Source organism: Enterobacter sp. Ap-867 (assembly GCF_011752855.1).
Taxonomy (GTDB): Bacteria; Pseudomonadota; Gammaproteobacteria; order Enterobacterales; family Enterobacteriaceae; genus Cedecea.
Genome location: NZ_VWWS01000001.1, coordinates 631,584 through 856,917, shown reverse-complemented (window position 1 = coordinate 856,917; position 225,334 = coordinate 631,584). Strand labels below are relative to the sequence as shown.

The window sequence follows — 225,334 nt, the reverse complement described above, 5'->3', positions numbered from 1 at the left end:
TATCGTCAAGCTTCGCAGTTGGATGGTTATGCTCAGACTGCCAGTGAGAAAACACCGCTCTAACAGGATCGGTTTGCTCAGCGGTTTGTTTGGACTGCTCATCAGATTGGGAATGCTCAATTACACCGCTCACGTCCCCTTTGGGGACTATAGGGGTAATATTGTCTTTCTTGTCTTTTGTAATAGTGTCTTTTGTGTGTCCCTGTTTTGGTGACAGGGCTGTCACTGTTTTGGTGACACTTTTTGTCACTGATTTGGTGACAGTGACACTATCTTGGTGACACTCCGGTACTTCCCACTCAGACAAGTTTTTGTTTGGCCCAATTGCCAGCCCATCTTTTATTAGAACTTTCATGGCGATAAGTTCGTTTTTAGCCTTGTTAACCTTCTGCCTTGGCAGCCTCGTTAACTGGCCTATCTGGCTATCAGCAATCCGATCCGTTTTCTTGTTGAAGCCGTAAGTTTTCCGGCAAACTGCAAAGGCTACCTTGGCCTGATTTCGAGTCAGGTTAGCCCCTATAAGCTCTTCCAGTAGCTCGTTTGCCAGACGGGTGTAGCCATCGTCTGTGTCTGCCACTCTTCGCTCCTGTTGCCCCGGTTCAGGGCCCGGGAATCTGATTAACTCTGCTGTATTCATGAATCCTCCCACCCTGCTTTCTTCATAAACTCGCGATATTCAGCCAGGATAGCTTCAGCCGGTTGCGGGATTGAAACCTCAGTATCTGCATCAGCTATCGCCTGAATGAACGCCATGGCCTTGGCAGAGCTGAATTTCGGCATTGCCGCATTACGGGTCAGCTTCTTCTTGCCGGCCGCTTTCGCCTCGGTCATCTTCTCGGCGGCTACCGTTGATGCCTGAGAACCATGCTCACGCGACAAAGCCACAGCAGTGGTTGCCGATACCTCGCCAGTGCGAACCATCTCAATCAGGGTATCGCCACAGGTGAGTAGCTGCAGGTGATGCTCTACATCTGCAACAGAGCGCTTCACCTTCCTGGCTATCTCAGAAGCTTCCCATCCCTGATTGCTCAGGCGCTGATATGCCGCTGCGCGTTCCAGTGGGGTTAATGGCTTCCCCTGGCTGCTGGTCACCATGAAGGCAATGCGATCAGCATCGGAGCCGATAAAGTCCTTACACTCAAGGCGTGGGATTTCGTGGCCTGCTGCAGTTGCCAGTAGAGCGCCGTGATAACGGTGGTGGCCGTCAATGATTTTTACGCCCTGTTCTGTCACCTGGACGGCAAGAGGCGGCACGTATTCACCTTCAATAAACGCGTCGCGGAATTCCTCAGCGTGAACTTTGTCGATTTCGCGGACGTTAAAACCGGGCTCAACGTAGATTTCATTCAGCGGAACGAGGAAGGTCTTCTTAACCGTGGTACCGGTGCCGTTTTTGTCTTTCGACTTGTAATGCAGTGAGAGAGAACTCATAATTACTCCTGTATGTTGATCCAGTGAAACTTCATACATCAGGCGTCGATGCTGTTGCTGCAGCTCGGCGCTTTTTCTTTTGTCAGATAACTCGCCAGACGGCGCGTTAACTCCGCCATCTCATCGTCTTCAATGCCCCACTCCAGAACAGCCAGAAGCATGCTCATCTTTGGGATGAGGGTTTCTTTCCAGCGGCTGATTTGAGACTCGTTAATCCCCAATGCATCAGCCACGTTTCTCTGTCCGCGTAGTGCTATGCGGTTCAGTATCGAGCTGTTGATTGAGGTTGCCTTCTTGCGGGTGTTTGCAGCTTCCATTTGTAATACTTCCCTTAGTTAATTAGTTACGTGACGAAGCCGTAGCGGTCGCCACATATATTTGTAGTCTTTTGGATTACTGCCCTTCTTCAGGGCTGGATGTGTAAAGAGCGAGGGGTAAATCAGGCTGCTGCTTGTGCAGCCATGTAGCGTTGCGGGTAGAGGATTTGCATCTCACTGATGGTGCCATCAAAGAAACGTGAGATTTTTTCTGCTGTCTCGATGGAAGTCAGTTGCTTACCCCTTTCGATGCGGCTCAGATTTCCAACATCGATATTGGTGGCTACTGAAAGATCGGCCAGCGTCAAACCGCGCTCTACTCGCATTTTTCGTAATGGCGTATCCATAAAAACCTCCATTTAATGCGTAATACGCATATTACAACACAATTTAAATATGCGCAATGCGCTTTGCGTGTGACGCAAAATAACAATTTAATGAGAGCATGGAAACAGGAAAAAGAATCAGGCAGCTTCGCAAAGCGAAGAACATGACAATCCTTGAATTAGCGACATCTGTCGGTAGCGATGTTGGCAATATCTCTCGTCTTGAGCGTGGGGTTCAGGGGTTTACCGAGCAGTTACTAGTTAAGATTTCTGCAGCCCTGGGCGTTAAGGTTGCCGACCTCTTCACTGAAGAAGAATTGGATATTGAGCCGGTCGATAAAACGGTTAATACCGCAGTTAAAAGCTATGTCGTGGTAGTTTTGGATGCTAAGGCGAGCGCTGGAAATGGTGTGACGGTGTTCAATGAAGTGGATGAGACCATCTCCAGCATCATCTATGAAAACGACAAAGCCATGGAGATATTTGGCCACCGCCCAGCTGAGAGCATGCGGGTGATCACCGTCATCGGTGACAGCATGTCAGGAACAATCGAGACCGGTGACAATATCTTTGTTGATATATCTAAAGACTACTTCGACGGTGACGGCATCTACGTCTTTAAGTTCAAAGGCTCACTGATGGTCAAGCGCTTGCAGTTCACTGCTGATGGCCTGTTAGTTCGCTCCGACAACCCGAAATATGCAGACTGGCTGATCAGGGAAGAGAACGAGCAGTATCTCAAGGTATTGGGTCGAGTGATCTACACGCACTCAGTGACACGCTACGTCTAGCCCACAGCCTGGCGAGACGGCGGGCTAAATGCGCCTCAAAAACCAAAGTTGAATGAGTATCACGGCAAGATTTGTAAAGGACAAGCCTAGAGCAAGCCAGGTTAAATCACTTACGCTCTCCATACGGAAACCTCATGACGATTGACAGGGTTCTTTCAATTATAGCAACAACGGTATCATTTATTGCAGTTCCTGCAAGTGGATTTATAAGCTACAGGTACGCAATTTTAGGCGAGCGTCGCAAGGAATTTAACGCTATTGCTGACGATATCAGGCATAAGTTGCGGGAGCACCAAAGGCATTTGGAGCAAAATATCTATCCTTCTGGTTCTTACATTGAAATTTCAGATAAGGACTTTGACTCACTGGTAGACGTATCTTATGCGAAGGACAGAAAAGCGATCCGCGCCTTGTGCGATAAGTATCAAGAGTCTCTTTCGTCCAGCATTAGGTTTAAAGAGAATGGGGATTATGAAGTCTTTGGCTTCGATGGGGCGCTGAGTGCCTTGGTTAAGCTTTTGCCACTGGTTCAAAGGAAATAGCCCAAGCCACGAGACGTTTGAGTAGAGGCCGCAGAGATGCGGTCTTTTTTATTGGATGGAATTACAGGTGTAAAAAAAAATCAGCATAAGCTGATCATTTTATTGAACTTTATGTGCTGCCTGGGTAGTATCCCGCTGTTGAGCGATCATTTTGTGTTCGCCAATAAAGGGAAGCCCCGTGAAAGGTCGAAGTTTCACGGGGCTGAAAAAACATCGGCTAGAATGTTTTCTTGAGATCTCGATTTGGGAGATTAACTCAAGCGGTATCCCCTGTAAAGCATTCGATGCCATCTTTTTAGAAGGTATTCGCATGAAGTACATTTGTTTGTAAGAAGAATCACCGCTATAACCCTATGTTCAGTATTCTTCCTGAAAACCAAGGTCAAACGGGGCGTCATAAATGCCCGGGATGCGCCTTTGAGTTAGCAATGCTGAATAAGGCAATGGGTATTCCTGCATCAAATAACGACTCCATCCTAGAGACACTTCCTGAGAGCCAAGCGGGAACAGTGAGGCACAAGGACGCATTTGCTGCATATCAGTTGGCCTACAAGTACTAATCTCTCAACCCGGCAACCGAGCCGGGTTTTTGTTGACATAAAGCAATCCACTAACTTGCAATATCCCACCTATAGACTAGGATTACTCTGGGATTGACACATATCTCTGTTAGTTGCATTTCTACCATTATGCTCCTTACCGCCCTCCTCTGTGGGCGGTTTTTTTATACCCAACACCCATCACTATTTGCTCAGCATCCAGATAAATAAGCTTATCTGGTAGAACCTTGCAATCCCTGCGGTACTCACCAAGTTTTTTGGCAATGCTTTTATTTGTCACCCTTTCACTAGCAGCTGATAAGTCCATCACAGCCCTGCCGATAGAGAGCATCATTTGCTTCGCTCGCTCTTCGTTAAGCTCCATTTCGACATCTCCGTGATTATTTCGCAAGCAAACCACCCTATCACACAGCCACCGAGATGGCATTTACAAAAATGAATTATCAGTAAATTCATTGTGATAACTAAAAAAACAACTACATAAACAAATTTGCGTTTGACGCATATGCGCATAACGCATACATTAAGTCCATCAGCAGGACGCACTACTCACCAGAGGGTCATTTTGCTGATAGTTCATACGGTAGCCCAGGAGGGCGAGTAAGGCCGGGTGAGTTGGCAACGGAACACGAACCGCATGCAGTGCATCGCATGTACCAGAAAAGGTAGTGATCAGGCAGGTACTTCTCTCGTATGCCTCAGTGCAAATAGACCGGACGTATGAACAACAATCACCAAGACGGTGAATGCTCATTAACAGATAGCCCTGAAGAAGGGCAAATACACCGAAACAGTCTGTTTTGGGGTGTGGCTGGCAGTTGGATATTTGAGGCCATGTAGCCAGCGAAAGTCCTGGATGGACCGCACCACCAAAACACACTGACAGGAGGATGTATGGACTCACAAGCACGTCGCCGCGAACGCCGCGAAGCTAAACAGGCTGAATGGAAAGCTGCTAATCCCCTGTTAGTGGGAGTAAGCGCCAAGCCGCAGCGCCAGGTGTTGACGCTGAACAGAAAGTCTATGAGCCGCGTTGAAAAGGCAGTTGAAACAGAAACCGAATACATGAAGCAGATTGTGGCTGCAGCTTCTGCTTACACAGGTCCGGAGTTTGACACAGGCTGCTGCCTTCCAGAGATATCGCTATATCGGGCGGGCTATCGTAAATCTGAGAGCGTTACCGCTCGTTAATTTGAGGTGACATATGAAAAGCGCATATCCAATGAAAAAGGTTGGTCAGGTTTACGAGTGCGTACTCGATGGCACTCTTCTTGAGATCACTTACGCTTGGAAAGATGGAACATCGATGATGAAGCATTTGAACGGTGATCTCATTGGTCGAGAGGATTGCATCAATGGGCAAAGTATTTTCAAGTTAGTGAAAGATGTCGAACAGATCGCTTAGGCGGCCTTTTTTATTACATACGGTTTAACAGAGGTGAGAGATGCGCATTGATGAGCTTTCAAAACTTCCTCGATCACAGCTTCCTCGCATGTATCGGGTTGTTGAGGTTGACCTTGACGTGCTGAGAAATTGCATTGGCGAAGGTGGTGGCGTGATTTTCGATTGTGACACCGTGGTTAAGCGCAGGGTTCGCCGGGTGCTCAATGAAAAAGGCGGGTGGCGCTGGGCGATGGTTGAAGTGCCGGGTCAGCGCGAATGGGATTATTGCCTTTCAATCGACAAAGAGTATCTGCACGAACTGAACTACGAGCTTGGCTTGCTGAATTAACGCCGGGTATTGCCGAGTAACATCCGCATCAGCTTTCACTGAGAGCTGATTCTGATTCACCCTCGTTGTCATTGTTTGCCCGCCACTGTGCGGGTTTCTTTTTAACTGGAGAAAAGTATGGGAGATATGGGTGATTTCTGGCGAGATTGGAAGCCGGAGCTTAAGGAGCGGCGCAGGAAAGCACGAGACTCGGCTCACGACAGAATAGCCGCCTTCTTTAAGCGCAATGAAGTCGAGTTTGAAGAGGGAAACAATACACTGATATTCAGGACACCGCAGGGAACAGTGGCTTACTACCCGCCATCTCAACGTATGCAGCACAAAAACACCTGGCGAGATTGCAGCCCTACTTACTGCATGAATTACGTCAAGAAACTAAGAGCTGCCTAGTGCGGCTTTTTTATTCGCGTTTATTCATGAGCGCAGTCGCTGATTAATGAACACAACTAAACAGGAGTTACCAGATGAACGCAGAACTCGCTAAGCCATCATTTGAGTGGCTGATTGACAAAGGAAACGAATGGCGCGTAAAGGTTAAAGGATGGAGTAACGGGGTCTCGTAGTGCTGGAATGTGTACCTGCTTATCACTCCAGGCCACGAGCTTTTCACTAAGCCTGAAAACTTCTTCCATGGCCTCCCCTTCCACGGCGGCGCAACATACGACCGGGTCAACACGGTTGACTGGCCTGAGTATAAATATGACTTTCAGAAGTCTATCTCCTTCCGTGAGATTGGCTCAGATTACTCGCATCTGCATGATGATTTCACAGAATGCAGCCCATATGACGGCATTCCGCACACCGTTCTTTCAGATGCCAAAGCACTAATTTCTTACCTGCAGTCACTTTAAAACCAAATCAACAGGAGTACCCACGATGACCTATTCATTCGCGGGATGCGTCGCCGTGGGCGTTATCCAGCAAACCGAAAGCCAGCTTGAAAGATTAACTCGCCAACTCCGCAATATCGGGAAGTGGCTTAAAGACACACTTAACCAACGCGGAGAGCCGTAATCATGACAATCGTACCCGTTAACGGAACCATATACGTCACCCAGGCAAATCGTGATTTTGGCAAGGTGTACGAAAACAGCTTTCCAGACACAAAGGAGGGGCAAAGCGCGGCGTTTAAATGGGCTGGCGTTATCGCGCTTGGCTGGCATAAAACTCAGGACAAGGACTGGAGCAAGAACCATGCCGCATGATCAGGAAGACAAAGACTTTATCGCCCTGCTATCAGGCGAGCTTCAGGAGTCTATCGAGCAGCAAATCAACCTCGCCGCCGAGCGCGGTAACGAGAAAATCAGTTGGGAAGAGTTTTCCGGCAATTTTAACTGAGAGAGAAAACCATGAAATTCGAAAAAGCCATGAGAAAGAAAGCCAGACTACGGTTGGCGCTTACCGGGCCTAGCGGTTCAGGAAAAACCTATAGTGCACTGCTTATCGCCAAGGGAATTGGCGGGAAAATAGCGGTGGTTGATACAGAAAAAGGCAGCGCCTCACTCTACTCTGACGTGGCTGATTTTGACGTGCTGGAGCTTGACCCTCCGTTCAGTCCTGAACGTTTCATTGAAGCTATTAACGCAGCTGAGGATGCCGGTTACGACACGATAATCATCGACAGCATCACCCATGAATGGGGTGGCGTCGGAGGATGTCTCGAGCTGGTAGACACGATTGCCAAGACCAAGTATCGCGGCAATTCATGGTCGGCGTGGAGCGACATTAACCCGCGACATCGCCTGTTCCTGGATGCAATATTGAGAACCAATATGCATGTGATCGCCACCATGCGAAGCAAAACCGAAACAGCGCAGGTTGAAGAAAACGGTCGCAAGAAAGTCGCCAAGTTGGGCATGAAGTCAGAGCAGCGCGACGGCGTTGAGTACGAGTTCACCACCGTACTAGACATTACCCACGAATCGCACCACGCGAACGCAACCAAAGACCGTACAGGTCTGTTCTCAAACGCCGACCCGGTTAAGCTATCGGTAGACACCGGGAAAATGCTTCTGCAGTGGCTTGAGTCTGGCGTTAATCCTAACGAGGAAATTCTCTCTGGCTTCACTAAAGCCGCATCTTCAGCATCCATTGATGAGCTGGAGAAATACTGGAAAAGCGCAGACAGGCGCCTGTTGGGCCACCCAGAGCATGACAAGGCGAAAGAGATTTACGAGATACGGAAGTCTGAACTTCAGCAGGGAAGTGAGGCCGCCTGATGAGCATCATCAAACGCCGTGGAAACCAAATATCACTCGGTCGGCACTGGACAAGCAAGGAAATAAATCAGGCCAGGGATATGGCCGGGAAAGTCCACTCAAAGCACATAGCCAGAATACTCGACCGCTCTTACGAATCACTTCGTCAAATGGCTAAGCGACAGCACATCAGCTTACGCCTGCAATAACTAAAGGACACGAACATGCCATCACCTCAACCCGGGGCGGATAACCCTCGCCTGTGCACTGCCAAAACCAAAGAAGAGGTGATGGCTAACTTCGCCAGATATTGGGGCATGTCACAAGCAGGAGAAATTGAGCCAGAGACGAAACAGCAGCGCATGGAGCGGCAGGCTAATGCTCTAGCGGATGCGTTGCGGCACAGAGACAACTTCAAAACATCGTTCTATCCGGAATGGGAAACCATCGGCCCTCACCTTCCATATGAATACACCGACGACCGCTCTCGCGTCCGCTTTGGTCGCTATGGCGCTCGCATTAGCGACTAAGGAACACATCATGTTCAACCATCAATACAACCCGGATATGACTCCGGGTGACGCATCAGCTCTCCCTAAATGTTGCAAAGCACCCATGCCAACCAAAGCAGAGCTGTTGGCTCGATGCAGCTTTCCAGGCGTGAATCAGAACAAGTATCTGAACAGGATGATCAGGAGCGAGAAATGCAAGGAGCAAGGCAAATGAGCAAAGTAAAAAATTATCTCGATCCTGAATCTTTGGTCTTTGAACGCAAGAAGAATGCGATCGGTGAATTTGTACTTGTTGGTGAAATGGGAGAAGACCTACGCGTCGCGCTACCCGGATCGCTTACTGATTCAGATGCTGCTCAGGTTGTTAGCACGATTAACCGTCTTTACAGCCAGGCGTACGAGCACGGGAAGCAATCAAGGTCACGAGAAATAGCAAATCTATTGGGCATTCAAGGAGCGTCGCGCGATGAGCAATAACACCGAAGCGCTGCCGTCGATTCTCGACATGTGCTGCGGCAGCCGCATGTTCTGGCTCGATAAGCAGGACGAACGCGCCGTATTTAGCGACATTCGCGCAGAGCAACACACGCTGTGCGACGGTCGCAAACTGGTTATCAGCCCGGATGTGATTGCCGACTTCCGCGCGCTGCCGTTCGCCGACAGCTCTTTCCCGGTTGTCGTGTTCGATCCGCCACATCTTGAGCGTGTCGGGGATAACGCCTGGATTGGTAAAAAGTACGGTCGCCTGAACAAAGACACATGGCGCGATGACCTGCGCGCTGGTTTCAGCGAAGCATTCCGGGTACTGCGGCCACACGGCGTTCTCATCTTCAAATGGAACGAAACACAGGTGCCGATTAGCCAGGTGATTGCTCTTACAGACGAGAAGCCGGCCATCTGGCGGCGTACCGGCAAAGCCGACAAAACCCACTGGATTATTTTTGTTAAAGCCGAGGCCAGCAATGACTAAACAACTCGAAGCGCTGATTGCCCGCGCTAAACATATTGTTGAAAACGGTGGCTTACTGGCTCGGGATACATCGTTGCAACTGATAGCGGCGCTGGAGCAGGCGCAGCAGCAGGAGACCAGTCCGTTAGCGGTGAAGCTGCATAAGCGCAGCGTTGGCGAAGTCATGCACATGAGCGGTTTTAGCCGGGATTATGCCGAAGGCTGGTGTGCAGGTAACGACAATGCAATTCATGAAATCCGCGCCGCTGGCGGCACCGTAAGCGAGGGGGAGTAGATGGAAAATCGCTACATCTATCACTACTGTGCAGTGAACGGCAACGTAAGTCTTTCCGGCATAGCTCAACTCACTTTCAGAATCGTTTCTCAGGATGATGTGGAAAGGCTGAAATCTTTGGTTTCTGGTGATGACTTTAAGGCAAACAGCATTGTCAGCCTTTCTTATTTGGGAAGGGAAATCGAGGAGGCTTTATGAATAACCTGAGCAATGAGCACCTGGATTTCATCAGAAAAAAAGCTGCAGGAAGCGCCGACTATGTTTATCGACTTAAAGCACGTGAAGTTGAGTCGATGGCCAGCGAGCTACTCGCATTGCGGGAGGCGGGGAAAGAACCGGTGGCGCTGGGAGATATCCGGCGATATACCGCAGCAAATACGCAGTTTGGCGGGATAGAGTTAAAGCAGGACGGCGTCGGTGATTACGTTCGGTACTCAGATGTCCTCGCAACAGCTATTGCAATGCCGCAGCTGCCTGCTGTGCCTGATGGCTGGGTGGTGGTGCCAACTGAGGCGACGAGCGCAATGCTTAACGCGGCGTGGATATCCCACGGAATTCATCACCCGAGCGCATGGCGAACGATGATAGCCGCAGCACCAAAGCCCGAGCCAGCAGTAAAAAAGTAAATCGGTGTGACGTTTGCCGCGACGGTGCTCGCGGCGGGTGTGGCACCTGTGCATTTAAAGACTTTTAACCCCCGGGTGCAGCCGGGTTACAGTGGAGAAACTCAATGAATACTGTCTTTTTATTGTTGGCTGAATACGGAACGCCGACAATCCCGCTTGCTGATGTGACTGAGAAATATTTCGGTATGAAGCTGGCCACAGCAGAAAAAAAGGCCGCGCTTTGTGAACTGCCGATCGCTACGTTCCGAGCAGCGGATAGCCAGAAAGCTCCGCGCATGATCCATATTCAAGACCTGGCCGATTACATCGACCAGCAGAGGAGAAAGGGGCAAGAATTGTTTGAGAAGATGAAAGCTAACTGAACACAACCACCAGCAAAAAAGAGCCATTTTTAGGTTTTCATAACTTATTAGGGCTTTTTATTTGCCTAGTCCAGCACCCCAACAGCACCCCAAAACGCTGGAATGTATTGATATAGATAAAAAAAGCCCCAGCAATCCGCCGGGGCCTGGTACGAGCAAGCATCATATTGGGCGACATGATGCGCGGTAGAAATCTTTCAGCGCGGCGGGTTTGCGTCCACCAGCGCGTTTTTCATGGCCGCTACTACGTCTGCATCCACGCAGTAGCGATTAAACTCATCGGCTTGTGCATCGGCGCTCATCGACACGCCCGCTTTGCGATAGCGCATTGGAGAAGGCACCGAGCGCCCTGCCGAGCTGTGAAGCTCCTCAATACCGTTGGCAACAAACTTATCGAGGTTGCTCAGACGCACGCCTGCGCCAGCCATAATAATTGGAGCACGGGAATGCTGTTTTAGTTCCCGAAGAAGTGAGATTCCCGTTTCGGCCGTTTGCTGCTGCCCTGAAGTCAGGATCCTTGCTACCCCTAACGCCGCTAGTTGCTCAAACGCCTGCAGCGGATGCTGGCACATATCAAAAGCCCGGTGGAACGTCACGGCCATGCCCTCAGCGGCCTGCATGACTTGCTCCATTCGCGGTAAATCAATATTGCCGTCTACATCAAGCATCCCGATAACAAGCCCGGGGAAACCGAGTTCACGCACAAACGCAATATCTTCAAGCATGGTGGCAAATTCGCCGTCGGTGTAGCAAAAATCACCGCCGCGCGGGCGAATAATCGGGTGCACCGGGATCGATACCTTCTGCCTAACCTGGCGCAGCACGCCAGCGGACGGCGTCAGCCCACCTTCTTTAGGCGCCGAGCAGAGTTCAATTCTGTCCGCGCCGGCCTGTTCTGCAGTAACAGCACAATCTATTCCATAACAGCATATTTCAAGTAAAGCCATTGATTACTCCCGATAAAACCTGCAGTTCGCCGGTTGTGTCCCCGTCACTGAATGATAATCTTAAATGAGGTCCACAAAAAGGTAGCGTACTATGGCATTCAATTTTGATGAATGGATCGACAGGCGTCACAGCGACAGTTCGAAGTGGAATAAATTTGCTGAAAACGTGCTGCCCATGTGGGTTGCTGACATGGATTTTCGCTCCCCGCCCTGCATCCTTGAGGCACTTCAGGCACGCGTCCGACACGGCGTATTTGGCTACGGCAAACGCCCGCATGAACTGATAGATGTCCTGACCGAAAGACTCGCCAGCCGCTATCAGTGGCGCATCAAACCCGAATGGCTGGTCTTTTTGCCTGGCGTTGTTTCCGGCCTGAATCTCTGCGTTCGAGCCTTTACCGCCGCCTCTGAATCGACGATAGCCCCGACGCCGATATACCCGCCGTTTCGTAAAGCATCCGAACTTGCCCGGCGTACGCAGATTAACGCACCGCTCAGGCTCACAGAAAAGCGCTGGACTCTTGAGCTTGAGGCATTAACGGCCGGCATGACCGGCAATGAAAAACTGCTGATGCTGTGTAACCCGCAGAACCCTGGCGGCACGGTTTACCGCCGTCGCGAACTAGAGCAGCATCTGGCCTTTGCGCAGCGACACGAGTTAATTGTCTGTTCCGACGAAATCCACTGCGACTTATTGCTTGAGCCCGGCGTAACGCACATCCCCTTCGCGACTTTAAGTGAAGATGCAGCGCAGCGTTCAGTGACGCTACTATCCCCGTCCAAAACCTTTAATATTGCCGGGCTTGGCGCCTCGGTGGCCGTTATTCCCAACCCTGACCTGCGGCGCAAATTCAAAGCCGCGCGGGCGGGCATTGTGCCGGAAGTGGATATTCTTGCCCTGACGGCGGCGGAGGCTGCATGGCGAGACGGCGAGGCGTGGCTGCAGGCGCTGCTGGTTTATCTGCGCGCAAACCGGGATCGGCTGACGCAGGCCGTGAATGCCACGCCGGGTTTAACGATGATATCGCCGGAAGCCACTTATCTCGGCTGGGTTGATGCCAGCGGATTAGGCGTAGAGAATCCGGCGGCATTCTTTTTCAACGCCGGGCTGGGCTTTTCTCCCGGCATCGATTTTGGCGAGCAACAGTTTATCCGCATCAACTTTGGCTGTACGGCCGCTGTCCTTGCCGAAGCCCTTAGCCGCCTGCAAACTGCGGTGCAGCAGCGCTAATCAGTCACCCTGTTCGCTGGCGACGATCTGCTCAATGCTCCAGGGATGGAATTTGATGGTCACTTTACCGTCGGTGACCGCAAGCGTTGGGTTGGGCAATCTTTCGCGTTCGCCTTTCGGGGCGCTGGTTTTCACCGAAATTCCCGTTTCACGCAGCCCGGCGTCAGACAACAAGTCCAGCGCCCGCGCGTTAAGCGTTTCTGGCTCGCCCGGCAGCACAATCTCAATGTGCTCCCAGCCTTCGTGCGGGTAACGTTTTTCCCCGGGCCAGGGCAGTTCCACAACCGTAAACCGCCAGTGCTCGACGCACACCGGCTCGTCGAGCTTGAATAAGCAGATCGGACGGCCATTGATAATATTTTCACTCAGCAACGTGCCGCATTTTTCCAGCCCTGTACGCCAGCGTTCGGCGGTCACGTTCTGGTGGCAGCGCAAAGAAATGTGATCGGCATCCAGGGGCGCAATCTCCAGCCCAAGTCGGGTGGCAAGTTCTGTTAACGCTTTTGTAAATCTCGGCAGATCTGCCGAAATATCATGCAGTTCATCTACCGTCTGCCAGTGTGCCATGCCGCCATCCTCTTTTTTAGAAACCGCGTAATCTACCCTGTTCCTGGCAGGCCGCCAACTCCCCGCCAGGGCCAAATGCCGATGAATGGTTATTCATTGCGCCGTTAATAATAATTGCACCGCCCGCTAGCGAGGCTTTTGCTGACGTCGGAGCGTAAATAACGTTATACTCACGCCCTGTTTCTTTCCTCATTTTTAGGCGGCCCTTGACGTGGCGGCCCAGTACAAATTGTAAGGTATCCCGGTGAATATTCAGTCTCTTCTCTCAGAAAAAGTCAGCCAGGCGCTGATTGCTGCAGGTGCGCCAGCGGACTGCGAACCGCAGGTTCGTCAGTCAGCAAAAGTCCAGTTCGGCGACTATCAGGCCAATGGCGTGATGTCCGTTGCTAAAACGCTGGGCATGCCGCCGCGACAGGTTGCAGAGAAGGTCATCGCTAACCTCGATCTGACCGGGATCGCCAGCAAAGTTGAGATTGCCGGCCCTGGCTTTATCAACATTTTCCTCGACCCGGCATTTCTGGCGAAAAACATTGATGAGGCCGTGGCGTCCGATCGCGTTGGCGTGAGCGTGTCTGAACCGCAAACTATCGTCGTCGACTACTCTGCGCCAAACGTTGCCAAAGAAATGCACGTGGGCCACATTCGCTCCACCATCATCGGTGACGCGGCCGTGCGCACCCTGGAGTTCCTTGGCCACAAGGTCATCCGTGCCAACCACGTTGGCGACTGGGGCACTCAGTTCGGCATGCTCATCGCGTTCCTGGAAAAACAGCAGCAGGAAAACGCGGGCGAAATGGCGCTGGCCGACCTGGAAGAGTTTTACCGCGCGGCCAAAAAACACTATGACGAAGACGAAGTTTTTGCCGAGCGCGCCCGTGGTTACGTGGTAAAGCTGCAGGGCGGCGATGAATACTGCCGTGAGATGTGGCGCAAGCTGGTCGACATCACCATGACGCAGAACCAGAAAACCTACGAACGCCTCAACGTGACGCTGACCCGCGATGACGTGATGGGCGAAAGCCTCTACAACCCAATGCTGCCTGGCATTGTGGCGGATCTGAAAGAGAAAGGTCTGGCGGTAGAGAGCGAAGGCGCCACCGTGGTGTTCCTGGACGAGTTCAAGAACAAAGACGGCGACCCGATGGGCGTGATCATCCAGAAGAAAGATGGCGGTTACCTCTACACCACCACCGACATCGCCTGTGCCAAATACCGCTATGAAACCCTGCACGCCGACCGCGTGCTCTACTTCATTGACTCTCGCCAGCACCAGCACCTGATGCAGGCATGGACCATCGTGCGTAAAGCTGGCTACGTGCCGGAGTCCGTCACCCTGGAGCACCAGATGTTCGGCATGATGCTGGGCAAAGACGGCAAGCCGTTCAAAACCCGCTCCGGCGGCACCGTGAAGCTGACCGACCTGCTCGATGAGGCAATGGAACGCGCCCGCGGTCTGGTTGCGGCGAAGAACCCGGATATGCCTGCAGACGAACTGGAAAATCTGGCGAAAGCGGTAGGTATTGGTGCGGTGAAGTACGCCGACCTGTCCAAGAGCCGTACCACCGACTACATCTTCGACTGGGACAACATGCTCGCCTTCGAGGGGAACACCGCGCCGTACATGCAGTATGCCTACACACGCGTCCTGTCCGTGTTCCGTAAGGCCGACCTCGACGAAGCCGAACTGCTGAAAGCGAAGGTTGTTATTACCGAAGACCGTGAAGCTCAGCTGGCCGCCCGCCTGCTGCAGTTTGAAGAGACGCTGAATGTGGTTGCCCGCGACGGTACGCCGCATGTGATGTGTGCCTATCTGTACGATGTTGCCGGCCTGTTCTCCGGCTTCTACGAGCACTGCCCGATTCTCAGCGCCGCCGATGAAGCGACCCGCAACAGCCGCCTGAAGCTGGCGTTGCTCACCGCGAAAACGCTGAAGCTGGGTCTGGATACGCTGGGTATCAACACCGTAGAACGTATGTAATTCTTCAGCTATACAAACAAAAACCCGGCCACCGTGCCGGGTTTTCTTTTTTTAAGCGACTCAGTAATAGCCGCGCAGATATTCCGTCATACACAGAATGGCCATCGCCTGGCCGTACGGCATAGAAGTCAGCGGTATCTGGCGGTAAAACTCAAGATTACTGCCCATGCCGGTGCCAAACGACGTTTGCAGCAGCTCCCCTTCCGGCGAGATATTAGCCACAATACCGCGCATCGCCTTTTCTCCGACTGCCGCATAGTCTGCGCTGATGTAGCGCTTTCGCGCCGCCTTGAGAATGCCGTAGGCAAAACCGGCCGTCGCCGAGGCTTCCAGGTAAGAATCGGGGTCATCAAGTAAGGTATGCCAGAGGCCCGTTTCATGCTGGCATTTCGCCAGCGCCTCTATCTGCCGGTTCAGCACCTGCAGCAGATAACGGCGTACCGCGCTGGTTTCAGGCAAATCAAGCAGCTCAAGGAAGTCCGGGATAACAATAGTCAACCAGCTGTTACCCCGTGCCCAACGTGCGTGAGCGAAGTTGTGGCAGCCGTCGTAGCTCCAGCCGTGAAACCACAGCCCGCTCTCCCTGTCCATCAGGTTCTGAACGTGCAGTAAAAACTGGTAGGTCGCCTCCTCCACATACGCTTTGCGCCCAAGCAGCTTGCCGATTTTCGCCAGCGGGAGCACCGTCATCATCAGCGTGTCATCCCACATCTGCCGATGGTTCTCCTCCGCCAGGGTGATGTGCTGCATCCCGCCAAAATCCGTGCGCGGCATCTCATGCATTGCCCATTCGGCCCAGCTTTCAAGCCAGGGCAGATGCGCTGGATTCAGACTTTCTTCATAGCGATACGCCAGCGTCAGAAACGGTGCCATTGTGTTGACGTTTTTGGTGGTCGCCCCTTCGGCAAAACGCGCGGTAAACCAGTCGTCGATGATATCCCGCATCGAGGTATCTCCCGTCTGGCGGTAATACTGCCAGATCCCGTACAGTCCGATCCCGTGCGTCCATTCCCAGCCGGCCCAGCCCTTGGTATCGATCGTCCTGCCATCATCCAGCCGCAGCAAAAACTCACCGCTTGCATCCTGAATATTGACCAGATTATCGGTCACCTTCTCTATCAGCGCTTTCAGTTCGTCCCTGGCAATAAAACGCTCAGGCTGACGTAACAACGGGCTGTGCTTAACGGGCCAAACCTTCATGATATTAACCTCCATGGTATGTTGAATTCGGTGATGCATCGGTCTGAAGCGTTGACGCAGGCGGCTTGTTGCGGTTGAGGTAGCCAATGTTGTTATTGCCCCAAAGGGCTTCGAACGGCATCCCCGCCAGCATTTCTACCGTCGCTCGAGCTTCCGGAGAGCTGGCCTGTGGAATTGCGCTGCCAGACTCACGCATTTTGGCCGTCTCTTCACGCAGCGTACTGTGGGTTTGTAGGTTGAGCCTGAAACGCAGGGAGACAAGGAACCCACAGGTCAGCACCAGCAGCGTGCCCACGCTCAGGATGATCAGAATGGTGTGGCTAACCTCCTCAGGCTGCGTTTTTTGCCCGCTGACAAAGCCAGACATTTGCATCACGATGCCCACCAGCATCACCGCACCTGCCTGCGAAGCTTTACGCGTCAGGGTCATGATCCCGGCAAAAATCCCCTCGCGGCGCTGGCCGGTTATCACCTCATCCACATCGGCAATGTAGGTGTAGGTATTCCAGGGAACATAGTTGATGCCTCCTCGCCCCAGTCCGGCGACGGCTGAAACCAACAGCAGCAGTGCATACACATCGCTAAGCCCCGCATAGTAAAGCAGCGCGTAGGCAAGAGAGCTGATGCCAAACAGCACCACAACCATGCGGTAAGACGGTGCGGGCCCAAAGCGGATGCACAGCGGGATCATCGCTATAACCGCGATAAACTGAAAAATCGCCATGGTGCCGAGCAGATTCGAGGCAAAAGAGACCTCCTGCATCAGTACGAAAACGACGTAGTAAGTGAAGACCGCATTAAAGACATCCTGCGCAATATAGCCGCCAAGATACATGCCCAGATGCTGGCGAAAAATCTTTATCCGCAGCGTAGATCCCAGCTCAACAAACAGGCGGTTGAGGCTTTGCCCGAGGCTTAGCTGCTGCTTCTCCGCTTCCGCCCGAAGCGCGGCTTCCGTCCACGTCTCGCGTGGGCGCTCCCAGGTAAAACACCAGACAAACGTCAGCATCAGCGCGCACAGTACGGAAAACACCAGGCTTGCATAGAAGAAGGAGATGGCGCTGTCTTTACCAAACTGGGTCAACAGTATGCCCGGCAGGAAAGAGGCAAGTATCGCCGACATTTGCGCCATAGAAATCCGCGCGCCCGAAAACTTGGTTTTCTGTTTAAAGTCGTCGGTCATTTCCGGCACCAGCGTTTCATACGGCACCAGAATCATGGTGTAGACGACATCAAAGATCAGATAAGTGACCAGGTAGTACCAGAAATCCATGTTGCCTACCCACATCAACGAATAGCTGAATACGCAGGGAATGCCGAGCAGGATAAAGAACTTCCTTCGTCCGAATCGCTTGCCGAGCCGGGTGGAACCGAAGTTATCGGTAAGAAAGCCCATCAATGGGCTGACCAGCGCATCCAGCACCCTGGCCGCGGCAAAAATAAAGGTGGCCTCAATGGGAGAGAGCCCGCAAAACGTGGTGTAAAAATAGAGCAACCATGCCGCCGTAAGCGCCGTGGTCCCTGCCCCTAAAAAGTCGCCTGAGCCATAGGCCAGGTAATTCGTGAATCCAATCTTCCGTGTTCTCATCGCCGTCAGCCCTTATGGTTTTTCGGAGACTCCCTGATGACTGCTCCTCGCTCCGGGAGTAAATACACGGTTAAAGGTAAAAGCATCGCGCCAGTGATACCTCTGCGTTTCTGCCACCGGCAAACGGAAAATGGCAAAAATACAAAGGGACCCCGGGCATGAGTCACTGATTGATAAAACAAAAGGGTTTAACGCGGAAAACGAGAGGTCGGCCAGCGGATGAATCCCGCTGGCCGGTAAGAGAGAGACTTACTGCACGTAGTTAACGATGACCTGATTACTGCGCACCCGCAGTGGCGGGTACATAGAACCGCCGCCCGGTACTTCCCAGACAAAGCGCAACGGCTGATTTGCATCGGTGTTGGTCAGCCCGCGCGTGGTGCCGTTTGCACCCTCAAGCGGGGTGCAATTCGTCGGCGAACAAAGTTTGACGGTCAGCCCCGCAGGCGTCGGGCCATCCAGCACATAGGTCCAGGCAATCAGCGTCATTCTGCCGCTGACGGGCTGCATCGGTTTCAACGGCCGGGACGAGGCCGTTACGCCCCGGTTACTGAGAGTCACGCCAATCCCGCTGTCCTGCCAGGAGCCCTCACCTAACGCCAGGGCACCAAACGGCACCAGCAGCATCAAAAGTAACGCTTTCATTCTTTATTTCGCTCCGATAGTTGCCGTCATGCGGATATTGCGGTTGTCGGACAGCTCCAGGCTCGAGAGCACAACCAGCTGCGGCAGCGTTCTGCGTAAGAAGCGCGCCAGCAGCGGACGCAGGGCATGGTTCACCAACAGCACCGGTGGTGCACCCAGCATTTCCTGGCGCTGCAACGCATCCTGAGTCTGTTCCAGCAGGCGATCCGCCAGCCCCGGCTCAAGGCCGCCCCCGCCCTGCAGCGCCTGCAGCAGCAGACGCTCAAGAGACGCATCCAGGCCGATAACCTGCACTTCACCGGTGCCAGGGAACCATTGCTGGGTGATAGCCCTGCCCAGCGCCACGCGAACCACGGCGGTGAGCTCATGCGGATCGCTCTGAATAGGCGCATGCTCCGCCAGCGTTTCCAGAATGGTTCGCATATCGCGGATCGGCACTTTCTCTTCAAGCAGGTTTTGCAGCACTTTATGCAGCGTGGTCAGCGTCACCACCGCCGGGATAAGATCTTCCGTCAGCTTAGGCATTTCCTGCGTCACGCGGTCAAGCAGCTGCTGCGCTTCCTGGCGGCCAAACAGCTCTGGCGCAAACTGTCCGATAAGGTGGTTCAGGTGCGTTGCCACCACGGTACTCGCTTCAACCACGGTGAAGCCCTGAATTTGCGCCTGCTCTTTCAGCGCGCTCTCAATCCAGATGGCGGCCAGGCCAAAGGCCGGATCAATGGTCGCCTCGCCCGGTAACGTCCCTGCAGCGGTGCCGGGGTTAATCGCCAGCCAGCGGCCTGGGTAGGCATCCCCGCTGCCAATTTCTACGCCCTTCATCAAAATACGGTAGCGCGCGGGCGGCAGATCCATATTGTCGCGAATATGCACCACCGGCGGCAGGAATCCCATCTCCTGGGCGAATTTTTTACGAATACTGCGAATACGGCCCAGCAGCTCGCCGTCCTGCTGGAAATCCACCATCGGAATCAGACGATAACCCACTTCCATGCCCAGCGGATCTTCCAGCTGCACGTCATTCCAGGTCGCTTCCACGGCCTGATTATTTTCCGGCATCTTCACCGGCTGAGGTGCTTCCGGCTCGGCCATCTGGCGGCCACGCATCCACCAGGCCAGGCCCAGCAGTGCGGCGGTAAACAGCAGGAACACAAAGTTCGGCATACCCGGCACCATCCCGAGCAGCCCCAGCACGCCAGCGGCCAACAGCATCACGCGCGGGTTGTTGAACAGCTGGGTCACCATCTGTTCACCGACATCCTGATCGGTCGCCACGCGGGTAACAATCACGCCCGCAGCGGTGGAAATCACCAGCGCCGGGATCTGGGCGACCAGGCCGTCACCGATGGTCAACAGCGTATAGCTCTGTGCCGCCGCCCCCATCGCCATATCGTGCTGGATAACCCCGACCATCAGGCCGCCCACCACGTTAATCACCATGATGATAAGCCCGGCCACGGCGTCGCCGCGCACGAACTTACTCGCCCCGTCCATTGAACCGTAAAAGTCAGCTTCCTGGGTCACTTCAGAACGGCGTTTTTTCGCTTCCTCTTCACCAATGATCCCGGCGTTCAGATCGGCATCGATAGCCATCTGTTTCCCCGGCATCCCGTCCAGCACAAAACGTGCCCCGACTTCGGCGATACGTCCCGCACCCTTGGTGATAACCATAAAGTTGATGATAACGAGGATGATAAACACCACGATACCGATGGCGAAGTTGCCGCCCACCAGGAAGTGGCCGAAGGCTTCAACCACTTTACCCGCTGCCGCCGCACCGGTATGCCCTTCCAGCAGGATGATACGGGTAGAAGCCACGTTTAGCGCGAGGCGCAGCAAAGTGGTAAACAGCAGAATGGTCGGAAACGCCGCGAAGTCCAGCGTGCGCTGGGTGAACATCGCCACCAGCAGCACCATGATCGACAGCGCGATGTTAAAGGTAAACAGCAGGTCGAGGACAAACGGCGGCAGCGGCAGCACCATCATCGACAGAATCAGCAGGATCAGTACCGGTCCCGCAAGAATTTGCCATTGCCCAGATTTCATGTTGCCCGGCAGGCGCAACATCGCAGCCAGATTAGCCATCGGAGTCCTTCTCGTTTGCAAAGTCCAGCGCCTCAGGCACCGGCAGATTTTCAGGTTTCTTCGGAATTAAGCCGCCCGCCACGCGCCAGCGGCGCAGCTGCCAGACCCAGGCCAGCACTTCCGCCACGGCAGAATAAAGCTGGCCGGGGATCTGCTGCCCAATTTCCGCATGTCGGTACAGCGCACGCGCCAGCGGGGGGGCTTCCAGCATCGGGATGCGGTTTTCATTGCCAATTTCTTTAATGCGCTGAGCGATCAGTCCGGCACCTTTCGCCAGGACTTTAGGCGCGCTCATTTTGTTTTCGTCGTACTGCAGAGCCACCGCATAGTGGGTCGGGTTGGTCACGATAACGTCAGCTTTTGGCACATCGGCCATCATGCGGCGGCGCGCAATCGCTCTTTGCTGCTGGCGAATACGCCCTTTAATGTGCGGATCGCCCTCGTTCTGTTTGTACTCGTCACGAATATCCTGGCGAGTCATGCGTAACTTTTTAATGTGGCTGTAAATCTGGAAGAAGACGTCAAATCCCACCATCGGGATAAGGCCCAGAATCACCAGCAGGGCACAAAGCGCCACCATGTTGAGCGCGCTGGCAAGGGCAGTAACCGGGGACTCACTCATCAGGCGCATCATCGCCGGCCAGTTGTGCCACAAATACCAGGCAGCCACGCAGCCCACCAGCACCGCTTTCAGCAGCGCCTTGAGTAACTCCGCTGCCGTCTGCATAGAAAACATCCGCTTAATACCGGCAATCGGGTTGAGCTTGCCGAGATTAAACTTGATCGACTTGGCGCTAAAGTTCACGCCCCCCAGTAGCATCGGCGCGGCTATCGCGACAATAACCAGGCCGGAGATCAGCGGCAGCAGCGCCATCACGGCAAGCTTAATCAAATGGCTGATCTGATTCACAATCAGGCTGGGGTCGTTGATGATTTTGTGGTCGAAGTGCAGGCCATCAGACAGCATGGCGCCGAGCATCTTGCCCAGCGACGCCCCGCCCATCCAGATAATGCACAGCCCTACCAATAACATCAGCAGGGAAGTCAGTTCACGGGAACGCGGGATCTGCCCCTCTTCACGCGCCTTTTCAAGTCGGTGGGCCGTGGGGGCTTCTGTTTTTTCCTGATCGCTATCTTCAGACACCGCAACAATCTCGTGGCCGCATTTTCAAGGACAGCATGCCAGAGCACGGTTGGGCTAATAGAGGAATTACAAACGTTTTTGTACGTTTATTTTGACGTTAACGGGCGGCCTCCCCCACGCACGCGAGAGCGGCCGCCGCTATTTTAAAAGCCTAAGCTGTCCAGCAAATCATCAACCTGATCCTGACTTGCCACCACGCCGGCGGCGGAAGCATCAAGCTGCGGGCCGTTCAGCAAGCCTTCGTTCACGCGCTTGGCGCGAGCGTCCGGCTCCGGCATGTTTTCCAGCAGCACCATCAACAGCTGGCGCTCGATCTCCTGGATAACGTCCATCATACGCTTGATAACCTGGCCAGTGAGGTCCTGGAAATCCTGCGCCATCATGATTTCCAACAGCTGGGCGTTGGTGAAGCTGGTGTGCTCCGGGACGCCTGACAGGTAGCTGCGGGTGTCAGTCACCAGTTCGCGCGCATCTTTCAGCTCGATCGGATTTTCAAACCATGCATCCCAGCGGCCGCTCAGCGCTTTCGCTTCGCTTTCCAGCTGGTTCTGGTGAGGCTGAGACAGCTCCACGCAGTTCAGGGCGCGCTCGGCGGCCTGCGCGGTCATCTGCACGACATAGTCCAGGCGATCGCGGGCATCAGGAATAGCTTCAGCCGCTTCAGCAATGGCCTGGTCGAGCCCCAGCTCACGCAGGCTGTCGCGCAGCATGCGGGTCAGGCTGCCGATACGTGCAATGATATCGGTTGGTGAATGCTCGTGTATCTCTGTTGCCGGGTTTGTTGATGAGTGCATTTGCGCCTCCTTACATGCCGAGCTTTTCGAAAATTTTGCCCAGTTTCTCTTCCAGTGTTGCCGCAGTGAATGGCTTAACGACGTAGCCGCTTGCCCCGGCCTGTGCGGCTGCAATGATGTTTTCTTTTTTGGCTTCTGCCGTAACCATCAGCACCGGCATCGCTGACATCGCGCCGTCGGCACGAATGGTTTTCAGCAGCTCCAGACCGTCCATGTTCGGCATGTTCCAGTCGGAAATCACAAAGCCGAAACCACCGGCCTGCAGTTTGTTCAGCGCGTCTACGCCGTCTTCCGCTTCTTCAACGTTATTAAAACCCAGCTCTTTAAGCAGGTTACGCACGATGCGGCGCATGGTTGAAAAGTCGTCTACGACCAGAAACTTGAGTTCTTTGTCCGCCATAAAATCCGGGCTCCTTCAGTTAAATACGTATTGCCTGTCCGGCACTAATTTTCGCCAGCATCTGCTGGCTAACCTGGCTTAAATCGACCACTTCGCTGACGCCACCGGAATTGATGGCCTCACGCGGCATGCCGAACACCACACAACTTGCTTCGTTTTGGGCGATGGTCCACGCCCCTGCCTGGTGCATCGCCAGCATCCCGGCGGCACCGTCATTACCCATCCCGGTGAGGATCACGCCCACGGCGTTACGCCCCGCGTGTTTCGCCACCGAATGGAACAGCACATCCACGGCCGGGCGATGCCGGTTCACGGGTGGGCCGTCATGTAATTTGATTTGATAGTTTGCGCCGCTGCGCGCCAGCTCCATGTGCTTATCACCCGGGGCGATATAGGCATGGCCCGGCAGTACGCGCTCGCCGTCTTCGGCCTCTTTAACGCTGATCTGGCACAGCTTGTTCAGCCGCTCGGCAAACGAACGGGTGAAACCCGGCGGCATATGCTGGGTAATCAACAGCGCCGGGCTGGAAAGCGGCAGCGGCTGCAGCACATGGCGAATCGCTTCGGTGCCGCCGGTTGAAGCCCCAATGGCAATCAACTTTTCCGAGCTAAGCAGCGGCCCGGCCTTCAGCGTCGCAGGCACGGCGGTTGGCGCATGTGCGGCAATCTTAGCCCTGGCGGCGGTTCTCACCTTTTCAGCAATCATTTCGCTGTAGGCAAGCATCCCTTCACGAATGCCCAACTGCGGCTTGGTCACGAAGTCGATAGCCCCCAGCTCCAGCGCGCGCAGCGTCACTTCCGACCCTTTGCCGGTCAGCGAAGACACCATCACCACCGGCATGGGCCGCAGGCGCATCAGCTTCTCCAGGAAGTCGAGGCCGTCCATTCGCGGCATTTCGACATCCAGCGTTAACACATCCGGATTGAACTTTTTAATCAGATCGCGCGCCACCAGCGGGTCCGGGGCGGTAGCAACCATTTCCATATCGCTATGACTGTTGATAATTTCCGTCATTATCTGCCGCATCAGCGCAGAGTCATCGACCGATAAGACACGTATTTTCGTCATGTTCTTTCCTTACTCAGGCCATAGACCGTCTGACCACGCAGCCAGAAGTCACGGCTGAGGTTACTGAAGTTCTCCGAATGCCCGGCAAACAGCAGCCCGCCGGGTTTCAGCAGCGGAACAAAGCGCTGCAAAATCGCCTGCTGTGTAGGTTTATCAAAATAAATCATCACATTGCGGCAAAAAATGGCGTCAAATGGCCCCGGTACCGGTGCCTGCTTGTCCAGCAGGTTGATCGGTGCAAAATCAATATGATTCGACAGTTCACTGCGCACCCGGACCAGCCCCTCATGCGGCCCCGTGCCGCGCATGAAATAGCGCTGCATCTGTACCGGCGAAAGCGTTTTCAGCTCTTCCTGGCGATAAACGCCGCTCTGGGCTTTCTCCAGCACCTGGGTGTCGATATCGCTGGCAAAAACCTTCCAGCGTCCCGCGCCGCCCCCCAGCACATCCGCCAGGGTAATGGCGATGGAATAGGGCTCTTCGCCGGTCGAAGCCGCCGCGCTCCAGACTTTATAGTCCCCGCTGCGTTTGCGGGCGTGCTCCGCAAGGATAGGGAAATGGTGTCCTTCGCGAAAAAAAGCGGTCAGGTTAGTGGTCAGCGAGTTGATAAACGCCTGCCATTCGGCGCTGCTGGAGTTGGCTTCCAGCATGCCTAAGTAGCGGCCAAAATCATCCAGACCCAGCAGACGCAGGCGGCGAACCAGACGGTTATAAACCATGTCCCGTTTATGGTCGGCCAGCACGATACCCGCGCGCTGATAGATCAACTGGCATATCCGACGAAAATGCGCGTCGGACAGCGGCAGACGCTGTGTCATCTGTAGCATTAATGACTGTTGCCCGGTGGGCGTCGATGATGTCATAGCGCCTTCTTTATTCCCTTCAAGATGTTACCCATTCTCCGGTCGCGGCGAATTCACTGGCTGCGGGCTCAGCGTCGGCACCGCTCAGATGAAATACCGCCACCACGCCGGAAAGATATTCAGCCTGCCCCGCCAGCGCATCGGTGGCGCTGGCGGCTTCTTCAACCAGCGCGGCGTTTTGCTGCGTGACCTGATCCATCTGGCTGACCGCCTGAGCGACTTGCTCAATCCCACGGCGCTGCTCATCTGACGCCGAGGCAATTTCGCCCATAATGTCGTTCACCTGGGTGACCGAACGGACAATTTCAGCCATCGTTGTCGCCGCCGTATCGACCAGCTTCGATCCCTGCTGCACGCGGTCAACGGACTCTTCAATTAATACTTTGATCTCTTTGGCCGCCTGCGCGCTGCGGCTGGCCAGGTTACGAACTTCCCCGGCAACCACCGCAAAACCACGCCCCTGCTCCCCGGCACGCGCCGCTTCTACCGCCGCGTTCAGCGCGAGGATATTGGTCTGGAACGCAATGCCGTCGATCACGCTGGTAATGTCACTAATTTTCTGCGAACTGCCCGCGATGTCGCGCATGGTGTTTGCCACGTTTGCTGCCTGCTGCCCGCCCTGCTTCGCGGTATCAGCCGCGCTGCGGGAAAGCTGTGCCGCCTGGCGAGCGTTATCGGCGTTCTGCCCGACTGTAGCCGTGAGCTGCTCCATGCTGGCCGCCGTTTCTGCCAGGGAAGCCGCCTGCTGCTCGGTTCGAGCCGACAGGTCGCTGTTGCCTGCGGCAATCTCACCGATACCGGCGTGCATGGAGCGGGTGCCGCTGCGCACCTGGCTGACCGTCTCTTTTAACGCCGTCTGCATATTTTTCAGGCTGGCGAATATCTCCGAGATCTCATTGCGCCCGAAGACCGAAATTGGCTTCGCCAGGTCCCCGGCGGCAATGCTGTCAAAGTGGCTACGGACAATCGCCAGCGGCTGCACAATCATCTTGCGCGACCAGGCCAGGGAGCCGAGCAACAGCACCACGGCGATGATCGTCACCACGGTGAAAATCACCGCGGAGATATGGTAGTTTTTCTGGCTGTCGCCGCTCGCGGTTTGCACAATCTGATTAATGCTCTGCTGCCAGGCATTGAAGTTCGCATCAAAAACGCCCTGCGACTTCTGTACCGGCGCGGTCATAAAGTCGGAAAGCTGGTTGTTCTCAAGCCACGTTGCCTGATGCTGGAGATCGTCTCTGAACGCCGTATAGCTCTCTTTCGTCGAGGCCAGCATTGTCTCAGCCTCGCCCTCTTTCGGCGGGATCTCGAGGAACTGGTTAAACAGCATATCCGCCTGCTTCAGGCTGCTGCGGGCATCCGCCATCAGGCGTTTGATATCGTCCGGTGGATAGCTGAGTGCGGTCAGCGTACCCGCCCGGTTTAAGGCATTGCTGGCCTGCAGTAACGCGGCCCGGCTTTGGGTTAACGCATCGCGTTGCTGATTGCTAACCTCGACCCTTTTCAGGTTCTGGAAATCGTCACGAAAAGCCCAAAAAGACAAGCCATTACTGCCAATCTGCAAAACGCCGCAGACAATCAAAATCAGGAAAAGCGTGGTCGAGATCCGGATACGGTTTAACATCAAAGCTTCCCTCTGCCGGCCAGCAGGCCGGTATTCATCTGATCAGAAAGTTTCCCAGTTATCGTCATCCCCGGCCCGGGCCGGAGTACGCGGGGCATGAACCACAGGGCTTTGCGCTACCGGCGCAGCCGCTGCAGGTTTTTTACTACCCGCATTCCCTTGCAAACGGAACGTCGCGACAGACTGAGTCAGGCGGCTGGCCTGCTCCTCCAGCGCGGCGGCCGCGGCAGCAGACTCTTCCACCAGCGAGGCGTTCTGCTGTGTCACTCTGTCCATCTCAGACACGGCCAGGGCGACCTGGTCAATACCCCGGCTTTGCTCGTCAGAGGCGGAGGCGATTTCCCCCATGATGTCCGTGACCCGCGTCACCGCGTTCACGATGTCGCTCATGGTTTCCCCTGCGCTTTCCACCAGCACGGATCCCGTGTCCACGCGCGAAACGGAATCTTCAATCAGCAATTTAATTTCTTTTGCCGCCTGGGCGCTGCGGCTGGCTAAGTTACGTACTTCCCCGGCGACAACCGCGAAGCCGCGTCCTTGTTCACCCGCACGCGCGGCTTCTACCGCGGCATTCAGCGCCAGGATGTTGGTCTGGAAGGCAATCCCGTCAATCACGCTAATGATGTCGGCAATTTTTTTGGAGGAACCCGCGATGTCATGCATGGTTTTCACCACGCCATCGACAACCTTGCCGCCGCGCTGCGCGGTTTCGGACGCATTCAGCGCCAGCTGAGAGGCCTGACGTGCGTTTTCGGCGTTCTGCTTCACGGTGGCGGTGAGCTGCTCCATGCTGGCGGCGGTTTCTTCCAGGGACGCCGCCTGTTGCTCGGTGCGGGATGAAAGATCGTTATTGCCTGCGGCAATTTCGGTGGTGCCGCTGTAAATGGCATCCGACCCTTCGCGCACGCTGCTGACGGTGGTAATCAGTTCCTGCTGCATGTGCTGCACGCTGGAGGCTAGCTGGGTCAGCTCGTTTTTCCCTTCAACGTTAATTTTTTCCGTCAGGTTACCGGCCGCAATCTCGCGGATATGCCCGATCACCACGTTCAGCGGCTTAAGCAGTATCTGACGCATCCCGACCCAGACCAGCAGAATGACTGCGGCCAGCGCCAGGGCTAAAATGCCAAGCTGCCAGATGGCGAAGGTGTAGCCGTCGCGGCTGTCGACGTACGAGGCTTCGTACATGCGATCGTTCAGCGCCAGGTAGCCGTCGTAGGCTTTTTCCAGCGCATTCTGCATACCCTGGGTCGACTGACCGAAATAGGCATCCATGTTGCCGCTTTCCAGGTAGCCAATCAGCTCCGCCAGCGCCTGATGGTAGGTCTGGTAATCACCGTCGATATCTTTCACCACGGTGTTCATTTCGGCTGAAATAGGCGCAACCTGTTTAAAGTTGTTGTAGTGCTGCTCGGCGCTGGCGAGGGATTTCTTCGCATTGTTCAGCAGATCGGTTTTGGCTGCGCTCTGGCTATTGGCCGGATCCATCATCATGCGCGCGGCAGAGCGGCTAAGGTTAATGCGCGTGTGCAACATCAGGATCCATGCCTGATTTAATTCGGCCTGCTGCACCCGCAGTTCGCGGGAGACTTTGAAGTTATCATTGTTGTTTTTTAACGAATTAAAGAACATTCCACCGGAAATGATTTGCAGCAGCGCGAACACCACCAGCACCATCATCAGCATGGTGACAACGCGAATACGCTTTAACATAGGACGCCCTTTTAACGACTTGTTCCCGAGGTTATCGGCACCGTCAGCGGGAACTTTACGTTAAGTCACAGGGAAATTAACCGGTTGCGCCATGGCAACCGGCTATCTGTCAGCAAGAGGAACGATCAATAGGTTACGGTAATGGTCACCGTGTCGGCATAGTTGTCTGGCGTGTAATTGGTGCTCGGAATAGTGACATAGACCTGGTATTGCTGCGCTCCCCCGTTACCGGTGCTGGACGGCATGTTCAGCGACGTGTTGCCCCACACCGCCCCGGATGTTCCGGTGGCTTGTCTTAGCTGATATGGCACCTGATCGGTATTACTTCCCGTGCCTGACAGCACCCCGGTGCCGCCCGTGTTGCCGTTCGATGGCGTCAGGCCCACGGTGTAAACCGTGCCGGTGGTGCAGGCAATGCCGATGGTGTTATTCGACGCCACATTGCTTTGCATAGCCGCCACCGGCCCGAAGCTAACGTTATTGGCGTAGCTGACGTTGCACTGCTTGCCGACGGTCGCCACCACGTTGAAGGGAAAGTTTGCGACCACGCTGGTGCCACAGCTGGAGGGGGGGGCCAGCAGGCCGGTATTCATTGTGACGGTAGTCATGCCGCTGGTGTAAGTATCCTGATACCCGCCTTGCGCGGCGGATATTTGCGGCAGCGTCATTTGGGCGTAGACCGTCAGGCTGCCGGTGACGGGCGTCAGGTTAAGTAAATTGAGCGGCACCATCGGGTAGGTCGTTCCCGACTGAAACTGGCTCCCCCAAGCCCCCCCGCTTAACGTTCCCTGATAAAGCTCATAGGACAGCGTACTGGCAGGCGGCCCGGCAAAAGACATTTTGTGATTCCCAACGCCGGCCCCGTCAATATTAAAGCAGAGCGTCACCCCGGCCAGCAGATCGCCCAGTTGTTTGGAACAGCTGTAATCGAAGGTCATTGAAGTGTTGGGCGTGCCTGTCGCCAGCGGGTTGATGGTGCCAAAGTTAACGGTTTGCACGTTGCTCACCGAGCATACAACCGCATGGCTAATCCCGGGGGACAGCAAGAGCACCGCCAGCAGCAGTAATTGTTTTAATCTCATGCGGGTCACTCCTGTCTCAAAAGTCCACGCGTACGCTATCGGCACACAACCGGGCCAATAGTCGGCACGCTTTTCTGATTCTCTGGATAGTCGAACGCAGCCACACAAATACCGTTCTCTGTTGTCACCCGGAGCTGATTGTGCAGCTCAAGCGCATCGAAATAGGTCATGCCATCAAACCCGACAATCGAGTCCTGCCCGGTGCCTGACATTAATCTGACCGGGCTGCCTTCGGCGATGGCTTTGCCTTTAGCGTCAACCAGGCTTATCTGGGCGGCGCGAACCGGCTTGATATCAAAATGCACCAGCGTCCCGGAGCGGTCGGCTGGCGTAGCGTTCAGGCTGACGCTGCGGATCCGCATGTTGGCCGGCAGGTTCATCGGATCGATACTGATCAGGTTGTTCTGGTAGCTGTTGAGCGGCGTCACAAGTAGCCGTCCGCTGCTGTCGCTGTTGCCCACCAGGTTATGCTGCAGCTTGACCGGTACATCGGGAATACCGTCCGTAGAAACCACGGCAAACCCGTTGTTGATCTCCCGGGCGGCAAACACGCCGCCGCCCATCATCACCAGCGACCCCGTCGCCCCCGCATAGCCGTAATTATTGTCTGGAATGCTGCGGAAGCCGGTATAGACGCGGCCATAGCGCCCCAGGTAACCCACTTCACCCTGCCCGGTTTGCTGTGAACTTTGCTGGCTGGCGGCCACGTTCCAGCCGACCCCGCCCTCGGACGGTGGATTCTGGCTGGCATTGAGCTGGTAACCCATCTTGTCCCCGGTGCGCTGCACCGTCGCTCCGGCCGTCAGGCTATTGCTGGTACTGACGGTCAGCATCAGGTACACGCTGCGGTCGCGGGTATCATCAATATTCTGGTTAAAGCTGGCGCTTAAGGAGATGTTTTCCGTGATGGGTTTAAACCAGCTGGCGTTGGCGTAGCGAATAGCGCTTTGGTCAGGGTAGCGAAACTGCAGGTAACTCAGACTGAGATTCCCCCCCACGCCAAAGTTATACCCCACCACCGCGCTGCCGCTGAAGGCTGGCGGCGGGGCACCATAGCGTGTGGCAACATCGTGATAGTCGCCGGAGGTGGCCGTGGCGCTGGAGCTAAAGCTGAATCGCCCGCCGGACCAGCGATAGCCGAGTCCATACAAATAGCCATTCTCCCCGGCATCCGAGCTTGCCGCCAGCGCGGTTGAGATAGTCCCGGACTGGCTCCAGGGGATCCAGTCGCTGCTGACGCCCCCGTTGACCAGGCTGTCGCTGGCCTCCATATGGCCCCCTGCGGTCAGGCTGTTGCTGAAGCCCCGCCGCCAGGTGCCGCTGAGCGCGGGTTCGCTGGCGTAGTCGAAGGAGGAATAGCCGTAGTTTTTTCTGACCACGCCCAGCTCAAGGGACCAGTCCGTGAGCCCTTCCCTCAGCAGGAGCTGATCGTTATAAAAAGAGAAGTTCTGCACGCTGGTTCTGCCCAGGGCATCGGTCATCATCACCTGAGCATTCCCTGCGCCGGTGATGTTTGGCAGCGTATTCAACTGGAAACTGCCCGCCGGAACCTCGCCGTTATAGTATTTAACCCCGTTGACATACAGCTCAACGCTGGAGGGCAGCGTGGCCGACCCCAGAAACGCCGGCAGCGGGGTCGTGGGCATATAAGGGTTGAGGCCAAAATCCGTCCCGATTTTCACCCCGGCAATGCGGGTCTGGCGGGACCATGAAAGAGAACTGGTGAGCGTGTCACCGAGTGTAACCGCCAGCATTTTATCGGGAAAAGAGGAGCGCCAGCTGGTGTCCAGGCGGCTAAAAGACTGATTGCTATTCTGTTCCGTGCTGTAGCGGGTAAGCTGGGTCGAGCTCAGGACGCCTGCCGAATTAAACGCCCGGAACTCACTGAATGTGTTGAAATTGCTGTTCTTGCCGCTGTCGCCGTAGAGGTCGTAATTCAGCAACGCCCCAAGGGCATTGTCGGCCTTCGGCGAGGACATATCGGACTGATTGAGCTGGGTGGTTTTCAGATCTAACAGGCTCAGCGGCGCGGTCAACGCCAGGGTTTGTTGCTGCACGTTATAGTCAACTTTGACCTGGGCAATGTCATTCAGGTAATACGGCGGCTGTGCTTTTTCCGGCAGGTGAAATCCCAACTGACGCAGGGCCATCGCGTCGCCGTAGAGTTTTCCCTGCGCGTAGCCAAGATGAACCAGACCCACGGCATTCCCGTTCACCGTCGTGTCCAGATATAAATCCACGCCTACAGGCTGAGCTGTATCATTGCTGGCCGCATTCTGAGGTAAGTCATTATTAGTATTTTGTGCTGCTGTCATGCCTGAGAAAAATAAACCATTAAGCAATACAATATTTACCAAAGAATATGGCCAGTCATAGATTTTGTTCTGTTTTTTGACCATTGATAGTGACTTCAACCTTTCCACTGTGATAAGCATCACTGGCAGACGAAGATATTATCCACCGCATAGTTGAACCGGGAAGAACATAACCTAACAGACCTGGCGTAATCGTTTTTCGCGCGCCATTAGCCTGAATAAATGTCATGGCAGAAAGCTGGGCGTGGCTGTTTCCCTGATTACTCACGTCGACAAAGGTTTTGCCATCGGTTTGCACCAATGCCCATTTCAGTTTTGCGGTGTTTTCAGCCTGCCCCACAGGCTGCAAAAACACCGGGACGGAATAGCGCATAACATACTGAATAGTATTTTTCTGCACTTTGGCAGGCGGCAACTCATCAATAAACAAGCGATAGGCCTGTTCCACCTGATTGGTGGCAGGCGTGGTGCGGATCACGCGGACAAGCTGGCGCTCCCCCGCGGGCAGCGTCACGATGGGAGGGCTAATAACCAGCCCCTGAGAGGTTGACAGCCAGTCGGCATTGCCGCTTTGCTGCCAGTTGAAAACCCGTACCTGCGCGTTGAGCGGCGCAGTCCCTTCATTACTTAACCAGATACCGTCCGCATTTTGTGCGGCGCTCAACGTCAGGTTAACCGGCGATATCTGCAGGCCACCGGCTAGCGCATTTTGTCCCACGGCCAGCGCCAGCAACAGGCATGCGCAGGCCGGGCGTCCGCCTAATTTCATTTTCATCCGTTGCCCTGAAATCAGTAGTTAACGTTGACGGTCACAGTATCCGCATAGCTGTCTGGCGTGTAGTTGGCGCTCGCCGCAGTGGCATAAACCGTATACGAGATAGCCAGCCCGGTGCCCAGGCCCGCCACGCCGTTACCCACCGTCGTTGTGGTGGCGGTGTTACCCCAAACTGGCCCGGTGGCCGAGGTTTGGTTCAGCTGATAAGGGACTTTGTCGGTGTTGGTGGCGAAGTTAAGCACGGACGACATGGCTCCCGAACCGGTGGTGGTGCCACCGTTGGCTGCAGAAGGCGCAAGCCCGATAAAATAGGGCGTTGCCTTGGAGCAGTTCACGGTGAATGTATTACTTTGCGAGGTGTTTACTGCGCTGGCGGCAACCGACCCGAGGTTAATATTCGAGGCTGCCCCCGCCGTTACTGTACAGGACTTTGTAATCGTAATGAGGACCTGAAATGTACCGTTTGCCACCGCCGCATTAGCCGATGGAATAATCGCAAACGCAGTACAAGAGAGAATTAAGCGTGCTGCAGTGGCTGAATTCATATCCTTACCCTCATTCAAATGACTCAATCATACTTCGTGAATACACAACGAAGCGGCACGGGATGATTTAACGCTAGTCTATATTCCGCTTTAATAAAGAAGGCGGACGCCATAACTTGTCTTTTATATAATTCGTCATGAAGCCAAATGGCTGCCCATCAGATATTGTGCATGCTGCATAAAAAATCATTTTGCCCACAAATAACCCCAATCGTTCATTTATCAAGCAAGCAAAACGGTTTCTGGCCGCAACCTTTATGGGCCTGTCGGTAAGAAAAAAATCAGTACGTTACGCCATCACTTAGTTGAAATTTAGTTTAGAGAATGGGAAATAACCAGACCACGTCAAAAAATTCATTCAGAAGGACAATTGACACATTATTATCAATAAAAACAATGCGTTAAATGCAAAACACCTTACATCACTGCAAAGCGAAAAGAATATATCCGTCATTTTGTGACAGTTATCACAAATAATGATTAAGTGCTGCTTAATTAACAATTAACAGAATTTATAAAAAAGAGTTGTATATCGGCGCAGTTTGATTCAATTTATGCTCCGCGCATTTACGGCCCGGAAACAATAATTATATAAGGGTCAGTAAGTTACAAAAAAACACACATTAACTACAGTCAACTACGGGGTTACTAAGTCAGTGGCAAGTTCAAACAAACTCACGCTATTCATCATTTTGTTCATGATAGCGGGGATCTTCACCGGTGCGGCCATCCACGAATACGCCGCCGCCGACGTCATCAAAGGCTACGCCGATAACATCACGCTGTTTACCGATATCTTCCTGCGCCTGATCAAGATGGTGATTGCGCCGTTGGTCTTCAGCACCCTGACGGTCGGTATCATGAAGCTCGGCGAAACCTCCACCATTGGCCGCGTAGGCGGTAAGGCAATGGTCTGGTTTGTCTCTTCTTCCGTGCTGTCTATTCTGGTCGGCCTGTTTATTGTCACCCTGGAGCATCCGGGTGCGGGCATGAACCTGGAAGTGCCAGCCGAAGCCGTGCAGACCGGCCTGGCCGTCAGCGGAATGACGCTGAAAGCCTTTATTTCCCATACCATCCCAACCAGCATTGCCGGGGCGATGTCGGACAACGAGATCCTGCAGATTGTGGTGTTCTCGATGTTCTTTGGTATTGCCGGCGCGTCTTTGGGCGAGAAATTTAACGCCCCGTTGGTGAGCGCGCTGGACGTTGTCTCCCACATCATGCTGAAAGTGACCGGCTACGTGATGTATGTCGCGCCGCTGGCTATCTTCGCCGCCATCTCTTCGGTGATTGCCACCCAGGGTCTGGGCATTCTGCTCAACTACGCTTCGTTTATCGGCGGCTACTATGTGGCTATCGTGCTCACCTGCATCGTGCTGATTAGCGTGGGTTACATGGTGCTGAAGCGCGATGTGTTCCGCCTGCTGGCGATGCTGAAAGATCCCGTTCTGGTGGCCTTTACCACCAGCAGCTCTGAAGCGGCCTATCCGAAAACGCTGGACCAACTGACCCGCTTTGGCTGTTCCCGCAACATCGCTTCGTTTGTGCTGCCGATCGGTTACTCCTTTAACCTGGTAGGGTCGATGGTCTACTGCTCCTTTGCGTCCATGTTTATTGCCCAGGCTTATAACGTGCATCTCTCCTTCTCTGAGATTGCCGTGCTGATGCTGACGCTGATGCTGGCGTCCAAAGGGATTGCCGGCGTGCCGCGCTCCGCGCTGGTTGTGCTGGCGGCAACAATTCCAAGCTTCAATATTCCGGTAGCGGGCATCCTGCTGTTGATGGGGATTGACCACTTCCTGGATATGGGCCGCTCGGCGATCAACGTGCTGGGCAACGGCGTGGCAACCGCGATGCTGTCCAAGAACGAAGGCATGCTGGAAGAAACCGGCACCGTGCCGGTGGAAGAAGTTAAGGCATAAAAAAAGGGCTACCCTCGGGTAGCCCTTATCGCAAGCCGGCGATGTCTGGCAAACGAAGCAATACCAGATTCCACCAATAAATATGCTGGAAAATCACTTTGTGATTTTCGGCTGATAACCACGCAGAGGGAAAAACCACGCTTTTTCCCTCTGTGTAAAACAATAAAAGGGCTACCCTAGGGTAGCCCTTCTTATTTTTAGCAAACCGGATTAAGCGACCGCAGAATCCAGCAGCTCCATCTCTTCGCTGTTCAGCAGCTTCTCAATGTTCACCAGAATCAGCATACGTTCACCCAGCGCGCCCAGGCCCGTCAGGTATTCAGTTGACAGAGTGACAGCGAACTCTGGCGCAGGACGAATCTGATCCGCCGTCAGCGACAGCACGTCGGACACACCGTCAACCACAATCCCGACCACGCGTTTTTCCAGGTTCAGCACGATAACCACGGTATTGTCGTTATATTCCACGCCATCCTGTTCGAACTTCAGGCGCAGGTCGATAATCGGCACGATCACGCCGCGCAGGTTGGTGACGCCTTTAATAAAAGCAGGCGTGTTCGCGATGCGCGTCACCTGATCGTAACCGCGGATCTCCTGCACCTTCAGGATATCAATGCCGTACTCTTCAGCGCCGAGGGTGAACACCAGAAACTCCTGGCCTACGTTTTCCCCGGTCAGTTTTGTCACATTCGTTAGTGCAGTCATTTGCGTACCTATTCTTTTAAGCGGTTAATCAGGCGACGGTTAGCGCCAGACGTTGTTCACGGTTTAGCCCCTGCAGCGCAGAAACATCGACGATCAGCGCCACGCTGCCGTCACCCAAAATGGTGGCTGCAGAAATACCCGGCACCTTGCGGTAGTTGCTTTCCAGGTTTTTCACCACCACCTGATGCTGGCCAATCAGCTGGTCGACCAGCAGTGCGTAGCGGCGTCCGGCACTTTGCAGGATCACAACGATGCCCTGCGTGGCTTCGGTTTTTGCGCCCTGAACGTCAAAGACTTTCCACAGCTCAACCAGCGGCAGATATTCCCCACGCACTTCCAGCACGCGTTCGCCGCCCGCCAGCGGGTGAAGATCTTCTTCCTGCGGCTGCAGGGATTCCATCACCGCGTTCAGCGGCAGGATAAAGACTTCGTCGCTCACTTTAACCGACATGCCATCGAGGATAGCGAGCGTCAGCGGCAGCAGAATGCGAATGGTCGTCCCTGCTCCGGCTTTCGACTGGATTTCGACGTGGCCGCCCATCTCCTGGATGTTACGTTTCACCACGTCCATGCCCACGCCACGGCCAGACACGTCGGTGACTTGCTCGGCGGTGGAGAAGCCCGGCGCGAAGATCAGCATCCCGACTTCGTCGTCGGTCATGCTTTCACTGACCGGCATCCCCTGGGAAATCGCCTTCGCCAGAATACGCTCGCGGTTGAGCCCTGCCCCGTCGTCGGTCACTTCGATACAGATATTGCCGCCCTGATGTTCCGCAGACAGGATCAGGTTCCCGACTTCGGACTTCCCTGCCGCCCGGCGTTTTTCCGGCGACTCGATACCGTGATCAAGGCTGTTGCGTACCAGGTGCGTTAGCGGGTCGATAATGCGTTCAATGAGGCTCTTATCCAGCTCGGTGGAGCTGCCCATCAGCGTCAGTTCCACCTGCTTGTTAAGCTTCCCGGCCAGATCGCGGACCAGACGCGGGAAGCGGCTGAAGACGTATTCCATCGGCATCATGCGGATAGACATCACCGATTCCTGGAGGTCGCGCGCGTTACGCTGCAGCTGCCCCATGCTGGTGATCAAATCCCCGTGGTTGACCGGGTCGAGCTCGTTAGAACGCTGGGCCAGCATGGACTGGGTGATCACCAGTTCACCAACCAGGTTAATCAGTTGGTCAACTTTCTCTACCGCCACGCGGATACTGGTCGATTCAGATGCGCGAGCGGCAGGTTTATCGCGCTCAACGCGCCCTGTCGCAGGGGTCAGCGGCTCAGGCAGGCCCGCTTTTTGCACGGCGACAGCCGTTTGAGCGGGTGCTTCAGGCACCGCCACCGAAGTGGTTTCTGCCACCGCTGGCGCGCTGGCTGCGGTAACCGGCACAAAGCTGATTTGCTCAGGCTCAATCACGAAGCAAAGTACGGCCGTAATATCGTCTTCGCTGACGCTGGTTTCCAGCGTAGCCGTTACGGAAGCGGCGTCTTTGACCACCTCGCTCAGGGTGCCCAGGTTCCCCAGTTCTTCGAGCATCAGGTCACGTTCAGCTTCTTTCAGGCCGTCAATCACCACGCGCAGCCTGCCGCCGTTGTCGGCAGGCGCGGACTCAGGCTGTTCGGTTTCTACCACGGAGAGTTTGGCCGGCGCCGATGGTGCCTCGCCTTTGGCTTCCAGGGCCAGCTGACGCAGTGCTTTGCAGATGTAGTCGAAGCTTGCGGCATCCGGCTCTTCAGAATTTTTATAGGCGTCCAGCTGTTCCTGCATAATATCCTTGGTTTCCAAAAACAGGTTGATGATATCGGTGTTGAGCTGCATCTCACCGCGCCGCGCTTCGTCGAGCAGGTTCTCCATCAGGTGGGTCGTTTCCTGCAGGATGGAGAAGCCAAACGTACCGGCCCCGCCCTTGATGGAGTGGGCCGCACGGAAAATAGCGTTCAACTGTTCAGAATCCGGCGCCTCAGGCACCAAATCCAGGAGATGCTGCTCCATATCGGCCAACAGCTCGTCGGCTTCGTCAAAAAATGTCTGGTAAAAATCGCTAATATCCATGCTCACGCTATCACCTCGTGCCTGGTTGTGGCGCAACTGTGTTATTCGCCGGAGCCGCCGTAGGATCCTGCTGCAGAACGCTGAGAGGCTGGTTCTCGCTCTCGGAGTTCTCATGCATGATGGCGTCTTCGGTCTGTTTATTAAGCACCAGCAAACTGATGCGACGGTTAATGGCGTCCCCGCCTCCACGTTTGGAGAGGCTCATCTGCGAGGACATCCCGATGACGCGCAGCACTTTGCCGTCGTCGAGGCCGCCGGCGACCAGCTCACGGCGGGAAGCATTCGCGCGGTCGGCGGAAAGCTCCCAGTTGCTGTAGCCACGCTCGCCGTTGGCATAAGGCAGGTCATCGGTATGGCCGGACAGACTGATCTTGTTAGGAATACCGTTCAGCACCGGGGCGATTTTGCGCAGGATGTCGCGCATGTAAGGCTCCACTTCCGCACTGCCGTTTTTAAACATCGGGCGGTTCTGGCTGTCGATAATCTGAATACGCAACCCTTCCTGAACCAGGTCGATTTGCAGGTGTGGGCGTAGCGCACGCAGCTTCGGGTCTGACTCAATAAGCTGGTCCAGATCCCCTTTGATACGCTTCAGGCGGTTGGCTTCCATGCGCTTGCGCAGCTCTTCAATGTTGGGCTGTTTTTTCACTTCGCCCTGCTGCTGGGTGACGTCATCGCCCCCGCCCGGAATAGGACTTTCGCTGTCGGCGATACGCTGGCCCCCGGTAATGGCCTGCGCCAGCGGGGTGCGGAAGTAGTCAGCAATTTGCGCCAGCTCTTTCGGGCTGGAGATGGAAATCAGCCACATGACCAGGAAGAAAGCCATCATCGCGGTCATGAAGTCCGCGTAGGCAATTTTCCAGGAGCCGTGGGCCGCCCCGCCGTGTCCCTTGTGCTTGCGGCGCTTTACGACAACGATGGGATGGGCCTGATTCTTCATACTTCTTCTTCCGTCGCGCGCTGCGCGTTCGGGGAACGTACCGCTCTGACGTGCTCTTCCAGTTCAATGAACGATGGGCGCTCGCTGGAGTAAAGCGTTTTACGGCCAAATTCCACCGCGATTGGCGGGGCATAACCGTTGAGGCTGGAGAGTAAAGTGACCTTCACGCACTGCATCATTTTGGTGGTTTCAGCACTTTTTTGGCGCAGCACGCTCGCTAATGGGGAAATAAAACCATAGGCCAGTAAAATACCGAGGAAAGTACCAACCATAGCGTGCGCAATTAATGCGCCTAATTCCGCAGCGGGACGGTCGGCGGATGCCAGAGCGTGCACAACCCCCATTACCGCAGCAACGATACCGAAGGCTGGTAATGAATCCCCCATTAACGCAAGGCTGTTGGCCGGTATTTCCGCTTCGCTTTCATGGGTCTCGATTTCTTCATCCATCAGCGCTTCAATTTCGAATGTATTCATATTTCCGCTGATGATTAAACGCAAATAATCGACAATAAAATCAAGCATCATGGTGTCCGCTAAAATACGCGGATAGCTGGCAAAGATTTCGCTTTCTTTAGGGTTTTCGATGTCTCTTTCGAGTGAAAACATACCCTGCTGACGCGACTTAGCCATCAGACGATAAAGCAATGCCATCAAATCCATATACATGCTTTTGGTATATTTTGAGCGTCGGAAGAGCAGCGGCAGCGCTTTTAAGGTGCCCTTAATCGCCTTGCCGTTATTCCCTACAATGAACGCCCCAATACCCGCCCCACCAATGATCACAAATTCAGCAGGTTGATAAAGTGCGCCAAGGTGGCCGCCGGTCAACATGTAACCGCCGAACACTGTCCCTAAAACAACCAGGTAACCTATTAAAATCAGCACGAGATCATCCTTACGCCGTTGAGTGTAGCGAGGATGCCCAGGAGGCAGGTGCAGCGTCGTGTTTGGGCATAAAAAAAGCAGCGGTAATCACTCACCGCTGCTGGAATACGCAAACACAGAATCTGTTACACAGCCTGTTCCACCTGGTCATCCAGCAGTTGTGGAATAATATCGGCAGCATTCTGGGAAAGTTTACGTCTTTTTACCGCCCTCGATGGCGGCTGGCACAGACTGCAGGCAAAGCTGCCGACCGGCTGATGTGCGTGGGTAATAAAATTGCCCCCACAGCAGTTGCACTGGCTCAGCTGGAGCATGCCGCTCTCAACAAAACGCACCAGCGTCCAGGCGCGAGTCAGCGCCAATAGCGGGCCGTCTGACTGGGAAGGACATTGTTCAAGGTAGAGCCGATAGGCCTTAATCACCGCATCAACGCCGGTGCAGAGCCCACTACGAAGTAAAAACTGCCAGGCATTACAGAACATGGAAGCATGAATATTTTGCTCCCAGGTCATAAACCAATCAGTAGAGAAAGGCAGCATCCCTTTTGGAGGAGGACTTCCACGGAGTTCTTTGTAGAGTTTGATCAGGCGACCACGGCTCAACTGCGTTTCGCTTTCCAGCATTTGCAATCGGGCACCCAGTGTTATCAGCTCCATAGCGAGCTGAATGTCGCGAGCTTCCTGGACAATACTTTTCTCGCTCATTTGTTATGCCCTTTTTTTCTTAGGTGCCTCGGCAGGCGACGACACCTCACTCAATAAACGGGTCGATAACAAAATACCGGTATGAATTTGCTGTAAATCATCCACACGGGAGTCTTGTGTTAAGCGAGTAATTGCCTGACTTTCGCTAAAACGGAACTGACAAACTAATTGGTTAGTTTCTGCCAATTTCACCATCTGGGGCAACGTGAGTTCCCCTAACGTATTTGCCATATCTTCAGCGATACCTAAGCGAAACATAGCCGAAGCTTTGTCCTGACTAATAAGACGCTGTGCAAGCAATAAGTACGACAAATTGATGTCGTAAATATGTTTTAGCAACTCGGAAGTATGCATTTTTTCCATCCCGAATAACCAACTATTATTGTATGCGGCCCAGCCTAAATATGTCGGATGACAGTAACGTGTCAGCGCGAGTAAATTCTCCAGAAACTTACGGTTGTAAGAAGCCGAAGCGCATCTGTCGCGCCATTACTGTTTTCTGAACTATTAGGGGGTTGTTACCGCACCCCGCGATGTCGCCGGGTTGCCCCGGTTAAATTAAAACAATCGTTACGGCCAAAATGCACGGATAAATCTTCAGCCCTGACTCAGCCCCTCCGCATCCCACGTAGAAGCCATTTCCCTGACAGAGCCCGAACGCCTGTTGTCGTTCATCATTTTATTACAAAAAACTAAGATTTTTCCTAATTCGGGCAAACTCTACTCGCAGCCCCTGGCACATACAATGCGGCCACCTGCGATTTTGGAATTTATGTGACGCAGATCACATAAATACATCATCCTTCGGAGTGAAAAGCATCAGAATCGCTTTTCATTTGCTTACTTTTTCATCTGATTAAGAATTTTACCGAAGCCGGCAGACGAATAGTGACACTGAAAGATCACAACTCCATGAGTTGTCATTGCTTTTTATCTGATACTGGCGGCCAGGAATGCCTGAGCGATCACACTTTATGAAAGCCGTTAAGAGTAATCTGCTGTTATTCATAGACTTAAGTGAAATTATAGCGGCATTTTAACCGAGCGTTATGATTTCAAAAGCGTCAGCTACCGAAAGTTATCACTCGATCCAGGTTCTCAAATTAATCCGTTCGTCTGATGGAAAATTTTCACATTTCGTCTACGAAACAATGTTGCAAATTCGTTTCATAAGAATAACTAAACAATTTCTATGAGTGGCTTCACATTTCGTACCGCTGTACGCGTTGCGCCTGAGTCACAAGTGGTGTAAGAAAATGTTAACAATTCACACTAAATGTGGAGGGGTTATATGAGCTATCGTCATGTGCTGGTTGCCGTTGCTATCACGCCTGAAAGCCATCGTCTGGTGCAAAAGGCCGTCTCCATCGTCAAACCCGTCAACGGCAAAATTACGCTGGTCACGCTCGCGTCCGATCCCGAACTGTATAACCAGCTTGCCGCCCCAATGCTGGAAAACCTCCGCGATCTGATGCTGGAAGAAACCCATCTTTTTCTCGCTGAGCTGAAAGAGAAAGCGCAATATCCTGTTGAAAAGGTAATTATTTCCACAGGGGAACTAAGCGAGCACATTCTGGATATCTGTGAAAAACAGGACGTTGATTTGGTGCTTTGCGGTAATCACAATCAGAGTTTCTTTGGCAAGGTTATGTGCTCAGCCAAGGCCGTGGTGGCGTCAAGCCAGGTTGATGTACTGCTGGTCCCGCTTTAATCGCCTCCTCCGACAGAAAGCGGAGCCAGCTCCGCTTTTTCGGCCTCAACTCAACCACCGTTTTGATTATTCCATAGCGACTAATCACGCTTTTTTCTGAAAAATTAACTTTTTATCCTGCATTTTAGCGACTGCCTTCATTAACAAGGAAGACGCTCATGCGCGCGGCAGGATTTTTGGATTGCGCCGGATCTGCGGCTGCGTGGTTTCTGGCTGGAGATGCCTCAACGGAAGGATGCAGACGGCTGTTAACCGTACATTATTGCCAACAGCGCCATCTTTGGCTGCGTCAGGTAAAAAAATCAATTCATTAGCCGTATCAGCGGATCCTGCTGCATTTCCCCTCCTGGATTTGATTATTTTTTATACCGAAGTGTTTTTCTTGCACAACAGCGGCCTGGCTCACAGAACGCCTCTCGAACTCTGCGAGCGCAAATTTTGTTTTAAACCCAGATGACAACATTCCCACCCAGGGGACAGAAACCGCAAACATGACCTCAACACATACAAACAGACAACATTAAAACCACCCCAAAAATCAAAAATGATACACATTAAAAACAATTCACGGACTGAACAAACCTCATTTCTGATATAAAGCAAAACAGGGATAAAAAGAAAAAACCGATAAATATATTTTATATGAAATACAGTATGTTACGAAAAATGAAAAGATGGATAACTTCATGATCTTTTTATCTTAAAGAAAATCAAAAAAAATAAAAATAGCCTGAATTAGGACTTTTCTCATCCGTGATAGCGGCGTATGTTTATTTCACCTCTTCATAAAAGTGCTCATGAAATAAGGATATTTATATGCCCACTGCCAGCATGATCCAGAAACTTAATGCGCAAATTAATCGTGAATTCTATGCCTCCCATCTGTGTCTGCACCTGAGCGCCTGGTGCGCCAAACACAGCCTGACGGGAAGTGCGAATTTTTTACGTAGCCAGGCACAAAACAATGTGACCCACATGATGCGGGTCTTCAATTTTATGAAGCAGTCCGGCGGTATGCCCAGCGTCGGCACAATGTCCCCGCCTGACTGCCACTGCCTGACGCTGGAAGAGCTTTTTCAACAAACGCTGGATGATTACCATCTCCGGCATGAAACGCTGACCGCGCTTAAGGAAGAAGCTAAAGCCGTCAATGCCGGTAGAGTCGTCAGTTTTTTAATGGCGCTAGGCTTAGAACAGGATCGGGAGGGAGAGCGGCTGAAAACGATTCTCGAAGAGGTCCGGGATGCCAACAAGGCAGGCCTGTGCATGAGCCAGACCGACAGGCGCGTACTCAGTTTTGTCGAACGAGACTATCACTGATCGGCCCCGACTCAGATAAAAAGCACCGCAACTGGGCGGTGCTTTTGCTTTCTGGCAGCGGATAAAAACTTCAGTGCGCTTCTTTTTGCTGCGTAAATTTCAGCTCAATCAGTGCGATGGCTTTTTGAATCGCCCGGCGCGTGACCGGATCAACGGCCGCAGGATGGGTAGTAAAATCGATGGTTTTCAGCTGTTCCGCCATCTTGTCGCGAACTTCAACGGGCGCAATCACATCAATCACGTCGAGAATTTGTTTAATCACTAACTGGCACGCCACGACGTCGGAAACCAGTTCCTGATCGGCAGAGAGTTGTTCGGCCATTTTAATCTCCTGTTTTATTTGCGCGACAGTCTACCTGCGCGCCTCTGCACGAGGCAACAGCCCATTCGCTGGAAGAGCGGTGAAGCGGGAGCAAAATGCCCCCGCTGACTCATTTTTCGAACTGCCAGCAGGCCACGCGGTGACCCGGCGAGATCTCCTGCATTCGGGGAGGTCGCTGGTGACATTGGCCCATTGCTCGCGGGCAGCGGGTGGCAAACTTGCAGCCAACGATTTCCCCCGTATCACCGCCGATTTCGCCTTTTAGTCCACCCTGTTCCAGCATCTGAACATGCGGGTCTGCAATGGGAATAGACGCGAGCAGCGCGCGAGTGTAGGGATGAGCGGGCTGGCTATACAGCGTTTCCGCAGGTGCCTCCTCCACCAGAGAACCAAGATACATTACCCCGATGCGGTCAGAAATGTGGCGAACCATAGACAAATCGTGGGCGATAAACAAATACGTCAGCCCAAATGTCTGCTGCAGATCCTGCAAAATATTCACCACCTGTGCCTGCACAGAGACATCGAGGGCCGACAGCGGCTCATCGCAAAGAATAAATTCGGGATTCACCGCCAGCGCCCGGGCAATGCTGATTCGCTGCCGCTGGCCGCCGCTGAACTCATGGGGAAAGCGGTCCAGGTGCTCCTGATTTAATCCCACCTGCCCGAGCAGCTCCAGAGTGCGGGCTTTCCGCCGTGCCGCATCATAACCGTGAATACGCATTGGCTCAGCGATCAGCTGCGCCACCGTCATGCCTGGGTTTAGCGACGAATAGGGATCCTGGAAAACGGCCTGCATCCGGCGGCGGATAGGCTTTAGCTGACGTTCGTTAAGCGCCGCAATATTTTGCCCGTCGAACTCAATTTCGCCGTCGGTCACCTCGAACAGCCGCAATAAGCTTCGCCCTAGCGTCGACTTCCCGCAGCCGGACTCCCCCACCAGGCCATAAGTTTCCCCCGGAAAAACATCGAAGCTCACGCCATCCACGGCTTTTACCGTGGTCCCCGGCCCGAACCAGCCCCGATTAGCGGTGAAATGTTTGTGCAGATTACGCACGCGAATCAAAGGAGTGATGTCAGGCATGAGCGGCCTCTTTTTTCCACAGCCAGCAGTTGACTTCATGGCCGTCGGCGAGCGTGTGTTTGGGTGCTGCCGTGTCGCAAATGGCCATGCGCTGCGGGCAACGAGCGGCGAAAGGACAGCCGGGCGGCGGATTGAGCAGACCCGGCGGGCTACCCTCAATCGGCGACAAGCGCGCTTCGCTGCCGTCAGGGCGAGGCAACGAAGCCAGCAAACCACGCGTGTAGGGATGGGCGGGCCGATAAAAAATCGCCTCAACGCTGCCCTGCTCCATCACCAGCCCACCGTACATCACCACCACCCGGGAACAGACTTGCGCCACCACACCCAGGTCGTGAGTGATCAGTAAGATAGCGGTGTCCGTCTGCTGCTGAAGGTGTTTCAGCAGGCGCAGAATTTGCGCCTGAATGGTCACGTCCAGCGCGGTCGTCGGCTCGTCGGCAATCAGCAATGACGGATGGCACGACAGCGCGATCGCGATCATCACCCGCTGGCGCATTCCGCCGCTAAACTCGTGTGGATACTGGTCATAGCGTTTTTCCGGCTGGCTGATGCCCACCTGCCCTAGCATCGCTATGGCCTTCTCTTTCGCCGCCTTCTTACTCAAACTCTGGTGGCGAATAAGGATCTCGCTCATTTGTCGCCCGATGGTCAGCACCGGATTTAACGCCGTCATCGGATCCTGGAAAATCATCGCGATTTCGCTGCCGCGCAGGTGGCGCATTTGCTCCGCCGTTTTACGCGCCAGGTCTTCTCCCTGAAAACGGATATGGCCTCCCACCACTTTGCCATGGCTGCCCAGCAAATTGATCACCGATTTACAGGTAACGCTTTTGCCGCAGCCGGACTCGCCCACAATACCCACCACTTCCCCCCGCTGCACGCTGAAGGTGACGCCGCGTACCGCCTGTACTTCACCCTCGCGGGTAAAGAAAGAGGTTTTCAGGTTTTCAATTTCCAGCAAATTACGCATCGCGATTTGCCCCCGGCTCAAAAGCGGTACGGAACACATCGCCGAGCACGTTAAAACTCAGCACCGTCAGCAGGATCAGCGCCCCCGGGAACATGGCAAGCCAGGAGGCTTCGCCGATGTAGGACTGAGCGTTATTCAGCATGCTGCCCCAGGAGGCATCCGGCTGCTGCACGCCGAGACCAAGAAAACTCAATGTTGACTCCATTAAAATCGCCGAAGCGATATTCAAAGTGGCCGCCACAATAATCGTCGGCAAAATATTCGGAATAATGTGCCGGGCGATAATCCTCAGCGGATGCTCCCCGGAGGCCCGGGCATAAATCACGTATTCCCGCTCTTTCAGCGTCAACGTTTCTGCCCGCACCAGTCGCGACATATTCATCCAGGTCAGCGCGCTGATAATCAGAATGATGTTAGCGATGCCGGGCTTCAGGTAAGCATTGAGCACCAGCAGCAGGAAAAAAGCCGGGATCGCCATTAAAATGTCCACCAGTCTCATCAGCAGGTTATCAACTTTGCCGCCAAAGTAGCCGCTGACGGTGCCCACCAGCGTGCCAATCAGCGTGGAAAACAGCATGGCTAAAAACCCGACCATCAGGGAGATTTGCCCGCCATAAAGTGCGCGGGTGAAGTAGTCCCGGCCATATTCATCCGTGCCAAACCAGTGGCTGACATCCGGCGGCAGCATCCTTCCCTGAAGCGACATTTGATTAGGGTCCCACGGACTTAAAAAAGCCGATAATGAAGCCAGCGCAAAAATCACCAGTACCGCCAGAGAAAGCTGCGCGGGGCGGCTGCGTTTCAGGCCCTGTTTAACCTGATTCCATCTTCTGCTCATGGTTACCTCAGCGCCTTAATGCGCGGGTCCGCCACGCGATACAGAAGATCGGCCAGCAGATTCCCCACAATCAGCATCAACGCTGAGAGCAGAATAATGGCCATGATCAGCGGGTAGTCGAGGGAGGTGATGGCCTGGATCCCCAGCAGCCCCATCCCCGGCCAGGAAAAGACGCTTTCCGTCACGTAGGCGCCCACCACCAGCTCGCCAAAAGAGAGGCCAAACAGCGTGATCACCGGCAGCAGCACGTTCTTCAGCACATGCCGGAACAGAACAGTGCGCCGGGTTGCCCCGTAGGCCAGCTGGGTTTGCACATAGTCGGCGGACAGCTGGCTAATGGTGTTCGAGCGGATGTAGCGCACATAGCTGGAGAGGTTATAAAACGTCAGCGCGATGCAGGGCAGAATGCCGTGACGAATCACATCGAGCCAGGAGTCCTCCGCGCCGATGGTTCGCATCCCCATGCTCGGCAGCCAGTTCAGCTGCACCGAAAACACGGTAATCAGCAGGATGCCAAACCAGAAGATCGGCACCGAGATCCCGACGTAAGCGAACAGGTTCAGAACATGGTCGAGCCAGCGGTGTTTGTACGCCCCCGCCAGCAGCCCCAGCGGGATCGCCAGCAGGATAGCTAACAACAAGGACGCGCCCATCAGGCCAAGCGTGGCCGGGATACGCTCACCGATCATCGTCAGCACCGGACGGTGGTAAATCAGGGAGTAGCCGAGATCGCCCTGCAGCAGATTTTTCAGCCACAGCAGGTACTGCACCGGCAGCGGCTTATCCAGCCCCATGCTCTGGCGGATGCGTTCGATATCCTCCGGGCTCATGCGCGGGGTGATATACGCCTGCACAGGATCGCCGGGGGCCAGCTTCACCAGTAAAAAAGAGACCAGCGAGATAAAAAGCAGCATCGGGAGCAGCTGCAGTAAGCGCCGGAAAAGAAGGTTATTCATAGTTTCGCCTTCCTCCGCCCGCCCAGCACAAACCGGCCGGGCGGAGGATCACTCATTGTTATTGTTGATAAATTTTCGACAGATCCTGGAACATATACACGGGCTTAGGCTCGGCTTCTTGCGTGCCGCCAAAACGTTTGTCCACCGCCACAACCGCGTTGGTGTAGGCAATCGGGTACCAGGCCATATCGCTGGCGACGGTTTGCTGGATCTGCTTGTAGATAGCCGCGCGCTTCGCCGCATCCGTTTCCGTTGCGCCCTGCTCCCACAGCGCATCAAACGCCGGGTTTTTATAGTGCGCGTAGTTATAGGCTTCGTTGCTCATATACAGCGACTTATAGCCGTCCGGCTCAGCGCCCATGATGTAACCGCCCAGGCTTAGTTCATAGGCCGTGTTTTTCATGTCCTGACTGCGCTGGGACATCGCGTTCGCATCCAGCGGCAGCAGTTCAACGTTGATGCCTATCGCCTTCAGCTGCTGCTGAATGTACAGCCCCATGCTTTCCTGGGTTTTATTGCTGTTGATGTAGGCCAGGCGCAGCTTCACGCCCTCCGGCTGCCCGGACGCTTTGAACAACGCTTTGGCTTTATCGAGATCGAACTTGTACGGTTCCACATCGCTGGTCTGGTAGAGGGTATCCGGGGTCAGAATAGAGGCCGCAGGTTTGGCGTAATCGAGAGAGGTGAACGCCGTTTGCACAAGGTCATCTTTATTCAGCGCGTAGGCGATGGCCTGACGAAGATCTTTGCTCTTCATACTGTCAACGTTCTGGTTGAAAGTCATGTAGGCCAGGCGGCCTTCCGGGTAAATAACAAAATCAAACTTGCCGGTGGCTTTCAGGCGCGAAACATCCTGCGGATCGACCATCTTGAGATTGATCTCACCGTTCTGCAGCGCGAGGTTGGCAGAGTTGGCGTCCTTTGCAAAGCGGTAGGTGACCGAGTCGAGTTTCGGTTTACCGTTCCAGTAATCATCAAACCGCGTCAGGGCGTAGTACTGACCCGCCCGGTACTCTTTGAACTTGAACGGACCGGAGCCGACGGGCGCATCATTGCGGGTGCTCTTTTCCAGATCGCCTGCTTCGCTGCCGAAGATATGCTGTGGGATCGGGAAGATTTGCACCAGCGTACCGGCAAAGGCGGCGCTGACCTGAGGCAGCGTAAATTTAACCGTGAGCGGATCCACTTTGCTCACGCTCAGGGGCTGGTTGCCATAAACAAACATGCTGCGGAAGAAGCTATGCTGCTTTTCATCCAGCAGTTTATTAAAGGTGAACACCACGTCATCGGCGGTAATCGGCTGCCCATCCTGCCATTTCAGGTCAGGCTTGAGTTTCAGCGTCCAGGTGAGGTTGTCGGCTGACGGCGTCAGGCTTTCCGCCAGGCCCCATTCGATCTTGTCGCCGTTGTAGCTGTACAGCGGCGAGTAAAGCGCCTGCATGATGGTTAACGTAGTCCGATCGCTGGCGTACAGCGGGTTCATGGCCAGCGGATCGCCGGAGGTGATGCCGATTATCAGGCTGCCGCCCTGCTGCGATTCTTTTGCCGGGGCGGGGGCCGCCGCGGTCTCTTTTTTAGCGTCATCACAGCCGCTTAAGGCCAGGGCCAGCGCGGCGACCAGCGCCGACAATACCAGAGGTTTACGCATTGCTTCAGAAACTCCTTGCTCAATAAGAGCCCGCATAGTGCGACACTCGCGATCGCTTGTAAATGTTCCTAAAAAGCATAAGCTTAGCCGATTTTTAACTATCCGCACGGTGCCTGACGCCAATGCCTGCGGGGAATATTATTTCCCCCATCTGCGTCACATATTTTTGTTTCCGCGCCTGTTTAAGACGTAAAAAAAGCAGCCCGGAGGCTGCTTTGTCACATGCGTGGTTCTCAGACTGCGTTAAGCCGGAACATTGCCACCGCGTCATGCAGGTGGTGCGCCTGTTTCTCCAGTTCAACGGAAGAGAGCACCGACTTCTGGACCAGATTCACGTTCTGCTGCGTCACGCTGTCCATTTCCCGAACGGCGATCCCGACCTGCCCGATGCCCTGACTTTGCTCGAGGGACGCGCTGGCAATCTCCCCCATGATGTCATTCACCTGCTTCACGGCGCGGAGGATCTCATCCATTGCCTCCCCCGCTTTACGCACCTGCTGCGACCCGGTGTGAATATTACTGACCGAATCGTTGAGCAGGGTTTCAATCTCTTTTGCGGCCCCGGCGCTTCTGCTGGCCAGATTACGTACCTCGCTGGCGACGACCGCAAAGCCTTTGCCCTGCTCTCCCGCTCTTGCCGCCTCCACCGCGGCATTTAGCGCCAGAATGTTGGTCTGGAACGCAATGCTGTTAATCACCGTGGTGATATCGACAATTTTGTTCGCGCTGCTGGCAATCACATCCATGGTCTTCACTACCTGCTTCACCGAATCCCCGCCGTTTACCGCAGTGTTGGTGGCATTCTGCGCGAGGTGGCTGGCGTGATTTGCATTGTCGGCGTTCAGCTTCACCGTGCTGTTCAGCTGCGCCATGCTGGCGCTGGTCTGCTCCAGCGCGGCGGCCTGTTGCTCCGAACGGGATGACAGGTCAGTGTTAACCCCGGACACTTCGGTGGCGTTGGTGCGAATAGCCTCGGCGCTGTCCCGGATGCGGCTCACCGCCCTTTGCCAGTTTTCCTGCATTTTTTGAATCGGCGGCACCATCAGGCCAATACAGTTGCGCCCCAAATCCGGCAGCGTGGCAGCCAGTTCTCCCTGCGCCAGGACGTGCATGTGGTGGCGGATCGTATTAACCGGCTTTACCAGGCAAAACCACAGGTAGCGTTCTGTAAAAATGACGATCGCAATGCTGATAGCAATGGAGATAATCAGCATCCGTTGGGCCGTGTTAATCCACGTGAGCTGATCCGGGCTCAGCGCAAGCTGTTGCTTGAGGTTATGTAATAGCCATAGCGTCGCGCCCGCCACGCAGATCCATGCCAGCGTGGAAAAGATTTGTATCAGCACCACCATCGCGCGAATTTTAATATTGCGAACAATGTTCATTTTTTGGTTCCCCGGTAAAAAATAAAATGCACTTCCTGTGCGGCTTTAGCGACGCGCGTCCTGATTTATTCCCTCGTATACCTGCATAAGTGAAATTAAATCGCGCCGTAGCGCTATTGTCGGCACGGTTCAGCAAAACTTGACGCGTTTTTGATCAAAAAATCGCCGCGTATTTTGTGGGGAATTTACGTTAGGTAAAAAGTTTTTATTTCGTAATTTGAATTAAGGGTTATTTAAAATTCGAAATTTATGGAATTTACGGCCCGCCTAATCGAACAGGCTTTTCTGCCCGCCACGCGTGCTACCATGAAGGCGGTTAAGTATGAGGTATGAATCAACGATGAAGCGCATTTTTCTGGCCGTTACCGCCCTGTTACTGAGCGGATGCACCGTAAGCAAAACACCTGTTCCGCTTAATGCCAATGAGCCTGCCGGTGTTGTTCGCCTCGCCTATAGCCTGCCGCCGCTGCAAACGGCCAAAGTGGATAAATTCCTCGCCCAGTCCACGGCATCGCGTCAGTGCCAGCAATGGGGCTATGCCAGCGCACTCCCTTACGGCAGCGATATCAAGACCTGTACCACCTACAGCGGCACCCTTTGCCTGAACACCCAGGTGGTGCTGGAATACCAGTGCCGCGGCGTGACCGGCCCACAGTATGCGGGCGTCACCAGCAACTGGTAATCTACCGATACTCCTCTATTTTTAGAGACAACTGTACAAAGAGAAGCCTGACGCCAATGTAACCCGTTCCTGACGATAAATATCTCGCGCTGCCGTTTTCCCACGGCGGCTTGACTCTATTTTTTCATCAGGAACTTAACATGCTTCTTCTATTGCTACGCGCCCTGCGCCAGCACCGCTGGTTCACGCTGCTCGGGCTGGCGCTGCTGTTTTCTTCTGTGGGTAACGGCCTGACTTACGTTCTGGTCTTCAGTCAGCTGTTAAACAGTCACGCTACCCCCTCCTGGCTTTCTCTTGCTTACGTCCTCGCCCTTGCGCCCGGCTTACCTGCCAGCTTTGCTGGCGTGTGGTTATTAAAGCGCTGGCCGGCGTTTTCTGTGCTGCTTCTCGGCGAAGTTTTCGGTCTTACAGGTCTGCTTCTGCCGTGCCTTGCGCTGTGGAATGAACACCCAGGCTTGCTGTTGTTAAGCCAGGCCGCCGCCGCTTTTAGCACCGGCCTGACGGTGCCGGCCTTAAGTCAGCTTTTCAAACAAGGTTTATCTAAAGCGCTAATACCCGCCGCCGCAGGCGTTGAAACGCTGGTGTTTGCCGCCAACGTTATCTTCGGCGTGGGGCTTGGGACATTATTATATGGCCACGTCAGCCTCTGGCTGATGCTGCTGCTGGATGCAATCAGTTTCATCGTTGCCATAGGGCTGCTCTGGTACGCCTCGGCGGCCTTTGTTATGAAGGCAAAAGAAGACAGCGCCCCAGACGAAAGCGAGGAGTTTAGCTGGCAGAACGTTACCCCGGTGCAAAAGCGCAGCCTGTTGCTGTTGCCCAGCCTTGCGCTGGTCGGCGCCCCCGTAATGGCTTTGCTCCCGGCGCTGGCTCCTGCGTTGCCGGGTGATAACGCGGCCAATGGCCTGGCGCTGCTGTTTGCCCGTAGCGCTGGGCAACTGCTCGCCCCGCTCCTGCTCAGCGAAAAACAGGTGCGCAACCGGGCGGGTAAAAGCTTCCCGCTAATGCTGGCGCTGCTGCTTTTTACTTTGTGTTATTTCGCCGTGGGTTACTCGGGCACTTTGTGGCTGGCGGTGCCGCTGATCGTTATCGCTCATTTGTTCAGTAACTGGTTCTATCTGGTCGCCACGCTCAACGTGATGGACAGTTTCCCTGGCCCACAGGTCGGCGCCGCTATGGCGGCAACCTGGCGACTGCAGCTCGGCATTACGTTAGTCGTCCCGCTGGTCACGGGAACGATTGCCGGATACTTCCCGGCGCAGTGGGTGCTGCCCGGCAGCGGCATCTGCGGGATTATTATTGCCCTATTGATGCTCGGCGACTTGCGAAAAGTGCGGAATTGTAATTTTATATCGCGGCGGAATCATTCCGCATTTAATTTTAATAATGATGATGACAGCAAGACAGGTGGATAATGGTATTTTATAAAGCAACACTGGCCGGGGCATTAGCTCTGGCTCTGACGGGCTGCGTCACGCCAGCGAAAACCACATCGGCGGTTACCGCCCCGGCTAAACAGTGCCAGGCAGGCGATCAGATGACGCAAACCACGCTCTATTTCGGCATCAGCCGCCCATCCGGCGCGGAAATTACCGCCAATGAATGGCGCAGCTTCGTGGATAAAGACGTGACCCCGCGTTTCCGCGAAGGGCTGACCGAATATGACGCCAAAGGCCAGTGGCTGAATGCTAAGGGTGAAGTGACCCACGAACCGAGCAAGGCGATCATGCTGATTCGCGGCAGCGATGCGGAGAGCAGCAAAAAGGTAGACGAACTGCGCTCTATCTATAAAACTCGCTTTGCGCAGGAATCCGTGATGCGCGTTGACCAGCCGGTCTGCGCCGCGTTCTGATGATTTTGCGTTAAAGAAACGGCGGGGAAACCCGCCGTTTTTATTTTTACAGAACCAGCCCGGCAAACGCCGCGGACAGCAGGCTGACCAGCGTCGCGCCGTACACCAGGCGCAGGCCAAAGCGAGACACCACGTTCCCCTGCTTTTCGTTCAGCCCTTTAATAGCCCCGGCCACAATCCCGATGGAAGCAAAGTTAGCGAAGGACACCAGGAAGACCGACAGGATCCCCAGCCCGCGCGGCGACAGCGTCGCCATGATCTTCTGCAGCTCAATCATCGCCACAAATTCGTTCGCCACCAGTTTGGTCGCCATAATGCCGGCCGCTTTCAGCGCATCCGCCTGAGGAATCCCCACCAGCCAGGCAAACGGATAGAAAACGTAGCCCAGAATTTGCTGGAAGCTCAGACCGAAGACGGTCGCGAACAGCGCATTAATGGCGCTGATAAGCGCGATAAAACCAATCAGCATCGCCAGAATAATCATCGCCACTTTGAAACCTGCGAGGATGTATTCCCCCAGCATTTCAAAGAAGCTTTGGGATTCGTGCAGCTTCTCAAGCTTGATTTCTGGCTCAGCGCCCGGGCGGGTCGGGTTAATGATCGACAGGATAATGAACGTGCTGAACATATTCAGGATCAGCGCCGCAACCACATACTTCGGCTCCAGCATCGTCATGTAGGCCCCGACGATGGACAGCGAAACCGTGGACATCGCCGTTGCGGCCATGGTGAACAGGCGGCGAGAGCTAAGATCGCCCAGCACGCCTTTGTAGGCGATGAAGTTTTCGGACTGTCCCAGAATCAGCGAGCTCACGGCGTTGAATGATTCCAGCTTGCCCATGCCGTTCACTTTAGAAAGCAGCGTACCGACAATGCGAATAATAATAGGCAGAATGCGGAAGTGCTGCAGGATCCCGATCAGCGCCGAGATAAAGATGATCGGGCACAGCACGCCGAGGAAGATAAAGGCCAGGCCCGCTTTGCTCATGCCGCCAAAGACGAAGTCGCTGCCCTGCCCGGCGAAGGTCAGAAGGTGGCCAAAGAAACCGGACACGCCGTTAATCACCCACAAGCCGCTGTCGGAGTGCAGGAAGAAGAACGCCAGCAGGCCTTCAATGACGACAAGTTGTAACAAATAGCGGATGCGGATGGTTTTACGATCGAAGCTCACCAGCCACGCCAGTCCCATGATGACAAAAAGTGCGAGAAGAAAATGAAGAATATTCATGTGCAGTCTAATTTTGAAAGAAACGTATTTAGCCACAGCTCCCGCGTCAGGTAAATGGCGGGCATAAGAATATTTAGCCATAAGTTTTTCCAATGACAATATAGGCTTACTCTTAGCATGGTTACCATTTTGCGCGGCTAAATATGACTAATTCATGATACGTTATTTGGCAATAAAATAGCGAAGCGGAACAAGATTAATTCTCATTATTAATTCATTTTGTCACAAATAAAATAATAGTAACAACCATTCTCATTACACTAATATAATTAACAATTTCTTTGCATTATGGAAAATTAATAATTAAAGTAGCGCCATATTAACGCCCCTCAAAAAATATGGAGCCTGTGATGCTGAAGACGGAAATGATTGAAAAACTGAACGAGCAGATGAACCTTGAACTCTACTCCTCCCTGCTTTACCAGCAGATGAGCGCCTGGTGCAGCTATCACAGCTTCGAAGGGGCTGCCGCGTTCCTGCGCCGCCACGCTCAGGAAGAGATGGAGCACATGCAGCGTCTGTTTGCATATTTAAGTGATACCGGGAGCATGCCGCGTATTAACGCCATTCAGTCCCCGTATTTAGAATACGCTTCACTGGACGAATTATTTAAAGCGACCTACGAGCACGAGCAGTTAATTACGCGTCAGATTAATGCTCTGGTCCATTCCGCAATGACCTCTCAGGATTATCCAACCTTTAATTTCCTGCAGTGGTATGTTGCCGAGCAGCATGAAGAAGAGAAACTGTTTAAATCCGTGCTGGATAAACTCAGCCTGGTGGGCAAAAGCGGCGAAGGCCTTTACTTTGTCGATAAAGAGCTGGCCACGCTGGACGCTCAGGCTTAATTGCCGTTAAGTAGCAGGCCATTGCGGCCTGCTATTTTCATTTTAGTGCAGCGCCCCGCCGTTTCGCTGGCTGTGCCAGTATCCGTATAACGCCAGTGCCGCAGGTTTAATCGCCTCAATGCTCGCCAGAAATGCTTCCGGCGTCAGGCTTTCAAACTTCGCTTCATTTTCTTCCAGCCCATGCAGGGCAATCGCCTCCAGCTCTGGCTGAAGTTCTGCCGGCAGCGCAGGCCAGCTTTCCAGTGACACACCGCGCATGTAGCCGTAGCACCACTCTTCCACGATGGTGATTTCGCGGTTATCCACTTCGCTGGTACCAAACAGAGGCTCAAACTGCCCCGGATACTCCGCCAGGCGTTCGGCAATGTCGTTCATATGCTGGAACACCAGTACGCTAAAGCGCGTCAGCTCTTCTTTGCTTTCCCATTCCGGCTCGACATCGCCGCCCCATACCGCCCGCAGCACGGTAGCTGGTTCGGTCACAGTTGGCCCTGACAGCAGCGCCGTGAGCAGCCCATCCAGCTCGGCTACATCAATCACCGAATGCGCGGTGCCGTACTTCAGCAGAATGTCATCCAGCCAGATAATTTCGTCTTCGTTCAGCGGGCCCTGGGTCATTTTTGGCTTCCTCGTCTCGCGTTTTGAATAAAATTTGGCGTAGTGTACCCGTTCTACGCGCGACGAGTCATTTTCATTCCGCTTTCGTCAGGCATTCCACCAATAATTGGCAGGTTTTTTCGTAGAGCGGGGGATCGTGCTGCAGCGCCTGCCAGACGCTGTTGTGGTCGGCACCCGGCACGGTCAGCAAAGTATGTTTGCCCTGCCCCGACGCCGAATCATAAAGCCGGGGCGGGATCTCCGCCGGGATCACCCGGTCTTCAGCCGCGGCGATGACCAGAACATTACCGCCAAACTCAGTCACGGCCTGCCAGGCGTCACTATCGGCCCAGCTTCGCGGCTGGCGGATAATGGCGGAAAATTAATTCAGGCCCGAAGTTAATCCGGTAAGCCGAAGGGTGATACACGCCCGGCACCATCAGGATAAGGGAACGCAGAGACACGGATTGGCTCAGTTGCAAAGCGTTGTACGCCCCCATGCTGACGCCCATGCAGCCGGTCAGTTGAGAACCTAAATGTTCGGCAACCGCAAGGGCCTGGTCTGTGCGGCTGATTAAAGAAGATTGAGAGAGATCGCCGCCAGTTTCCCCATGCCCGATACAATCAAAAGCCGTGCTGCCAAAACCCAGCTCAGCCATTAAGTGCCGGTACCGAAGGCTCGCCTCGCGGTCTTTTGAACCTCCGTGGATCATCAGGACGTGGCCTTTACTGGCGAAAATGCTGTCAGCCTTGAGCGCGCGGCCCTGGAAAGCGACATCAAATGGGTGTCGGGAGAAAATGTTCATCGTTACCAGATGGAATGCCAGGGAAGGGTTTAGCATGGCATGCTTTTAGCGGAACAGGCAGGATAATTTTCAGAATGGCAAATCGCAGGCAATAAAAAACCACCCGAAGGTGGTTTACACGACACTGCTTATCATTGATTTTATTCTTTTTATTCCCATGGTACCCGGAGCGGGACTTGAACCCGCACAGCCATAAGCCGAGGGATTTTAAATCCCTTGTGTCTACCGATTTCACCATCCGGGCTCGGGAAGAAATTGGAGGCGCGTTCCGGAGTCGAACCGGACTAGACGGATTTGCAATCCGCTACATAACCGCTTTGCTAACGCGCCAAAATCTTTTGCCTTTGCAGGCGGCAACAGAAAGTCTATTACCTGAATTTGGAGCGGGAAACGAGACTCGAACTCGCGACCCCGACCTTGGCAAGGTCGTGCTCTACCAACTGAGCTATTCCCGCTTTTTGTACAAGTGACTGTTGGTGGCTATTAAGCTAATCACTTGATTTTATTATCTTCCGGCAAACCTTGCTGCCTTTCGATGCGTTGCATTCTACTTACCTGACGCAATGAGTCAATGAAATTTTCTAACACCACGAATCGTTTGCTGAATTTTGCGTCGGATAGATCACGGTTCGAGCAAATCACCGCGTGCCGCGGCCAAATATTGGAACATTGACCAGAACGTTAGCACCGCCGCAACGAAGAAAAGCGCGATACCGGTGTACTCAATCCACATGTTTGGCCGCCAAAGCATGCCAATCAGCGCCAACATTTGCGCCATTGTTTTGGTTTTACCGATCCAGGAAACCGCCACACGGCTGCGCTTACCAATCTCCGCCATCCATTCACGCAGCGCGGAAATAATGATCTCGCGGGCGATCATCGTGGCCGCAGGCAAGGTCACCCACCAGGCGTGATAATGCTCTACCACCAGCACCAGCGCCACCACCACCATCACCTTATCGGCAACGGGATCGAGGAATGCGCCGAAGCGGGTGCTTTGATTCCAGCGACGCGCGAGAAAACCGTCAAACCAATCGGTGATAGCCGCCAGCCAAAAAATGAAAGCGCAAAGGAAAGGTGCCCAGTTGAACGGCAGATAAAACGCCAGCACAAAGAACGGGATAAGGATGACACGAAACAGCGTGAGCAGTGTTGGGATATTGAATCGCATAGTGCCAGTTAACTATCTGTCATAAGTGGAAATTGTCTCTATGTTGCTACAGAGCCCTTAATGTTTCAACGAGTAGTAGATCTTTTCTGCCAATGCCTGCGAGATGCCCGGCACTTTTGCTATCTCCTCGATGGAGGCGTTGATTAACGGTTGCAATCCGCCCATATACTTCAGCAGCATCTGACGGCGCTTTGGCCCGATGCCTTCAATCGTCTCCAGCGAACTGGTGCTTTTCACCTTCGCTCGTTTTTTACGGTGGCCGGAGATCGCATGATCGTGTGAATCATCGCGAATGTGTTGGATCACATGCAGCGCCGGAGAATCCGGCGGTAAGGAGAACCCCTCACCTTCCGGCTCAAAGAATAATGTTTCCAGCCCGGCTTTGCGGTCGCTGCCTTTGGCCACGCCCAACAATAAAGGATGGTGTTTATCCCAGGGCACGTCCAGCTCGGCAAACACCGCCTTCGCCTGCCCCAACTGCCCCTTCCCGCCGTCAATCAGAATCACGTCCGGGATTTTGCTTTCTTCTATTGCTTTACCGTAGCGGCGGCGCAGCACCTGATTCATGGCGGCGTAATCGTCCCCCGGCGTAATACCGGTAATATTGTAGCGGCGGTATTCCGCCCGAAGCGGGCCGTTACTGTCGAACACCACGCAGGAAGCGACGGTTTGCTCCCCCATCGTATGGCTGATATCAAAACACTCCATCCGCTTCACTTCCGGAAGTTTTAACACTTCGGCCAGCGCTTTCAGGCGCTGGTGAATGGTGGACTGCTGAGAAAGCTTTGTCACCAGTGCCGTTGCCGCATTGGTACGGGCAAGCTTCAGGTAACGCGCCCGATCGCCGCGAGGTTTAGTCTGCACATTCACTTTACGCCCGGCCAGTTCGCTCAACGAATCCGCCAGCAGAGATTTGTCCGCCAGCGCGAAGTCGAGCAGGATTTCAGACGGCAGCGTGCGCATCTGGCTGCCCTGGAGATAGAACTGCCCGACAAACGTCTCCACCACTTCGCTAAGTTCGGTGCCTGCCGGGACTTTCGGGAAGTAGCTGCGGCTGCCCAATACTTTGCCCTGGCGAATGAACAAGACGTGCACGCAGGCCATACCCGCATCAAAGGAGACACCAATCACGTCCAGATCGTCGCCGGTGTTGGAGACAAACTGTTTTTCGGTAATACGTCGGACCGCCTGAATCTGATCGCGGATCCTCGCGGCCTCTTCAAATTCAAGATTTTTGCTCGCCGCTTCCATGCGGGAAATAAGCTGCGTCAGCACCTGGTCGTCCTTCCCGGCTAAAAACAGGCGAACATAGTCCACCTGCCGGGCATAGTCTTCTTCTGTGACCAGGCCTGAAACACAGGGGCCAAGACAGCGGCCGATTTGATACTGAAGGCAAGGCCGCGAGCGGTTGCGGTACACGCTGTTTTCACACTGGCGAACCGGAAAGACTTTTTGCAGCAGCGCCAGCGTTTCCCGCACCGCATAGCCGTTAGGAAACGGGCCAAAGTATTCTCCCTTCGCGTGCTTCGCGCCGCGGTGCATCGCCAGCCGCGGATGGCTGTCGGCGCTCAGGAAGATAAAGGGATAGGATTTATCGTCTCGCAGCAGCACGTTGTAGCGCGGCTGATAGAGCTTGATGTAGTTGTGCTCCAGCAGCAAAGCCTCGGTTTCCGTGTGGGTCACCGTGACATCAATGTGCTGGATCAACGCCACCAGCGCCTCAGTTTTACGGCTGGCAAGATTCGTGCGGAAATAGCTGGAGAGGCGTTTCTTCAGGTCTTTAGCTTTGCCGACATAGATAACCGTGCCGCCGGCATCGTACATGCGGTAGACGCCGGGCTGGCTGGTTACCGTCTTGAGAAAAGCCCGGGAATCAAAAGGTTCACTCACTGCTGATTAACGTCTCCGCATTGAATAACCCGTGGCGAATCGCCAGGTGCGTCAGCTCCACGTCCCCGCTGATATTCAGTTTACTAAACATGCGGTAGCGGTAACTGTTCACCGTTTTAGGGCTGAGATTAAGCTGCTCAGAGATCTCATTGACCTTCTGGCCTTTAGTGATCATCAGCATAATCTGTAATTCACGCTCAGACAAACTGGCAAAGGGGGATTCTGCCTCGGGTGCAATCTGGCTTAAGGCCATCTGTTGGGCAATGTCGGAGGCGATGTAACGCTGGCCCGCATTAACGGAACGAATGGCATTTACCACGTCCTGAGGCGCTGCGCCTTTACTTAGATACCCTGCCGCACCGGCCTGCATGACTTTGGCTGGCAGCGGGTTCTCAGTGTGGATAGTCAACATGATAACTTTGATATCTGAAGAGTAGCGGGCAATTTTACGGGTGGCTTCCAGGCCACCTATCCCCGGCATATTCATATCCATTAACACGACATCGACCGGGTTACTGCGGCACCATTTGATGGCATCCTCACCGCAGTTCACTTCACCCGAGACTTTGATGCCTTTAATCTCTTCCAGAATGCGTCGTATCCCTGCGCGCACCAGTTCGTGGTCATCAACAAGAAGAACGTTGATCAAAGGGCTATTCTCCAGAAAGGGATAACGCTGCTGATAGCTAATTGGCCATATATTAACGTTTTTCCGGCAACATTAAAATCCAAATTGCGGTCAGCACATTCTGTTAACACTTAAGAAGAATATATCTTTACTTTCAGATCTGTTTCTGCGGCACACCTCAACATTCTAAGCATCGTGTTCAGGCGATTATTCTCTGGTTAAAAAACAGCTAATTATCAAAATGCGACCATCATCAAGAATAAAATCCTTCTTCTCTCTCTTTATTTAACGTTAGTTAAACGAGGGCGAAACAATTTCTTTTAATTCTCATCGCTTCCTGCGGGAATAACCCTGAGCAAGGGTTGTTTATTACCATAAACATTCAGATGCATTCTCATTCGTCGAACATGAATAATTCTGATGAATGTTATGGTATACTCCGCCGCCTTATGAATATCACTGTGCATAATGGCAGCGTACAAACTAAGCATTGAGGAAAGTAAATGAGCACTCCAGATTTTTCCACCGCCGAAAACACCCGTGAACTGGCACAAGAAGTCACCTGTCTGAAGACGCTGTTAACCCTGATGCTGCAGGCTATGGGCCAGGCCGATGCGGGCCGCGTTATCCTGAAAATGGAAAAGCAGATCGCTCAACTGGAAGACCCAACTCAGGCTGAAGTATTCAGCAATACCGTTAAGCAAATTAAACAGGCTTACCGTCAATAAGCCGGGGCGGCTGGCAGAATCCGGGTTCGCCAGCCGTCAGCACCTGACGCAACACTTGCCCTCCAGGTTCAGATAATCCCCATCGCCGCCGCATAGCAGGCTATCTGTGTCTTGTTTGGCGCGTTGAATTTCTTCTGCATATTCTTCTGATGGAAGTTCACCGTGTTCTCAGAAATGGACAGGATAATCGCAATTTCTGCCGACGTTTTCCCTTCGCCGGTCCACTGAAGAATCTCTCTTTCGCGCTTGCTGAGCTTCATGTCAATCATCTCGACCGACGGATCGTCCAGCCGATTTAACGTCGCCATACTCAGCTCGGCAAGGTAGCTCAGCCGCAGCCCAAGTTCATCTTCCGACACAAGTTCCTTGCGAACGCCAGAGCGTGAAACGGAGAGAAAACCCGCCGTACGATTAGGGGCCATCACGCAATGTGTGCGCCCGGTCGCCAGACCGTGATCGCGCGCGGCATCCCAAAGCTCACGAGATTCAGCAAACAGGGCATCGCTCCAGATTATTTCACCCCGCATGAAATTAGACTGTTTCAATACCGGGTCAATGGCAAAATAGTTTTCAGTCACGTACCACTCCAGCCATTTTTGCGGATAAGAACTCTGCAATGATAATTTAGGCCGCGTAAAAGGCACCGGGTGCCGAACACACAGCGAAAAATAATCAAACTCGAGGCGCTGAGTTTGTTGTTGAACTAAAGTTTGTAATTCGCTGGCTTCAGTAATTGACAGGAAAAGTTCGAGCGCTTCCCGTCGCCAGCTAAAAAAGTTACGTTCCAGCATTATATCTGGCGTCTCTCCTGGAGCTAAAAAGTATTTCATTAATAGAATGTAATAAGCTAACACATTTATTAAACTAATTAATGTGATTTATGGTTTTTCCGCCATAATTCTTCGGTTTTTACATATGTCAGGAAAAATTTACTGGAGCTCTGTATGGTTAAATCTTCGTTTTCCCTCCTCTTCGGATCAATGGTCCGGGATCTGGGGCTGGAAATCGCTCAGCCGTCAGTGGCCGTGACGGGTCAAGGTGAGCTCAGTTCCCGTTTTCCTGTGACCGAATTCGCCAACGCCAGCCTGGCGACGGCGGGTTGTGCTCTGAGAGCGCTGCTTGCCCGCCCGGATGCGCCGCTTTATATAGACCAGCGGCTGGCCTCATACTGGTTTTCAAGCAGCCATTTCCCCGTGAACCGCGCTCCTGCCGCGCTGTGGGATGAATTTGCCGGGGATTATGCCACTCGGGACGGCTGGATCCGCCTGCATACCAACGCGCCGCATCATCGCCAGGCAATGGAAAGCATCCTGGGTGTGAGCAAGGATAAATCAGCGCTCGCCCAGCGAGTTACCGCGTGGGGAAAAACTGAGCTTGAAGCGGCGATCGTTGCCGCAGGTGGATGCGCGGCAGCGATGTTAAGCCACGACGAATGGCTGAAGCATCCTCATGGGAAAACCGTTGCGGCAGAGCCATTGTTCTGGCAGCAACGCCATGCCGAAGCCCCTCGCCCTGCATTAGCATTGCCACCAGCCCGCCCGCTGGCAGGCCTCCGCGTGCTGGATCTCACTCGTATTATTGCTGGCCCGGTTGCCACCCGATTTTTGGCCGGTCTTGGGGCGCAGGTGCTGCGCCTTGATCCCCCTGAATGGGAAGAGCCGACGCTGGTTGAGGAAGTTACTCTCGGGAAAAAATGCGCGAGGCTCGACCTCAGATCTGCCGAAGGCAGAGAGCGGTTCAAGGCCCTGCTCGCCGATGCCGATGTGCTGGTGCATGGCTACCGGGCGGATGCTCTGGAAGCCCTGGGTTTTGATGCCGAAACCCGACAGCAGCTCTCTCCCGGTCTGATAGACGTGTCGCTCAACGCCTGGGGATGGCACGGGCCGTGGCGTAACCGCCGTGGTTTCGACAGCCTGGTCCAGATGTCCAGCGGTATCGCCGACGCGGGCATGCACTGGAAAAATACCGGGCGGCCTCACCCGCTCCCCGTTCAGGCACTGGATCACGCCACGGGTTACCTGCTTGCCGCTGCAGTGCTAAAAGGCCTCCAGGTCCGACATGAGCAGCGTCAGGGCTACAGCGCACGCCTGTCGCTCGCCCGAACGGCCGCTTTATTAATGTCTTGCCCGGCAGGAGGTCAATCAGCGCTTGCCGCTATCGGCCCGCATGATTACCAGCCGACGATGGAGTGGTCTGCCTTTGGGCTGGGAAACCGGTTGAAGTTCCCGCTGAGGCTGGCAGGCACGCCGGTTATCTGGGGCACACCACCGGCGGCACTCGGCTCCGCGAAAGCCGCCTGGGGGTGAAACCAGGCCTGCCTCGCGGTTACTGGGTCAAAAATTTCTCCAGAAATTGCCGCGTGCGCGGCTGCTGTGGGCTGGCGAAAAGCGCTTTTGCCGGCCCCTGCTCCACAATCTTGCCCTGATCCATGAATATTGCCCGGTCGGCCACATCCCGGGCGAAGCTCATTTCGTGGGTCACAATGACCATGGTGCGTTTCTCATTCGCCAACTGGCGAATAGTATTCAGCACTTCTCCCACCAGCTCAGGATCGAGCGCCGAAGTCGGTTCATCGAACAAAATAACTTCTGGCCGCATGGCCAACGCACGGGCAATCGCCACCCGCTGCTGCTGCCCGCCTGACAGGCGACGTGGGTAGCTGTTCTCTTTCCCGCTTAAGCCCACCTTCTCCAGCAGCTCGCGCGCCCGGACAATGGCTTCTGCTTTCGGCTCGCCCTTAACGATGACCGGGCCTTCAATAATATTTTCCAGCACCGTGCGGTGTGGGAAAAGATTGAAACTCTGGAACACAAACCCCACCTGCTGGCGCAGCGCACGAATTTTCTCTTTCTGCTTTGCCAGAGACTGTCCGGCATCAATCGTGATATTCCCCACCTGAATCGTGCCGCTGTCCGGCTCTTCCAGCAGGTTAATACTGCGCAATAGCGTGGTTTTTCCTGAGCCACTTGGGCCAATGATCGCCACCACTTCGCCAGGTTTAACGTCCAGATCTATGCCGTGCAGCACCGTCTGCCCGTGGAATTTTTTCACCAGTTTTTTAACGTCAATGGCGCTCATTTCGGCTCCCTGTCCTGGCGATTAAGCTGGTTTTCAAAATAGTTTTGCAGCGTGGAGAGCACCGTCGCCATTACCCAGTAGACCAGGGATGCGGCGAGATACATGGTGAACACTTCCAGCGTGCGGGAGGTGATCAGCTGCGCCTGACGGAACAGCTCCGGCACCTGAATGGTGGCCGCCAGCGAGGTGTCCTTCACCAGGCTGATAAAGCTGTTCCCCAGCGGCGGCAGCGCCACGCGGGCCGACTGCGGCAGAATCGCGCGGCGCAGCGTTTGCCAGCGAGTCATCCCGATACTGGCCGCCGCTTCCCACTGGCCTTTATCAATAGAGGCAATGGCCGCCCGAAGGGTTTCAGAGGCGTAAGCCGCCGTGTTTAACGACAGGCCAATCATCGCCGACGGGATAGGATCCAGCTCAATGCCAAACTGCGGCAGCCCGTAATAAATCATAAACAGCTGAGCGATAAGCGGCGTCCCGCGGAAAATGGAAACATAAAAACGCGACAGCAGCGAAAAAGGCCAAAACGCCGACAGGCGCATCAGCGCCAGCATAAACCCGAGGATCAGGCCAAAAAACATCCCGCCGATACTCAGCTGGAGTGTGAAAACCGCCCCTTTAAGCAGATACGGTGCTGAATCCAGCACCAGTTGCAAACTTTCTTGCATGGTGATTCCTGATGATTAAGACCAGACCCGCGTCTTACAGATGCGGATGGTAGGCAAACAGCGCCGGCGCTCCGCCGGTATGAATAAAGGCAATGGGCCCCTGATCCTTAAATCTTTTTTGCGCCACGCCGTCAATAAGCCCGGCCATCGCTTTGCCGGTGTAGACCGGGTCAAGCAGGATGCCTTCAAGTCTGGCCAGCAGCTTCACCGCTTCCATCCCCTCTTCATTCGGCGTGCCGTAGCCTGGCGCGAAATAGTCATCCCACAGAATAATTTCGCTGGTCGCGCTAACCTCAAGCGACTTCGCCACGGCCTGCTGCAGGGCGACAACTTTGGGTTTTTGCTGCGCCACGGTTCTGGACACAGTGACGCCAATCAGCTCCACGTCCGGCATCAACTGCTCAAGGCCGACCGCCAGACCAGCATGCGTCCCCGCACTGCCGGAGGCAACCACCACGGATGACAGGTTCACGGCGTTCTCACACTGCTGAGCAATTTCCAGCGCGCTTTCAACATACCCTAGCGCACCTAACGCATTAGAGCCGCCGACCGGAATAACATAAGGCCGGAATCCCTGCGCTTCCAGACGCGTAGCCACCGCTTCCAGCTGCTTATCCGGGGCGTTCAGCGCCTCGCACATTTCAACTTCGACATTGAAAAGATCGACCAGCAGACGGTTGCCGTTGGTCAGGTAGTTTTCGGCTTTTGTCCCGATAGGGTTTTCAAGCAGCGCCACGCAATGTAGCCCAAGCTTTGCCGCCACCGCCGCCGTCTGGCGAACGTGGTTAGACTGGATAGCGCCTGCAGTGACCAGCGTATCGGCCCCTTCCCGCAGCGCATCCGCCGCCAAAAATTCAAGCTTGCGCAGCTTGTTGCCGCCCATCGCCATCGGCGTCACGTCATCACGTTTAATATAAATTTCACGGCCAAGATAGTCCGAAAAGCGCGGCAAATATTCCAGCGGCGTCGGTGCGCCAATAAATTCCAGACGAGGAAAACGCGTTAGGTGATGCAGTGACATAGGGCCTCCTGAGCCGATATCGATATCCAGTTTTATTATGCACCAGAGAGACAGTTTCCTTCTCTGGAGTAAATAAAAAAAGGTGCTGAAATCAGCACCTTTTCACTGTGATACCGCGCTACTTAGTGACGTCCGCCCCGAACCATTTATCGGACAGCTTAGCCAGAGATCCGTCTTTCTGCATTTCGGCGATAGCCGCATCGATGGCTTTCAGCAGATCTTCATTGCCTTTACGCACGGCAACGCCCGCTTCCTGACGGGAGAACGCATCGCCCGCTACCGCCAGCGTATTGTTGGTTTTCTTAACCAGATCCAGCGCGGCAAGGCGGTCGACCAGAATCGCGTCAATACGACCCACGCGCAGATCCTGATATTTGGTCGGGTCATCATCATAGGTACGGATGTCTACGCCCGGTACGTTTTCACGCAGCCACTGCTCGTAGTTAGTCCCAAGGCCAACGCCCACTTTTTTGCCCTTCAGGTCGGCGGCGGTTTTAATCCCACCTTCGTTGCCCTTCTTCACCAGTGCCTGAATACCGGAGATGGTGTAAGGGGTAGAGAAGTCGTATTTTTTCTTACGTTCGTCGGAAATGGTGACCTGATTAATCACCACATCAATGCGTTTAGAATCTAAAGACGCCAGCATGCCGTCCCATTTGGTCGGCTTCAGCGCGGCTTTAACCCCCAGGTGCTGAGCCAGTTGCTCGGCAAATTCGACTTCAAAGCCGGTCAGCTTGCCGTCATCGCCCTGGAAGCTGAACGGCGGATAAGTGCCTTCCAGCCCCACCAGCAGCGTGCCGCGCTCTTTGACTTTATTCAGAAGATTTTCTGCCGCGAAGGTTTTCACGCTTGCGCCGGCCACCAGAGCAACGGCCAGGACGCCCATCAGCGCCTGACGCCCGATCATTTTTAATTTCATGTTTACCCCGATTATTTACGTTTTTTGTAGTGTAGCGGGCGGCTTCGGGATATATCAAAACCAGTCCGCTACAACTTATGCAAATTTAGTATATATCGGAGGTTGCGCTAATTTCCTGACTCGGGATCGCATGCCCCTGCACCTGGAATTGCCAATATTTGCGTAACGCAATGCGGTAATTATTGGTGCTGGTGCGGGGCAGCCAGGCGTCCAGCGTCTCGTCCAGCAGGCCTTGCAGCGAGCCGGGAAGCGGGACTTTATGCTCACTCAGATGATTACCCAGGCGGCGCAGACGAACCACGTACTCACGGATCGTGCCGTGGCTCATTTCGGTTTGCTCAAACAGATACTGTTTGAAGCCAATAATATCGAAGTAGTTGTTTTGTTCTTTGCAGTGCAAATCACCGCAAAAACGACACAGCGCCATCCACTCTTTCTGCTCGATAAGCCAGGTGGCCTCATCAATAAGCGTATCAAGTTGAGCAATGGTGGCTTTATTGATAATCACCCCGCTGCGCGTGAGCGTGATGCGGTCGAGCAGCTTACTGCAATGTGCACAATGTGTCTGGGTGTGTTTGAAATCTTTGAGATAGCGGCTTAATGGCCGTCTTTTTGACTGCTGCACCGTCATGATAATTCCCAGGTCGTCAGATAATTGTGCGGCACTCCCTACAACTTACCCAGTTTGGTGCGCAAACGCTTGATCGCCTGGCTATGCAACTGGCTAACCCGTGACTCACCCACATCAAGCACCGCACCAATCTCTTTCAGATTCAGCTCTTCCTGGTAATAAAGCGTCAGCACCAGTTGTTCGCGTTCCGGTAAAGCCTCAATGGCTTCCATTACGCGCTGGCGAAGATTGCTGTCCAGTAATTGCTGTAGCGGGTTTGCCTGCTGGTGTTCCTCGGTGACCAGTTCAATGCTATCGCCATGCTCTTCCCGCCACTCGTCATAAGAGAAGAGCTGGCTGTTATTGGTGTCGAGCAACATCTGGCGATACTCTTCGAGCGGGATGTCCAGCCGCTCCGCGACTTCGGTCTCGGTAGCGTTACGCCCCAGCTCTTGCTCCAGTTGACCAATCGCCTGTGCCACACCGCGAGCGTTACGCCTGACGCTTCGCGGCACCCAATCACGGCTGCGCAACTCATCAAGCATCGCCCCACGGATGCGCTGCACCGCGTAGGTAGTAAATGCCGTTCCCTGCAGGGCATCGTAACGTTCGACTGCGTTCAACAACCCGATGCCGCCTGCCTGTAGCAGATCGTCGAGCTCCACACTCGCCGGCAGACGTACCTGCAGGCGCAATGCTTCGTGACGCACAAGCGGTACATAACGCTGCCACAGCGAGTGTTTATCCATTACACCTTCAGCGGTATACAGTGAATTCACGATAAACAGCCCTGCGTTAGTTGAGTTATCGGCATGATTATCCGTTTCTGCAGGGGTTTTAATCGGATGAATAGTGGGTGAAATGGGGGGTTATTTGGAGGTTATGAAGAAATAACCCTCTGGAATTTTAACCATAATGTAAGGCAAAACATGTTCTGGCTTACTTAAAAGTATCAATTGGTTGTTAAATATTAACGTCACATACTATAGCGAAACCGTAGAAATTAAGCCGGAGAATCTATCCTGCAAAAAAAGGATAAAATCATCTGTTATTCCAGGCCTGATCTCTGGCGGGATTATCATACAGTGATAAATATACGCGTCGTTTCTCTGCGGCAAACTTCCTCCTGCCGTCAGGCGAAGCAGATTACAAGACAGGTCATTTACATGAACATTTTAATTACGGCTATAGGGTCAATGTCTGCGCCAGCCGTGATAAGTGCGCTGAAACGCGCATCCCACACCGTCATCGGGTGTGATATCTACCCCGAGCAATGGGTGTATGCCTCTCGTCTGGTCGACGATTTTGTTCAGGTTCCGCGTGCAACGAATAGCCAGGCCTTTATCGAAAGTATCAATGCGATTTGCGACCAGCATCGCATTGACGCCATCATCCCACTAACCGATGTTGAAGTTGACACGCTTTCTGATGCCTGGGGTGAACTGTGTTCGTCCGCCATGCTGGCGCTAATGGCAGCAGAATCTATCGCGGTTGCCAGGGATAAGCTAACCTGGAGCCAACGATTTTCCCATAACGAGGCGTTTCTCTCGCTGCCTACTGTCGCCCTCTCTGAGTCCCAAACGCTTTCCTTTGGTTTCCCGGTTATCCTTAAACAGAGGAATGGCCGCAGCAGCGAAGGGCTTCGCCGCGTAGAGACCCAGGCCGAACTGATTGAGCTACGTCAGCGGCTGAACGGCAACGACTGGATAGTCCAGCCGTATCTGCCGGGAGATGTTCACGTCATTGATATTGTCCGGCAGCGCGAGACCGGCGAATGGGCGGCCGTTGCACGCAAAGAGCTGTTGCGCACCGCGAACGGCGCCGGATTAACCGTTGAGATTGTCCAGGATGAGGCACTGCTCGCCAAAGCGGCAGAAGTTGCCCGCCTGCTCGACCTGAACGGCTGCATCAATATTGAATTTATGCGCCATTCCACCGGGGATTACCTGATGGACATCAACCCCCGCTTCTCAGCCGGGGTCGAATTTTCGGTCATGGCAGGCTACGACATGATTACCAATCATCTTCACTGTTTCACCCGCCAGCCTATTCAACCCGCAGTTGCCGTACAAAACGCCGTCTTTACGCGCCACTACGTCGCTGAGAAATCATTCACAGGATAGAGATATGAGCCAAATAACAGAGCCTGAAAAGCTCACCACGGCCGAGGACTGGGACCATAAATGGCAGGGTATTTTCGACCATTACCAAAACGATCTTCGCCACGCCTACTATATTGATGCGGTCAGAAAAAGTCGTGAAAAGCGGGTTCTGGAGATTGCTGCCGGTAGCTTTCGCGATATCGTCCAGTTGACGAAGCGTGGCGCAGAGGGCCACGGAATAGACTTTTCGCCGGAATCCGTGAGTCTTGCGAAAAAGCTTTATCCCTCCCTGCAGGATCGTTTTTCCGTGATGAATGCCTTCGAGCTGCAGTACCCGGACAAGCATTTTGACATCAGTTACCACAATGGGTTTTGGGGGCTATTTGCGGATGAGGATATCCAAAAAATGGCGCTTGAGCAGGCTCGTATCACTCGCGGCAGAATGATCGTCACGGTACATAACGCCCATAATCAGTCATTTGCTGATTACTTTAACGTGAAAAAAGGGACCGACTCGCTGTTTAACATCCGCTTCTTTACCGTCGAACAGATGCAGGAAATCCTCGGCAAAGTCGCCCGCAAAGTTACCATTATCCCGGTCGGCAAAGGCAAAAAAACGCACGAAGACTGGCTAATACGCCACGGCCTGCATAATCCACTATTGATTAACGGCATGTTCAAATTGTCCGGCCAGCGCTACCTTGAGCGCAGCGAGCGCTTGATGTGTATCGCCGAGCTATAACGACACCGTCGAAGCAGAAAAAAGGGCCTTGTCGCAAGACAAAGCCCTTTTTTATTCCCGCCAATCACCCAGTCAGGCGGCAACGCTTTGCCCCTGAGCAATCCGCCTGACTGCCGTAATAATACGCTGTTGCTCTTCTCCCTCGAGATCCGGGAATATCGGCAAACACAGCACCTTGTTAGCCAGGTCGTTGGCTACCGGCAGATGCTCCGCGGCGGAGGACGGTAAATGCCGGTACATGGCGAAGGAGCTGATGAGCGGATAGAAATAGCGCCGGGTATAAATCCCCTCTTCTTTTAACGCGTCATAAAGTGCGTCGCGGCTCACCGGGAACCGTTCATCTATCAGCACGGGATAGTAAGCGTGGTTCCACTCGTAATCGCTTCTCTGGGTATAAAACTCAAGGCCAGGAATATCGGCCAGACCTTCACAGTAGCGCTGATAAATGTCGGCCCGGGCGCTTAAGGCGCCGTCAATATGCTGGAGCTGCAGCAGGCCAAACGCCGCCTGCACTTCATTCATTTTCGCGTTAATGCCCGGCGCAATTACCGTGGTTTCGTCGGCAAAACCGAAGTTTTTCAGGTAATCAATGCGTTTTTTGGTTCTGGCATCCGGGCAGATAATCGCCCCGCCTTCGATGGTATTAAACACTTTGGTGGCGTGGAAACTCAGGATAGACAAATCACCGCAGTTCAGGACGCTGCTGCCGTTCTGCTTCACACCAAAGGCGTGGGCCGCGTCGTAAATAACTTTGAGGCCATAGGTGTCGGCGATACGTTGAATTTTATCCACGTCGCAGGGAATACCATAACAGTGCACCGGCATAATGGCCGTCGTTTGCGGGGTGATGAGCGCCTCAATCGCATCGGCGTTAATATTGAACGTCTGTGGGTCAATATCGGCAAAGACCGGCGTCAGGCCATTCCACAAGAGGCTGTGCGATGTCGCCACAAAAGAGTAAGGCGTGGTTATCACTTCGCCGCTCAGCCGCAGCGTCTGGAAAGCGGTCAGCAACGCCAGCGTGCCGTTAGAGAACAGCGAAAGATATTTTACGCCCAGATAATCGGCCAGCGCCTGCTCAAGCTGCTGATGAAATGGCCCGTTGTTGGTCAGGTGCTTGTTCCCCCAGATTTGCTCGAGATAAGGAACAAACTCCTCCAGGGGCGGAAGCAGAGGGCTGGTAACAAAAATATTTTTCATAGTACACCTCGGTGTGAAACCAGTTGGCGCGGCCCGCGCCTTATTCCAATACTGTGAACGTACGGTGCGCTTCACCGGCACAGTAAATTCGCCATGCTTCCCGCAATGCGCGTCCAAATGTACCGGCGACGTTAAAGCCATCTGCGGTTTCCGCCGGCATTCTTTCACGCATTGTCATGCGTATTTCATTCAGTTCAGGGAGTCGGTCGCGCCAGCTCAGCGCCTTCTGGATGTAATCCTCTTCGCCGTAGGCAATAAAGTTTTCCAGCCCATGAATGCGCATAATATCGACGCCCTGTCGGGCAGCCATCGTGGCACCGCACAGCGTCAGCGTTGGCACGCCCATCCAGCAGGCGTGGTTACTGGTGGTGCCGCCAGAGTAGGGAAATGCATCCAGTAAAATGTCGATTTCATTGTGGTAAGCCAGATAATCAAGCAGCGGCGCTCTTTTCTTGAATATCAGGCGCGACGGTGCAATACCCAGCAGCTCGAGTTTCCTCGTCATCTCGGCCACCATTTTTTCATCGTTCATAAAACCGATAACAAATTTGGCGTCCGGAGACTGTGCCAGAATTGAGGCCCACACTCTGAGGACTTCATCGTTGATCTTTTTAGGGCGATTAAAGCTGCCGAAAGTGAGGTAACCGTTTTTAAGCGCCGGGAGAGTTTCGATGTCAGGGCTTTGCGGATCGGGCTCAAAGAACTTACGCATCTCAATAAACATGATGCTTTCGGTCAGCTGCTGTTCAAGATCGGCTGGCTCAGCGAGCGTCGCGGTCACAATGCGGTAATCCATCGTTTTCAAACCGGTTGTGCCAGGGTAGCCAATCCAGGAGATTTGCACCGGTGCGGGGCGAAGCGCAAACGCCGGCAGACGGTTGTCAGAGGTGTGGCCCGAGAGATCAAACAGAATATCAATCCCGTCATGATAAACCTGTTCGGCAAGCTGCTGGTTGCTTAGCTTGTCCACCTGCCGCCATAGCACGGAACCGGCTGCAAAATGTTCAGTGACCTCATCATGAACATAAGAGGTGCTGTACCCCACCAGCTCGAAATGATTTCTGTCCAGCCCATCCCAGAACGGCGCCAGGAAGTGGCTCACGGGATGCTTGCGTAAATCTCCGGAAACAAAGCCCACGCGCAGTTTTTTATCAGGATTCTTTATACCCCGATAAGGCAGTTGCAGATGACAGGCCGCGGCCCATGCTCCTACCGTCTCACCGTATTGCAGATGTTTCTGGTAAAGCTGCTCTGCCGTGACCTTATGGTCGTGGGTCATTGCAAACAGCAGTGCGGTAAAGTAATCAAAATTACTCGGTTCCAGCGCTATCGCTTTGTTAAGAAACCAGGCGGCCTCGTCAAGTTTTTGGCTATCGCTGAGAATCACCCCCATCGTGGCATAGTGAATCGCTTTCACCTCGTCGCAGCGCAACGAAACACGAGAGCATTTTTCCGCCAGGGACATTTCACCCAGCTGATAATATGAGTACGCAAGGCTATGCCAGAAATTGACGTTTTTATCTTCCAGCCTTAACAACCCCTGCAGAAGAAGAATCGCGTAATAATGTTGGTTTGTTTTCTGTAGCCCTGTCGCCAGATCGTAATAAATATCCAGACTGGAGAAATAGTGTCCCATCAGCCGACAAAGCACTTCTTTTGCTTCATCCCAGCGATTGGACAGCACAAGCGTTCGCGAATAACAGCGCAGCGCGGCAATATCCTCCGGGTTCTCTTTCAGCAGCTTCTCAGCACAGGTTTTCGCATCCTGAATCTTTTTCTCACGAATTAAACGGTTAATCCGGTCGTAAGTGTCTTCCGTGTGTTCTGATTCACGCTGGGGTAAGTCATTAACATCTTTGCTAAGCAAGCCACCTCGCGATATGGAAACACTCAGCAGCAGCAAATTGTTCAACAGCGGCAGCAAAAATTGTGTTTTCCCCGTACGTAAAAAAAGCTGGTAGTGCTTTTTCCAGGCAGTCGGAGACCCCGTCAACGCGCCTTTTTTACGTAGCGACATAAAACACTGCCACGCCTCGGCATCCACACCGGCTAAACCGTGTTGCAAATAGCGCCATTCTTCCGGCGTGACAGAAAATTCATCGCCCCAGAGGTTTCTATAAACTTGCGAAGCATTCCCTTCTGGCACGCCGTTTTTCAGCGATAAAATGGGCTGTAGCGTGTCATTTTCAGCCCGATCATACGCGCCTGGAGTACAGCGCCAGTAGAGTCCCGCCGGCTGAGTGAGATACAGATCTTCCAGCACTTTCAGCACTGCCTCGCGCACGTCGGTATTGTCTTCCGGCTTGCGGCAGTTAATGACCAACTGTTCAACGCTCAGGCTGAATGGCCAGGCAGCCCCAAGCAGATCCAGAATGCGTAAAGTGATCGGATTCTCACTACTGGATTGCTGCCCATTCCCGCCAATATGGCCGTTGTATATAGCCCCATTCTCGTTCATTTTGCGGCTAAAGTTTCCCGCCCAATAAAGTGATTCGAGGCACGAACTATCGGGCAATGCCGGGAAGTGTTCTTCGGTTATGGTCGCACTGAGCAGACTAAAGCGTTCGGTACGCGATACCGCAAAATCAAGATATTGTTGGGCGGCAATGCGCTGCTGCCCGGCGACGAGGGCGTGTAGCGTTGCGACCTTTTCACCATAAGCGCGCGGCAGCTCATACTGAGGCACGGCATCGCCAGCGTAGTGCAATCCCAGGTCGCTGACCTGATGGCAAAACTCAGTAAAAGACAAGGCTGCCGTGGTCTGAGAGAGATAACGCAGGGTCAGGGCAAGATCGCTCTCTTTCTCAGCCTCTTCAACCTGGGCTTTAAGTGTCCCTTCCGGTAGCGTCATCGCCAGATAGCTCAGCATGCCTCGCGCAGCATTAACCTGAGACTCAGGATCGGCATTCGCGCCCCGGGCTGCATGGTAGCTAAGCGCCTCACGAATGGCCGTGGTCTCAGGTTCGCCGGTGGAGGGATACCAGTGCAGGCAGACCACGCCAGAGGCAGAAAGATTTTGGCGGCACCAGAGCAAGAGTGCCTCTCGCTCCTGGCGGCCGAGTAAAGAGAAAACACCGCGAATCACGATGTAGTCAAACTGCCCGCCTTCGGTGGCGAGAATATCCCCAAGTCCGGCGGAGAACAGCTCAATATTGCTGAGCCCTAATGCCTGAGTATGGCGCTGCCCTGCGGCAATCAAGCTTTCATCAATATCAATCCCCATCACCTGGCTTTCCGGGTACGCCAGCGCGTGGGCCGTAATACATCCTCCCTCGCCGCACCCTATTTCCAGCACGCGAGCGTGCGCAGGCTCCACCGTAGAAAGATGGTAGACGCAGGCCGCAGACTGAATAGCAACGGGCGAAATACGATGATCCGGGTAATACTGACTCACGTTATGCTTATCCATTATTTTGAAGAAATAAATGCAGACTCAACCGATTAACGCGCTGTACTTTTCCAACAGCGACGCTTTGTATCGACGGTAATCCTCACTCTCAACCCCGGAGTGAGCCAGTATCCAACTAAACGCGTCCTCGCCGTGTGCCGCATCCACCAGCGTATGCGGCTGAGCCCGGCCTATTGCCATTTTATCCAGTGCACTAAGCTCATTTTCGACAGCGGCCAGTGCCACTTGATTGAGAAACCGTTCAGCATTGTTGCGCTGTAAATTGCGATCGATAAACCGGGCCACGGCGGCCAGATATTTCGTCGACAGCTCGCCCCCTTCACAATAGAGACACGCCGCCAGAATCGACGCCCAGAACGGCGCGGTTTCATCCCAGGTCAGCAGTAAATCTTTCACATCTAACTGCCCTTCCATCCCGGCCCACGACTTCCTGACGAGGCTGTTCGCCTCGAGCAGCAGGACAGGCGTGGTCATTTTTTCCAGCGCATGAGATAAAAAGACCAGCCGGCGACTGGCATAATGCACATTCGCTGCCGTTCCCGGAGTCACTGCCTCGCTGCTTAACGAAATAGCCAGCTCAGGCATCGCGTTGCGAAGCCCCGTAATCTGCTGGGCCAGGCCAGCATCACAGTTGTAAATATGGAAATGAACGTTAAGCTCGTCGCGATTGGTGTCGAACAGAGAAAGCAGCAGCGGCAGGCCATGAGCGGTAAAGCCGGCGCCATCGCAAGCGACCAGCACGGTAGTTTTATTGTTATTTACCGGCTCAATTAACCAGCTATAACGGCCAGCGTCAGGCTGCCAGTCAGGCACGTCTAACGGGCTAAAATCGATAAAGGAATCCGGGCGGCCTCCCAGCTTGTAGATAGCCGTGACAACCATCAGCAGCGCCATAGGATCTTCCCCGATAAGCGCCATGTTCTCAGTGAGCTGCTGAATAATGACATAGGCCTGATTAAAATCTTCTTCCATCAGGCAGATGAGCAAGAGAATTTTTAGCGCAACGGGTGACTCACTGAGCTCGGAAAGATTATTGGAAATAAGGAAAACGGCGGAGTTTATTTCATTAATGCGGAACAGGATCTGAACGGCGGCAACAAGATAATTTTTATTCCCGTCAAGCTTAAGCGCTTCAACGATACATTGCGTGATTTTCTCAACATTCTCCGCGTCAACCGCCTGCGACTTTTCTCCAGATGGGCCGCAGAGCGCCACATTTGACAGAATAATCGCCCTCATCATCAGCTTTAACGCTCTGTCTTGCTCGAGATTCAACCCCGTCTGTGCCTGGTTTAATTTATCGTCGAGGGCAGCAAAATCAGGATTGGCAAAATTAAGGACTTCGGTCACCAGCCACGCAGGTAAAGCATCGGCTTCCGGCAGGTGAATCGCCCGGGTAAACAGATCGCGGTAATATTGATGCATTGCCCGAGTGCGGGAGAAACTATTCATAACTGTCCTTTAGGTTGCAATATTTTGCCAGACGGGTGATTGTCTGATGCTAGCACCCGCCCAGTAAGCATAATGCGCTGAACAAAACCGAAATTAACGGCTTAACCTTCATATTAAAAACGCCCTGCGCCTCTCCTTTTGGCAAAAACAAAAAAAGGCTGCTGTTTCCAGCAACCTTTCTTGTAGCGGTCTGCGAAATTAACGCAGCAGGGACAGCATCGCCTGTGGAACCTGGTTTGCCTGAGACAGTACAGAAGTACCAGCCTGCTGCAGGATCTGCGCGCGGCTCATGTTAGATACTTCGGTCGCGTAGTCAGCGTCCTGGATACGGGACTGAGCAGCAGACAGGTTGGTGATGGAGTTGTTCAGGTTGTTGATGGTAGATTCGAAACGGTTCTGAATCGCACCCATGTTAGAACGTGCAGTATCGATTTTCGCGATAGCAGCATCAGCAGCAGAAACAACAGCCTGTGCAGTAGAGTGGTCGGTAATAGCGGTGCTCAGACCACTGCTCAGGCTACCGGAAGATGCGTTGATCAGAGAGTCGCTGCCGATAACGATGGTATCGTTAGAGGTGGTGTTAGCGCCAACCTGAATGTTCAAGCCAGTAGTTACGGAACCGTTCAGCAGGTTTTTGCCGTTGAAAGAAGCGCCGCCTGCGATGCGGTCGATTTCAGACAGACGCTGGGTGATTTCAGTCTGTACGGATGCCAGGTCAGTGGTGCCGTTGGTGTCGTTCGCGGCCTGCAGGGACAGTTCACGGATACGCTGTAAGTTGGTGTTGATCTCGTTCAGGTTACCTTCAGCGGTCTGAACCAGAGAGATACCGTCGTTAGCGTTACGAGCCGCCTGAGTCATACCCTTAACCTGGGAAGTCATACGGTTGGCAATCGCCTGACCAGCAGCATCGTCTTTCGCGCTGTTGATACGCATACCGGAAGACAGACGCTCGATAGCGGTACCCAGGGAAGACTGAGCTTTGCTCAGGTTGTTCTGAGTAGTCAGGGACAGCAGGTTAGTATTGATTACGGACATAGTATTAATTCCTTAAAAATTGGGTTTAGGTTCGGTGCCTAACACTCACGGCGTCTCTCACCGTCAACAAGGTTATCGACGCCCTCTGTGCCAACTTTAGAATTAATGATAAAAAAAAATCAAATGACTGAATTATAAAGAAATTAAATTTACAACCCGCGCTAAACTTAACCTTTCCTGCACTTTTAAACGCGGCTTAGCGCATTCGAGAAAATATATCTTTGCCTCCCTTTACGCCATCGACCACGCTATTAATGTCACCGTCTTTTCCGACAATCGTCATATAAGGCCGATCCACTGCCTGCTATTCGGCTGATTATTTTTTTTCCCCGGCTGTAAACTTTTCATTGAGTCAGCCGATAAGTGAATGAAACTACCAGCGACTTAAAGGAAGACATCAATGGCATCGATTTCAAGCCTCGGGGCAGGTACCAGCCTGAACCTCCAGGATACTTACGATAAGCTTTACACGGCTGAACAAACAAAATTAACCATCTTTGATACACAAACAAAGACTTATCAAGCCCAGTTTAGCGCCTTTGGTCAGTTGAAAACCGCGATTTCCGGACTGGAAACGGCTACCGCTGCGTTAACAGCGAAGGGTTCTCTGGTGTCTACCTCCGTCACCAGTACCAATACCGCTTTTAGCGCGACCACGACCAGTGACGCTATCCTTGCTGACTATACAATTAACGTACAGCAGATGGCGAAGGCTCAGGTGCTCTCAACCGGCAGCATCAGCAGCAACACTGCGCAGCAGGGTGCGACCACCGGCGGTACACGTACGATAACGATTACTCAGCCTGGCACCACTAAGCCACTGAGCGTGACGCTTGCCGACGGCGATACCTCATTAAACGGTATTGCAAAAGCGATTAACGCCGCGGGCGGAAACGTCTCGGCATCCGTGGTTAAAGCTAACGACGGCGACTATCGCCTGATGATTGCTTCCAAGAGCACCGGCACGCAGTCAGATATGACCATCACCGTCACCGGTGATGACCAGCTCCAGGGCGTGATTGGGTACAACTCAACGAGCAAGACCGGGGCTTTAACAGAGCAAACGGCTTCGCAAAATGCTCAGGTGAAAGTGAACGGCGTCATGATTGAGCGTCAGAGCAACACCATCTCTGATGCCATGCCGGGCGTAACGTTGAACCTTAAGGCGAAGAGCACGGCCGATGAAACGCTGAGCGTGGCGCGTACCAGCGATGCCAGCAAGAAAGTGATTAATGACTGGGTTAAAGCCTATAACACCCTTCAGTCAACGATTGCTACCGTGACCAAATATGTAAAAGTTGACCCAGGATCCGCCCAGGATCCAAACAACGGCGCACTCGTCGGGGACAGTACCGTACGCGGTATCCAGGCTGATATCCGTAGCATGCTGACCCAGGTACAGGGCGGCGATTACAGCATTATGGCGCAGTTGGGCATTACCCAGGATCCCGTACTGGCCCCGGATGGCTCCAGCCAGCTAAAAGTCAATGATACCCAATTAACCAAAGCGTTATCCGACAACCCGCAGGGCGTTATTAACTACTTTGTAGGCGACGGGAAAACGACAGGGTTTGCGACACAGCTGGATACCAAACTGAACAATATGCTGAGCACCAGCTCCATTAACGCTGGCGTGATTAAAAATGCGCAGGATGGCCTGACCTCAACATTGAAAACCGTGGCCGATCGTAAACAGGCGATGAGTGACAGCATCGACGAAACCATGGCGCGTTACAAGGCACAGTTTACTTCTCTGGCAAGCCTTGTTAACTCGATGACAAACATGGGGAACTATCTGGCGCAGCAATTCAACAAAAGCTAAGGATTTTGTATGTACAAGAGTTCTGGTGTACAAGCCTATCAACAGGTCGGTCTGGAAAGCGCCGTTATGAGTGCCAGTCCACACCAGCTCGTGGTGATGTTGTTCGATGGGGCACTCAGTGCCCTGGTTCGTGCACGCTTGTTTCTTGAACAGGAACAAATACCGCAAAAAGGCGAGGCGCTCTCAAAAGCCATTAACATTATTGATAATGGCCTGAAAGCCGGCCTGAATATGGATGTCGGAGGAGATTTGCCCGCTAACCTCGCGAATCTTTACGATTACATGGTCAGGCGTCTCCTACACGCTAATTTGCGTAATGACGTAGAGGCCATCGCCGAAGTCGAAAGATTACTTGCAAACATCGCGGATGCATGGAAGCAAATCGGCCCTACTTCCCCTACATTTCAGGATGCTATCTGATGAATGATTTCATCTCATCCCTCAATGGATGGCGTGCCCTGCTCGCCCTCAGTCAAACCATGCTTGACCTTGCCCATAGCGGAAGGTGGGATGAGCTGATTGATCATGAGGTTAAATATGTTCAACTGGTAGAGTCGATTGCCAGCAACCCAATTGCGCAGTCAAGCCAAAGAAGTCAGGAAGAAGCTAAGGCGCTGCTTGATCTGATTCTCGCCAATGAAAATGAGATTAAAGGGCTGCTTAACAGCCGTCTGAGTGAGCTTCGCGACCTGATTGACCAGAGCGGCCGTCAGAAATCACTGAACAACACCTACGGTTTTCTCTCCGGCAACGTGTTAACACCGAGCGATCTGAACCAGTAAACCTGCCGTATTTCGATTCTTATTCCATACTCCAGAGGTCAGCTAAATGACTTCTGGAGCACGGACAAGATGACGAACCCCACCCTGTTACAATTTTTTCACTGGTACACCCCCGGCGACGGAACGCTCTGGTCAGAAGTGGCCGACCGTGCGGCCAGCCTCAGCGACATCGGCATCAACATGGTTTGGCTTCCCCCTGCGTATAAAGGCAGCGCGGGCGGTTATTCGGTTGGCTACGACAGTTACGATCTCTTTGACCTCGGTGAGTTTGACCAGAAAGGTAGCATCGCCACCAAGTACGGGGATAAAGCACAGCTGCTGGCGGCCATAAAAGCCCTGCGGGACAACGGAGTTTCGGTGCTGCTGGACGTTGTCGTGAACCATAAAATGGGCGCCGACGAAAAAGAGCACATCCGCGTCAACCGGGTAAATGCCGATAATCGCAACGAGATCTCGCCCGAGGTTATCGACTGCGAGGCCTGGACCCGCTACACCTTTCCCGCCCGTGCCGGACAATTCTCACAGTTCATCTGGGACTACAAATGCTTCAGCGGCGTCGATCATATTGAAAACCCCGATGAAGACGGCATCTTCAAAATCGTCAATGACTACACCGGCGACGGCTGGAACGACCAGGTGGACGACGAGCTGGGGAATTTCGATTATCTGATGGGCGCCAATATCGACTTCCGCAACCATGCGGTGACCGAAGAGCTTAAATACTGGGCGCGCTGGGTGATGGCCCAGACGCAGTGCAACGGCTTTCGGCTCGATGCCGTCAAACACATCCCGGCCTGGTTTTATAAAGAGTGGATTGAGCACGTCCAGGACGTGACGGAAACGCCGCTGTTTATCGTGGCGGAATACTGGTCCCATGAAGTGGACAAACTGCTGGAATACATCGCCCTGGTAGAGGGCAAAACGATGCTGTTTGATGCCCCTCTACAAATGAAATTCCATGAGGCATCCCGGCTTGGGCGTGACTACGACATGAGCCAGATTTTCACCGGCACGCTGGTTGAGGCCGACCCGTTCCACGCCGTCACGCTGGTGGCTAACCACGACACCCAGCCGCTGCAGGCGCTTGAAGCGCCCGTAGAAGCCTGGTTTAAACCGCTGGCCTATGCGCTAATTCTGCTGCGCGAAAACGGCGTACCGTCGGTGTTCTACCCGGATCTCTTTGGCGCAAGTTACGACGATAAAGGCGGCGACGGGCAGAACTACCACATTGATATGCCGGTCATCGAACAGCTGGATGACCTGATTCACGCCCGGGAGCGCTTTGCCCACGGTGTGCAGACTTTATGGTTCGATCACCCTAACTGCATTGGCTTTAGCCGCAGCGGCACGGCAGAAGCCCCAGGCTGCGTAGTCATCATGTCCAACGGCGATGACGGCGAAAAGCACGTCACCTTGGGGGAAGATTTCGCTGAGAAAAACTGGCGTGATTATCTCGGCAATCGCGAGGAAACGATTCACACCGACGCGGGCGGCAGCGCAACCTTTACCTGTCACGGCGGCAGCGTTAGCGTTTGGGTGCTGGAGGATGTGCTGTGAATTTGACATCTTTTGGGAGATCTCTTTAATCCGGGAGCTGTTCCGTTCACCCGTAGACCTGTTTTCCCTACACGTTTACTGCACGGTGAACGTGTCCGGCTTAAATCGCCTCCGTTTTCTCTCCGACTGGCCAGGGTCCGGGCGTCGGGAACGGCCGGAGGCTGAGAGCGTCGGGAACGCATCTCAGCCGACCCAGGACTGGGAGATAAAACGGAGGTTTGCCGCTCACGCGGTCGATTTATTTCGCCGGGACTCCGGGTTCTCAGGGGAGTAACGGTGACTCCCCTGAGACGTTCACAAGCTCAGAAGCTACATAGGAATGAGGATTAAAGTGAACGGAAGCTTAGCCGTTCCTCCATAGAACTTATTGGTCACTACAAGACAGCCCCAAAAAAGTAAGAGAATGAAATCGCAGCCACAGCGTTGAGCACCAGCCCTCTCACCTCTCTGGAGTGAGAGGCATTCTCCCTTAGCCTTTCGACAGTTGGCTATCTAAAGGATTTTTAGCCAGGAAATCAGCGCATTCCGGCGTCAAACGATCCACACGCTTCAACGTCATCCCGGCGTACTCCAGCGTGTCGCCGTTTAGGCCGATGTCGTAAATCTCACGCTTGACGGTGACATTACGCAGATCGCCAGACAAATGCGTCAGCTTACCCGGAACCCCAATCACCCGCTGCCACTGGCGGCAATCCAGCGTATCGCCCTGGGGCGTGACCACCAGCGAAGCAATCGCCTCCGGGCTAACCAGCTCGCTCTGTGGCCCGCTGGACTGCCAGTAGCCCGCCATACCCGCCGGTGCTTCGGTACGAACGACCTGCTTATAATCTCTGATCTCGGTGCAGCCGCCCAGTGCTACCAGCGCCGCCAATACTAAAAGCTTCTTCATCGTCTATCCTGACTGCGGAGAAAAAATAATTCTGGCATTAAAGCCCAATGCCTGCCAGCAATTCCGCCTGGGGCACAAAAATTGATCCAGATTGTTTTTTCGTCTTTTCAGCCTGTTAAGCCCAAAAGATGGGCGTATGATGGCGCCTTCTTTTGCCCTTCGCGGCACGTTCTTCTGAGTTCAGAGGCGAAAACAATGACCTGGCACTCCTTTAAACACCAATACCTGGTAACCTTCTGGAAACCAATGCCCGCAGTGATCGCGGCCGGGATCCTCTCCACCTATTACTTTGGCATCACCGGTACCTTCTGGGCCGTCACCGGCGAATTCACCCGCTGGGGCGGCCAGCTCCTGCAGCTGATGGGCATTCACGCCGAAGAATGGGGTTACTACAAGCTAATTCACCTCGACGGCAGCCCGCTAACCCGTATCGACGGCATGATGATCATCGGCATGTTTGGCGGCTGTTTCGCCGCGGCCCTGTGGGCCAATAACGTCAAGCTTCGTTTGCCCCAGCACCGCATCCGCATCATTCAGGCCGTGCTCGGCGGGATCATTGCTGGCTTCGGCGCACGACTGGCAATGGGTTGCAACCTCGCGGCGTTCTTTACCGGGATCCCACAGTTTTCGCTGCACGCCTGGTTCTTCGCCCTTGCCACCGCCATCGGCTGCTGGTTTGGCGCGCGCTTCACGCTGCTGCCGATGTTCCGCATTCCGGTCAAACTGCAAAAAGTCTCCGCTGCCTCCCCGCTCACCCAGCAGCCGGATCGCGCTAAGCGCCGTTTCCGTATGGGAATGCTGGTGTTTATCGGCATGCTCGGCTGGGCGGGTTTCACCGCCATAAACCAGCCAAAACTCGGCCTCGCCATGCTGTTTGGCGTCGGCTTTGGCCTGCTTATCGAACGCGCACAGATTTGCTTCACCTCCGCCTTCCGCGACATGTGGATCACCGGCCGAACCCAGATGGCCAAAGCAATTATTCTGGGGATGGGGGTCAGCGCCATTGGCATCTTTAGCTATGTTCAGCTTGGCGTAGAAGCCAAAATCATGTGGGCAGGGCCAAACGCCATCATCGGCGGGCTGTTGTTTGGCTTTGGTATCGTGCTGGCCGGAGGCTGCGAAACGGGCTGGATGTATCGCGCGGTTGAAGGTCAGGTTCACTACTGGTGGGTTGGTCTCGGCAACGTGATTGGCTCTACGCTGCTGGCCTGGTTCTGGGATGATATTTCTCCGGCGCTCGCCACCAGCTGGGATAAAGTCAACCTGCTGAATACCTTTGGGCCACTGGGCGGGCTGCTGGTGACTTACCTGATGCTGCTCGTCGCTTATCTGCTGATTGTCGGCTGGGAAAAACGCTTCTTTCGCCGTAAAAACCAGGCTATCGGCACCACAACAGGAGAAACCGCATGAGTCAGAACATTGACCCGGATTACCGCCTGGACATGGTAGGTGAGCCTTGCCCTTACCCGGCTGTTGCCACGCTGGAGGCGATGCCGCAGCTGAAAAAAGGCGAGATCCTGGAAGTGATCAGCGACTGCCCGCAGTCCATCAATAACATCCCGCTGGACGCCAAAAACCACGGCTACACGGTGTTGGATATTCAGCAGGACGGCCCCACCATTCGCTATCTTATTCAGCGTTAATCATGCAAGGGGCAAAGCTGCCCCTTTTTTCAACAAACCGGCTTCACCCACGCCCCGGAATCCAGCAGGAAACGCTCTGCGCTGGCAATTTTCTGTACCGCCCGGTCTCCGTGTTTAGCCACCAGCATCGCCAGCAAGCACTCGGCAATGCCCATGGCCGAGACTACGGAAGGAAAGAACGACGGGCTGTGCGCGGAGAAATAAAGCGTGCTGGCGGCGTGTTTCGCGAGTGGGGAGAGTGGAGAGTCTGTCAGCGCAACAATTTTGCTTCCGGCCTGCCGCGCCGCGCCCAGCACGTCCAGCGACTCACGCGAGTAAGGGGCAAATCCTATCATCAACACCACATCTTTGGGCGTCAGCTCGCGGGTGAAAATTTCGTAATTGCTCGCCTGGCCGTCGATAAGCGACACGTTCTTATTAAACAGGCGATAGATATAGAACAGCGTGTAGGCCACCGAATAGCTGGCCCGAAAGCCGCACACATAAACATGTTCGGCCGCATCCAGGACATCAACCGCCTGTTCCATTGCCTGCGGATTTTCAGCCTCGGTATGGGATAGATTTGCCGCATGGGCGTCAAACACTTCCTGATAGAGCGACGCCGTGCTGCCCTTATCGACCAGCTTTTCGGCCCTTGCCTGATGGGTTTCAATATTGAGGCCAAGCTCCTGAATAACGGCGGCTTTGAACTCTCCCCAGCCGACATAGCCCAGACGCTGAGCCAGGCGCAGCAGCGTGGCGGGCTTGACGCCAATGCGTGTGGCAAATGCCCGCATCGAAAGCGCAATTAAGTCCTTCATGTTATGCAGGCTCAACTCTGCGGCCCGCTGCAGCTCGGGGGTTAATGTCTCGTAATGTTCTTCTAGCTTTTGTTGCGGGGTCATAGGCTGACAGGACGCTCCCATTTAGACCGGAAATCCCTTCCGGTGTCTTGAAGGTATCGTCCTGATAGTGCAGTGAAATTACTTTTGACGTCAAATAAATAAGGGTATCAGGCAGGGATTAGCGTTAAAACGCTATTTTACTTAACATACTAACGTTGTGAAAACGCGGATGTGCGTCGCTTAACGTGCAGGTAAGACACAAGCTGGATGAATGAAAGAGTCAAAGGCGGGGCAAAAATACAACGCACGGTCAAATACCAGACAAGAGCAAACAAGGCTTGCTCCCGTCTGAAATCAATCAGCCCATGCACTAAACCTGCATGTTCATCACTTCCTGGTAAGCTGCAACCAGCTTGTTGCGCACCTGAATGCCCATCGCCAGTGAAACGGAAGATTTCTGCAAATCCACCATGACATCGTTCAGCGCCACGCCTGGCGTGCCGAGAGCAAATTTTTCCGCCTGGGCACGCGCGGTGTTGGAGGTTTCGCTTATCCGTCCCAAAGCGGCCTGCAGCTCGCCGGCAAAACTTACCGTTGGCGCGGAGGCAGCCGAAGCTGCGGGATTGGTCGCCGACAGCGCGGTCGCCTGAAGTTGTTGCAGTACGCCTTCGATACCCTGAATAGCCATTTTTACGCCCCATGTGTATTAAGCCGAGGAAGATTACCACCTTGTCAATAGGATAAAGGCGTTAAATAGACGTAAAAAATAGAGCTAATTCAGCCATCGAAAATTCCTGAAACGAAAATAATGACACTGCCATCCATATGGAACTTTTGTCGTGTTTGTCGACCCGGGAGTCAGTCTTGTTCACTCATTACTCTAAAAATTCTGTCAACGCTAAGCCGCGAGGTGTGGAATGACCACTGCTGCTCAGGCGCAAACGCCGCAAAACAAGACTCTTGAGTGGTTGAATCGCCTTCGTGCTAATCCCAGAATCCCGCTGATAGTGGGCGGTGCCGCCGCCGTTGCCGTGCTGGTGGCCCTGGTGCTTTGGGCAAAATCTCCCGATTACCGCGTGCTGTACAGCAACCTCGCCGATCAGGACGGAGGCGCGATTGTTACCCAGCTTCAACAAATGAATATTCCCTACCGCTTCTCAGACAACGGTAGCGCCATCATGGTCCCGGCAGACAACGTCTACGATCTGCGTCTGCGCCTGGCTCAGCAGGGCCTGCCTAAGGGCGGTGCCGTCGGCTTCGAGCTTCTGGATCAGGAAAAGTTTGGTATCAGTCAGTTTAGCGAGCAGGTGAACTACCAGCGGGCGCTGGAAGGCGAACTGGCCCGCACCATTGAAACGCTTGGCCCGGTGAAGAATGCCCGCGTGCATCTCGCCATGCCAAAACCATCCCTGTTTGTTCGTGAACAAAAGTCCCCTTCTGCTTCCGTTACCCTTAGCCTCGAACCTGGCCGCGCGCTGGATGAAGGGCAAATTAATGCCGTGGTGCATATGGTTTCCAGCGCCGTGGCTGGTTTACCGCCGGGTAACGTCACGCTGGTCGATCAGGGTGGCCATTTGCTGACGCAGTCCAACAACGCAGGCCGTGACCTTAACGACGCCCAGCTCAAGTACGCGACTGACGTAGAGAGCCGCTACCAGCGCCGCATTGAATCTATCCTTGGCCCGATTGTCGGCAACGGCAACGTGCATGCTCAGGTCACCGCGCAGATCGATTTTGCCAACAAAGAACAAACCGAAGAGCAGTATCACCCTAATAGCGATCCGGCCCAGACCGCGGTCCGCTCTCGCCAGTTGAACCAGACCTCTCAGGTTAACGGTCAGTTCCCGGGCGGCGTGCCGGGCGCGCTTTCCAACCAGCCGGCGCCAGCGAACACGGCACCGATTTCGACGCCGCCGCAGAACAACCAGGCTAACCAGCAGGCCAACAACGGCCAGCAGAACCAGACCAGCACCACCGGTCAGAACGGCAGCAGCAACACTTCGCGTGACGAAACCACCAACTATGAAGTGGACCGCACCATCCGTCACACCAAGCTGAACGTGGGGGATATTCAGCGTCTTTCCGTGGCCGTGGTAGTGAACTACCGCCAGCTTGCCGACGGGAAACCTTTACCGCTCACCGCCGACCAGATGAAGCAGATCGAGAACCTGACCCGTGAAGCGATGGGCTATTCCGAATCCCGCGGCGATACCCTGAACGTGGTCAACTCTCAGTTCACCGCCACCGAAGACGACAGCGGCAGCAGCCTGCCATTCTGGAAGTCTCCGGCCTTCTTCGACATGCTGCTCTCAGCGGGTCGCTGGCTGATTGTGCTGATTGTCGCCTGGCTGATATGGCGGAAAGCGATTCGTCCTCAGCTCACCCGCCGCGCGGAAATTCTGAAAGCCACTAACGAAGCGAAGCAGAGCGCTAAAGCCGAAGAAGAAGCCGTGGCCGTTACGCTAAGCCGCGACGAGCAACAGCAGCAGCGTAAAGCTAACCAGCGCCTGAGCGCCGAAGTCATGAGTCAGCGTATTCGTGATATGTCCGACAACGATCCTCGCGTAGTTGCGCTGGTGATCCGCCAATGGATGAGTACTGAAATATGAGTATTACCGGAACAGAAAAGAGCGCCATCCTGCTGATGACCATTGGCGAAGACCGCGCCGCTGAGGTGTTCAAGCACCTCAGCCCGCGTGAAGTACAGCATTTAAGTGCGGCGATGGCTAACACCCATCAAATTTCAAACAAACTGCTGACCGAAGTGTTGGCCGAGTTTGAACAAGAAGCCGAACAGTTCGCCGCACTGAGCATCAATGCCAACGACTATCTGCGTACCGTATTGATCAAAGCGCTGGGCGAAGAGCGTGCCTCCAGCCTGCTGGAAGATATTCTCGAAACCCGCGATACCACCAGCGGCATCGAAACGCTCAACTTTATGGAGCCGCAGAGCGCCGCCGATCTTATTCGCGACGAACACCCGCAGATCATCGCCACCATCCTGGTTCACCTCAAGCGTGGCCAGGCGGCGGACATTCTGGCGCTGTTCGACGAACGCCTGCGCAACGACGTGATGCTGCGTATCGCCACCTTTGGCGGCGTTCAGCCGGCCGCGCTGGCAGAACTGACCGAAGTGCTGAACAACCTGCTCGACGGCCAGAACCTCAAGCGCAGCAAAATGGGCGGCGTGAGAACGGCAGCGGAAATTATCAACCTGATGAAAACCCAGCAGGAAGAAGCCGTTATTACCGCCGTGCGCGACTTCGACGGCGAACTGGCGCAGAAAATCATCGACGAGATGTTCCTGTTCGAAAACCTCGTGGCCGTGGACGACCGCAGCATTCAGCGTCTTCTGCAGGAAGTGGAGTCCGAATCTCTGCTTATCGCCCTCAAAGGTGCAGAACAGGCGCTGCGCGAGAAGTTCCTGCGCAACATGTCCCAGCGTGCTGCCGACATCCTGCGCGACGACCTTGCCAACCGTGGCCCGGTACGTCTGTCGCAGGTGGAAAACGAACAGAAAGCTATCCTGCTTATCGTGCGTCGCCTGGCGGAAACCGGCGAGATGGTGATCGGCACCAGCGAGGATACCTATGTCTAATACGCTGCCATGGAAACTCTGGACGCCTGAAAACCTCGCCTTCCCTACGCCGGTGTTCGAAGAGATTGTGATGCCGGAAGCGACGGCCGAGCAGGAAGAGCCGGAAAGTGAGCCGGACCTCCAGCAAACGCTGGCGATGATGCAGGCCCAGGCCCGAGAACAGGGCCACAGCGCGGGCTTTGCCGCCGGGCACGATCAGGGCGTGGAAGAAGGCCGTAAAGCGGGCTTCCAGCAAGGCCTTGAGCAAGGCATCAATGAAGCCCGTCAGCAGCAGGCACCGGTTCACGCCCGGATGCAGCAGCTGGTGAGCGAATTCCAGTACACGCTGGATGCGCTGGACAGCGTGATTGCTTCCCGCCTGATGCAAATGGCGCTGGAAGCCGCGCGGCAGGTCATTGGCCAGACGCCTGCCGTAGATAACAACGCGCTGATCAAACAGATTCAGGGCCTGCTGATGCAGGAACCGCTGTTCAGCGGTAAGCCGCAGCTGCGCGTACACCCGGATGACTTACAGCGGGTGGAAGAGATGCTGGGTGCCACGCTAAGCCTGCACGGCTGGCGTTTGCGCGGCGACCCAAGCCTGCACCAGGGCGGCTGCAAAGTCTCCGCCGATGAAGGCGACCTTGACGCCAGCGTGGCCACTCGCTGGCAAGAGCTGTGCCGTCTGGCCGCGCCAGGAGTGCTCTGATGACCGCGCGCCTGACCCGCTGGCTGAACACGCTCGACAATTTTGAAGCGCGGATGGTCGAACTGCCGTCCGTTCGCCGCTACGGCCGCCTGACCCGCGCCACCGGCCTGGTCCTGGAGGCAACTGGCCTGCAGCTGGCGCTGGGCGCGACCTGCATCATTGAACAGCACGATCGCGAAGTCGAATGTGAAGTCGTGGGCTTCAACGGTCACAAACTGTTTCTGATGCCGCTGGAAGAAGTGGAAGGCATTTTGCCTGGCGCCCGGGTTTATGCCCGCTCGGCGACGGCGGAAGGCCTGCACAGCGGTAAAAAACTGCCGCTCGGCCCCGCCCTGCTCGGCCGCGTGCTCGACGGCAGCGGCCGCCCGCTCGACGGACTGCCTTCGCCGGATTCCGACCTGATTGGCGCGCTGGGTGCAGCCCCGTTTAACCCGCTCCAGCGTACCGCGATTGAACATGTTCTTGACGTTGGCGTTCGTCCGATTAATGCCCTGCTGACGGTAGGTCGCGGGCAGCGTATGGGCCTGTTTGCCGGTTCAGGCGTGGGGAAAAGCGTCCTGCTCGGCATGATGGCGCGTTATACCCAGGCTGACGTGATCGTCGTGGGCCTGATTGGCGAGCGTGGCCGCGAAGTAAAAGACTTTATCGAGAACATTCTCGGTGCCGAAGGCCGGGCGCGTTCCGTTGTGATTGCCGCCCCGGCGGACGTTTCTCCGTTGCTGCGTATGCAGGGTGCCGCCTATGCGACAAGAATCGCCGAAGACTTCCGCGATCGCGGCCAGCACGTCCTGCTGATCATGGATTCACTGACACGTTACGCCATGGCCCAGCGTGAAATCGCCCTCGCCATTGGCGAACCTCCGGCGACCAAAGGCTATCCGCCTTCGGTCTTTGCCAAGCTCCCGGCGCTGGTTGAACGTGCGGGGAACGGCATACACGGCGGCGGCTCTATTACCGCGTTTTATACCGTACTCACCGAAGGCGACGATCAGCAGGACCCGATCGCCGACTCCGCGCGAGCCATTCTTGACGGCCACATTGTGCTGTCGCGCCGCCTGGCAGAAGCGGGCCACTATCCGGCCATCGACATCGAAGCTTCTATCAGCCGTGCCATGACATCGTTGATTACCGAGCAGCATTACGCCCGGGTACGTCGTTTCAAACAGTTGTTATCCAGCTTCCAGCGCAACCGTGATTTGGTGAGCGTGGGGGCTTACGCCAAAGGCAGCGATCCGATGCTCGATAAGGCCATTGAACTGTGGCCGCATCTTGAAGCCTTCCTGCAACAAGGCATTTTTGAACGCGCAAACTGGGAAGAAGCCAGCCTCGCACTGGAGACGCTTTTCCCCACGGTTTGATGAGAGGTGACCATGAACCAAAACAGCGCACTGGATACTTTGCGTGAACTCGCCGCCCAGGAAGTGGAAAAAGCGGCGATTCGTTTAGGGGAGATGCGCCGGGGTTGCCAGCAGGCGGAAGAGCAACTCAACATGCTGATTAACTATCAGTTTGAGTACAGCAACAGCCTGAATGACAACATGAGCCAGGGGATTGCCAGCACCCGCTGGCAGAACTACCAGCAGTTTATACGCACGCTGGAAAAAGCCATCGAACAGCACCGCCAGCAGCTGATGCAGTGGTCCAATAAAGTTGATCAGGCATTGGGTGCATGGCAGGAAAAACAAAAGCGCCTGCAGGCATGGCAAACCCTGCAGGACAGAAAGGCAGCGGAGCTGTTGATCGCAGAGAACAGACTCGATCAGAAGCAGATGGACGAATACGCCCAGCGGGCCACATTGAGGAAAGGTGAATGATCACATTGCCAAAAATTCTGTTAAACACCGGGGCCGATACCGCTGCAGCCGGGGATGCAAAAGTCGCGGACGGCAAAGGCTTCGGTGAAGACTTCCTGACGCTGCTGGGCAAAGCTTTGCCGGCAAACGTCGCTTTGGAGGACGGCAAATCGCTGCCTCTGGGCGCGGCGTTAAGCAAAGTTGCCGCGGCCAATGCGGCTAAACGTGAGCCCCAGGACGGCCAGGCAGCTCTCGCTGAACTGCTGAACTCACCGGAGCAACCTGAAGCGCTTTCCACCCTGCTCACTTCCCTCGGCAAAACAGAAACGGGTGATAAGCCAGAGGCGGAGCTGAAAGACGCCAAAACCGATAAGCCTCTGAGCGACGCGGAGCTGCAAACGCTTAGCGCGCTGTTTGCGATGCTGCCTCAGCCCGTGACCGCTGCACAGCCCGCGGCGCTAGCTAAAACAGCTACCGACACGGCATCGCTGTCCGCCCTGACTTCTGCGGCAGGGAATACCGCAGGCAAAAATACCGCGGACAGCCTGCTGCCTGTTGGCGGCAGCGCGAAGAAAACCGCTCCGGCGGGTGCAACGCTTGCAGACAGTAAATCTGTTGCAGCCAATACCCCGGCAGCTGCTCAGCCTCAGGGGGATGACAAAGCCCAACTGGTCGCCAGTAACACGCCTGACAGCCGAGATAACGCTGCTCCGCAGGCAAATAACACCGCCCCAGTTACGGCGCAGTTAACCCCGGCCATCAGCAGCGCCACCGTCGCTACCCCAACCACAACGCACATCGCTACCCCTACGGCACCGATGATCAGCGCCCAGTTAGGAAGCCATGAGTGGCAACAGCAGATTTCTCAGCACGTTACGCTGTTTACCCGCCAGGGCCAGCACAGCGCCGAGCTGAGATTACACCCGGAAGATCTCGGTCAGGTGCAAATTAGTCTAAAACTAGAAGATAACCAGGCGCAGCTGCAGATGATGTCACCGCACAGTCACGTGCGCGCCGCGCTTGAAGCCGCGCTGCCGTCACTGCGTACTGCGCTGGCGGAAAGCGGTATCCAGCTTGGCCAGAGCAACATCAGCAGCGAAAGCTTCGCTCAGCAGCAGTCCGGCCAGCAGCAACAGCAGCAAAGCACCCGCGGCGGGGAACGTTTTTCCCTTAATGGCAATGACGTCGAACCGCTCCCGGTGGCCGATAGCCTGCAGCGTCTGGCCAGCAGCAACGGTGCGGTGGATATCTTCGCCTGAGCCCCGTTAAAGGGTAAACGCCAGAGCTAGCGACAATAAACGTGTGTTTTCCGGGCTTTGACCGCCCGGAGACACGGGATAATTGCTATTCAGCAGTACCGATACAGGAATAAAGCGTTCAATGACTGATACCGCTATCACGAAAGGCCGTAAACGCGCCATCTGGGTGCCGATACTGGTTCTTATTACACTCGCCGCGTGCGCCACCGCAGGCTACAGCTACTGGCGCATGCAGCAAACGCCAGCCACAGCCCAGGCTAAAACGCCTGAGCCGCCGCCTGCGCCAGTGTTCTTCGCTCTGGATACGTTTACCGTCAATCTGGGTGATGCGGATCGCGTGTTGTACATCGGCGTCACGCTGCGTTTGAAAGATGAAGCGACCCGCCAGCGCCTGAGCGAATTCCTGCCGGAAGTCCGCAGCCGTCTGTTGCTGCTGTTCTCTCGCCAAGACGCCAATCAGCTTGCTACCGATGCCGGTAAGCAGAAGCTGGTGGAAGCGATTAAAACTACTCTGGCGCCGCCTCTGGTCGCCGGGCAACCTCAACAGGTAGTCAGCGACGTGCTGTATACCGCCTTTATCTTGCGGTAAGTCCATGGGCGACAGTATTCTTTCTCAGGCCGAAATCGATGCGCTGTTAAACGGCGACAGTGAGAATAACGACGAGCCGAAGGCCGGGGCGCCGGGCGAATCCGATATTCGTCCCTATGACCCGAATACCCAGCGTCGCGTGGTGCGTGAGCGCCTGCAAGCGCTGGAAATTATTAACGAGCGTTTTTCTCGTCAGTTCCGTATGGGGCTGTTTAACCTGCTGCGTCGTAGCCCGGACATCACCGTCGGGGCCATCCGTATCCAGCCGTATCATGAGTTTGCCCGCAACCTGCCGGTACCAACTAACCTGAACCTGATTCACCTGAAACCGCTGCGCGGCACCGGGCTGTTCGTCTTTTCACCCAGCCTGGTGTTTATTGCGGTAGACAACCTGTTTGGCGGGGATGGCCGCTTCCCAACGAAAGTGGAAGGCCGGGAGTTTACCCACACCGAACAGCGCGTGATCAACCGTATGCTGAAGCTGGCGCTGGAATCCTACAGCGACGCGTGGAAGGCGATTTACCCGCTGGACGTGGAATACGTTCGTTCGGAGATGCAGGTTAAATTTACCAACATCACCACGTCGCCTAACGACATCGTGGTTAACACCCCGTTCCACGTCGAAATTGGCAACCTGACCGGGGAGTTCAACATCTGCCTGCCGTTCAGCATGATTGAACCGCTGCGCGAGCTGCTGGTGAACCCTCCGCTGGAGAACTCCCGTCAGGAAGATCAAAGCTGGCGCGACACCCTGGTGCGTCAGGTGCAGCATTCCGAGCTGGAATTGGTGGCGAACTTCGCCGATATCCCGCTGCGGTTATCCCAAATCCTAAAACTGAAACCTGGCGATGTGCTGCCCATCGAAAAGCCAGATCGTATTATCGCGCACGTGGATGGCGTACCGGTCCTGACCAGCCAGTACGGCACCATTAACGGCCAGTATGCCCTGCGCGTCGAACATTTGATCAACCCGATATTGAATTCGCTGAATGAGGAACAGCCCAAATGAGTGATATTAATCAACCGTCCGATGACAATGCAGGCTCAGTGGACGATCTGTGGGCTGATGCGTTAAACGAGCAGAAAAGTTCCGGGAAAAGTACCGCGGATAACGTATTCCGCGCGCTGGAAGGCAATGACATTGCCGGCAACGTGCAGGATATCGACCTGATCATGGACATTCCGGTCAAGCTGACCGTCGAACTGGGCCGTACCCGCATGACCATCAAAGAGCTGCTGCGCCTGACGCAGGGTTCCGTGGTCGCGCTTGACGGACTGGCCGGCGAGCCGCTGGATATTCTGATCAACGGTTACCTGATTGCCCAGGGGGAAGTGGTTGTCGTCGCCGACAAATACGGCGTGCGAATTACCGACATCATCACCCCATCAGAACGTATGCGTCGCCTGAGCCGCTAAATGACAACCCAGGCCACCGTCACTCAGCCCAGCGTCAACGCCAGCTCGCCGCTTGTTCAGGTCAGCGGGGCGTTGGCCGGCATTGTTATTTTTATTCTGGTGGCCGCATGGCTGGCAAAGCGCTTTGGTTTTCACGGGGCGGGCGTCGGCGTAAAGAAGTCGCTGAACATCAGCGCCAGCGTGAGCGTAGGCCCGCGCGAGCGCGTTGTGGTGGTGGACGTCGAAGACGCTCGTCTGGTCCTCGGCGTCACCGCCAGCCAAATCACTCACCTGCACACTCTGCCTCCTGCGCCGGTCACGGATATGGTTGAAAAAGCCCCCGCGCCTGCCGATTTCCAGAAACTGATGAAGAACCTGCTTAAACGTAACGGGAAAGATTGATGAAACGTTTGCTGACGCTCTCGTTACCGGGCCTATTTTTGCTTCTCCCTGCGGCGGCCTTCGCACAATTACCGGGCCTGATAAGCCAGCCCCTCGCCAACGGCGGGCAGAGCTGGTCCTTGCCGGTGCAGACGCTGGTCTTTATTACCTCCCTGACCTTCCTGCCGGCCATTTTGCTGATGATGACCAGCTTTACGCGCATCATCATCGTTTTTGGCCTGCTGCGTAACGCCCTGGGCACACCGTCCGCCCCGCCTAACCAGGTGCTGGTTGGCCTGGCGCTGTTTTTGACCTTTTTTATTATGTCGCCGGTGTTCGACAAAATTTATACCGACGCCTACCAGCCCTTCAGCGAAGACAAGATCTCGATGGAAGTGGCGATGGATAAAGGCGCTCAACCGCTGCGCGAATTTATGCTGCGCCAGACCCGTGAAGCCGATCTGGCGCTGTTTGCACGTCTGGCGAACACTCAGCCGCTGCAGGGACCGGAAGCCGTGCCGATGCGTATTCTGCTGCCTGCCTATGTCACCAGCGAGCTGAAAACCGCGTTCCAGATTGGTTTTACCGTATTTATCCCGTTCCTGATTATCGACCTCGTGATCGCCAGCGTCCTGATGGCGCTCGGGATGATGATGGTTCCCCCCGCGACAATTGCCCTGCCCTTTAAGCTGATGCTTTTCGTGCTGGTCGACGGCTGGCAGCTGTTGGTGGGTTCCTTGGCGCAAAGTTTTTACAGCTAGCGGAGAAAGAAAATGACGCCAGAATCGGTCATGATGATGGGCACCGAAGCGATGAAGGTGGCCCTTGCCCTTGCGGCCCCGCTGCTGCTGGTAGCGCTGATAAGCGGCCTGGTTATCAGCCTGCTGCAGGCGGCCACGCAGATCAACGAAATGACGCTGTCGTTTATTCCAAAAATTCTGGCCGTGTTCGTGACCATCGTCATTGCCGGGCCGTGGATGCTTAACCTGCTGCTGGATTACATGCGTTCCCTGCTGACCAATCTGCCGAACACCATTGGATGATCCACGTTGACAGCACCCAGTGGCTAAACTGGCTAAGCCTCTATTTCTGGCCGCTGCTGCGCGTGCTGGCGCTGATCATGACCGCCCCCATCCTGAGCGAGCGATCGATCCCCAAGCGGGTTAAGCTTGGGCTCGGGCTGATGATCACCTTTATCATCGCGCCTTCCCTGCCCGCAACAGGGGTGACGATCTTTTCTGCCGCGGGTTTCTGGCTGGCAATACAACAAATTCTTATCGGTGTGGCGCTGGGTTTTACGATGCAGTTCGCTTTTGCTGCCGTGCGTACCGCCGGGGAACTTGTGGGCCTGCAAATGGGACTCTCTTTCGCCACCTTCTTCGATCCGGGCAGCCGCCTCAATATGCCGGTTCTGGCCCGCTTTCTTGATATTCTGGCGATGCTGCTGTTCCTGACCTTTAACGGCCATTTATGGCTGATTTCGATGCTGGTCGATACTTTTCATACCCTGCCGATCGGCGGCGAACCGATCAACAGCAACGCGTTTATGGCGCTGACCCGAGCGGGCGGTCTGATCTTTCTCAATGGCCTGATGCTGGCCCTGCCGTTAATCACTTTGTTACTAACGCTTAACATCGCCCTGGGACTGTTAAACCGTATGGCTCCCCAGCTATCGGTATTTGTTATCGGTTTCCCCGTCACCTTATCTATCGGCATGCTTATTTTTATGGTAATGATGCCGCTTATCGCCCCCTTTACCGAACATTTATTCGGCGAGATTTTTGATCTGCTCGCGGATATTGTCAGTGAAATCCCCGCAAATTAATAACCCTGATTTTCATACTGCCTCTCTGAGGATATTCCTAAAAAAATATGTTAATAACATCCGCCAAGATATATCTGGCGCGGAATATAAGTTTTTACCTTGCTCACAATACACAACATTCACTTTACTTTAAGAACATTCCTGGCAAATTATAGGCAACTTTCCGGGATAGTGATTTCGCCTTTTAAATTATTAATAATGGTTACCCATAAATAATTAGAACTGCGGAAAATGCGGCGGATTGGCTTTGCCCTGGGACTGACATTGTCACTCGCGGTACAAAACCAGTACAGCTTTCAATCTGCGCTCCTGATTATTACGGGTATAACGCGCTTAGTGAGGGTTTGCTATGTCAACGATTATTATGGACTTATGCAGCTATACCCGGCTGGGGCTTGTCGGCTACTTAGCCAGCCGCGGGGTTAGAAAACGGCATATTGCAGATGTAGAAACGGTAGAACAGCTGGCACAGGCATGCCAGTCGCAGGCACCCAGCGTGGTGTTTATTAATGAAGACTGTTTTATTCATGACCCGGAAAGCAGTCAGAGAATTAAGCAGATCATAAATCAACATCCAGGGACGCTATTTTTAGTCTTTATGGCGATTGCTAATATTCACTTTGATGAATATCTTCTGGTCAGAGAAAATCTGCTGATCAGCTCGAAATCCATCAAGCCAGAATCTTTAGACGATATTTTAGCGGAATACTTAGCAAAAAATGCACAATGTATTGGACATATTAATTTGCCGACACTTTCTCTTAGTCGCACAGAGTCCAGCATGCTAAAAATGTGGATGTCAGGACAGGGAACGATTCAAATCTCTGATCAAATGAACATCAAGGCAAAAACCGTTTCGTCTCATAAAGGAAATATTAAACGCAAAATCAAGACCCATAACAAGCAGGTGATATATCATGTAGTTCGTCTCACCGACAACGTCACCAACGGTATTTTTGTTAACCTCCGGTAGCTGACTTACTCTGCATCCCTACGCCACTTTGGCCGCAGTATTTAATCTCTGACGCCCGTCAGAGATTAAATACAAGTTAAACGACACTCTTTCCTGTAACAAAACCGCAACCTTTGCTAAAAAAAGCAGAAAAATCTCACTAGACTTACGCCATACAAGTATACATGGAGAGATTTGTTGCTATGGTAGCCGTTATTGTTCTTGGCATTTTTATTATCAGCGTCTTTTACGCCCACTCCCGCGGTGTCGAAAAACAGAAGTTTTCCCGCCAGCTTTTTGACCACTCGACCTTTATGGCCCCGGTCAATATGTTCATGACGCGTTTCTCGCGTCTGCCGCCTGAACAGCCGTATTTCCCGACCAGTGACTTTCCGGAACTGCAAAAGCTGACGGACAACTGGGAAATCATTCGAGAGGAAGCGCTGCGCCTGCAGGGCCACATTAAAGCGGCAGAAAGCCACAACGATGCCGGGTTTAATACGTTCTTCAAGCGGGGCTGGAAGCGTTTTTACCTGAAGTGGTACAGCGATGCACACCCGTCTGCGCATGAGCTTTGCCCGATCACCACAAAGCTGGTCAGCGAAATTCCGTCTGTTAAAGCGGCGATGTTCGCGGAACTCCCTGCAGGTTCTTACCTGGGCAAGCACCGGGATCCGTATGCCGGATCGGTGCGTTACCACCTTGGGCTTGCCACGCCCAACGACGACCGCTGCTTTATTGAAGTCGACCGGCAGCGCCACAGCTGGCGCGATGGCGAAGCGGTAATTTTTGATGAAACCTACGTACACTGGGCGGAAAATAAGAGCGAACAGACCCGTATTATTCTGTTCTGCGATATTGAGCGCCCGATGAAATGGCGCTGGGCGCAGGCCGTTAACCACTGGGTAGGCACCACACTGATGTCAGCCGCCAGCTCGCCAAATAGCGACAGCGACCGCACCGGCGGGCTGAACCGCATCTTCAAGTATGTTCACGCGCTGCGCGACAGCGGGCAAAACCTGAAGAAGAGAAACCGGAAAGTGTATTACGCGATGAAATATTCGGTGATTACGGTGATTTTTGCGGCGATTATTGTGCCTAGCGTGGTGTAAAGATTGCCGCTCCCCGAAAGCGAGGAGACTGTCCAGCGTCCACCTGATAGATTTCCCCCTCTCCCTTCCAGGGAGAGGGCCGGGGTGAGGGTCATACATCCTTTACCCTACTCTTCGCGCTCCACAAAAATGCCGTCCGGGTGGCCTGACTCATTAAAGAACCAGATCCCCAGCGGATAATCCTCCAGCGACACAAGATACATCGTTCCTTCGTTAAATGGCTCCACCGCCAGAACGATCCCCGAACGCCGCGGGCCGCCATCGGTCTTTACGGTCACCCGATCATTGATTTTCATGGTTATTTCCTCCAGAGACATTGCCTGCCATTGTAGATCAAAAACACCTTGAGCGCCCTTACTCCGGGCCACCTGGCGCATTATCTGAAACGGCTATACTTAAGGGTGGTAGTCAGCGAGGGTAAAGTGATGAAGAGCGTGAAAATCAGCGGCAGCGCGGCGCATCAGACAACGGAAGTGGATGTTGACGCACTGCTTGCCGCCATCAACGAAATTAGCGAAAGCGATATCCGGCACGCCAGCAGCGAGGAACACCCGCAGCGAGTGAGCGTGGATGGGCGAGACTGGCATAGCTATAAGGAGCTGGCGGATGCTTTTGAGCTGGATATTCGGGATTTTAGCGTGAATGAAATTAATCGCTAAGAAAAGCATCCCGGCCGGGGAGCCGGGATGAAAACTTGCTGAAGCAAGAAGCACTTGAAATTCGTTACATCAGGAAATCTGATGTGTTGACCACATTACCTTAAATTTTATTGAATACAAGGATATATTCTTTTCAGGAATGTCTATAACTGCACTCATTGACGCAATCAATTTGAGTCCAATGCCTTGTTAAATCGTTTTTTTAAACCTGATGCCCGCATCAAAGGGCCATTTGAGCGCTGAATAAATTAAGATTTATCCTAAACTGAACGTTCTGATTTCGCCTGCCGTACTGGGGCGAATAAAAAATAAACGCGCGTCAGCCTCGCCCACTACGTGACAAAAACATTACGCTTGCTTTAGCGAGCCGCCCCTTCGGTAACCGAATAAAACATCAGCAGGGCTTATATGATATAGCGGCCACGCCCGACGGGAAATCAGTCCTGGGTGCAAACCTGGTTGCGTCCGTTCTGCTTCGCCTTGTACAGCCGCCGGTCGGCAATGGACTGCAAATGCTCAAAATCATAATCGTGGCGCTCATGGGCGCAGCTCACGCCAAACGAGGCGCTGATTTTGAGGGTCTGTCCGGCCTGCAAAAGCAGCTCTTTGGTATTGATGCGGTGCCGAATCCGCTCGGCGACGGCTGCCGCCTCCGGAAGCTTCGTGCCTGGAAGCAGCAGGCAGAACTCTTCCCCGCCCACGCGCCCGGCAACATCCTCTTCCCGAAGGGAGGAAGCAAGCAGCGCGGCGGCATGAGACAACACCTTGTCGCCGGCGTGATGCCCGTAGCGATCGTTAATGCCTTTAAAGAAATCGAGGTCCATCTGGATCACAGAGAACGGTTTTTCCTCGCGTTGGCAGTCCAGCGCCATTCCGTGAGCAATATCGAAGAAGGCGCCGCGGTTGTAGAGCCGGGTCAGGGTATCGTAATTTGCGCGCCAGCTCAGCGTTTGCTGCAGCGTCAACATATTGCTCACCAGCCGCCGAATCACCCGCCATGAGATGAACAACATCAGCGTAAAGAGCAGCCAGAGCAGCGTTAGCACAATGCTGATTCGACCAAATTCTCCCTGCACGCCCTCGCCGAGGGTATGCACTTTAATCAGCACGCCGTCAAAGTTCATCAGCTTCGCCCACGTCACGAAACGGCTGTCCATCCGCAGCTCGCCTTCTTCTCCGCTTTCCATGGAGCGGGTAATCTCAGCCTGCTGTTTGGCGCTAAACACCGGCGTCTGCGGCGCGCTGTTCGCCGCGGTGGCAATGAGCGAGAAATGCCTGTCAAACAGCATCACGGTGCCTTCATAGCGATCGTGAGACAGTTCCTGAAGGAATGCATGCATCCCGCTGACGGGAAAATCCATCGCCAGCACGCCATACCAGCGCTGATTCAGATCCAGCGGTACAGCCGCGGTAATAATCTGCCCATTTGGACTGACTGGGTTATAGGTATGCGTCCACTGCAGGCCACGGCCTGGGTTATTTTGCGGCGACTGAGCGCCAAAATAGGGCTGAGCAATGAGCCGATAATAGAGTGACACAAGGCCCGGATCGTTTTCCGGGGGCGTACTTGAGAGGAAAAAGCCCGCCCGCGAAGCGTAGAACACGCGCCTTTGCAGGTCTCGCTTGTCGTCAGCTAGCTGCATGATATAGCTGAACTCCAGCGCCGCCTCCAGCTCAGGATAAAGCCAGCGCTCATCGCGGTCGAGCACGTGGCTGTGGCTGACAAACTCGTCGGAAACGCCGTTAATCGGCATCCCGCGATTAAGATCCAGCTTTAATTGCCAGTAAGGCTGCGTTCGCTGGACGGCAAAATCCGCCAACGCCTGACGTGAAATATCGGTGGAAATAGGAGACTGCAGCGCATAATGCATGGTGTTGCGGTAAAACAGCAGGCTATCAATGCTGTGCTGCAGCTGCCGGTCCAGCGCGGTGGCAATATTATCGAGGCTGTTACGCTGGTTAGAAATATAGGCGGACTCCAGCACCGCCACTTCACGCCAGGTCAGCAGCGTTGAGCATAGAAACACAACAATAAAACAGAGGTTTACCACCCGCTGCGGTCTTTTATAGCGGCTGATAAACCGCTCAAATGTAGTACCGATCAAGGGGGATCCTCCCTGGCGGACGACCCGGCCGCGGTTATCAGTTCCTTCCGAAAACCCCGGAAGAATGAAGTCTTTACAGATTTTGCCACCGCGACAGGGCTTTGTCGAAGCTGGCCTGCCGAAAAGCGCCTTAGCCGAGGATAAAAAAACCCGGCATAGCCGGGTTCCGTTAAAAAACCAGACACATCACGCCTGCTGATGCTCTCTGGTTTCCGCTGGCGCAAGGTCATCCTCACGAAACGCCTCGCGCTTTACGCCGTATCCGTCGTACCAACGGCACTCCACCATGCCACTGGAATAACCCGTGACAATCATGCGTGGACCGCCGTTCTTACGCCGGACTTCATCGCTGACCACATAAACCATAGCCGCCTCCGGCGTTAGGGGTGAAAACCTCTAAAGGTATAGTCAATGGTCAGCGTTTTTTCCTGACTAAAGCGTTATTTTTTCATCTCGAACTTAGTGTGAAGCGCTCCCGCGAAGGTGATTTATGCCGTTCACCACCAGCAGCACAACACCGCCCGCAATAAAGCCGAGCACCAGGTTGGCAAGCGTCGGACCGGCAAGCTCAACCACGCCGCCAAACTGCCCCATCCATTGCTCAATGCCGTGATGAAGCACGGGCACGCCGTGCACCAGGATACCGCCGCCGACGAGGAACATCGCCAGCGTCCCGACAAACGTGAGGGTTTTCATTAGCCAGGGAGCAAGAATAAGCAGCCCTTTCCCCACCGCCTGTGCCAGCGCCGCACGCTTATCCGCCAGCCAGTATCCGAGATCGTCAATTTTCACAATCATCCCGACCAGGCCGTACACGCCGATAGTCACCAGAATGGCTATTCCTGCCAGGATTAACACCTGATTTAGCAGCGGCGCTTCCGCCACAATGCCAAGCGTGATGGCAACGATTTCCGCCGAAAGAATAAAGTCCGTGCGCACCGCGCCTTTCACCTTATCTTTTTCAAAGGCCAGCGGGTCCTGGGCGGCAACGGCCTCCAGCCTCGCCTGCTTTTCCTCCGCGCTTTCTTTGCGTTTTCTCGCCTGCAGGCTGTGCAGCACTTTTTCCACGCCTTCAAAACATAAAAACGCGCCGCCCACCATCAGCAGCGGCGTAATTGCCCAGGGCGCAAAGGCGCTAATAACCAGTGCCAGAGGCACCAGGATAAGCTTATTTAGAAACGATCCTTTTGCCACGCTCCAGACGACAGGCAGTTCCCGATTCGCGCGCAGGCCAGAAACCTGCTGAGCATTCAGCGAGAGGTCATCGCCCAGGACGCCTGCCGTTTTTTTTGCCGCGAGTTTGCCCATAACTGAAATGTCGTCCAGCAGCGTGGCGATGTCGTCGAGCAAAGTGAGTAAGCTACTTCCAGCCAAAATATCTGTCCTTATTGATGTCGATACCCAAGAGTATGAAGCAAAAAGCGCGCCGCGAAAAATCGCCGCGCTTGTCAATAAAAATTAACATTACATCAACAAGTATAAAGCTCGCTATCCGCCCACTTTTGGCGTTAACTGTCGGCCTGAAATTGGTGTCTGGTGAGGGATTATGCGAGCTCGTTCTGGTCAATTAGTGCCGCTGATAGCGGCGCTGTTTGCGTTGTACATCATCTGGGGTTCAACCTATTTGGCGCTGGCTATCGGGGTAAAAACCTGGCCGCCGTTTATCCTCGCCGGTACGCGCTTTATGCTTGCGGGTTCGCTGCTGATGGGCATTCTCCTGCTTCGCGGCCACAAGCTGCCCAAACTGCGCCCGACGCTTAACGCCGCCCTTATCGGCGTGCTTCTGTTGGCCATCGGCAACGGCTGCGTCACGGTGGCCGAGCACCAGCACGTCCCTTCCGGCATTGCCGCCGTCATGGTCGCCACCGTGCCGCTGTTTACCCTCTGCTTCAGTCGCCTGTTTGGCATTAAAACGCGCAAGCTGGAGTGGCTCGGGATTGCCATTGGCCTCGCGGGTATTGTGTTGCTGAACAGCGGCGGCAATCTCAGCGGTAACCCCTTCGGCGCTGTTTTAATTCTTATTGGCTCCCTGAGCTGGGCGTTTGGGTCTGTTTACGGGTCGCGCATCGAACTGCCCGAAGGCATGATGGCGGGCGCGGTGGAAATGCTGGCAGCCGGGATTGTGGCGCTCAGCCTTGCGGCGCTCACCGGCGAACGGCTGACAACGATGCCGAACACCTCCGGCTGGCTGGCGCTGGGTTATCTCGCGCTGTTTGGCTCGATGATCTCCATCAGCGCCTATATGTACCTGATTCGAAATGTCTCCCCGGCGGTGGCGACCAGTTATGCCTACGTCAACCCGGTGGTGGCCGTGCTGCTGGGCACCACCTTTGCGGGGGAAAGCCTGTCGGCGATTGAATGGCTGGCGCTGGGGATCATTATTTTTGCCGTGGTGCTGGTCACGCTGGGTAAATACCTGTTCCCGGCCAAACCGGTGATTGAGACGTGTGAAGTCGAAAAATAGTTAGTCAGTGGCCAGCCTCTGCTGGCCACTGTCGTGTCGCTGATGAATCCCGGTCACGTTAATTTCCGCGCTACGCCCGCCGCTGCAAATCCACTCTTCTAACCGTTCACACAGCGCCCGATCCTGCATTTTCTCACGGCCACGCAGCGCGCATTCCCAGACAATTAAAACTCGCCAGCCCTGCGCCAGCAAAAGCGCCGTGTCTCGCTTATCCCGCACAACGTTGCGGCCTATTTTTTCCAGCCAGAACTCGGTGCGCGTGGCCGGGACTTTAAACAAATAGCAGTCGTGATGATGCCAGAAACAGCCGTGGGTAAAGATAACGCAGCGGTATTCATCCACCACAAAATCAGGTTTGCCGGGCAGTGCGGCATCCTGCACGCGAAAGCTAAACCCGCACTCTGCCAGCAGTCCAGCCAGACGTTTTTCAATGGCGGTGTCACGCGTGGCAATCGCCCGCATGTTTTTACTGCGTATCGCTTTGCTGTGTACATCCGCCATTTCTTTCTCCGCTTAGCGCTTTTTCACCGCTTGCTTGATCACCGGCTCCAGCAGTTTAGCCACCGCGGCAAACGCGGGAACGACGACGGAGTTGCCAAACTGGCGATAAGCCTGGGTGTCAGACACCGGGATGCGGAACGCTTTCCCTTTCGGCGCTTCAAACCCCATCAGCCTGGCGCACTCGCGCGGCGTCAGGCGACGCGGCCTGTTCACCTGGTTATCAGGATGGTTAAAATCTGCCTCGCCCAGCGCCATGTCCCAGCCGCGATCGACCAGGATCTCCGCGCCATCTTTGAAATAACGAGCCGACAGCGTTCTTGCTACGCTTGCCGGGTTTTTCGGGTCAACCAGGCCGTAACCAAAGCCGTTGCCCTTGGCCTGGTGCTTCTTCGCGTAGTTATAGAGGTATTTCCACAGCGTCGGGGTCAGCACATATTTCGCGTCAACCTCATCGTCCAGCAGCTCGCCAAAGGTCGGGCGACGAGCCGGATAGAATTCGCTCAGTTTCGCCAGCGTCACCGCCGTATCCAGTTTCAAATCGCGGCGCGTGCCGACCAGCACAATGCGTTCCCGGTGCTGCGGCAGGAAATTTTTACCGTCGACAATTTTCGGATCGTCACGCCCGGAAACCGCGGCATCAGCCACGTCGTAACCCAGCTCGTCCAGGGTCTGCATGATAATGCGGAACGTATTGCCTTTATCATGGCTCTTCAGGTTCTTAACGTTCTCCAGCACAAAAACCGGGGGACGTTTGGCGGCAATGATCCGCGCCACGTCGAAGAACAGCGTGCCCTGCGTTTCACAGGCAAAACCGTGCGCGCGCCCAAGGGCGTTTTTCTTCGACACGCCCGCCAGCGAAAACGGCTGGCAGGGGAAACCGGCCAGCAGCACATCATGGTCGGGCAGCGTGGCCTGGATGTGGGCCGTCGCCTGCTCGTCCGTGACGTCGCCACGGTTGCTGAGCGTCACGTCTCGGATATCTTCATTGAACTGGTGCTGCGTCGGGTCGCAGTACCAGTTTGCCTTGTAGGTCCTCACCGCGTATTTATTCCATTCGCTGGTAAACACGCACTGGCCGCCGATGGCCTCAAAGCCGCTGCGGATCCCGCCTATCCCGGCAAACAGGTCGATAAAACGAAAAGCATAGCGCCCGTGATGCGCCGGCGGCGACGGCAGCATACTTTGCAGCATCTGCACTTCCACTTCGGTTAAACCACGAGGCGCAGACTTGCCGTTATACCAGCGGTTCAGGGACTCACGCGTCCAGTCGCCTCCCACCTGACGCAGGCGGAGCGCAACGGTTTTTTGATCGTAGATTTCAAGTAAACGGCTGACCAGCGCATTGTCTTCTTCTTGTTGAGTTTGTTTGTGGCGCTGTGCCTGAAGGGAGAGGTGTTCTGCTATCGCGTCAAGATCGTTCATCGTGAACCAAAAATGGGAAAAGGGAGTGAAACTGTATCACCGATTTGACCCAGAAAAAATGAAAACAGCCCGCAGAATGGACTGCGGGCCGGAAGGATTAAGCCTGTGATTTAAAACGCTGCAGGACCTGCTCGTCCACCTGCAGGTAGTCGCCTTTCAGCTCGGCGCACAGCTTTGCCATATAGCCGACGAGGAAATCCGCATTGTGCCGCGCCAGCGCGCGCCCGGCTTCGGTTTGCATTGACTCCGGCAGGCGCAGAAGCTTTTTCTGGAAATGGTCCACCGAATACTGCGTATCGTCCAGTTCACGGCGATCGGCCAGCGGATCGTCGCTGTCAAACAGCGAACGCCCCAGCGCGCCGGAAACATAAAACACCCGCGCCAGGCCTATCGCGCCCAACGATTCCAGCCTGTCCGCATCCTGCACTACTTTCGCTTCCAGCGTCTGCGGCGCAATAGCCGCGCTGAAACTGTGGGCCCGCACCGCATGGGCTACATCGTCATACAGCTCGCGGGGGAAGTCCGGGAAATGCGTTTCCAGAATACGCAGCGTCTCCTGCGCCGCCTGCGTTGAGGCCAGATGCCGCTCCGGGTGGTTCTTGGGCAGGTTAACGATGTCGTGGAAGTAGCAGGCGGTCAGCACCACCAGCCTGTCCGCCTCCGTCCCTTCCATAATATGCTGGGCGGTTTTCCATACGCGCCGAAAATGCGCCACGTCATGGGCTTTGTCATCCTGCGCCCAGTTCTCAATCAAATAGTTCTCAAACTGCTGCTGCCAGCGGGCAATCGGCATACACGTACTCCCCTTCTCGTGAAAAGCGCCAGTCTGAGTATAACCAGATTTATGACAAGATTATGACTTCCTCGCGGAACACATCCACCACGGCCTGCGCCGTTGCCGCGGTCAGCAGCCTCTCTCGGAAGGATTCATGCATCAGCCGACGGGCTAAAACTGAGAATATCCGCATATGCTGCGCCTGCTCCTGCTCGCTGAGCGTCAGCATAATCACCAGCCGCACCGCCACGCCGTCTCCCCAGTCCAGCGGATCTGCCAGCCGCAGGACGGAAATACTGCTGCGGGAGATCGCGGCAGACTTACAGTGCGGAATGGCGATGGAAAAGCCCAGCGCGGTGGTAAAGACCGCTTCACGCTGCCAGATGGCCTGCTCGGCGAGCGTCGCAGAAAGCGCCCGTCCCTGAACGTCAAGGTTATCCGTCAGCCGTTTAATCACCTCATGCTTGTCATGAAGCTTTTCATCCAGAAACACCAGCGCCGGGCTGAACATGTCCGCTTCCTCGCTTACGGGTTCAGCAGCATACTTTTTGCATTCCAGCGCGTACCAGCGCTGCGCCACCTCATCGGGTGCCGCCAGCACAAACCCGTGTCCGGCGCTCAGCAAGTATGCCCCTGCTCCTGCGGCAAAGAGCGGCTTCGTCGAGGCCAGGCACAATAGCGGCGTCGCAAACGCTCGGGCGAGTATTGCGGTATGGGACGTTTCGCCGCCTGTCGGCATCACAATCCCCCGCAGAAATGGCCCTTGCAGCATGAGCAACTGGCCCGGCGTCAGCACGCCATCACCAATCACCAGCGCGTCTTCATCCAGTTGCGGCAGCCCCAGCCACGGATTGCCGGTCAGTTCGGCCGCAATCCTCAGCCCCAGGTCAAGAACATCCAGCTCCCGCTGGCGGAGATATTCGCTGTCGCTTTGCCGGAAAGGCTCCCGCAGTACGTCCAGCGCTTTTGCCAACGCGGCCAGCGTATTGCGGGCGTCATGCTCGTCCAGCAGGCACTCTTCAACGGTTTCATCCTCCAGCAGCTGACTTTGCGCATCCAGAATCTGCGCCGCTTCATCCGCCTGCTGGCTGATATCGTCCCGTAAACGCATCCGCGCAGCCTGCAGGGCGACAATCAGTCGCTGTTGCTGCAGAGGAAAAGGTTCTTCATCGTGCCGCAGCGCCAGCGCGTGGAGATCGATCTGCTCAACAAAAACGGCCTTTGCCAGCGCCGCCCCCGGACTAACGCCCTTCCCTTGCCAGACAGGGGATGCACTTCGGGAAAGGAACACCGGCAGCGGTTGCTCTTCTTCAACGGCAGCGGCCAGCGGCGAATCACACTGCGCGAACTCATGCCCAATAAAATGGCCGAGCGCCTGCCGGGCCGCCTGCTCGTCTGGCCCCTCTATCAGCAACCGACACTCATCGCCTCCGGCAACATCTGCCCCCACCAGCGCCAGGACGCTCTTGGCATCCCCCTGGCGTGACTTAGTCTGGTTCACTAGCGTCACCGAGGAAACAAAGCGTGAAGCCTGCCGCTCAAGCGCGCTTGCGGGCCTGGCGTGAAGTCCATTCACCAGCGGGCAACGAAATAACAATGTCTGCATAGGGATTGCGCCTTATTCAAATGAGCGAATGAGCCAGGAAACCGGCGTACTTGCTTCGACAGCGCCCGTTGGCGTGGCCGGAATTTCCGCTAGCGTGACCTGCTCCAGCGTGCCGTTTGCTGTCGGAGGAACGTTTTTGAGCGGCGTCAGGCCTGGGTTCCAGCCCCTGAGCACTAACGCCTCTTCGTTTTGCGCTTTTTTCAGGGTGCTGAAATGCAGGGGGCTTTCCCAGCTCAAGACGCTGAAGTGCGGCGGGAAGGATTTCCCGTGGGGGTTGGTGCGAAAACGCGACCAGCCAGAATCCAGGTAGCCCGAAGCCGGGGTACGCCACTGCTCGACGGCCTGCCAGAACGCCGGGCTTTGCCCGTTATCCATCGGCATGACGGCCAGGTGAAACGAGTGATGACCGGGTATTTGCGAGTCAGGAGCAGGCAGCACCATGCCAGATGCCCGTCCAGGCCGCCATTCCAGCGCGGGCCGTCCGAGCCAGCCCACGCTGCGGAACAAGGTAATCGCCAGCGTATCAGGCTGCCCGACAGGAATTTCGTACTCCCGCAGCCCGGCGGTCACCACGCAGACGCCGCGCCGCGCGTGGTGCATCATCACCAGGCTCTGCATCGGCCACAGTGAGGCAGGCGCTTCCGCCCAGTTTTCTTGCTGCCAGATCTCAAGCGCACGAGGGACATTATCACGTTCTATCAGGCCAAAAGGCTGATCGGCAAAATGGGTCGACTGATATAAACCGGTGGGCAGTTCAATCTGCAAACGGTGGTCACGCAGCGTGTTGTTAACGTCAACGACAACATCCAGCCAGGCGCTTTCATGCGGCAGGGAGATGGTCATTACCACGTCCAGCCAGGCATCAAACCGCCTGGCCTCGCGTGCATCGGCATCAGCCGGGGCAGGAATGTGCAGCGTTAGCTGCAGGGTGTCTTTGAGCACGCCGCGCGTCAGCATGGCCTGCTGCAGGCAGCCTTCGCTGTTAATCTTCCAGTCAACCGTCGGCGGCGAATAGTTATAATTGTCCCCCGCGTCTTCGCCATCGACCAGCCGAAGGATGTGCGAGTAGACTTCGCCCGTGCGTTTATCGGTCAGCGTCAGCTCTCCGGCTTTATGCTCCAGCCGCAGCCAGGCGTTTTCCAGGCAGTCAATCTCCCCGGCCGGTTTATCAAACCCGGCGGCTTCCCCTTCCTGCAGGTAAAAGGTCGTGTAGCCACAGGCCGGCAGCGCCTTCGCCTCCAGCAAAATATGGCATTTACGATACCAGGTGGTTGTGGTGCTGTTGGAAAGCTCCTGCACCACCAGCGACATGTCCTGAAGCTCTTCGTGCAGCAGTTGCCAGCGGCACGGATCGCCCTCGCTATCCACGATGCGGAAGTCCTCTTCCGGGGTATAAAGCGTGAGGCTCACCTGCGTATCGCGCCGCGCGGGTAGCGGGTTAAAGACCACGATTTTTTTACCCTGCTGGCTCGCGGTAATCCCTTCCGCAAGCATTTTCATGTTCAGCTCAAACAGCTGCCCGGCACTCTCTTTGCCGGACTGCAAACGCCCCTTAACCATCTGGTTAACGCGGTCTGAATTACAGCCGCCGATGCTGTCGTGGGCGTGAGATTGCATCGCTTCCCGCCAGATGTGCTCCACCGCCTGCTGCGGATAAGGCAGCCCGAGCCGCCAGTTGAGCGCCAGCAAGGGCTCCAGCGTCTGGCTGACAAACTGTTCCAGCGAGGCATTAAGCTGCTTAATGTCCATTCGGGTAGAGAAAATACCGCGATGAATACGCATGTATTTGGGGCTGAGAAGCTCGCCGCGCAAAACAGGCAGGGTGTGCTCGTCGTCCCGCAGTGCGGCGAAGAAATCGCTGAAGCTACTGCGCCTGAAATGGTATTCGCTCTGGCTGGCATTCAGTTTTTCCAGCGCCCCAGGCACCGCATATTCGAACGGCGACTGATCGTTGCCGTTGGGGAGCAGAAGGTGATTCGTGGCGGAAAAACGCCCCTGTTTTTCCAGGATCGGCGGTAATTTTTCAGCCAGTTCCTGCGATGCCGTAGGCAGCCACTTCGCGCAGCCGTAACCCCAGGGAAGCACGGCGGTGAGCACCTGCTGCCCGCCCTGCGCCTGCCAGCAAAATTCGCTGGTCGGCACATCATGCTCGCACCACCCGCGCCAGAGCACTGCGCTGTCAATGGCGAACTCGCTTAGAAACATCGGCAACTGTGCGCTTTGCCCGAAAGAGTCTGGCACATAGCCCACCGGCATGTAGCTCCCCCAGGCTTTACAGTCCGCCAGCCCAAGCAGCAAATTGCGGGTTATCGACTCCGCGCCCACCACCAGGAAGTCACTTTGGGTGTACCACGGGCCAATCAGTATCCGCCCGTCGGCAATCAATTTTTTCAGACGAGCCAGGTGCTCTGGCGCCACCTGTAAAAAATCCTCCAGCATCACCGTTTGGCCATCCAGAATAAACGGCCCCAGCGCTTCGTCCTGTTCCAGCCGGGTGATTAAATCCCGCATAAAATAATAGAGCACGATTTTTGAGTCGTTCTCGGTGAAATACCACTCTCTGTCCCAGTGCGTGTGCTGAATTAAATGCACAGTCTTCATAATGTCACCTTATTAGCGGCTGATGAGGCACATTTAAGGCGGAGTTATCCCCGGCATGAAATACCGTAAAAACGCAGCCCATACGGCCAGAAATAAATGAACCGGGCGGCTAGCGCCCTACTTTAAATTTAGGCACGGCAGCCGAAGGTTTATTTTCAACGACGGTTTCACCCCGAAACACTAATAACGATCCCACGGCAATAATCCCTGCCCCGACGGCAATAGACAGCACATAAATGGGCCATTTATCTACCGCCAGCCAGCCGTAAAAACCCGAAATCGGCGCATGGTTTACCGCACCCAGCCCGACGGCCAGCGCGGCCCCGGTGGCTGAGCCAACCACATTGATGACGATAATTTTGGGGTTTGCCAGCGCGAAAGGAATCGCCCCTTCAGATACGCCAATCAGGCCCATCAGCGTCGAAGCCTTGCCCGCCTCGCGCAGCGAAGCCGGGAAGCGCTTAGCCCAGATGAGCGTTGCAACCCCGAGGCCAATCGGCGGGACGATAATCGCTACCTGCGCGGCGGTGTTGGGGTCGTAAATCCCGGAAGCCAGCAGCGCCATGGCGGTGGTTACCGCCGCCTTATTCACCGGACCACCCAGGTCAAAGCCCACCATTCCGCCCACGACGGCTGCCAGAATGATTTTGTTCGTCCCGGACATCGCCAGCAGCCAGGTTTCCATCCCGTGATTCAGCGCCGCCAGCGGGCCACCGATAATAAAAGCCATCACCATGCAGGTCAGCAGCGTGCCGCCTACGGGCAGGATAAAAATAGGGCCAGCCGAGGCCAGCGCAGCAGGCAGTTTGACCCAGGTTGCCAGCGCCCGCACGATGTATCCCGCAACAAAACCGGCGGCGAGCGCCCCAAGAAACCCGGTTCCCAGGCTGCTGGCCAGTAAGCCGCCCACCATCCCCGGCGCCAGCCCCGGCTTATTGGCGATGGCAAAGCTGATATACCCGGCGACCACCGGCAGCATCAGCGACAGCGCCAGGCCACCAAATCCGTCGAATTTATGCAGCATCTGCACAATGATGCTCGCCGCCTGAGCGTGGCTGGCATCCCAGATATTTTCGATGCCGTAGAGCGAAGCACCGATGCGCGCGATGCCCATGATCACCGCCCCGGCAATGACAAACGGCAGCATCCATGACACCCCGGTCATGATGGCATTTTTGACCTCTTTGCCGGTCGACATCCCCGCCTCAGCCCTGAATTTAGCCATGTGCTATCTCCGCCTCTATCGCCTCAAACACGGCCTCGCCAAACTTGATAGGATCGGCCACGCTGCACTCCAGTTTCATCATGCCGTCAAAACGTTCTTTGCCGGTAATCGCCACATCCGCCGCGAGAATCACCGCGTTGGCCCGGGCAAGATCGTCGGCGGTAATTTCGTTTTCAACGCCCATGCTGCCCTGCGTTTCGACTTTCACTTCATGCCCGCGCTGCTGACCCACCAGGGCCAGGGCCTCCGCAGCCATGTAGGTATGGGCGATGCCCGTAGGGCAAGCTGCAACACAAACGATATACATAACAACTCCTTATCTGGCTGAAGAAAGGCAATAAAAAAAGCACAATGGCTGAAAAGCGCATTGTGCTTTGGGGGCGAACATGGGCCAGCATCGCGGCGTCTCCGGCATCACCGCCGGCGTGAAGACACATCATCAGCTGATGCAGGCTGGAAATACGGCACAGGAACGAAAGTTCATAGCGTTTGCGAACGGCCAGACGGCGCGGACGCAGAGCGGTATGTTCCTTTTTTAAGGACGGAGAATGCGAATAGCGAAGTGAATGATATAGAACGCCGGCGCTGCACCAGAGCCGGGACCAATTTACGGCACAAACATTATCCAGCGAATCAAAATAAACGGCGTCGTCTTTTTCCAGTTCGCTCACGCTATTAAACCAGCAGCTATTATTCAACCAAACGCGCGCCCTGCTGCCGAACATCGGCAACATAGTGCGAACAAACGTTATGATTCGAACAATATAAATGTGCATGGTTTTCCCCATAAATCTTCCCGCAGTGTAGACAGTTCGAAAAATAACAAACGTGACTTTACGCACAGTTATATAAATACGATAAACCCTCTTTTTAATGAGGAATAAATAGTATTGCAGTGCAGAGGAAAATTAAATGATGCCGGGAAAGAGCATGAAATAAATAGGCTGGCTTCAGCGGAAGTTTTACAGCGGGAAGGTATACAGCCTGAGCCACGCAAAAGCAGGTGGCTCATCGGGCAATCTGGTTTCAACGCAGCCGGTTTTCTCTGGCGCGAACAGGATAAGCACGCGGCCTTGTGTACCATGCTATCCAGCCCAGCACCGCCGCGACGGAACCTAACACCAGCAACCCCATCAGCGCCCCGAGGAGTTTACCGCTAAAGGTGCCTAAATCGCCGCTGGTTACCCCACTGACGACCCAAAAATAACGCACCATCGCCCAAACGATGTACAAACAAAAAGCATAGAACAGCCACAGCGCAATTTTACCGCCGGGGCTGCGAGTTGGTTTCGCATCCATAACGTTCGACCTAACTTTCAACTGAAACAAAAACGGGTTGTCGACCGCAGTTCCACTGCCGTCTTAGTGTGATTTTTATCACACTAACGCAGCAGATGAACCGCTATAAGCGTTAAATTTTGTTTCAAATCAAAGCGCGAGGGGCAAAAACCGGCTTTGCCCGCAAGTTTTGATTTAGTTTAAGGAAAATATTAATGGTGACGATATCTCTCGTCTAAACAAGAATCGGGCACAAATCCTCCCCTCACCCCGGCCCTCTCCCCAAAGGGGCGAGGGAGAAAACTGCAGGTCAGAACAATACGTAATCTGTTCCCTCTCCCTTTCTGGAGTGTTCAATTTGTTCCCTCTCCCTTCCAGGGAGAGGGTTAGGGTCAGTAACGAGAACACCGGGTATCAGGGAATGACGGCGATCCCCAGGCCGTTTACAAGTTAGAAAAAAACACAACTAGGGAGTGAGATAAAAAATACCCTTTATTCTCCTCCCTCAATATTCCCTCACTGAAATATAAACGAACACATTTAATTTCCACTCGCGGGTTGACAATAGTACTGCCCATGGGTAGATTTCACGGGCCGAAGTTGCGGCCTTTCCTAACCTGACATAAGAGACTAATGGATACTGAATTTAGTAGCTGCCCGAACATGGCCTTAATGGCGGTTCGGGAAAGTAAACATGAAATCGATTGTGATCACTTCTTCGTTTTGGTGTGTCTCGCCGGAGCCTGATGCTCTCGTGTTGTCCCACCTCGACCAGGGTTTTCACGGTCCCGAGGTGTGTTATGAACTTCAAATCTACCCTTTTTCCAGGTGTCAAAACAGTGACATCAACGCTGCGTGTCCGGCCGCCCCGCGATCGGGTGTTGTCCGCACGCAAAAAACAGTCAAACTCAATTTTCTCTTCGAAAATCAGTGAGTTGAATCAACGCATCACTAACTGGCGTGTCAGTCCTGTCACCGGCCAGCTGGAGCGTCGTTGCAGCTTCTCTGATGGCGAAGACCCTCAAAGTCGACCCTTCGTAGCCTGATTCAGCCGTTACGCCGTAGGTTCGTCTGCGCGCTATGCCGCAGCCCGCTTCCGTGCGCCTCGCTGAGTTACGTCACTGCTGGTACCTGTTTATTCCCTGATGCCTTCTGGCATATTTCTCAGCAGGAATAAACACGTCCCGAGAAAAGAAAATATAAACTTCTCACCTGTTTATTTTTAATAAATAAATAGTGAGAAACCCTGTGCGAAATTAATTTAAAACCGATCGCTCATGCGGCATCGGGCTATTTTCGGTCGCCCTTAATCTGGCGTTTACCTTAAAGAGTCTGCTGCCGTCCGGCGACAGGAGCACCACCATGACTGTACAAACCAAGAACCGTAATAAAAAAAGCACGCTGTCTATGCGTGCCGCCCAGGAAGCCAAAAACGGCATCGCAGAAACCCTGGTCAACCTGAACACCACCCGGGAAGGGCTGCAGGAAGCCCACGCCAGCGCCCGGCTGGAGCGGGATGGCCTGAACGAGGTTGCCCATGACAAACCGCCTCACGCGCTGGTTCAGCTGCTGATGGCATTCAATAACCCGTTTATCTACGTGCTCGGCATTCTCGCCGGGATCAGCTTCTTTACCGATTACTGGCTGCCCACCAGCCACGGCGAAGACGGTGACCTGACGACGGTGATTATCATCGGCACCATGGTAGCACTCAGCGGCCTGGTGCGTTTCTGGCAGGAACACCGCTCGGCGAAGTCTGCCGAGGCGCTGAAAGCGATGGTTCGCACCACCGCCACGGTTGTGCGTCGTGAACACGCAGGGCAAAAAGGAACCCCGCGTGAAATCCCGATGCGCGAACTGGTCGTGGGCGACATCGTGCAGCTCTATGCGGGGGACATGATCCCGGCAGACGTGCGCCTCATTGAGTCCCGGGATCTGTTTATCAGCCAGGCCGTGCTGACCGGTGAAGCGCTGCCGATTGAGAAATACGACACCCTGGGCGACGTGGCGCAAAAGTCCGCGCACGATAAGGCGATCGACAGCGAAAACCTGCTGGATATCCCGAACATCTGCTTTATGGGCACCAATGTGGTCAGCGGTACCGCGCAGGCGGTGGTAGTCGCAACCGGGCCACGGACTTACTTTGGCTCGCTGGCTAAAGCGATTGTCGGCAGCCGCGCACAAACGGCCTTCGACCGCGGCGTGAACAGCGTCAGCTGGTTGCTGATCCGCTTTATGCTGGTGATGGTGCCTGTGGTGTTCCTGATTAACGGCCTGCTGAAAGGCGAATGGTGGGATGCCCTGCTGTTTGCCCTGGCGGTAGCCGTAGGGTTAACGCCTGAAATGCTGCCGATGATCGTCAGCGCCAACCTCGCCAAAGGCGCGGTGGCTATGGCGAAGCGTAAAGTGGTGGTTAAGCGCCTGAACGCTATCCAGAACCTGGGCGCAATGGACGTGCTGTGCACCGACAAAACCGGGACGCTGACGCAGGATAAGATCATCCTCGAGCATCACGTGGGCACCAACGGCCAGAAAAACGAGTCCGTGCTGGGGCTGGCCTGGCTGAACAGCTACCACCAAAGCGGCATCAAAAACCTGATGGATCAGGCAGTCATTTACTTCTCTGACAATGAGCCAAACTTCGTCAAACCGCAGGGCTACAGCAAAGTCGACGAGATGCCGTTTGATTTCGTCCGCCGCCGCCTGTCGATTGTGGTGAAGGACAGCCAGAGCAATCACCTGCTGGTGTGCAAAGGCGCCGTGGAAGAGATGCTGAGCATTGCCACCCACATGGAAGAGAACGGCAAGGTAGTCGCGCTGGATAATCAGCGCCGTGACGCCATGCTGGCAATGACCAATGACTACAACAAAGACGGTTTCCGCGTCCTGGTGGTGGCCACTCGCGATATTCCTAAAGCCGAGGCGAAAAAACAGTACGGCACCGACGATGAGCACGACCTGATTATCCGCGGTTTCCTCACCTTCCTCGATCCACCGAAAGAGAGTGCAGGCCCGGCAATTGCTGCTCTGATGGACATTGGCGTAGCGGTGAAAGTGCTGACCGGCGATAACGCCATCGTCACCACCCGCATCTGCCGCCAGGTCGGGCTGGAGCCGGGTGAGCCGGTACTCGGCCCGCAGATTGAGCAACTGAGCGACGCCTCCCTCCAACAGCTGGTGGAAGAGCGCACCGTGTTTGCCAAGCTGACGCCGCTGCAGAAGTCTCGCGTGCTGAAGGCGCTGCAGGCCAACGGCCATACCGTGGGCTTCCTGGGCGACGGGATTAACGACGCCCCAGCCCTGCGCGATGCCGACGTCGGTATCTCGGTCGACAGCGGCACCGATATTGCCAAGGAATCCGCCGACATCATCCTGCTGGAAAAGAGCCTGATGGTGCTGGAAGAAGGCGTGATCAAAGGCCGCGAGACTTTTGGCAACATCATGAAGTACCTGAACATGACCGCCAGCTCCAACTTCGGCAACGTGTTCTCGGTGCTGGTCGCCAGCGCATTCATCCCGTTCCTGCCGATGCTTGCGATCCAGTTGCTGCTGCAAAACCTGATGTACGACATTTCCCAGCTCGCGCTGCCGTGGGACAAAACGGACAAAGAGTTCCTGAGCAAGCCGCGCAAGTGGGATGCCAAAAACATTGGCCGCTTCATGGTCTGGATTGGCCCGACGTCGTCCATTTTTGACATGACCACCTTCGCGCTGATGTGGTTTGTGTTCAGCGCCAACAGCGAGCACATGCAGACCCTGTTCCAGTCCGGCTGGTTCGTTGAAGGCCTGCTGTCGCAGACGCTGGTGGTGCACATGCTGCGTACCCAGAAAATTCCGTTCATTCAGAGCACTGCCGCCTGGCCGGTACTCATGATGACCGGGCTGATTATGGCGATTGGGATTTACGTACCGTTCTCTCCGCTCGGGCCGTTGGTTGGGCTGCAGGCGCTGCCGTGGCAGTACTTCCCGTGGCTGGTGGCTACCCTGCTCGCCTACTGCTGCGTGGCTCAGGGCATGAAAACGTTCTACATGCGTCGCTTCAAGCAGTGGCACTAATGCTGCGTTAAGTAAGGTAAAAAAGTGCCGCTTCGGCGGCACCTTTCAGGCAAGTAACACAAGCTGGAAAGCATTATGGAAAAGCAACATTCCATTATTTTCCTGATTAAAAATAAGACCATCGCACTGGTTGTCTTATTTTTAATGAAAATAACCCGCACCCTTCGCGTCCACGCCCTGGCCTGGTTCGCCGGAGGGAAAATCAACTATCGACACGCGAAAGCGTTACTAAACCTCGCCAGCGCCATACATCGTTTTTCGATCAGGTTACTGCGTTTTGTTACACCACCCGCCCTGAAGAGGGGGAATTGATTATGTCCGGAACTACTCTGTTAATTAACCTGGCTGGCGCCATCGCTTTGCTGCTCTGGGGCAGCCATATGATTTCAACTGCGCTGCAGCGCGGCTTCGGCACGCCGCTGCGCAACTGGATGGGACGCCACCTCACCAGCCGCTGGACGGCCCTGTTCGCCGGGATCGGCATTACCGGCGTTCTGCAAAGCAGCACCGCGGTAAGCATGATGGCGACGTCGTTCACCGCCGCAGGGACGCTGAGCCTTGCCCCAGCCCTGGCGGTGATGCTCGGCGCTAATATCGGCTCCACGCTGGTGGTGCAGCTGATGAGCTTCGACATGGAAATGGCCATCCCGCTGCTTCTGCTTGCCGGGTTTGTGGTCTTCAAGCTACGCGACCATTCCAACTTTGAGAGCGTGGGCTGCGCCCTGATTGGCCTCGGCCTGATGCTGCTTGCCCTGCATTTACTGAGCGGCACGCTGGCGGAAATCGAAGTCACGCCGGTGTTTCACGCCGTGATGCAGGGGCTGCAGGGCGATATCTTAATCGCCCTGCTGGTGGCCGCGATCCTGACGCTGCTGTGCCACTCCAGCGTGGCGATCATTTTGCTGATCGCTTCCCTCGCGGCTACCGGCGCGATGGGGCCAGAAACAGCGCTGATCCTGGTGATGGGAGCCAATATTGGTGGGGCGTTGCCGCCGGTGCTGAACGCGGGCTCCGCCGTGGCTCGTCGCCTGCCGGTTGGCAACCTGATTGTTCGCCTGGTCGGCTGCGCGCTGGCGCTCTTAATGCTTCCGCTGCTGACGGATCTTGCGCAGAAGTCCGGGTTGAGCACGCCGCAGCTGGTGGTGTGGTTCCACACGGCCTTTAGCGCCGTGCTTGCGCTGTTGTTTATCGGTCTGACCGCGCCGATAGCTCGTTTCCTGGAGCGTTTGTTCCCGGAAGAAGAGCGCGTGGGCGACCCTGGGATGCCGATGTATCTGGACGATGCCGGCCTCGAAGTGGCTTACATCGGCCTGTCTAATTCAGTCCGTGAATCGCTGCGCGCAGCCGACATGCTGACCATCATGCTGGACCGCCTGCTGGTGTTGTTTGTCACCCAGGAAAAGCAGGCCGCCGATGAGATTCGCCAACTTGATCAGTCGGTGGATTTGCTCAGCGCGGCGGTGCGTGCTTACCTGGCCGATATCAGCCATGACGGGCTGAATGACGCGGATGCCGATCGCGCCCAGGAGATCCTGATGTTCATCATCAACTTCGAGCATGCTGGGGACATTCTTTCCAGCAACCTGACCCAGTTAGCTACGCGCCGCGCTCGCCGTGGCGAACTGTTCAGCGACTTTGAATTACACAATATTCGCCTGCTGCACGCGGAGATCCTCACCAGCCTGCGCCTCGGCATCGCCGCGTTTATGCGTGAAGATTTATCCGCTGCCCATCAGCTGGTACAGCGCAAGGAAACCATTCGTCAGCTCGAGGCTTCCGCCAGCCGCGAGCACTTCAAAAAACTGCGAGAGGACAAAAATGCCTGGGCGGAATCCGGCGACATTTTCCAGCGAGTGCTGCGGGACTACCGCCGCGTACATCACCACATCGCGGCCGTGGCCTACCCGGTGATTGACCGTCTGGGCGATAAGTCGCTGCACTTTATCGAAACGCCGCCGGACGCTTAAAAAACAATAACCGCCGCAAGGTGGACGAAGCATCTTTTCAAGGAAAGCAACGTTAAGGTACAGAAAAGTGAGAGTTTTAATTTGCGCAGGTCGGTTTTATGCCGACACCCATACCCTCACCCGCGTGCTGGATTTATATGCCAGCACGCAGACAATGAATGTGCTGATCCACGGGGGACATCAGTCGCTCGGCGGCGCCATTGAAACCTGGGCACGCGGCACCGACGTGCACGTCATTCGCTACCCGGCCAACTGGGCGCTGCACGGCAAATACGCGGAAACCCGCCGCAATCTGTTTATGCTGGAGGACAGCCGCCCCGACGTGCTGCTGGCCTTTCCTGGGGGAGAAGATACGGCGGAGTGCGTGCGAATGGCGCGCAGTTCCGGCGTGAAGGTAATAGAGATTTAATCCACCCGGGCTGCGGCAGGATAATGTTACCGCAGCCCGTTTTTTTAGGCCGTAACAGGGGCCAGGTTTACGTCTTTCAGGAATTCGGTAATACGTGGGTTCTCTCCGCTGCGCAGCGCCTGAGGAGAGTCATCGCAAACGACTCGCCCTTTTTCCATAAACACAATTCTGTCCGACACGCTGAACGCGAAGTTCATCTCGTGGGTGACAATCACCATCGTGATGCCCTCCTCCGCCAGGTTCTCAATCACCTGCAGCACCTCATTCACCTTTTCAGGATCCAACGCCGAGGTAGGCTCATCGAACAGCATAATTTGAGGACGCATCATTAAAGCCCGGGCAATCGCCACCCTTTGTTGCTGCCCGCCGGAAAGCTGGTGTGGGTATTTGTGGGCGTGCTCGAGCATGCCGACTTTGCGCAGCAACACGCAGGCATCGCGCTTCAGCTCTGCATCCGTCGCCAGGCGATGGTAGTGCGGGGCCAGCATCAGGTTTTTCATCACCGTTAAGTGCGGGAACAGGTTAAAGCCCTGAAACACCATGCCGATGTTCAGCCGGTGCGCGGAGTTTTCCAAATACTGCGGCTTCTGGGCCCCGTGTTTTTCCAGGCGAATAAACGGCTGGCCGTTGATCAGGATCTCGCCGTTATCCAACTGCTCGAGGCCGTTCAGCAGACGAATCAGTGTGGTTTTGCCGGAACCTGACGGACCAATGACGGACACCACTTCACCGGGCTTGATGTCCAGGTTCACCGCGCCAAGCACCTCCACGTTGTTGTAGGCCTTGTGCAGCTTGCGGGCCTGCAGCGCGGGAACATTCACTGCCAGAGCCGGGCGAGCAAGCAGCCCGCTTTCCTGCGCCGCCATCGCTTCCAGTTCGGATTCCGGCAGGCGTGCGGTTTTGCGCTGGGTGACATCCAGCCGTTTTTCCAGCAGCTTTAGCAGGAAATCAAAAACGGTCACGATAAACACATAATAGAAAGCCACCGCCGCCATGGTCTCCATCACCAGGAAGTTTTGCGAGTAAAGCCGCTGCCCAACCATCAGGATCTCGGTCAGTGAAATCACCGAAACCAGCGAGCTAAGTTTCACAATGGAGATGTATTCGTTCGCCAGCGACGGCAGCGCCACCCGCAGCGCCTGCGGCACAATGACCAGCCACTGAATGCCGGCGTAGCGCAGCCCCAGGGCATGGGCGGCCTCACGCTGCCCGCGAGGGATAGCCAGCAGGCCACCACGGTGAATCTCGGCAATATAGGCCGTTTCACTCAGCACCAGCGCGATAAGCCCGGCCCAGAACGGGTCGCTTAACAAGGCCGAGCTGCCGGGCAGCGCCTGAGGCAGGTTATAGACAAAAATCAGCAGCACCAGCAGCGGCAGGCTGCGGAACAGCCAGATATAGGCCCGCGCCGGTAAAGAGAGCCAGGGAGACGCCGCCTGTTTGCCCAGCGCCAGAAGAAAGCCAAAGCCAATGCTGATGACCCAGCTCAGCAGGCTCAGCTTAATCACGGTCCAGGTTGCCTGCCAAAAATCGGCATTGCTAAACAGGCTGAATAAATAGTTCCAGTCAAACGACATATCTGTACTCCCCGGCGATAATGATTACAAACTGCTGGCCTGAATTTCGGCTTCGGACGGCTCCGCCAGGTGATACTTTTTCACTAATGCCGAGTACTTGCCGCTCGCTTTAAAGGCTGCAAGGCCGTCGTTCAGCGCTTTTTTCAGCTCCGGGTTGGTTTTACTCACCCCAAGCCCCACCAGCACCGGGTACAGCAGGTCGGTCGAGGTCACCGCCAGTCGCCCTTTCATTTTGTCCACCACCTGACTTGCCACGGCGGCATCGGTCATCTGCACTTCAACCGCGTGGGAAAGCAGCGCCTGGGTTGTCTGCGGGTCAGTTGAGAATTCGCTAACCGTAATCGGCTTCAGCCCCTGCTTCACGCAGTAATCCGCCGACAGCGTGTGCAGTTTTTCCAGCCAGTAAGTGCCCTGCATCGACCCGACTTTATGCCCGCAAAGCTCTTCCGGCTTGGTTGGCTTGAAGCTGGCATTGCTCAGCGTCAGCAGCGACTCGCCGGTTTTCAGGTAAGGCACCATGTCGATCACCTTCTGGCGCTCCGGGGTGATAAACAGCGCGGAAGCAATCAGCTCGAAGCGTTTCGCCTGCAGGCCGGGGATCAGGCTGGTGAAGCGGGTATCCACGTAATTGGGCTGCAGCTTCATCGCTTCGGCCACGCCGTTGATAAATTCAATATCGAAACCCGCCGGGGTTTTGCCGTCGAGGTATTCGTAAGGCGGGAAGGTAATATCGCTCCCCACCGTAAGCTGACCGGGGGTCATCACGGCCGCCTGAGCCCCGCCGCTGAGCAGTAAAGGCAGCGCCGCCGCCATGCAGGAAAATAACGCCTTGCTGTGTGAGGATGTAAACATGCGATGACTCCAGTGCAGGTGGTTAATCATTTTTATGGATGCCCCAACGGCGGCACCTGAAACAACGGATGATTTTCGCGCCGGGAAATGCCTTGCAATATATTCGCCAGGACGATAATCACTCGATGAGCGTTTGCGATGGGGCCATGCTGCAGCAGAAGCGCGTCGGGATAAAGGACGAAAAATATGCCTTACCTCTATAAAAAATTGTTTTAATGCAATGGTTATTTTTTTGCACCAGCGCAGCGCAAGATATTAATTCGCCGAAGAAAAGCCAATAAAGACATATTTCAGGCAGATAATAGCGGCTCAAAATATTCACCCGCACCAAAAAGGTGCGGATTATTTTTCGTCTGCCACTTTTTGGGGATAATTCGTGGCCAATAAAAATAAAAATATTTTTTCAGGGCATAATTTTACCGTTTGTGTCCACCACTGTTACACCTGGCATGAGCCTTGCTGCAAACTGACTGAATAGCCTGAAGCTCTCTTCAAGGCTGCATTGACAATAAAAAAGCGGGGTTAGCGCCATGACACATTTCACGCTCAAGCAGCTCAAGTACTTTGTCACCGTCGTGGAGGCGCAGAGCATCGCTGAAGCCTCAAGGCAGCTGCATATCGCCCAGCCTTCCGTTTCCATTGCCATCAAAAACCTGGAAGACACTTTTGAGCAGCAGTTTTTTATTCGCCACCACGCGCAGGGCGTTTCGCTCACGCCCGGCGGGCTGCGGTTTTATGAAAAAGCTCGCGAGCTGCTGCGGCTTTCATACCAGTTTGAGCAAAATGCCAAAGCGGATAACGACCTGGTTTCCGGCACCATCGCCATCGGCTGCTTCGAGTCCGCGGCCCCGCTTTATCTGCCGAGGCTCATCGCCGGGTTTCGCAAGCTTTATCCTGACATAACCATCCGACTGTACGACGGGGAGCAAAATGAACTGACCCACGGGCTGCACCGCGGGCGCTTCGACCTCGCCTTTATGTACAACCTGGAGTTAGAGAGCACGCTGCATACCGAAAAACTGAACGCCCCGCAGAAGCCTTACGCTCTGCTGCCTGCGGCTCATCCGCTGGCGAAAAAAACCACCGTCACGCTCAAAGAACTCAGCCGCGAACCGATGATCCTGCTGGACGTTATTCCCAGCAAAAGCTACTTCATGAACATTTTCACCGACAAAGGCCTGCACCCGGAGGTGGCCTACAGTTCGCCGTCGATTGAAATGGTGCGCTGCATGGTCGGCCAGGGCATGGGATTTTCGGTGCTGGTCACCCGCCCCTGCACCGACATAACCTATGACGGCCAGCGCGTTAAGCAGGTGGAAATCATTGATGATATGGCGGCCTCTACGCTGGTGATGGCTTATTTACGCAATAACGAGCCGACCCGGCCGACGCGCTTATTTATGGATTACTGCCGCACCTTTGAGCTGATGCCGAAAACCCTGGTCGAAAATTAAAAAGTGGTGTTTCACCGTCTTAAAATACAGGAAATTCATAGCCCATAGCTGGAGGATACTTTATTTATACCTTATCCCTAGATTTATAATATTTTACGGAATGTCTGCCGCTTAATAACCTTGTGCCATCGCGAAGTTGCGCTGAACCTTATTTCCCGAGCATCAAGGAAACAGACATGACCGAAATAAAAACACAGACAGATACCCTTGTGATTGGTGCCGGCCAGGCCGGGATCGCCATGAGCGAGCACCTGACGCGCCTCGGTATTCCCCATCTGGTGCTGGAGAAAAACCGCATCGCCGAAGCCTGGCGCAGCGGCCGCTGGGATTCGCTGGTTGCCAACGGCCCAGCCTGGCACGACCGCTTTCCTGGCCTTGAATTTGACGCCGCCGACCCGGACAGTTTTATCCCCAAAGACGAGGTGGCGAACTACTTCCAAAACTACGCCCGTAAATTTGGAGCGCCGGTAAAAACCGGCGTGGAAGTGAAAAGCGTGACGCGCCATCACGGCAAGCCGGGTTTCACAGTGGAAACCAGCGACGGTATTGTCGAAGCAAAGCATATCGTGGCCGCCACCGGGCCTTTCCAGCGCCCGGTCATCCCGGCTATTGCCCCGGCAGATGACGGGCTAAACCAGATTCATTCCGCCACCTACAAAAACCCGGCTCAGCTACCGGCTGGCGCGGTGCTTGTGGTGGGGGCTGGCTCTTCCGGGGTACAAATCGCCGATGAGCTACAGCGTGCGGGCAAGCAGGTTTACCTTTCCGTGGGTGCTCACGACCGCCCTCCCCGCGCCTACCGCAACCGGGACTTCTGCTGGTGGCTGGGGGTGCTTGGGCTGTGGGATGCGGCGGCCAATCAACCTGGCAAAGAACACGTCACCATTGCGGTGAGTGGCGCTCGCGGCGGCCACACCGTTGATTTCCGGGCACTCGCACACCAGGGCATTCACCTCGTCGGCCTGACCCAGCGCTTCGCCGAGGGGAAAGTCTTTTTTGAAGATAATCTGGCACACAACATCCGCCAGGGGGATGAAAGTTACCTGGCCCTGCTGGACGCTGCCGATGCGTGGATTACCCGCAACGGGAGCGATCTGCCTGAAGAGCCGCAGGCCCGTGTCTTCCCGGCCGATCCGCTTTGCGTCATCCAGCCCACGCTGGAATTGAACCTGGCCGAAGCGGGCATCACCTCGATTATCTGGGCGACCGGATACGCCCCGGACTACGGCTGGCTCAACGTGAATGCTTTTGATGCTCAGGGCAAACCACGCCACCAGCGCGGCGTGTCCAGCGAGCCGGGCGTCTATTTTCTCGGCCTGCCGTGGCTTTCCCGCCGGGGCTCAACGTTTATCTGGGGCGTGTGGCATGACGCGAAATACGTCGCCGACCACATTGAAACCCAGCGCAAGTACAGCCGTTATCTCGACGCTTCCCAGCGCTAACCTTTTTGCCAACAAGGAATTAACCGATGCCCACGCATACCCGTATTCGCATGTTTAACACCAAAGAGACTTACCCTAATCAGTCGCTGAACAACGATCTCTGCCAGGCGGTACGCGCCGGGAACACCGTGTATGTGCGCGGCCAGGTCGGGACGGATTTTGAAGGGAATTTGATTGGGCTGGGTGACCCGCAGGCGCAGGCTGAGCAGGCCATGAAAAACGTTAAGCAACTGCTGGAGGAAGCCGGGAGCGATCTCTCCCACATAGTGAAAACCACGACTTACATTATCGACCCGCGCTACCGCGAGCCGGTGTATCAGGAAGTCGGCAAATGGCTGAGAGGCGTCTTCCCGATCTCCACCGGGCTGGTGGTTTCCGCCCTCGGCCAGCCGCAGTGGCTAATGGAAATCGATGTTATCGCGGTGATCCCGGGCGATACTCAGGGGGAAAAATGACCTTTTCCATCGCCGCACGCTGCCGGGACACCGGCCAGCTTGGCATCGCCATTAGCTCGTCCAGCATCGCGGTCGGCGCTCGCTGCCCGTGGCTGGTGCCGGGCGTCGGCGCGGTGTCGAGCCAGAATATTACCCTGCCCGCGCTGGGCCCGATGGTGCTGTCGAAGCTGGGCGAAGGTGCCACGCCGCAGGAGGCGCTAAAGCTGGTCGCCAGTGAACATCTGCACGGCGACTATCGGCAGGTGACGGTCATCGACAGCAACGGCAAAACCGCCTGCCACAGCGGCATTAATTCACTGGGCATTTACCACGCCGTGGAGGGGGACAACTGCGTGGCGGCGGGCAATATGCTGGCCGATACGTCAGTAATTAACGCCATGATCGAACGCTTCGAACAATGCCCCGGCCCGTTGGCTGACAGGCTAATGACCGCCCTTGAAGCGGCGCTGGAAAAAGGGGGTGAAGCCGGGCCGGTACACTCGGCTGCATTAAAGGTAGTGGACACCGTCGCCTGGCCGGTAGTCGACCTGCGCGTGGACTGGGCGGACGATAACCCGATTGCCGCGCTGCATTCGCTCTGGCTGGCCTATAAACCACAAATGCAGGATTACCTGATCCGTGCACTCGATCCGCGAGAAGCCCCCAGCTATGGTGTGCCAGGCGATGAATAGCCAACTGATTCCTTTATTGCAGAAGTTACTGGCGCGAGACACCACCAGCCGCGAGTCGAACCTGGCGCTGATCGAGGATATTCGCGATTACCTTGCCGAATGGGGCATCAGTGCGGAGCTGTTTCACAGTGAGGACGGGCGTAAAGCCAATCTTTATGCGGTGTTTGGCCCGGCAGGCGGCGGCGGTGTGATGCTCTCCGGCCATACCGACGTGGTGCCGGTGGACGGGCAACAGTGGAGCGTCTCTCCTTTCGACATGACTTACCGGGATGGCCGCTATTATGGGCGCGGGGCAGCGGACATGAAGGGCTTCATCGCCTGCGTGCTGGCCTCCGTCCCGGCGTTTCTTTCACAGCCGCTGAAAATACCGCTGCACCTCGCCTTCTCCTACGACGAAGAGATCGGTTGCCTTGGCGTGCGCAGCCTGGTGGAGCACCTCCGTGCCTCCAAAGAGAAACCCGCGCTGTGTATTGTTGGAGAACCAACCGAAATGCGCCCGGTTTACGGGCACAAAGGGAAAATTGCCATCCGCTGCGAGGTGCACGGCCTGGCCTGCCATTCTGCCTATGCGCCAGAAGGGGTGAACGCCATTGAATATGCCGCCCGGCTTATCGGCAAACTGGGAGACGTTCGCGAGGCGCTGACCCAAAAGACGGATGCCCGCTTTGATCCCCCGTTCAGTACGCTCCAGGTTGGCACCATTCACGGCGGCAGCGCGCTGAACATTGTGCCGCAGGAATGCCAGTTTGATTTTGAGATCCGCTACCTGCCGGCCGTCGAAATCACGGCGGCGATCGCCGACATTCAGGGCTATGCGCAGCAAAAACTGGTGCCCGCCATGCAAAACATCTCCCCGGCAAGCGCCATCCGGTTTACTCCCTTGAGCCACTACCCCGGCCTGCTGACGGATGCCCAGTCAGAATTTGCCCGATGGCTGGCGCAGTGGTGCGACAGCGCTGATTTCAGCACCGTGGCATTTGGCACCGAAGGCGGACTTTTTGACGAAGCCGGGATTGCCACGCTGATTTGTGGCCCCGGTAGCATGGACCAGGGGCACAAGCCCGATGAGTTTGTTGCCGAAGAGCAGCTGCAAAAGTGCATGGCGATGCTGGAAAACCTGCGCCAGTGGATGCGCGCTTGATCGCTGCGTAGCGTCTGCAGGGAAAAACAGATAATTTATGCCAATCAACAGCAAACCAACAGAACATCCCACTTAAATACATCACCATTTAAATCATTAACTCCAGGAAAGGAAAGGGCAGCGGCAAATAACCAGTATAATTCTGGGTTTATTCCTTATCGTTGAGCCATTATTTACTCTTCAGGAGGATGATCGTGGAGGATTAATAGTAATAACCCTCTGCTTTCAGAGCATTTCATTCACAATAAATTAATCTAATTTTTACATAAAGGTTTTGCTGTTTCGCTTATTAAATTCGGGTTGGATGAGGGGCATTTTCTTGTTGGAAACGACCAATTCAGCCCTGGAGTTGGTTGGGATGTCCGGGTTCAAAACACGCTTATTTTTACTTAATAAAAACAGCCAACGCCTGCTGTTATTGTGCAGTGGCTTACTGCTTAGTATGCTGGCCGCACTGATTGTCATCGGCATTTTTAAACCCACGGTAAAGCCGCTGAATGACCGAAGTGATACTGCTGCCCTGCTGGTTTATAGCTGGGAAGATCAGGCCAGCTCGCACCTGACATCCGCGAAAATTTATCATTCGACCGATGCAGGGACCCGCAAGGATATTTTATTGATGGTCTGGAACGTGAAGCCCTGTCTTTTGGCAGGGAAAATGTCCGTCTCAGCGATGCCAAATCAGGCCATGAAATGGGTGCAACGCGAACTTCGGGAATCTCTGCGTACCGCTTTGATCCCCTCTCCCGCTTCCCACTGCATATGCCCGGGAGCCGAAGAACGCCCCGATCTTTATAAGCAAAGCATCGTGGCAGAAACCGGATCGCATGGGCAGACCCACGAGCAAGATATAGAAGACAATCATCAACATGAAGGGCAAATACAACCTTCAGCGGCTAACGTCAGGACTATTTTCTCAGCAGAGAAAGTCGATGCGCGGCATGCAGTCTGAAGTCTAGTAGATGGCCCTATTTTGTGTTTTCAGCCAAGGGTTGTTAGCCTTTACGTAAAATAACGCCCGACAGCGGAATGCTGCGCGCATTCCTGAATCAAAAATGGACGAGAAATGAAAACGTATTTCCCTTCCTGGCTGCAGCAAACCGCTATCCTGCTTTTGTGGGGGCTGGTCTATTATCTGTCCGGGCTTATCTCGCTAAAATTTGACGACCCGAACTCCGCAATAGCGATTGTCTGGTTCCCATCGGGCGTTGCCGTAGCGGCTTTATTGTCTGCCCGCTGGCGTGACTACCCTGCTCTTATCCTTATCTTCGCGGTAGCAAGCATCCTGCAGGACGAAGCCTGGCACAGCCTGCCTCTTTTTTTAACCACGCTGGGTTATTCGCTGCTGGCGATGCCTGCCAACGTGCTTATTGCCTGGCTGGTACGCCGTTTCTCTCGGCCCAATGACGACCTGCACGTCATCCTGCTGTGGATCTGCGCCACCTTTATTGTCAGCCTGTTCGATGCGCTAATCGTCGGCGGAGGCTACGCGTATTTCACCGACCAGCCGATAACAAAGACCATCTGGAATGGATTCGTTGCCGACGTGACCGGGATTTTCTTCGCAACGACCGTCGTCATGGGCTTCGTGAATAAGCGTGGCCTCCAGGCCACTCTTACCTGGTCTTCCCGTCTGACAGGTCTGGCGCTGTTACTGCTGATTTGTGCCGCAACGGTGTTTATTTTCGACTACAGCGGGACCTGGCTCAGAACCGAAGCCGCCGCGCTCTATTTTGCCCTTTCTTGCTTACCGATTGTGCTGACGCTAATGCTTTCCCTGGTCTGGGGGAATCGTGGAGGCTCGATTGGCCTGCTGACACTGGGGGCGATTGTTATCCACTTTACCGACCAGCATCAGGGGCCCTTCTTTCTCCACGGCCTTAGCTTCACCGAATCCCTGCTGCTGGCGCTGAGCTATCTCTCTGCGACCGCCTTACTGGTCGTCTTTGTGCGAGTGTTAAGCCGCTCTACGACGCGTTTCAATCCGGACACTGGCCGACTGGCGGGTAATGGCATACTTTATCGACTGGAGCCTGAAACCGGTATTTTCAACTGGGAAAACGATCTCTCTTCACTCCTGGGTTCAACTTCGCCCCAAGCGTTCGACACCATCGAGCGAGTCCTGGCGCAGGTACATCCCTCAGATCGGGAAAAACTTCGGCAGCATTGGCTCTCCCCTGTTCCGAACAAAAGCAAACCCCTGATATTTCGTATCAAGGTGAATAAGGATGAATGGCTCACGCTGGTTGACAGCGGCGGCGTTGCTATGTCCAACGGCGGGACAAGCATTATTGTCGGAAACTGGCAGGTCAGCCATTACGATCTGGCTATCTAAACACGGACGTGAGCACTTTTTAAGGAGAGACAAACTTGTGATTCAGATTGCGTTGTTACTGTTCGGCGTCGACTTTATGCGCTCAAGGGTTAAATATCTGATCCTGCTGGGGAGTCTTTGGAGCCTGCTCGGACTGGCTATTTTCCTGGACGGTCTGGACGGCGTGACGTATTTCCCGTTGCGCTTTTTTGGCCTGCTTTTGCTGCTGGAAAGTCTGGTAACGCTGAGCATCGCTTCCGGCGGAGTCGGAGCGCAAAAAGCCGTGCTTTACTTTAAGGGGGGGATTTTTTGTTTCGTCTCGCTGCTTATCTTATCCAACCAGCCCTACAGCAATTTGCTGCTGGCCATCGTGTTTGGTTTTGCTTATTTCGTCATTGGCCTGTTCGTTATTTTCTCGGCGTGGATTGTACGTTTCCCCCACTGGAAGGGCACCCTGATCACCGGTTTCGCGCAAATTATGTTCGCCTTTTTTATGTTCAGCCCCTGGCCTACACATTATAAAGCTACGGTATCGTTCTTCCTGGGAACACTGATGATTTTCAGCGGGATCCATACCGTACGTCTTGCACTTCGCGTTGCAAGGCTGCGAGAAGGTATCTCGGTCTTCGACCTTTTAGTGCCTGCAGGAATAGGTGTTGAAGTGAAAAAAGGCACGAATATCAAGCCTAACCTCGCCGAACCCGCGAACGTTGATTTTCGTGAACCGCTAACCGTACATATCTGGACCCCGGAAGGTACAGCCAGCGCGTCAACAATTCCACGGCCGGTCATCAACCGCTATATCGCCGCAGTAGACTCCGAAGGTGTTATATCAACGGGCCACGCCGCGCTTGAAGTCCCACCTGATCTTTACATCAGCCTTTATCCTGCAGAAGATATTGATAGATCGCCAGCCGAGTTTTTGAATACGCTTAAGGCCACACGCGATAATGATGTGCCGGGAACGTATCAGCCTGACTATGCCACTGAATCCGCAGAGTGGTGCCAGTCAGATCGCAAGATCTATTTCCATCATTACAATGGCAAAGCCTTACAGCGTTTCTGGAGTGCCTACAGGCTGACAAAAACTTACAACCTCACCTACCGTAATTGCTCGAGCAGCGTTGCTTACGCTCTTGAAGCGTCGCTGGATGGCGTGCTTTCAAAACATACGCGAAGCTGGTTGTCCATACTCAGAACGCTCGCGATGCCCGAGCTCTGGATAGCCGCGCAGGTGCGTAAACGTGCCACTTCTATGGCCTGGACTCCGGGGCTGGTGATGGATTACGCCAGAGCACTACGCAGCATTGTTCACCCTGTCCCCGAGCCATGGTATCAGCGCGTCACCTTCAAGTGGCGCGACAACAGTAAGGCCGGGGAATAGCCGTTATTAACGGCGGTCAGTGGGTAACAGACTTTGAGAAAAGCTGAATAATCATGATGCCCACGGCAATAAACAACATGCCTGCGATAGCCGGAAGATCGAGTTTTTGTTTATAAAACAGAAATGACATCACCGAAACCAGGAAGATTCCCATCCCCGCCCAGATCGCATAGGCGATACCAATATTCATGGTCTTCACCACTTGGGAGAGGCCATAGAATGAAATTGCGTAGCCCATCACCACCACCACGCTGGGAACCAGACGGCTGAACCCGTCAGAGGCTTTCATCATGGTGGTCGCCAGCGTTTCTGCACATATAGAGATGGCAAGGATAACGTAAGTATTAAGCATATTTTTTCCCGTTGTACAAAATCCTCGGGAGAGTATAGAACTTAATGCGCGGCGGTATTTCAACAACAGGGAAATCGCAGCCGATGCCAGGCGTTACTGTCACACATAAGGTTACCTGTATTGCGGGAGCGAGAGATTGGTCACTGAAATGAAATGCGATAAGTGCTTGAATAATTGGCGGAGAGAGGGGGATTTGAACCCCCGGTAGAGTTACCCCTACTCCGGTTTTCGAGACCGGTCCGTTCAGCCGCTCCGGCATCTCTCCGTTCTGGTGGTTGCCATCATGCCAGGTTATGCGGCATTTTAACAGTCTGGGTTCTTTCGTTTCAGTTCAAACGATGACTTTGCGAGCAAGTAACATGATTAAGTGGCCCTGGAAAGCAACCGATTCAAGCGCCGCCCCCGCGTTACCGTGGGAGCAAGCGTTAGCCATTCCCGTGCTGGCATCACTCAGTGAAACCGAGCAGCAGAAATTAATTGGCCTTGCGGACCGTTTTTTACAGCAAAAACGGCTGGTTCCGCTGCAGGGTTTTGAGCTGGATGATCTGAAGTGCACACGTATTGCACTTCTGTTCTGCCTGCCGGTGCTGGAACTGGGCATTGAATGGCTGGACGGTTTCCACGAAATCTTGCTCTACCCTGCGCCGTTTATTGTGGATGACGAATGGCAGGACGACTTCGGCCTGGTGCACAGCCAGCGGGTGGTGCAATCCGGGCAAAGCTGGCAGCAGGGCCCTATCGTGCTTAACTGGCTGGACGTGCAGGACTCCTTCGATGCCTCCGGCTTTAACCTGATTATTCACGAAGTTGCCCACAAGCTGGACAGCCGCAACGGCGACCGCGCCAGCGGCGTGCCGTTAATTGCTTTGCGGGATGTGGCCGGCTGGGAACACGACCTCCACGCCGCGATGGACAGCATTCAGGATGAAATCGACATGGTGGGCGAAAATGCCGCCAGCATCGACGCCTATGCCGCCACCGATCCAGCTGAATGTTTTGCCGTGCTTTCCGAATATTTCTTCAGCGCGCCGCAGCTTTTCACGCCGCGTTTCGCCTCGCTTTATCAGCGTTTTTGCCAGTTCTATGGGCAGGATCCGCTTCAGCGCCTGATTGAGCGTGAAAACTCCCCCGGCACTGCCGGAAATACGGTGCATTAAATCAGCAACGAGGCGTAAATTTAACCATATGAATTAATACGTTACTTTTACTGTTGACAGGTTTTATGGCCGACGCTAATATTCGCCCCGTTCACACGATTCCTCTGTAGTTCAGTCGGTAGAACGGCGGACTGTTAATCCGTATGTCACTGGTTCGAGTCCAGTCAGAGGAGCCATATTTAAGGGAGCAGACGTTCACTGACGTCTGCTTTCTGCATTTCTATCAGTTGGTTATCCCCTTCTTCAGGTTCACCCTCGTTCACTAAAAACCACCCGAAGCCATACTTATTAGCTGGTAAATATGTTGGTAATGGTAGTTCGATTCCGTTTTTACCAACAAGCGGGGTATGCCGTTATGCTACTTCCTGATACTAAAGTAAAAAACGCCAAACCCCTTGATAAGGAATACAAGCTGACCGATGGCTTTGGTATGTTCCTTCGCGTTAGCCCTAAAGGTTCCAAATACTGGCAAATGCTTACCGCTTCGACGGGAAGCAAAAAATCTTCTCTATAGGTGTCTACCCTGCTGTTTCACTTGCTGATGCAAGGCAGCGCCGTGATGAAGCTAAAAGACTCTTTGCTCAGGGCATTGACCTAATGCAAAGAAACAGGCAGAGGTTAAAGAGCTAAAGGCCAGGCGTGATAAAACACGCTCTTTCAGTGTAGTGACCCTGACCCCAAATATGCTCCCCTGTATGTTTACCTGGCAGGAGGTAAATCCATGATATGAAGTTCTTCTATATGACGCTTGTTCAGGTTTATCTCACACTGATCTTTATATGATTGATAATCACGCGCCGCCTCCCCGATTGAACTTGCCACACCGAGACAAAGATTTTTCTTGTAAGTCATCCAGGCTTTCTGAGAATCTAAAAAATATTTATTATATACGGAGCCAACAGTTTCATCAGAACTATCAGATTTCTCTGTGGGATAATCATAGTTGGATATAATTTTTTTACTGATCTCAGATATCAAAATATCTAACTGATTATCACTCTCTACCCGTTTTTGATAGAGACAATTATATGCATCAGCAATTTCCTTATGCTCTTTAAAACAGGCGTCTCTTTCATTTCCGGTTGACAACGCCGCATAGGAAGGCAAGGAAAACATCATCACCACTATTAATGAAAATATTTTTTCTTTCATTTCAAATACCTTAACCTTTTCCTGTTGCTTTCATATGACATATAAATAGATGATGCTCGGATAAGTTCAATTAGGGCGGACTTTCCTTTTATTGCCGCTCTGAATAATGCTTCAGCATTCTCCACCCCTTGGAAAAATATATCAACCAAAACATCTCTTATCCGTTGTTCAAAACTTTGCCATGCTGGAGCATCAGGTATTCGCCTTGATACCCGGCTATAGACGCCCCTTGTATATTCGAGCTTTTCTCTGTACGCAATTTCAAAGAGCCTGATTTGCTGCTGATGGGTGATTTCTCCCACTAATGGCCCGTACACCTTCACAAACTTACCTGCTAGCCTCCCCTTAAGCCCGGTAGCTCTGGAACAAAGCCTTGCCTTATACTCTTCCAATCCTGCTCCACGCAATGTTGCAAAGACTTCGCCAGTGGAACGATTTCCCATATCATAGCCGCGCCCCAGAGTAACACCGGACGAAACATCAGTCGGCCAGTGAAGTATCCTCGAAAAGTAAGGCGTTCGGTGCTGTCTGAACGGTGCCACAGCGGTAACATAATCAGCGCCCTCCGCATCAAAAGTGATCTGCCCTTCCATTACCCTTAATGGTCCATGCTGGTGTCTTGGTCGCCAGCCCGGAGCAGCATTCTCAAGCGCCACCATAAATGCACTGTCCACTGGATGAACTAATCCAGACGGATGCATGTTCAGCAAACGCTGATACCAACGAATAGCCTCTATGGTTTGCTGACCACACTGCCCATTTATACGTAGATGTCTCCCTGTAGCTTGCTGATAACCAGCATCCAGCATCATTTTCTGGATATTTTTTACATCTTCAGAAGCATTGGTACCGCAGGTCCCGACAGATGAAAATAATCGAGAGGGGTGTAGCAACATAGGCTCGTGATATTTTGACATGACAATCTCCCTAATCATCATAAATCTAACAACTAATTGTAATTACTATCCCTTTACAAGTCCCAAAAGATACATCGAATTAGAATATTGCCCAGGCTAAATTCTTGGGGGTGAGAAATAATCATATAAGGATTAAGCCTAAGCAATCGCTATATACGATTTATGATCCACATCAGCAACTCCCGTTAATTCAATTTTTTCCAATTTCATCACCTTCTAACCTTAACCTTTCTGCCGCCTGAAATTTTGATCTGTTTTCCATTGTAGGCAGCCCGAACTTTTCCGCTCTCTCTGATAAGGCTGCTACGATATATGGTATTAACAGGATACTGGCGACAATATTCCTGCTGGTCAGAGATGAGCATTCGCGTTTCATCATTCATTCCGGCCAGCAGTTCCGCCGTAAACGAGGATTGATCCATTGTTGCCAGCAGTTCCGGGGTCAGTTCATGTTACCGGAAGCTGTATCTCCAGCAACGGGTGATGTTTATGTTCTTGCCCAGGGTTTAAATAAACGGAGTAACTATCACGACACAGCCTCTGAACAGTACCAGGATGCCGACGATTTTCATCAGCATGCATCCCTTAAATTAATCCCCCTGCTTTCCCGTTGCCAGCCGCCGCAATACGCCGTATGTTGAATCCCCTGCTCTGGTCCTGATTTAGCGGCTTTACGCGTTGAGGAAAAATGGAATCACTGTTTGTTTACGGCACGCTTCGTCCCGGGCACGTTAACGTCCACATTATGGAAAACATCGGCGGCGAGTGGCTGCCGGGCTATGTGCGCGGCACTTTCTACCAACGCGGCTGGGGTGCTGCCGCCGACTTCCCCGGCATCGTGCTGGATAAAAATGGCCCGGAGGTTCACGGCTATCTGTTTTTATCCCAAAACCTGAGCGAGCACTGGCCGATGCTGGATGAATTTGAAGACGGATACGACCGGGTAGAAGTCGAGGTCACCACGCCTGATGGCCGCACCGTCACCGCGTGGATTTATGAGTTGCAGCCGAAGCGTTAGACCGGAGACCGAATGCAGGTTCGGCCTCCTTCATTTGGTCGGTTAATTTACGCCGAGCCGCAGCGCTAAATAATCCGGATAAGGATTAAAGTAATTCTGCGTCAGCAGATAGCGATCCGGGTACTCCGCCAGATAATGTTTCAGCAACGTCAGAGGCGCCAGGATCGGCAACAACCCGTCGCGATAATGCAGGATCACATCCCGCAGCTCACCGCGCTGGCGAGTATTCAGCCTGGGACGAAAATACCCCTGAATATGCATCAACACATTGGTGTGATTCTTCCGCGAGGCGGGCGTTTTAAGGATTGCCATCAGCTTCTCACGGTAGGCCACAAAGAAGCTGTCGAGCTCGTCCCACTCATGCAGCGAGGCGACGAAAGGCCCAATCTCGCGGTAGCCCGCCTGATGGTGCGCCAGCAGTTGAAGTTTGTACCGACTATGGAAATCGAGTAACGCGCGGCGGCTCAGGCCGTTAGCCCGCAGCGTGTTCAGTTCATGCAGCGCGAAAACGCGCTCCACAAAGTTCTCCCTCAGCATCGGATCGTGCAGGCGGCCGTCTTCTTCCACCGGCAGCCAGGGGAATGTCTCCAGCAACGCCTGGGTGAACGTCCCCACGCCCTCCTTGCGGCCAGGGTTGCCCTTCACGTCGTACAGCCTGACACGTTCCATCCCGCAGCTCGGCGATTTAGCACAAACGATAAATCCAGCCAGCCCATCCAGACCCGAGACGTAGTTTGTGGCGAAATCAGCCATTTTCTCCGTGACGTCGTCATGCGGCGCCTGGCTAAAACGCATTCTGATCTCCCCTTCGCCCAGTTTCACCAGGCGCAGAGCGGGCCGGGGAACAGGCAGACCAATCGCCATTTCCGGGCAGACCGGTTTGAAGGTCACGCTCTGCGCCAGTTCCTCCATGACAAAGGCCATTCGCTTGTGCCCGCCATCAAATCGCACGGCAGAACCGGTTAAACAGCCGCTGATCCCAATCACAGGTTTGGTGCTCATCGCTTTATCCTCTCTGACTAAATTTTTCGGGTGAAGAACAGCGTGACTGTGCCTACGGTAACCCCGAATTTTTTCATCTCGGTTTTATTGAAGATATGTTTGTCGTCCTGGAGGTACATCCAGTCGTCAAAGTGCAGCAGCCAGGTGCTGCCGTTGGCTTTAACATTCATGCTGTAGCGCCAGTTAAAAGCGTTGCCTGCGGCCTGGCCCGTCGCCACGCCGTCGATATCCCCGGCAGTACCCTCGAAGCGTTCCGCGCTGACGCGACGAATGCGCCACACCCGCTGCTGCTGTTCCCCATCGTCATAGAGGAAATGTTCATTCAGCGTCAGGGTGTCCCCCACCACATTGCCGTCGACCTCAACGTGAAAGCGGCGCAGCTGTTTCCCGCTGCGATCCTGCACCATGCCCCACGCCTCAGTTTTGCCCTGGAAATAATGGAAGATGTCTAGCGTAGGCTGCTGGTGACGATAATCAGTAATCTCGGTGCTACAGCCAGCCAACAGCATCAGCATCCCCAGAGTGAGTAACAGTATGCGTTTCATTTTTCACCTCCGGTCAGCTGCTGGCGCAGCTCAGGGTATTGCGTTCGGGGTCCCAGCCAGATGGCCAGAAAGCGCGTACTGAAATCAGCAGTCTGGCGCGGCCCTAGTGGCGTAAAGCTTTTTTGCGCCGCAGAGGCGCGATACCAGAACTGGCCCTGCCCGTCAGTCAGGACAAAAGCCAGCTGCGCATCTGTGGTGACATCCGGCCAAAGCGTTTGCAGCATCCGCAGCCAGGCCTCACTTCGCGGTTCGCTCGCCAGGATACCCTGCGCCTGCCACTGCTCGCGGGTGGCATCCACCAGCGCCTGGCGGTCGATATCGCGCTCATAGGTAATGATCAACGCCTGATCTTGCTTCAGCCCCTGATAGCGCCCATCCGGCGTGCGCAGCTGAGAGGTATAGACGGTAAATGGCCCCCAGGTCAGGGTCGCGTCTCCCACTTTACGCCAGCTAAGCCAGTCGGCAGCGTGGGCCGCTGACGAAAGCGCGCTCAGACACAGCAGCAGACAAACTTGCAGATAGCGTTTCATACCCGCTCTGCGGTCAGCTGCACCACGCTGATGGTGCGGGCGTTGAATCCGGCCTCACAGTAGCCGAAGTAATAAAGCCACATCCGGCGGAAGCGGGCGTCAAACCCCAGCGCCTCAATCTCCTGCCAGGCATGAATAAAACGCTGCCGCCAGTGCGCCAGCGTGCGGGCATAATCGGGGCCCATATCAAACAAGTTACGCACCACAAAGTCGGTGTGGCGGGTCATCAGGTCGCTCATCACCGTCACGCTGGGTAAGAAACCACCGGGAAATATGTAGCGCTGGATAAAGTCGACGCTTTTGCTGTAGTCCCGGTAGCGCTGGTCCTGAATGGTGATGGCCTGAATCGCCATTTTTCCTCCCGGGCGCAGGCGTGCCTGGCAGGTGCGAAAGAACGCGGGCAGATAGCGCTGCCCTACTGCCTCGATCATCTCTATCGAAACCAGCTTGTCATATTGCCCGGTCAAATCCCGATAATCGCAAAGCAGCACTTCGACTCTGTCCTGCAGTCCCGCACGAGCGATGCGTGCCTTCGCCCAGTCGTATTGCTCCTGGGACAGCGTGGTGGTGGTAACCCGGCAGCCATAGTGAGACGCGGCGTACTCCGCCATCGCCCCCCAGCCGGTGCCAATCTCCAGCAGATGATCGCTTGCCTTTAACGTCAGCTGTTCACACAGGCGCGCCATTTTTGCACGCTGGGCTTGAACCAGATCCTGCTCCTCAGAGGCAAACAGCGCGCTGGAGTAGAGCAGTTCTTGATCGAGAAATAGCGAATAAAAGGTATTGCCCAAATCATAATGTGCGGCGATGTTTTCCCGCGCCTGCTCCCGGTGATTACGCCGCGTCCAGTGGTGAAAACGCTCCACGGGTTTACCCAGCAGGCGGAAACCGTTTTCCAGCCGCCCTAAAACACGCCCGTTTAGCGCCAGAATTTGCAGTAACGGGGTTAACTCTTCGGTCTCCCAGTCACCGTCCATCCAGGCTTCGGCGGCCGCCAGGCTCCCGCCGGTGAGTACTCGCCAGTAAACTCTCGGGGAGATAACCTGTACCCCGGCGCTAAGTGAGGCGGCTGCATCACCAAAATGGAAGGTCTGCGATCCTTCACGCACGGTGACAGACCCTTGCTCTATACCGCTCAACAAGCGAAACAACAGCCAGCGTGCGATACGGACGCTGCGCGGCACATCAGGTTCAAGCGCAAAGGCGGGACTGGTCATGAACGTTCACTCCTGCTGGCCGGATGATTGTAAACAGGCACACGTTTGAGCCACAGCCGCAGCGCTTGCCAGTAAATGGCGACCGCAGTTTTTAACGTCATCGCCGGGAAACGCAGCAGGATGGACGTCAGATTTTTGCGCGTCAGGGCCTGACGGCGCAGCAACAGCGTGGCATCAAACACTTTAGAGGCCTGATGATTTTCAATATGCATGTGCAGCGTTTTGCCGGGGGGGTTAAAACGCCAGTGGTACACCATGTCCATCGGGTTAAACGGCGAAACGTGGAAGGCTTTTTCAATCGGACGTGACGTCTGTCCATCCACGGCGTAGTAATGGCGCTCGTTCCAGGGAGTATTACGCACCTCGGCAAGCACCCAGCGCAGGGTGTTATCGCCGTCATAGCAGTAGTAAAAATTGACCGGGTTAAAGTGGAAACCGTAGTAACGCAGCTGGGTCAGCAGCATAACTCGCCCTGCAGGCTGCTCCCCCGTCAGGTCTTTCACCCGCGCAAGGACTTTCTCTTTGAGCGGTGCGCCCAGCGGGTAATCCACATCGTGAAAAGCGGCTGCGGCGAAGCGGTTACGGCGGATGCCAATCCCCGGCAGCGCATCAAGCTCGTCTAAATCAAGCCAGGCCATGAACACACGATAGGTAAAGTGGTGCGTTTTAGGCTGAAGGCGGCGGTGGCGCAAGATCCCCTCATAAAGGCAACTGTTCATCTTATTGCCCTCCTCTGGCCGCAATGCCTTGCACCACATCCAGCGCACTGTGCACGCCATCTTCATGAAAACCGTTGTACCAGTAGGCACCACAGAACCAGCTTCGCTGGTGGCCGTTAATCTCGCCGCGACGCGACTGCGCACGCCAGCTTTGAGGGTTAAAGAGCGGGTGCTCATAAACAAACCGCTGCCAGACGAAGCGGGAATCGATGGGCGTTTCCGGGTTAAGCGTCACGCAAAACAGCGGCGCTTCTTTCGGCAACCCCTGCAGAATGTTCATGTTGTAAGTGACGCAGGCGCTGGCCTGCTCCTGCGAACTCAAGCGATAGTTCCAGCTTGCCCAGGCGCGTTCGCGCTCCGGCAGCCAGCGGCGATCGCTGTGTAACACCACCTCGTTACGCTGCCAGCCAATATCGCCCAACACTTCGTGCTCGGCCTGAGTGGGGTGCTCAATCATCGCCAGCGCCTGAGCCGAGTGGCAGGCAAAAATCACCTGATCGAACGCCTGGCTTGCGTGTTCCAGTTGGATGTTAACGCCGTCATGATGACGGACAACGCACTGCACCGGCGAGTTGAGATGCACGGTCAGCCTTTCACCCAGCTGTGCCAGCATCGCCCGGATGTATTCCCGAGAACCACCGGGTACCACGTACCACTGGGGACGCTGAGTAATATCCAGCAGGCCATGGTGCTCAAAGAAGCGCAGAAACAGCGCCAGAGGAAAACGGCGCATCTCTTCCAGCGAAGAGGACCAGATAGCGGCTCCCATTGGCAAAATGTAGTGACGTGCAAAAAAGGCGCTGAATTGCTGCTGAGCAAGGAAGTCCTGCAACGTCGCCAGGGGATCAATCTCTCCCGCCAGCGCGGCTTTTGCCTGCCGGTTAAAACGGACAATCTCTTTTAGCAGTCCCCAAAATGCCGGATTAATCAGGTTGCGACGCTGGGCGAACAGCGAGCTCAATGTGTGGCCGTTATATTCCAGCCCGTTTTGCGGGTTATGCACCGAAAAACTCATCTGCGTTTTTTGCCCACGGATGCCAAGCTCGCTCAACAGGCCCATAAACCGCGGATAAGTCCTGTCGTTATAGACAATAAACCCGGTGTCTATGGCATAGGTTCCCTGCGGAGTAGCAACATCCACGGTGGCAGTGTGGCCTCCCACGCTGGAGCCCGCCTCAAAGAGGGTAACCTGATGATGTCCGGCGAGCCGCCAGGCGCAGGTCAGCCCGGCAATACCGCCGCCGATAATAGCGATGTTCATGCGCGAACCATCCTACGCAAAAAGAGGCGCTGTAGGCCTACGGGTAACCCCGCCAGCAGGCGCATCATCAGGCCAAATCCGGTCGGGAAAGCGATTTCATCGCGGCCTTTAGCCAGGCCACGGCGAATCGCCCTCACCGCAGCATCAACGCTTACCCGGCCAGGCATGGAAAAATCGTTTTTTTGGGTTAACGGTGTGTCCACAAAGCCCGGTGAAACCACCGTGACGGCAATCCCTTTCGGCTCCCAGTCCAGGCGCAGGCTATTGGCAAACCAGGTCAGCGCGGCTTTCGAAGCGCCATAGGCTTCTGCCCGTGGAAAAGGCAACCAGTGGGCCATCGAGCTGACCAGCACGACGCGGTTGCCGGAAACAAGCCGAGGCTGAAGCGCGGCCAGGCAGTTGACCGGCCCAAGAAAATTGGTCGCCATCACCCGCTCAACCAGCGCGGCATCCACCTGGCCGCGATCCAGATACTCACAGGTTCCCGCGCAAAGGATAACCAGATCCGCCCGGCAGTCGGCCAGCGCTTCGCGGCTGGCATCCCGGTCGGTCATATCGAACTGGCGTACCGCGATGTTTGAGCTGTGCAGCTGCAAGGTTGCCAGCCGCGCCGCATCTCTGCCACAGGCAATGACGCGATGGCCCTCATCGGCCCAGGATTTTGCCAGCCCGGCGCCGATGCCGGAGCTTGCGCCCGTAATAAGGACAGTCATCATGGGCGCACCCTTCTTTTCACGCTGCGAACCGCCCAACCCAGCAGGGGCAGATGTTCGTACAGCATTTCTCCGGCATCGTAGTAGTCGCGCTGACGAATAATCAGGTCGTTCTTGAGATCAACCACCGAACAGCCAGGCAAGGACAGCCCTTTTCCACCGGCGACCTTCGGGTGAGACCAGTGCATTGTCCAACCGACGGCAAAACGCGCCTCATCACATAGCGGGGGATCAATAGCAAAGCGGCAGTACGCCACGCTGGCCAGCAGGTGGGCGAAGTAGCGCTGGATCTCAGGCAACCCGCGATGCTCGCCAAACGGATCGATGAGTATGGCCTCGGAGGCGTAAAGCCCGGCCAGCGCCGAGGGCGACTGCTTGTCCAGCCCGGCGTAATAATCAACAAAGCGATGAATGGCGGTTGGCGTTGTGCCCATGAGTTTCACCCTCGCGGTGAAGCACCTGACGTTATCGTATAATTAAAACTTGCACAAATACTTAGATTTGTCCAAGTTTTGATTGTGATATTTTCAAAAAGATAACAATTTCAATTAATTACAAACAGGCAAGCGATGCAGTAGATTTTCATTTTTTGATAGCACAGCTCGGCCCACCGCGTTTTCAGCGGGCCGCTGGAGGAGGATATTGTGGAGGGAAAAACGGGCCTAGAGGGGAATGACCTCGAGCGTAGCGCCCTGCTGCTGCCAGAGTTCAAGCTGCTTTTTACGTGTCGCCGTCAGCTTACCGGAGGTGACCAGCAGCCATTTTCGATCGGGAAAGATTTCCAGGGCAAGGACGGCAGGCGGAACGGGAAGCACGTCGATGCGGTGTCCCTGGCCGGTTCGCCTGAGCGCCTCCAGCCAGATTTCGCAGGGGTCACTCAGATGCCAGCCGGTAATCAGGCAGTTGTCACCGGGCGCTCTTTTATCCCCTTCAAGGCAAAACGAGGTGTAGGCGATAATGATGCCGTCGAGAATTTCGCGCAGGGTCATGATGGCCGGTACGTTAGCCGAGACTTTACTGCGCAGCGGGCGCAACACTTCCGTCACCAGTTCCGCGCGCGGATATTCCCGGCCTGCATCGTAGAGAAGCTGGCGAAGAGATTCGATTTTCCCCTCATTCAGCCGCTGCAACATACTCTCCTGCAGGCCAAGCCAGTTGTTCGCCCGGCGCGTTTCAGGCCGGGCCAGCAGCGGTTTAACCTGGCTGACCGGCACCCCTTTTTTCACCCAGTCGAGAATGTTAAGCGCCTGCTGGATATCTTCGTCGCTGTACTGCCGATGACCGCCATCAGTTCGCATCGGCTTGAGCAGGCCGTAACGACGCTGCCAGGCACGGAGCGTGGTGGCGTTTATCCCGCAGAGCCGGGCAAATTCGCCGATGGAGTAAGACATGAAGAGCACCTGATAACCATCAATACTCACAATATACTACGAATTATACCGGGCTGAATGAAGCGCGAAGCGTTTGCACTTTATTTTCAATGCCCAACGGAAAAACATTTGCCCCGTTACCGGCTTTGTCCCCGCCAGGAGAAACCCTGCCTGGCAAATGTCTGGCGGGGCGCCGCCCGACTAAACGGCTGATTAACTTAAATCGTGCAGTCCTTTATCCAGCGCGGCACTCAGCATCATTTCTTCGAAGTTCACCGCCAGCCCGCCACGCTGCGGGGTGCAGCACATCACGCCTACCCTGCATGCGTCGAATCCGGGGAAATGCGCCAGTCTCAGCAGCGGCCAGCTTTTGCCGTCAACGGAATACTGCAGCCGCAGGCTGTCCCCTTTTCGGGTCAGGCGCATCCAGAACAGATTTGCTTGACCGGGAAAGACGCCGGTTGCCCAGTCGGAGTGGCCCTGCGTCAGCACGCTGCCAATGGCAGGCGCGTCGTCGTTAAACTCGATGCCCGCTTTTAGCCAGTGGGATTCATCCCCCAGCAGCATGATGCCGGCCTGGTCGTAGAGTGCGCTAAATTCAGCTTTGACCTTCACCTGGAAAGTAAAATCCCCCCGCACGTTGCAGCCATAAAAATGGCCGGAGAAACGCTCAAACCCGTACCATGTTTTGCGCCAGAAGTCGGTTTGTTCATCGGTGACAACCGTCAGCCCGCCGTCGCCTTCTTGCCAGACTTTTGGCTCATTAATCCAGTAAAAATCCTCGCTCATAGCATGACCTTTTCCCTGTTTTATTTAGCGCCAGCCCAACTCTGGTGCAACGTGCTTCAGAATAGATTCGATGACGTGCGCGTTATAATCCACGCCCAGTTGGTTTGGCACGGTTAACAGCAGCGTGTCGGCTTCAGCAATCGCTTCATCCTGCGCCAGTTGCTTAATGAGCAGTTCCGGTTCAGCGGCATAGCTGCGGCCGAAAATGGCCCGGGTTTGTGGCTCGATGTAGCCAACCTGATCGCCTTCTTTGCCGCTGCCGCCGAAGTAGTTGCGGTCGCGCTGGTCCATTAACGCGAAGATGCTGCGGCTGACGGAAACGCGTGGCTCACGCGTATGGCCCGCCTCTTTCCACGCGGCCCGATAAGCACGGATTTGCTTCGCCTGCTGGATATGAAACGGCTCGCCGGATTCATCGGTTTTCAGCGTGGAGCTTTGCAGGTTCATCCCTAACTTCGCGGCCCACTCCGAAGTCGCGTTGGAGCTGGCTCCCCACCAGATTCGCTCCCGCAGCCCGGCAGAAAACGGCTCCAGACGCAGCAACCCCGGCGGATTAGGAAACATCGGCTGCGGGTTAGGTTCGGCAAAACCGTCCCCTTTCAGCGCCTCGAGGAACACTTCGGTATGACGGCGCGCCATATCGGCTTCGGTCTCTCCTTCGCCCGGCACATAGCCAAAATATCGCCAGCCGTCGATCACCTGCTCCGGCGAGCCACGGCTAATTCCAAGCTGCAGGCGGCCCCCGGATATCAAGTCCGCCGCCCCCGCGTCCTCCACCATGTAAAGCGGATTTTCATAGCGCATATCGATCACGCCGGTGCCGATTTCAATGCGTTTGGTTTTTGCCCCGATGGCCGCCAGCAGCGGGAAAGGCGAGCTTAGCTGACGAGCAAAATGGTGCACGCGGAAGTAAGCGCCGTCCGCGCCAAGCTCTTCTGCAGCAACGGCAAGATCGATGGACTGCAGCAGCGTATCCGCCGCAGAGTGCGTGCCGGACTGGGCGGCAGGCGACCAGTGGCCAAACGAGAGAAAGCCAATCTTTTTCATCGGATATCATCCTTAGACTCGTAGGTAACCGGCCTACAGTGACAAAATTCCCGCCCCGAGTGCCAGCAAAATATTGCGATACCGCACTAAACGGATCGTCGCTTTCAGCAAGGTCAGACACAGCGCCCGGCGATTGTAATCAAAAAGTAAATGTCGTATAACAGGCACCTCCGAGGGGTGTCCTGTATGGGCTGAGATGGCGTAAGCCGAACCCTTTGAACCTGATCTGGGTCATGCCAGCGAAGGGACGGTCGGCAATCACAGCTCTGTTATTGTCTGTTCATACCTCTGCGCGCCCGGATCTCCACTTACCCAGGAGGTCCCATGTACACCCCACTTTTCGAAAACGGTCTTTACGGACGACTGCGCGAGCAGGCCGGCCAGCACTGGCAGGATTACGTCGATCACCCTTTTCTGCAGCAGCTTGCTGTCGGCACGCTGCCTGAAGCCGCATTCAAGCGCTATCTGACCCAGGATTATCTTTTCCTGATTCATTTTGCCCGCGCCTACGCCCTGCTGGTCAGCAAACTTCGCACGCTGCCAGAAATGCGCACCGCGACCGCATCGCTGAATGCCATTGTCTCCGAGCTGCCGCTCCATGTGGCTTACTGTCGAAGCTGGGGCCTGGACGAAGCGCAAATAGTGGCCGAGGCGGAAGCGCCAGAAACCATGAATTACACCCGTTACGTGCTGGATATTGGCCATTCAGGCGACGCGCTCGATCTGCTGGCTGCGCTGCTGCCCTGCGTGGCCGGATATGCAGAAATCGGCCTTGGCCTGCTGCATAGCCCCGACACGGTGATGGCAGGCAATCCCTACGCGAACTGGATCCGTAACTATGGCGATGAAGGCTACCTCACCGGCGTGCGGGCCGCTGTGCAGTTGCTCGAAAACGTAGGCCACCAGCGTGGCGCGGAAAGCCGTTTCTCAGAGCTATCACAGATTTTTACCACCGCGACGCAGCTTGAATCCGCGTTCTGGCAGATGGGGCTGAATGCCTCATGACCGACAGCGCGACTTCGCCGGGCATTCAGGTGCGCGATCTCAGCCTGCGCTTTGGCCAGCAGACCATTTTTGAGCGGCTGAATTTTGATATTCCCGGCAGCAGCTTCGTTGCCCTGCTGGGCGCGAGCGGGGCCGGTAAAACCAGCCTGCTAAAGATTATCGCCGGGCTGGCGCAGGCCAGTGGCGGAAGCGTGACCTGCAGCGACGGTCTGCCGGTTGCCGGGCGTATCGCCTGGATGGGGCAGAAAGATTTGCTCTACCCGTGGCTCAACATTGAGCAGAACGTGGCCCTCGGAGCTCGCCTGCGTGGTGAGGCGGTCGACAGACAATGGACGGAACATTTGATTGAGCAGGTCGGGCTGGCTGGCTATGCCAAAGCCCTGCCAGCTTCGCTATCGGGCGGGATGAGGCAACGTGCCGCCATCGCCAGGACGCTTTACGAAAAGCGCCCGATAGTGCTGATGGATGAGCCGTTTTCGGCGCTGGATGCCATCACCCGCACGGCCATTCAGGACCTGGCGGCCAGGCTGCTGGCAAAAAATACCGTGCTGCTGATCACTCACGATCCGATGGAAGCCTGTCGGCTCAGCCACCGCCTGCTGGTGCTCTCCCGCTGGCCTGCGGGCATCGACGATACGCATGTTATTGCCGGGCAGCCGCCCCGCGTGCCGGACGATGTAGATCTACTCCAAAGCCAGGCCGGGCTGCTGCAACAGTTGATCAGGGCCGCCGAATGAAGCTGACTTCAGACACCCCTGCTACACGCCTGCGCCGCGGGCTGACCGTCTTTGCCGGGCTGCTGCTACTTTGGTATCTGCTTGCCCTCGGCAATATTCCCGCCTTTCTTTTGCCCTCTCCCGCTTCGGTGGCACAGGCGTTATGGGATGGCCGCGATTATCTCGCCTGGCACACGCTGGTCACCGCCTCGGAGATTATCAGCGGGCTAATTCTGGGCGTACTTCTCGGTGCAGGCCTGGCGCTAGGCATGATGTTTTCCCCCCGCCTCCAGCGCTGGCTGATGCCGCTGGTACTCACCAGTCAGGCAATCCCGGTGTTTGCCCTCGCACCGCTGCTGGTGCTGTGGTTCGGCTTTGGCATGAGCGCCAAAGTGGCGATGGCGGTGCTGGTGATTTTCTTCCCGGTGGTGTCGTCGTTCTTTGACGGACTGCGCCGGGTGAATAACGACTATCTGGATCTGGCCCGCACGATGGGGGCTTCACGCTGGGCGCAGCTGAGGCACGTCCGGTTGATGGCGGCGCTGCCTGCTTTTGGCTCGGGGCTGCGCATGGCCGCCGCCGTCGCCCCCATCGGGGCAATTATTGGCGAATGGGTGGGCTCTGCCGAAGGGCTGGGCTACGTCATGCTGAACGCCAACGCCCGCATGCAAACCGACGTCTGCTTTGCCGCGCTGTTTATTTTAGTCCTGATGACCGTCCTGCTTTGGCTGGCGGTCGATGCCCTGCTGCGGCGGCTGATTGTCTGGTCGCCTGAAAACAACGAATAACCGCCTTAATTAAGGAATTAAGAAGATGAAAAAAACGCTGTGTGGCCTGCTGCTCACCGCCGCCTTTGCCGCTCAGGCCTCCGCCGCTGAAAAGCTGACCCTGGTGCTGGACTGGTACATTAACCCCGATCACGCGCCCATTATGGTGGCCGAACAAATTGGCGCTTTTAAGGCCGAAGGGCTGGACGTGAAGATCATCCCGCCGTCTGACCCGGCGTTGCCGCCGCGCCTGGTTGCCGCCGGGCAGGCCGATCTGGCCATTACCTACCAACCACAGCTGCATTTCTTTGCCGATCAGGGGCTGCCGCTGGTGCGCGTCGGGACGCTGATTAACACCCCGCTGAATACGGTGATGACGCTGGATCAGACCATCAAATCACCAGCGGATCTTAAAGGCAAAAAAATCGGCTATTCCGTCAGCGGTATCGAGCAGGCGACGCTTGCCACCCTGCTTGAGCATGAGCACGTCAAACCGGAAGAGATGAAGCTCATCAACGTCAACTTCCAGCTCACCAGCGCTCTGCTGGCGGGCCAGGTGGATGCGGTGATCGGCGGCTACCGCAATATCGAAGCGATCGAGCTGAAGCTTCAGGGTAAACCCCCGGTGGTGTTTAACGTCGAGGACTACGGCGTCCCCGCCTACGATGAGCTGATTTTTGTGGCGAATCGTAAAACGGCGAATGAACCGAAGATCAAAAAATTCTTCGCCGCGCTGAAAAAAGGCAACGAGTACCTGCAGGCACATCCGCAGGAAACCTGGCAGGCCTTTGCCAAAGCCCATGCGGAGCTGAATACCGAGCTGAATAAGCAGGCCTGGCAGGCAAGCCTGCCGCTGTTTGCAACTGACCCGGCTAAACTCGACCGCGCCCGCTACCAGGCCTACGAACAGTTCCTGTTTGATAACAAGCTGATCAAGAAAATCACCCCGGTGGATGACTACGCCGTAGAGCTGCACTAGGCCAGGTTGCCCGGTTGCCTGCCAACGGGCAGCCGGACTTCAGTCAGTCGAACCAGGCATCAATCGGATCGTAATACCGTGCCCAGGCTTTAGGCCCTTCTGCCATTTCGGCATCGGTGAGTAAGGCATACTCCAGCTTCTCGCGCAGGCTCGCCTCGTCCATATCAATGCCGATGAAAACAATCTCCTGGCGCGCATCGCCAATACCGTCTTCCCAGTGCTTTAAAATGTGCCGGAGGCTGTCGGCATCCTGCGGCCACTGTTCACGGGGAATGCTGGCCCACCACATCCCTGCCAGCCCCTGGCGCATCACGCCGCCCGCGTGGGACCAGGATCCGGCATGCTGAGGGCGACTTGCCAGCCAGAAAAAGCCTTTGGAGCGAATAACGCCTTTCAGACCGCCGTCGGTCACCATCTGGAAACGCGCCGGGTGGAAGGGACGCCGGGCACGAAAAACAAAATTACGAATGCCGTATTCTTCGGTTTCCGGCGTATGTTCGCCGCGCAGCTCTTTTAGCCAGCCCGGCGCCTGAGCGGCGGCATCGAAGTCAAACAGCCCGGTATCCAGAACCTGGTCAAGGCTAACCTGGCTAAACGCCGAAGTGATGATTTTTGCGCGTGGGTTAAGGGAATGCAGCACGGACATCAGGCGGCGTTTCTCCGCGTCGCCAATAAGATCCGTTTTGTTGAGTACAAGCACGTCGCAAAATTCTATCTGGTCAATCAGCAGGTCGACCACGGTGCGCTCGTCCCCTTCGCCCATGGACTCGCCGCGAGACTGAATGCTGTCGTAGGATTCATAATCCCGAAGGAAGTTAAAGCCGTCCACCACCGTCACCATGGTGTCGAGCCGGGCGATATCGGACAGGCTTTCCCCCTTGTCGTCCACAAAGGTGAACGTTTCCGCCACGGGCAGCGGTTCAGAAATACCGGTAGATTCGATGACCAGGTTATCGAAACGCCCTTCCCGGGCAAGCTGGCTGATTTCCACCAGCAGATCTTCACGCAGGGTGCAGCAAATGCAGCCGTTGCTCATCTCCACCAGCTTTTCATCGGTGCGCGTCAGGCTTGAACCGCCTTCACGCACCAGCGCAGCGTCAATATTCACCTCGGACATATCGTTGACGATCACCGCCACCCGCCGCCCTTCCCGGTTATTTAAAATATGATTCAGCAGAGTGGTTTTACCGGCACCCAAAAAACCGGACAGCACGGTAACGGGCAGTTTCTTTGGCCGATTGTGGGCCTGTGTTAACGATGACATTGCAACTCCTTACTGACTGCGCAGCTATTATTGATATGTTATAACATAACAATAATGAGTGGCGTTGTCATGCCGGAGATAAAAACCGTGCGTAGAAATGAAAAAAGCCAGCTAACGCTGGCTTTGAGAAGGAAAGCTGAATTACTGCAGGCGGAACACCCGCACCAGGTCACGCAGCTGCTTCGCCTGGTCATTCAGAGATGCCGCGGCGGCAACCGATTCTTCCACCAGCGCGGAGTTTTGCTGGGTGGTGGAATCAATCATGCCAATGGCGCTGTTGATCTGGGAAATGCCATCCGTTTGCTCCTGGCTGGCCTGTTTGATCTCCCCGAGGATGGTGTTCATTTCCTGCACGTTTTCGATCATACCGGCAATCTGGGCATTCGCTTTTTCCACCAGCCCCATGCCCTCGCGAGTCTGGGTGGTTGAGTTCTCAATCAGGCTTCTGATCTCGCTCGCAGATGAAGCACTTTTTTGCGCCAGCTGGCGAACTTCCCCGGCAACCACGGCAAAACCACGGCCATGCTCCCCGGCACGAGCCGCTTCCACCGCCGCATTCAGCGCCAGAATGTTAGTCTGGAACGCGATGGAGTCGATGAGGTTAATGATGTCCGACATACGGTTGGAGGTTTCATTAATCACGCGCATTTTACTGGTGACCTGAGACATCATCTGGCCGTTGTTTTTCACCACCGTTGCGGCTTCGGAAGAGAGCTTGGTTGCCTCGTTGGTGTGGTCAAAGGTGTTTTTCACCGTGGAGGTGATCTGCTCCATGGAAGCCGCCGTTTCCTCTACGGAGCTGGCCTGCTCTTCGGTGCGAGCCGCAAGATCCTGGTTCCCGGCGACAATTTGCGCGGCGGCAGAAGAGATAGTTTCCGATCCCTGCTGAACCTGATGGACAATCTCTTGCAGGCGGACTTTCATGCTCATCAGCGCCTGCAGCAGTTCGCCTGTTTCATCTTTATGGGTAACCGTGATGCTGCCCGTAAGATCGCCTTCGGCAATCGCCCCGGCAAATTCAACGGCGCGAACCAGCGGGCGAGTAATAGAGCGCACCACAAACATACCGATGAGGCTACCCAGGGCGATACTCAGCAAAGTCAGAAGCACAGTGACCAGCCGGTTAGAGTGGTAATCTTTATCAACCTGCTGGCCAGCAGCGGACATTTTTTGATTCTGGATAACGATAAGCTCTTGCACCTTATCTTTATATTTTTCCTGAATCTGGATGGTGGTGGCCATCATTTCCTGCAGCGCGGCGGCGCGATCGTTTTGTTGCACCGCCTGTAAAATACGGAAACGCGAGTCCAGATACTGTTTACGAATATCGGCCAGCTCCCGCAGCGCTTTTTGTGACGCAGCGTCGGTACTGGATTTGTTCAGGTCCGCCAGCAGCGCTGTAATATGCGCACTGATCTCCGCAAGGTGTTTTTCCGACTTCTGACGAAATACACCGGCTTCATCCAGCAGCATCAGCTGCTGCGTATTCACGAACTCCTGGAAACTATCAATCAGATCGTTGGCTTTAACGGTCGTCGGGTAATCATCGTTAACAATGGTTTGAATGCCGGTATTTGCTCTGCTCAGGCTAAGTAAAGAAAGCCCTGAGCTGAAGACCATCAGCACAATAAAAATAGCAATAGTCAGCGTTAACTTGCTGCGAATTTTTACATCATGTAGTGACATTTTTTCTCCCTTGAGAAGCGTATTTTTATGAATGCGCAAAATCCTCTGCCGCCTAAACAACAGAGAATAAATAGCACAAAGGGATGGAAGCACCTCGTACAGGCTTATCGGATATATTCAGATTAACTTTATGAATTTGATCGGTTTTTTCTTATGGTCAGGCCAGATAGATAGCTGAAAGCTATTAATTGATTTGCGATTGATCGATGATTTGCGATAAGGAACGTTTTTTTATTCTATTTTTAGGGGAGACATACTTTGCCAAACACTATTTTTTTAAATACAGCAAGCGCGAGGTAAACATAAATTCACCCCGCGCCGGTTTATTTAATTATTTAATATTTCATTAACAATACTGAATTACCCTTTTCAGGGCAGGGAAATATCAGATTTGATAATCGATGGCGGGTTCTTCTGGCTCCAGCGCCAGGCGCTTAATTTCCTCGACCGACAGCTCAGGGTTACACAGCTCAATAAAGCGCCAGACATAGTTCCGCTGCAGTTGCCCACGGCGGATCCCGAGCCAGACGGTGTTCGCGTCAAACAGGTGGCGAGTGTCCAGCCGCACCAGGCTCCCTTCTTCCCCACTGGCCTGGTCGGCCACCAGCCCAATACCCAGGCCGAGTTCAACGTAGGTTTTAACCACGTCGGAATCCTGCGCGCTAAGCACAACATCAGCCGTTAAACCACGCCGGGCAAACGCTTCGTCTATACGAGAACGCCCGGTGATACCCTGCCGGTAAGTGATCAGCGGCCAGCGACTGATATCGTCCAGCGTGAGCGGGCTGGTATGAATTAACGGATGTCCCTGCGGAACCAGCAGGCTGTGATACCAGCGGAACCACGGGTAGGCCACCACCAGAGGATCGGTGCTCAGACGTTCGCTGGCGATGCCAATATCCGCCGCGCCGCTGTGCAGCAGCGATTCGATTTCCTGAGGCGTGCCCTGAATCAGCTCGAGGCGAACTTCAGGGAATAAGGCGCGGAAGGCTTTGATCACCACCGGTAGGCTATAGCGAGCCTGTGTGTGGGTGGTGGCGATAGTCAGGACACCGCTGGTGTCGTTGGTAAAAAGATCCGCCAGGCGACGCACGTTGCTGGCTTCGTTGAGAATACGTTCGGCAATCACCAACAGGGCTTTACCCGGTTCGGTCATACCTAATAACCGTTTGCCGCGGCGGATGAATATTTCAATCCCCAGCTCTTCTTCCAGCTCGCGAATATGGCGGCTGACGCCAGACTGAGAGGTGAAAAGCATATTGGCGACTTCGGTGAGATTGTAGTCCCGTCGCGCCGCCTCGCGGATTATTTTTAGTTGCTGGAAATTCACATCGCCCCCGGGATCGTGACTGTTCTTTACACCATTGTTAAAGTCACAGCCCCGGCGGGACAAATAATAAAAACCAGCAACCTATTCCATTTAGTAATAAGCGGAGTTAGACCACCAGCATCAGTTCGCGATTTTCCAGCGCCGGGCGGGTGACCAGAGACATAAGAATTTCTTTTACCGCCTGGGCCTGAGGTGAAAGCGGTAAACGTGCGGACAGGTTCAGCGACAGCGGTAAATTTAACGACGGGCTGGTAATGCGTGCCATCCAGCCACCGGCTGAATCGGCAAGTGAACGCGCGGCGGATTCCGGCAGCACGGTCACGCCCATACCGCTGGCAATAGCCGCAGTTAAGGTCGAAATAGATTCGATCTCGCCGATAATTTTTGCCGTCAGGCGGCGCAGGGAGAAAGCCTCATCCACGCGCTTGCGAACCGCGCTGTAGTCGCGGGGCAGGAAAAGATTCATGGCGGCAACGTCCGACAAATCAACGCTGTTACCCGGGCAGTCACGGGTGCCCACGAGGAACAAATCCTCTTTGAGCAGCGGCTGGCTGGTCAGCCCCGCCGTTGGCGTGCGGTCATACAGCACGGCCATATCAAGCTGTCCGCTGAGCAGTTTGTCATTCAGCTGTGAACCGCTATTCTCATGCAAATACACCTGCACATCCGGCAGTTCGGCACGCACGGCCTGCAGCAGCGGCATGGTAATAGAGGACGCCGCCATCCCCGGCGCAAGACCAATCGAGACGAGGCCTTGCATAGTCTGGCCCACGTTATTCACCGCCAGCTGAGCCTGCTCACACTGGCGCAGAATCGTCCGCGCGTGGGCATACAAAATCTTCCCGGCTTCCGTCGGCGTGACGCCGCGTTTGGTGCGGATCAACAGCTGCTGATCCAGCTCCCCTTCCAGAGTGGCAACCTGCTGGCTGAGCGCCGGCTGTGCGATGTGCAGTACTTCTGCGGCCTGAGTCAGGCTGCCAATATCAACAATTTTTACGAAGTACTTCAGTCGTCTTAAATTCATTTTGCCCCCTATTACGGAATGCCAGTGCCAGTCATGGCAGTGATGTCGTAAAGGGTTTTGCAATATGCTTGCCACATTTTTCGTTTACGGCACAAACGAGATAACAGGCTGGATAATAAGAGAAACTGATAAAGCCCCCACGAGGATTAACGAAACAGGAGGCTTGCTTATGCCCCATAAGAGGTACAAATGCACCGCGATGGTGCATTTCAGGAAAAAACTGCGTGCCGGTGATAAGCCGGCACGATGAATCACACGCCGGCCCACCACAGGCGAATTTTCATTCCCCAGTAGCTCGTCCAGCCGCTGGTAGTGGACACGACCTGGCCTTTATCGACGATGACGAATGCCGGCGTGACGCCAATTTGCCAGCTGCGGGAAATGGCGCCATCGGCATCATTGACCACCGGGAACTGGACGCCTTTACGCGCCAGCCAGCGGGAAACCTCGCGTTCATTACCTGAGCGTAGCGCAATGGTTATCACGTTCTGCCCTTCAGCCTGCAGCTTCGCCACGTCCGGCGTGGTAAAACGGCAAACTGCGCACCAGCTGGCCCAGAAATAGACCAGCAGCGGGCGTTCCGCGCTCAGCGCGCCGAGCGTGACATCCTGCCCGTCCAGCGTGTGCAGCGGCGTGGCATCAAAAGCCACTGGGGACTGGGGCGCACGCCACCAGTCCATCACCAGCATCACCCCCGCCAGCAAAATCAGCAGAATTAAGCCTTCCCGCAGCCAGCGCCGCAGCTTACTTGCCATGGGCAGCCGCCAGTTTTTCTTTTACTACCTCTTCCAGCGTTTCCCACGGAACCGCCCCAGGGATCATTTCATCGCCAATAATGGTGGCTGGTGTGCCCTGCACGCCCACGATACGCGCTAGCTGAAGGTTGGTGCTTAAGGTTTCCATGCTTTTTTCATCCGGGGTGACCGGCGTTGCCCCGCTCTTTTCAACCGCAGCCGCAATGCTCGCCGCATCGTGATAGCCCTTCTTCTGCATCAGTTTTTCATGCAGTGCCAGGAACTGATCTGGATGCTGGCGCCAGGTCGTCAGGACAGTACGCGCCGACAGCACGGAGCTTTCCCCTTTAAACGGCAACGGCTTCACGATCACCGCCACATCCGGGTATTTCTCCACAATTTTTTCCAGCATCGGATCGAGCTGTTTGCAGTACGGGCAGTTGTAATCGGTGAAGTTCACGAGGGTTAACACGGGCTTTTTAGCACCAAATCGCGGACTGGCCGGATCGTTAAACAACGCCTGTTCAATCAGCACTTCCAGCTGCTTTTGTTGATCGGCGGAAAACGGCGCGGGGACTTCTTTTGCCGCCAGCGCCAGGCCGGAGAACAGCGAGAGGATTAGAATAAAAGCGTATTTCATGGTTTCGCTCCTTTGGCATCATCCAGGGTTGTCAGCACCGAATCGCGGGAGAGCAGCGTCGGCAGCACTTTGCCTTCCGGCAGGCCTGGGCCATAAATTTGGTTGAACGGCACGGCAACCTGGCCGCGGCTTCTCAAAAAGTCAGTGATTTGCTGGGACGGCAGCGTCCAGTCGCCGCGCAGGGCAACCACATCCGGTGCCTGTAGTGCAGCCTGCACGTCCTCTTTGCTGAGCACGTTGTATTTGTTGGCTTTACAGGTAATGCACCAGTCAGCGGTGACATCAATAAAAACGCGCTTATGCTGCGCCAGCGCGTCCTGAATCGCCTGCTCGCTGAGCGGCTGCCAGGCGATATTTTCCTGCGCTGGTTTGCTAGTCGAAACACCGAAATGCACCAGCAGCAGGCTTGCCAGCCAAATCGCCGAACCTAACATCAGCAGGCCAAGCACGCGGCGCAGCCAGGTCATCCACTTGCCCGGGCGGGGCAAACGCATCGCCAGACCGGGACGGAGCGCTATCAGCAGCCACGGCAGACTCATCCCCAGCCCTAAGGCCAGGAACAGCCCCCACAGCACCGGGTAAGAAGCCGTGAGCGCCACCGCCACCGCCGTGCCGAGGAAAGGCGCGCTACACGGCGTCGCCAGCAGCGTGGCGAAAGCGCCCTGCCAGAAATGCCCGGCCATGCCATTGCCGCCCTGCGTTGCCAGCCGGGTGTTCATATTGGAAGAGAGCCTGAATTCAAACAGGCCGAACAGGTTCGCGCTGAACACCAGCATCACCAGCGCCATAAAACCGATGAACCACGGGTTCTGGAACTGAATGCCCCAGCCCAGCGCCTGGTTGGTCAGCCGCAGGACGGTCATCAGCAGCGCCAGCGCCATAAATGAAGCGATGATCCCCGCCACCGAGGCTAAAAACTGGCGGCGCACCAGGCCCCGGTCTTTTTGCTGCACCAGCAGAATAGAGCCCAGCTTCATGCCCAGTACCGGGAGTACGCACGGCATCAGGTTAAGGATTAGGCCGCCCACCAGCGCCATCAGCACGACCTGCCAAAGCGGGAAGGCATCATTTCCCCCTGCCGCGGCGGGTGCTGAACCAATGGTGAGCGTGTTTTGCTGAGCAATGCCGTTGTCGGCCAGCACCAGGGTGACTGATTTCCCTCGCAAATCTGGCGCACCTTCTCCCCAACTGTCGCTGACCGGTACGGTGGCCTGCAGCGAGTCGCCGTCGATGCGGAACGCAGGCTTACCAAGATCGGCCTCTTCCGGCGGGTCAAGATAAAGGCCCGGACTTGTCCAGCCTCCGGCACGCACGGCATTAATTACCAGGCTTCCCGGACGATAATCGGCTTTGAGCGAGTCGGTCAATCCGCTTTCAACCGGCACCTGCCCCATCGCCTGAGCGAAATCATGGGCAAACTGAGCATTTGCCGCGGAAGGCGTGACGCTAAAGGAATAATCGGTCAGCAGGCAGACGTTGCTGCAGGTAGAAAGCGTCAGCACGCCGCGGATAGTCGCCGGCACCGGGCCGTGAAACACCATCGGAATGGTGACCCGATCGTGGTAGCCCTGGGTCGTGATCCCGGCGACGTCAAAACGCGCAGGCGTCGGCCAGAACCACTCTACTTTGGGCATCTCACCCTGCCAGGCAATAGCTGGCGCAACGCCGCCTTCCCCTGGGGATCGCCAGTAGGTTTTCCATCCTTTTTCGAGCTTCACGTCCAGTAAAAGACGCGTTTCTTTACTGCCCGAGGTATCTGCGCGCAGCCTGACGCTGGCGTGATCGTTATCCGGCGATTGCAGCCAGCCTGACTCTGCTGCCCAGGACACGGGCAACCAAAGCATGAGCAGGCACAGCAGCGCCTGCCTGAAGCGAATAAACATGTTTTTTCTCCATAAATGATTAACTAACTGTCGGAAACAGCCGGTCTGTCATTCACGGAAGACGCAGAAACGAAGATGTACCCTGAGGGTGGGAGGTGAAGTCGCTCTTGGAGCTGAAAACGGCATTCGCGTGGAACGCACGGGCGCCAGTAAGGAAAGCAGCAGGCAAAGTGCGAACAACGCCCCATCAAACAAGACTGGCGGCACGCTCAATAATGATTTAGTGCTAAGTTCGCACGGCGTGACCGGCGAGTCAGCGTCAGCCTGCGGGTTATCCGCCTGGGCAGCAACGGCGCTGGCCGCGGTTTCCATCTGCAACGCGTGCAGGCCCGCCATGCGCTGCGCGGTACAAACCAGTACCACAACACATGCCAGGCAAAGAAACCAAATCCCTATACGCCGCTGTTTTACCATCAGGTCCTCACTGTTTAACCCGGCTTATCTTAGCGGCTGGCGAAAGATTGGCAATCTTTGTGCTGTAAAGTTATGTCTGAGCCTGTTTTCTGGCAATTTTTGCTTGTTTTATCGGCAAACGATACAAAAGACGCTTTGGAGGCTTTGACAAGGCCGTGTGGCCTCGCTAATATGCGGCCCGTTCACACGATTCCTCTGTAGTTCAGTCGGTAGAACGGCGGACTGTTAATCCGTATGTCACTGGTTCGAGTCCAGTCAGAGGAGCCATATTTAAGAAGCCCGCTTAAGGAAACTTAAGCGGGCTTTTTGCTTTTGATTTTTCACAAAGTTTTCTTTCCTTCACAAAATTCATTTTTCCTCTGCATCAGCCGTTCACTTTTTAAATTAGTCGGCTACTATTCAGTTATACAGTACGCTTTTCACGCACCCCAGCCCCGCCGCGTTATAAAATATTTACCCCACATGCAGGCCGTTATGTTAGTAAATTTTCGCGGAGAATTGCAGCATATTGCAGGGAACTGCATTGAACGAGCAGGCTTCTTAATCGATATAAAAGAAAAGCCCCCGCAAATGCAGGGGCTTAATTTTCTTTATTTTTATTTTTTGTAATGTAAAATTACAAGTGCTTACAATCTTGTGCATCGGGAAATCGGTGTACTAGATAATAATCTGTGAACATTTCCCTTGGTGTTGCTCAGGTCTTTGACCGCCTGACCCGCTTGCGTGTTGGCGCGGCCGGTCAGGATTTTTTTAAGTTTAGAGAAGGCCTTAGGCAAAAAAAAGCTGTCTTTAAGTACAGGGGACCTCCACATACAGGGATACGCGATGTGTTCTGCAATTGAATTTTTTATAAGTAATCATAATGATTTACACCCCGGTCTCGCCCGGGAATTGTATGCGTTACGCAAAAAAACATTTCACGAACGGCTCGAATGGAAAGTGGAATGTGAAGATAATCAGGAAAGAGATCAATTCGATAACGCAAATACAACTTATTTAATGGGCATGTTGGAAGGTAAATTATTTTGCGGCGCACGCTTTATTGATGCCAAACATCCGACAATGACAGATGAAATATTTTATCAATATTTTAATAACATTAGTTTACCAAAAGATATTCCATGCTGTGAAATTACCCGATTATTCCTCGACAAAGATCGTCGTGACGAAGGTAATTTACGCACCCTACCCGCCAGTAAAGCATTATTTCTGGCGATGATTATGTATTGCATGAAAAATGGCTATCCCGGTATGCACGCGGTGACAAGTCGGGGAATGTACGCCATTTTCCGTCAGGCCAACTGGAAAGTTGATGTGCTGCAGAAGGGGCTCTCAGAAAAGGGCGAAGCGGTTTATTATATTTACATGCCTGCTAATCAACAGGTTATAGAAGATATTATTAATAAAGATAAAAACAGCGCATGGTTGCGTGAGACGCTCACCCAGCTCAATAACCTGTAAGCTCGTCGGTCAGGCATCCAGATCCAACAACCTGAGTTCGATACTTAGTTTAACCGCGTGACGCGCATTGTTAACGCCAAGCTTTTTCATGGCATTGCCCATGTGGAATTTCACCGTGCGCTCGGTAATGGACAAGATAGTCGCAATCTCGCCATAGGTTTTTCCGGTATAGACCCATTGCAAAATTTGCTGCTCACGCGGTGACAAGAAAACATTCTTTTTCTGCCGAATATCGCTGTATAAATTCAGCATTTTTTGGTGCAGCTTGATAAAGAAAGCGATCGCCGCCTCACGGTTTTCAGTGAGGTTAACATCTGAAGGCTGATGGCTAATCAGCGAAAGCACCGCAAGATTGTTCACATAGTCGTGGAGCGGATAAGTATGCCCCTGCACAATATTGTGCAGTGAACCTTCGTCAAAAATACGCTTCAGCGTATACCCGGAAGAGACCATCATCCCGCTGTCCCATGAAAAATCCTCCAGGGTGCTGAGAGACCGGACAATCACTGGGTCAATAAATTGATATTTATTCTCGAGATAAATGTTAAACCATTGCGGATTGTTATTAATAATACGCATTTGGGAAGGGTCTTTCTTATTCATCACAGCATACGCGTAGGTCGTATGTTTGTAATCCAGAATAAATTCATCAAGTTCGCGCTGAATTAATGAATTTACTTTGCTGTCATTATAATACGTGTCCTTCACAACCATCGCCGTCCGTAGAATTAAGAGAACAAAGTATAGATCATTTCCCTTCGCTTGCCACACCTCAATGCCACCGATTTGATGAATAAACGCAGGAATGGCCTAATATCCATTCCTGCGTCAGCCAGGAAAAGTTAAATCAAGTTATTATCACGCCTTAGATTTCGGTCAGGATCTGACTGAAATCGAGGCGCGACTTTGGCAGTCCAGCGTTAAAGTCCTCCACGCTGCGATAGCCCAGCGCCACCATCACCACGCTGGTCAGGCCCTTCTCGCGCAGGCCAAACTCTGCGTCCAGCGCGGCAGCATCAAAACCTTCAATCGGCACGGCATCAATGTTCAGGGTGGAAACGCCCAGCAGCAGCGTACCGAGGTTGAGGTAAACCTGTTTCTCCATCCAGTGCTGCGCATCTTTCAGGTCAAACCGGTGTTTATTGGCATAGAAAGAGCGGCCTTTGTGCTGCCCTTCTTTGGCCTGTTCCGTGGCAAAGCGCCCATCATCCTGCTCTTTTTGCAGCAATGTTTGCAGGTGCGCATCGTCATAAACTGTTTTGGCGCAGAACACCACGACATGTGAAGCATTCAGCACTTTAGGCTCGTTTGCCGCGTAAGGCCCGGTGGTCGCTTTGGCAATACGCGCCTTGCCTTCATCACTGCTTACCAGCAAGAAATGCCACGGCTGCGAGTTGGTGCTCGACGGGCTCAGTCGCAGCAGATTTTTGATTTTATCCACGTCTTCAGCGGCAATTTTTTTAGACGCATCAAAAGCTTTCGTGGCATAGCGCCGGGAGGCAGCATCAACAATGTTCATTATTTTTCCTGAATAAGTCGTTGTGTTTTGCAGCGGCCAGCCTGGCCGCCGCGAGTAAAGTGTTAAACGGCAACTTCGTCCAGCGGAACCAGCTTCAGCGGTTCCGCCAGCAGGGCGTCCATTTGTTTCACAAAGGCCTGGAAGTGAGGCAGCGTATTGTGCAGGTCGAGCGCCTGCTGCCCGCGCCATGACTCGCGAACGTAAAACGTATCCGGCTCTTGCTGAAGCTGAAACAGGGTGTAGTCGAGGCAGCCAGGCTCCAGGCGGCTCGGCGCAACCAGCGCCTTCAGCGCGGCTTTCAGGTTATCCCGCTGGCCGGCTTTCGCCTTCAGCATGGCAATAATCGTCAACGTTTCTGCCGTTGCCATATCAGAATCCCTCCAGCACAATTTTACCCACCGCACGCCCGGTTTCCAGCAGCGCATGGGCGCGGCGAAGGTTGCCCGCGTTGATTGTGCCATAGTGTTCGCCGAGCGTAGTTCTTAACACGCCCTGGTCGATAAGCGTGGCCACGCGCGTCAGCAGATTATGCTGCTCAATAATATCGCTGGTGACGAACATCGAACGGGTGAACATAAACTCCCAGTGCAGCGAAATGCTTTTGGCCTTCAAGGCGCGAACGTCCAGCGCGGTCGGATCATCAATTAGCGCAAATTTCCCCTGCGGGATGAGCGCCTCAATCAGCTGGGCATAATGTTGTTCGGTATTGGTCAGGCTGGCAACGTGCGTAACGTGCTTCACGCCAATACGCTGTAATTCTTCCGTCAGAGGCTGGCTGTGGTCGATAACGTGGTGGGCGCCGAGTTCGTTCACCCACTTTTGGCTTTCCGGGCGAGAGGCGGTGCCAATCACGGTGGCTTTTGTCAGCCTGCGGGCAAGCTGGGTCAGAATTGAGCCCACGCCGCCGGCCGCGCCCACAATCAACAGCACGGCATCTTCACTGCCGTTTTCCTGAATACCCAGGCGGTCGAAAAGCATTTCCCACGCGGTAATTGCCGTCAGCGGTAATGCGGCAGCAGCGGCATTTGCCACGGACTGAGGCTTAAGTGCCGCAATGCGTTCGTCCACCAGCTGAAACTCACTGTTGCTGCCCGGGCGAGTCAGCGCCCCGGCGTACCACACGGTATCGCCACGCTTGAACAGCGTGACGGCTTCACCCACTTCCACAACGGTACCCACGGCGTCCCAGCCCAGTACGCGAGGGGTTTCGCTACTAAAGCCACTGCGAACTTTGGTATCAACGGGGTTCACGGAAATGGCGTTCACCGCCACCAGAATGTCGTGCCCCTGAGCAACGGGCTTCGGCAGCGTGATGTCCTGCAGCGCATCAATATTGCTGCCGTCTTTTGCGGCGCGTGTAATAGCAATAGCTTTCATAGCAGCTCCAATAAGGTAATGGGTTCATCAATTGAGTAAAATCATGGTACAAGGAGCGCGTCAGGTGAAAAACCGGCGTCAGGAAACAACACTTATACTCGGAGAGTGAAAATGCTCAGGCTGGAAGACCTTGCGCTGTTTGTCAGGGCGGCGGCGTTAAACAGTTTTAGCGATACCGCCAGGGAAGCCGGGCTGCAGCCAGCCCAGGTCAGCACCGCCATTAAGCGCCTGGAGCAGAACCTCAATATTCGCCTGTTCGCCCGCTCAACGCGCAGCCTGCGCCTGACGCCCGAAGGTGAAGCCTGGCTGCCATACGCCCAGCAGGTGCTGCAGACGCTGGATGCCGGGTATGAGCAGATCCAGCCCCCCAGCGACGAAGTACGCGGCACGCTGCAAATCGCCGTCCCTTCGGATCTTGGGCGAAATCTCCTGTTGGATGTTTTTCAGCAATTTCGCAGCACTTACCCGGCGCTAAGCCTGAAACTTCTGTTTTCCGATCGAATCACCGACGTGTTTAAAGATCCGGTGGATGTGGCTTTTCGCTACGGTAATAACGATGATGCGTCTTACATCGCCCTGCCGGTCGCGCCAGAAAACCGCCGCGTGCTGGTTGCATCTCCCGCCTATCTGGCACGCTATGGCGAACCCCAAACCCTTGCCGACCTGGCCCAGCACAATGCGCTGACGTTTGTGCTTCGCGGGCGGGTGCACAATAGCTGGTCGTTCAGCCTGCGCGGCAAAATGCAGCAGGTGGCGGTGAAAGGTTCAATGATGAGCGATGATGCGGAAGTCATTCACCGGCTGGCGGTAAAAGGGGAAGGTATGACCTACAAATCCTGGCTGGATGTCAGCGAGGATGTGCAGGCAGGCCGTTTAAAGCTGCTGCTGCCGCAGTATGAAGGGGACAGCATTCCACTGAATCTGATTTGCCCGCACCGTAAGCAACTGTCGACCACGGTGCGGCTGCTGCACGAAGCGGTCAAGGCGCGCTGCGAAAACGCGATGCGCACCCTGCCCGCTATCGAAACTTAAAACGTGACCCAGTCATCTCCTGCCGTGGTGGCTGATGCGGCTTTTGCCTGAGGTTTGACTTTCGTTTCCACCACGGCGTGTTCTTCGCGCCCGGACAGACGGAAACGCGCCACCGCTTTTTGCAGCATTTCAGTCTGGCCTTCGAGCGCCGCCGCCGCCGCCGAGATCTGCTCCACCAGCGCGGCGTTTTGCTGCGTCACGCTGTCCATTTCGCTGACCGCCACGCTCACCTGAGAAATACCTTTGCTTTGCTCGTCCGTTGCCGAGGCAATCTGCTTCATAATTTGCGTGGTGTCAGACACCGCCTTCAGCACCTCTTTCATGGTGTTGCCTGCCTCGTTGACCAGCGCCGCGCCGCTGTTCACCCGGTTTACCGAGTCGGCAATCAGCGTTTCAATCTCTTTCGCCGCGCCCGCACTGCGGCTGGCCAGGTTGCGCACTTCCCCCGCTACCACGGCAAAACCTCTGCCCTGTTCACCCGCGCGGGCGGCCTCAACGGCAGCGTTTAGCGCCAGAATGTTGGTCTGGAAGGCAATGCTGTTGATGACGCTGGTGATCTCACTGATTTTGCGGGAACTGTCGGAGATCCCTTCCATCGTGACCACCACATCGCCCACCAGCTTGCCGCTGCGGCTGGCGGTTTGTGAAGCTTTTTCCGCAATGCTGCTGGCCTGGCGCGCATTCTCGGCGTTGAATTTAACCGTGGCCGTGAGCTGCTCCATGCTGGCGGCGGTTTCTTCCAGCGCGGCGGCCTGTTCTTCGGTGCGTGAAGAGAGATCGTTATTGCCGGAAGAGATCTCCGCCGAGCCACGATAAATGTTCTCCGTGCCGCTGCGAATCGCGCTCACCGCATCACGCAGGCTGCCCTGCATCTCGGCCAGCAGCGGGAACAGTTTGCCGACGCAGTTCCGCCCAAAGTCCTCCACCGGATGGCTGAGGTCGCCTTTCGCAATGACCGAGAAATGATCCCGAATGCGGTCCAGCGGTTTCACCAGCAGGTTCACCAGATAACGATCGGTAAACAGCAGGATCAGCAGCCCAATCACAATCGCCACCAGCACGGTGATTTTCATCAGGCGAGTCAGAGAGTCCACGGCAACCCGCGTCCGGTCCAGTCGTTCTTCGGCCACGGCGGTAAACTTGCTGCTGCTGGCTCCGAAGGCACGGCTGAGCGGCGGCGTGACCTGGGTGGCCTGCTGGCGATAATCCGACGCGCTTCCCTGCTGGGCAAGCTGCATCTGTACCGCCACGCCGTTATCTAAAAGCTGCTGCCATTTTTCGATCACGTCGGCGGAAACGGCCGGATCCATTGGCCCAGGCGAAACGCTCTTCAGACGCTCAAGTTCGCTTTTCATGTTATCCAGCGCTTCCTGCACGGGCTTAAAATCGGCAGCTTCCCCCGCCGCCTTCGCCTCCATCACCCGCGAAAGACGCGTAATAAAGCGAAAATACTGGTCGTTGCCTTTGCTGAGTATCGTCATCTGCGACACCAGCTGATGGTCAACGGCGTTGCCGTCCCCCAGCTTCGCCAGCGAATAAACGGTAAACACGCCCACGGCTGACCACAGCAGGCAGAACAGCCCCAGCACGGTGAGCAGTACCCGGCGTACGGTAAAATTCTTTAACATTCCCATGTCGTTCCCCTCATCGTTATTGTCGTTATCCCATCAAGCTCGGGTATCAATGGGGTTATCGGCAGCCTCTGCGCGGGTATTCATTTTTTTGTGATGAATTTTTTATGAGGCTCGCAACTCTTCCCGTCTTCCGCTTCCGTTCTGCGCCCGGCGTGACATACTGAGACACTAACCCGGCGAGAACCGGTAAAGGAGAATCAATGAATAATAACGTTGTATGCCAGGGGCTGACGCCTGCTGAAGCCCTGGACAAGCTGGAAGCATTGTACGAAAGTTCGGTAACCGCCCTTCGCGATGCGATTGCCCTCTACACCCAACATGGCACGCTGCCGGACGTAGACGCGCGTTCCGACGGGCTGTTTGTCTACCCCGAACTGCGGGTGAGCTGGGACGGCGTTCCCCGTGGCCCGAAAAATACCCGCTCCTATGCCCGCTTTACCCACTCCGGCAGCTACACCACCACGGTGACCCGTCCCGCGCTGTTTAAGAGCTACCTGCACGAACAGTTGAACCTGCTGAGTGAAGACTACGGCGTGCACATTGAGGTTGGCCCTTCTCAGCATGAGATCCCTTACCCATACGTGATTGACGGCCTGAACCTCGACCGCACGATGAGCGCCGGACTGACGCGCCATTTCCCAACCACCGAGCTGTCACAGATTGGCGATGAAACTGCCGACGGCCTGTTCCACCCGACGGAAGCCTGGCCGCTGTCGCACTTTGACGCCCGCCGCGTGGATTTCTCGCTGGCTCGCCTGCGCCACTACACCGGCACGCCGGTGGAGCACTTCCAGCCCTTCGTGCTGTTCACCAACTACACCCGCTATGTGGACGAGTTTGTCCGCTGGGGCTGCCAGCAAATCCTCGACCCGGACAGCCCGTATATCGCCCTGTCCTGCGCCGGAGGCACCTGGCTGACCGCCGAAACCGAAGCCCCGGAAGAGGCGATTTCCGACCTGGCGTGGAAGAAACACCAGATGCCAGCCTGGCACCTGATCGATAAAAACGGCAGCGGCATTACGCTGATTAACATCGGCGTAGGCCCGTCCAACGCCAAAACCATCTGCGACCACCTCGCGGTGCTGCGCCCGGATGCCTGGCTGATGATTGGCCACTGCGGCGGCCTACGTGAAAGCCAGCAAATTGGCGACTACGTGCTGGCTCACGCCTACCTGCGTGACGATCACGTACTGGATGCTGTGCTGCCGCCGGATATTCCTATTCCAAGCATCGCGGAGGTGCAGCGCGCCCTTTATGACGCCACCAAGCAGGTCAGCGGCATGCCGGGCGAAGAAGTGAAACAGCGCCTGCGCACCGGCACGGTGGTCACCACCGATGACCGCAACTGGGAGCTTCGCTATTCAGCTTCTGCGCTGCGCTTCAACCTCAGCCGCGCGGTGGCTATCGATATGGAAAGTGCGACGATTGCCGCACAGGGTTATCGCTTCCGGGTGCCTTACGGCACGCTGCTGTGCGTTTCAGACAAACCCTTGCACGGCGAAATCAAGCTGCCGGGCCAGGCCAACCGTTTCTATGAAGGGGCGATTTCCGAGCACCTGCAGATTGGCATTCGGGCCATTGATTTGTTGCGTGCCGAAGGTGAAAAGCTGCACTCGCGCAAGCTGCGTACCTTCAACGAACCTCCGTTCCGTTAATAAAAAGAATAAGGAAGCTGGATGCAACACACTTCATCACTCGGCGCACTGCGGGCGCTGCTCCGGGAGCGCGAGCTGGATGGGATCATCGTGCCGCGCGCCGATGCCCATCAAAGCGAATACTGTGCGCCTTATGACAATAAACTCGAGTTTATCAGCGGCTTTACCGGTTCCGCCGGGCTGGCGCTAGTGCTTGCTGACCGCGCCCTGCTGTTTGTGGACGGGCGCTACCAGGTTCAGGCTCGCCATCAGGTGAATCTGGCAGAGTTCGAGATTCATCATCTGCACGACGAGCCGCTGCACCTTTGGCTCCGCGATAATCTTCCGGCAGGTAAACGCATCGCCTTCGAACCGCTGCTGATGGTCAACAGCCAGTACGAAAGCCTGCGTACCAGCGGCTGCGATCTGGTGGCGTTAGATGACGATCCGCTTGATGCAATCTGGCCCGATCGCCCAGCAGCACCCTGCGGGGAAATCATCGCCATGCCGGATGAAATCAGTGGCGAAAGCGCTGCGTCAAAGCGTGAGCGGATCGCCCAGGTGCTGAGCGCAGCCGGGGCGGATTATCTGGCGCTGACGCAGCCGGACAATATCGCCTGGCTGCTGAACGTACGTGGCTCGGATATTCCAATGAGCCCGGTGCCGCACTCCTTCGCACTGTTGAGCGCCAGGGGTGACATTGAATGGTTTGTAGCGGAAGAAAAACTGCGGAAGCTGGATAAAGCCTGGCTCAACGGCATCACGCTCCGCCCGATGAGTGAATTCCTTGCCCGCTGCCAGCAGTTGGCAACCGGGAAACATACCCTCATCGACGCGGACTCTGCGCCGGTCGCCGTGCGCTTTGCCGTGGAGCAAGGCGGAGGCAGGGTGCTGTGGGCGCCGGATCCTGTCACGCTAATCAAAGCCAATAAGAACGAAACCGAACTGGCAGGCTACCGCGACAGCCACATCGAAGACGGCGTGGCCTGGGTGAATTTCCTTGCCTGGCTGACCCGAGAAGTGCCGCGCCGCGAAGCCGCAGGTAACCCGGTCACCGAGCTGGAGGCGCAGGAAAAACAGCTGAGCTTCCGCCAGCAGGGCTCCACCTTTACCGAGCAAAGCTTTAGCACCATTTCTGCCGCGGGCAGCAACGCCGCGATGTGCCACTACCACTCTTCGCCGGAAACGAATTTCGCCCTTACCGCCGCGCAGTTTTACCTCAATGATTCCGGCGGGCAGTATATCAACGGCACGACGGACGCCACCCGTACGCTCAGCTTTGGCGAGCTGGATGCGACCCGCCGCCTGCACTACACCGCCGTGCTGAAAGGCTTCCTGGCGCTGATCTCGCTGCAGTTCCCACAGGGGACTCAGGGCCACCAGCTCGATGCCTTTGCCCGCCGCCCGCTCTGGGAACTGGGGCTGGATTACGATCACGGCACCGGGCACGGCGTTGGCCACCGACTGATGATCCACGAAAATCCGCACCGCATGGCGAAGAAAGTGAACCCATGGCCGATGCTGCCGGGCAACATCCTCACCATCGAACCGGGTTATTACCTGGCGGACAGCCACGGGATCCGCATCGAAAACCAGGTCGAGGTCATTGCCTCCCGGCCTGGCTTCTGCAAATTCTCGTCGCTGACGCTGATCCCTATCGATCTGTCCGCCGTTGACGTTGATTTGCTCAGCCCGCAGGACATCGCCTGGCTTGACGACTACCACCAGCAGGTGCGGGAAATGCTCTCCCCGCGGGTGAACGAAGAGGTGCGTCATTGGCTTGAAGCCGCCACGCAGCCCGTTAGCCCGCTGTGCAAGCAGTAACCTTTCAAGGCCGCGTTTGCGGCCTTTTTCATTGATTTGCTGGATTAATCGGCAGTTAAACGCATTTCACCAAAACAGCCTTTGACAACCCGGACTCACGCCGTTAGTATTCGCCCCGTTCACACGATTCCTCTGTAGTTCAGTCGGTAGAACGGCGGACTGTTAATCCGTATGTCACTGGTTCGAGTCCAGTCAGAGGAGCCATATTTAAGAAGCCTGCTTAGGAAACTAAGCGGGCTTTTTGCTTTTCTGAGCTGACAAAATCTGGAACAAAAAAGCCCGCTTAATGCATATTAAGCGAGCTTCTTCTTCTCTAACGCAACCTTCCCTTACTCCCAGGCACGCTCGGCCTTGGTGGCGTCAAACACCGGCGGTGGCCTGCGGAAGCGGCGGGTGAGGAAGGCCAGATACAGAATACCGACCGCCGCCCACACTAGCCCCAGCGTCAGGGACGTCACTTCCAGATTCACCCACAGCACCGCCACCGTCGCCGCGCCAATCAGCGGCAGAATGAGGTAATGCAGCTTCTCGCGCCAGGTTTTGTTGCGGCCTTCACGACGCCAGAAGTGGTTAAACACCGACAGATTCACGAAGGTAAAGGCCACCAGCGCACCGAAGTTGATCAGCGCCGTCGCCGTCACCAGGTCAAAGAACAGCGCGGACAGGGCCACGATCCCGACCATGATCACGTTCAGCGCCGGGGTGCGCCATTTCGGGTGTACGTAGCCGAAGTATTTTTCCGGGAAGACGTTGTCGCGGCCCATCACATAAAGCAGACGCGAAACGCTGGCGTGGGAGGCCAGCCCGGATGCCAAAGTGTTAACGAAGGTGGTGCAGAGGAAAATCGACTGGAACAGCTTGCCGCCAACGTACAGCGCAATCTCAGGCAGCGCTGCGTCCGGGTTTTTAAAGCGGCTGATGTCCGGGAAGAACAGCTGCATAAAGAACGAGGCAACGATAAAGATGATGCCGCCGTAGGCCGCAGTCAGGAAAATAGCTTTCGGGATGGTGCGCGCCGCATCGGGCGTCTCTTCCGACAGCGTGGTCACCGCATCGAAGCCGAGGAACGAGAAGCAGACTATCGTCGCGCCGGTAATCACCGGGATCAGGTGCGCATTTTCGCTGATAAACGGCTGCAGCGACCAGACGGTGCCCACGCCTTCGCCTTTGTGCAGCCCCTGCACCACCAGAATGATAAACACCACCATAATGGCGATTTGGACCAGCACAAACAGAGTGTTGAAGTTCGCCACCAGATTGACGCTCTTCAGGTTGGCCGCCGTCAGGATGCAGACAAAACCGACCACCCAGATCCACGGCGGGACTTCCGGGAACAGCGCCGAAAGGTAGATTTTTGCCAGCAGGACGTTAATCATCGGCAGGAACAGATAATCCAGTAACGATGACCAGCCCACCATAAAGCCTACGTGCGGACTAATGGCCTTTTGGGCGTAGGTATAAGCTGACCCGGCCTGCGGGAACTGGCGCACCAGTTTGCCGTAGCTGATGGCGGTAAACAGCACGCCCGCCAGCGCAAGCAGGTAGGATGCCGGGACGTGGCCGTCGCTGATGCCGGACACAATCCCGAAGGTATCAAACACCGACATCGGCGTGAGATAGGCCAGGCCCATCACCACCACCTGCCAGAGTTTCAGAGATTTACGCAGCTGCGGTTTTCCCGCCTGCGAAACAATATCTGCGGAAGAGTTAGTCGCCATGACGATGTCCCCCCACGCGAATACAGGTTTGCGAAACGTTGTTCGTTCGGGCAAACCTGCTTAGCCTGGGGGTTAATCCTAACTGTCGGGGAACGGCAATGGGGTTCACGCTGGCCACTGGCCCGTCGTTGTCAATACGGCAGCAGCGTTCGCCCTCGCCGTGCGGATATTTAAACATTTGCATCTGCATCATTTCATTTCCTCGTCGTACACATTGTCGTTAACTGAAGACCCGTTGCCGCCCGCGCTCCATTACGCGACTTCGGGAAATGGCAGGTTGCCCTGCAAAACGTCCGGCCTGGCTCCGCTCAGTCCGTATGATGCTACTTATTTATTCGCGTGCCCGGACACGTAAGCTCTGCCGGGCAGGCGCCACACTCAGGCGTTTTTCAGCATCCACTCAATTTCAGTTTCTGTGATTAAACGCTCAAACTGCACCAGCTCATCGTGCTTGCACGCATGGAAAACGTGGCTGAAACGCTCGCCCAGCAGGTCGCGCAGACGATCGTTCTGGGTGAATTCCCACAGCGCGTCGCTCTGGCGGATCGGGAACGGCAGCCCTTCCTGCTCCAGCCCGTTGCCCTCTACCTCTTCCTGCAGCGGCAGGTCGTTATCCAGCCCATGTAAAATCCCGGCCAGAATAGTCGCCATCACCAGATACGGGTTGGCATCCGCCCCCGCCACGCGATACTCCACGCGATGGTTGTCTCTGTCGCCACAAGGAATACGCAGCGCCACGGTGCGGTTGTTATGCCCCCACGACGCCTGAGTCGGGACGTACATCCCCGGCTGGAAACGACGCCATGAATTCACGTTCGGGGCCAGCAGCGCCATAGAAGAAGGCATCAGTTGGATCATGCCCGCCAGCGCGCGCTTCAGCAGCGCTGAGTCTTCGCCGTCGGCGTCCGCCAGCACGTTTTCACCTTTGTTATTCAGCACGCTGATGTGGATATGCATCCCGCTGCCCGCATGCTCTTCATACGGCTTCGCCATAAAAGTGGCGTGCATCTTATGCTTCTCGGCGACAGTTCGCACCAGACGTTTTAACGCCAGCGCATCATCGCAGGCATCCAGCACGTTATCGGTGTGGTGCAGGTTGATTTCGAACTGCCCCGGCGAGGCTTCCGCCACCGCGCCATCGGCGGGGATCAGCTGCAGGCGGGCCAGGTCGTCGATGTCGGTCAGCACGTCGGCGAAGTGGTTAAGGTTATCGACGGAGTAGACCTGGCTTTGGGTATTGCGATCGTCGGTGCCCGGCGCGCAGGGCGGCTGCAGGTAGCCTTCGGCGTCGCGCTGGCGGTCAATTAAATAGAACTCCAGCTCTACCGCTACCACGGGGAATAGACCACGCTGGCGCAGCTGCTGCCAGAGTCGGTTCAGCACGTTCCGCGGCTCAACGTCAAAGGGAGCGCCATCTTCATCCAGCATGGTCAGCATCATCTGGCCGATAAATTCCGGGTCAGCCGCCGAAGGGGTCAGCGTGCCCAGCACCGGCACGCAGCGGCGGTCCGGCTCGCCCAGCTCCTGCCCCAGCCCGGCCTCTTCTACTACGTTCCCGAGAATATCCATGGCAAACACGGACGCCGGGAAGTAACAGCCCTTCTCTACCTTACGCAGCCCGGCCACCGGAATACGTTTCCCCCGGAAGCAGCCGTTCAGGTCAGTGAGCAGGACATCGACATATTGGGTATTGGGATAACGTTCAAGGAAGGTATTCACTTCGCGTGCAAACGCGCTACTTCGTCTCTCTTCGGAATGCTGAACAAAATTCTCAACTTCTACGATATTGGTTTCCATGATTCACCGCCGTTGCGTTGGATGCCGGTCGCTGATGTCGACCGTTAAATATAATGTCCACTTATCGACAATGGTGTGAAACAAAATGTTTGTCAAATGTTAATTTAAGTTTGCAAGACAGTTAAACCGCTGCTAAGTTGAGAAAATATTGAACGGAAATGGCCAACATGGAATCGTTTGGAAATAATTTAGTCCAGAATGTGAGGTTGATCATGGTCGATATATTTGACAAGCCATTAATCGGCGTTGTGATGTGCAGAAACAGGCTTAAGGGTCATCTGACCCAAACATTGCAAGAAAAGTACCTGAACGCGGTATTGAATGCAGGCGGCTTGCCCATTGCCCTGCCCCACGCGCTGGCAGAGCCGGAACTGCTGGAAGCGCTGCTGCCAAAACTGGACGGGATCTTCCTGCCGGGCAGCCCCAGCAACGTGCAGCCGCACCTCTATGGTGAAAACGGCGATGAGCCTGACGCCGACCCCGGGCGTGATGAACTGAGCATGGCGCTTATCGCCGCCGGGCTCAAAAGGCGCATTCCCATTTTCGCCATCTGCCGGGGTTTACAGGAACTTGTTGTCGCCACCGGCGGGACTCTGTATCGTCGCCTGAGCGATCGTCCCGAGTTTCTGGAGCACCGTGAAGATCCGGAACTCCCGGTGGAGCAGCAGTATGCCCCATCACACGAAGTCCAGGTTCATGAGGGAGGATTGCTTTCGCAGTTGATACCGGGCTGCAACACGTTTTGGGTGAATTCATTACATGGCCAGGGAGCGAAAACGCTGGGTCCGCTGCTGCGCGTCGAGGCGCGTTCACAGGATGGTCTGGTGGAGGCCGCGAGCGTTCACGATCATCCTTTTGCCCTCGGGGTTCAGTGGCATCCGGAATGGAACAGTAGCGAATATGCACTATCGCGTTTGTTGCTTGAGGGTTTTATCACCGCCAGTCAGAACCACCTCGCTGAAAAGCAGCGGCTCTGACCACTACCGTTAAGGAAATGCCATTATGAGCGATGACGGCCTGGCGCCGGGTAAACGTTTGTCAGCGATCCGCCAGCAACTGGGTCTCTCTCAACGTCGTGCCGCCGAACTGTCTGGATTAACGCATAGCGCCATCAGCACCATAGAACAGGACAAAGTCAGTCCTGCTATCAGTACGCTGCAGAAGCTGCTGAAAGTCTACGGGCTGTCGCTCTCCGAGTTCTTCGCGGAACCGGAAAAACCTGATGAGCCGCAGGTCGTGATTAATTACGACGATCTGATTGAAATAGGCAGTCAGGGTGTTTCAATGAAATTAATACACAATGGGAATCCTAACCGTACGCTGGCGATGATCATTGAGACCTATCAGCCGGGAACCACCACCGGCGAGAGGATCAAACACCAGGGTGAGGAGACAGGCACGATACTGGAAGGTGAAGTGGTTTTGACCGTAAACGGCCAGACCTGGCACCTGGTTGCGGGGCAAAGCTATGCCATTAATACCGGCATGCCGCACAGCTTCAGCAACACCTCGGCAGGCATCTGCCGCATTATCAGCGCCCATACCCCCACCACGTTCTAATTATTTTCAGGCCTGAGTAATCAGGCCTTATTTCAAAACCTTTTTTAACAGGACTTATTTCCTGGGGCTTTTTGCAGCCCAAATTTGCCTGAAGAACCCAGTAAGGCCATTTATCCGATTGAATAAAAGGAGTCATCATGGACTTTCAGCATCTTAATTACTGGCAGGAGAAAGCCAAAAATACCTCGCCGGAAACGCGCTTGTTTATTAACGGCGAATATTGCGCGGCACAGGACGGCGAAACATTTAGTACCGTCGATCCTTTTGCCCAGCGTGACCTTGCCGAAGTGGCGCGAGGCAAAAAAGCGGACGTCGATATTGCGGTGAAGGTCGCCCGCGATGTCTTTAATCGCGGCGACTGGGCGCAGGCTTCCCCGGCCAAACGCAAAGCCGTGCTCGGCAGGCTGGCAGATTTAATGGAGCAGCATCGCGAGGAGCTGGCGCTGCTGGAAACGCTCGACACCGGCAAGCCTATTCGCCATAGCCTGCGCGATGATATTCCGGGCAGCGCCCGCGCTATTCGCTGGTACGCCGAGGCCATCGACAAAGTCTACGGCGAAGTAGCCACCACCGGCGTCAACGAACTGGCGCTGATTGTGCGCGAACCCATTGGCGTAATTGCCGCCGTTGTGCCGTGGAACTTCCCGCTGCTGCTGGCCTGCTGGAAGCTAGGCCCGGCGCTGGCGGCGGGCAACAGCGTGATCCTTAAACCTTCTGAAAAATCACCGCTGTCGGCAATCCGTCTTGCGGCGCTGGCTAAAGAAGCTGGCCTGCCGGACGGCGTGTTTAACGTCGTGACCGGGTTTGGTCACGAAGCGGGCCAGGCGTTGGCTCAGCACCCGGACGTGGACGTGATTACCTTCACCGGCTCCACCCGCACCGGTAAACAGCTGCTGAAAGATGCGGGCGACAGCAACATGAAACGCGTCTGGCTCGAAGCCGGCGGGAAAAGCGCCAATATCGTTTTTGCCGACTGCCCGGATCTGCACAAAGCCGCGGCAACCACCGCCGCCGGTATTTTCTATAACCAGGGCCAGGTTTGCATCGCCGGGACTCGCCTGCTGCTGGAAGAGAGCATCGCCGACGAGTTTATTGCTCTACTGAAAGAGCAGGCAAAAAACTGGCAGCCCGGCAACCCGCTCGACCCGGAAACCACCATGGGGACGCTGATCGACTGCGCCCACGCCGACAACGTTCACGGCTTTATTCGCGACGGGGAAAACCAGGGCAAGCTGGCGCTCGACGGGCGGAACAACGCTCACCCGGCGGCTATCGGCCCGACGATTTTTACCGATACGGCGGCGGATGCGCGTGTGGGCCGGGAAGAGATCTTCGGCCCGGTGCTCGTCGTCACCCGTTTCACCTCCGAATCCCAGGCGCTCGCCCTTGCCAACGACAGCGATTATGGCCTCGGTGCTGCCGTGTGGACCCGGGATCTCTCCCGCGCCCACCGCATGAGCCGCAGCCTTAAAGCCGGTTCCGTTTTCGTCAATAACTACAACGACGGCGATATGACCGTCCCGTTCGGCGGCTACAAGCAGAGCGGCAACGGCCGCGATAAATCCCTGCATGCCCTTGAGAAATTTAGCGAACTGAAAACCATCTGGATTGCCCTGGAGCCTTCATCATGACTGAACATACCACCAGCTATTATGCGGCCAGCGCCAACCACTATGAGCCGTTCCCACAGCTGAATGAATCCGTGACCTGCGACGTGTGCGTGGTTGGCGGCGGCTATACCGGCCTTTCGTCTGCGCTGCACCTGTCTGAAATGGGTTATGACGTGGTGCTGCTGGAGTCTGCACGCATCGGCTTTGGTGCCAGCGGGCGCAACGGCGGGCAACTGGTGAACTCCTACAGCCGCGACATCGACGTGATTGAGCGCCGCTATGGCCCGGAAGCGGCCAAAATGCTCGGCAGTATGATGTTCGAAGGCGGGGAAATTATTCGCGAGCGCATCAAGCGCTACCAGATTGACTGCGATTATCGTCCGGGCGGCCTGTTTGTGGCGATGAACCATAAGCAAATGGAAACCCTCGAAGAGCAAAAGGCCAACTGGGAGCGCTACGGCAACACCCAGCTTGAACTGCTGGACGCCAGCGAACTGAAGCGGGAAGTGAACAGCGACCGCTACGTCGGCGCTCTGCTCGACCACAGCGGCGGCCATATTCACCCGCTCAACCTGGCCATTGGCGAGGCTAATGCAATTCGCCTGAACGGTGGGCGCATTTTCGAACAGTCCCCGGTGACCCACATTGAGCACGCCAGCCCGGCCATCGTCAGCACGGAGAAAGGCAAGGTCACGGCGAAGTACGTGATCGTCGCCGGGAACGCTTATCTCGGCAATAAACTCGAACCTGAACTGGCGAAGCGCAGCATGCCGTGCGGCACGCAGGTGCTGACCACCGAGCCGCTGGGAGAAGATCTCGCCCGCTCGCTGATCCCCAAAAATTACTGTGTGGAAGATTGTAACTACCTGCTGGATTACTACCGCCTGACCGCCGATAACCGCCTGCTGTACGGCGGCGGCGTGGTGTACGGCGCCCGTGACCCGGCGGATATTGAACGCCTGGTGATGCCCAACCTGCTGAAAACCTTCCCACAGCTGAAAGGCGTGAAGATTGACTACAGCTGGACCGGGAACTTCCTGCTGACCCTGTCTCGCCTGCCGCAGGTGGGCCGTCTGGATAAGAATATTTACTACAGTCAGGGCTGCAGCGGGCACGGTGTGACCTATACCCACCTGGCCGGCCGCCTGATTGCAGAGCTCCTGCGCGGCGATGCGGAGCGCTTCAATGCCTTCGCCAACCTGCCGCATTACCCGTTCCCGGGTGGCCGCACGTTCCGCATCCCGTTTACCGCGATGGGCGCGGCTTACTACAGTCTTCGCGATCGCCTTGGGGTTTAATTTGCCTTCGCTATTGCGCTAAAGGTTCAGCGACGCTGGGTCTGACGAGCAATAATCCGACGCACGGAGCGATCCCCTCCGTGCGTTTTTTTATTAGCGGCCCACCGTTTTATAGCCATCAAAACTTCACGTTGCCGCAGGTTAATGAAAGAAAAAAATAAGCTGGCTGATATTAATTTACAGTCAATAACACCCGGATATTACCAGCCAGAATTTTTGAAAGTCTTCATCAATAATGCCAGCTGTTCATTGCCCGGACGGCAACCTAACATGCAACGCATCAACCGAAACCTTGTTTAATTATTCACAATGAGAGATTTATTATGATGCGTAAACTGATTAATTCCGCCCTTGCCCTTACCGTATTGACCGCCCTTAGCGGCACGGCTTTAGCCGCCACCGAAGTCCAGTCAACCACCGCCGGCCAGCGCATGGGCTATATTTCAGTCACCGGTGCCACAACGCTTGACGAGGCTGTTAACAAACTTGCCGATAAAGCCAGCCAGGCCGGGGCAACCGCATTTAAAGTCACGTCGGCAGGCGGAAATAATAAACTTTACGCTACGGCAATATTATTCAAATAAAAGAAAAGCTCGCAACGCGCGAGCTTTTCTTTTTCTTACTGATTATTACAGTCGCCCTGTTTCCGTGGCGGCTGAATTTATTTGTACCGGCATCCCCGAGCGGCGATTAAGTGCTTCACTCACCACAGCCGTATTTACACCTGAAGCCTGAGTTTCGCTGCGCAATAAGGTGGTCATCGGCAGCGGCACTTTCTTGTCGGACTCAAACTCCGCACGGTTGCGCGACAGCGGCTCGTGAACTTCCAGCCAGCGCTTGCCGTCCGGCTCGGCGGTCACCTTCACCGGCTGGTCGATGAGCTGAACGCGGGTCCCGACCGGCACATTATCGAACAGGAATTTGATGTCGTCGTTGCGCAAGCGGATGCAGCCCTGGCTGACGCGCAGGCCGATGCCAAAGTTGGCATTGGTGCCGTGGATGGCGTACAGCTTGCCGATGTAAATGGCGTACAGGCCCATCGGGTTATCCGGCCCCGGCGGCACAAAAGCCGGCAGCGTTTTGCCCTCTTTGGCGTATTCGCGACGGGTATTCGGGGTTGGCGTCCAGGCCGGGGCATCCTGTTTGCGCTCGACGCGGGTCACCCAGTTGCGCGGCGTTTCGCGCCCCGCCTGGCCAATACCTATCGGCAGGATTTCTACGGTGTTAGTGTCCTTCGGATAATAATAAAGGCGCATTTCCGCCACGTTCACCACAATCCCTTCCCGCATGGTATCCGGCAAAATCACCTGCTGCGGAATAACCAGCTGCGTACCGACTTTGGGCAGGAACGGATCGACGCCTGGGTTGGCCTCCAGCATATTGCTGAAGCCCTGCCCGTACTGAGCGGCAAAGTGTTCCAGCGGCTCTTTGTTCCCTTCCGGCACGGTAATCGTCAGGGGCGCACCCACCAGGCGGCTGCCTTCCGGCGGTAAAGGATAGGTCACGGCCATCGCGCTCTGCGTGACCGCCGCCAGAACAAATGCCAGCGTGGAGAAACGAATCATAATTTCCCTGTTAGTTAACATGATGTGAATGCATTAAGCATAACCGTCCTGAGACAATTCTGTAAGGATTGCGCGTTAATATGTCTACTAATTATACAGCCGGGTTGCGACCGCGGACCGCAGAGGGCATGATGTCCTCTTGTTTTTTAAAGGAGACGTTATGCAGGAATTGATATCCGCCCTCGAGCAATACGGCATTCAACCCAGCCACACCACTTCCCTGATCGTTATTTTCGGCATCATTTTTCTTACCGCGCTGGTGGTGCATTTTATTCTGCACGGCATAGTGCTGCGTGCCTTTGAGAAGCGCGCACAGTCCAGCGCCAGCCTCTCTTTGCAGATAATCACCCAGAACAAGCTGTTCCAGCGGCTGGCGTTTCTGCTGCAGGGCATCATCGTTAACGTTCAGGCGGTGCTGTGGCTGCAAAAAGGCAGCGACGCGGCCACCATTCTGACCACCTGCGCCCAGCTATGGGTCATGCTCTACGCGCTGATGTCCTTTTTCTCGCTGCTGGACGTGATCTTCGGCCTGTCGGGGAAATTCGCCTTTGCTTCTCAGCTACCGCTGAAAGGCATTTTCCAGGGCGTGAAGCTGCTGGCCGCGATTGTTGTCGGCATCATGATGGTGTCGCTGCTTATCGGGAAATCCCCGGCAATATTGATAAGCGGTCTCGGTGCGATGGCCGCCGTGCTGATGTTGGTGTTTAAAGATCCGATTCTCGGCCTGGTCGCTGGCATTCAGCTTTCTGCCAACAGCATGCTGAAAATGGGCGACTGGCTGGAAATGCCGAAATACGGCGCGGACGGGGCGGTGATCGACATCGGCCTGACGACGGTGAAAGTGCAAAACTGGGACAACACCATTACCACCATCCCAACCTATGCGCTGGTGTCCGACGCGTTTAAAAACTGGAGCGGGATGTCGGCCTCAGGCGGGCGCCGCATCAAGCGCAGCGTGAACATTGACACCACCAGCATTCGTTTTCTATCGCAGGACGAGCAGGAGAAGCTCCTTAAAGCGAAACTGCTGCAGCCGTATATGGCGGAGCGCGGGAAAGAGATCAGCGAATACAACCAGCAGCACGCCGACGACTCGGTGCTGAACCAGCGCCAGATGACCAACGTCGGCACCTTCCGGGCCTATCTGAATGAGTACCTGCGCAACCATCCGCGCATTCGAAAAGACATGACGCTGATGGTGCGCCAGCTTGCTCCTGAAAGCGAAGGATTGCCGGTAGAGATTTATGCCTTCACCAACACCGTGGCCTGGGCCGAGTATGAAAGCATTCAGGCCGACATTTTCGACCATATTTTTGCCGTGGTGGACGAGTTTGGCCTGCGTATTCACCAGACACCAACCGGCAACGACATGCGGGCCATTGCCGGGGCTTTCGAACGCTAAACGGTGCTTTCTTCCTGAACCGAAAGTGGTTCTTTCGGCGGTCGCGGGTATTTTTTCAGCCAGCGGCCGCTGACCATTCGCCAGTAGAAGCAGGCGCCGCGCACCGCCCAGTCGCCGAACATCCCCAGCCAGACGCCCACCACGCCCATGCCCAATACAATCCCCAGCGTGTAACCGGCGATAACGCGGCAACCCCACATCCCCGCCATCGACACCCACATGGCAAAACGTGCGTCACGGGCGCCCTTCAGCCCGGCAGGCAGCACCCAGGACGCGGCCCAGATTGGCATAAAGGCGGCGTTCATCCACAGCAGGACTTTAACGACTTCTTTGACGTCATCTTCGCTGGTGTAGAACGAAGCGAATAACCCGGCGAACGGCGCGGTTCCCCAGGCAATGATCGTCAGGCCAATGGTGGCGAGCCAGAACGTATGGCGCAGCTGGCGCTCGGCCTGGCCGATTTGCCCTTTCCCTAACCGTCTGCCGACGATGATCGTTGACGCCGACCCGAGGGCGTTACCCGGCAGGTTAATCAGCGAGGCCACCGAGAAAGCAATAAAGTTACCGGCAATCACGTTGGTCCCCATCCCGGCAACGAACATCTGCGTCAGCAGCTTACCGCCGTTGAACAGCACCGACTCGACGCTCGCCGGAATGCCGATGCCGAGCACTTCCCACAAAATGCCCCAGTTGAGCGGCGTAAAATAACTTTTCAGCGAGATACGCAGCGCCGGGTTAAAGCCAATCATCAGCACGAAGATAATGCCCGCCGCACCGATGTAGCGGGAAATCGTCAGCCCCAGTCCCGCGCCAACAAAGCCCAGCCCGCCCCAGCCAAAGATGCCGTAGATAAGAATGCTGCTGATGATGATGTTGAGGATGTTCATGCCGCCGTTAATCAGCAGCGGGATTTTGGTGTTCCCCGCCCCGCGCAGGGCGCCGCTACCGATAAGCGCTATAGCTGCCGCCGGGTAGCTCCAGACGGTGGTTTGCAGGTAAGAAAGTGCGAGAGCTTTAACTTCCGGCGTGGCGCTCCCGGCAATGACATCGATAATGTGCGTGCCCGCCAGATGAATGCCTGCGGCCATGATAAAAGAAACTATGGTCATCAGCACCAGAGACTGCCGGGCCGCCGCCCTCGCCCGCTCCGGATCCAGCCTGCCAAAGCTGAACGCCACCACCACAGTGGTGCCGAGATCGATAGCGGCGAAGAACGCCATGATAACCATGTTAAAACTGTCGGCGAGCCCTACGCCCGCCATCGCCTCTTTCCCTAACCAACTGACGAGGAAGGTACTCAACACCCCCATCAGCAATACGCAGGTGTTTTCGAGGAAGATTGGCACCGCCAGCGGCGTTATCTCACGCCAGAACAGCACCCGATAACTCTTACGTTTGGCGTACCACGGCGTTTTCGCCACGCTCTGGCGAAGGACTGCATGTAAGTTCAAGCGAGGACCTGCAAGGAAAGATAAAACGGCATTTCAAATAATGGGCGACAAATCGTTATCCTGCAAAGGATTTTTTTGTCTCTGATTGCCTGAAAAGGCAACAAGATGTTGATAGTTTCCGCAAACGCACCACAGGGTGAGATTTTGCCTTTGACAAGCCCCGGAGCCGCCGCTAATATTCGCCCCGTTCACACGATTCCTCTGTAGTTCAGTCGGTAGAACGGCGGACTGTTAATCCGTATGTCACTGGTTCGAGTCCAGTCAGAGGAGCCATATTTGAGAAGCCCGCTTAAGGAAACTTAAGCGGGCTTTTTGCTGTTGGTGGTTGAGGCAAAGGCGTTACTTCCCACAGCCGAGCTCGATGAATAATCCGTTGTTGTCGATGAAAAAGCCATATCGATAGACTTTGTTATTCAGCGTATAGGACGTTTGGTAGATGTAGCCACGGGTAAGCGGAACCTTTATGCAAGTATCTGGATAAATGAGGTGTTTGTAGTCAGCAACAGCAAGATTTTTAAAGTCGTCACCTTGTAATGAAGAAATTGAATAGCGACTTAGTACATCGGATTTATCAACGGTAAAACAGAGATTGCCGTTAATAATGTCATAGCTTCGCCACTCGCCTACACCTAGATTTTCACCCACACAGCCAGTAAGCAAAGAACAAGCAGAAACAAATGCAACAACATGCTTCATAAAGGAAATCTCCCCAATATTTTCTTGTACCGTGAAAACAGTGAAACCGTCGGCTCCGCCGGGTTAAGGTGGCGAAGATTAGTGATGTCGTTCAGGTGGTTGTGTAAGTATCCCGGCAAAGGTGTTACTTCCCACAGCCGAGCTCGATGATTTGCCTGTCATTATCAATAAAAAAACTGTACTGATAGTTTGCTTTATTCATCGTGTAGGATGCCTGGTAAATATATCCCGGTGTTAGTTCTATGTTTATGCATGTATTCGGATAAGTAAGATTATCGAGATCGGTTACGGCAAGGACTTTATATTCGCCACCCTGAGTCGAAGAAAGCACATAGCGAGTCAACACGTCCGATTTGTCCACGGTGAAACAAATGTGGTTTCCGTCAATATAAAGACTCTTCCAATCTCCAACCCCCAAACCTTCGCCGACGCAGCCAGACAACGCGGTACACAAAAATATTAACTTGAATAAGCGATTCATTAAGGAAATCTCCCCAGTATTTTCTTGTACCGTGACAACAGTGAAACCGTCGGCTCTGCCGGGTTAAAGTGGCGAAGATTGTAGATATTAGAATTGCCTTTAAATCCGTGCGTCTTCAATAGCCAGTAATCGCTTACAATGCAGGCTTGTTGCTCCAGGCCGTAATCAAGCAGTGTCGGTTTATCGAGATCATAGGTGTAGTCAGCGGCCCAGGAGAAAGCTCCGCGAGTGCGCACCCACATCTCTCGCTGATGCTGCCAGACATGCATCATTTCATGCATGAAGAGATGACGTGCATCGATGGGATTACGTTGAGGTGCGGAGAAATCAGGCTCATAAACGCCCTCCTGAAACCATATTTCTCCATTAGGTGTCATAGCGAAGCTGTTTTTTTGCATATTAAATGGCAAATAGCTCCCACGATGAATCCATACCTTGTAATATTCAATAGCGTTACCGTAGAGTGTTCTGGCGAGCTTAATTTCCCCGAGTGTCAGCAATCTCAAGCCGACTTGCTTTATTCCTTTAGACATATAACCCTCCTTTTGGAAGGGTTTATGTTACCATCGGATTAAAATCATACAATTATTTAGTTTATGAATGAATTTCGATAATGTAATCATGCGGGAAATAGTATGTGGCCGATATACCTCTGAGTCTTAGTAGATTTTCATTAATATTTTTCTTCTTTAAAATTCATCCCCGGCCAGAGAAGCCAAACTGTGAAGCCCATTCAAGCGTTTTTTCCTTTACTGCATGAACTTATTTATTCCAGATCTTTTAAATCCATTTATTAAATAGCTTTAAGGCAAAATCTGTTCTTTTGGTATAACCAATGCTTAGGCGCAATAAAACCCTCGCCACCCGCAAAACGCCGGCGGCGGATCCTTGCTATAAATCCAACACCCACTCCTCTCCCCCAAGCACCTTGCCGTTGACCTGGATCTCAATCCGCTGCACGCCGGAGTAATACTGGCGGGTGGTGATTTTCTTCACCGCGTGTTTTTTCTCTATCGTTACCGAGCCGTTGGCCGGGAGTTCGAACGCGCGAAGCTTGAAAACCTTCGTGGCGGTGCTGCCGTTGGCTTTCATAAAGTGGAGCACGTAGTCCACCACGATATTTTGCGGGGTGCTGCTGGTTGAGCGGAGGCTGACTTTAAATGCCAGGTATTCGCCCAACGCAATCGCTTTTTGTTTGAGGGAGAATGCATCCAGCGCGACGTCCGCGCCGTGCTGCACGCCAATAAGCGCCAGCGCATCCGGGTGACCATTCTTAATTAAGGTGCGCAGCGAGTGGCGGGTTATCCAGGCGACTTTCTTTACGTCGTCACCGCCGGACTGTTTCGCCTGCTGCTGCCAGTTTTGCAAAAGCTGAATCACGTAGTCCGGGTGGTCTTTGGTGATGTCGTTCAGATGGTTGGCGACGCTTTTTCTGACGTAAAGCTCCGGGTCGAACTTCAGGGCGTCCAGAATGGCTCCGGTTCCCGCCGGGTCTTCGATAAACAGATGCAGTTTTTCGCCCCACGGCACGCGCGGGCGTGTGCCTTCTGAGGCCCAGCGGCGGATGTCCACGCTTTCGTCCTGCGCACATTTAAGCAGAAACCGCATGGTCGCGTTGGGATCCTGCTTGATAAAAGGCCTCACCGCCCATTCGGCGGTAAAGCAGGCTGTCACCACTTTCAGGGCTTCGAGGGAAAGTGCCGGGTGGTTCAGGCCATAGACCTGAATAAACTCCGCAAAAGGCCAGACGGCAAAGCCGCGCAGCTTGTTCTCTTTTAGTACCGAAACCACCACAGCCAATGCTGCCGGGTAGTCCTGCGGCAGTTCCGCCGCCAGCGCGTCGCGTATCACCTGGACTCTGGCCTTCATTTCCAGCTTATCGAGGTTTTCCGCTTGGTTTAAAAACGCTTCGGCGTTAAAGGCGGGATGATGCCGCGCGATTAAGCTCGCGATGTCCTGCAAAAGCCCATGATTAAAAGCATGTTTAAACGCGTTCTGATTTTCTACGGGCTCACTCACTGCACTACTCCATGGCGGATAACGTATTGCCGGAGTCTATCACTGTTTTTTCTTTGCTTTTTAGCCGTTTGCTACAAAAAACTGCTAACTAATTCGCCCAGGGTTCGTCAGCACCTGACGGAATTTTTCTATGTCGCAAATCACGTATTCATGGGCCACTTTCTGAATGTACTGCTCTTCTATCAGCTGGTTGATCACCCGGCGGTAGGTTCTCTCGGAGCAGCCAAACCGTTCAGCCTCGCGGGATACCTGTGAGAAGTCCACCAGCGGCTTGCTCTGCTGATGGCGTTCATACAGGTCGGCCACGATGTTAAACACCAGCGGCTGCAGGAAACGCTCCATGGTTCTCGCCATCCCGCGCTGGTAGCTGGTGGAAAGCAGCTGGCTGAGCCAGACGCCGACTTCCGCGTGGCTGGTCAGAATGGTGTCCATCATCGCCAGCGGGATGACTTTGACCGTCATGGTATCGTGAGCGACGACCGAGAACTGGCTCGGCGTGTGGGTCAGATATTCTATTTCGCCGATGATAGTGTCGCTGACAAAGCGCTGCCCGAGACTGAACGCTTTCCCGTTTTCGGCGTTGTAATGCATGGTGTACTCGCCAAGCGTGATCCAGTAGAGCGCTTTGATCTCTTCGCCCTGGCGCAGAATAAATTCATCGGGGCCGATCTCTTTGCTTTTCAGCGGCGCGGCGTACACGGCATCGCGTAGGATCTGGTGCCCGCGCTGAGCGAATTTCTGAATAATATTCATGGTGTTGTCGCTCTCCGGCAGGCTGCCTCGCAGCTAAATAACGTCAAGTATTGCCTGTTTCGCCAGAATCTGCGGCGAAAAAGGCGGCTGAGATTAACTATCGCCCCTCGGTATTGTCAATACTCCGCGTTTTACTCCCCCCTCGCCAGCCCTGGCGTGTCACTTTTCTTGCAAAGGCAAAAATCAAATTTGTGATCGCCGTCGGCCTGGTCGGACATTTGCCTTTTTCTGCAAGCTACGGGGTTTCTATCGTAATGGCATGAAACCAGCCAGGAGATCGTCTGATGACGCCACATATTAACGCCAACCCCGGCGACTTTGCCGAAACCGTGATCATGCCCGGCGACCCGCTGCGCGCGCAGTACATTGCGCAGACGTATTTAACCGATGCAAAGCGCGTGTGCGATACCCGCAATATGTTTGGCTTTACCGGCTACTACAAAGGCAAGCGACTTTCCGTGATGGCTCACGGGATGGGCATTCCGTCCGTTTCCATATACGCCCATGAATTGATCAACGCCTTTGGTGTGAAACAGCTTATTCGTATCGGCACCTGCGGCGCGGTGGATGAAAGCGTGGATATGCGCCATGTGATTGTCGCCACCGGCGCGGGAACGTCTTCTTCGGTAAACCGCGACCGGTTTGGCGGCTACGACTACGCGGCCGTGCCGGACTTTGACCTGCTGCGCCGCTGCTGGACGGCGGCCGAGCAACACAATATTCCGACCCGATTCGGCAACACTTTTACCAACGACCTGCTGTACGACAAACCCGAAGGCATGCTCCCCGCCCTCAAAAAGATGAACATCCTTGCGGTGGAAATGGAAACCTCGGCGCTGTTCACCATCGCCGCGCAGTACCGCGCCAAAGCCCTGAGCCTGCTGACCGCCTGCGTAAGCAGCGTCACGGGGGCAGAGCCGACGGCAGAAGAACTACAAAACACGTTAGACAACATGATTGAGCTCGCTTTAGAAACCGCACTTCTCTGCGATTGATTTCTCCCATAAGGGTTCTTCGATGACAAACTCTACACATCAGCCGGCCTCGGGCGGCATAAAAGTTGAAGCAAACGGCGTGAATGCCGTCCCGGAAGCTGAGCGCTACGGCAAACCCGCCGGGCTGTTTCCGATCTGGTTCTCCTGGAACGTCTCTATTCTGGGGATGACCTACGGCATTTACGTTTACTCACTTGGCCTGAGCGTCTGGCAGTCAATCACCGCCGGGATTATCGGCTACCTGCTTTCCTGCTGCCTGGTCGGCGTGCTGGCGGTGGGCGGGCCAAGAACCGGTCTGCCTACGCTGACCCAGACCCGCTTCTGCTTCGGCTATCACGGCAATAAATTCCCGACGCTGTTCGCCTATATCTCCAACATGGGCTGGAAAATCACCATTATTACCCTTGCCTCGTCCACCGGCGCGGCGCTGTTCGCCAGGCTCTGGCCTGCGGCCTTTGCGCTGGCGGATGGCAAACCTACGCTGGTGTGTATTCTCGGCTGGTTCATCGTCAGCCTGGCGCTGACCATGTCGGTCGCCATTTATGGTCACCAGCTGATCATGAAGGTGGAGAAATACATCGCCTGGCTGACCGGGTTTATGAGCATCATCTTTATCTTCCTGATGCTGCCGCATATTCACTGGGAAAAGCTGGGCCAGAGCGCGGCGCACGGCGACCTGTTGACCTACATCGGCGGCGTGGTGATGGCGATGACGATGGTGGGCCTTGGCTTCCTGAACTACGGCGGCGACTTCGCGCGCTATTTGCCGAAGAAAACTCAGGCCTCGAAGGTTATTTTCTGGACGACGACGGGTATTTCTCTGCCGGTGAGCATCCTGCTGGTGCTGGGCGCATTCCTTGCCGACAGCAACCCGGACCTGAGCGCAGCGGCGGCGCAGTCGCCTATTGCCTCGCTGACTAACCTGCTGCCGTTCTGGTTCTACGTGCCGTTCTCCATCGTGATTATTGTTTCGCTGCTGGCGGCGGCAATTACCGGCGTATACAGTTCAGGTCTTGCCCTGCTGGCGCTTGGTATTCCTGCCAGCCGCGCCACGACGACAACTCTGAACGCGGCTATCATCGGCTTCGGCGCGTTCTACCTGATGTTTATTTCCGATTCGTTCCTGGCGACCTTCCAGTCGTTCCTGGCCTCTATTTCGGTGGTGATCGGCTCTGCCGGGGCGATTCAGCTGATCGACTTCCTGCGCCAGAAGCGCCTGGGCTGGGATGTGGCGATGGCGAATAAAGCGGGTTTTGGTGGCCGCGATGGCCGCTGGACGGCAATGCTTTCACTGGGTATCGCGACCTTTGTGGGGCTGGGCACAATTACTTCCGGTGACCCGTACATCGCGCACGTGGTGGGCTTCCTGCTGACGGAAGAAACCCGCCACAGCGTCTTTGCGACGGCGAATCTGGGCGTTATTGTCTCGATGCTGACCGGGGGCGTATTGTATTCGCTGCTGACCTTCGGCCTGAAGATTGAGCTGCCGGGCATTTCGTCTGCACAAGCGGCTTCAACCGTGCAGGGTAAAACCCAAAAAGCGCTGTAAGCCTAAAAGCAGGCCCGCTAAGCGGGTCTGTTATTTTCCCACTCCTGCAAAAAATCTATCAGCGCACGTACCTTCGCCGGGACATGCCGCGTATTGGGGTAAACCGCATAAATCCCCTGCGACGGGAAACGGTATTCCGGCAGCACATGCTGAAGTTCATCGCGCCCTATCGCACTACGCACCAGCCATTCGGGCAATAAACCTACGCCGCAACCCTGAACCACAAAAGCCATGAGCGCCGCCGCCGTGTCGGTCATAAAGCGGGCCGGCCCGGTGATCGTTAACTCCCTCGTTTCCTGGTCAGGCCCAATGACCTGCCATTCTCTGGGGGTTGGCAGCCGACGATGAATGACCCATTCCGCTTCGGCCAGCGCCTCCAGGCTGCCAATCGGGTTACGCTCAAGCCACTGCGGCGCGGCAACCGCCACAATCTCGAACCGCTCTATCAGCGCCGCGCGGTAGGACGAATCCGCCAGCTTGCCCAGGCGAATAGCCACGTCAAACTGCCCGGAGATGAGATTAGCCGGGGCAGATGAAGATTCGTGCCGGATGGTCAGCCCCGGATGCAGCCTGCCAAAGGCACTTAGCGCCGGGATAACCTTTGCCTGGCCGTATTCCGGCGTGGTCGAAATACTCAGTTCGCCAGAAAATCCGCCGTGATGCCCCTGCACATCTTCCACCAGCGCTTCGCTCTCCCTTAACAGCTGCAGAGCGCGCTGGTAAAACACTTCCCCCGCCTGGGTTAACGCCACGCGCCGCGTGGAGCGTACAAGCAGCGAAACGCCAAGTTCCGCCTCAAGCTGACGAACGTTAAAGCTGATCGCCGCTTTCGTTTGCTGAATGGACTGCGCTGCCGCGGTAAATCCCCCGGCCTCCACCACCGCAACAAACTGCGCCACCCGCTGCAAGTTGAGCATGCCAATTCGCCTGATTATCAAATTATTTTTGACAGTGTATCAGCCGAAACGGGATTTATCCGTCTCGCGGAACCTGCTGAAATCGCCTTTTCTTTTTCACGAGAGCCGCCATGCCTTATCGCTACAGGGTTGCCGCCGTTTATCTGCTCGGTTTTTTTCTCGACTTAATCACTATGTTTATCTCCAACGTCGCCTGGCCTGAAATGGGGAGGGAGTTTCACGCGCCGGTCACCGAGCTGGCGTGGATAAGCCACGGCTATCTTTGCGGCCTGACGCTGGTTATCCCCTGCAGCGCGTGGCTGACGCAGCGGCTGGGTGCAAAGCGCCTGTTTATACTTTCTCTCGCGCTTTTTACGTTGGGTACGCTGGCCTCCGGCCTTGCTTCTGGCCTGAATGCATTGGTCGCCGCACGTATTTTGCAGGGCGTGGGCGGCGGGCTGCTCATCCCTGTTGGCCAGGCCCTGACCTGGCAGCTTTTTGCGGTGCACGAGCGGGCAAAGCTTTCCTCGGCCATTATGCTGGTCGCGCTGCTGGCTCCGGCGCTTTCGCCAACCGCAGGTGGATTGCTGGTGGAATTTTTTGGCTGGCGCTGGATATTTCTCTCCAGCCTGCCGCTGGCGCTGCTGACACTAGTTCTGGCGGGATTTTGGCTAAAACCTGCAGAGCAACAAACTGCCCGCAGGCCGCTGGACGTTAAAGGGCTAATGCTGGGATCGGCGGGGCTATTCGCTATTTTGCTGGGCGTCACGCAGGCCGGAAACCCGGCGGCTCATGGCGCGGCATTAGTGTGGCTCATCGCTGGTATGCTTATTCTTTGGCTTTTTATTCGCCGGAATGGCAAACATCCGACCCCGCTGTTCAGCCTGCCGCTGCTGGCAGATCCTCTGCTGCGTTACGCCATGCTGGTTTACCAGTGCATTCCGGGGATTTTTATGGGCACCAGCCTGGTCAGCATTGTCTATCTGCAAACGCAGTTGGGCCTGTCTGCCACCCAGACCGGAATGTTGATGCTGCCGTGGGCGATGGCCTCTTTTGTCGCGATTTCATTTACCGGCAAGATGTTTAATCGCCTCGGCCCTCGCCCGCTGATCGCCGCCGGGGGCATATTTCAGGCCGCAGGGATTTTGCTGCTCACACAAATCAACTCCGGCGAGCAAGCCTCGTGGCTGGTAGCCGCTTACGCGTTGATGGGCCTGGGGGGAAGTCTTTCCAGCAGCACAGCGCAGAGCACCGCTTTTATCGCCATCCCTTCGGAGGCTATGCCGGAAGCGAGCGCACTGTGGAATATTAATCGCCAGTTAAGCTTTTGCTTTGGCGTGGCGCTACTGAGCCTGCTGTTGACTGTTTTACAGGCGCTGATGCCCGCCCCTCGCGCTTATTTTTTCACTTTTAGCCTTGCCGCCGCCGGGACGCTTGCCCCGCTGGTTTACGCCTGGCGGCTCAACAATCAGCAGATTAAAAATCAACTGACCCAAAAGGAACTCTGAGCAATGAATATCTGGTTTGAAGAAGTGATTGAAGCCCATGTTGCCATTGAGCAATGGCTTGGTGCGGGCAAGGGGGAGCTGGAAGCGCTGCTGGCATGCTTTACTCACGACTATTCAATGGTCGCGCTGAGCGGCGCAAGGCTGGATTATCCGGCACTTTGCAGCTTTTTCCGTACCAGCGGCGGCAGCCGCGAAGGGCTGGCGATTGAGGTCGATAGCCTCCAGTTACTGGACGAATGGCCGCAGGGTGCCGCCGTGCTTTACCGCGAAACGCAAACGCTTAACGGCTCCAGCACCGTGCGCTGGTCTACGGTTATTTTCCGCCGCGAGGGCGAGAAAGTGTTATGGCGACATTTACAGGAAACGGCGCAGGCTTAAGCCGGAGCGGGCGGTGAAAACCGCCCCATCAGTCCTAAAGCGCGATGTTGAAATGCGTCCCGTCCGGCAGCTCGATATCCAGCTTAACCTTACCCCCCCTCCGCCTCAACGTAACGATTCGGAAATGCATAATAACGTTCAGCGAGTTGCAGCCTCACTGGAAACGGACTCGTAAACTTGCTCAGGTGAAAGGTGGATGAGAAAGCCCCATCCACCCTGGCTGACTAATTATGATTTACGGCTGGCAATAATGTCGTCGGCCACGTTACGCGGCGCTTCGGCATAATGATGGAACTCCATGCTGTAGGTCGCCCTGCCCTGAGACATTGAGCGCAGCGTGGTGGAATAACCAAACATTTCTGCCAGCGGGACATCGGCCCGAATAATCTGGCTGCCAAAGCGTTCTTCCATGCCCTGCACCATGCCGCGGCGGGAAGAGAGGTCGCCCATAATGTTACCGGCGTAGTCTTCCGGCGTTTCCACTTCGACGTGCATAATAGGCTCCAGAATAACCGGATCCGCTTTGCGCACGGCGTCCTTGAAACCGAAGATCGCCGCCATCCTGAACGCCATTTCCGAAGAGTCGACGTCATGGTAAGAGCCGAAGGTCAGCGTGGCTTTGACGTCCACCACAGGGTAACCGGCGAGCACACCTGTATTCATCGCCTCACGCAGACCTTTTTCCACAGAAGGAATGAACTCGCGTGGTACTACGCCCCCTTTGGTGGCATCTTCAAACACAAATCCTTTGCCCGGCTCAAGCGGTTCGAGCGTCAGCACTACATGTCCATACTGGCCTTTACCGCCTGACTGCCGCACAAATTTCCCTTCCACGTCTTTCGCCGTTTTACGGATCGTTTCGCGGTAGGTGACCTGTGGCCGGCCAATGTTCGCTTCCACGCCAAACTCACGTTTCATGCGGTCGACGATGATTTCCAGGTGAAGCTCGCCCATGCCGGAGATGATCGTCTGGCCGGATTCTTCGTCCGTATGCAGGCGGAAAGAGGGATCTTCCGCCGCTAAACGCTGCAGCGCGATACCCATTTTCTCCTGGTCGGCCTTGGTCTTCGGCTCGATAGCGAGGGAAATCACCGGCTCAGGGAACTCCATTCGCTCAAGCGTGATCGCCGCATTCGGGTCGGTTAACGTATCGCCAGTGGTGACGTCTTTCAGCCCTACGCAGGCGGCGATATCCCCGGCACGCAGCTCATCCACCTCGTGGCGGTCGTTCGCATGCATCTGCACAATACGTCCGATACGCTCCTTTTTGCCTTTCACCGGGTTGTAAACCGAATCGCCTTTTTTCAGCACGCCGGAATAAACACGGATAAAGGTCAGTTGCCCAACATACGGGTCGGTCATCAGCTTGAAAGCGAGCGCCGAGAAGGGTTCATCATCACTGGGATGGCGTTCCGCGTGCTCCCCCTTTTCATCCACGCCGTCAATGGCAGGAATGTCGAGCGGAGACGGCATCAGCTCTACCACCGCATCCAGCATGCGCTGCACACCTTTGTTTTTAAACGCGCTGCCGCACAGCATCGGCTGAATTTCCCCGGAAATGGTGCGCTTGCGCAGGCCGGTAATAATTTCCGCTTCGCTCAGATCGCCGGTTTCCAGGTATTTATCCATTAGCTCATCGTCAGCTTCCGCCGCCGCAGAGACCATTTTTTCGCGCCACAGTTGTGCAGTCTGCAGCAAATCCTGCGGCACAGGCCCATAGCTGAACGTCATGCCCTGGGTCGCATCGTCCCAAATAATGGCGCGCATTTTGATGAGATCCACCACGCCAGTGAAGCTGTCTTCTGCCCCGACCGGGATGACGATGGGAACAGGATTGGCTTTCAGGCGGTCAATCATCATCTGCACCACACGGAAGAAATCAGCGCCCGGGCGGTCCATTTTGTTAACGAAGGCCAGCCGCGGCACGCGGTATTTATTTGCCTGCCGCCAAACGGTTTCTGACTGCGGCTGCACGCCGCCCACTGAGTCGTAAACCATTACCGCGCCGTCCAGCACACGCATGGATCGCTCCACCTCAATGGTGAAGTCCACGTGTCCCGGCGTGTCTATGATGTTGATACGGTGCGGTTCAAAACCGCGATCCATACCCGGCCAGAAGCAGCTCACCGCGGCGGACGTAATGGTAATACCGCGCTCTTGCTCCTGAGCCATCCAGTCTGTCGTTGCTGCGCCATCGTGAACTTCACCCAGTTTGTGACTCATGCCGGTGTAAAACAAAATACGTTCGGTCGTGGTTGTTTTACCGGCATCAATATGGGCTGAAATACCAATGTTGCGATAGCGTTCGAGAGGGATGGGTCGGGGCATGATGTGTCCTTAGTCTTGTTGACTGTTAAGCGACGGCCACTATGGCCGCCAGAGTTGTTCGCCATCAGCATAGTACAATTGTACGAGTATATTCGAACAATTTGAGCTATCGTTAATATCAATACATTCGAAGGGCATCAAGTTTGCTATCAAGTTTGCTATAGTAGCCGGCCGCCGTGCCGCCACCGCCTACAGGAAGAGTATGATCGCCAACCATCCGGAACGAGAACAAATCCGCCTTGAAAATGTGCTTTTTGCGCTGGGCAACCCTTTGCGGATGGGGATCGTCAGATCGCTTGCCGGGGGGGAAGAGCTTACCTGTGGCGCTTTAATTCAGGATGTGGCGAAGTCGACCATGACCCACCACTGGCGAGTTCTGCGCGATAGCGGCGTAATCTGGCAGCGCCCTCAGGGACGTGAAAATTTGATTTCGTTGAGGCGTGAAGATCTGGATGCTCGGTTCCCCGGACTGCTGGAAACCCTACTCCGGGTGATGGTGAACGAGGCATAAAAAAACCGCCCTGAAGGCGGTTTTTTCATCGCTGAAGTTATTCAGACTTGGTGTCAGCCACTTTCTGCTCGCCCATCACTTTCAGCTTCTTAGAGATCTCGCGACGCTCTTTAGACAGCTCGGCGTTTTTGATGATGTAGTCATCCACGCGGTCTTCGTAGTCGGTTTTCATGCTGGCAATGATGCCCTGCACCGCTTCGATGCTCATGCCTGGCTTGATGTAGTCGCTCAGGTTATCAAGCAGCAGCACGCGCTTTTGGTTGTCACGGATCTTTTTCTCTACGTCCTGAATTTCACGCTGCAGTTTGTTTTTACGACGGAACAGACGAACAAACTCCAGAACGTCCTGGAAGGTAGGTTTGATATTTTCCATTTTTACACCCCTGCTAAATTGGTACTCGGATTCGTTAAGACAACCGCCATAACCTTAGTAGTAGCGGTTGACGATTACAATTTTTTGTCAGTCTCACTAACGGGCTTGCCCTATCTTAACCTCAATTTCTGCTGAATCGAAACAAGCATTGTCATTTCTGTGCTTTACGCGCGCTATTTGCGCAGTGCGCGGCAAATGAGGTGCGACAGCAGCTCAAGCTGACGGGCCAGTTCAAGGCTAAGCCAGACGTAGCCGTGAATAGGCGTTTCCTGCAGCTGACTGCCCTTGCCCTCCTCCATCAACTGGCGAAGTTCAAAAACGATCTCATTCAGTTTCTCGGTGTTGGCTGAGATGGGCGAAGGGTTCCCTTCATACAGCGCCGTTGCAATGGCCGACAGTGTGCGCTGCGTCATTTGCTGCGTGTCGCGCAGCGTATGAGCGTTGATCATCACAAAATGGCTTTCCCGCGTCGCCCAATAGGCGTTGATTTGCAGCTCAAGGGTGCAGACCATGTTGCGATTAATGGTCTGAATCGCCTCAAAGACTGACTTCTGAATACGGGTTTCCTTACCCGCGGGGCCAATCAGGGCGCGCATCTTGACCACGTCATTCAGGATTTTCTGCAACGGTTTTTCCAGCCGTGGGCGCTCCACAAGGTTTGGCGAGAACCCCGCAGTGTAGATTTTGCTAAACGCCTGCACGAAGGTCGCCATCTGGATACGCCAGTGAATAAACGCCCGCTGTGGGTAAACGCTGGTAAACAGCATGGCCAGAAGCGAGCCGAAGATAACGTCGCCGCTGCGCCACAGAGCAACTTCCATATCCCCCGGCGGCGCCCCAACAACCACGGAGAGCGTGATGCCGATAAGCAACGCCTGGTAGGGACGTTTACCCAGCGCCAGATAGCCGCACAGGAACATCGCCAGCCCGCACCAGATGATCATCAGCGGTAAGGAAATAAGCTCCAGCTTAAGGGCTATCAGTCCGATGGCCGCGCCAAAAATGGTGCCACCGATACGCTGGAAGGCGCGCGGAACCACGTTCCCCCAAAAGGAAATGGGGCCCATTACCACCACCAGTGTGATAAGCGGCCAGGTGCCTTCGGGGATGTTCAGCAGGCGAACCAGAACAAATGTCAGCACAAAAGCAAGAGCGATACGTATGCCGTGGGCAACGCGATAGTTGCGGTAAATACGGATCTCAAACGGGGTCAGTGATTTGTCGGGGCGCACACCCGGCTCTCCGAAAATAAAAAAGAAATTGTACCCGTTTTTCTCACAAAGAAATCATGTTGCCAGGTGCGGCGGGGCTTTTACGCGGAATATTTCACATTTCTTTGCTGAATATCAGAAATGTGCGGCAGGCTGCCGCCCGGATTCAAGCCAGCTAGCGCAGCCAGGGCGTAACGGTCACGCCAACCAGCAGCCCTTCAGGACTGAGCATACGTGACACCGTTTGCCCCCAGGGCTCGATACGGTTATCCACCAGCATCTGATACCCGGCCTGCTTTAGCACCGCTGTCGCCTGCCCGACATCTTCTACTTCAAATTCGACCCAGCTTTGGGGCGCGACAATGTGCTCGGGCCAACCGTCCACGCCGAAGCAGGACTGTGCCGCCTGAGCGAGCGGCCAGAGCGCAAAATGTTTCACGCCATCCAGCTCACCGTATTCCGTTGCCAGATAGTCCTCGTTGCCTTCCATCGCTTTTAGCGGCAGACCGAGCACCTGCTGATAAAACCCGGCACTTGCCGCCACGTCGCGCGTAACGGGGCCATACCCGGCGATGAATAACACATTTAATCCTGCGATAGCTTCCGTCATGGCGAGCTCCTGTCAGACTTTAGCGACCGGAATATACATATCAATTTCCCATACGCCGGACGCCGAGCCGTCGTTGAGATAGATTTCGTAACAGGGTTTGCCAGTTAACTGATAGTCACCATCAGCCTCTACCTGGTCAAAGAAGGTTTCCCAGGCTTCCTGGAATGCTTCGTTTTTTACGATGGCATGCCCGATGGCGTAAGTATCTGCCTCAATAGCCGTGATGATAACGCCTTCGCTGTTTTCCGGTAGTTTGAACTCTTCAGGTACGCCCAGCACCGTGTCCACGCGGAGCTTTTCTGGCGGAACAACATCGGGGTCATCATAGTAAATGGCCAGCCAGTCGCCATGGAGGCTGTGGGTTTTCGCCCACATGGCCAGTTGGCCAAACCCTTGCGGAACCGTGGTTTCCCACGGCCCGACCAGATGAAAACCGGCCACTTTACGCGCCGGAACATGCTGAACTTTGAATGTCATACTGCCTCCACGCTGATGAATAAATACACTGTACATTTATACACTATATTTTTTAAAGGTGGGGCACAAGCTGCCAGATTTGGGAGCAACCTCGCAGGAAATGGCGACAAAAAACCGCGCAAATTGCGCGGTTCATCAACAAGACAAAGGGTTAAAGCTTGTGGCTGATAAAGTCGCCGAGACGCGAAAACAGCCCGCCCTTCTCCACCGGCGTGAGGTTCACTAGCGGCCAGTGGGAGATGAGCCTGTCACCATCAAACAGCTGGATCTCGCCCACCTGCGTATTGGCTGCCAGCGGCGCCTCCATATCCTGCTTGCTCAGCACATACTTTGCTTTGATGTTTGGCACTTCCGATTTAGGCAGCGCGAGGAAGACGTCCTGATCCGGGCCCACATTGATATTGGCCTTGTCGCCGTACCAGATGTGCTCGCTGCCGATAGGTTTGCCTTTTTGCAAGACCTGCACGGTGTCGAAATTATCCTGCCCCCAGTGCAGCAGCTTGCGGGCCTGCTCTTCACGCCCTTTTGAGCTAAGGCCGCCCATAATCACCGCAATCAGGCGGCGCTGGCCCAGCACGCTGGAGGCAATAATGTTAAACCCTGCCGTTTCGGTATGCCCCGTTTTCAGGCCATCCACATTCAGGGATTTATCCCACAACAGGCCGTTGCGGTTTTGCTGGGTAATCCCGTTCCAGGTGAGACTGCGCTCGCTGTACATATGGTAGAACTGGGGTTCACCGTGGATAATAGCGCGGGACAGCACGGCAAGATCATAGGCGGAGCTGTGCTGCCCCGGCGCGTCCAGGCCATGCACGGTTTCAAAATGAGTATCGTGCAGGCCAAGCTGGTCGACGTAGTGGTTCATCATGGCGACAAACTGCTTTTGTCCCCCGGCAACATAATCTGCCAGCGCAACGCAGGCATCGTTGCCGGAATCAATAATCAACCCGCGGCTGAGATCGCGCACGGTCACCCGGTCTCCTGGCTTAATGAACATCAGCGATGACCCGTCAAACACCGGGTTACCTTTTGCCCAGGCATCTTTCCCCACTGTGACGACGTCGTCCGGGGTAATACGTTTACTGTCGATTGCGCGGTCAACGACATAGCCGGTCATCAGTTTTGTCAGGCTGGCCGGGTTACGCTGGACGTGTTCATTGCCTGCGGTCAGCACCTGCCCGGTGGTGTAATCCATCAGTACCCATGCGCCGGCTTCTACCTGAGGCGGCTGCGGCTGATGGGGGAAAATATCATCAGCATAGGCAGCATTGACGGAAAGGGACAAAAAGCTCAGGGCAACAAGCAGGCGGGTTTTCAACGGATTTTCCTCAAAGACTTAATTTACAGCGGCTCGTTTTACGGGAGTTCTTGTTAATTTGCTTCTTTAAATTGCAAGAAAATATGACATTTCATATTTAGCAATAATAATGAATGATATTTGTACTAAATATATTCCCCCGGACATCACACTGCGTTTATTCCGATATTCCATGTTTGCGTGACATTCTGATTGTGGCAGCGCTGATTCATTTTTACTCTGACCGAAGAATACACGCATAAAGGTCATCGTATGGTGGAAAGTAAACGCTGGTCTCCAGAGCTGGAGGGGCTGCGAGGGCTGGCCTCGTTTTGGGTTTTGCTCGGCCACATTTGCCTGCTGGTGCAGTGCCGCATTCCTCTTCTTTATGATCCTGGGATGGGGGTCGATTTATTTATTTTGCTGTCAGGGTATTTGATGGCAAAAAATTATCAGGAGCGTCGGGAAAAAGAGCCGTGGAATAGCCCGGATACCTTTCGCAAATTCTGGCTACGCCGCTTCTTTCGCATCGCCCCGCTCTATTATTTGCTGCTGGTCGTGGCGCTGATTTTTGGCAGCTGGTTCGGCGAAATGCGCGATATTATCGCCAGCGCCTGGCCGACAACCGCCACCGCAAGCAGCCGCTATGCCGACCACTCCGCAATGAATATTTTCAGCCATCTGACGTTTATTTTTGGCCTCTTACCGGCCTGGTCCTTCCGCACCGTGTTGCCAGACTGGAGCATTGGGCTGGAGATGCAGTTTTATCTGCTGTTCCCGTTCATTATGCTGCTGGTGATGCGCTACGGGTTTACGGTTAGCGCGACGCTGCTGATGGTGGTTTGCCTGGCGGCCCGCTGGCTCTTCCCGGACTACTTCAACGCCTTTCCTATGCCGTCGATGATCCTGATAAAACTGCCGCTGTTTATCGCCGGAATGCTGATATCCCACGCGGTAATGCAAAAAAACCTGCGCTATTGCGCGCTGGCGCTGCTCGCCCCGGTCATTGCCTGGCAGATGCATATCGCCGAAACCCATCTGCGGCTGGTGGCAGAGTGCATGATGATTACCGGCATGACGCTGCTGCTCTGGCAGCCTGACAAAGAAAATCGTCTGCGCCGAATCACGGCGGCGCCTCGCAAGCTGCTCACCTGTCGGTTTAGCCTGTTTCTGGGGGATGTCTCTTATTCGGTGTACCTGCTACACCTGATGATTGTCCTCCCCACCATCGGCCTGCTCGTCCGCTACACCGGTTTTGCCCATCAGCCTTCGCTGATGCGTTTCCTGATAGTCACGGCCATCGCGCTGCCCACCGTCTGGCTGATTGCCGTTGCGCTTTACCACAAGGTTGAAAAACGCGGCATCGCGCTGGGTAAACAGTTGCTTAGCGGGGCGAAAATGAAGTCCGAAAGGTCCGTATCTTAAACGCGCTTTTCCTTCTGATGCGCCGGCAGATGGTTTACCATTGAGTCTGATGATAACTAGCTCAATGGTAACCTCTGTGTCCGATTCTGCCTCACTTGCTACCTTTCTGTTTCACGATTACGAAACCTTCGGCAAAAGCCCTTCGCTGGACAGACCGGTCCAGTTTGCCGCGATTCGCACCGACAGCGAATTTAACGTTATTGGCGAACCGGAAGTGTTTTACTGCAAGCCTGCGGATGACTACCTGCCCCAGCCTGAAGCCGTGATGATCACCGGCATAACGCCCCAGCAGGCGCTGGCGCACGGCGAGAACGAAGCGGCCTTCGCGAAGCGTATTCACGACATCTTCACGGTGCCAAAGACCTGCGTGGTGGGCTACAACAACGTGCGCTTCGACGATGAAGTGACGCGGAATATTTTTTACCGTAATTTTTACGATCCGTATGCCTGGAGCTGGCAGAACGACAATTCCCGCTGGGATTTGCTCGACGTGATGCGCGCCTGTTACGCCCTGCGTCCCGAAGGCATTGTCTGGCCGGAAAATGAGGACGGGCTGCCGAGCTTCCGCCTTGAGCACCTGACCAAAGCCAACGGCATTGAACACGCTAACGCACACGATGCGATGTCAGACGTTTACGCCACCATCGCGATGGCTCAGCTAGTGAAAACCCGCCAGCCGCGCCTGTTTGAGTATCTCTACAGCCATCGCTCAAAGCAGAAGTTACAGACGCTGATTGATATCCCGCAGATGAAGCCGCTGGTCCATGTATCCGGCATGTTCGGCGCCCAGCGCGGCAATACCAGTTGGATAGCGCCGCTGGCCTGGCACCCGGACAACCGCAATGCGGTGATAATGGTCGACCTGGCCGGGGATATCTCGCCGCTGCTGGCGCTGGATGCCGCCACCCTGCGTGAACGCCTGTACACACCCAAAGCCGAACTGGGTGATAACGCAGCGGTGCCGATCAAGCTGGTGCATCTGAATAAATGTCCGGTGCTGGCCGTCGCCAACACCCTGCGCCCGGAAGATGCTGCACGCCTCGGCATTAACCGCCAGCAATGCCTTGATAACCTGAAAGTACTGCGCGAACACCCGGAAGTGCGTGAGAAGGTGGTGGCGCTGTTTGCCGAAGCCGAGCCGTATGTGCCTTCCGATAACGTCGATGCCCAGCTTTACAACGGCTTCTTTAGTGACGCCGACCGTGCCGCAATGCGCATCGTGCTGCAAACCGACCCGCAGAATCTGCCGGCGCTGGATATCACCTTTGCCGATAAGCGCATTGAGAAGCTGTTGTTCAACTACCGCGCGCGCAACTGGCCGGGCACGTTAAGCGAAGATGAGCAGAACCGCTGGCTGCAGTATCGCCGGGACGTGCTTTCCCAGGAAGCTCTGCAGGCCTATGCTCTTGAGCTGGAAGCGCTGTATAACCAGCATGAAGGGGATAAAGAGAAAATGGCGCTGCTGAAATCGTTATTTGAATATGCCCAGTACCTGGTCGGTTAACCCTTTTGACAGATAAAAAAATGGCTCCCTTTGGGAGCCATTTTTATTGCTTCGAAACTGATTAAGCGATGTCTTCGTTGTACTGAGGCACCGGGTTACGGAAACTGCGGGTCACGCAGGCCACGTAAATCAGGCCGATCGCACCCCAAATCAGGCCGAGAATCATCGAGCTTTGTTCCAGGTTAATCCACAGCGCACCCACGGTCAGGGCACCAATCGTCGGCAGAACCAGGAAGTTCAGGTGATCTTTGAACGTCTTGTTGCGCTTTTCGCGGATCCAGAACTGCGAGATAACCGACAGGTTAACGAAGGTAAAGGCAACCAGTGCACCGAAGTTAATCAGCGCGGTGGCGGTAACCAGGTCAAAGTCGATAGCCATCAGCGCAACTGCGCCCACCAGCAGCACGTTGAACGCCGGGGTACGCCATTTCGGATGAATATACCCAAAGAAGCGGTTCGGGAACACGCCGTCACGACCCATCACGTACATCAGGCGGGAAACGCCAGTGTGCGCGGCCATACCGGAAGCCAGTACGGTAATGGTGGAGAAGATCAGCGCGCCAACCTGGAAGGCTTTACCCGCCACAAACAGCATGATTTCCGGCTGAGACGCATCCGGATCCTTGAAGCGAGAGATATCCGGGAAGTACAGTTGCAGGAAATAGGTGGAGACGATGAAGATCAGGCCACCAATCAGCGCGGTCAGGAAGATAGCGCGCGGAATCACACGCTCGGCGTTCTTGGTCTCTTCAGACAGGTTGCTGATGCCGTCAAACCCGGTAAACGAGAAGCACAGGATTGTCGCGCCGGTAATCATCGGCACAATATGCGCGTTCTCGGACCAGAACGGCTTGCTGCTTGTCAGCGTACCCGCACCTTCACCGCCCGCAACGCCGTACACCACCATTCCCATGATTACCGCAATCAGCAGAATCTGCAGGATAACGATGATGCTGTTGAAGTTGGCGACAGTTTTAACGCTGCGCAGGTTAGAAACGGTCATAAAGCCGACCAGCACGACCACGAAGATCCAGGACGGCACCTCAGGCACCAGCGCTTCAAAGTAGATTTTTGCCAGCAGGATGTTAATCATCGGCGCGAACAGGTAGTCCAGCAGCGACGACCAGCCCACCATAAAACCGACCAGCGGGTTAATGGATTTTTGGGCGTAGGTATAAGCGGAACCCGCAGACGGGAAACGACGCACCAGCTTGCCATAGCTCAGCGCGGTGAACAGGATCGCCACCAGAGCAAAGGCATAAGCCGTCGGCACATGGCCATCGGTCATCCCGGAAACAATACCGAAAGTATCAAACAAGGTCATCGGCTGCATGTAGGCAAGGCCCATCATGACTACCGGTACCAGCGTCAGGGTCTTACGCAGACCTGGGCGGGTGTTTGCACCTGCGGTGACGTTAAGCGACATGGTTGTTTCCCTCAGTGGAGAAAGCCTGCGCAAAAGCAAAAATCTGCCCCATCTTAATTTCCTCGGCGACACGACTGTCGTTTTTTAAAAGCTAGTATCTATCCGGTACGAAGCCCGGCCTCTTGGTTTTTTTGGCAAATGCCGTTTGTCTGACTTAATTGATTGCAAAAAAATAACCGACGTCTCTTAAACGTCGGTTAGTTTTCTCTTTTGCAGGCCGCGTATTTTGCACCATACGAAGGCACAATGACAAGATGTTAAAGCCATCTTTGGCAATTTCTTTTTCAGCGCCTGGCGGAAGTAAAAACTCCCACATCCAGCACGGCAGAAGAAGATAATCCCGTTCCGGCACATCGCTGCCATAACGCACTGCCTGACTGCCATTCAACATAGCCAGGTTAGTAAAATTCCGCCAGTCAAAAAGGCACTATTTTTCTACTGGCATATACACCTGGGCGATATGCGGGTCGGCGACGATTTTTTCTCGCCACCATTCGCTGGCAAGCCCGGCCGTTTGCTCATTCCAGCCAATCCAAACCGGTACATAAGGCACCTGCCCCGCAACCTGTTTTTCCACCAGCGCACCACTCTCAATATAGCGCTGCGCCATATAGCGCGGCATATACCCGCAGCCAATGCCGCTGATTTGCAGCTCGAGCTTGGTTTTGAAATCAAACACGGTGATCGCCTCCTGCTCTTCAAGCAAATGCAGCGCTCGGGCGGACTCGATTCTGGAGGTGTCTCCGACGACCACCGCCCGGGACTGCTTAACCAGCCGTCTGGGCAGTGGCTCCTCCGCTTTCGCCAGCGAATGATGTGGGGCGACAACAAAGACGATCTCCAGCCGGCCCAGAAGCGTAAAGCCAAAACCGCTCAGCGAAGGCGGCTCGCTCATCGCCCCGACAATAATGTCCGCCCGCCCTTCCGTGAGCGCCTCCCACGAGCCGCCAAGCACATCGTTGATAAATTTTAGCCGCGTTACGCTGTAGCTTTGATAGAACGCCTCGATTAAGGGCGTCAGCAGGGAAAAGGGAAAGGCATTGTCCACGCCGATGGTGAGTTCGTGTTCCCAGCCCTGCTGGAGTTTGATCGCCTGCTTTTCCAGCTCGCGTACCGAATGCAGAATTTCCCTGCCTTTTTCCAGCAGGAGCTGGCCGGTTCGCGTAAAGCGCGCCCGGTGGCCGCTGCGGTCGAGGATTTGAATATTGAGGTCGCTTTCCAGCTTTTGCACGCTGTAGCTCAGCGCCGAAGGGGTTTTAAAGAGCTTTGCCGCCGCCGCAGCAAAACTCCCCTCTTTATCCAGCGCATCGAGAATGATCAGGACCTCCAGCAAAGGTTTCATACTCACTCCCGGGTGTGCGGCTGAATTTACTGCATAGGCATAAGCAGCGGATTAGGATATTGATAGTCGAAGCCTAGCTCATTACAGATGCGGCTGCCGTCAATCAGCTTACCGTGGCCGGTTGCCGTGTCTTTACGGAACGACGGGGCCTCAAGGCCAATTTGCCGCGCCATAAGCGAATAGAATTCTTCCCGCGTTGGGTGGGCCGGAGCACAAAGATTATAGACTCGCCCGCCTTTAGGTGCCTGAAGCAGCAGCGTGATGGCCGAAATCACATCTTCCAGATGCACGAGATTTACGCCGTGCTGCCCGTTTGCCACGTCCCTTTTCCCCGCTAAAAAACGCCCAGGATGGCGTTCCGGCCCCACCAGCCCCGCGAGGCGGAGGATATCCACGGACGTCCCCGGGAGTTTGTGCAGCCAGTCTTCCAGCTCTTTAAGCACTTTCCCGCTGGCGGTGACAGGTTTAAGCGGGGACGTCTCTTTTACGCTACCCTCGCCTTCCCCATACACGGAGGTCGAGCTGGTAAAAATAATGCGCGGCACGGAATGCGCCAGCGCGCTGTCGACTATTTCCTGCACCGCCTGCAGATAAAAATCATCGCCTTCTCCAGTGCGACGGGCGGGCAGCGTCACCACTAACGCGTCAACGTTCAGCAGCGCTTCCAGGTCTTCACTGTCGCAAACCAGTTCCGGCTGCAGATTCAGCTGATAACTTTCGATCCCGCACATGCGAGCTGCTTCTACGCCATCCTGCGTGGTTTTGCTGCCGGTGACCTGATAACCACGCGCTGACAATGAGAGCGCCAGCGGCATACCCAACCACCCCAACCCGACTATTGCGACCCTTTTCATGCCTTGTCTCCTGACCTTGCAGCATTATCTTCTGAAGAGTGAATTTAGCTCTCCGTTAAGGCTACGCCACCCGGGCAGAACTGACAATTCCCTCAGCCTTACAGAATATTAATCAGCGAGGAAAAAACCCCTTGCGCTCGGTGCGTCATCTGGTTTACGTTAATTGGCACATAATGAATAGTCATTCATACGAGAATTTTATGACACGCGCTCAGTTTAAAAACCACCATCATCACCATCACCCTGACTAGTCTTTCAGGCGATTGGTGCTGGGAGACGAAAAGATCTTCCAGTGGTGCGTGAACGCGAGAAAAAGCCCCCGGAAGATATCTTCCGGGGGCTTTTTTATTGGGCGTCAGACAGGAATTGATAAGGGGTAACTACCGATGACCGACAACAACCGTTTACGCATAGCTATGCAGAAATCTGGCCGTCTTAGCGATGATTCACGCGAATTACTCGCCCGCTGCGGCATAAAAATTAACCTGCACACCCAACGCCTGATTGCGCTGGCCGAAAACATGCCCATCGACATTCTGCGCGTGCGTGATGACGACATTCCAGGGCTGGTGATGGACGGCGTCGTGGACCTCGGTATCATCGGTGAAAACGTGCTCGAAGAAGAGCTGCTGACGCGCCGCGCCCAGGGCGAAGATCCGCGTTATTACACGCTGCGTCGCTTGGACTTTGGCGGCTGCCGCCTGTCGTTGGCCACCGCCGTAGACGAGCCGTGGGATGGCCCGGCCAGCCTCAACAACAAACGCATTGCGACCTCTTACCCGCACCTGCTGAAGCGTTACCTCGACCAGAAAGGCGTGCAGTTTAAATCCTGCCTGCTGAACGGCTCGGTGGAAGTGGCCCCGCGCGCCGGTCTGGCCGATGCCATCTGCGACCTGGTGTCTACCGGCGCAACCCTTGAAGCCAACGGGCTGCGTGAAGTCGAAGTTATCTACCGTTCCAAAGCCTGCCTGATCCAGCGTGACGGCGAAATGCCGGCAGCCAAGCAGCAGCTGATCGACAAACTGCTGACCCGTATCCAGGGCGTGATTCAGGCTCGCGAGTCCAAATACATCATGATGCACGCGCCAACCGAGCGCCTGGATGAAGTGATTGCCCTGCTGCCAGGCGCCGAGCGTCCAACCATTTTGCCGCTGGCCGGCGATCAGCAGCGCGTGGCGATGCACATGGTGAGCAGCGAAACGCTGTTCTGGGAAACCATGGAAAAACTGAAAGCGCTGGGTGCCAGTTCCATTCTGGTGCTGCCGATTGAGAAGATGATGGAGTGATGTGATGAGCAACTTCAACACGCTGATTAACTGGAACGACTGCGACGAAGGCGCGCGACGCGCGCTGCTAATGCGCCCGGCTATCTCCGCTTCGGACAGCATCACTCGCACCGTGGCGGAAATCCTGAACAACGTTAAAAGCAACGGCGATGCCGCCCTGCGTGAATACAGCGCGAAGTTCGATAAAACTGAAGTGAAGCAGCTGCAGGTCACTCAGCAGCAAATCGATGAAGCCGTCGCGAGACTCGGCAGCGAGATTAAAGAGGCGATGGCCGTGGCCGTCGCTAACATCGAAAAATTCCACCTCGCGCAGCAGCTTGCCCCGGTGGATGTGGAAACCATGCCCGGCGTGCGTTGCCAGCAGGTGACTCGCCCTGTAGCCTCCGTGGGCCTGTACATTCCCGGTGGATCCGCCCCGCTGTTCTCCACCGTGCTGATGCTGGCCACGCCTGCCCGCATTGCTGGCTGCAAAAAAGTCGTCCTTTGCTCCCCGCCGCCAATTGCCGATGAGATTCTCTACGCGGCCCAGCTTTGCGGCGTACAGGAAGTGTTTCAGGTCGGCGGCGCCCAGGCTATTGCCGCGCTGGCGCTAGGCACAGAAAGCATTCCGAAAGTGGACAAGATTTTTGGGCCTGGCAACGCCTTCGTCACCGAAGCAAAGCGCCAGGTCAGTCAGCGTCTCGACGGCGCAGCTATTGATATGCCTGCTGGCCCATCGGAAGTGCTGGTGATCGCCGACAGCGGCGCCACGCCTGATTTTGTCGCCTCCGACCTGCTTTCTCAGGCGGAACACGGCCCGGATTCTCAGGTGGTTCTGCTGACCCCGGACAGCACCATGGCCCTGGCCGTTGCCGATGCCGTTGAGCGCCAGCTTGCCGCCCTGCCGCGCGCAGAAACCGCACGCAAAGCGCTGGAAAGCAGTCGCTTAATTGTTGCCCGTGATTTAGCGCAGTGCATTGAGATTTCCAACCAATACGGTCCAGAGCATCTGATCATTCAGACCCGCAACGCCCGTGAACTGGTGGACGATATTACCAGCGCAGGCTCGGTATTTCTGGGCGACTGGTCGCCGGAATCCGCCGGGGATTATGCCTCCGGGACAAACCACGTCCTGCCGACCTACGGTTACACCTCCACCTGCTCAAGCCTCGGGCTGGCGGACTTCCAGAAGCGCATGACCGTGCAGGAGCTGTCTCCGCAGGGTTTTGCTTCTCTGGCAAAAACCATTGAAACCCTGGCCGCCGCCGAGCAGCTGACCGCCCACAAAAACGCCGTTACCCTCCGCGTCGCCGCCCTGAAGGAGCAAGCATGAGCCTCGAAGAGTTAGCCCGCGCCAACGTTCGCGCCCTGACCCCATATCAGTCTGCCCGCCGCCTGGGCGGGAACGGCGACGTCTGGCTGAACGCCAACGAATACCCAACGCCGGTAGAGTTCCAGTTAACCGCGCAGACGCTGAACCGCTACCCGGAGTGCCAGCCAAAGCAGGTCATCGCCAACTATGCCAGCTACGCAGGCGTGAAGCCTGAGCAGGTTTTGGTGAGCCGCGGCGCGGATGAAGGTATCGAACTGCTGATTCGCGCGTTCTGCGAACCGGGCAAAGACGCGATTCTCTATTGCCCGCCGACCTACGGCATGTACACCGTCAGTGCCGAAGCCTTTGGCGTAGAGTGCCGCACCGTGGCCACGCTGGATAACTGGCAACTGGATCTTCCGGCGATTGCAGAGAACCTCGACGGCGTAAAAGTTGTTTATGTTTGCAGCCCAAACAACCCAACCGGCCAGTTGATTAATCCGCAGGATCTGCGCGCGCTGCTGGAAATGACCCGCGATAAAGCGCTGGTCGTTGCCGATGAAGCCTATATCGAGTTTTGCCCCCAGGCGACGCTGGCAGGCTGGCTTCAGGAATATCCCAACCTGGTCGTACTGCGGACGCTCTCCAAAGCATTTGCGCTTGCAGGCCTGCGCTGCGGATTTACGCTGGCGAATGAGGAAGTGATCAACCTGCTGCTAAAAGTCATCGCCCCTTACCCGCTTTCTACACCGGTAGCTGACATCGCCGCCCAGGCGCTAAGCCCGCAGGGCATCAACGCGATGCGTGAGCGCGTGGCCGAAGTGCTGCTTAATCGCCAGTATCTGATCAATGAGCTGAAAAGCGTCCCTTGCGTTGAGCAGGTTTTCGACAGCGAAACCAACTACGTCATCGCCAGAATGACCGCCTCCAGCGCAGTCTTTAAATCACTGTGGGATCAGGGCATTATCTTACGTGACCAGAATAAACAACCGACGTTAAGCGGCTGCCTGCGCATCAGCATCGGCACGCGAGAAGAGTGCCAGCGCGCCATTGAGGCGCTGCGTCAGCAACCCGGCCTGCAGGCCACGGAGAGCAAATGAGCCAGAAAGTACTTTTTATTGACCGCGACGGGACCCTGATTTCCGAGCCACCGAGCGATTACCAGGTCGACCGCATGGAGAAACTCGCCTTTGAGCCTGCGGTGATCCCGGCTCTGCTGCAGCTGCAAAAGGCGGGTTACCGTCTGGTGATGATCACCAACCAGGACGGCCTGGGTACCGCCAGCTTCCCTCAGGCCGATTTCGACGGCCCGCACAACCTGATGATGCAGGTGCTGACCTCACAGGACATTCTTTTTGATGAGGTGCTGATTTGCCCTCACCTGCCAGCGGACAACTGCGACTGCCGCAAGCCGAAGCTGGCGCTGGTCACTGGCTACCTGCAGGACGGCGTGCTGGATAAAGCCAATAGTTACGTGATTGGCGACCGCGCCACGGACATTGAGCTGGCCGCAAACATGGGCATTCAGGGCCTGCGCTACAACAGCGATGGCCTGGACTGGAAGCAAATCGCCGAGAAACTCACTAAGCGCGATCGCTACGCCCACGTGGAGCGCAACACCAAAGAAACGCAGATTGACGTGAAGGTGTGGCTGGATCGTGAAGGCGGCAGCAAGATCGCCACCGGCGTCGGTTTCTTTGATCACATGCTGGACCAGATCTGCACCCACGGCGGCTTCCGCATGGAGATCGCGGTGAAAGGCGATTTATACATCGACGATCACCACACCGTGGAAGATACCGGTCTGGCGCTGGGCGAAGCGCTGAAGCTGGCGCTGGGCGACAAACGTGGCATCACCCGCTTTGGCTTTGTGCTGCCGATGGACGAATGCCTCGCCCGCTGCGCGCTGGATATCTCCGGCCGCCCGCACCTCGAATATAAAGCCGAGTTCAACTACCAGCGCGTGGGCGATCTCAGCACCGAAATGGTGGAACACTTCTTCCGCTCGCTCTCTTACACCATGGGCGTGACGCTGCACCTGAAGACCAAAGGCAAGAACGATCACCACCGCGTGGAGAGCCTGTTTAAAGTCTTTGGCCGCACCCTGCGCCAGGCGATTCGCGTAGAGGGCGATACGCTCCCCTCCTCGAAAGGAGTGCTCTGATGAACGTGGTGATCCTCGACACGGGCTGCGCCAACCTGCATTCGGTGAAATCGGCCATTCAGCGCCACGGCTATGAGCCGCTGGTCAGCCGTGACCCGGACGTGGTGCTGCGCGCCGATAAGCTTTTTCTGCCGGGCGTAGGCACCGCGCAGGCGGCCATGAACCAAATCATCGAGCGCGATTTGGTGGAGTTGATTAAAGCCTGTACCCAGCCCGTGCTGGGTATTTGCCTGGGAATGCAGCTTCTCGGCAGCCGCAGTGACGAAAGCCACGGCGTGGAAATGCTGGGCATTATCGACCAGCCGGTATTGCAGATGAAAGACTTCGGCCTGCCGCTGCCGCACATGGGCTGGAACCGTGTTTACCCGAAGGCGGGCGACCGCCTGTTCCGCGGCATTGAAGACGGGGCGTATTTCTACTTCGTTCACAGCTACGCGATGCCGGTCTGCGAAAACACCATCGCCCAGGCAAACTACGGTGAAGCCTTCACCGCGGCGGTGCAAAAAGATAATTTCTGGGGCGTTCAGTTCCACCCCGAACGTTCCGGTGCGGCTGGGGCTCAGCTGCTGAAAAACTTTCTGGAGATGTAGACGATGATCATTCCGGCTCTTGATTTAATTGACGGCAACGTGGTGCGTCTCCATCAGGGAGATTACGGCCAGCAGCGTGACTACGGCAGCGATCCGCTTCCGCGTTTACAGGATTATCAGGCTCAGGGTGCGGAAGTGCTGCACCTCGTTGACCTGACCGGGGCTAAAGATCCGGCGGCCCGCCAAATTCCTCTGCTGCAAAAACTGCTGGCTGGCGTGAGCGTGCCGGTTCAGGTTGGCGGCGGTGTGCGTACCGAGCAGGACGTTGAGGCCCTGCTGGATGCGGGTGCCGCTCGCGTGGTGGTTGGCTCCACCGCGGTGAAATCTCCGGCGCTGGTACAAAGCTGGTTTAAACGCTTTGGCGCCGATGCTCTGGTGCTGGCGCTGGACGTGCGCATTGATGCCGAAGGTAACAAACAGGTTGCGGTGAGCGGCTGGCAGGAAACCTCCGGCACCACGCTGGAACAGCTTGTCGATGAGTTCCTGCCGTTTGGCCTCAAGCATGTGCTGTGCACCGACATCTCTCGCGATGGCACGCTGGCAGGCTCAAACGTCGAACTTTATCAGGAAGTGTGCGCGCGCTTTCCGCAGGTCGCCTTTCAGGCTTCAGGCGGTATTGGCGGGCTGGATGATATTGCCGCCCTGCGCAACAGCGGCGTGAAAGGCGTGATTGTTGGGCGCGCGCTTCTGGAAGGTAAATTTAACGTGAAGGAGGCGATTTCATGCTGGCAAAACGGATAATCCCTTGCCTGGACGTGCGTGACGGCCAGGTCGTGAAAGGCGTGCAATTCCGTAATCACGAAATCATCGGCGACATCGTGCCGCTGGCGCAGCGCTATGCTCAGGAAGGCGCAGACGAACTGGTGTTTTATGATATCACCGCCTCGAGCGATGGCCGCGTGGTAGACAAAAGCTGGGTGACTCGCGTGGCGGAAGTGATCGATATTCCTTTCTGCGTGGCGGGCGGGATTAAATCCGTTGAGGATGCCGCGCAAATCCTGTCGTTCGGGGCGGATAAGATTTCCATTAACTCCCCTGCCCTGGCCGATCCTGAGCTTATCACTCGCCTGGCGGACCGCTTCGGCGTGCAGTGCATCGTGGTCGGCATTGATACCTGGTTTGACGCAGAAACCGGCAAATACAACGTGAATCAGTACACCGGCGACGAAAGCCGTACCCGCGTAACAAAGTGGGAAACGCTGGATTGGGTGCAGGAAGTGCAGAAGCGCGGCGCCGGGGAAATCGTCCTGAATATGATGAACCAGGATGGCGTGCGTAACGGCTATGACCTGACGCAACTGAATAAAGTGCGTGAAGTGTGTCACGTGCCGCTTATCGCCTCCGGTGGCGCAGGCACCATGGAACACTTCCATGAGGCCTTCCGCGATGCGGACGTTGACGGCGCTCTGGCAGCTTCCGTGTTCCATAAGCAAATTATCAATATTGGTGAACTGAAGGCGTTTCTGGTTCAGCAAGGCGTGGAGATTCGAGTGTGTTAACAGAACAACAGCTAGCCCAGCTGGACTGGGAAAAAACCGATGGCCTGATGCCGGTTATCGTTCAGCACGCGGTGTCCGGTGAAGTCCTGATGCTCGGCTATATGAACCAGGACGCGCTGGCAAAAACCCAGGAAAGCGGCAAAGTGACCTTCTTCTCGCGCACCAAACAGCGCCTGTGGACTAAAGGTGAAACGTCAGGCCATTTCCTGAACGTGGTACGTATTGCGCCAGACTGCGATAACGACACGCTGCTGGTGCTGGTGAACCCCATCGGCCCAACCTGCCACCTCGGCACCTCAAGCTGCTTTGGGGATACTCACCACGACTGGCTTTTCCTGTTTGAACTTGAACAGTTGCTGGCCTCGCGGAAAACTGCCGATCCCGCCAGTTCCTATACCGCCAAACTGTACGCCAGCGGCACCAAGCGTATTGCGCAGAAAGTGGGCGAAGAAGGCGTGGAAACCGCGCTGGCAGCAACCGTGAACGATCGTCACGAACTGACCAACGAAGCTTCTGACTTGATGTATCACCTGCTGGTGCTGCTGCAGGATCAGGATTTGGACTTGAGTACGGTGATTGAGAATTTACGGGCCCGGCATAAATAAGCCCTGGAACAGATGTCAAAAAGGCCGCTAATGCGGCCTTTTTGTTTTTTTAGCAAGCTTAGGCTGCTGATTTATAGTTACGCAGCGCGTTTCGCCCCAGGACATAGCCCGAGCCGACAATAATGCCCAACAAGGCGGCAAGCACCAGCGTCAGGCCTTTTTTCGGGCTGTCTTTACGCACCGGCAAAGTTGCCTTCATGACATACCGAAACGCATAGGTCGTTTCCGGCGTCGATTTTAATTCACTCACCGCAAGGAGCGACTGACGGGCGTTAAAATATGAGTTATCTAAAGGCAGCGGACGGGACGCTTCGTTCTTGATCATCGAAGAAAGCGCCTCGCTTCCCAGAACAAACAGCGTATCTTCAGACATTGTTTCAGCCTGTGAAACGGCAGGCTTAGTAATATTAGATTGCTGAGCCACCAACAGCGCCTGGTTCAGCTCATCCAGACGCTTTTGCTGTTTCTCCTTAGCAACTTTTTCTTTTGTGGCGAGCAGGTCTTTTAAATCGCTTATTTTTGCGTCAACGGAAGTTTTAAGGTCATCATCCAGCTCAGCGACAGTCCGCTTATTAATCTGCTGGAGATAAGTATTCAGTGTTGTCTGCGCCTGCTCAGCAGAACTCGCCACATAGCTAATCTTGAGCGGCAGCGGTTGATCCTTTCCGGCGGGTTCTATGGTCAGTTTTTCTGGTATTTGCTGATTGGCCAACTGCTCAGAGAGGGCCGAAATGGCAGAGTTGAATCGCCCAAAATAACGCTGTTGGATCTCGGCCAGCGAGGGCACAGCCTCTGGAGACTGGGCATTAAGAACGCTCATGGCATTGCTGTAGTTCGAAATCTGACCGGTATCCGGGAGCGTAACTATCGCCTCAGAAGTCCATTTTTCTGTTGCAAAAATGAGATAAGCAATAGCGATTAAGATGGCTAAAATCATTGCTGCCGCAATGGCGATTTTGCCTCGCCATAGCTGGATAAGAAGATCAATTAAATCAATATTTTCCTGTTGATTGCTGGTGTGTTCTTTCGCCACATTTAAGTCAGCTCGATTCATAATTGCCTTTGAAAAAATAATGAGAACAGCTTCGTATATTCATCAGATTTATAGTATAGAAAGATTGTAGGCAAAAGACCTTAATGATTTGTAAGGAAAAGATCGGAATTTGCTGAAAAATCAGCACAGAGACCGAATGCCAAAAAATCACAAAAATAAGCTGTGTGATATTTGACCAGATCTCAAATGTAAAAAAGGCCCTCGAAGGGCCTTTTATCTGAACGTGAAAAGATCAGTCAAGCCACTCGGTGTGGAAGACGCCCTCTTTGTCCGTGCGCTTATAGGTATGCGCCCCGAAATAGTCACGCTGCGCCTGAATCAGGTTAGCCGGCAGCACTGCTGCACGGTAGCTGTCGTAGTAGGCAATGGCTGCGGAGAAGGTCGGCGTCGGGATACCGTTCTGTACCGCGTAAGAAATCACATCACGCAGAGCCTGCTGGTAATCGTCGGCAATCTTCTTGAAGTAAGGGGCCAACAGCAGGTTCGCAATAGCTGGCGTTTCAGCATAGGCATCGGTGATTTTCTGCAGGAACTGAGCACGAATGATGCAGCCCGCACGGAAAATCTTCGCAATTTCACCGTAGTTCAGATCCCAGTTATTCTCTTCAGACGCGGCACGCAGCTGGGAGAAGCCCTGAGCATAAGATACGATTTTGCCCAGGTACAGTGCGCGACGAACTTTCTCGCTGAACTCAGCTTTGTCACCGGTGAAGGGCTTGGCCTGCGGGCCACTCAGCACTTTAGACGCCGCTACACGCTGCTCTTTCAGGGAAGAGATATAACGCGCGAACACGGATTCGGTAATCAGAGACAGCGGCTCGCCGAGATCCAGAGAGCTCTGGCTGGTCCATTTCCCGGTACCTTTGTTGGCCGCTTCATCCAGGATCACATCGACAAGATATTTACCCTCTTCATCTTTTTTAGTAAAGATGTCCTTGGTGATGTCGATCAGGTAGCTGCTCAGCTCGCCTTTGTTCCACTCGGTGAAGGTTTCAGCCAGCTCTTCGTTGGAGAGATCCAGGCCATGCTTCAGCAGGGAGTAGGCCTCTGCAATCAGCTGCATGTCACCGTATTCGATGCCGTTATGAACCATTTTAACGTAGTGGCCAGCGCCATCAGGACCGATGTACGTTACGCAAGGCTCGCCGTCTTCCGCAACCGCAGCAATTTTGGTCAGGATTGGCGCAACCAGCTCGTAAGCGTCTTTCTGGCCGCCAGGCATGATAGATGGGCCTTTCAGGGCGCCCTCTTCACCGCCGGAAACACCGGTCCCGATGAAGTTAAAGCCTTCAGCAGACAGGTCACGGTTACGACGAATAGTGTCCTGGAAGAAAGTGTTCCCGCCATCAATAATGATGTCGCCCTTATCGAGGTAAGGCTTCAGGGAGTCGATGGCAGCATCGGTACCTGCGCCCGCTTGCACCATCAAAAGAATGCGACGTGGTGTTTCGAGGGACTCAACGAACTCTTTTACGGTGTAGTAAGGAACAAGTTTCTTGCCCGGGTTCTCTGCGACAACTTCTTCAGTCTTCTCACGGGAGCGGTTGAATACGGAAACGGTATAACCACGGCTTTCGATGTTCAGCGCCAGGTTGCGCCCCATCACGGCCATACCCACAACGCCGATCTGCTGCTTGGACATTACATACTCCTGTCAGGTGTGCTCACCGCGCCCTACACGCGGCTCTAAATGTGGCTTTGATGTTAACTCACTCTGCGAAAAATAGGTAAACTTTGCTGCGTGAAGTCGCACGTAGTGCACTATCAGACCAGATTCTGCTCAATGGCTATCATTCGTAACCGTTCGGATTCGTTTTCTGCCAATGCCATGAATCCCTGACCATATCATCAAGATTTCTGGTTGCTGACCAGTTCAGCTCTTTTAAAGCGAGACTTGGGTCTGACCAACATTCAGCGATATCTCCAGGCCTGCGTCCGGCAAAAACATAGGGGATAGGTCGCTCAATAACGCGTTCATAAGCTTCAATCAGGTCAAGTACAGAGTAGCCAATACCCGTCCCCAGATTGTATGTTTTACAGCCACCGGTCTCCATATGCTGTAATGCCGCAATGTGCCCTTCGGCTAAATCCATTACGTGGATATAATCTCGCACGCCGGTTCCATCTTTAGTCAGGAAATCATTACCGTAGACCGAGACTTGTTGCAACTTACCCACCGCAACCTGGCTAATGTAAGGCACCAAATTATTTGGAATACCATTAGGATCTTCGCCAATAAGTCCGGACTTGTGAGCCCCAACAGGATTGAAATATCTTAATATTGTAATGTCGAAATCAGGAGTAGCTTTTGCTATATCTTGCAAAATCTGTTCAACCATCAACTTAGACGTTCCGTAAGGATTGGTTGTACCACCAATTTTTGAACATTCAGATAATGGAACAGATTCCGGTTGGCCATATACTGTCGCTGAAGAGCTAAAAATGAATTTCTTAACATTGAAGTTATTCATTTCTTCGAGCAATACTATGCTTCCTGACACATTATTATCATAATAGCTAAGCGGCTCACGCACAGACTCACCAACAGATTTAAGCCCAGCGAAGTGAATAACACTATCAATTTTATGGCCACAAAATATTTTTTTTAGTAACTCGCGATCACGCACGTCACCGTCATAATTGACAAAATCAGCACCTGTTATTTTTTTAACACGACGCAAGGACTCAGAAGAAGAATTGTAAAAATTATCTAACACAACAACTTCATAGCCTTGCTCAAGAAGGCACAGGACCGTATGCGAACCGATATAACCAGCCCCACCCGTTATCAATACTGCCATTTTGTTGCCTCAGATTTTAATATAAAAAAACAAATCTAGCTCATGCTTTTTTTGGCTATTTATAGCAATCATATAAAAAGCCAAATTTTGGACTGGCTAGTTTTTCTTTGATTCCGTTTTATCAAAGAAAATTTTCATCCATTGATCAGTGATAAAGTCAATCGAGAAATTATCTTCAATGTGTTTTCTATTTCTACATTTAATATCAGCTCTACTATTCGGTGGAAGATTCATGATCTCATGAATCTTTTTGGCGAGAGCTTTAGAATCAGAAATAGGGACCACAAACCGTTCATCGCCTATAACCTCAGCTACACCACCAGAGTTAGTACCCACGACGAGACATTCAGATGACATTGCTTCAGCCGCAACCAACCCAAAACCTTCCCATTTAGATGAAGAGACAAATATGTCACATGCGGAGTAATATTGTGACACATCATTGAGACTTCCCAGCAAGGAAACACGTGATGCAACATCTAACTCATGAATAATCCGCTCAATATCTACGCGGAGTTCTCCATCGCCAATGATAACAAGCTTATAGTTTACAGGCAGTATTTTAAAAGCATGAAGGAGATTAGGGTAATCTTTTGCGTCAGTCAGTCTTCCAACCGCAAGAATAAGTTTTTCATCAGTAAGAATAGAGAGTTGGTCGCGCAGATGTTCATGAGCGTTATTATCAAATTTAAACTCATCCGTGTTCACACCGTTATAAACAGCAATGGACTTAAGAGCAGAAAAAGCCTTTTTTTTAATAAACTCATCCAAAGCCTCTTTACTGACATTTGTTGTAACATCGCAAAGAAAATCTGTCATACGATAAGTCAGCATTCTAATTTTACCACCCTCATTTTTGCTATGGGCAGTGCAAACTAGTTTAAACTTATTTCTACAGAACAAGCGAGTTATTCTTGCCATAATATTCGCGTGAAACATATGGCTATGAACAATGTCAGGAGCGAAATCTTTAATTATTTTGGCAAGCCTAAACACAGCAGCAATAAATCCAAGCGGACTTTTGTTCATTCCAAGATTTATTATATTGATACCAGTGCGAGGTGTAACTTCAACAGGTCCGGTAAGGCTAACAATTTCAACTTCATTGTTTTTTTCAAGATACTTGTCAGCAAGCAATGAAACTTGTTTTTCCGCACCACCTATGCCCAGCCCGGTAATAACCAACATTATTTTCTTATTCATGATCAGTAAGTCGCTTCTAATGTTTTACTAAATTTTTCGTGTGCCAGAGATTCGACATAACCTTTATCAAACAAACTTATAAACCTTAGGTCCATTGTGGTGAAGTTAATGGGTGCCTGAGCATTTCTGAAATAAGACGAAAGATTAATTGCCAGCATGAAGAAAACAAAAATAGATAAAAATAATGTATTGTACGTACGTATCGCGAACATGCGCCTGTGCGACGTCGGTGATATGATGCAAAAAACATATATCGCCAGGAAAAAGAATATAAAACTCACACGAGCAAGGAATGTTATGCTGCCGCTAAAAAAATGAACAACGGCACCAAGGAAAACCAACCTTGTCAAGAGTCTGATATTTTCGTGGCGGTCAATGGTTTTTCTATAACAGAAATAGATAACAATAAAGACAAGGTCAATTATGTTAAGCCATCCGATAGTCAAACTAATTGGATGCATTTCCATGTAGATGGAAATTTTTCTAAAAATAAGGTTAAATCCCGACAATTCATTGATTATCGCGGTACCTAAAAACATGAACGCAACAGCACCACCGATAAAAAACAAAGTACTGATCATAAATTTACCATGCTCTCTAATGGACGCTAGCATTACGGCAGGGATAATGATCAAGGAAGAAACGTGAAACAAAGACCCTAAAATTGAAAGCATAATGAACTTTCTAAAATTGTGATCTTCGTTATAATTAAGCACTGCATAAAAAACAATAATACAGGCTAAAAACTGCCTCAACTGCTCAAGTATTAAATTATAGCCGAATAACAATAATAGACAGCACCAAAATAATGGTTTATTAACCTGATAAGCCGCAAGTACCCTCGATAACAAACCAAAACAAATGAAATACCAGACAAGAATGACAAGTCCAAAATTGTTATTGAAAATGAACAACATTGCCTTGAATGATAAAACAAATCCTGGTTCAAAGGATATGTATGGATTATTCTCATATAAAATCTTTAAATAGTATATACTCCAGTCTACTCCATTTAAATAATATGCTGAGAATAATAAACTAAACATAATACAACAAAGAACACTCAGCATCGCTTTGGAGCGGTAGTTAAATTTCTCCCAGATCAACGAGAGCAATAGCATTGGAGTAGAAAGAAGCAAAACAAACATTTTATTTTTTTACCCTTTCATAAAGATAAATCAATAAATTAATGGGGTTCATCACTTTAAGAATCCGATATTTTTTACCTTTTGATACGCAGTACAGATTGAACTTGTGATGAAGATAACTAAGACAATTTCCGCTATCCCACCTTCTGGAGTTAACTTTCATTAAATCGCTTAAAAGTATTTTCCCGATGGCAGAAGTTCCCGATGAGGTAACTTGATTTGCGTGAATGCGATATAAAACGCTCGTGTACTCGAAAAACAATACGTTGATATTATTGTCGATAAACTTTAGCCATAGAGGTAAATCTTCTAATAACTTAAAATGTGTATCAAACCCTGAAAAGTGCTTCTTATTTATGAATGCACCGGGCGCCACATTATTAAAATGGATCATCGACAATTTGGCTTTCAGCCATGAAGGTTTTAATTGAATGACATCTTTGGTCCATGCCAATGGATAACGCTGTGGTTTTTCTACATGCAGACCAAACGTTTCAAAATAAGTAAATACTGCTCCTAATCTCTCAGTATTCTTGAGCCTCTCAAGTCTGGAAACAAAATTTTGGATGGCATCGGGCAAAAGCAGATCGTCAGAGCCAAGACACTTAATCCAGTCCCCTTTAATACTAGGTAATGCATTATTAAAGTTGGTAGTTATGCCATTATTTTTTTCACTTGGAATAAGCGTGCAATCAACACCAGGATGTGTTGTTTTCTTTTCCTCACACCAATCGCTAATAATGTTTACACTATTGTCTGTTGAACAATCATCTACAATAATAATTTCAATTTTTTTATATGATTGGTTGATACATGACTCTAGCGTTTCACGTATATAATTTTCAGCATTGAATGATGCAATGATAATTGAAATAAGTGGATTTTTCATGCTTACCTAAAAAATAGCTTTAATATAATAAGTTGCAGTCTTGATTTACGACTTAAGATGAATTCATATTTTCTTTGCGCATTGATAACCTGCAAAGTAGACTCTTTCAATGCGTTTCGCCAGGCTATTCGGGCATCCTTAGAGAATTGTTTATGCCAGCTTAGATAACGTCTAAAAACTCCCCACTGGGTACTAATAATTAACGTATATGCCGCAGCATCAAATTTATCTTCACAACATATTTTAGGTTCTTTTAAAATCTGTTGAAGAATAAATGCGTTATGGATAACCTTATAATAATTTTCGTTTACACGACGAGTTGTTGACTGCATGTTGTTGACAAAAAAATATTTCGCGTCAGAGAAGGTTATTTTTTTTGCTAAGCCGAATGAAATACGACTGACGATTTCGTCGTTATTTAATAAGTTAACATGATTATTGTTATATTTATTATAAATATTATATGCCTGTAAAATTATTTCTTTTTTGTAAATACCAAATGCATGTATCCCCCAGATAGAAATACTGTTCGCCAGAGCATCCTTACCGCATACAGATTTTTTATCAGTATAATATGAAAACTTGCCGGAAATCTCTGAGCCAAGCTCGTTAACATAGCATAAATCAAATAGAGAAATATCAACTTCTGGACAATTGATAAAAGATTGCATTGCCAATTCGAGTGAATTATTTGCAAGTCCATCATCGCAATCAACAATAGCAACATAATCTCCAGTTGCTGCCATGATTCCGTTTTCTCTGGCTCTTGCGGCTCCCATATTACTCTGTTGCAATAAATTTATTTTAAAATTTTCAGAATGAAAATTCTTGGCTAAATGCACCGTATTATCAATAGAACCATCATCAACAATAACTACCTCAAAATCACTTATTGTCTGTTGTTCAAATTGCTTTAAGATTTTTATAATATTTTTTTCTTCATTGTACGCAGGTACAATTACACTGAGCGGGTTACTTTGATGCGATTTCATTACTTATAACCCTCTTCATGTGCCATAGGTATATTATCATTGTCGCGATCAAATAGAATGAATAGGTTATACAATAAGAAATACTTACGCCTTCAAGCCCAAAGGGAACGATTAAAAACTTGACTAATAATGGAAACAATATAGAAAATGATATTTCCAGGACTGCATTAATTTTAAAATAGCCTTTAGCCAAAAGAATGGTAGCAAAGAGCCAGCTCGATATTCTTAAAAAATCACCAATATTTTGGAATAGAAATAAACTTTTAGCCGTAGAAAAGTCTTTCGTGAATAAAATGCTAATAATCAAATCTTTCAATAAAAAGATACTTATCGCCATCACGAAAGCAAGCGGAATAACAATCACAACCCCGGATTTTAAAACTGAAATATAGTCTTTGAATGTCTTTGCTGCTGCTGTTTTAGGAAAATAATATACAGTCAATGCTGTTGTGAGAACGGCAAGATAAGCTTCTGATATTTTGGATACTGCCTGCCAATTCCCTGCATCTTCAATTGAAAAATTATTCGTCAATATCGTTCTGACAACAATAAGCGATATCGGTCCCGTTAAGGCACCAATGACCCCCATCAGAAAATACTTTCTCATCTCAGATAAATGATGTTTCGGTACCTGACCTAGCCAATATACTAACCTAAACCATGGTCTTTTTATAATAATAGTCAGAAGCAGGATGCCCGCAATAGCATTATTCAAAGCTGCGGCGAGCAGGGCTCCCTTGAGTCCCATGAAATAAACTAGTGCGGTCATTGACAAAAGTGCTGCAGCAATTGCAAGCACATTAGCAAGAAAGAATCGGTTGTATTCACCTAAGCCATTAAGTACACCGAGAAATAAATTGTTGATTATATTTAATGGCAATACCATTAATGCCACTATAATCAGCCAATAGAGCTCTTTACTCTGGAATAGTAAATTCGAAATATTTCCAGAAAAAAGAACACCAACGGTGATAATAAAGCAACAGGCTATTATTGAAAGTTTGATTGATGCACGCCAGTAGGGTTGGGCTTTATCATAATCGCTTTTATTCTCGGCTGAGTAACGATTTACCCCCTGGGATACCTGTGAAGAAATAAAGCCATTAACAAAAGTAACAAAGTTCTGTAACTGTCCAAGGTTAGCAATGCCAGCAGGACCCGTATATATTGCAACTACTTTTGATATGAGTAAACCGCAAATCAAACGAAAACATGTTACAACGCCACTAAGAATAGTAACTTTGGCAAAATTCATTTTTTCCATTTTACATCACTTTTAATACAGGTTTAGCACTGGTTATTTATCTCTTGTATTTCATCATTAGATAATGAATAAGAAATATAGACAGTGTGACGTTACCCACTAAACGCTAGCTTCAGTACTCTGCTTGAAAAATAAAAAGCGTATGCTATTCGCAGAAACGTGTGGCGTTGTAAAAGAAAAGGCTGTCACCAAAAGCATGTACAGCCAATCGCGTTATAATTATTGATATTTAGACGGAAAATGAATTAATGGTTCTAATAATGAAGTCCACATCACTGTCGGATAGATTAGGATCCATTGGCAAGGACAGAACCTGACGATGAATGCTCTCAGTTATTGGCAGCTCTAAATGACTGTACTGTTTATAAGCTTGCTGATGATGAGGAGGAATCGGATAATGAATTAATGTTTGAATCCCATTCTCAGTCAGATATTGTTGTAATGCTTCTCTATGTTTAGTCTGTATTACAAACAAGTGCCAAACATGTTCTTCATCAACGGATAGTGTTGGTAATTGAACATGAGAATTTTTTATCTCATTTAAATATTTATTGGCTATTTTTCTTCTTAATTCAGTCTCTTTATCAAGATAAGGCAGCTTAACACGCAGCATTGCTGCCTGTATTTCATCAAGGCGACTGTTGTAACCAATATAAATATTCTCATATTTTTTATGAGAGCCATAATTGCGCAGCGCTTTTAGTACACTAACCAACTCATCGCTATTCGTGGTGATAATACCTGCATCACCAAGTGCGCCTAAATTTTTCCCTGGGTAAAGGCTAAATCCTGACGCATCCCCCCACGCCCCCGCCTTCTTTCCACCGATAGAAGCACCATGTGACTGAGCACAGTCCTCTAACACCAGCAGATTATTCTCTTCGGCGAACCTCATGATTTCTGGCATAGGCGAAATTTGACCATATAAATGTACTGGTAAAATGGCTTTTACCCCATCATCCCAGGATTTAGATAGTCCATCATAGGTCATATTAAATGTACTACTATCCGGCTCAACCAGCACAGGAATTAGATTATTCTGCGTGATCGCCATTATAGAAGCTATATAAGTGTTCGCCGGGACCATGACCTTGTCATTATCTTTTAGCTTACCGAGTTCTTTCCATGCACGAAGAACCAAAATAAGGGCATCAAGACCGTTGGCAACGCCAATTGCATATTTTACATTACAATACTCTGCAAACTCAGACTCAAAAGCAGATAGCTCTTCGCCCTGTATATACCAGCCAGATTGAATAACACGTTCACAGGCTGACAATAATTCCTTTTCATATTTGTTATTGATTTGTTTAAGGTTTAGAAAATTAATCATTTTTTAATCCAATTTTTTGATGATCTTTGCAGGATTGCCAACCACTACTACATTATCTGGCACATCTTTTGTTACCACTGCTCCAGCGCCGACCATGCTATTCTCACCGATTGTGATTCCAGGCAAAATGGTAGCATTAGCACCTATTGATGCATTTTTTTTGATATGTATTTCTGGGTATTTTTCTAAATGAACCTGCGAGCGAGGAAATTTATCATTTGTAAATACAACACAAGGACCGATAAAGACATTATCTTCAATTGTAGTCCCATCCCAAATATATACACCAGATTTAACCGTAACATTATTGCCAATAGACACGTTGTTTTCTATAAGAGCATTAGCACATATATTACAATTTTCACCAATTTTTGCATTTTTCAGAATAACAACAAACTGCCAAACACGCGTACCTGTACCTATATTTTCACTCTGCACATCGCTGAGAGGATGAATATACATTTACGCCACCGTATTTTTGAACTGTTCATAATTCCGTATATAATCGGACTCATCATATACATCACTCGCTAAAACCATGAGAATGCAGTCTGGTGAATAGTCATACATTTCATGCCATATCATTGGCTCAATTAACAGGCCACAAGCTGGACTATCCAATAAAACATTAACCTTCTCTTTACCATCGTCTAAAAGGAATCGGCAGGAACCTTTTACAGGTATTGCTACCTGCGTTAATTCCTTATGGGCATGGAAGCCTCGTCTGATTCCTTCAAGTGTGTCAAACATATAATAGACGCGTTTAATTGGAAAAGGTATGTTTTTGGCTTCTTCGAGCGCGACAAGAGAACCACGCTCATCGCCGTGAATTTGTAATGGAATAAAATCGATTTTCATAAGATTTCTTATTTCAAAAGTTTTAATAAATACTGGCCATAATGATTTTTTTTCAGAAGCTCTCCCCTGGCACTTAATTCTTTATCGTCCATCCAGCCATTGCGCCAGGCAATCTCTTCAGGGCAAGCAACCATCATGCCCTGCCTCTTCTGAACGGTTTCAACAAAGCTACCGGCTTCAATTAGACTGTCATGTGTGCCAGTATCAAGCCACGCAAAACCGCGGCCAAGCTGTTCAACATTTAATTGCCCGCGCTTGAGATACTCATCATTTATTGCGGTTATCTCTAATTCTCCCCGCTCGGAGGGTTTTACATTTTTTGCGATTTCAATGACCGCGTTATCGTAGAAGTAAAGCCCGGTCACCGCCCAATGAGATTTCGGCTGGGAGGGTTTTTCTTCTATGGAAATAGCTTTGTTGTTTTCATCAAATTCGACCACGCCAAAGCGCTCAGGATCCATAACCTGATAACCAAAAACGGTTGCGCCTGTTTCACGCTGCGCCACGGCTTTTAATTTAGGGCTAAAACCTTGTCCAAAGAAAATATTATCGCCGAGCACAAGGCAAACCGAATCGTTGCCGATAAACTTCTCGCCAATAATAAATGCCTGCGCTAAGCCATCCGGTGTAGGCTGGACTTCATACGTCAGGTTAATGCCCAAGGCGCTGCCATCACCCAATAATCTAATGAAACTGTCTTGATCTTCCGGCGTGGTGATAATCAGGATGTCGCGAATTCCCGCCAGCATTAACACTGACAGCGGGTAATAAATCATCGGCTTATCATAAATCGGGAGTAGTTGCTTAGAGACGCCCATCGTTATTGGATACAAACGAGTGCCGGATCCTCCGGCCAGAATGATACCTTTCATTATTCCAATCCTAAGCGTTCACGTTGATAGCTGCCATCCTGGACGCGCTGGCACCATTTCTGATTTGCCAGATACCATTCCACCGTTTTACGGATCCCACTTTCGAAGGTTTCCTGTGGTTTCCAGCCCAGCTCAAGGCCAATTTTCTCGGCATCGATCGCGTAACGGCGATCGTGCCCCGGGCGATCGGCCACATAGGTGATCTGCTCGCGGTAGGAGCCTTCCTTTGGAACGATTTCATCCAGCAGACAGCAAATAGTTTCTACCACATCAAGGTTTTGCTTCTCGTTGTGGCCACCAATATTGTAGGTTTCGCCAATCTTACCCTGGGTCACCACAGTATACAGCGCCCGCGCGTGGTCTTCGACGTAAAGCCAGTCACGAATCTGGTCGCCTTTACCGTAAATCGGCAGCGGCTTACCTTCCAGCGCATTCAGAATAACCAGCGGGATCAATTTCTCAGGGAAATGATATGGGCCATAATTATTAGAACAGTTAGTAACGATAGTTGGCAGGCCATAGGTACGCAGCCAGGCGCGGACCAGGTGGTCGCTGGAGGCTTTAGAGGCAGAATATGGGCTGCTTGGCGCATAGGCTGTTGTTTCAGTAAACAGGGGTAATGTCTCGCCCTGCTCTACTTCATCTGGATGGGGAAGATCGCCATAAACTTCATCAGTGGAAATATGATGGAAGCGGAACGCTGCTTTTTTCTCGCCGCTCAGTTTAGACCAGTAGCGACGTGCGGCTTCCAGCAGGACATAAGTCCCAATAATGTTTGTTTCAACAAATGCCGCCGGGCCGGTAATAGAACGATCGACGTGACTTTCCGCTGCCAGGTGCATTACAGCATCGGGCTGATGCTGAGTAAAAATACGTTCGATTGCTGCGCTATCACAAATATCTGCTTGTTCGAAACAATAACGCTCATCAGCACTGACACTGGTTAGAGATTCAAGGTTACCAGCATAAGTTAACTTATCAACATTAACGACATGACTCTGCGTGTTTTTAATAATATGACGTACAACGGCAGACCCAATAAAGCCCGCTCCACCAGTGATTAGAATTTTCATTTCGACTCTACACTAATTACGTTTATGACTAAGACAAAATAAATTGCTTGTATGCATCTTTATAACTATTGAATTCAAATTTTTCTTTATCCTGCTGTGCATTAACAAGATAAACTTCATAATTATTTAGTATCTCCAGTAATTTTTCTTCTATATCTTTTTCATTATTAGATACTAATAATCCATTTTTTTTTATAACTTCATAGCAACCACCAACATCGCTTAGAAGCAAAGGTAAACCTGCGGTGTGTGCTTCTAATGCAGACATCGGGAGGCCTTCACTATCTGAAATAAGTGCAAAAACATCATACTCAGAATAATTACTGAAGTTTTTAACCTCACCTAAAAATTTGATGTTATTAAATTTCTCGTATTTTGCTGCTAACGCAGCCAGCCGATCGCCGGCACCCGCCACATCTAATTTAATATCCGGGTGTTTCGCAACAACCGACAGCAGAAGGTCGGGACGTTTTGGATGCGTTAGTCTTCCAACAAAGATTATTTTCTTTTCGTTGCTCTGTTTAATTCTGCTTTGCATTTTTGGCACAGAGTTGGTTAGATTAATTATCTTATTTTCATTAATACCAATTATATCCCTGGCCTTATCAGAGTCACTTTTTGAGACACACCAAACAGCGTCAGTTAAAACAGAAAGATACTTCTCAATCTTAATAAAGAGTGACTTTAATGTCCCACCATTATAGATACATGACCATCCATGAGATACATAAATGCATTTAAATCTGACAAACAGCTTTGCCATCCGACTGAAAATCCCGGCATTAGCTGAGCTTGCTATCATTACAGATATTTTTTCTTTTCTAATATATTTCAATAACCGAATATAACCTAAAAAGCTAAAGTGTTTTTTCAATTCAGGTAAAATAAAAACTTTATCGAAGTTCCCTTGCTCCGTTAACCATCCATGCTCTGATGTTATCAAATGAATTGAGGCATCATTTTTAATTAACTTCATCATCTCATTGGTCCAGCTTTGAGCTCCACCTATTTCAGATTTTGTAACAATAAACGCAATATTATTCATATATGATATAAGCTTCGGCAATTAGATGATATGACACAAACTCATGAGGAATGTCGAGAATGGTTGAATAAGCTTTTGATAAGAACACGCTACCGCCCCTGGCTCAACAGCTACCAGTGCACTGCAAACATGGGAGATCTCGTACCTTCCGGTACTGCGTATCAGAAATCGCCACGATTCTATATTTCACACAGCGATTCTCAAGGAAAAATTTTGGTCTATACAGAACAACCAAAAAATGATAACCCTATGAAAATCTTAAACTTCATTGTTTATTTATAAAGCAAAACGGCGGCTCAACGTTCAAAGCCTGCCTAAGACTGAACGCCATGCCACCGTTTACCCCGCTCTCCTCCATGACAGCGACTTAAAACAGAACTTATGCCTTAGCTAGCAGCTTCTGAATGCTTTCTCGAAACTTCTGGCCTTCCTTGTGGTTGCGCAGCCCGTACTGGACGAACGCCTGCATATAGCCCATTTTCTTACCACAGTCGTAGCTCTCGCCGGTCATCTGCATCACTTCAACCGGCTGAGTTTCATTCAATACCGCGATGGCATCCGTGAGCTGAATACGTCCCCATGCACCCGGTTCTGTTTTTTCCAGCAACGGCCAAATATCAGCCGAAAGCACATAACGTCCAACGGCTGCAAGATCGGAGTCCAGCGTTTGCGGCTGGTCAGGTTTTTCAACAAACTCGACCATGCGGCTCACCTGCCCTTCATTCTGCAGCGGTTCTTTCGTAGTGATCACAGAATATGCCGCCAGATCTTCATTTGGCATGTGCTTAGCAAGAACCTGAGTTCGCCCCGTTTCATTGAAGCGAGCCACCATTGCAGCCAGGTTATAGCGC

231 protein-coding genes, 8 tRNA genes, 2 pseudogenes, 1 riboswitch and 1 other annotated feature (2 of these 243 only partly in view) are annotated in these 225,334 nt (G+C 54.1%); of the genes and pseudogenes, 103 read left to right on the top strand and 138 right to left on the bottom strand.

Going from position 1 to position 225,334, the window contains the following annotated elements; translation table 11 throughout:
* The 4 genes from F3J26_RS04070 to F3J26_RS04055 all read right to left on the bottom strand — a co-directional run.
* Window positions 1-637: the 5' portion of a replication protein gene (locus tag F3J26_RS04070; protein ID WP_166991653.1), read on the bottom strand. The gene continues 299 nt to the left of window position 1, outside the view; the window shows 637 of its 936 coding nt (coding positions 1-637); it begins with the start codon at window positions 635-637; the stop codon falls past the left edge of the window.
* Window positions 634-1,431, bottom strand: coding sequence for a ParB/RepB/Spo0J family partition protein (locus F3J26_RS04065; RefSeq protein ID WP_166991650.1), 798 nt, complete (start codon window positions 1,429-1,431; stop codon window positions 634-636). The genes F3J26_RS04070 and F3J26_RS04065 overlap by 4 nt, the downstream gene beginning before the upstream one ends.
* A gap of 38 nt (window positions 1,432-1,469) precedes the next feature.
* A complete protein-coding gene (locus F3J26_RS04060) occupies window positions 1,470-1,748 on the bottom strand; it encodes a CII family transcriptional regulator (protein ID WP_166991647.1) in 279 nt (92 codons plus the stop codon).
* A 122-nt stretch (window positions 1,749-1,870) separates the two neighbouring features.
* Complete coding sequence (locus F3J26_RS04055) at window positions 1,871-2,095, bottom strand: helix-turn-helix domain-containing protein (protein ID WP_166991644.1); 225 nt, start codon at window positions 2,093-2,095, stop codon at window positions 1,871-1,873.
* Between the two features lie 98 nt (window positions 2,096-2,193).
* Here F3J26_RS04055 and F3J26_RS04050 point away from each other — a divergent pair, with 98 nt between their 5' ends.
* Entirely contained in the window at window positions 2,194-2,865 is a 672-nt protein-coding gene (locus F3J26_RS04050) for an XRE family transcriptional regulator (protein ID WP_166991641.1), read from the top strand.
* A 134-nt stretch (window positions 2,866-2,999) separates the two neighbouring features.
* Window positions 3,000-3,407 (top strand): hypothetical protein, encoded by a 408-nt coding sequence (locus tag F3J26_RS04045; RefSeq protein ID WP_166991639.1) that lies wholly within the window; start codon window positions 3,000-3,002, stop codon window positions 3,405-3,407.
* Window positions 3,408-4,103: 696 nt separating this feature from the next.
* Here F3J26_RS04045 and F3J26_RS04040 read toward each other — a convergent pair.
* The gene (locus tag F3J26_RS04040) at window positions 4,104-4,331 is read right to left on the bottom strand and encodes a hypothetical protein (protein WP_166991636.1); all 228 of its coding nucleotides are present in this window, start codon (window positions 4,329-4,331) and stop codon (window positions 4,104-4,106) included.
* Between the two features lie 530 nt (window positions 4,332-4,861).
* Here F3J26_RS04040 and F3J26_RS04035 point away from each other — a divergent pair.
* The 15 genes from F3J26_RS04035 (at window position 4,862) to F3J26_RS03965 (ending at window position 10,642) form a co-directional block, all read left to right on the top strand.
* On the top strand, window positions 4,862-5,158 hold the full coding sequence (locus tag F3J26_RS04035; RefSeq protein WP_166991633.1) for a transcriptional antitermination N peptide: 297 nt from the start codon (window positions 4,862-4,864) through the stop codon (window positions 5,156-5,158).
* A gap of 13 nt (window positions 5,159-5,171) precedes the next feature.
* Window positions 5,172-5,372: a hypothetical protein gene (locus F3J26_RS04030; RefSeq protein ID WP_166991630.1), complete on the top strand. Its 201-nt coding sequence runs from the start codon at window positions 5,172-5,174 to the stop codon at window positions 5,370-5,372.
* Between the two features lie 88 nt (window positions 5,373-5,460).
* Window positions 5,461-5,700: a hypothetical protein gene (locus tag F3J26_RS04025; RefSeq protein WP_286180177.1), complete on the top strand. Its 240-nt coding sequence runs from the start codon at window positions 5,461-5,463 to the stop codon at window positions 5,698-5,700.
* A gap of 876 nt (window positions 5,701-6,576) precedes the next feature.
* Window positions 6,577-6,714, top strand: a complete 138-nt coding sequence (locus tag F3J26_RS04020) for a protease FtsH-inhibitory lysogeny factor CIII (RefSeq protein ID WP_166991623.1) — start codon at window positions 6,577-6,579, stop codon at window positions 6,712-6,714.
* Window positions 6,715-6,716: 2 nt separating this feature from the next.
* The gene (locus tag F3J26_RS04015) at window positions 6,717-6,905 is read left to right on the top strand and encodes a DUF5444 family protein (protein WP_126356157.1); all 189 of its coding nucleotides are present in this window, start codon (window positions 6,717-6,719) and stop codon (window positions 6,903-6,905) included.
* On the top strand, window positions 6,895-7,038 hold the full coding sequence (locus F3J26_RS04010; RefSeq protein ID WP_166991620.1) for a phage-type recombination accessory function protein: 144 nt from the start codon (window positions 6,895-6,897) through the stop codon (window positions 7,036-7,038). The genes F3J26_RS04015 and F3J26_RS04010 overlap by 11 nt, the downstream gene beginning before the upstream one ends.
* Before the next feature lie 11 nt (window positions 7,039-7,049).
* Window positions 7,050-7,919, top strand: coding sequence for an ATP-binding protein (locus F3J26_RS04005; RefSeq protein ID WP_166991617.1), 870 nt, complete (start codon window positions 7,050-7,052; stop codon window positions 7,917-7,919).
* Window positions 7,920-8,122: 203 nt separating this feature from the next.
* Window positions 8,123-8,428, top strand: a complete 306-nt coding sequence (locus F3J26_RS04000; RefSeq protein ID WP_008456868.1) for an anti-RecBCD protein 2 — start codon at window positions 8,123-8,125, stop codon at window positions 8,426-8,428.
* Entirely contained in the window at window positions 8,364-8,624 is a 261-nt protein-coding gene (locus F3J26_RS22820; RefSeq protein ID WP_442892836.1) for a DUF2737 family protein, read from the top strand. Before F3J26_RS04000 ends, F3J26_RS22820 begins: the two co-directional genes overlap by 65 nt.
* A complete protein-coding gene (locus tag F3J26_RS03990) occupies window positions 8,621-8,887 on the top strand; it encodes a hypothetical protein (protein ID WP_166991615.1) in 267 nt (88 codons plus the stop codon). Before F3J26_RS22820 ends, F3J26_RS03990 begins: the two co-directional genes overlap by 4 nt.
* Window positions 8,877-9,380: a class I SAM-dependent methyltransferase gene (locus tag F3J26_RS03985; protein ID WP_166991612.1), complete on the top strand. Its 504-nt coding sequence runs from the start codon at window positions 8,877-8,879 to the stop codon at window positions 9,378-9,380. The genes F3J26_RS03990 and F3J26_RS03985 overlap by 11 nt, the downstream gene beginning before the upstream one ends.
* Window positions 9,373-9,654, top strand: a complete 282-nt coding sequence (locus tag F3J26_RS03980) for a hypothetical protein (protein ID WP_166990351.1) — start codon at window positions 9,373-9,375, stop codon at window positions 9,652-9,654. Before F3J26_RS03985 ends, F3J26_RS03980 begins: the two co-directional genes overlap by 8 nt.
* Entirely contained in the window at window positions 9,655-9,852 is a 198-nt protein-coding gene (locus F3J26_RS03975; protein ID WP_166991609.1) for a hypothetical protein, read from the top strand.
* Window positions 9,849-10,280: a hypothetical protein gene (locus F3J26_RS03970; protein ID WP_166991606.1), complete on the top strand. Its 432-nt coding sequence runs from the start codon at window positions 9,849-9,851 to the stop codon at window positions 10,278-10,280. The genes F3J26_RS03975 and F3J26_RS03970 overlap by 4 nt, the downstream gene beginning before the upstream one ends.
* A 104-nt stretch (window positions 10,281-10,384) precedes the next feature.
* Window positions 10,385-10,642 carry a pyocin activator PrtN family protein gene (locus F3J26_RS03965; RefSeq protein ID WP_166991603.1) on the top strand — a complete coding sequence of 86 codons (258 nt, stop codon included), beginning with the start codon at window positions 10,385-10,387 and terminating at the stop codon, window positions 10,640-10,642.
* A 197-nt stretch (window positions 10,643-10,839) separates the two neighbouring features.
* On the opposite strand, the gene cutC is transcribed toward F3J26_RS03965, so the two are convergent.
* Window positions 10,840-11,589 carry a copper homeostasis protein CutC gene (cutC, locus tag F3J26_RS03960; protein ID WP_166872997.1) on the bottom strand — a complete coding sequence of 250 codons (750 nt, stop codon included), beginning with the start codon at window positions 11,587-11,589 and terminating at the stop codon, window positions 10,840-10,842.
* Between the two features lie 91 nt (window positions 11,590-11,680).
* Here cutC and F3J26_RS03955 point away from each other — a divergent pair, with 91 nt between their 5' ends.
* Window positions 11,681-12,820 (top strand): MalY/PatB family protein, encoded by a 1,140-nt coding sequence (locus tag F3J26_RS03955; RefSeq protein ID WP_166991600.1) that lies wholly within the window; start codon window positions 11,681-11,683, stop codon window positions 12,818-12,820.
* On the opposite strand, the gene F3J26_RS03950 is transcribed toward F3J26_RS03955, so the two are convergent.
* A complete protein-coding gene (locus F3J26_RS03950; protein ID WP_166991597.1) occupies window positions 12,821-13,387 on the bottom strand; it encodes a VOC family protein in 567 nt (188 codons plus the stop codon).
* A gap of 244 nt (window positions 13,388-13,631) precedes the next feature.
* On the opposite strand from F3J26_RS03950, the gene argS reads away from it, so the two are divergent.
* Window positions 13,632-15,365: an arginine--tRNA ligase gene (gene argS, locus F3J26_RS03945; protein ID WP_008453907.1), complete on the top strand. Its 1,734-nt coding sequence runs from the start codon at window positions 13,632-13,634 to the stop codon at window positions 15,363-15,365.
* A gap of 60 nt (window positions 15,366-15,425) precedes the next feature.
* Here argS and bglB read toward each other — a convergent pair whose 3' ends face one another.
* The 15 genes from bglB to F3J26_RS03870 all read right to left on the bottom strand — a co-directional run bounded on the left by bglB (window position 15,426) and on the right by F3J26_RS03870 (window position 33,201).
* Window positions 15,426-16,565, bottom strand: coding sequence for a beta-galactosidase BglB (gene bglB / locus F3J26_RS03940; protein ID WP_166991594.1), 1,140 nt, complete (start codon window positions 16,563-16,565; stop codon window positions 15,426-15,428).
* Window positions 16,566-16,569: 4 nt separating this feature from the next.
* Complete coding sequence (locus F3J26_RS03935; protein WP_166991591.1) at window positions 16,570-18,153, bottom strand: MFS transporter; 1,584 nt, start codon at window positions 18,151-18,153, stop codon at window positions 16,570-16,572.
* Window positions 18,154-18,402: 249 nt separating this feature from the next.
* Window positions 18,403-18,798, bottom strand: coding sequence for a flagellar protein FlhE (gene flhE / locus F3J26_RS03930; protein ID WP_166991587.1), 396 nt, complete (start codon window positions 18,796-18,798; stop codon window positions 18,403-18,405).
* 3 nt (window positions 18,799-18,801) lie between these two features.
* Window positions 18,802-20,880, bottom strand: coding sequence for a flagellar biosynthesis protein FlhA (gene flhA / locus F3J26_RS03925; RefSeq protein WP_008453903.1), 2,079 nt, complete (start codon window positions 20,878-20,880; stop codon window positions 18,802-18,804).
* Window positions 20,873-22,024, bottom strand: a complete 1,152-nt coding sequence (gene flhB / locus F3J26_RS03920) for a flagellar biosynthesis protein FlhB (protein ID WP_008453902.1) — start codon at window positions 22,022-22,024, stop codon at window positions 20,873-20,875. Before flhB ends, flhA begins: the two co-directional genes overlap by 8 nt.
* 143 nt (window positions 22,025-22,167) lie before the next feature.
* Window positions 22,168-22,818, bottom strand: coding sequence for a protein phosphatase CheZ (cheZ, locus tag F3J26_RS03915; protein ID WP_008453901.1), 651 nt, complete (start codon window positions 22,816-22,818; stop codon window positions 22,168-22,170).
* 10 nt (window positions 22,819-22,828) lie between these two features.
* Window positions 22,829-23,218: a chemotaxis response regulator CheY gene (cheY, locus tag F3J26_RS03910; RefSeq protein WP_008453900.1), complete on the bottom strand. Its 390-nt coding sequence runs from the start codon at window positions 23,216-23,218 to the stop codon at window positions 22,829-22,831.
* Window positions 23,219-23,237: 19 nt separating this feature from the next.
* The gene (locus F3J26_RS03905) at window positions 23,238-24,287 is read right to left on the bottom strand and encodes a protein-glutamate methylesterase/protein-glutamine glutaminase (RefSeq protein WP_038481767.1); all 1,050 of its coding nucleotides are present in this window, start codon (window positions 24,285-24,287) and stop codon (window positions 23,238-23,240) included.
* A complete protein-coding gene (gene cheR, locus F3J26_RS03900; protein ID WP_008453898.1) occupies window positions 24,284-25,150 on the bottom strand; it encodes a protein-glutamate O-methyltransferase CheR in 867 nt (288 codons plus the stop codon). The genes F3J26_RS03905 and cheR overlap by 4 nt, the downstream gene beginning before the upstream one ends.
* Window positions 25,151-25,169: 19 nt before the next feature.
* On the bottom strand, window positions 25,170-26,774 hold the full coding sequence (locus F3J26_RS03895; protein ID WP_008453896.1) for a methyl-accepting chemotaxis protein: 1,605 nt from the start codon (window positions 26,772-26,774) through the stop codon (window positions 25,170-25,172).
* A 42-nt stretch (window positions 26,775-26,816) separates the two neighbouring features.
* Window positions 26,817-28,484: a methyl-accepting chemotaxis protein II gene (gene tar / locus F3J26_RS03890; RefSeq protein ID WP_166991584.1), complete on the bottom strand. Its 1,668-nt coding sequence runs from the start codon at window positions 28,482-28,484 to the stop codon at window positions 26,817-26,819.
* Between the two features lie 125 nt (window positions 28,485-28,609).
* The gene (locus F3J26_RS03885) at window positions 28,610-29,566 is read right to left on the bottom strand and encodes a spore coat protein U domain-containing protein (RefSeq protein WP_166991581.1); all 957 of its coding nucleotides are present in this window, start codon (window positions 29,564-29,566) and stop codon (window positions 28,610-28,612) included.
* 35 nt (window positions 29,567-29,601) lie between these two features.
* Window positions 29,602-31,881 carry a fimbria/pilus outer membrane usher protein gene (locus F3J26_RS03880; RefSeq protein ID WP_034807454.1) on the bottom strand — a complete coding sequence of 760 codons (2,280 nt, stop codon included), beginning with the start codon at window positions 31,879-31,881 and terminating at the stop codon, window positions 29,602-29,604.
* Window positions 31,882-31,936: 55 nt separating this feature from the next.
* A complete protein-coding gene (locus F3J26_RS03875) occupies window positions 31,937-32,656 on the bottom strand; it encodes a fimbrial biogenesis chaperone (protein ID WP_166991578.1) in 720 nt (239 codons plus the stop codon).
* A gap of 14 nt (window positions 32,657-32,670) precedes the next feature.
* Window positions 32,671-33,201: a spore coat protein U domain-containing protein gene (locus F3J26_RS03870; RefSeq protein ID WP_166991575.1), complete on the bottom strand. Its 531-nt coding sequence runs from the start codon at window positions 33,199-33,201 to the stop codon at window positions 32,671-32,673.
* 656 nt (window positions 33,202-33,857) lie between these two features.
* Between F3J26_RS03870 and F3J26_RS03865 the strand changes: the two genes are divergently transcribed.
* A complete protein-coding gene (locus F3J26_RS03865) occupies window positions 33,858-35,123 on the top strand; it encodes a dicarboxylate/amino acid:cation symporter (protein ID WP_008453884.1) in 1,266 nt (421 codons plus the stop codon).
* A 210-nt stretch (window positions 35,124-35,333) separates the two neighbouring features.
* Here F3J26_RS03865 and cheW read toward each other — a convergent pair whose 3' ends face one another.
* The 6 genes from cheW to flhD form a co-directional block, all read right to left on the bottom strand.
* A complete protein-coding gene (gene cheW, locus F3J26_RS03860; RefSeq protein ID WP_008453882.1) occupies window positions 35,334-35,828 on the bottom strand; it encodes a chemotaxis protein CheW in 495 nt (164 codons plus the stop codon).
* Window positions 35,829-35,856: 28 nt separating this feature from the next.
* On the bottom strand, window positions 35,857-37,875 hold the full coding sequence (gene cheA, locus F3J26_RS03855) for a chemotaxis protein CheA (RefSeq protein WP_205246396.1): 2,019 nt from the start codon (window positions 37,873-37,875) through the stop codon (window positions 35,857-35,859).
* Window positions 37,876-37,885: 10 nt separating this feature from the next.
* Window positions 37,886-38,815: a flagellar motor protein MotB gene (motB, locus tag F3J26_RS03850; RefSeq protein ID WP_008453876.1), complete on the bottom strand. Its 930-nt coding sequence runs from the start codon at window positions 38,813-38,815 to the stop codon at window positions 37,886-37,888.
* A complete protein-coding gene (motA, locus tag F3J26_RS03845; RefSeq protein WP_008453872.1) occupies window positions 38,812-39,702 on the bottom strand; it encodes a flagellar motor stator protein MotA in 891 nt (296 codons plus the stop codon). The genes motB and motA overlap by 4 nt, the downstream gene beginning before the upstream one ends.
* A 125-nt stretch (window positions 39,703-39,827) precedes the next feature.
* Window positions 39,828-40,406 (bottom strand): flagellar transcriptional regulator FlhC, encoded by a 579-nt coding sequence (gene flhC / locus F3J26_RS03840; RefSeq protein WP_039294634.1) that lies wholly within the window; start codon window positions 40,404-40,406, stop codon window positions 39,828-39,830.
* A gap of 3 nt (window positions 40,407-40,409) precedes the next feature.
* Window positions 40,410-40,760, bottom strand: a complete 351-nt coding sequence (gene flhD / locus F3J26_RS03835) for a flagellar transcriptional regulator FlhD (protein WP_008453867.1) — start codon at window positions 40,758-40,760, stop codon at window positions 40,410-40,412.
* Window positions 40,761-41,697: 937 nt separating this feature from the next.
* Here flhD and uspC point away from each other — a divergent pair.
* Entirely contained in the window at window positions 41,698-42,117 is a 420-nt protein-coding gene (gene uspC, locus F3J26_RS03830; RefSeq protein WP_008453866.1) for a universal stress protein UspC, read from the top strand.
* A gap of 816 nt (window positions 42,118-42,933) precedes the next feature.
* Window positions 42,934-43,437: a non-heme ferritin-like protein gene (locus F3J26_RS03825; protein ID WP_008453865.1), complete on the top strand. Its 504-nt coding sequence runs from the start codon at window positions 42,934-42,936 to the stop codon at window positions 43,435-43,437.
* A 70-nt stretch (window positions 43,438-43,507) separates the two neighbouring features.
* On the opposite strand, the gene F3J26_RS03820 is transcribed toward F3J26_RS03825, so the two are convergent.
* The 7 genes from F3J26_RS03820 to F3J26_RS03790 form a co-directional block, all read right to left on the bottom strand.
* Window positions 43,508-43,759 carry a DUF2766 family protein gene (locus F3J26_RS03820; protein ID WP_008453864.1) on the bottom strand — a complete coding sequence of 84 codons (252 nt, stop codon included), beginning with the start codon at window positions 43,757-43,759 and terminating at the stop codon, window positions 43,508-43,510.
* Between the two features lie 109 nt (window positions 43,760-43,868).
* Window positions 43,869-44,843 (bottom strand): ABC transporter ATP-binding protein, encoded by a 975-nt coding sequence (locus tag F3J26_RS03815; protein ID WP_166991570.1) that lies wholly within the window; start codon window positions 44,841-44,843, stop codon window positions 43,869-43,871.
* A complete protein-coding gene (locus F3J26_RS03810) occupies window positions 44,836-45,813 on the bottom strand; it encodes an ABC transporter ATP-binding protein (RefSeq protein WP_008453861.1) in 978 nt (325 codons plus the stop codon). Before F3J26_RS03810 ends, F3J26_RS03815 begins: the two co-directional genes overlap by 8 nt.
* On the bottom strand, window positions 45,806-46,651 hold the full coding sequence (locus F3J26_RS03805) for an ABC transporter permease subunit (RefSeq protein ID WP_166991567.1): 846 nt from the start codon (window positions 46,649-46,651) through the stop codon (window positions 45,806-45,808). The genes F3J26_RS03810 and F3J26_RS03805 overlap by 8 nt, the downstream gene beginning before the upstream one ends.
* Window positions 46,652-46,653: 2 nt before the next feature.
* Window positions 46,654-47,607 (bottom strand): ABC transporter permease subunit, encoded by a 954-nt coding sequence (locus F3J26_RS03800; protein ID WP_166991564.1) that lies wholly within the window; start codon window positions 47,605-47,607, stop codon window positions 46,654-46,656.
* A gap of 58 nt (window positions 47,608-47,665) precedes the next feature.
* Window positions 47,666-49,255 carry an ABC transporter substrate-binding protein gene (locus F3J26_RS03795; protein WP_166991561.1) on the bottom strand — a complete coding sequence of 530 codons (1,590 nt, stop codon included), beginning with the start codon at window positions 49,253-49,255 and terminating at the stop codon, window positions 47,666-47,668.
* 233 nt (window positions 49,256-49,488) lie between these two features.
* Entirely contained in the window at window positions 49,489-50,640 is a 1,152-nt protein-coding gene (locus tag F3J26_RS03790; protein ID WP_008453853.1) for a methyl-accepting chemotaxis protein, read from the bottom strand.
* A 340-nt stretch (window positions 50,641-50,980) separates the two neighbouring features.
* Between F3J26_RS03790 and yecR the strand changes: the two genes are divergently transcribed.
* From yecR to F3J26_RS03775, 3 genes are all read left to right on the top strand, one after another.
* Window positions 50,981-51,322: a YecR family lipoprotein gene (yecR, locus tag F3J26_RS03785; protein ID WP_166991556.1), complete on the top strand. Its 342-nt coding sequence runs from the start codon at window positions 50,981-50,983 to the stop codon at window positions 51,320-51,322.
* Window positions 51,323-51,462: 140 nt separating this feature from the next.
* Window positions 51,463-52,737 carry an MFS transporter gene (locus tag F3J26_RS03780; protein ID WP_166991553.1) on the top strand — a complete coding sequence of 425 codons (1,275 nt, stop codon included), beginning with the start codon at window positions 51,463-51,465 and terminating at the stop codon, window positions 52,735-52,737.
* The gene (locus tag F3J26_RS03775; RefSeq protein WP_166991550.1) at window positions 52,737-53,174 is read left to right on the top strand and encodes a DUF3574 domain-containing protein; all 438 of its coding nucleotides are present in this window, start codon (window positions 52,737-52,739) and stop codon (window positions 53,172-53,174) included. Before F3J26_RS03780 ends, F3J26_RS03775 begins: the two co-directional genes overlap by 1 nt.
* 46 nt (window positions 53,175-53,220) lie before the next feature.
* Here F3J26_RS03775 and F3J26_RS03770 read toward each other — a convergent pair whose 3' ends face one another.
* The gene (locus F3J26_RS03770; RefSeq protein ID WP_008453845.1) at window positions 53,221-54,402 is read right to left on the bottom strand and encodes a NupC/NupG family nucleoside CNT transporter; all 1,182 of its coding nucleotides are present in this window, start codon (window positions 54,400-54,402) and stop codon (window positions 53,221-53,223) included.
* Window positions 54,403-54,752: 350 nt separating this feature from the next.
* On the opposite strand from F3J26_RS03770, the gene ftnA reads away from it, so the two are divergent.
* Window positions 54,753-55,250 (top strand): non-heme ferritin, encoded by a 498-nt coding sequence (gene ftnA / locus F3J26_RS03765; protein WP_166872936.1) that lies wholly within the window; start codon window positions 54,753-54,755, stop codon window positions 55,248-55,250.
* A gap of 42 nt (window positions 55,251-55,292) precedes the next feature.
* Here the strand turns inward: ftnA and F3J26_RS03760 are convergent, their stop codons facing one another.
* The 9 genes from F3J26_RS03760 to uvrY all read right to left on the bottom strand — a co-directional run bounded on the left by F3J26_RS03760 (window position 55,293) and on the right by uvrY (window position 60,363).
* On the bottom strand, window positions 55,293-55,868 hold the full coding sequence (locus F3J26_RS03760) for a UPF0149 family protein (RefSeq protein ID WP_008453841.1): 576 nt from the start codon (window positions 55,866-55,868) through the stop codon (window positions 55,293-55,295).
* 73 nt (window positions 55,869-55,941) lie between these two features.
* Window positions 55,942-56,172, bottom strand: coding sequence for a hypothetical protein (locus tag F3J26_RS03755; protein WP_166991547.1), 231 nt, complete (start codon window positions 56,170-56,172; stop codon window positions 55,942-55,944).
* Between the two features lie 16 nt (window positions 56,173-56,188).
* The gene (locus tag F3J26_RS03750; RefSeq protein WP_166991544.1) at window positions 56,189-56,689 is read right to left on the bottom strand and encodes an alpha/beta hydrolase family protein; all 501 of its coding nucleotides are present in this window, start codon (window positions 56,687-56,689) and stop codon (window positions 56,189-56,191) included.
* A 122-nt stretch (window positions 56,690-56,811) separates the two neighbouring features.
* A tRNA-Leu gene (locus F3J26_RS03745) sits at window positions 56,812-56,897 on the bottom strand.
* Window positions 56,898-56,909: 12 nt separating this feature from the next.
* Window positions 56,910-56,983, bottom strand: a tRNA-Cys gene (locus F3J26_RS03740).
* Between the two features lie 49 nt (window positions 56,984-57,032).
* Window positions 57,033-57,108: transfer RNA gene (locus tag F3J26_RS03735), tRNA-Gly, on the bottom strand.
* Window positions 57,109-57,275: 167 nt separating this feature from the next.
* Entirely contained in the window at window positions 57,276-57,824 is a 549-nt protein-coding gene (gene pgsA / locus F3J26_RS03730; protein WP_008453839.1) for a CDP-diacylglycerol--glycerol-3-phosphate 3-phosphatidyltransferase, read from the bottom strand.
* Window positions 57,825-57,881: 57 nt separating this feature from the next.
* Complete coding sequence (uvrC, locus tag F3J26_RS03725; protein WP_166991541.1) at window positions 57,882-59,714, bottom strand: excinuclease ABC subunit UvrC; 1,833 nt, start codon at window positions 59,712-59,714, stop codon at window positions 57,882-57,884.
* The gene (uvrY, locus tag F3J26_RS03720; RefSeq protein WP_008453836.1) at window positions 59,707-60,363 is read right to left on the bottom strand and encodes a UvrY/SirA/GacA family response regulator transcription factor; all 657 of its coding nucleotides are present in this window, start codon (window positions 60,361-60,363) and stop codon (window positions 59,707-59,709) included. The genes uvrC and uvrY overlap by 8 nt, the downstream gene beginning before the upstream one ends.
* Before the next feature lie 482 nt (window positions 60,364-60,845).
* On the opposite strand from uvrY, the gene F3J26_RS03715 reads away from it, so the two are divergent.
* Window positions 60,846-61,070, top strand: a complete 225-nt coding sequence (locus F3J26_RS03715) for a DUF2594 family protein (protein ID WP_008453834.1) — start codon at window positions 60,846-60,848, stop codon at window positions 61,068-61,070.
* Between the two features lie 68 nt (window positions 61,071-61,138).
* Here the strand turns inward: F3J26_RS03715 and sdiA are convergent, their stop codons facing one another.
* A complete protein-coding gene (gene sdiA / locus F3J26_RS03710; protein ID WP_008453832.1) occupies window positions 61,139-61,861 on the bottom strand; it encodes a quorum-sensing transcriptional regulator SdiA in 723 nt (240 codons plus the stop codon).
* Window positions 61,862-62,014: 153 nt separating this feature from the next.
* On the opposite strand from sdiA, the gene F3J26_RS03705 reads away from it, so the two are divergent.
* A complete protein-coding gene (locus tag F3J26_RS03705) occupies window positions 62,015-63,376 on the top strand; it encodes a CoA transferase (RefSeq protein WP_166991539.1) in 1,362 nt (453 codons plus the stop codon).
* A gap of 19 nt (window positions 63,377-63,395) precedes the next feature.
* Here the strand turns inward: F3J26_RS03705 and tcyN are convergent, their stop codons facing one another.
* The 6 genes from tcyN to fliA all read right to left on the bottom strand — a co-directional run bounded on the left by tcyN (window position 63,396) and on the right by fliA (window position 68,142).
* On the bottom strand, window positions 63,396-64,148 hold the full coding sequence (tcyN, locus tag F3J26_RS03700; protein ID WP_008453828.1) for an L-cystine ABC transporter ATP-binding protein TcyN: 753 nt from the start codon (window positions 64,146-64,148) through the stop codon (window positions 63,396-63,398).
* Window positions 64,145-64,813, bottom strand: a complete 669-nt coding sequence (gene tcyL / locus F3J26_RS03695; RefSeq protein WP_008453825.1) for a cystine ABC transporter permease — start codon at window positions 64,811-64,813, stop codon at window positions 64,145-64,147. The genes tcyN and tcyL overlap by 4 nt, the downstream gene beginning before the upstream one ends.
* 34 nt (window positions 64,814-64,847) lie before the next feature.
* Window positions 64,848-65,834 carry a D-cysteine desulfhydrase gene (dcyD, locus tag F3J26_RS03690; RefSeq protein ID WP_008453823.1) on the bottom strand — a complete coding sequence of 329 codons (987 nt, stop codon included), beginning with the start codon at window positions 65,832-65,834 and terminating at the stop codon, window positions 64,848-64,850.
* Between the two features lie 118 nt (window positions 65,835-65,952).
* On the bottom strand, window positions 65,953-66,753 hold the full coding sequence (gene tcyJ / locus F3J26_RS03685; RefSeq protein WP_008453821.1) for a cystine ABC transporter substrate-binding protein: 801 nt from the start codon (window positions 66,751-66,753) through the stop codon (window positions 65,953-65,955).
* Window positions 66,754-66,838: 85 nt separating this feature from the next.
* Window positions 66,839-67,384 (bottom strand): flagella biosynthesis regulatory protein FliZ, encoded by a 546-nt coding sequence (fliZ, locus tag F3J26_RS03680; RefSeq protein WP_008453818.1) that lies wholly within the window; start codon window positions 67,382-67,384, stop codon window positions 66,839-66,841.
* A 38-nt stretch (window positions 67,385-67,422) separates the two neighbouring features.
* Entirely contained in the window at window positions 67,423-68,142 is a 720-nt protein-coding gene (fliA, locus tag F3J26_RS03675; protein WP_008453816.1) for an RNA polymerase sigma factor FliA, read from the bottom strand.
* Between the two features lie 387 nt (window positions 68,143-68,529).
* On the opposite strand from fliA, the gene F3J26_RS03670 reads away from it, so the two are divergent.
* Both F3J26_RS03670 and F3J26_RS03665 read left to right on the top strand, forming a co-directional pair.
* Complete coding sequence (locus F3J26_RS03670) at window positions 68,530-69,486, top strand: ATP-grasp domain-containing protein (RefSeq protein WP_286180175.1); 957 nt, start codon at window positions 68,530-68,532, stop codon at window positions 69,484-69,486.
* A gap of 4 nt (window positions 69,487-69,490) precedes the next feature.
* Window positions 69,491-70,207 carry a methyltransferase domain-containing protein gene (locus F3J26_RS03665; RefSeq protein ID WP_166991536.1) on the top strand — a complete coding sequence of 239 codons (717 nt, stop codon included), beginning with the start codon at window positions 69,491-69,493 and terminating at the stop codon, window positions 70,205-70,207.
* 72 nt (window positions 70,208-70,279) lie between these two features.
* On the opposite strand, the gene F3J26_RS03660 is transcribed toward F3J26_RS03665, so the two are convergent.
* From F3J26_RS03660 to F3J26_RS03645, 4 genes are all read right to left on the bottom strand, one after another.
* Entirely contained in the window at window positions 70,280-71,407 is a 1,128-nt protein-coding gene (locus tag F3J26_RS03660; RefSeq protein ID WP_166991532.1) for a DegT/DnrJ/EryC1/StrS family aminotransferase, read from the bottom strand.
* Between the two features lie 40 nt (window positions 71,408-71,447).
* On the bottom strand, window positions 71,448-74,801 hold the full coding sequence (locus tag F3J26_RS03655; protein ID WP_353621171.1) for an O-linked N-acetylglucosamine transferase family protein: 3,354 nt from the start codon (window positions 74,799-74,801) through the stop codon (window positions 71,448-71,450).
* A 39-nt stretch (window positions 74,802-74,840) separates the two neighbouring features.
* Window positions 74,841-76,268, bottom strand: coding sequence for a hypothetical protein (locus tag F3J26_RS03650; RefSeq protein WP_166991526.1), 1,428 nt, complete (start codon window positions 76,266-76,268; stop codon window positions 74,841-74,843).
* A 198-nt stretch (window positions 76,269-76,466) separates the two neighbouring features.
* The gene (locus F3J26_RS03645; protein ID WP_166991523.1) at window positions 76,467-77,303 is read right to left on the bottom strand and encodes a flagellin N-terminal helical domain-containing protein; all 837 of its coding nucleotides are present in this window, start codon (window positions 77,301-77,303) and stop codon (window positions 76,467-76,469) included.
* A 400-nt stretch (window positions 77,304-77,703) separates the two neighbouring features.
* Between F3J26_RS03645 and fliD the strand changes: the two genes are divergently transcribed.
* The 4 genes from fliD to amyA all read left to right on the top strand — a co-directional run bounded on the left by fliD (window position 77,704) and on the right by amyA (window position 81,464).
* Window positions 77,704-79,125, top strand: a complete 1,422-nt coding sequence (fliD, locus tag F3J26_RS03640) for a flagellar filament capping protein FliD (protein ID WP_205246345.1) — start codon at window positions 77,704-77,706, stop codon at window positions 79,123-79,125.
* Window positions 79,126-79,134: 9 nt separating this feature from the next.
* Window positions 79,135-79,545: a flagellar export chaperone FliS gene (gene fliS, locus F3J26_RS03635; protein ID WP_008453801.1), complete on the top strand. Its 411-nt coding sequence runs from the start codon at window positions 79,135-79,137 to the stop codon at window positions 79,543-79,545.
* Window positions 79,545-79,907: a flagella biosynthesis regulatory protein FliT gene (gene fliT, locus F3J26_RS03630; protein ID WP_008453799.1), complete on the top strand. Its 363-nt coding sequence runs from the start codon at window positions 79,545-79,547 to the stop codon at window positions 79,905-79,907. Before fliS ends, fliT begins: the two co-directional genes overlap by 1 nt.
* Before the next feature lie 69 nt (window positions 79,908-79,976).
* On the top strand, window positions 79,977-81,464 hold the full coding sequence (gene amyA, locus F3J26_RS03625) for an alpha-amylase (protein WP_166991520.1): 1,488 nt from the start codon (window positions 79,977-79,979) through the stop codon (window positions 81,462-81,464).
* A gap of 469 nt (window positions 81,465-81,933) precedes the next feature.
* Here the strand turns inward: amyA and yedD are convergent, their stop codons facing one another.
* A complete protein-coding gene (gene yedD / locus F3J26_RS03620) occupies window positions 81,934-82,353 on the bottom strand; it encodes a lipoprotein YedD (protein ID WP_008459981.1) in 420 nt (139 codons plus the stop codon).
* Window positions 82,354-82,548: 195 nt separating this feature from the next.
* Here yedD and yedE point away from each other — a divergent pair, with 195 nt between their 5' ends.
* Window positions 82,549-83,763, top strand: a complete 1,215-nt coding sequence (gene yedE / locus F3J26_RS03615; protein WP_166991517.1) for a selenium metabolism membrane protein YedE/FdhT — start codon at window positions 82,549-82,551, stop codon at window positions 83,761-83,763.
* Window positions 83,760-83,996: a sulfurtransferase-like selenium metabolism protein YedF gene (gene yedF, locus F3J26_RS03610; RefSeq protein ID WP_166991514.1), complete on the top strand. Its 237-nt coding sequence runs from the start codon at window positions 83,760-83,762 to the stop codon at window positions 83,994-83,996. The genes yedE and yedF overlap by 4 nt, the downstream gene beginning before the upstream one ends.
* 29 nt (window positions 83,997-84,025) lie before the next feature.
* On the opposite strand, the gene F3J26_RS03605 is transcribed toward yedF, so the two are convergent.
* Window positions 84,026-84,880 carry an SIS domain-containing protein gene (locus tag F3J26_RS03605; protein ID WP_166991511.1) on the bottom strand — a complete coding sequence of 285 codons (855 nt, stop codon included), beginning with the start codon at window positions 84,878-84,880 and terminating at the stop codon, window positions 84,026-84,028.
* Between the two features lie 310 nt (window positions 84,881-85,190).
* Window positions 85,191-85,508, bottom strand: a complete 318-nt coding sequence (gene fliE, locus F3J26_RS03600) for a flagellar hook-basal body complex protein FliE (protein ID WP_008458146.1) — start codon at window positions 85,506-85,508, stop codon at window positions 85,191-85,193.
* Between the two features lie 229 nt (window positions 85,509-85,737).
* Here fliE and fliF point away from each other — a divergent pair, with 229 nt between their 5' ends.
* From fliF to lpxO, 15 genes and pseudogenes are all read left to right on the top strand, one after another.
* Window positions 85,738-87,429: a flagellar basal-body MS-ring/collar protein FliF gene (gene fliF / locus F3J26_RS03595; protein ID WP_166872891.1), complete on the top strand. Its 1,692-nt coding sequence runs from the start codon at window positions 85,738-85,740 to the stop codon at window positions 87,427-87,429.
* Window positions 87,426-88,418 (top strand): flagellar motor switch protein FliG, encoded by a 993-nt coding sequence (gene fliG / locus F3J26_RS03590; protein WP_008458144.1) that lies wholly within the window; start codon window positions 87,426-87,428, stop codon window positions 88,416-88,418. The genes fliF and fliG overlap by 4 nt, the downstream gene beginning before the upstream one ends.
* Window positions 88,411-89,106 (top strand): flagellar assembly protein FliH, encoded by a 696-nt coding sequence (gene fliH, locus F3J26_RS03585; protein WP_008458143.1) that lies wholly within the window; start codon window positions 88,411-88,413, stop codon window positions 89,104-89,106. The genes fliG and fliH overlap by 8 nt, the downstream gene beginning before the upstream one ends.
* Window positions 89,106-90,464, top strand: coding sequence for a flagellar protein export ATPase FliI (fliI, locus tag F3J26_RS03580; protein WP_166991508.1), 1,359 nt, complete (start codon window positions 89,106-89,108; stop codon window positions 90,462-90,464). The genes fliH and fliI overlap by 1 nt, the downstream gene beginning before the upstream one ends.
* Window positions 90,465-90,476: 12 nt before the next feature.
* The gene (gene fliJ, locus F3J26_RS03575; RefSeq protein ID WP_166991505.1) at window positions 90,477-90,920 is read left to right on the top strand and encodes a flagellar export protein FliJ; all 444 of its coding nucleotides are present in this window, start codon (window positions 90,477-90,479) and stop codon (window positions 90,918-90,920) included.
* The gene (locus F3J26_RS03570) at window positions 90,917-92,158 is read left to right on the top strand and encodes a flagellar hook-length control protein FliK (RefSeq protein ID WP_166991503.1); all 1,242 of its coding nucleotides are present in this window, start codon (window positions 90,917-90,919) and stop codon (window positions 92,156-92,158) included. Before fliJ ends, F3J26_RS03570 begins: the two co-directional genes overlap by 4 nt.
* A 121-nt stretch (window positions 92,159-92,279) precedes the next feature.
* On the top strand, window positions 92,280-92,747 hold the full coding sequence (gene fliL, locus F3J26_RS03565) for a flagellar basal body-associated protein FliL (RefSeq protein ID WP_008458135.1): 468 nt from the start codon (window positions 92,280-92,282) through the stop codon (window positions 92,745-92,747).
* A 4-nt stretch (window positions 92,748-92,751) separates the two neighbouring features.
* Complete coding sequence (fliM, locus tag F3J26_RS03560) at window positions 92,752-93,756, top strand: flagellar motor switch protein FliM (RefSeq protein ID WP_166872879.1); 1,005 nt, start codon at window positions 92,752-92,754, stop codon at window positions 93,754-93,756.
* On the top strand, window positions 93,753-94,163 hold the full coding sequence (gene fliN / locus F3J26_RS03555) for a flagellar motor switch protein FliN (protein WP_008458131.1): 411 nt from the start codon (window positions 93,753-93,755) through the stop codon (window positions 94,161-94,163). The genes fliM and fliN overlap by 4 nt, the downstream gene beginning before the upstream one ends.
* A complete protein-coding gene (fliO, locus tag F3J26_RS03550; protein WP_166991500.1) occupies window positions 94,164-94,544 on the top strand; it encodes a flagellar biosynthetic protein FliO in 381 nt (126 codons plus the stop codon). It begins immediately after the preceding gene.
* Window positions 94,544-95,284 carry a flagellar type III secretion system pore protein FliP gene (fliP, locus tag F3J26_RS03545; protein ID WP_008458126.1) on the top strand — a complete coding sequence of 247 codons (741 nt, stop codon included), beginning with the start codon at window positions 94,544-94,546 and terminating at the stop codon, window positions 95,282-95,284. Before fliO ends, fliP begins: the two co-directional genes overlap by 1 nt.
* 12 nt (window positions 95,285-95,296) lie before the next feature.
* Complete coding sequence (gene fliQ / locus F3J26_RS03540; protein ID WP_008458124.1) at window positions 95,297-95,566, top strand: flagellar biosynthesis protein FliQ; 270 nt, start codon at window positions 95,297-95,299, stop codon at window positions 95,564-95,566.
* A pseudogene (gene fliR, locus F3J26_RS03535) lies at window positions 95,563-96,355 on the top strand (flagellar biosynthetic protein FliR); the annotation flags it as partial. The gene fliQ and the pseudogene fliR, both read left to right, overlap by 4 nt.
* 342 nt (window positions 96,356-96,697) lie before the next feature.
* Entirely contained in the window at window positions 96,698-97,321 is a 624-nt protein-coding gene (rcsA, locus tag F3J26_RS03530; protein ID WP_008458120.1) for a transcriptional regulator RcsA, read from the top strand.
* A gap of 182 nt (window positions 97,322-97,503) precedes the next feature.
* Window positions 97,504-98,412, top strand: coding sequence for a lipid A hydroxylase LpxO (gene lpxO, locus F3J26_RS03525; protein WP_008458118.1), 909 nt, complete (start codon window positions 97,504-97,506; stop codon window positions 98,410-98,412).
* A gap of 107 nt (window positions 98,413-98,519) precedes the next feature.
* Here the strand turns inward: lpxO and dsrB are convergent, their stop codons facing one another.
* Window positions 98,520-98,708 (bottom strand): protein DsrB, encoded by a 189-nt coding sequence (gene dsrB, locus F3J26_RS03520; RefSeq protein WP_008458116.1) that lies wholly within the window; start codon window positions 98,706-98,708, stop codon window positions 98,520-98,522.
* Between the two features lie 129 nt (window positions 98,709-98,837).
* On the opposite strand from dsrB, the gene yodD reads away from it, so the two are divergent.
* Window positions 98,838-99,071, top strand: a complete 234-nt coding sequence (gene yodD / locus F3J26_RS03515) for a YodD family peroxide/acid resistance protein (RefSeq protein WP_008458114.1) — start codon at window positions 98,838-98,840, stop codon at window positions 99,069-99,071.
* 437 nt (window positions 99,072-99,508) lie between these two features.
* Here the strand turns inward: yodD and dgcQ are convergent, their stop codons facing one another.
* From dgcQ to F3J26_RS03500, 3 genes are all read right to left on the bottom strand, one after another.
* Window positions 99,509-101,176 (bottom strand): cellulose biosynthesis regulator diguanylate cyclase DgcQ, encoded by a 1,668-nt coding sequence (dgcQ, locus tag F3J26_RS03510; RefSeq protein WP_166991497.1) that lies wholly within the window; start codon window positions 101,174-101,176, stop codon window positions 99,509-99,511.
* A 186-nt stretch (window positions 101,177-101,362) separates the two neighbouring features.
* Window positions 101,363-101,542, bottom strand: a complete 180-nt coding sequence (locus F3J26_RS03505) for a YodC family protein (protein ID WP_008458110.1) — start codon at window positions 101,540-101,542, stop codon at window positions 101,363-101,365.
* 93 nt (window positions 101,543-101,635) lie between these two features.
* Entirely contained in the window at window positions 101,636-102,550 is a 915-nt protein-coding gene (locus F3J26_RS03500) for a DUF808 family protein (RefSeq protein WP_166991494.1), read from the bottom strand.
* 172 nt (window positions 102,551-102,722) lie between these two features.
* Here F3J26_RS03500 and yedA point away from each other — a divergent pair, with 172 nt between their 5' ends.
* Complete coding sequence (gene yedA / locus F3J26_RS03495; protein ID WP_166991491.1) at window positions 102,723-103,640, top strand: drug/metabolite exporter YedA; 918 nt, start codon at window positions 102,723-102,725, stop codon at window positions 103,638-103,640.
* Here the strand turns inward: yedA and F3J26_RS03490 are convergent, their stop codons facing one another.
* From F3J26_RS03490 to F3J26_RS03460, 7 genes are all read right to left on the bottom strand, one after another.
* Complete coding sequence (locus tag F3J26_RS03490; RefSeq protein ID WP_166991488.1) at window positions 103,641-104,141, bottom strand: DNA mismatch endonuclease Vsr; 501 nt, start codon at window positions 104,139-104,141, stop codon at window positions 103,641-103,643.
* Window positions 104,142-104,153: 12 nt separating this feature from the next.
* Complete coding sequence (locus tag F3J26_RS03485; protein ID WP_166872854.1) at window positions 104,154-105,563, bottom strand: DNA cytosine methyltransferase; 1,410 nt, start codon at window positions 105,561-105,563, stop codon at window positions 104,154-104,156.
* A 97-nt stretch (window positions 105,564-105,660) separates the two neighbouring features.
* A complete protein-coding gene (locus F3J26_RS03480) occupies window positions 105,661-106,356 on the bottom strand; it encodes a phosphohydrolase (RefSeq protein ID WP_008458100.1) in 696 nt (231 codons plus the stop codon).
* A gap of 49 nt (window positions 106,357-106,405) precedes the next feature.
* Window positions 106,406-107,944 (bottom strand): fructose PTS transporter subunit IIA, encoded by a 1,539-nt coding sequence (locus tag F3J26_RS03475; protein WP_166991485.1) that lies wholly within the window; start codon window positions 107,942-107,944, stop codon window positions 106,406-106,408.
* Window positions 107,945-107,956: 12 nt separating this feature from the next.
* Entirely contained in the window at window positions 107,957-110,545 is a 2,589-nt protein-coding gene (locus F3J26_RS03470; RefSeq protein WP_166991482.1) for a glycoside hydrolase family 38 N-terminal domain-containing protein, read from the bottom strand.
* 109 nt (window positions 110,546-110,654) lie between these two features.
* A complete protein-coding gene (locus F3J26_RS03465; RefSeq protein ID WP_166991479.1) occupies window positions 110,655-111,770 on the bottom strand; it encodes a fructose-specific PTS transporter subunit EIIC in 1,116 nt (371 codons plus the stop codon).
* Entirely contained in the window at window positions 111,763-112,077 is a 315-nt protein-coding gene (locus tag F3J26_RS03460) for a PTS fructose transporter subunit IIB (RefSeq protein ID WP_008458091.1), read from the bottom strand. Before F3J26_RS03460 ends, F3J26_RS03465 begins: the two co-directional genes overlap by 8 nt.
* Before the next feature lie 79 nt (window positions 112,078-112,156).
* Here F3J26_RS03460 and F3J26_RS03455 point away from each other — a divergent pair, with 79 nt between their 5' ends.
* Window positions 112,157-112,309 (top strand): hypothetical protein, encoded by a 153-nt coding sequence (locus F3J26_RS03455; protein ID WP_166991476.1) that lies wholly within the window; start codon window positions 112,157-112,159, stop codon window positions 112,307-112,309.
* Window positions 112,310-112,796: 487 nt separating this feature from the next.
* Here F3J26_RS03455 and drpB read toward each other — a convergent pair whose 3' ends face one another.
* Entirely contained in the window at window positions 112,797-113,069 is a 273-nt protein-coding gene (drpB, locus tag F3J26_RS03450; RefSeq protein WP_008458086.1) for a cell division protein DrpB, read from the bottom strand.
* A gap of 1,341 nt (window positions 113,070-114,410) precedes the next feature.
* Here drpB and mgtA point away from each other — a divergent pair.
* The 4 genes from mgtA to F3J26_RS03430 all read left to right on the top strand — a co-directional run bounded on the left by mgtA (window position 114,411) and on the right by F3J26_RS03430 (window position 119,480).
* On the top strand, window positions 114,411-117,104 hold the full coding sequence (mgtA, locus tag F3J26_RS03445; protein ID WP_166991473.1) for a magnesium-translocating P-type ATPase: 2,694 nt from the start codon (window positions 114,411-114,413) through the stop codon (window positions 117,102-117,104).
* A gap of 75 nt (window positions 117,105-117,179) precedes the next feature.
* A complete protein-coding gene (locus F3J26_RS03440) occupies window positions 117,180-117,416 on the top strand; it encodes a hypothetical protein (RefSeq protein WP_008458080.1) in 237 nt (78 codons plus the stop codon).
* Between the two features lie 2 nt (window positions 117,417-117,418).
* Complete coding sequence (locus tag F3J26_RS03435) at window positions 117,419-119,071, top strand: Na/Pi cotransporter family protein (protein WP_166991470.1); 1,653 nt, start codon at window positions 117,419-117,421, stop codon at window positions 119,069-119,071.
* Between the two features lie 67 nt (window positions 119,072-119,138).
* Entirely contained in the window at window positions 119,139-119,480 is a 342-nt protein-coding gene (locus F3J26_RS03430) for a DUF2493 domain-containing protein (protein ID WP_008458076.1), read from the top strand.
* Between the two features lie 44 nt (window positions 119,481-119,524).
* Here F3J26_RS03430 and F3J26_RS03425 read toward each other — a convergent pair whose 3' ends face one another.
* Together F3J26_RS03425 and F3J26_RS03420 are read right to left on the bottom strand one after the other, a co-directional pair.
* Window positions 119,525-121,057: an amino acid ABC transporter permease/ATP-binding protein gene (locus F3J26_RS03425; protein ID WP_166991467.1), complete on the bottom strand. Its 1,533-nt coding sequence runs from the start codon at window positions 121,055-121,057 to the stop codon at window positions 119,525-119,527.
* A gap of 24 nt (window positions 121,058-121,081) precedes the next feature.
* A complete protein-coding gene (locus F3J26_RS03420) occupies window positions 121,082-121,909 on the bottom strand; it encodes an ABC transporter substrate-binding protein (protein WP_205246344.1) in 828 nt (275 codons plus the stop codon).
* A gap of 530 nt (window positions 121,910-122,439) precedes the next feature.
* Here F3J26_RS03420 and F3J26_RS03415 point away from each other — a divergent pair.
* The 8 genes from F3J26_RS03415 to F3J26_RS03380 all read left to right on the top strand — a co-directional run bounded on the left by F3J26_RS03415 (window position 122,440) and on the right by F3J26_RS03380 (window position 130,770).
* Window positions 122,440-123,363: a LysR substrate-binding domain-containing protein gene (locus F3J26_RS03415; RefSeq protein WP_008458071.1), complete on the top strand. Its 924-nt coding sequence runs from the start codon at window positions 122,440-122,442 to the stop codon at window positions 123,361-123,363.
* Window positions 123,364-123,539: 176 nt separating this feature from the next.
* Window positions 123,540-124,805: a flavin-containing monooxygenase gene (locus F3J26_RS03410; RefSeq protein WP_166991464.1), complete on the top strand. Its 1,266-nt coding sequence runs from the start codon at window positions 123,540-123,542 to the stop codon at window positions 124,803-124,805.
* A gap of 26 nt (window positions 124,806-124,831) precedes the next feature.
* On the top strand, window positions 124,832-125,260 hold the full coding sequence (locus tag F3J26_RS03405; protein WP_008458066.1) for a RidA family protein: 429 nt from the start codon (window positions 124,832-124,834) through the stop codon (window positions 125,258-125,260).
* Window positions 125,257-125,931, top strand: a complete 675-nt coding sequence (locus tag F3J26_RS03400; protein WP_166991461.1) for a DUF1028 domain-containing protein — start codon at window positions 125,257-125,259, stop codon at window positions 125,929-125,931. The genes F3J26_RS03405 and F3J26_RS03400 overlap by 4 nt, the downstream gene beginning before the upstream one ends.
* Window positions 125,924-127,072: an acetylornithine deacetylase gene (gene argE / locus F3J26_RS03395; RefSeq protein ID WP_166991458.1), complete on the top strand. Its 1,149-nt coding sequence runs from the start codon at window positions 125,924-125,926 to the stop codon at window positions 127,070-127,072. The genes F3J26_RS03400 and argE overlap by 8 nt, the downstream gene beginning before the upstream one ends.
* 322 nt (window positions 127,073-127,394) lie before the next feature.
* A complete protein-coding gene (locus tag F3J26_RS03390) occupies window positions 127,395-128,024 on the top strand; it encodes a hypothetical protein (RefSeq protein ID WP_286180174.1) in 630 nt (209 codons plus the stop codon).
* 114 nt (window positions 128,025-128,138) lie between these two features.
* Window positions 128,139-129,407, top strand: coding sequence for an MASE1 domain-containing protein (locus F3J26_RS03385; protein ID WP_166991455.1), 1,269 nt, complete (start codon window positions 128,139-128,141; stop codon window positions 129,405-129,407).
* Between the two features lie 37 nt (window positions 129,408-129,444).
* Window positions 129,445-130,770, top strand: a complete 1,326-nt coding sequence (locus tag F3J26_RS03380; RefSeq protein ID WP_166992899.1) for an MFS transporter — start codon at window positions 129,445-129,447, stop codon at window positions 130,768-130,770.
* A 16-nt stretch (window positions 130,771-130,786) separates the two neighbouring features.
* On the opposite strand, the gene F3J26_RS03375 is transcribed toward F3J26_RS03380, so the two are convergent.
* Both F3J26_RS03375 and F3J26_RS03370 read right to left on the bottom strand, forming a co-directional pair.
* Window positions 130,787-131,122 (bottom strand): DMT family transporter, encoded by a 336-nt coding sequence (locus F3J26_RS03375; protein WP_166991453.1) that lies wholly within the window; start codon window positions 131,120-131,122, stop codon window positions 130,787-130,789.
* A 175-nt stretch (window positions 131,123-131,297) separates the two neighbouring features.
* Window positions 131,298-131,387: transfer RNA gene (locus tag F3J26_RS03370), tRNA-Ser, on the bottom strand.
* A 94-nt stretch (window positions 131,388-131,481) separates the two neighbouring features.
* On the opposite strand from F3J26_RS03370, the gene mtfA reads away from it, so the two are divergent.
* From mtfA to F3J26_RS03355, 3 genes and pseudogenes are all read left to right on the top strand, one after another.
* On the top strand, window positions 131,482-132,279 hold the full coding sequence (gene mtfA, locus F3J26_RS03365; protein WP_166991449.1) for a DgsA anti-repressor MtfA: 798 nt from the start codon (window positions 131,482-131,484) through the stop codon (window positions 132,277-132,279).
* 100 nt (window positions 132,280-132,379) lie between these two features.
* A tRNA-Asn gene (locus F3J26_RS03360) sits at window positions 132,380-132,455 on the top strand.
* Between the two features lie 179 nt (window positions 132,456-132,634).
* Window positions 132,635-132,947: pseudogene (locus tag F3J26_RS03355) on the top strand (Arm DNA-binding domain-containing protein); the annotation flags it as partial.
* Between the two features lie 31 nt (window positions 132,948-132,978).
* On the opposite strand, the gene F3J26_RS03350 reads toward F3J26_RS03355, so the two are convergent.
* Together F3J26_RS03350 and F3J26_RS03345 are read right to left on the bottom strand one after the other, a co-directional pair.
* The gene (locus F3J26_RS03350) at window positions 132,979-133,431 is read right to left on the bottom strand and encodes a lysozyme inhibitor LprI family protein (RefSeq protein ID WP_166991446.1); all 453 of its coding nucleotides are present in this window, start codon (window positions 133,429-133,431) and stop codon (window positions 132,979-132,981) included.
* Window positions 133,428-134,348, bottom strand: a complete 921-nt coding sequence (locus F3J26_RS03345) for a DUF8812 domain-containing protein (protein WP_166991444.1) — start codon at window positions 134,346-134,348, stop codon at window positions 133,428-133,430. Before F3J26_RS03345 ends, F3J26_RS03350 begins: the two co-directional genes overlap by 4 nt.
* Window positions 134,349-135,036: 688 nt before the next feature.
* Between F3J26_RS03345 and F3J26_RS03340 the strand changes: the two genes are divergently transcribed.
* Window positions 135,037-135,366, top strand: coding sequence for a gamma-glutamylcyclotransferase family protein (locus tag F3J26_RS03340; protein ID WP_008458045.1), 330 nt, complete (start codon window positions 135,037-135,039; stop codon window positions 135,364-135,366).
* A gap of 42 nt (window positions 135,367-135,408) precedes the next feature.
* Here F3J26_RS03340 and F3J26_RS03335 read toward each other — a convergent pair whose 3' ends face one another.
* From F3J26_RS03335 to F3J26_RS03285, 11 genes are all read right to left on the bottom strand, one after another.
* Window positions 135,409-136,368 (bottom strand): DUF1722 domain-containing protein, encoded by a 960-nt coding sequence (locus tag F3J26_RS03335; RefSeq protein WP_166991441.1) that lies wholly within the window; start codon window positions 136,366-136,368, stop codon window positions 135,409-135,411.
* Window positions 136,369-136,385: 17 nt separating this feature from the next.
* Window positions 136,386-136,913 (bottom strand): DUF3833 domain-containing protein, encoded by a 528-nt coding sequence (locus F3J26_RS03330; protein ID WP_008458041.1) that lies wholly within the window; start codon window positions 136,911-136,913, stop codon window positions 136,386-136,388.
* Window positions 136,910-137,443 carry a hypothetical protein gene (locus tag F3J26_RS03325; protein ID WP_166991438.1) on the bottom strand — a complete coding sequence of 178 codons (534 nt, stop codon included), beginning with the start codon at window positions 137,441-137,443 and terminating at the stop codon, window positions 136,910-136,912. Before F3J26_RS03325 ends, F3J26_RS03330 begins: the two co-directional genes overlap by 4 nt.
* Complete coding sequence (locus F3J26_RS03320; protein ID WP_166991435.1) at window positions 137,440-138,660, bottom strand: class I SAM-dependent methyltransferase; 1,221 nt, start codon at window positions 138,658-138,660, stop codon at window positions 137,440-137,442. The genes F3J26_RS03325 and F3J26_RS03320 overlap by 4 nt, the downstream gene beginning before the upstream one ends.
* Entirely contained in the window at window positions 138,657-139,379 is a 723-nt protein-coding gene (locus F3J26_RS03315) for a DUF1365 family protein (RefSeq protein WP_166991432.1), read from the bottom strand. The genes F3J26_RS03320 and F3J26_RS03315 overlap by 4 nt, the downstream gene beginning before the upstream one ends.
* A gap of 1 nt (window position 139,380) precedes the next feature.
* Window positions 139,381-140,640 carry an FAD-dependent oxidoreductase gene (locus F3J26_RS03310; RefSeq protein ID WP_166991429.1) on the bottom strand — a complete coding sequence of 420 codons (1,260 nt, stop codon included), beginning with the start codon at window positions 140,638-140,640 and terminating at the stop codon, window positions 139,381-139,383.
* Entirely contained in the window at window positions 140,637-141,356 is a 720-nt protein-coding gene (locus F3J26_RS03305; RefSeq protein WP_166991426.1) for an SDR family NAD(P)-dependent oxidoreductase, read from the bottom strand. Before F3J26_RS03305 ends, F3J26_RS03310 begins: the two co-directional genes overlap by 4 nt.
* Complete coding sequence (locus tag F3J26_RS03300) at window positions 141,353-141,787, bottom strand: nuclear transport factor 2 family protein (protein WP_166991422.1); 435 nt, start codon at window positions 141,785-141,787, stop codon at window positions 141,353-141,355. Before F3J26_RS03300 ends, F3J26_RS03305 begins: the two co-directional genes overlap by 4 nt.
* A 228-nt stretch (window positions 141,788-142,015) precedes the next feature.
* Window positions 142,016-142,744: a MerR family transcriptional regulator gene (locus F3J26_RS03295; RefSeq protein ID WP_166991419.1), complete on the bottom strand. Its 729-nt coding sequence runs from the start codon at window positions 142,742-142,744 to the stop codon at window positions 142,016-142,018.
* Window positions 142,745-142,936: 192 nt separating this feature from the next.
* Window positions 142,937-143,512 carry a DUF1349 domain-containing protein gene (locus F3J26_RS03290; protein ID WP_166991416.1) on the bottom strand — a complete coding sequence of 192 codons (576 nt, stop codon included), beginning with the start codon at window positions 143,510-143,512 and terminating at the stop codon, window positions 142,937-142,939.
* Window positions 143,513-143,536: 24 nt separating this feature from the next.
* On the bottom strand, window positions 143,537-144,559 hold the full coding sequence (locus F3J26_RS03285) for an LLM class flavin-dependent oxidoreductase (RefSeq protein ID WP_166991413.1): 1,023 nt from the start codon (window positions 144,557-144,559) through the stop codon (window positions 143,537-143,539).
* Between the two features lie 163 nt (window positions 144,560-144,722).
* Window positions 144,723-144,824, top strand: a riboswitch (TPP riboswitch).
* Window positions 144,825-144,883: 59 nt separating this feature from the next.
* On the opposite strand from F3J26_RS03285, the gene F3J26_RS03280 reads away from it, so the two are divergent.
* From F3J26_RS03280 to F3J26_RS03265, 4 genes are read left to right on the top strand one after another with little or no spacing between them, the layout of a single operon-like run.
* On the top strand, window positions 144,884-145,564 hold the full coding sequence (locus tag F3J26_RS03280; RefSeq protein ID WP_008458016.1) for a TenA family protein: 681 nt from the start codon (window positions 144,884-144,886) through the stop codon (window positions 145,562-145,564).
* Window positions 145,561-146,301, top strand: a complete 741-nt coding sequence (locus F3J26_RS03275; RefSeq protein WP_166991410.1) for an ATP-binding cassette domain-containing protein — start codon at window positions 145,561-145,563, stop codon at window positions 146,299-146,301. Before F3J26_RS03280 ends, F3J26_RS03275 begins: the two co-directional genes overlap by 4 nt.
* Window positions 146,298-147,068: an ABC transporter permease subunit gene (locus F3J26_RS03270; protein ID WP_166991407.1), complete on the top strand. Its 771-nt coding sequence runs from the start codon at window positions 146,298-146,300 to the stop codon at window positions 147,066-147,068. The genes F3J26_RS03275 and F3J26_RS03270 overlap by 4 nt, the downstream gene beginning before the upstream one ends.
* Window positions 147,069-147,093: 25 nt before the next feature.
* Entirely contained in the window at window positions 147,094-148,026 is a 933-nt protein-coding gene (locus F3J26_RS03265) for an ABC transporter substrate-binding protein (protein ID WP_166991404.1), read from the top strand.
* A gap of 43 nt (window positions 148,027-148,069) precedes the next feature.
* Here F3J26_RS03265 and zigA read toward each other — a convergent pair whose 3' ends face one another.
* The 8 genes from zigA to F3J26_RS03225 all read right to left on the bottom strand — a co-directional run bounded on the left by zigA (window position 148,070) and on the right by F3J26_RS03225 (window position 157,001).
* Window positions 148,070-149,290 (bottom strand): zinc metallochaperone GTPase ZigA, encoded by a 1,221-nt coding sequence (gene zigA / locus F3J26_RS03260; RefSeq protein WP_008458009.1) that lies wholly within the window; start codon window positions 149,288-149,290, stop codon window positions 148,070-148,072.
* Window positions 149,291-149,431: 141 nt separating this feature from the next.
* On the bottom strand, window positions 149,432-150,976 hold the full coding sequence (locus tag F3J26_RS03255; RefSeq protein WP_008458007.1) for a methyl-accepting chemotaxis protein: 1,545 nt from the start codon (window positions 150,974-150,976) through the stop codon (window positions 149,432-149,434).
* A gap of 385 nt (window positions 150,977-151,361) precedes the next feature.
* Window positions 151,362-152,306 carry an HTH-type transcriptional regulator Cbl gene (cbl, locus tag F3J26_RS03250; protein WP_008458004.1) on the bottom strand — a complete coding sequence of 315 codons (945 nt, stop codon included), beginning with the start codon at window positions 152,304-152,306 and terminating at the stop codon, window positions 151,362-151,364.
* 106 nt (window positions 152,307-152,412) lie between these two features.
* On the bottom strand, window positions 152,413-153,330 hold the full coding sequence (gene nac / locus F3J26_RS03245; RefSeq protein ID WP_166991401.1) for a nitrogen assimilation transcriptional regulator NAC: 918 nt from the start codon (window positions 153,328-153,330) through the stop codon (window positions 152,413-152,415).
* Window positions 153,331-153,581: 251 nt separating this feature from the next.
* Window positions 153,582-154,085, bottom strand: a complete 504-nt coding sequence (locus F3J26_RS03240; RefSeq protein WP_166991398.1) for a protein disulfide oxidoreductase — start codon at window positions 154,083-154,085, stop codon at window positions 153,582-153,584.
* Entirely contained in the window at window positions 154,075-154,704 is a 630-nt protein-coding gene (locus F3J26_RS03235; RefSeq protein WP_008457994.1) for a DsbA family protein, read from the bottom strand. The genes F3J26_RS03240 and F3J26_RS03235 overlap by 11 nt, the downstream gene beginning before the upstream one ends.
* Complete coding sequence (locus F3J26_RS03230) at window positions 154,701-156,587, bottom strand: protein-disulfide reductase DsbD family protein (RefSeq protein ID WP_166991396.1); 1,887 nt, start codon at window positions 156,585-156,587, stop codon at window positions 154,701-154,703. Before F3J26_RS03230 ends, F3J26_RS03235 begins: the two co-directional genes overlap by 4 nt.
* Window positions 156,588-156,635: 48 nt before the next feature.
* On the bottom strand, window positions 156,636-157,001 hold the full coding sequence (locus F3J26_RS03225) for a copper resistance protein (protein WP_166991393.1): 366 nt from the start codon (window positions 156,999-157,001) through the stop codon (window positions 156,636-156,638).
* Window positions 157,002-157,192: 191 nt separating this feature from the next.
* Between F3J26_RS03225 and F3J26_RS03220 the strand changes: the two genes are divergently transcribed.
* Both F3J26_RS03220 and F3J26_RS03215 read left to right on the top strand, forming a co-directional pair.
* A tRNA-Asn gene (locus tag F3J26_RS03220) sits at window positions 157,193-157,268 on the top strand.
* A gap of 558 nt (window positions 157,269-157,826) precedes the next feature.
* On the top strand, window positions 157,827-158,462 hold the full coding sequence (locus tag F3J26_RS03215) for an acyl-homoserine-lactone synthase (protein WP_008457988.1): 636 nt from the start codon (window positions 157,827-157,829) through the stop codon (window positions 158,460-158,462).
* 9 nt (window positions 158,463-158,471) lie between these two features.
* On the opposite strand, the gene F3J26_RS03210 is transcribed toward F3J26_RS03215, so the two are convergent.
* The 4 genes from F3J26_RS03210 to F3J26_RS03195 form a co-directional block, all read right to left on the bottom strand.
* A complete protein-coding gene (locus tag F3J26_RS03210) occupies window positions 158,472-159,176 on the bottom strand; it encodes a LuxR C-terminal-related transcriptional regulator (protein ID WP_166991390.1) in 705 nt (234 codons plus the stop codon).
* A gap of 151 nt (window positions 159,177-159,327) precedes the next feature.
* Window positions 159,328-159,981, bottom strand: coding sequence for an oxygen-insensitive NAD(P)H nitroreductase (gene nfsB, locus F3J26_RS03205; protein ID WP_166991387.1), 654 nt, complete (start codon window positions 159,979-159,981; stop codon window positions 159,328-159,330).
* A gap of 62 nt (window positions 159,982-160,043) precedes the next feature.
* Window positions 160,044-160,349: an antibiotic biosynthesis monooxygenase gene (locus F3J26_RS03200; protein ID WP_166991384.1), complete on the bottom strand. Its 306-nt coding sequence runs from the start codon at window positions 160,347-160,349 to the stop codon at window positions 160,044-160,046.
* A gap of 1 nt (window position 160,350) precedes the next feature.
* A complete protein-coding gene (locus F3J26_RS03195) occupies window positions 160,351-161,358 on the bottom strand; it encodes a zinc-binding alcohol dehydrogenase family protein (protein WP_166991381.1) in 1,008 nt (335 codons plus the stop codon).
* Between the two features lie 111 nt (window positions 161,359-161,469).
* Between F3J26_RS03195 and F3J26_RS03190 the strand changes: the two genes are divergently transcribed.
* Window positions 161,470-162,390, top strand: coding sequence for a LysR family transcriptional regulator (locus F3J26_RS03190; protein ID WP_166991378.1), 921 nt, complete (start codon window positions 161,470-161,472; stop codon window positions 162,388-162,390).
* Here the strand turns inward: F3J26_RS03190 and F3J26_RS03185 are convergent.
* Window positions 162,387-164,024 carry a methyl-accepting chemotaxis protein gene (locus F3J26_RS03185; RefSeq protein WP_166991375.1) on the bottom strand — a complete coding sequence of 546 codons (1,638 nt, stop codon included), beginning with the start codon at window positions 164,022-164,024 and terminating at the stop codon, window positions 162,387-162,389. The genes F3J26_RS03190 and F3J26_RS03185 overlap by 4 nt on opposite strands.
* Window positions 164,025-164,224: 200 nt before the next feature.
* Between F3J26_RS03185 and F3J26_RS03180 the strand changes: the two genes are divergently transcribed.
* The 3 genes from F3J26_RS03180 to F3J26_RS03170 all read left to right on the top strand — a co-directional run bounded on the left by F3J26_RS03180 (window position 164,225) and on the right by F3J26_RS03170 (window position 167,686).
* Window positions 164,225-165,679, top strand: a complete 1,455-nt coding sequence (locus F3J26_RS03180) for an AMP nucleosidase (protein ID WP_008457975.1) — start codon at window positions 164,225-164,227, stop codon at window positions 165,677-165,679.
* Window positions 165,680-165,700: 21 nt separating this feature from the next.
* Window positions 165,701-167,482, top strand: coding sequence for an aminopeptidase P family protein (locus F3J26_RS03175; protein WP_166991372.1), 1,782 nt, complete (start codon window positions 165,701-165,703; stop codon window positions 167,480-167,482).
* 128 nt (window positions 167,483-167,610) lie between these two features.
* A tRNA-Asn gene (locus F3J26_RS03170) sits at window positions 167,611-167,686 on the top strand.
* A gap of 125 nt (window positions 167,687-167,811) precedes the next feature.
* Here the strand turns inward: F3J26_RS03170 and F3J26_RS03165 are convergent.
* From F3J26_RS03165 to F3J26_RS03155, 3 genes are all read right to left on the bottom strand, one after another.
* A complete protein-coding gene (locus F3J26_RS03165; protein WP_008454957.1) occupies window positions 167,812-169,200 on the bottom strand; it encodes an APC family permease in 1,389 nt (462 codons plus the stop codon).
* Complete coding sequence (locus F3J26_RS03160) at window positions 169,190-169,393, bottom strand: hypothetical protein (RefSeq protein ID WP_166991369.1); 204 nt, start codon at window positions 169,391-169,393, stop codon at window positions 169,190-169,192. Before F3J26_RS03160 ends, F3J26_RS03165 begins: the two co-directional genes overlap by 11 nt.
* A 185-nt stretch (window positions 169,394-169,578) precedes the next feature.
* A complete protein-coding gene (locus F3J26_RS03155) occupies window positions 169,579-170,997 on the bottom strand; it encodes a glutamine synthetase family protein (protein ID WP_166991366.1) in 1,419 nt (472 codons plus the stop codon).
* A gap of 212 nt (window positions 170,998-171,209) precedes the next feature.
* Between F3J26_RS03155 and puuD the strand changes: the two genes are divergently transcribed.
* From puuD to F3J26_RS03130, 5 genes are all read left to right on the top strand, one after another.
* Window positions 171,210-171,974: a gamma-glutamyl-gamma-aminobutyrate hydrolase gene (gene puuD / locus F3J26_RS03150; RefSeq protein ID WP_008454959.1), complete on the top strand. Its 765-nt coding sequence runs from the start codon at window positions 171,210-171,212 to the stop codon at window positions 171,972-171,974.
* A gap of 25 nt (window positions 171,975-171,999) precedes the next feature.
* On the top strand, window positions 172,000-172,557 hold the full coding sequence (puuR, locus tag F3J26_RS03145; protein ID WP_008454961.1) for an HTH-type transcriptional regulator PuuR: 558 nt from the start codon (window positions 172,000-172,002) through the stop codon (window positions 172,555-172,557).
* Between the two features lie 137 nt (window positions 172,558-172,694).
* Window positions 172,695-174,188, top strand: coding sequence for an aldehyde dehydrogenase PuuC (gene puuC / locus F3J26_RS03140; protein ID WP_166991363.1), 1,494 nt, complete (start codon window positions 172,695-172,697; stop codon window positions 174,186-174,188).
* Window positions 174,185-175,465, top strand: coding sequence for an NAD(P)/FAD-dependent oxidoreductase (locus tag F3J26_RS03135; RefSeq protein WP_008454965.1), 1,281 nt, complete (start codon window positions 174,185-174,187; stop codon window positions 175,463-175,465). Before puuC ends, F3J26_RS03135 begins: the two co-directional genes overlap by 4 nt.
* Window positions 175,466-175,788: 323 nt before the next feature.
* Window positions 175,789-176,049, top strand: coding sequence for a YdgH/BhsA/McbA-like domain containing protein (locus F3J26_RS03130; RefSeq protein ID WP_166991360.1), 261 nt, complete (start codon window positions 175,789-175,791; stop codon window positions 176,047-176,049).
* 45 nt (window positions 176,050-176,094) lie between these two features.
* Here the strand turns inward: F3J26_RS03130 and ldtA are convergent, their stop codons facing one another.
* Window positions 176,095-177,030 carry a L,D-transpeptidase gene (gene ldtA, locus F3J26_RS03125; RefSeq protein WP_166991356.1) on the bottom strand — a complete coding sequence of 312 codons (936 nt, stop codon included), beginning with the start codon at window positions 177,028-177,030 and terminating at the stop codon, window positions 176,095-176,097.
* 160 nt (window positions 177,031-177,190) lie between these two features.
* Between ldtA and F3J26_RS03120 the strand changes: the two genes are divergently transcribed.
* Window positions 177,191-178,432, top strand: a complete 1,242-nt coding sequence (locus tag F3J26_RS03120) for a mechanosensitive ion channel family protein (RefSeq protein WP_166872702.1) — start codon at window positions 177,191-177,193, stop codon at window positions 178,430-178,432.
* On the opposite strand, the gene F3J26_RS03115 is transcribed toward F3J26_RS03120, so the two are convergent.
* Window positions 178,429-179,883 carry an EmmdR/YeeO family multidrug/toxin efflux MATE transporter gene (locus F3J26_RS03115; protein WP_166991354.1) on the bottom strand — a complete coding sequence of 485 codons (1,455 nt, stop codon included), beginning with the start codon at window positions 179,881-179,883 and terminating at the stop codon, window positions 178,429-178,431. The two genes, F3J26_RS03120 and F3J26_RS03115, sit on opposite strands and share 4 nt — an antisense overlap.
* Window positions 179,884-180,080: 197 nt before the next feature.
* On the opposite strand from F3J26_RS03115, the gene F3J26_RS03110 reads away from it, so the two are divergent.
* Window positions 180,081-180,156: transfer RNA gene (locus F3J26_RS03110), tRNA-Asn, on the top strand.
* Between the two features lie 66 nt (window positions 180,157-180,222).
* On the opposite strand, the gene F3J26_RS03105 is transcribed toward F3J26_RS03110, so the two are convergent.
* From F3J26_RS03105 to F3J26_RS03085, 5 genes are all read right to left on the bottom strand, one after another.
* Window positions 180,223-180,579, bottom strand: coding sequence for a putative T6SS immunity periplasmic lipoprotein (locus tag F3J26_RS03105; protein WP_008454976.1), 357 nt, complete (start codon window positions 180,577-180,579; stop codon window positions 180,223-180,225).
* A gap of 124 nt (window positions 180,580-180,703) precedes the next feature.
* Window positions 180,704-181,060, bottom strand: coding sequence for a putative T6SS immunity periplasmic lipoprotein (locus F3J26_RS03100; protein ID WP_008454978.1), 357 nt, complete (start codon window positions 181,058-181,060; stop codon window positions 180,704-180,706).
* Entirely contained in the window at window positions 181,060-181,593 is a 534-nt protein-coding gene (locus tag F3J26_RS03095; RefSeq protein ID WP_166991351.1) for a type IV secretion protein Rhs, read from the bottom strand. The genes F3J26_RS03100 and F3J26_RS03095 overlap by 1 nt, the downstream gene beginning before the upstream one ends.
* A 358-nt stretch (window positions 181,594-181,951) precedes the next feature.
* On the bottom strand, window positions 181,952-183,079 hold the full coding sequence (locus F3J26_RS03090) for a DNA alkylation repair protein (RefSeq protein ID WP_166991348.1): 1,128 nt from the start codon (window positions 183,077-183,079) through the stop codon (window positions 181,952-181,954).
* Between the two features lie 84 nt (window positions 183,080-183,163).
* Window positions 183,164-183,832 (bottom strand): Crp/Fnr family transcriptional regulator, encoded by a 669-nt coding sequence (locus F3J26_RS03085; protein WP_166991345.1) that lies wholly within the window; start codon window positions 183,830-183,832, stop codon window positions 183,164-183,166.
* A 281-nt stretch (window positions 183,833-184,113) separates the two neighbouring features.
* Here F3J26_RS03085 and deoD point away from each other — a divergent pair, with 281 nt between their 5' ends.
* Window positions 184,114-184,827, top strand: coding sequence for a purine-nucleoside phosphorylase (deoD, locus tag F3J26_RS03080; RefSeq protein ID WP_237717566.1), 714 nt, complete (start codon window positions 184,114-184,116; stop codon window positions 184,825-184,827).
* A gap of 22 nt (window positions 184,828-184,849) precedes the next feature.
* Window positions 184,850-186,376 carry a cytosine permease gene (locus tag F3J26_RS03075; RefSeq protein ID WP_166991343.1) on the top strand — a complete coding sequence of 509 codons (1,527 nt, stop codon included), beginning with the start codon at window positions 184,850-184,852 and terminating at the stop codon, window positions 186,374-186,376.
* 17 nt (window positions 186,377-186,393) lie between these two features.
* On the opposite strand, the gene F3J26_RS03070 is transcribed toward F3J26_RS03075, so the two are convergent.
* A complete protein-coding gene (locus tag F3J26_RS03070; RefSeq protein WP_166991340.1) occupies window positions 186,394-187,293 on the bottom strand; it encodes a LysR substrate-binding domain-containing protein in 900 nt (299 codons plus the stop codon).
* Between the two features lie 110 nt (window positions 187,294-187,403).
* On the opposite strand from F3J26_RS03070, the gene F3J26_RS03065 reads away from it, so the two are divergent.
* Window positions 187,404-188,780 carry an MFS transporter gene (locus tag F3J26_RS03065; RefSeq protein WP_166991337.1) on the top strand — a complete coding sequence of 459 codons (1,377 nt, stop codon included), beginning with the start codon at window positions 187,404-187,406 and terminating at the stop codon, window positions 188,778-188,780.
* Between the two features lie 3 nt (window positions 188,781-188,783).
* Window positions 188,784-189,158, top strand: a complete 375-nt coding sequence (locus F3J26_RS03060) for a DUF4440 domain-containing protein (protein ID WP_008454996.1) — start codon at window positions 188,784-188,786, stop codon at window positions 189,156-189,158.
* 228 nt (window positions 189,159-189,386) lie between these two features.
* Here the strand turns inward: F3J26_RS03060 and fusA are convergent, their stop codons facing one another.
* Window positions 189,387-191,486 carry an elongation factor G gene (gene fusA, locus F3J26_RS03050; RefSeq protein ID WP_166872664.1) on the bottom strand — a complete coding sequence of 700 codons (2,100 nt, stop codon included), beginning with the start codon at window positions 191,484-191,486 and terminating at the stop codon, window positions 189,387-189,389.
* Window positions 191,487-191,688: 202 nt separating this feature from the next.
* Between fusA and F3J26_RS03045 the strand changes: the two genes are divergently transcribed.
* Window positions 191,689-191,997: an ArsR/SmtB family transcription factor gene (locus tag F3J26_RS03045; RefSeq protein WP_008455004.1), complete on the top strand. Its 309-nt coding sequence runs from the start codon at window positions 191,689-191,691 to the stop codon at window positions 191,995-191,997.
* A gap of 37 nt (window positions 191,998-192,034) precedes the next feature.
* On the opposite strand, the gene F3J26_RS03040 is transcribed toward F3J26_RS03045, so the two are convergent.
* The 5 genes from F3J26_RS03040 to dacD all read right to left on the bottom strand — a co-directional run bounded on the left by F3J26_RS03040 (window position 192,035) and on the right by dacD (window position 195,986).
* Window positions 192,035-192,370 (bottom strand): DUF496 family protein, encoded by a 336-nt coding sequence (locus tag F3J26_RS03040; RefSeq protein ID WP_008455006.1) that lies wholly within the window; start codon window positions 192,368-192,370, stop codon window positions 192,035-192,037.
* Between the two features lie 173 nt (window positions 192,371-192,543).
* Window positions 192,544-193,602, bottom strand: a complete 1,059-nt coding sequence (locus F3J26_RS03035) for an FUSC family protein (RefSeq protein WP_008455009.1) — start codon at window positions 193,600-193,602, stop codon at window positions 192,544-192,546.
* 154 nt (window positions 193,603-193,756) lie between these two features.
* On the bottom strand, window positions 193,757-194,191 hold the full coding sequence (locus tag F3J26_RS03030; RefSeq protein ID WP_166991333.1) for a VOC family protein: 435 nt from the start codon (window positions 194,189-194,191) through the stop codon (window positions 193,757-193,759).
* A 12-nt stretch (window positions 194,192-194,203) separates the two neighbouring features.
* Window positions 194,204-194,668, bottom strand: coding sequence for a DNA gyrase inhibitor SbmC (sbmC, locus tag F3J26_RS03025; protein ID WP_008455013.1), 465 nt, complete (start codon window positions 194,666-194,668; stop codon window positions 194,204-194,206).
* A 151-nt stretch (window positions 194,669-194,819) separates the two neighbouring features.
* Window positions 194,820-195,986 carry a serine-type D-Ala-D-Ala carboxypeptidase DacD gene (dacD, locus tag F3J26_RS03020; RefSeq protein ID WP_166991330.1) on the bottom strand — a complete coding sequence of 389 codons (1,167 nt, stop codon included), beginning with the start codon at window positions 195,984-195,986 and terminating at the stop codon, window positions 194,820-194,822.
* 252 nt (window positions 195,987-196,238) lie between these two features.
* Here dacD and F3J26_RS03015 point away from each other — a divergent pair, with 252 nt between their 5' ends.
* Entirely contained in the window at window positions 196,239-197,390 is a 1,152-nt protein-coding gene (locus F3J26_RS03015; RefSeq protein WP_008455017.1) for an acyltransferase family protein, read from the top strand.
* A gap of 76 nt (window positions 197,391-197,466) precedes the next feature.
* On the top strand, window positions 197,467-198,894 hold the full coding sequence (gene sbcB, locus F3J26_RS03010) for an exodeoxyribonuclease I (RefSeq protein ID WP_166991327.1): 1,428 nt from the start codon (window positions 197,467-197,469) through the stop codon (window positions 198,892-198,894).
* A gap of 61 nt (window positions 198,895-198,955) precedes the next feature.
* Here sbcB and F3J26_RS03005 read toward each other — a convergent pair whose 3' ends face one another.
* From F3J26_RS03005 to F3J26_RS02990, 5 genes are all read right to left on the bottom strand, one after another.
* Window positions 198,956-200,320: an APC family permease gene (locus tag F3J26_RS03005; protein WP_166872643.1), complete on the bottom strand. Its 1,365-nt coding sequence runs from the start codon at window positions 200,318-200,320 to the stop codon at window positions 198,956-198,958.
* Complete coding sequence (locus F3J26_RS22815; RefSeq protein ID WP_494493252.1) at window positions 200,310-200,372, bottom strand: hypothetical protein; 63 nt, start codon at window positions 200,370-200,372, stop codon at window positions 200,310-200,312. The genes F3J26_RS03005 and F3J26_RS22815 overlap by 11 nt, the downstream gene beginning before the upstream one ends.
* A gap of 102 nt (window positions 200,373-200,474) precedes the next feature.
* On the bottom strand, window positions 200,475-200,711 hold the full coding sequence (locus tag F3J26_RS03000) for a hypothetical protein (RefSeq protein ID WP_166991324.1): 237 nt from the start codon (window positions 200,709-200,711) through the stop codon (window positions 200,475-200,477).
* A gap of 36 nt (window positions 200,712-200,747) precedes the next feature.
* The gene (locus F3J26_RS02995) at window positions 200,748-201,662 is read right to left on the bottom strand and encodes a LysR substrate-binding domain-containing protein (RefSeq protein ID WP_008455025.1); all 915 of its coding nucleotides are present in this window, start codon (window positions 201,660-201,662) and stop codon (window positions 200,748-200,750) included.
* Between the two features lie 26 nt (window positions 201,663-201,688).
* Window positions 201,689-202,516 carry an SDR family oxidoreductase gene (locus F3J26_RS02990; RefSeq protein ID WP_166991322.1) on the bottom strand — a complete coding sequence of 276 codons (828 nt, stop codon included), beginning with the start codon at window positions 202,514-202,516 and terminating at the stop codon, window positions 201,689-201,691.
* 200 nt (window positions 202,517-202,716) lie between these two features.
* On the opposite strand from F3J26_RS02990, the gene hisL reads away from it, so the two are divergent.
* From hisL to hisIE, 9 genes are all read left to right on the top strand, one after another.
* A complete protein-coding gene (hisL, locus tag F3J26_RS02985) occupies window positions 202,717-202,767 on the top strand; it encodes a his operon leader peptide (protein WP_126358378.1) in 51 nt (16 codons plus the stop codon).
* Window positions 202,743-202,865: a sequence feature (His leader region), on the top strand. It overlaps the preceding gene by 25 nt.
* A 37-nt stretch (window positions 202,866-202,902) precedes the next feature.
* A complete protein-coding gene (hisG, locus tag F3J26_RS02980; protein WP_008455029.1) occupies window positions 202,903-203,802 on the top strand; it encodes an ATP phosphoribosyltransferase in 900 nt (299 codons plus the stop codon).
* Window positions 203,803-203,806: 4 nt separating this feature from the next.
* Window positions 203,807-205,114 (top strand): histidinol dehydrogenase, encoded by a 1,308-nt coding sequence (hisD, locus tag F3J26_RS02975; RefSeq protein WP_166991319.1) that lies wholly within the window; start codon window positions 203,807-203,809, stop codon window positions 205,112-205,114.
* A complete protein-coding gene (gene hisC, locus F3J26_RS02970) occupies window positions 205,111-206,193 on the top strand; it encodes a histidinol-phosphate transaminase (RefSeq protein WP_166991315.1) in 1,083 nt (360 codons plus the stop codon). The genes hisD and hisC overlap by 4 nt, the downstream gene beginning before the upstream one ends.
* Entirely contained in the window at window positions 206,190-207,257 is a 1,068-nt protein-coding gene (gene hisB, locus F3J26_RS02965; RefSeq protein ID WP_166991312.1) for a bifunctional histidinol-phosphatase/imidazoleglycerol-phosphate dehydratase HisB, read from the top strand. The genes hisC and hisB overlap by 4 nt, the downstream gene beginning before the upstream one ends.
* On the top strand, window positions 207,257-207,847 hold the full coding sequence (gene hisH / locus F3J26_RS02960; protein WP_039295104.1) for an imidazole glycerol phosphate synthase subunit HisH: 591 nt from the start codon (window positions 207,257-207,259) through the stop codon (window positions 207,845-207,847). Before hisB ends, hisH begins: the two co-directional genes overlap by 1 nt.
* Before the next feature lie 3 nt (window positions 207,848-207,850).
* Entirely contained in the window at window positions 207,851-208,588 is a 738-nt protein-coding gene (hisA, locus tag F3J26_RS02955) for a 1-(5-phosphoribosyl)-5-[(5-phosphoribosylamino)methylideneamino]imidazole-4-carboxamide isomerase (protein WP_166991309.1), read from the top strand.
* The gene (gene hisF / locus F3J26_RS02950) at window positions 208,570-209,346 is read left to right on the top strand and encodes an imidazole glycerol phosphate synthase subunit HisF (RefSeq protein WP_166991306.1); all 777 of its coding nucleotides are present in this window, start codon (window positions 208,570-208,572) and stop codon (window positions 209,344-209,346) included. The genes hisA and hisF overlap by 19 nt, the downstream gene beginning before the upstream one ends.
* Window positions 209,340-209,951, top strand: a complete 612-nt coding sequence (gene hisIE / locus F3J26_RS02945; protein ID WP_008455044.1) for a bifunctional phosphoribosyl-AMP cyclohydrolase/phosphoribosyl-ATP diphosphatase HisIE — start codon at window positions 209,340-209,342, stop codon at window positions 209,949-209,951. Before hisF ends, hisIE begins: the two co-directional genes overlap by 7 nt.
* Before the next feature lie 58 nt (window positions 209,952-210,009).
* Here hisIE and wzzB read toward each other — a convergent pair whose 3' ends face one another.
* The 15 genes from wzzB to galF all read right to left on the bottom strand — a co-directional run.
* Window positions 210,010-211,005: an LPS O-antigen chain length determinant protein WzzB gene (gene wzzB, locus F3J26_RS02940; RefSeq protein WP_166991303.1), complete on the bottom strand. Its 996-nt coding sequence runs from the start codon at window positions 211,003-211,005 to the stop codon at window positions 210,010-210,012.
* 232 nt (window positions 211,006-211,237) lie between these two features.
* On the bottom strand, window positions 211,238-212,647 hold the full coding sequence (gnd, locus tag F3J26_RS02935) for an NADP-dependent phosphogluconate dehydrogenase (RefSeq protein WP_166872614.1): 1,410 nt from the start codon (window positions 212,645-212,647) through the stop codon (window positions 211,238-211,240).
* A gap of 148 nt (window positions 212,648-212,795) precedes the next feature.
* Window positions 212,796-213,806 carry a UDP-glucose 4-epimerase GalE gene (gene galE, locus F3J26_RS02930; RefSeq protein ID WP_166991300.1) on the bottom strand — a complete coding sequence of 337 codons (1,011 nt, stop codon included), beginning with the start codon at window positions 213,804-213,806 and terminating at the stop codon, window positions 212,796-212,798.
* A 96-nt stretch (window positions 213,807-213,902) separates the two neighbouring features.
* Entirely contained in the window at window positions 213,903-215,009 is a 1,107-nt protein-coding gene (locus tag F3J26_RS02925) for a glycosyltransferase (protein WP_166991297.1), read from the bottom strand.
* A 2-nt stretch (window positions 215,010-215,011) separates the two neighbouring features.
* The gene (locus F3J26_RS02920) at window positions 215,012-216,157 is read right to left on the bottom strand and encodes an EpsG family protein (RefSeq protein WP_008455051.1); all 1,146 of its coding nucleotides are present in this window, start codon (window positions 216,155-216,157) and stop codon (window positions 215,012-215,014) included.
* A gap of 1 nt (window position 216,158) precedes the next feature.
* On the bottom strand, window positions 216,159-217,046 hold the full coding sequence (locus F3J26_RS02915; protein ID WP_166991294.1) for a glycosyltransferase: 888 nt from the start codon (window positions 217,044-217,046) through the stop codon (window positions 216,159-216,161).
* A gap of 2 nt (window positions 217,047-217,048) precedes the next feature.
* Window positions 217,049-218,038: a glycosyltransferase gene (locus F3J26_RS02910; RefSeq protein ID WP_166991291.1), complete on the bottom strand. Its 990-nt coding sequence runs from the start codon at window positions 218,036-218,038 to the stop codon at window positions 217,049-217,051.
* Window positions 218,019-219,302, bottom strand: a complete 1,284-nt coding sequence (locus F3J26_RS02905) for an oligosaccharide flippase family protein (RefSeq protein WP_166991289.1) — start codon at window positions 219,300-219,302, stop codon at window positions 218,019-218,021. The genes F3J26_RS02910 and F3J26_RS02905 overlap by 20 nt, the downstream gene beginning before the upstream one ends.
* A 229-nt stretch (window positions 219,303-219,531) precedes the next feature.
* A complete protein-coding gene (locus F3J26_RS02900; RefSeq protein WP_008455057.1) occupies window positions 219,532-220,635 on the bottom strand; it encodes a DegT/DnrJ/EryC1/StrS family aminotransferase in 1,104 nt (367 codons plus the stop codon).
* A gap of 3 nt (window positions 220,636-220,638) precedes the next feature.
* Window positions 220,639-221,097 (bottom strand): acyltransferase, encoded by a 459-nt coding sequence (locus F3J26_RS02895; protein ID WP_008455058.1) that lies wholly within the window; start codon window positions 221,095-221,097, stop codon window positions 220,639-220,641.
* The gene (locus F3J26_RS02890) at window positions 221,098-221,493 is read right to left on the bottom strand and encodes a WxcM-like domain-containing protein (RefSeq protein ID WP_166991286.1); all 396 of its coding nucleotides are present in this window, start codon (window positions 221,491-221,493) and stop codon (window positions 221,098-221,100) included.
* An 8-nt stretch (window positions 221,494-221,501) separates the two neighbouring features.
* Window positions 221,502-222,365, bottom strand: a complete 864-nt coding sequence (gene rfbA, locus F3J26_RS02885; RefSeq protein WP_008455060.1) for a glucose-1-phosphate thymidylyltransferase RfbA — start codon at window positions 222,363-222,365, stop codon at window positions 221,502-221,504.
* On the bottom strand, window positions 222,365-223,438 hold the full coding sequence (rfbB, locus tag F3J26_RS02880; RefSeq protein ID WP_166991283.1) for a dTDP-glucose 4,6-dehydratase: 1,074 nt from the start codon (window positions 223,436-223,438) through the stop codon (window positions 222,365-222,367). Before rfbB ends, rfbA begins: the two co-directional genes overlap by 1 nt.
* A 28-nt stretch (window positions 223,439-223,466) precedes the next feature.
* Complete coding sequence (locus F3J26_RS02875; protein WP_166991280.1) at window positions 223,467-224,483, bottom strand: glycosyltransferase; 1,017 nt, start codon at window positions 224,481-224,483, stop codon at window positions 223,467-223,469.
* A gap of 379 nt (window positions 224,484-224,862) precedes the next feature.
* Window positions 224,863-225,334, bottom strand: the 3' portion of a protein-coding gene (gene galF, locus F3J26_RS02870) for a UTP--glucose-1-phosphate uridylyltransferase GalF (RefSeq protein WP_166991277.1). 428 nt of this gene lie beyond the right edge of the window; 472 of the gene's 900 nt are visible here — the last part of the coding sequence; its start codon lies beyond the right edge, outside the window; it ends in the stop codon at window positions 224,863-224,865.

Bases quoted from the DNA above. Each gene is read 5' to 3' on its own strand.
- fliN (WP_008458131.1), top strand. From the start codon at position 93,753: ATGAGTGATATTAATCAACCGTCCGATGACAATGCAGGCTCAGTGGAC.
- F3J26_RS03460 (WP_008458091.1), bottom strand. From the start codon at position 112,077: ATGTATATCGTTTGTGTTGCAGCTTGCCCTACGGGCATCGCCCATACC.
- F3J26_RS03955 (WP_166991600.1), top strand. From the start codon at position 11,681: ATGGCATTCAATTTTGATGAATGGATCGACAGGCGTCACAGCGACAGT.
- F3J26_RS03270 (WP_166991407.1), top strand. From the start codon at position 146,298: ATGAAGCTGACTTCAGACACCCCTGCTACACGCCTGCGCCGCGGGCTG.
- F3J26_RS03190 (WP_166991378.1), top strand. From the start codon at position 161,470: ATGCTCAGGCTGGAAGACCTTGCGCTGTTTGTCAGGGCGGCGGCGTTA.
- F3J26_RS03470 (WP_166991482.1), bottom strand. From the start codon at position 110,545: ATGAAGACTGTGCATTTAATTCAGCACACGCACTGGGACAGAGAGTGG.
- amyA (WP_166991520.1), top strand. From the start codon at position 79,977: ATGACGAACCCCACCCTGTTACAATTTTTTCACTGGTACACCCCCGGC.
- F3J26_RS03975 (WP_166991609.1), top strand. From the start codon at position 9,655: ATGGAAAATCGCTACATCTATCACTACTGTGCAGTGAACGGCAACGTA.
- F3J26_RS03350 (WP_166991446.1), bottom strand. From the start codon at position 133,431: ATGAAAGAAAAAATATTTTCATTAATAGTGGTGATGATGTTTTCCTTG.
- F3J26_RS04000 (WP_008456868.1), top strand. From the start codon at position 8,123: ATGCCATCACCTCAACCCGGGGCGGATAACCCTCGCCTGTGCACTGCC.
- F3J26_RS04065 (WP_166991650.1), bottom strand. From the start codon at position 1,431: ATGAGTTCTCTCTCACTGCATTACAAGTCGAAAGACAAAAACGGCACC.
- F3J26_RS03195 (WP_166991381.1), bottom strand. From the start codon at position 161,358: ATGAAAGCTATTGCTATTACACGCGCCGCAAAAGACGGCAGCAATATT.
- F3J26_RS03180 (WP_008457975.1), top strand. From the start codon at position 164,225: ATGAATAATAACGTTGTATGCCAGGGGCTGACGCCTGCTGAAGCCCTG.
- tar (WP_166991584.1), bottom strand. From the start codon at position 28,484: ATGTTAAAGCGTATTCGCGTTGTCACCATGCTGATGATGGTGCTGGTG.
- F3J26_RS03160 (WP_166991369.1), bottom strand. From the start codon at position 169,393: ATGATGCAGATGCAAATGTTTAAATATCCGCACGGCGAGGGCGAACGC.
- F3J26_RS03810 (WP_008453861.1), bottom strand. From the start codon at position 45,813: ATGCGTAATTTGCTGGAAATTGAAAACCTGAAAACCTCTTTCTTTACC.
- F3J26_RS03770 (WP_008453845.1), bottom strand. From the start codon at position 54,402: ATGAATATTCTTCATTTTCTTCTCGCACTTTTTGTCATCATGGGACTG.
- F3J26_RS04015 (WP_126356157.1), top strand. From the start codon at position 6,717: ATGACAATCGTACCCGTTAACGGAACCATATACGTCACCCAGGCAAAT.
- F3J26_RS04060 (WP_166991647.1), bottom strand. From the start codon at position 1,748: ATGGAAGCTGCAAACACCCGCAAGAAGGCAACCTCAATCAACAGCTCG.
- cheA (WP_205246396.1), bottom strand. From the start codon at position 37,875: ATGGATATTAGCGATTTTTACCAGACATTTTTTGACGAAGCCGACGAG.
- F3J26_RS03405 (WP_008458066.1), top strand. From the start codon at position 124,832: ATGCCCACGCATACCCGTATTCGCATGTTTAACACCAAAGAGACTTAC.
- F3J26_RS03485 (WP_166872854.1), bottom strand. From the start codon at position 105,563: ATGAACGATCTTGACGCGATAGCAGAACACCTCTCCCTTCAGGCACAG.
- F3J26_RS02905 (WP_166991289.1), bottom strand. From the start codon at position 219,302: ATGGAAAAAATGAATTTTGCCAAAGTTACTATTCTTAGTGGCGTTGTA.
- mgtA (WP_166991473.1), top strand. From the start codon at position 114,411: ATGACTGTACAAACCAAGAACCGTAATAAAAAAAGCACGCTGTCTATG.
- ftnA (WP_166872936.1), top strand. From the start codon at position 54,753: ATGCTGAAGACGGAAATGATTGAAAAACTGAACGAGCAGATGAACCTT.
- F3J26_RS02915 (WP_166991294.1), bottom strand. From the start codon at position 217,046: ATGAAAAATCCACTTATTTCAATTATCATTGCATCATTCAATGCTGAA.
- fliG (WP_008458144.1), top strand. From the start codon at position 87,426: ATGAGTATTACCGGAACAGAAAAGAGCGCCATCCTGCTGATGACCATT.
- F3J26_RS02920 (WP_008455051.1), bottom strand. From the start codon at position 216,157: ATGTTTGTTTTGCTTCTTTCTACTCCAATGCTATTGCTCTCGTTGATC.
- cheY (WP_008453900.1), bottom strand. From the start codon at position 23,218: ATGGCGGACAAAGAACTCAAGTTTCTGGTCGTAGACGACTTTTCAACC.
- cheR (WP_008453898.1), bottom strand. From the start codon at position 25,150: ATGACATCATCGACGCCCACCGGGCAACAGTCATTAATGCTACAGATG.
- F3J26_RS03005 (WP_166872643.1), bottom strand. From the start codon at position 200,320: ATGTCGCTTAACGTCACCGCAGGTGCAAACACCCGCCCAGGTCTGCGT.
- tcyL (WP_008453825.1), bottom strand. From the start codon at position 64,813: ATGCAAGAAAGTTTGCAACTGGTGCTGGATTCAGCACCGTATCTGCTT.
- F3J26_RS03165 (WP_008454957.1), bottom strand. From the start codon at position 169,200: ATGGCGACTAACTCTTCCGCAGATATTGTTTCGCAGGCGGGAAAACCG.
- F3J26_RS03215 (WP_008457988.1), top strand. From the start codon at position 157,827: ATGTGTTCTGCAATTGAATTTTTTATAAGTAATCATAATGATTTACAC.
- F3J26_RS03130 (WP_166991360.1), top strand. From the start codon at position 175,789: ATGATGCGTAAACTGATTAATTCCGCCCTTGCCCTTACCGTATTGACC.
- F3J26_RS03475 (WP_166991485.1), bottom strand. From the start codon at position 107,944: ATGCAGACATTGTTATTTCGTTGCCCGCTGGTGAATGGACTTCACGCC.
- fliH (WP_008458143.1), top strand. From the start codon at position 88,411: ATGTCTAATACGCTGCCATGGAAACTCTGGACGCCTGAAAACCTCGCC.
- F3J26_RS02895 (WP_008455058.1), bottom strand. From the start codon at position 221,097: ATGTATATTCATCCTCTCAGCGATGTGCAGAGTGAAAATATAGGTACA.
- F3J26_RS03875 (WP_166991578.1), bottom strand. From the start codon at position 32,656: ATGAAAATGAAATTAGGCGGACGCCCGGCCTGCGCATGCCTGTTGCTG.
- F3J26_RS03135 (WP_008454965.1), top strand. From the start codon at position 174,185: ATGACTGAACATACCACCAGCTATTATGCGGCCAGCGCCAACCACTAT.
- F3J26_RS03870 (WP_166991575.1), bottom strand. From the start codon at position 33,201: ATGAATTCAGCCACTGCAGCACGCTTAATTCTCTCTTGTACTGCGTTT.
- flhA (WP_008453903.1), bottom strand. From the start codon at position 20,880: ATGGCTAATCTGGCTGCGATGTTGCGCCTGCCGGGCAACATGAAATCT.
- F3J26_RS03750 (WP_166991544.1), bottom strand. From the start codon at position 56,689: ATGCTAAACCCTTCCCTGGCATTCCATCTGGTAACGATGAACATTTTC.
- F3J26_RS03660 (WP_166991532.1), bottom strand. From the start codon at position 71,407: ATGAAAAATATTTTTGTTACCAGCCCTCTGCTTCCGCCCCTGGAGGAG.
- yodD (WP_008458114.1), top strand. From the start codon at position 98,838: ATGAAGAGCGTGAAAATCAGCGGCAGCGCGGCGCATCAGACAACGGAA.
- flhC (WP_039294634.1), bottom strand. From the start codon at position 40,406: ATGAGCGAGAAAAGTATTGTCCAGGAAGCTCGCGACATTCAGCTCGCT.
- F3J26_RS03435 (WP_166991470.1), top strand. From the start codon at position 117,419: ATGTCCGGAACTACTCTGTTAATTAACCTGGCTGGCGCCATCGCTTTG.
- F3J26_RS03310 (WP_166991429.1), bottom strand. From the start codon at position 140,640: ATGAACATCGCTATTATCGGCGGCGGTATTGCCGGGCTGACCTGCGCC.
- F3J26_RS03425 (WP_166991467.1), bottom strand. From the start codon at position 121,057: ATGTCGTTTGACTGGAACTATTTATTCAGCCTGTTTAGCAATGCCGAT.
- F3J26_RS03100 (WP_008454978.1), bottom strand. From the start codon at position 181,060: ATGAATCGCTTATTCAAGTTAATATTTTTGTGTACCGCGTTGTCTGGC.
- F3J26_RS03305 (WP_166991426.1), bottom strand. From the start codon at position 141,356: ATGATGACTGTCCTTATTACGGGCGCAAGCTCCGGCATCGGCGCCGGG.
- F3J26_RS03325 (WP_166991438.1), bottom strand. From the start codon at position 137,443: ATGAAACGCTATCTGCAAGTTTGTCTGCTGCTGTGTCTGAGCGCGCTT.
- hisG (WP_008455029.1), top strand. From the start codon at position 202,903: ATGACCGACAACAACCGTTTACGCATAGCTATGCAGAAATCTGGCCGT.
- F3J26_RS02910 (WP_166991291.1), bottom strand. From the start codon at position 218,038: ATGAAATCGCATCAAAGTAACCCGCTCAGTGTAATTGTACCTGCGTAC.
- fliE (WP_008458146.1), bottom strand. From the start codon at position 85,508: ATGGCTATTCAGGGTATCGAAGGCGTACTGCAACAACTTCAGGCGACC.
- yedA (WP_166991491.1), top strand. From the start codon at position 102,723: ATGCGAGCTCGTTCTGGTCAATTAGTGCCGCTGATAGCGGCGCTGTTT.
- puuR (WP_008454961.1), top strand. From the start codon at position 172,000: ATGAGCGATGACGGCCTGGCGCCGGGTAAACGTTTGTCAGCGATCCGC.
- F3J26_RS03210 (WP_166991390.1), bottom strand. From the start codon at position 159,176: ATGGTTGTGAAGGACACGTATTATAATGACAGCAAAGTAAATTCATTA.
- F3J26_RS03040 (WP_008455006.1), bottom strand. From the start codon at position 192,370: ATGGAAAATATCAAACCTACCTTCCAGGACGTTCTGGAGTTTGTTCGT.
- F3J26_RS03280 (WP_008458016.1), top strand. From the start codon at position 144,884: ATGTACACCCCACTTTTCGAAAACGGTCTTTACGGACGACTGCGCGAG.
- sdiA (WP_008453832.1), bottom strand. From the start codon at position 61,861: ATGCTGGAACGTAACTTTTTTAGCTGGCGACGGGAAGCGCTCGAACTT.
- F3J26_RS03340 (WP_008458045.1), top strand. From the start codon at position 135,037: ATGGAATCACTGTTTGTTTACGGCACGCTTCGTCCCGGGCACGTTAAC.
- F3J26_RS22820 (WP_442892836.1), top strand. From the start codon at position 8,364: ATGAATACACCGACGACCGCTCTCGCGTCCGCTTTGGTCGCTATGGCG.
- rfbB (WP_166991283.1), bottom strand. From the start codon at position 223,438: ATGAAAATTCTAATCACTGGTGGAGCGGGCTTTATTGGGTCTGCCGTT.
- fliI (WP_166991508.1), top strand. From the start codon at position 89,106: ATGACCGCGCGCCTGACCCGCTGGCTGAACACGCTCGACAATTTTGAA.
- nac (WP_166991401.1), bottom strand. From the start codon at position 153,330: ATGAATTTAAGACGACTGAAGTACTTCGTAAAAATTGTTGATATTGGC.
- F3J26_RS03715 (WP_008453834.1), top strand. From the start codon at position 60,846: ATGAGCACTCCAGATTTTTCCACCGCCGAAAACACCCGTGAACTGGCA.
- F3J26_RS04020 (WP_166991623.1), top strand. From the start codon at position 6,577: ATGACCTATTCATTCGCGGGATGCGTCGCCGTGGGCGTTATCCAGCAA.
- wzzB (WP_166991303.1), bottom strand. From the start codon at position 211,005: ATGAATCGAGCTGACTTAAATGTGGCGAAAGAACACACCAGCAATCAA.
- fliZ (WP_008453818.1), bottom strand. From the start codon at position 67,384: ATGACGGTGCAGCAGTCAAAAAGACGGCCATTAAGCCGCTATCTCAAA.
- F3J26_RS03320 (WP_166991435.1), bottom strand. From the start codon at position 138,660: ATGACCAGTCCCGCCTTTGCGCTTGAACCTGATGTGCCGCGCAGCGTC.
- fliS (WP_008453801.1), top strand. From the start codon at position 79,135: ATGTACAAGAGTTCTGGTGTACAAGCCTATCAACAGGTCGGTCTGGAA.
- dcyD (WP_008453823.1), bottom strand. From the start codon at position 65,834: ATGTCACTGCATCACCTAACGCGTTTTCCTCGTCTGGAATTTATTGGC.
- ldtA (WP_166991356.1), bottom strand. From the start codon at position 177,030: ATGATTCGTTTCTCCACGCTGGCATTTGTTCTGGCGGCGGTCACGCAG.
- F3J26_RS03060 (WP_008454996.1), top strand. From the start codon at position 188,784: ATGAATATCTGGTTTGAAGAAGTGATTGAAGCCCATGTTGCCATTGAG.
- F3J26_RS03980 (WP_166990351.1), top strand. From the start codon at position 9,373: ATGACTAAACAACTCGAAGCGCTGATTGCCCGCGCTAAACATATTGTT.
- F3J26_RS03665 (WP_166991536.1), top strand. From the start codon at position 69,491: ATGAGCCAAATAACAGAGCCTGAAAAGCTCACCACGGCCGAGGACTGG.
- F3J26_RS04045 (WP_166991639.1), top strand. From the start codon at position 3,000: ATGACGATTGACAGGGTTCTTTCAATTATAGCAACAACGGTATCATTT.
- F3J26_RS03440 (WP_008458080.1), top strand. From the start codon at position 117,180: ATGGAAAAGCAACATTCCATTATTTTCCTGATTAAAAATAAGACCATC.
- F3J26_RS03385 (WP_166991455.1), top strand. From the start codon at position 128,139: ATGAAAACGTATTTCCCTTCCTGGCTGCAGCAAACCGCTATCCTGCTT.
- F3J26_RS03420 (WP_205246344.1), bottom strand. From the start codon at position 121,909: ATGTTTACATCCTCACACAGCAAGGCGTTATTTTCCTGCATGGCGGCG.
- F3J26_RS03330 (WP_008458041.1), bottom strand. From the start codon at position 136,913: ATGAAACGCATACTGTTACTCACTCTGGGGATGCTGATGCTGTTGGCT.
- F3J26_RS03185 (WP_166991375.1), bottom strand. From the start codon at position 164,024: ATGGGAATGTTAAAGAATTTTACCGTACGCCGGGTACTGCTCACCGTG.
- fliJ (WP_166991505.1), top strand. From the start codon at position 90,477: ATGAACCAAAACAGCGCACTGGATACTTTGCGTGAACTCGCCGCCCAG.
- F3J26_RS03290 (WP_166991416.1), bottom strand. From the start codon at position 143,512: ATGAGCGAGGATTTTTACTGGATTAATGAGCCAAAAGTCTGGCAAGAA.
- F3J26_RS03570 (WP_166991503.1), top strand. From the start codon at position 90,917: ATGATCACATTGCCAAAAATTCTGTTAAACACCGGGGCCGATACCGCT.
- uspC (WP_008453866.1), top strand. From the start codon at position 41,698: ATGAGCTATCGTCATGTGCTGGTTGCCGTTGCTATCACGCCTGAAAGC.
- F3J26_RS03105 (WP_008454976.1), bottom strand. From the start codon at position 180,579: ATGAAGCATGTTGTTGCATTTGTTTCTGCTTGTTCTTTGCTTACTGGC.
- hisB (WP_166991312.1), top strand. From the start codon at position 206,190: ATGAGCCAGAAAGTACTTTTTATTGACCGCGACGGGACCCTGATTTCC.
- F3J26_RS02925 (WP_166991297.1), bottom strand. From the start codon at position 215,009: ATGAATAAGAAAATAATGTTGGTTATTACCGGGCTGGGCATAGGTGGT.
- tcyJ (WP_008453821.1), bottom strand. From the start codon at position 66,753: ATGAAATTAAAAATGATCGGGCGTCAGGCGCTGATGGGCGTCCTGGCC.
- F3J26_RS03805 (WP_166991567.1), bottom strand. From the start codon at position 46,651: ATGAGCAGAAGATGGAATCAGGTTAAACAGGGCCTGAAACGCAGCCGC.
- flhD (WP_008453867.1), bottom strand. From the start codon at position 40,760: ATGCATACTTCCGAGTTGCTAAAACATATTTACGACATCAATTTGTCG.
- lpxO (WP_008458118.1), top strand. From the start codon at position 97,504: ATGGTAGCCGTTATTGTTCTTGGCATTTTTATTATCAGCGTCTTTTAC.
- fliM (WP_166872879.1), top strand. From the start codon at position 92,752: ATGGGCGACAGTATTCTTTCTCAGGCCGAAATCGATGCGCTGTTAAAC.
- fliQ (WP_008458124.1), top strand. From the start codon at position 95,297: ATGACGCCAGAATCGGTCATGATGATGGGCACCGAAGCGATGAAGGTG.
- puuD (WP_008454959.1), top strand. From the start codon at position 171,210: ATGGTCGATATATTTGACAAGCCATTAATCGGCGTTGTGATGTGCAGA.
- F3J26_RS03410 (WP_166991464.1), top strand. From the start codon at position 123,540: ATGACCGAAATAAAAACACAGACAGATACCCTTGTGATTGGTGCCGGC.
- F3J26_RS03315 (WP_166991432.1), bottom strand. From the start codon at position 139,379: ATGAACAGTTGCCTTTATGAGGGGATCTTGCGCCACCGCCGCCTTCAG.
- yedD (WP_008459981.1), bottom strand. From the start codon at position 82,353: ATGAAGAAGCTTTTAGTATTGGCGGCGCTGGTAGCACTGGGCGGCTGC.
- hisD (WP_166991319.1), top strand. From the start codon at position 203,807: ATGAGCAACTTCAACACGCTGATTAACTGGAACGACTGCGACGAAGGC.
- F3J26_RS03775 (WP_166991550.1), top strand. From the start codon at position 52,737: ATGGTATTTTATAAAGCAACACTGGCCGGGGCATTAGCTCTGGCTCTG.
- fusA (WP_166872664.1), bottom strand. From the start codon at position 191,486: ATGCCCCGACCCATCCCTCTCGAACGCTATCGCAACATTGGTATTTCA.
- F3J26_RS03815 (WP_166991570.1), bottom strand. From the start codon at position 44,843: ATGCCTGACATCACTCCTTTGATTCGCGTGCGTAATCTGCACAAACAT.
- F3J26_RS03490 (WP_166991488.1), bottom strand. From the start codon at position 104,141: ATGGCGGATGTACACAGCAAAGCGATACGCAGTAAAAACATGCGGGCG.
- F3J26_RS02995 (WP_008455025.1), bottom strand. From the start codon at position 201,662: ATGAAACCTTTGCTGGAGGTCCTGATCATTCTCGATGCGCTGGATAAA.
- F3J26_RS03285 (WP_166991413.1), bottom strand. From the start codon at position 144,559: ATGAAAAAGATTGGCTTTCTCTCGTTTGGCCACTGGTCGCCTGCCGCC.
- F3J26_RS02890 (WP_166991286.1), bottom strand. From the start codon at position 221,493: ATGAAAATCGATTTTATTCCATTACAAATTCACGGCGATGAGCGTGGT.
- F3J26_RS03760 (WP_008453841.1), bottom strand. From the start codon at position 55,868: ATGACCCAGGGCCCGCTGAACGAAGACGAAATTATCTGGCTGGATGAC.
- tcyN (WP_008453828.1), bottom strand. From the start codon at position 64,148: ATGAGCGCCATTGACGTTAAAAAACTGGTGAAAAAATTCCACGGGCAG.
- F3J26_RS03650 (WP_166991526.1), bottom strand. From the start codon at position 76,268: ATGAATAGTTTCTCCCGCACTCGGGCAATGCATCAATATTACCGCGAT.
- F3J26_RS03985 (WP_166991612.1), top strand. From the start codon at position 8,877: ATGAGCAATAACACCGAAGCGCTGCCGTCGATTCTCGACATGTGCTGC.
- F3J26_RS02900 (WP_008455057.1), bottom strand. From the start codon at position 220,635: ATGATTAATTTTCTAAACCTTAAACAAATCAATAACAAATATGAAAAG.
- F3J26_RS03085 (WP_166991345.1), bottom strand. From the start codon at position 183,832: ATGAATATTATTCAGAAATTCGCTCAGCGCGGGCACCAGATCCTACGC.
- flhE (WP_166991587.1), bottom strand. From the start codon at position 18,798: ATGAAAGCGTTACTTTTGATGCTGCTGGTGCCGTTTGGTGCCCTGGCG.
- pgsA (WP_008453839.1), bottom strand. From the start codon at position 57,824: ATGCGATTCAATATCCCAACACTGCTCACGCTGTTTCGTGTCATCCTT.
- hisH (WP_039295104.1), top strand. From the start codon at position 207,257: ATGAACGTGGTGATCCTCGACACGGGCTGCGCCAACCTGCATTCGGTG.
- yecR (WP_166991556.1), top strand. From the start codon at position 50,981: ATGAAGCGCATTTTTCTGGCCGTTACCGCCCTGTTACTGAGCGGATGC.
- bglB (WP_166991594.1), bottom strand. From the start codon at position 16,565: ATGAAGGTTTGGCCCGTTAAGCACAGCCCGTTGTTACGTCAGCCTGAG.
- F3J26_RS03200 (WP_166991384.1), bottom strand. From the start codon at position 160,349: ATGGCAACGGCAGAAACGTTGACGATTATTGCCATGCTGAAGGCGAAA.
- F3J26_RS03990 (WP_166991615.1), top strand. From the start codon at position 8,621: ATGAGCAAAGTAAAAAATTATCTCGATCCTGAATCTTTGGTCTTTGAA.
- F3J26_RS03825 (WP_008453865.1), top strand. From the start codon at position 42,934: ATGCCCACTGCCAGCATGATCCAGAAACTTAATGCGCAAATTAATCGT.
- mtfA (WP_166991449.1), top strand. From the start codon at position 131,482: ATGATTAAGTGGCCCTGGAAAGCAACCGATTCAAGCGCCGCCCCCGCG.
- hisA (WP_166991309.1), top strand. From the start codon at position 207,851: ATGATCATTCCGGCTCTTGATTTAATTGACGGCAACGTGGTGCGTCTC.
- F3J26_RS04005 (WP_166991617.1), top strand. From the start codon at position 7,050: ATGAAATTCGAAAAAGCCATGAGAAAGAAAGCCAGACTACGGTTGGCG.
- puuC (WP_166991363.1), top strand. From the start codon at position 172,695: ATGGACTTTCAGCATCTTAATTACTGGCAGGAGAAAGCCAAAAATACC.
- F3J26_RS03480 (WP_008458100.1), bottom strand. From the start codon at position 106,356: ATGCCGATTGCCCGCTGGCAGCAGCAGTTTGAGAACTATTTGATTGAG.
- F3J26_RS03070 (WP_166991340.1), bottom strand. From the start codon at position 187,293: ATGCTCAACTTGCAGCGGGTGGCGCAGTTTGTTGCGGTGGTGGAGGCC.
- rcsA (WP_008458120.1), top strand. From the start codon at position 96,698: ATGTCAACGATTATTATGGACTTATGCAGCTATACCCGGCTGGGGCTT.
- F3J26_RS03455 (WP_166991476.1), top strand. From the start codon at position 112,157: ATGGGCCAGCATCGCGGCGTCTCCGGCATCACCGCCGGCGTGAAGACA.
- F3J26_RS03095 (WP_166991351.1), bottom strand. From the start codon at position 181,593: ATGTCTAAAGGAATAAAGCAAGTCGGCTTGAGATTGCTGACACTCGGG.
- drpB (WP_008458086.1), bottom strand. From the start codon at position 113,069: ATGGATGCGAAACCAACTCGCAGCCCCGGCGGTAAAATTGCGCTGTGG.
- sbmC (WP_008455013.1), bottom strand. From the start codon at position 194,668: ATGACATTCAAAGTTCAGCATGTTCCGGCGCGTAAAGTGGCCGGTTTT.
- F3J26_RS03120 (WP_166872702.1), top strand. From the start codon at position 177,191: ATGCAGGAATTGATATCCGCCCTCGAGCAATACGGCATTCAACCCAGC.
- F3J26_RS03950 (WP_166991597.1), bottom strand. From the start codon at position 13,387: ATGGCACACTGGCAGACGGTAGATGAACTGCATGATATTTCGGCAGAT.
- F3J26_RS03790 (WP_008453853.1), bottom strand. From the start codon at position 50,640: ATGAACATTGTTCGCAATATTAAAATTCGCGCGATGGTGGTGCTGATA.
- F3J26_RS04040 (WP_166991636.1), bottom strand. From the start codon at position 4,331: ATGGAGCTTAACGAAGAGCGAGCGAAGCAAATGATGCTCTCTATCGGC.
- F3J26_RS03275 (WP_166991410.1), top strand. From the start codon at position 145,561: ATGACCGACAGCGCGACTTCGCCGGGCATTCAGGTGCGCGATCTCAGC.
- gnd (WP_166872614.1), bottom strand. From the start codon at position 212,647: ATGTCCAAGCAGCAGATCGGCGTTGTGGGTATGGCCGTGATGGGGCGC.
- F3J26_RS04055 (WP_166991644.1), bottom strand. From the start codon at position 2,095: ATGGATACGCCATTACGAAAAATGCGAGTAGAGCGCGGTTTGACGCTG.
- cutC (WP_166872997.1), bottom strand. From the start codon at position 11,589: ATGGCTTTACTTGAAATATGCTGTTATGGAATAGATTGTGCTGTTACT.
- F3J26_RS03295 (WP_166991419.1), bottom strand. From the start codon at position 142,744: ATGTCTTACTCCATCGGCGAATTTGCCCGGCTCTGCGGGATAAACGCC.
- F3J26_RS03075 (WP_166991343.1), top strand. From the start codon at position 184,850: ATGACAAACTCTACACATCAGCCGGCCTCGGGCGGCATAAAAGTTGAA.
- F3J26_RS03970 (WP_166991606.1), top strand. From the start codon at position 9,849: ATGAATAACCTGAGCAATGAGCACCTGGATTTCATCAGAAAAAAAGCT.
- fliT (WP_008453799.1), top strand. From the start codon at position 79,545: ATGAATGATTTCATCTCATCCCTCAATGGATGGCGTGCCCTGCTCGCC.
- F3J26_RS03795 (WP_166991561.1), bottom strand. From the start codon at position 49,255: ATGCGTAAACCTCTGGTATTGTCGGCGCTGGTCGCCGCGCTGGCCCTG.
- fliL (WP_008458135.1), top strand. From the start codon at position 92,280: ATGACTGATACCGCTATCACGAAAGGCCGTAAACGCGCCATCTGGGTG.
- F3J26_RS03800 (WP_166991564.1), bottom strand. From the start codon at position 47,607: ATGAATAACCTTCTTTTCCGGCGCTTACTGCAGCTGCTCCCGATGCTG.
- yedF (WP_166991514.1), top strand. From the start codon at position 83,760: ATGAGTCAGAACATTGACCCGGATTACCGCCTGGACATGGTAGGTGAG.
- F3J26_RS03175 (WP_166991372.1), top strand. From the start codon at position 165,701: ATGCAACACACTTCATCACTCGGCGCACTGCGGGCGCTGCTCCGGGAG.
- F3J26_RS03670 (WP_286180175.1), top strand. From the start codon at position 68,530: ATGAACATTTTAATTACGGCTATAGGGTCAATGTCTGCGCCAGCCGTG.
- F3J26_RS04035 (WP_166991633.1), top strand. From the start codon at position 4,862: ATGGACTCACAAGCACGTCGCCGCGAACGCCGCGAAGCTAAACAGGCT.
- F3J26_RS03895 (WP_008453896.1), bottom strand. From the start codon at position 26,774: ATGTTAAACCGTATCCGGATCTCGACCACGCTTTTCCTGATTTTGATT.
- F3J26_RS04025 (WP_286180177.1), top strand. From the start codon at position 5,461: ATGTATCGGGTTGTTGAGGTTGACCTTGACGTGCTGAGAAATTGCATT.
- F3J26_RS03235 (WP_008457994.1), bottom strand. From the start codon at position 154,704: ATGAAATACGCTTTTATTCTAATCCTCTCGCTGTTCTCCGGCCTGGCG.
- F3J26_RS03935 (WP_166991591.1), bottom strand. From the start codon at position 18,153: ATGAGAACACGGAAGATTGGATTCACGAATTACCTGGCCTATGGCTCA.
- F3J26_RS02875 (WP_166991280.1), bottom strand. From the start codon at position 224,483: ATGAATAATATTGCGTTTATTGTTACAAAATCTGAAATAGGTGGAGCT.
- F3J26_RS03255 (WP_008458007.1), bottom strand. From the start codon at position 150,976: ATGTCACTACATGATGTAAAAATTCGCAGCAAGTTAACGCTGACTATT.
- F3J26_RS04050 (WP_166991641.1), top strand. From the start codon at position 2,194: ATGGAAACAGGAAAAAGAATCAGGCAGCTTCGCAAAGCGAAGAACATG.
- F3J26_RS03065 (WP_166991337.1), top strand. From the start codon at position 187,404: ATGCCTTATCGCTACAGGGTTGCCGCCGTTTATCTGCTCGGTTTTTTT.
- F3J26_RS03705 (WP_166991539.1), top strand. From the start codon at position 62,015: ATGGTTAAATCTTCGTTTTCCCTCCTCTTCGGATCAATGGTCCGGGAT.
- fliO (WP_166991500.1), top strand. From the start codon at position 94,164: ATGACAACCCAGGCCACCGTCACTCAGCCCAGCGTCAACGCCAGCTCG.
- F3J26_RS03885 (WP_166991581.1), bottom strand. From the start codon at position 29,566: ATGAGATTAAAACAATTACTGCTGCTGGCGGTGCTCTTGCTGTCCCCC.
- F3J26_RS03155 (WP_166991366.1), bottom strand. From the start codon at position 170,997: ATGGAAACCAATATCGTAGAAGTTGAGAATTTTGTTCAGCATTCCGAA.
- F3J26_RS02990 (WP_166991322.1), bottom strand. From the start codon at position 202,516: ATGAAAAGGGTCGCAATAGTCGGGTTGGGGTGGTTGGGTATGCCGCTG.
- F3J26_RS03400 (WP_166991461.1), top strand. From the start codon at position 125,257: ATGACCTTTTCCATCGCCGCACGCTGCCGGGACACCGGCCAGCTTGGC.
- F3J26_RS04010 (WP_166991620.1), top strand. From the start codon at position 6,895: ATGCCGCATGATCAGGAAGACAAAGACTTTATCGCCCTGCTATCAGGC.
- cheW (WP_008453882.1), bottom strand. From the start codon at position 35,828: ATGACTGCACTAACGAATGTGACAAAACTGACCGGGGAAAACGTAGGC.
- fliP (WP_008458126.1), top strand. From the start codon at position 94,544: ATGAAACGTTTGCTGACGCTCTCGTTACCGGGCCTATTTTTGCTTCTC.
- F3J26_RS03240 (WP_166991398.1), bottom strand. From the start codon at position 154,085: ATGGCAAGTAAGCTGCGGCGCTGGCTGCGGGAAGGCTTAATTCTGCTG.
- hisF (WP_166991306.1), top strand. From the start codon at position 208,570: ATGCTGGCAAAACGGATAATCCCTTGCCTGGACGTGCGTGACGGCCAG.
- F3J26_RS03965 (WP_166991603.1), top strand. From the start codon at position 10,385: ATGAATACTGTCTTTTTATTGTTGGCTGAATACGGAACGCCGACAATC.
- rfbA (WP_008455060.1), bottom strand. From the start codon at position 222,365: ATGAAAGGTATCATTCTGGCCGGAGGATCCGGCACTCGTTTGTATCCA.
- argE (WP_166991458.1), top strand. From the start codon at position 125,924: ATGAATAGCCAACTGATTCCTTTATTGCAGAAGTTACTGGCGCGAGAC.
- yedE (WP_166991517.1), top strand. From the start codon at position 82,549: ATGACCTGGCACTCCTTTAAACACCAATACCTGGTAACCTTCTGGAAA.
- F3J26_RS03000 (WP_166991324.1), bottom strand. From the start codon at position 200,711: ATGTTGAATGGCAGTCAGGCAGTGCGTTATGGCAGCGATGTGCCGGAA.
- F3J26_RS03345 (WP_166991444.1), bottom strand. From the start codon at position 134,348: ATGTCAAAATATCACGAGCCTATGTTGCTACACCCCTCTCGATTATTT.
- F3J26_RS03880 (WP_034807454.1), bottom strand. From the start codon at position 31,881: ATGACAGCAGCACAAAATACTAATAATGACTTACCTCAGAATGCGGCC.
- F3J26_RS03820 (WP_008453864.1), bottom strand. From the start codon at position 43,759: ATGGCCGAACAACTCTCTGCCGATCAGGAACTGGTTTCCGACGTCGTG.
- dsrB (WP_008458116.1), bottom strand. From the start codon at position 98,708: ATGAAAATCAATGATCGGGTGACCGTAAAGACCGATGGCGGCCCGCGG.
- F3J26_RS03605 (WP_166991511.1), bottom strand. From the start codon at position 84,880: ATGACCCCGCAACAAAAGCTAGAAGAACATTACGAGACATTAACCCCC.
- F3J26_RS04030 (WP_166991630.1), top strand. From the start codon at position 5,172: ATGAAAAGCGCATATCCAATGAAAAAGGTTGGTCAGGTTTACGAGTGC.
- hisC (WP_166991315.1), top strand. From the start codon at position 205,111: ATGAGCCTCGAAGAGTTAGCCCGCGCCAACGTTCGCGCCCTGACCCCA.
- motB (WP_008453876.1), bottom strand. From the start codon at position 38,815: ATGAAGAATCAGGCCCATCCCATCGTTGTCGTAAAGCGCCGCAAGCAC.
- galE (WP_166991300.1), bottom strand. From the start codon at position 213,806: ATGGCAGTATTGATAACGGGTGGGGCTGGTTATATCGGTTCGCATACG.
- F3J26_RS03300 (WP_166991422.1), bottom strand. From the start codon at position 141,787: ATGGGCACAACGCCAACCGCCATTCATCGCTTTGTTGATTATTACGCC.
- F3J26_RS03505 (WP_008458110.1), bottom strand. From the start codon at position 101,542: ATGGTTTATGTGGTCAGCGATGAAGTCCGGCGTAAGAACGGCGGTCCA.
- cheZ (WP_008453901.1), bottom strand. From the start codon at position 22,818: ATGCACTCATCAACAAACCCGGCAACAGAGATACACGAGCATTCACCA.
- fliD (WP_205246345.1), top strand. From the start codon at position 77,704: ATGGCATCGATTTCAAGCCTCGGGGCAGGTACCAGCCTGAACCTCCAG.
- F3J26_RS03780 (WP_166991553.1), top strand. From the start codon at position 51,463: ATGCTTCTTCTATTGCTACGCGCCCTGCGCCAGCACCGCTGGTTCACG.
- nfsB (WP_166991387.1), bottom strand. From the start codon at position 159,981: ATGAACATTGTTGATGCTGCCTCCCGGCGCTATGCCACGAAAGCTTTT.
- F3J26_RS03030 (WP_166991333.1), bottom strand. From the start codon at position 194,191: ATGACGGAAGCTATCGCAGGATTAAATGTGTTATTCATCGCCGGGTAT.
- F3J26_RS03230 (WP_166991396.1), bottom strand. From the start codon at position 156,587: ATGTTTATTCGCTTCAGGCAGGCGCTGCTGTGCCTGCTCATGCTTTGG.
- F3J26_RS03265 (WP_166991404.1), top strand. From the start codon at position 147,094: ATGAAAAAAACGCTGTGTGGCCTGCTGCTCACCGCCGCCTTTGCCGCT.
- F3J26_RS03335 (WP_166991441.1), bottom strand. From the start codon at position 136,368: ATGAGCACCAAACCTGTGATTGGGATCAGCGGCTGTTTAACCGGTTCT.
- F3J26_RS03645 (WP_166991523.1), bottom strand. From the start codon at position 77,303: ATGTCCGTAATCAATACTAACCTGCTGTCCCTGACTACTCAGAACAAC.
- zigA (WP_008458009.1), bottom strand. From the start codon at position 149,290: ATGTCATCGTTAACACAGGCCCACAATCGGCCAAAGAAACTGCCCGTT.
- F3J26_RS03225 (WP_166991393.1), bottom strand. From the start codon at position 157,001: ATGGTAAAACAGCGGCGTATAGGGATTTGGTTTCTTTGCCTGGCATGT.
- F3J26_RS03465 (WP_166991479.1), bottom strand. From the start codon at position 111,770: ATGGCTAAATTCAGGGCTGAGGCGGGGATGTCGACCGGCAAAGAGGTC.
- F3J26_RS03375 (WP_166991453.1), bottom strand. From the start codon at position 131,122: ATGCTTAATACTTACGTTATCCTTGCCATCTCTATATGTGCAGAAACG.
- fliF (WP_166872891.1), top strand. From the start codon at position 85,738: ATGACCACTGCTGCTCAGGCGCAAACGCCGCAAAACAAGACTCTTGAG.
- F3J26_RS03045 (WP_008455004.1), top strand. From the start codon at position 191,689: ATGATCGCCAACCATCCGGAACGAGAACAAATCCGCCTTGAAAATGTG.
- F3J26_RS03905 (WP_038481767.1), bottom strand. From the start codon at position 24,287: ATGACGAAAATACGTGTCTTATCGGTCGATGACTCTGCGCTGATGCGG.
- F3J26_RS03415 (WP_008458071.1), top strand. From the start codon at position 122,440: ATGACACATTTCACGCTCAAGCAGCTCAAGTACTTTGTCACCGTCGTG.
- F3J26_RS03015 (WP_008455017.1), top strand. From the start codon at position 196,239: ATGGTGGAAAGTAAACGCTGGTCTCCAGAGCTGGAGGGGCTGCGAGGG.